This is a genomic window from Sinorhizobium meliloti (genome assembly GCF_017876815.1).
Lineage (GTDB): Bacteria > Pseudomonadota > Alphaproteobacteria > Rhizobiales > Rhizobiaceae > Sinorhizobium > Sinorhizobium meliloti.
The window spans coordinates 1-229537 of record NZ_JAGIOS010000004.1 but is presented as its reverse complement, the minus strand read 5'-3'; the positions used below and the strand labels follow the sequence as shown (position 1 = coordinate 229537).

The 229537-nt window shown below is 60.2% G+C and carries 135 protein-coding genes and 51 pseudogenes; 107 read left to right on the top strand and 79 right to left on the bottom strand.

What is annotated here, in order from left to right; all coding sequences use genetic code 11:
- The 18 genes and pseudogenes from JOH52_RS35860 to JOH52_RS34860 all read left to right on the top strand — a co-directional run.
- The coding region (locus JOH52_RS35860) for a condensation domain-containing protein (protein WP_234942958.1) at positions 1 to 1061 on the top strand (1061 nt) is incomplete at its 5' end.
- Entirely contained in the window at positions 1058 to 16336 is a 15279-nt protein-coding gene (locus JOH52_RS35855) for a non-ribosomal peptide synthetase (protein WP_234942957.1), read from the top strand. The genes JOH52_RS35860 and JOH52_RS35855, both read left to right, overlap by 4 nt.
- Positions 16333 to 36669: a non-ribosomal peptide synthetase gene (locus JOH52_RS34935; protein WP_234942956.1), complete on the top strand. Its 20337-nt coding sequence runs from the start codon at positions 16333 to 16335 to the stop codon at positions 36667 to 36669. The genes JOH52_RS35855 and JOH52_RS34935 overlap by 4 nt, the downstream gene beginning before the upstream one ends.
- Entirely contained in the window at positions 36666 to 38201 is a 1536-nt protein-coding gene (locus JOH52_RS34930) for a hypothetical protein (RefSeq protein ID WP_017266519.1), read from the top strand. The genes JOH52_RS34935 and JOH52_RS34930 overlap by 4 nt, the downstream gene beginning before the upstream one ends.
- A gap of 157 nt (positions 38202 to 38358) precedes the next feature.
- Complete coding sequence (locus JOH52_RS34925; protein ID WP_026031428.1) at positions 38359 to 38760, top strand: ParB N-terminal domain-containing protein; 402 nt, start codon at positions 38359 to 38361, stop codon at positions 38758 to 38760.
- A 277-nt stretch (positions 38761 to 39037) separates the two neighbouring features.
- Positions 39038 to 39697 (top strand): hypothetical protein, encoded by a 660-nt coding sequence (locus tag JOH52_RS34920; RefSeq protein ID WP_017266521.1) that lies wholly within the window; start codon positions 39038 to 39040, stop codon positions 39695 to 39697.
- Between the two features lie 354 nt (positions 39698 to 40051).
- Positions 40052 to 40777, top strand: coding sequence for a SagB family peptide dehydrogenase (locus JOH52_RS34915; protein ID WP_017266523.1), 726 nt, complete (start codon positions 40052 to 40054; stop codon positions 40775 to 40777).
- A complete protein-coding gene (locus JOH52_RS34910; RefSeq protein WP_017266524.1) occupies positions 40774 to 41517 on the top strand; it encodes a 4'-phosphopantetheinyl transferase family protein in 744 nt (247 codons plus the stop codon). Before JOH52_RS34915 ends, JOH52_RS34910 begins: the two co-directional genes overlap by 4 nt.
- Before the next feature lie 84 nt (positions 41518 to 41601).
- Positions 41602 to 42816, top strand: coding sequence for an IS701-like element ISRm31 family transposase (locus JOH52_RS34905; RefSeq protein WP_080597544.1), 1215 nt, complete (start codon positions 41602 to 41604; stop codon positions 42814 to 42816).
- 555 nt (positions 42817 to 43371) lie between these two features.
- A pseudogene (locus JOH52_RS34900) lies at positions 43372 to 43947 on the top strand (cytochrome P450 family protein); the annotation flags it as partial.
- Between the two features lie 233 nt (positions 43948 to 44180).
- A complete protein-coding gene (locus JOH52_RS34895; protein ID WP_234842742.1) occupies positions 44181 to 47672 on the top strand; it encodes an indolepyruvate ferredoxin oxidoreductase family protein in 3492 nt (1163 codons plus the stop codon).
- Positions 47669 to 49129 carry an acyl-CoA carboxylase subunit beta gene (locus JOH52_RS34890; RefSeq protein WP_017267002.1) on the top strand — a complete coding sequence of 487 codons (1461 nt, stop codon included), beginning with the start codon at positions 47669 to 47671 and terminating at the stop codon, positions 49127 to 49129. Before JOH52_RS34895 ends, JOH52_RS34890 begins: the two co-directional genes overlap by 4 nt.
- A 12-nt stretch (positions 49130 to 49141) precedes the next feature.
- Entirely contained in the window at positions 49142 to 50386 is a 1245-nt protein-coding gene (locus JOH52_RS34885) for a hypothetical protein (protein ID WP_017275155.1), read from the top strand.
- Positions 50383 to 51870 carry an acetyl-CoA carboxylase biotin carboxylase subunit gene (locus JOH52_RS34880; RefSeq protein WP_017267001.1) on the top strand — a complete coding sequence of 496 codons (1488 nt, stop codon included), beginning with the start codon at positions 50383 to 50385 and terminating at the stop codon, positions 51868 to 51870. Before JOH52_RS34885 ends, JOH52_RS34880 begins: the two co-directional genes overlap by 4 nt.
- Complete coding sequence (locus tag JOH52_RS35850) at positions 51851 to 52408, top strand: acyl-CoA carboxylase biotin carboxyl carrier protein subunit (protein WP_234837051.1); 558 nt, start codon at positions 51851 to 51853, stop codon at positions 52406 to 52408. Before JOH52_RS34880 ends, JOH52_RS35850 begins: the two co-directional genes overlap by 20 nt.
- 8 nt (positions 52409 to 52416) lie before the next feature.
- On the top strand, positions 52417 to 53877 hold the full coding sequence (locus JOH52_RS34870; protein ID WP_017266999.1) for an MmgE/PrpD family protein: 1461 nt from the start codon (positions 52417 to 52419) through the stop codon (positions 53875 to 53877).
- Between the two features lie 718 nt (positions 53878 to 54595).
- Positions 54596 to 55012 (top strand): annotated as a pseudogene (locus JOH52_RS34865) (transposase); the annotation flags it as partial.
- A pseudogene (locus JOH52_RS34860) lies at positions 55013 to 56083 on the top strand (electron transfer flavoprotein-ubiquinone oxidoreductase); the annotation flags it as partial.
- On the opposite strand, the gene JOH52_RS34855 reads toward JOH52_RS34860, so the two are convergent.
- From JOH52_RS34855 to JOH52_RS34840, 4 genes are all read right to left on the bottom strand, one after another.
- Positions 56043 to 56549 carry a transporter substrate-binding domain-containing protein gene (locus tag JOH52_RS34855; RefSeq protein ID WP_080590469.1) on the bottom strand — a complete coding sequence of 169 codons (507 nt, stop codon included), beginning with the start codon at positions 56547 to 56549 and terminating at the stop codon, positions 56043 to 56045. The pseudogene JOH52_RS34860 and the gene JOH52_RS34855 sit on opposite strands and share 41 nt — an antisense overlap.
- Positions 56531 to 56725 (bottom strand): transporter substrate-binding domain-containing protein, encoded by a 195-nt coding sequence (locus JOH52_RS36450; protein WP_017267116.1) that lies wholly within the window; start codon positions 56723 to 56725, stop codon positions 56531 to 56533. Before JOH52_RS36450 ends, JOH52_RS34855 begins: the two co-directional genes overlap by 19 nt.
- A gap of 30 nt (positions 56726 to 56755) precedes the next feature.
- Positions 56756 to 57928, bottom strand: a complete 1173-nt coding sequence (gene alr, locus JOH52_RS34845) for an alanine racemase (protein WP_017274698.1) — start codon at positions 57926 to 57928, stop codon at positions 56756 to 56758.
- A 275-nt stretch (positions 57929 to 58203) separates the two neighbouring features.
- Positions 58204 to 59232, bottom strand: coding sequence for a hypothetical protein (locus tag JOH52_RS34840; RefSeq protein WP_042709074.1), 1029 nt, complete (start codon positions 59230 to 59232; stop codon positions 58204 to 58206).
- A 762-nt stretch (positions 59233 to 59994) separates the two neighbouring features.
- Here JOH52_RS34840 and JOH52_RS34835 point away from each other — a divergent pair.
- Positions 59995 to 60198, top strand: a pseudogene (locus JOH52_RS34835) (IS66 family transposase); the annotation flags it as partial.
- A 183-nt stretch (positions 60199 to 60381) separates the two neighbouring features.
- Here the strand turns inward: JOH52_RS34835 and JOH52_RS34830 are convergent.
- Both JOH52_RS34830 and JOH52_RS34825 read right to left on the bottom strand, forming a co-directional pair.
- Positions 60382 to 60651 (bottom strand): annotated as a pseudogene (locus JOH52_RS34830) (TCP-1/cpn60 chaperonin family protein); the annotation flags it as partial.
- Between the two features lie 19 nt (positions 60652 to 60670).
- Positions 60671 to 61789: pseudogene (locus tag JOH52_RS34825) on the bottom strand (TlpA family protein disulfide reductase).
- Positions 61790 to 62306: 517 nt separating this feature from the next.
- Between JOH52_RS34825 and JOH52_RS34820 the strand changes: the two are divergent.
- The 3 genes from JOH52_RS34820 to repA (JOH52_RS34810) all read left to right on the top strand — a co-directional run bounded on the left by JOH52_RS34820 (position 62307) and on the right by repA (JOH52_RS34810) (position 67088).
- Positions 62307 to 63250 (top strand): IS630-like element ISRm10-1 family transposase gene (locus JOH52_RS34820; RefSeq protein WP_234942955.1). Its coding sequence is split into 2 segments (ribosomal slippage): positions 62307 to 62643 and positions 62643 to 63250, totalling 945 coding nucleotides; the frame shifts between segments, so codons are not numbered across the junction.
- A 1238-nt stretch (positions 63251 to 64488) separates the two neighbouring features.
- Complete coding sequence (locus tag JOH52_RS34815) at positions 64489 to 65178, top strand: GntR family transcriptional regulator (protein WP_017274628.1); 690 nt, start codon at positions 64489 to 64491, stop codon at positions 65176 to 65178.
- 632 nt (positions 65179 to 65810) lie between these two features.
- Entirely contained in the window at positions 65811 to 67088 is a 1278-nt protein-coding gene (gene repA / locus JOH52_RS34810; protein WP_209566101.1) for a plasmid partitioning protein RepA, read from the top strand.
- Between the two features lie 175 nt (positions 67089 to 67263).
- Here repA (JOH52_RS34810) and JOH52_RS34805 read toward each other — a convergent pair.
- Positions 67264 to 67428 (bottom strand): annotated as a pseudogene (locus tag JOH52_RS34805) (ISNCY family transposase); the annotation flags it as partial.
- A 49-nt stretch (positions 67429 to 67477) separates the two neighbouring features.
- A pseudogene (locus JOH52_RS35845) lies at positions 67478 to 67725 on the bottom strand (hypothetical protein).
- Positions 67726 to 68367: 642 nt separating this feature from the next.
- Here JOH52_RS35845 and ltrA (JOH52_RS34800) point away from each other — a divergent pair.
- Positions 68368 to 69627: a group II intron reverse transcriptase/maturase gene (ltrA, locus tag JOH52_RS34800; RefSeq protein WP_015241829.1), complete on the top strand. Its 1260-nt coding sequence runs from the start codon at positions 68368 to 68370 to the stop codon at positions 69625 to 69627.
- A gap of 252 nt (positions 69628 to 69879) precedes the next feature.
- Here ltrA (JOH52_RS34800) and JOH52_RS34795 read toward each other — a convergent pair whose 3' ends face one another.
- The gene (locus tag JOH52_RS34795) at positions 69880 to 71214 is read right to left on the bottom strand and encodes an ISNCY-like element ISRm17 family transposase (RefSeq protein ID WP_010970069.1); all 1335 of its coding nucleotides are present in this window, start codon (positions 71212 to 71214) and stop codon (positions 69880 to 69882) included.
- On the opposite strand from JOH52_RS34795, the pseudogene JOH52_RS36795 reads away from it, so the two are divergent.
- Together JOH52_RS36795 and JOH52_RS34785 are read left to right on the top strand one after the other, a co-directional pair.
- Positions 71210 to 71542 (top strand): annotated as a pseudogene (locus JOH52_RS36795) (hypothetical protein); the annotation flags it as partial. The gene JOH52_RS34795 and the pseudogene JOH52_RS36795 sit on opposite strands and share 5 nt — an antisense overlap.
- 150 nt (positions 71543 to 71692) lie before the next feature.
- Positions 71693 to 72400, top strand: a pseudogene (locus tag JOH52_RS34785) (IS5-like element ISRm15 family transposase); the annotation flags it as partial.
- On the opposite strand, the pseudogene JOH52_RS34780 reads toward JOH52_RS34785, so the two are convergent.
- Positions 72401 to 73312: pseudogene (locus tag JOH52_RS34780) on the bottom strand (IS630 family transposase); the annotation flags it as partial. It abuts the pseudogene before it with no gap.
- 497 nt (positions 73313 to 73809) lie between these two features.
- Between JOH52_RS34780 and JOH52_RS34775 the strand changes: the two are divergent.
- The 3 genes and pseudogenes from JOH52_RS34775 to JOH52_RS34765 all read left to right on the top strand — a co-directional run.
- Positions 73810 to 74070 (top strand): CopG family ribbon-helix-helix protein, encoded by a 261-nt coding sequence (locus JOH52_RS34775; RefSeq protein ID WP_017266772.1) that lies wholly within the window; start codon positions 73810 to 73812, stop codon positions 74068 to 74070.
- Positions 74070 to 74323, top strand: a pseudogene (locus tag JOH52_RS34770) (type II toxin-antitoxin system RelE/ParE family toxin). Before JOH52_RS34775 ends, JOH52_RS34770 begins: the two are co-directional and overlap by 1 nt.
- A gap of 233 nt (positions 74324 to 74556) precedes the next feature.
- A pseudogene (locus JOH52_RS34765) lies at positions 74557 to 74631 on the top strand (UPF0149 family protein); the annotation flags it as partial.
- Positions 74632 to 74679: 48 nt separating this feature from the next.
- Here the strand turns inward: JOH52_RS34765 and JOH52_RS34760 are convergent.
- The 3 genes and pseudogenes from JOH52_RS34760 to JOH52_RS34750 form a co-directional block, all read right to left on the bottom strand.
- The gene (locus tag JOH52_RS34760) at positions 74680 to 75789 is read right to left on the bottom strand and encodes a calcium:cation antiporter (protein ID WP_017266774.1); all 1110 of its coding nucleotides are present in this window, start codon (positions 75787 to 75789) and stop codon (positions 74680 to 74682) included.
- A 427-nt stretch (positions 75790 to 76216) separates the two neighbouring features.
- A pseudogene (locus JOH52_RS34755) lies at positions 76217 to 76354 on the bottom strand (antitoxin VbhA family protein); the annotation flags it as partial.
- A 119-nt stretch (positions 76355 to 76473) separates the two neighbouring features.
- On the bottom strand, positions 76474 to 76758 hold the full coding sequence (locus JOH52_RS34750; RefSeq protein ID WP_127633791.1) for a hypothetical protein: 285 nt from the start codon (positions 76756 to 76758) through the stop codon (positions 76474 to 76476).
- 151 nt (positions 76759 to 76909) lie between these two features.
- Here JOH52_RS34750 and JOH52_RS34745 point away from each other — a divergent pair, with 151 nt between their 5' ends.
- Positions 76910 to 78112, top strand: coding sequence for an IS256-like element ISRm3 family transposase (locus JOH52_RS34745; RefSeq protein WP_209566099.1), 1203 nt, complete (start codon positions 76910 to 76912; stop codon positions 78110 to 78112).
- 673 nt (positions 78113 to 78785) lie between these two features.
- Here JOH52_RS34745 and JOH52_RS34740 read toward each other — a convergent pair.
- Positions 78786 to 78953 (bottom strand): annotated as a pseudogene (locus tag JOH52_RS34740) (transposase); the annotation flags it as partial.
- Positions 78948 to 79583 (bottom strand): annotated as a pseudogene (locus tag JOH52_RS34735) (amino acid ABC transporter ATP-binding protein); the annotation flags it as partial. The pseudogenes JOH52_RS34740 and JOH52_RS34735, both read right to left, overlap by 6 nt.
- Positions 79584 to 79661: 78 nt before the next feature.
- Between JOH52_RS34735 and JOH52_RS34730 the strand changes: the two are divergent.
- Positions 79662 to 80495, top strand: coding sequence for an IS5-like element ISRm4-1 family transposase (locus JOH52_RS34730; protein WP_013851057.1), 834 nt, complete (start codon positions 79662 to 79664; stop codon positions 80493 to 80495).
- A 15-nt stretch (positions 80496 to 80510) separates the two neighbouring features.
- On the opposite strand, the pseudogene JOH52_RS34725 reads toward JOH52_RS34730, so the two are convergent.
- The 3 pseudogenes from JOH52_RS34725 to JOH52_RS36790 form a co-directional block, all read right to left on the bottom strand.
- Positions 80511 to 80633 (bottom strand): annotated as a pseudogene (locus tag JOH52_RS34725) (amino acid ABC transporter ATP-binding protein); the annotation flags it as partial.
- 16 nt (positions 80634 to 80649) lie between these two features.
- A pseudogene (locus JOH52_RS36440) lies at positions 80650 to 81429 on the bottom strand (amino acid ABC transporter permease); the annotation flags it as partial.
- A 141-nt stretch (positions 81430 to 81570) separates the two neighbouring features.
- Positions 81571 to 81942, bottom strand: a pseudogene (locus tag JOH52_RS36790) (ABC transporter permease subunit); the annotation flags it as partial.
- Positions 81943 to 82628: 686 nt separating this feature from the next.
- Here JOH52_RS36790 and JOH52_RS34710 point away from each other — a divergent pair.
- A pseudogene (locus tag JOH52_RS34710) lies at positions 82629 to 82807 on the top strand (DDE-type integrase/transposase/recombinase); the annotation flags it as partial.
- Position 82808: 1 nt separating this feature from the next.
- A pseudogene (istB, locus tag JOH52_RS34705) lies at positions 82809 to 83415 on the top strand (IS21-like element helper ATPase IstB); the annotation flags it as partial.
- A gap of 265 nt (positions 83416 to 83680) precedes the next feature.
- On the opposite strand, the gene JOH52_RS34700 reads toward istB (JOH52_RS34705), so the two are convergent.
- The gene (locus tag JOH52_RS34700; protein WP_017265971.1) at positions 83681 to 84139 is read right to left on the bottom strand and encodes a nuclear transport factor 2 family protein; all 459 of its coding nucleotides are present in this window, start codon (positions 84137 to 84139) and stop codon (positions 83681 to 83683) included.
- Positions 84140 to 84833: 694 nt separating this feature from the next.
- Here JOH52_RS34700 and JOH52_RS34695 point away from each other — a divergent pair.
- Positions 84834 to 85292 (top strand): annotated as a pseudogene (locus JOH52_RS34695) (LysR substrate-binding domain-containing protein); the annotation flags it as partial.
- A 98-nt stretch (positions 85293 to 85390) separates the two neighbouring features.
- Here the strand turns inward: JOH52_RS34695 and istB (JOH52_RS34690) are convergent.
- Both istB (JOH52_RS34690) and istA read right to left on the bottom strand, forming a co-directional pair.
- The gene (gene istB / locus JOH52_RS34690; RefSeq protein ID WP_012477343.1) at positions 85391 to 86128 is read right to left on the bottom strand and encodes an IS21-like element helper ATPase IstB; all 738 of its coding nucleotides are present in this window, start codon (positions 86126 to 86128) and stop codon (positions 85391 to 85393) included.
- 12 nt (positions 86129 to 86140) lie between these two features.
- Complete coding sequence (istA, locus tag JOH52_RS34685) at positions 86141 to 87670, bottom strand: IS21 family transposase (protein ID WP_012477342.1); 1530 nt, start codon at positions 87668 to 87670, stop codon at positions 86141 to 86143.
- Between the two features lie 185 nt (positions 87671 to 87855).
- On the opposite strand from istA, the pseudogene JOH52_RS34680 reads away from it, so the two are divergent.
- Both JOH52_RS34680 and JOH52_RS35835 read left to right on the top strand, forming a co-directional pair.
- Positions 87856 to 88056: pseudogene (locus JOH52_RS34680) on the top strand (LysR family transcriptional regulator); the annotation flags it as partial.
- 4 nt (positions 88057 to 88060) lie between these two features.
- Positions 88061 to 88270 (top strand): annotated as a pseudogene (locus tag JOH52_RS35835) (transposase family protein); the annotation flags it as partial.
- 232 nt (positions 88271 to 88502) lie between these two features.
- On the opposite strand, the gene JOH52_RS34675 reads toward JOH52_RS35835, so the two are convergent.
- The 4 genes and pseudogenes from JOH52_RS34675 to tnpA (JOH52_RS34660) all read right to left on the bottom strand — a co-directional run bounded on the left by JOH52_RS34675 (position 88503) and on the right by tnpA (JOH52_RS34660) (position 91831).
- The gene (locus JOH52_RS34675; protein ID WP_017265730.1) at positions 88503 to 88820 is read right to left on the bottom strand and encodes a hypothetical protein; all 318 of its coding nucleotides are present in this window, start codon (positions 88818 to 88820) and stop codon (positions 88503 to 88505) included.
- Positions 88821 to 90299: 1479 nt separating this feature from the next.
- Positions 90300 to 91013: pseudogene (locus JOH52_RS34670) on the bottom strand (IS66 family transposase); the annotation flags it as partial.
- A 48-nt stretch (positions 91014 to 91061) separates the two neighbouring features.
- A pseudogene (gene tnpB, locus JOH52_RS34665) lies at positions 91062 to 91389 on the bottom strand (IS66 family insertion sequence element accessory protein TnpB).
- Positions 91386 to 91831: pseudogene (gene tnpA, locus JOH52_RS34660) on the bottom strand (IS66-like element accessory protein TnpA). Before tnpA (JOH52_RS34660) ends, tnpB (JOH52_RS34665) begins: the two co-directional pseudogenes overlap by 4 nt.
- A 239-nt stretch (positions 91832 to 92070) precedes the next feature.
- Here tnpA (JOH52_RS34660) and JOH52_RS34655 point away from each other — a divergent pair.
- Both JOH52_RS34655 and JOH52_RS34650 read left to right on the top strand, forming a co-directional pair.
- Complete coding sequence (locus JOH52_RS34655) at positions 92071 to 92424, top strand: phasin family protein (RefSeq protein WP_017266443.1); 354 nt, start codon at positions 92071 to 92073, stop codon at positions 92422 to 92424.
- A 228-nt stretch (positions 92425 to 92652) separates the two neighbouring features.
- The gene (locus JOH52_RS34650) at positions 92653 to 93867 is read left to right on the top strand and encodes an IS701-like element ISRm31 family transposase (RefSeq protein ID WP_012881228.1); all 1215 of its coding nucleotides are present in this window, start codon (positions 92653 to 92655) and stop codon (positions 93865 to 93867) included.
- A gap of 194 nt (positions 93868 to 94061) precedes the next feature.
- On the opposite strand, the gene JOH52_RS34645 is transcribed toward JOH52_RS34650, so the two are convergent.
- Entirely contained in the window at positions 94062 to 94334 is a 273-nt protein-coding gene (locus JOH52_RS34645; RefSeq protein WP_012881227.1) for a hypothetical protein, read from the bottom strand.
- Between the two features lie 448 nt (positions 94335 to 94782).
- Between JOH52_RS34645 and JOH52_RS34640 the strand changes: the two genes are divergently transcribed.
- Both JOH52_RS34640 and JOH52_RS34635 read left to right on the top strand, forming a co-directional pair.
- Entirely contained in the window at positions 94783 to 95064 is a 282-nt protein-coding gene (locus tag JOH52_RS34640) for a hypothetical protein (RefSeq protein ID WP_017267080.1), read from the top strand.
- Between the two features lie 100 nt (positions 95065 to 95164).
- On the top strand, positions 95165 to 95590 hold the full coding sequence (locus JOH52_RS34635; protein WP_012881225.1) for a Ros/MucR family transcriptional regulator: 426 nt from the start codon (positions 95165 to 95167) through the stop codon (positions 95588 to 95590).
- Between the two features lie 418 nt (positions 95591 to 96008).
- On the opposite strand, the pseudogene JOH52_RS34630 reads toward JOH52_RS34635, so the two are convergent.
- From JOH52_RS34630 to JOH52_RS34620, 3 genes and pseudogenes are all read right to left on the bottom strand, one after another.
- A pseudogene (locus JOH52_RS34630) lies at positions 96009 to 96701 on the bottom strand (glycoside hydrolase family 12 protein); the annotation flags it as partial.
- Between the two features lie 45 nt (positions 96702 to 96746).
- Positions 96747 to 97799: pseudogene (locus tag JOH52_RS34625) on the bottom strand (M16 family metallopeptidase); the annotation flags it as partial.
- A gap of 144 nt (positions 97800 to 97943) precedes the next feature.
- A complete protein-coding gene (locus tag JOH52_RS34620; RefSeq protein WP_012881223.1) occupies positions 97944 to 98924 on the bottom strand; it encodes an IS5 family transposase in 981 nt (326 codons plus the stop codon).
- A gap of 505 nt (positions 98925 to 99429) precedes the next feature.
- Between JOH52_RS34620 and JOH52_RS34615 the strand changes: the two genes are divergently transcribed.
- On the top strand, positions 99430 to 100419 hold the full coding sequence (locus JOH52_RS34615) for an IS5-like element ISRm33 family transposase (RefSeq protein WP_209566097.1): 990 nt from the start codon (positions 99430 to 99432) through the stop codon (positions 100417 to 100419).
- Positions 100420 to 100446: 27 nt separating this feature from the next.
- Here JOH52_RS34615 and JOH52_RS34610 read toward each other — a convergent pair whose 3' ends face one another.
- On the bottom strand, positions 100447 to 100809 hold the full coding sequence (locus tag JOH52_RS34610; RefSeq protein WP_017265936.1) for a DUF1403 family protein: 363 nt from the start codon (positions 100807 to 100809) through the stop codon (positions 100447 to 100449).
- 168 nt (positions 100810 to 100977) lie between these two features.
- Here JOH52_RS34610 and JOH52_RS34605 point away from each other — a divergent pair, with 168 nt between their 5' ends.
- The 8 genes and pseudogenes from JOH52_RS34605 to JOH52_RS36080 all read left to right on the top strand — a co-directional run bounded on the left by JOH52_RS34605 (position 100978) and on the right by JOH52_RS36080 (position 109836).
- Positions 100978 to 101235 (top strand): type II toxin-antitoxin system VapB family antitoxin, encoded by a 258-nt coding sequence (locus tag JOH52_RS34605; RefSeq protein WP_012881219.1) that lies wholly within the window; start codon positions 100978 to 100980, stop codon positions 101233 to 101235.
- Entirely contained in the window at positions 101235 to 101621 is a 387-nt protein-coding gene (locus JOH52_RS34600; RefSeq protein WP_012881218.1) for a type II toxin-antitoxin system VapC family toxin, read from the top strand. Before JOH52_RS34605 ends, JOH52_RS34600 begins: the two co-directional genes overlap by 1 nt.
- On the top strand, positions 101621 to 102670 hold the full coding sequence (locus JOH52_RS34595) for a site-specific integrase (protein WP_012881217.1): 1050 nt from the start codon (positions 101621 to 101623) through the stop codon (positions 102668 to 102670). Before JOH52_RS34600 ends, JOH52_RS34595 begins: the two co-directional genes overlap by 1 nt.
- Before the next feature lie 91 nt (positions 102671 to 102761).
- On the top strand, positions 102762 to 106142 hold the full coding sequence (locus JOH52_RS34590) for a DEAD/DEAH box helicase (RefSeq protein ID WP_012881216.1): 3381 nt from the start codon (positions 102762 to 102764) through the stop codon (positions 106140 to 106142).
- Positions 106143 to 106365: 223 nt separating this feature from the next.
- The gene (gene groL / locus JOH52_RS34585) at positions 106366 to 108000 is read left to right on the top strand and encodes a chaperonin GroEL (protein ID WP_012881215.1); all 1635 of its coding nucleotides are present in this window, start codon (positions 106366 to 106368) and stop codon (positions 107998 to 108000) included.
- Positions 108001 to 108495: 495 nt separating this feature from the next.
- Positions 108496 to 109065 (top strand): DUF1003 domain-containing protein, encoded by a 570-nt coding sequence (locus JOH52_RS34580; RefSeq protein ID WP_017265933.1) that lies wholly within the window; start codon positions 108496 to 108498, stop codon positions 109063 to 109065.
- A 325-nt stretch (positions 109066 to 109390) separates the two neighbouring features.
- Positions 109391 to 109510, top strand: a pseudogene (locus JOH52_RS36430) (recombinase family protein); the annotation flags it as partial.
- An 89-nt stretch (positions 109511 to 109599) separates the two neighbouring features.
- Complete coding sequence (locus JOH52_RS36080) at positions 109600 to 109836, top strand: recombinase family protein (protein ID WP_026029846.1); 237 nt, start codon at positions 109600 to 109602, stop codon at positions 109834 to 109836.
- Positions 109837 to 109911: 75 nt separating this feature from the next.
- On the opposite strand, the gene JOH52_RS34570 is transcribed toward JOH52_RS36080, so the two are convergent.
- Positions 109912 to 110289 (bottom strand): DUF5335 family protein, encoded by a 378-nt coding sequence (locus JOH52_RS34570; protein WP_012881210.1) that lies wholly within the window; start codon positions 110287 to 110289, stop codon positions 109912 to 109914.
- Between the two features lie 185 nt (positions 110290 to 110474).
- On the opposite strand from JOH52_RS34570, the pseudogene JOH52_RS36850 reads away from it, so the two are divergent.
- From JOH52_RS36850 to JOH52_RS34555, 3 genes and pseudogenes are all read left to right on the top strand, one after another.
- A pseudogene (locus tag JOH52_RS36850) lies at positions 110475 to 110669 on the top strand (HAD family hydrolase); the annotation flags it as partial.
- Positions 110670 to 110801: 132 nt separating this feature from the next.
- Positions 110802 to 111041, top strand: a complete 240-nt coding sequence (locus JOH52_RS34560; protein ID WP_017265931.1) for a hypothetical protein — start codon at positions 110802 to 110804, stop codon at positions 111039 to 111041.
- Positions 111013 to 111249 carry a P-type ATPase actuator domain-containing protein gene (locus tag JOH52_RS34555; RefSeq protein WP_080590350.1) on the top strand — a complete coding sequence of 79 codons (237 nt, stop codon included), beginning with the start codon at positions 111013 to 111015 and terminating at the stop codon, positions 111247 to 111249. Before JOH52_RS34560 ends, JOH52_RS34555 begins: the two co-directional genes overlap by 29 nt.
- On the opposite strand, the gene JOH52_RS34550 is transcribed toward JOH52_RS34555, so the two are convergent.
- Positions 111183 to 111533 (bottom strand): chaperone modulator CbpM, encoded by a 351-nt coding sequence (locus JOH52_RS34550; RefSeq protein ID WP_012881207.1) that lies wholly within the window; start codon positions 111531 to 111533, stop codon positions 111183 to 111185. The two genes, JOH52_RS34555 and JOH52_RS34550, sit on opposite strands and share 67 nt — an antisense overlap.
- A complete protein-coding gene (locus JOH52_RS34545; RefSeq protein ID WP_012881206.1) occupies positions 111530 to 112447 on the bottom strand; it encodes a DnaJ C-terminal domain-containing protein in 918 nt (305 codons plus the stop codon). The genes JOH52_RS34550 and JOH52_RS34545 overlap by 4 nt, the downstream gene beginning before the upstream one ends.
- 564 nt (positions 112448 to 113011) lie before the next feature.
- Here JOH52_RS34545 and JOH52_RS34540 point away from each other — a divergent pair.
- The gene (locus JOH52_RS34540; RefSeq protein ID WP_012881204.1) at positions 113012 to 113824 is read left to right on the top strand and encodes a class I SAM-dependent methyltransferase; all 813 of its coding nucleotides are present in this window, start codon (positions 113012 to 113014) and stop codon (positions 113822 to 113824) included.
- A gap of 139 nt (positions 113825 to 113963) precedes the next feature.
- Entirely contained in the window at positions 113964 to 114149 is a 186-nt protein-coding gene (locus JOH52_RS36785) for a hypothetical protein (RefSeq protein ID WP_127616641.1), read from the top strand.
- Positions 114150 to 114246: 97 nt separating this feature from the next.
- Here JOH52_RS36785 and JOH52_RS34530 read toward each other — a convergent pair whose 3' ends face one another.
- The 4 genes from JOH52_RS34530 to JOH52_RS34515 form a co-directional block, all read right to left on the bottom strand.
- Positions 114247 to 115074, bottom strand: coding sequence for a carbohydrate ABC transporter permease (locus JOH52_RS34530; RefSeq protein WP_012881202.1), 828 nt, complete (start codon positions 115072 to 115074; stop codon positions 114247 to 114249).
- Positions 115074 to 115943 carry a carbohydrate ABC transporter permease gene (locus tag JOH52_RS34525; protein WP_017266041.1) on the bottom strand — a complete coding sequence of 290 codons (870 nt, stop codon included), beginning with the start codon at positions 115941 to 115943 and terminating at the stop codon, positions 115074 to 115076. Before JOH52_RS34525 ends, JOH52_RS34530 begins: the two co-directional genes overlap by 1 nt.
- A 156-nt stretch (positions 115944 to 116099) precedes the next feature.
- Positions 116100 to 117407 carry an extracellular solute-binding protein gene (locus tag JOH52_RS34520; protein WP_012881200.1) on the bottom strand — a complete coding sequence of 436 codons (1308 nt, stop codon included), beginning with the start codon at positions 117405 to 117407 and terminating at the stop codon, positions 116100 to 116102.
- Between the two features lie 58 nt (positions 117408 to 117465).
- Complete coding sequence (locus tag JOH52_RS34515; RefSeq protein ID WP_012881199.1) at positions 117466 to 119073, bottom strand: sulfatase; 1608 nt, start codon at positions 119071 to 119073, stop codon at positions 117466 to 117468.
- Between the two features lie 208 nt (positions 119074 to 119281).
- Here JOH52_RS34515 and JOH52_RS34510 point away from each other — a divergent pair, with 208 nt between their 5' ends.
- Positions 119282 to 120193: a LysR family transcriptional regulator gene (locus JOH52_RS34510; protein WP_012881198.1), complete on the top strand. Its 912-nt coding sequence runs from the start codon at positions 119282 to 119284 to the stop codon at positions 120191 to 120193.
- Between the two features lie 297 nt (positions 120194 to 120490).
- On the opposite strand, the gene JOH52_RS34505 is transcribed toward JOH52_RS34510, so the two are convergent.
- From JOH52_RS34505 to JOH52_RS34480, 5 genes are all read right to left on the bottom strand, one after another.
- Positions 120491 to 121222, bottom strand: a complete 732-nt coding sequence (locus tag JOH52_RS34505; protein ID WP_049963093.1) for a site-specific integrase — start codon at positions 121220 to 121222, stop codon at positions 120491 to 120493.
- A 671-nt stretch (positions 121223 to 121893) separates the two neighbouring features.
- Positions 121894 to 122604, bottom strand: a complete 711-nt coding sequence (locus JOH52_RS34500) for a sulfotransferase family 2 domain-containing protein (RefSeq protein ID WP_012881194.1) — start codon at positions 122602 to 122604, stop codon at positions 121894 to 121896.
- A 115-nt stretch (positions 122605 to 122719) separates the two neighbouring features.
- Positions 122720 to 124630, bottom strand: a complete 1911-nt coding sequence (cysN, locus tag JOH52_RS34495; protein ID WP_012881193.1) for a sulfate adenylyltransferase subunit CysN — start codon at positions 124628 to 124630, stop codon at positions 122720 to 122722.
- Positions 124630 to 125523 (bottom strand): sulfate adenylyltransferase subunit CysD, encoded by an 894-nt coding sequence (gene cysD, locus JOH52_RS34490; protein WP_012881192.1) that lies wholly within the window; start codon positions 125521 to 125523, stop codon positions 124630 to 124632. The genes cysN and cysD overlap by 1 nt, the downstream gene beginning before the upstream one ends.
- Before the next feature lie 339 nt (positions 125524 to 125862).
- Complete coding sequence (locus JOH52_RS34480) at positions 125863 to 126030, bottom strand: antitoxin VbhA family protein (RefSeq protein ID WP_017266040.1); 168 nt, start codon at positions 126028 to 126030, stop codon at positions 125863 to 125865.
- 517 nt (positions 126031 to 126547) lie between these two features.
- On the opposite strand from JOH52_RS34480, the pseudogene JOH52_RS34475 reads away from it, so the two are divergent.
- From JOH52_RS34475 to JOH52_RS34450, 6 genes and pseudogenes are all read left to right on the top strand, one after another.
- Positions 126548 to 127472, top strand: a pseudogene (locus JOH52_RS34475) (TauD/TfdA dioxygenase family protein).
- Between the two features lie 242 nt (positions 127473 to 127714).
- Positions 127715 to 128824, top strand: coding sequence for an ABC transporter substrate-binding protein (locus JOH52_RS34470; protein WP_234705650.1), 1110 nt, complete (start codon positions 127715 to 127717; stop codon positions 128822 to 128824).
- A 46-nt stretch (positions 128825 to 128870) separates the two neighbouring features.
- Entirely contained in the window at positions 128871 to 129251 is a 381-nt protein-coding gene (locus JOH52_RS34465; RefSeq protein WP_127616760.1) for a hypothetical protein, read from the top strand.
- Positions 129224 to 129442, top strand: a complete 219-nt coding sequence (locus JOH52_RS34460) for a TauC protein (protein ID WP_012881188.1) — start codon at positions 129224 to 129226, stop codon at positions 129440 to 129442. The genes JOH52_RS34465 and JOH52_RS34460 overlap by 28 nt, the downstream gene beginning before the upstream one ends.
- The gene (locus JOH52_RS34455; protein WP_017265666.1) at positions 129432 to 130520 is read left to right on the top strand and encodes an ABC transporter ATP-binding protein; all 1089 of its coding nucleotides are present in this window, start codon (positions 129432 to 129434) and stop codon (positions 130518 to 130520) included. The genes JOH52_RS34460 and JOH52_RS34455 overlap by 11 nt, the downstream gene beginning before the upstream one ends.
- Before the next feature lie 91 nt (positions 130521 to 130611).
- On the top strand, positions 130612 to 131808 hold the full coding sequence (locus JOH52_RS34450; RefSeq protein ID WP_012881186.1) for an IS256-like element ISRm5 family transposase: 1197 nt from the start codon (positions 130612 to 130614) through the stop codon (positions 131806 to 131808).
- Positions 131809 to 131931: 123 nt separating this feature from the next.
- Here the strand turns inward: JOH52_RS34450 and JOH52_RS34445 are convergent, their stop codons facing one another.
- Positions 131932 to 133410 carry a hypothetical protein gene (locus JOH52_RS34445; RefSeq protein ID WP_012881185.1) on the bottom strand — a complete coding sequence of 493 codons (1479 nt, stop codon included), beginning with the start codon at positions 133408 to 133410 and terminating at the stop codon, positions 131932 to 131934.
- 343 nt (positions 133411 to 133753) lie between these two features.
- Here JOH52_RS34445 and JOH52_RS34440 point away from each other — a divergent pair, with 343 nt between their 5' ends.
- Genes JOH52_RS34440 through JOH52_RS34425 form a run of 4 tightly spaced genes read left to right on the top strand, consistent with a single transcriptional unit; the run spans position 133754 to position 135913 of the window.
- Positions 133754 to 134044, top strand: coding sequence for a type II toxin-antitoxin system Phd/YefM family antitoxin (locus JOH52_RS34440; protein WP_014528082.1), 291 nt, complete (start codon positions 133754 to 133756; stop codon positions 134042 to 134044).
- Complete coding sequence (locus JOH52_RS34435) at positions 134041 to 134418, top strand: type II toxin-antitoxin system VapC family toxin (RefSeq protein ID WP_014530930.1); 378 nt, start codon at positions 134041 to 134043, stop codon at positions 134416 to 134418. Before JOH52_RS34440 ends, JOH52_RS34435 begins: the two co-directional genes overlap by 4 nt.
- Before the next feature lie 2 nt (positions 134419 to 134420).
- Complete coding sequence (locus tag JOH52_RS34430; RefSeq protein ID WP_017271871.1) at positions 134421 to 134759, top strand: hypothetical protein; 339 nt, start codon at positions 134421 to 134423, stop codon at positions 134757 to 134759.
- Positions 134756 to 135913: a site-specific integrase gene (locus JOH52_RS34425; RefSeq protein ID WP_017271872.1), complete on the top strand. Its 1158-nt coding sequence runs from the start codon at positions 134756 to 134758 to the stop codon at positions 135911 to 135913. Before JOH52_RS34430 ends, JOH52_RS34425 begins: the two co-directional genes overlap by 4 nt.
- A 48-nt stretch (positions 135914 to 135961) precedes the next feature.
- On the opposite strand, the gene JOH52_RS34420 is transcribed toward JOH52_RS34425, so the two are convergent.
- Positions 135962 to 136261, bottom strand: a complete 300-nt coding sequence (locus JOH52_RS34420) for a hypothetical protein (RefSeq protein ID WP_234842749.1) — start codon at positions 136259 to 136261, stop codon at positions 135962 to 135964.
- Positions 136262 to 136330: 69 nt separating this feature from the next.
- Here JOH52_RS34420 and JOH52_RS34415 point away from each other — a divergent pair, with 69 nt between their 5' ends.
- Positions 136331 to 136600 carry a hypothetical protein gene (locus tag JOH52_RS34415; RefSeq protein ID WP_015061204.1) on the top strand — a complete coding sequence of 90 codons (270 nt, stop codon included), beginning with the start codon at positions 136331 to 136333 and terminating at the stop codon, positions 136598 to 136600.
- Between the two features lie 84 nt (positions 136601 to 136684).
- On the top strand, positions 136685 to 137281 hold the full coding sequence (locus JOH52_RS34410) for a nucleotidyl transferase AbiEii/AbiGii toxin family protein (protein WP_020479331.1): 597 nt from the start codon (positions 136685 to 136687) through the stop codon (positions 137279 to 137281).
- Positions 137282 to 137287: 6 nt separating this feature from the next.
- Here JOH52_RS34410 and repC (JOH52_RS34405) read toward each other — a convergent pair whose 3' ends face one another.
- The 7 genes and pseudogenes from repC (JOH52_RS34405) to JOH52_RS36780 form a co-directional block, all read right to left on the bottom strand.
- Entirely contained in the window at positions 137288 to 138502 is a 1215-nt protein-coding gene (gene repC / locus JOH52_RS34405; protein ID WP_017265750.1) for a plasmid replication protein RepC, read from the bottom strand.
- Between the two features lie 196 nt (positions 138503 to 138698).
- A complete protein-coding gene (gene repB / locus JOH52_RS34400) occupies positions 138699 to 139691 on the bottom strand; it encodes a plasmid partitioning protein RepB (RefSeq protein WP_017265751.1) in 993 nt (330 codons plus the stop codon).
- Positions 139688 to 140905 (bottom strand): plasmid partitioning protein RepA, encoded by a 1218-nt coding sequence (gene repA, locus JOH52_RS34395; RefSeq protein ID WP_017265752.1) that lies wholly within the window; start codon positions 140903 to 140905, stop codon positions 139688 to 139690. The genes repB and repA (JOH52_RS34395) overlap by 4 nt, the downstream gene beginning before the upstream one ends.
- A 387-nt stretch (positions 140906 to 141292) precedes the next feature.
- Positions 141293 to 142180, bottom strand: a complete 888-nt coding sequence (locus tag JOH52_RS34390) for an ArdC family protein (RefSeq protein ID WP_017265753.1) — start codon at positions 142178 to 142180, stop codon at positions 141293 to 141295.
- A gap of 219 nt (positions 142181 to 142399) precedes the next feature.
- Positions 142400 to 143443: pseudogene (locus tag JOH52_RS34385) on the bottom strand (Fic/DOC family protein).
- An 87-nt stretch (positions 143444 to 143530) separates the two neighbouring features.
- Positions 143531 to 143674: pseudogene (locus JOH52_RS35820) on the bottom strand (antitoxin VbhA family protein); the annotation flags it as partial.
- Positions 143663 to 143827, bottom strand: a pseudogene (locus JOH52_RS36780) (transposase); the annotation flags it as partial. The pseudogenes JOH52_RS36780 and JOH52_RS35820, both read right to left, overlap by 12 nt.
- A gap of 2 nt (positions 143828 to 143829) precedes the next feature.
- On the opposite strand from JOH52_RS36780, the pseudogene JOH52_RS34370 reads away from it, so the two are divergent.
- The 5 genes and pseudogenes from JOH52_RS34370 to JOH52_RS34350 form a co-directional block, all read left to right on the top strand.
- Positions 143830 to 144114: pseudogene (locus tag JOH52_RS34370) on the top strand (transposase); the annotation flags it as partial.
- Between the two features lie 121 nt (positions 144115 to 144235).
- Positions 144236 to 144706 (top strand): IS66-like element accessory protein TnpA, encoded by a 471-nt coding sequence (tnpA, locus tag JOH52_RS34365; protein WP_012477208.1) that lies wholly within the window; start codon positions 144236 to 144238, stop codon positions 144704 to 144706.
- Positions 144703 to 145059 (top strand): IS66 family insertion sequence element accessory protein TnpB, encoded by a 357-nt coding sequence (tnpB, locus tag JOH52_RS34360; protein WP_093041993.1) that lies wholly within the window; start codon positions 144703 to 144705, stop codon positions 145057 to 145059. The genes tnpA (JOH52_RS34365) and tnpB (JOH52_RS34360) overlap by 4 nt, the downstream gene beginning before the upstream one ends.
- Before the next feature lie 48 nt (positions 145060 to 145107).
- Positions 145108 to 146682: an IS66 family transposase gene (tnpC, locus tag JOH52_RS34355; RefSeq protein WP_107010548.1), complete on the top strand. Its 1575-nt coding sequence runs from the start codon at positions 145108 to 145110 to the stop codon at positions 146680 to 146682.
- A complete protein-coding gene (locus JOH52_RS34350; protein ID WP_017275188.1) occupies positions 146679 to 147242 on the top strand; it encodes a UPF0149 family protein in 564 nt (187 codons plus the stop codon). Before tnpC (JOH52_RS34355) ends, JOH52_RS34350 begins: the two co-directional genes overlap by 4 nt.
- Positions 147243 to 147520: 278 nt before the next feature.
- On the opposite strand, the pseudogene JOH52_RS36775 reads toward JOH52_RS34350, so the two are convergent.
- From JOH52_RS36775 to JOH52_RS34330, 6 genes and pseudogenes are all read right to left on the bottom strand, one after another.
- Positions 147521 to 147710, bottom strand: a pseudogene (locus JOH52_RS36775) (hypothetical protein); the annotation flags it as partial.
- 34 nt (positions 147711 to 147744) lie between these two features.
- Positions 147745 to 147854, bottom strand: a pseudogene (locus tag JOH52_RS36845) (transposase); the annotation flags it as partial.
- 112 nt (positions 147855 to 147966) lie between these two features.
- A complete protein-coding gene (locus tag JOH52_RS36770; RefSeq protein WP_080590356.1) occupies positions 147967 to 148413 on the bottom strand; it encodes a PaaI family thioesterase in 447 nt (148 codons plus the stop codon).
- 4 nt (positions 148414 to 148417) lie between these two features.
- Complete coding sequence (kce, locus tag JOH52_RS34340; protein ID WP_017275187.1) at positions 148418 to 149341, bottom strand: 3,5-dioxohexanoate:acetyl-CoA acetone transferase; 924 nt, start codon at positions 149339 to 149341, stop codon at positions 148418 to 148420.
- Positions 149342 to 149388: 47 nt separating this feature from the next.
- Positions 149389 to 150177 carry a FadR/GntR family transcriptional regulator gene (locus tag JOH52_RS36415; RefSeq protein ID WP_017266005.1) on the bottom strand — a complete coding sequence of 263 codons (789 nt, stop codon included), beginning with the start codon at positions 150175 to 150177 and terminating at the stop codon, positions 149389 to 149391.
- Positions 150178 to 150208: 31 nt separating this feature from the next.
- Positions 150209 to 151462, bottom strand: coding sequence for an aminotransferase class III-fold pyridoxal phosphate-dependent enzyme (locus JOH52_RS34330; RefSeq protein WP_234840535.1), 1254 nt, complete (start codon positions 151460 to 151462; stop codon positions 150209 to 150211).
- Between the two features lie 122 nt (positions 151463 to 151584).
- Here JOH52_RS34330 and JOH52_RS35815 point away from each other — a divergent pair, with 122 nt between their 5' ends.
- From JOH52_RS35815 to JOH52_RS35810, 6 genes and pseudogenes are all read left to right on the top strand, one after another.
- Positions 151585 to 152955 (top strand): amidase family protein, encoded by a 1371-nt coding sequence (locus JOH52_RS35815; protein ID WP_042708931.1) that lies wholly within the window; start codon positions 151585 to 151587, stop codon positions 152953 to 152955.
- Positions 152956 to 152973: 18 nt separating this feature from the next.
- Positions 152974 to 153747: a transporter substrate-binding domain-containing protein gene (locus JOH52_RS34320; RefSeq protein ID WP_017266001.1), complete on the top strand. Its 774-nt coding sequence runs from the start codon at positions 152974 to 152976 to the stop codon at positions 153745 to 153747.
- 3 nt (positions 153748 to 153750) lie between these two features.
- Positions 153751 to 154662 carry a dimethylarginine dimethylaminohydrolase family protein gene (locus JOH52_RS34315; protein ID WP_017266000.1) on the top strand — a complete coding sequence of 304 codons (912 nt, stop codon included), beginning with the start codon at positions 153751 to 153753 and terminating at the stop codon, positions 154660 to 154662.
- Positions 154659 to 155345, top strand: a complete 687-nt coding sequence (locus tag JOH52_RS34310) for an ABC transporter permease subunit (protein WP_017265999.1) — start codon at positions 154659 to 154661, stop codon at positions 155343 to 155345. Before JOH52_RS34315 ends, JOH52_RS34310 begins: the two co-directional genes overlap by 4 nt.
- Positions 155330 to 156004 (top strand): ABC transporter permease, encoded by a 675-nt coding sequence (locus tag JOH52_RS34305; RefSeq protein WP_017265998.1) that lies wholly within the window; start codon positions 155330 to 155332, stop codon positions 156002 to 156004. The genes JOH52_RS34310 and JOH52_RS34305 overlap by 16 nt, the downstream gene beginning before the upstream one ends.
- A 46-nt stretch (positions 156005 to 156050) precedes the next feature.
- A pseudogene (locus tag JOH52_RS35810) lies at positions 156051 to 156371 on the top strand (hypothetical protein); the annotation flags it as partial.
- Positions 156372 to 156418: 47 nt separating this feature from the next.
- On the opposite strand, the gene JOH52_RS35805 reads toward JOH52_RS35810, so the two are convergent.
- The 3 genes and pseudogenes from JOH52_RS35805 to ltrA (JOH52_RS34290) all read right to left on the bottom strand — a co-directional run bounded on the left by JOH52_RS35805 (position 156419) and on the right by ltrA (JOH52_RS34290) (position 159176).
- Positions 156419 to 156724, bottom strand: a complete 306-nt coding sequence (locus JOH52_RS35805) for a hypothetical protein (RefSeq protein WP_014528044.1) — start codon at positions 156722 to 156724, stop codon at positions 156419 to 156421.
- A pseudogene (locus tag JOH52_RS34295) lies at positions 156724 to 156955 on the bottom strand (transposase domain-containing protein); the annotation flags it as partial. The gene JOH52_RS35805 and the pseudogene JOH52_RS34295, both read right to left, overlap by 1 nt.
- A 397-nt stretch (positions 156956 to 157352) precedes the next feature.
- Complete coding sequence (gene ltrA, locus JOH52_RS34290; protein ID WP_017266731.1) at positions 157353 to 159176, bottom strand: group II intron reverse transcriptase/maturase; 1824 nt, start codon at positions 159174 to 159176, stop codon at positions 157353 to 157355.
- A gap of 112 nt (positions 159177 to 159288) precedes the next feature.
- On the opposite strand from ltrA (JOH52_RS34290), the gene tnpA (JOH52_RS34285) reads away from it, so the two are divergent.
- Positions 159289 to 159747, top strand: a complete 459-nt coding sequence (gene tnpA, locus JOH52_RS34285; protein WP_080590331.1) for an IS66-like element accessory protein TnpA — start codon at positions 159289 to 159291, stop codon at positions 159745 to 159747.
- The gene (gene tnpB / locus JOH52_RS34280; RefSeq protein WP_017266730.1) at positions 159728 to 159895 is read left to right on the top strand and encodes an IS66 family insertion sequence element accessory protein TnpB; all 168 of its coding nucleotides are present in this window, start codon (positions 159728 to 159730) and stop codon (positions 159893 to 159895) included. The genes tnpA (JOH52_RS34285) and tnpB (JOH52_RS34280) overlap by 20 nt, the downstream gene beginning before the upstream one ends.
- A gap of 12 nt (positions 159896 to 159907) precedes the next feature.
- Here tnpB (JOH52_RS34280) and JOH52_RS34275 read toward each other — a convergent pair whose 3' ends face one another.
- Positions 159908 to 161998, bottom strand: coding sequence for a recombinase family protein (locus tag JOH52_RS34275; protein ID WP_017266729.1), 2091 nt, complete (start codon positions 161996 to 161998; stop codon positions 159908 to 159910).
- Positions 161976 to 162164, bottom strand: coding sequence for a hypothetical protein (locus JOH52_RS34270; RefSeq protein ID WP_017266728.1), 189 nt, complete (start codon positions 162162 to 162164; stop codon positions 161976 to 161978). Before JOH52_RS34270 ends, JOH52_RS34275 begins: the two co-directional genes overlap by 23 nt.
- A 333-nt stretch (positions 162165 to 162497) precedes the next feature.
- Here JOH52_RS34270 and tnpB (JOH52_RS34265) point away from each other — a divergent pair, with 333 nt between their 5' ends.
- The 4 genes and pseudogenes from tnpB (JOH52_RS34265) to JOH52_RS34250 all read left to right on the top strand — a co-directional run bounded on the left by tnpB (JOH52_RS34265) (position 162498) and on the right by JOH52_RS34250 (position 166611).
- The gene (gene tnpB / locus JOH52_RS34265) at positions 162498 to 162692 is read left to right on the top strand and encodes an IS66 family insertion sequence element accessory protein TnpB (protein ID WP_017266727.1); all 195 of its coding nucleotides are present in this window, start codon (positions 162498 to 162500) and stop codon (positions 162690 to 162692) included.
- Positions 162693 to 162746: 54 nt separating this feature from the next.
- Positions 162747 to 164339 (top strand): IS66-like element ISRm2 family transposase, encoded by a 1593-nt coding sequence (locus JOH52_RS34260; protein WP_209566095.1) that lies wholly within the window; start codon positions 162747 to 162749, stop codon positions 164337 to 164339.
- A 4-nt stretch (positions 164340 to 164343) separates the two neighbouring features.
- A complete protein-coding gene (locus JOH52_RS34255) occupies positions 164344 to 164565 on the top strand; it encodes a hypothetical protein (protein WP_209566105.1) in 222 nt (73 codons plus the stop codon).
- Positions 164552 to 166611 (top strand): annotated as a pseudogene (locus JOH52_RS34250) (recombinase family protein). Before JOH52_RS34255 ends, JOH52_RS34250 begins: the two are co-directional and overlap by 14 nt.
- Before the next feature lie 27 nt (positions 166612 to 166638).
- Here the strand turns inward: JOH52_RS34250 and tnpC (JOH52_RS34245) are convergent.
- Together tnpC (JOH52_RS34245) and JOH52_RS34240 are read right to left on the bottom strand one after the other, a co-directional pair.
- Positions 166639 to 167983: pseudogene (gene tnpC / locus JOH52_RS34245) on the bottom strand (IS66 family transposase); the annotation flags it as partial.
- A 71-nt stretch (positions 167984 to 168054) separates the two neighbouring features.
- Positions 168055 to 168141 (bottom strand): hypothetical protein, encoded by an 87-nt coding sequence (locus tag JOH52_RS34240; protein WP_080597595.1) that lies wholly within the window; start codon positions 168139 to 168141, stop codon positions 168055 to 168057.
- Positions 168142 to 168184: 43 nt separating this feature from the next.
- Between JOH52_RS34240 and JOH52_RS35800 the strand changes: the two are divergent.
- The 6 genes and pseudogenes from JOH52_RS35800 to argB form a co-directional block, all read left to right on the top strand.
- A pseudogene (locus JOH52_RS35800) lies at positions 168185 to 168298 on the top strand (transcriptional regulator); the annotation flags it as partial.
- Between the two features lie 79 nt (positions 168299 to 168377).
- Positions 168378 to 168787, top strand: a pseudogene (locus JOH52_RS35795) (cyclic nucleotide-binding domain-containing protein); the annotation flags it as partial.
- Positions 168788 to 169196: 409 nt separating this feature from the next.
- On the top strand, positions 169197 to 170324 hold the full coding sequence (locus JOH52_RS34230) for a radical SAM protein (protein ID WP_017266467.1): 1128 nt from the start codon (positions 169197 to 169199) through the stop codon (positions 170322 to 170324).
- Positions 170308 to 170961 (top strand): LysE/ArgO family amino acid transporter, encoded by a 654-nt coding sequence (locus tag JOH52_RS34225; RefSeq protein WP_017266466.1) that lies wholly within the window; start codon positions 170308 to 170310, stop codon positions 170959 to 170961. Before JOH52_RS34230 ends, JOH52_RS34225 begins: the two co-directional genes overlap by 17 nt.
- Positions 170962 to 171045: 84 nt before the next feature.
- Positions 171046 to 171156: pseudogene (locus JOH52_RS36765) on the top strand (IS110 family transposase); the annotation flags it as partial.
- 169 nt (positions 171157 to 171325) lie between these two features.
- Positions 171326 to 172186, top strand: a complete 861-nt coding sequence (argB, locus tag JOH52_RS34215) for an acetylglutamate kinase (RefSeq protein WP_234842747.1) — start codon at positions 171326 to 171328, stop codon at positions 172184 to 172186.
- A gap of 248 nt (positions 172187 to 172434) precedes the next feature.
- Here argB and JOH52_RS34210 read toward each other — a convergent pair.
- The 3 genes and pseudogenes from JOH52_RS34210 to JOH52_RS34200 all read right to left on the bottom strand — a co-directional run.
- Positions 172435 to 172932 (bottom strand): annotated as a pseudogene (locus JOH52_RS34210) (recombinase family protein); the annotation flags it as partial.
- The gene (locus JOH52_RS34205; RefSeq protein ID WP_127657852.1) at positions 172919 to 173098 is read right to left on the bottom strand and encodes a hypothetical protein; all 180 of its coding nucleotides are present in this window, start codon (positions 173096 to 173098) and stop codon (positions 172919 to 172921) included. The gene JOH52_RS34205 and the pseudogene JOH52_RS34210, both read right to left, overlap by 14 nt.
- 183 nt (positions 173099 to 173281) lie before the next feature.
- Positions 173282 to 173509 (bottom strand): hypothetical protein, encoded by a 228-nt coding sequence (locus JOH52_RS34200; protein ID WP_017266733.1) that lies wholly within the window; start codon positions 173507 to 173509, stop codon positions 173282 to 173284.
- Between JOH52_RS34200 and JOH52_RS34195 the strand changes: the two are divergent.
- The 3 genes and pseudogenes from JOH52_RS34195 to JOH52_RS34185 all read left to right on the top strand — a co-directional run.
- Positions 173405 to 173636: pseudogene (locus tag JOH52_RS34195) on the top strand (transposase domain-containing protein); the annotation flags it as partial. The gene JOH52_RS34200 and the pseudogene JOH52_RS34195 overlap by 105 nt on opposite strands.
- Positions 173636 to 173941 carry a hypothetical protein gene (locus JOH52_RS35790; protein ID WP_017266735.1) on the top strand — a complete coding sequence of 102 codons (306 nt, stop codon included), beginning with the start codon at positions 173636 to 173638 and terminating at the stop codon, positions 173939 to 173941. The pseudogene JOH52_RS34195 and the gene JOH52_RS35790, both read left to right, overlap by 1 nt.
- A 30-nt stretch (positions 173942 to 173971) precedes the next feature.
- Positions 173972 to 174154, top strand: coding sequence for a hypothetical protein (locus tag JOH52_RS34185; RefSeq protein WP_164855820.1), 183 nt, complete (start codon positions 173972 to 173974; stop codon positions 174152 to 174154).
- Positions 174155 to 174413: 259 nt separating this feature from the next.
- Here JOH52_RS34185 and JOH52_RS34180 read toward each other — a convergent pair whose 3' ends face one another.
- From JOH52_RS34180 to JOH52_RS34160, 5 genes are all read right to left on the bottom strand, one after another.
- Positions 174414 to 174659 (bottom strand): antitoxin VbhA family protein, encoded by a 246-nt coding sequence (locus JOH52_RS34180; RefSeq protein ID WP_107010387.1) that lies wholly within the window; start codon positions 174657 to 174659, stop codon positions 174414 to 174416.
- Positions 174660 to 174778: 119 nt separating this feature from the next.
- Positions 174779 to 175111 (bottom strand): DUF736 family protein, encoded by a 333-nt coding sequence (locus tag JOH52_RS34175; RefSeq protein ID WP_015241541.1) that lies wholly within the window; start codon positions 175109 to 175111, stop codon positions 174779 to 174781.
- Between the two features lie 397 nt (positions 175112 to 175508).
- Entirely contained in the window at positions 175509 to 176006 is a 498-nt protein-coding gene (locus tag JOH52_RS34170; RefSeq protein ID WP_017265664.1) for a thermonuclease family protein, read from the bottom strand.
- 11 nt (positions 176007 to 176017) lie between these two features.
- Positions 176018 to 177295, bottom strand: a complete 1278-nt coding sequence (gene repC / locus JOH52_RS34165; RefSeq protein ID WP_107010552.1) for a plasmid replication protein RepC — start codon at positions 177293 to 177295, stop codon at positions 176018 to 176020.
- A gap of 572 nt (positions 177296 to 177867) precedes the next feature.
- Positions 177868 to 179784 (bottom strand): ParB/RepB/Spo0J family partition protein, encoded by a 1917-nt coding sequence (locus JOH52_RS34160; RefSeq protein WP_017265663.1) that lies wholly within the window; start codon positions 179782 to 179784, stop codon positions 177868 to 177870.
- Between the two features lie 494 nt (positions 179785 to 180278).
- On the opposite strand from JOH52_RS34160, the gene JOH52_RS34155 reads away from it, so the two are divergent.
- Entirely contained in the window at positions 180279 to 181322 is a 1044-nt protein-coding gene (locus JOH52_RS34155) for an IS110 family RNA-guided transposase (RefSeq protein ID WP_017265661.1), read from the top strand.
- A gap of 851 nt (positions 181323 to 182173) precedes the next feature.
- Entirely contained in the window at positions 182174 to 182737 is a 564-nt protein-coding gene (gene petA, locus JOH52_RS34150) for a ubiquinol-cytochrome c reductase iron-sulfur subunit (RefSeq protein WP_017265660.1), read from the top strand.
- 12 nt (positions 182738 to 182749) lie between these two features.
- Here petA and JOH52_RS35780 read toward each other — a convergent pair.
- The 3 genes and pseudogenes from JOH52_RS35780 to JOH52_RS34140 form a co-directional block, all read right to left on the bottom strand.
- Positions 182750 to 182863 (bottom strand): annotated as a pseudogene (locus tag JOH52_RS35780) (L,D-transpeptidase); the annotation flags it as partial.
- Positions 182817 to 184748 (bottom strand): annotated as a pseudogene (locus JOH52_RS36410) (recombinase family protein). The pseudogenes JOH52_RS35780 and JOH52_RS36410, both read right to left, overlap by 47 nt.
- Positions 184735 to 184917: a hypothetical protein gene (locus JOH52_RS34140; RefSeq protein ID WP_017265658.1), complete on the bottom strand. Its 183-nt coding sequence runs from the start codon at positions 184915 to 184917 to the stop codon at positions 184735 to 184737. Before JOH52_RS34140 ends, JOH52_RS36410 begins: the two are co-directional and overlap by 14 nt.
- 312 nt (positions 184918 to 185229) lie before the next feature.
- Between JOH52_RS34140 and JOH52_RS34135 the strand changes: the two are divergent.
- Together JOH52_RS34135 and JOH52_RS34130 are read left to right on the top strand one after the other, a co-directional pair.
- Positions 185230 to 185457 (top strand): annotated as a pseudogene (locus JOH52_RS34135) (transposase domain-containing protein); the annotation flags it as partial.
- Entirely contained in the window at positions 185457 to 185753 is a 297-nt protein-coding gene (locus JOH52_RS34130; RefSeq protein WP_107010551.1) for a hypothetical protein, read from the top strand. The pseudogene JOH52_RS34135 and the gene JOH52_RS34130, both read left to right, overlap by 1 nt.
- Before the next feature lie 224 nt (positions 185754 to 185977).
- On the opposite strand, the gene JOH52_RS34125 is transcribed toward JOH52_RS34130, so the two are convergent.
- Entirely contained in the window at positions 185978 to 186142 is a 165-nt protein-coding gene (locus JOH52_RS34125; RefSeq protein WP_234837086.1) for a hypothetical protein, read from the bottom strand.
- Between the two features lie 184 nt (positions 186143 to 186326).
- On the opposite strand from JOH52_RS34125, the gene JOH52_RS36070 reads away from it, so the two are divergent.
- Positions 186327 to 186455, top strand: a complete 129-nt coding sequence (locus JOH52_RS36070) for a hypothetical protein (RefSeq protein WP_273545388.1) — start codon at positions 186327 to 186329, stop codon at positions 186453 to 186455.
- Between the two features lie 187 nt (positions 186456 to 186642).
- Here JOH52_RS36070 and JOH52_RS34120 read toward each other — a convergent pair whose 3' ends face one another.
- Positions 186643 to 187263, bottom strand: coding sequence for a LysE family translocator (locus JOH52_RS34120; RefSeq protein WP_017266457.1), 621 nt, complete (start codon positions 187261 to 187263; stop codon positions 186643 to 186645).
- A 38-nt stretch (positions 187264 to 187301) separates the two neighbouring features.
- A complete protein-coding gene (locus JOH52_RS34115) occupies positions 187302 to 188681 on the bottom strand; it encodes an aminotransferase-like domain-containing protein (RefSeq protein WP_017266456.1) in 1380 nt (459 codons plus the stop codon).
- 192 nt (positions 188682 to 188873) lie between these two features.
- Here JOH52_RS34115 and JOH52_RS35760 point away from each other — a divergent pair, with 192 nt between their 5' ends.
- From JOH52_RS35760 to JOH52_RS34095, 5 genes are all read left to right on the top strand, one after another.
- Positions 188874 to 189983 carry a 2-aminoethylphosphonate aminotransferase gene (locus JOH52_RS35760; protein WP_017266455.1) on the top strand — a complete coding sequence of 370 codons (1110 nt, stop codon included), beginning with the start codon at positions 188874 to 188876 and terminating at the stop codon, positions 189981 to 189983.
- A gap of 30 nt (positions 189984 to 190013) precedes the next feature.
- Positions 190014 to 191348 (top strand): O-acetylhomoserine aminocarboxypropyltransferase/cysteine synthase family protein, encoded by a 1335-nt coding sequence (locus JOH52_RS35755; RefSeq protein ID WP_017266454.1) that lies wholly within the window; start codon positions 190014 to 190016, stop codon positions 191346 to 191348.
- Entirely contained in the window at positions 191296 to 192444 is a 1149-nt protein-coding gene (locus tag JOH52_RS34105; RefSeq protein WP_234837085.1) for a fatty acid desaturase family protein, read from the top strand. The genes JOH52_RS35755 and JOH52_RS34105 overlap by 53 nt, the downstream gene beginning before the upstream one ends.
- Before the next feature lie 5 nt (positions 192445 to 192449).
- Positions 192450 to 193238 (top strand): gamma-glutamyl-gamma-aminobutyrate hydrolase family protein, encoded by a 789-nt coding sequence (locus tag JOH52_RS34100; RefSeq protein ID WP_080590389.1) that lies wholly within the window; start codon positions 192450 to 192452, stop codon positions 193236 to 193238.
- 712 nt (positions 193239 to 193950) lie between these two features.
- A complete protein-coding gene (locus JOH52_RS34095) occupies positions 193951 to 194979 on the top strand; it encodes an LLM class flavin-dependent oxidoreductase (protein ID WP_017266451.1) in 1029 nt (342 codons plus the stop codon).
- 193 nt (positions 194980 to 195172) lie between these two features.
- On the opposite strand, the gene JOH52_RS34090 is transcribed toward JOH52_RS34095, so the two are convergent.
- Complete coding sequence (locus tag JOH52_RS34090; protein WP_017274640.1) at positions 195173 to 196069, bottom strand: LysR family transcriptional regulator; 897 nt, start codon at positions 196067 to 196069, stop codon at positions 195173 to 195175.
- Between the two features lie 150 nt (positions 196070 to 196219).
- Here JOH52_RS34090 and JOH52_RS34085 point away from each other — a divergent pair, with 150 nt between their 5' ends.
- The 5 genes and pseudogenes from JOH52_RS34085 to JOH52_RS36755 all read left to right on the top strand — a co-directional run.
- Positions 196220 to 196417: a hypothetical protein gene (locus JOH52_RS34085; RefSeq protein WP_017266449.1), complete on the top strand. Its 198-nt coding sequence runs from the start codon at positions 196220 to 196222 to the stop codon at positions 196415 to 196417.
- A 72-nt stretch (positions 196418 to 196489) separates the two neighbouring features.
- Positions 196490 to 227605, top strand: a complete 31116-nt coding sequence (locus JOH52_RS35750) for a non-ribosomal peptide synthase/polyketide synthase (RefSeq protein WP_234942953.1) — start codon at positions 196490 to 196492, stop codon at positions 227603 to 227605.
- A gap of 231 nt (positions 227606 to 227836) precedes the next feature.
- Entirely contained in the window at positions 227837 to 228193 is a 357-nt protein-coding gene (locus tag JOH52_RS34070) for an AMP-binding protein (RefSeq protein WP_209566093.1), read from the top strand.
- Between the two features lie 15 nt (positions 228194 to 228208).
- Positions 228209 to 228840, top strand: a pseudogene (locus JOH52_RS36760) (AMP-binding protein); the annotation flags it as partial.
- Between the two features lie 126 nt (positions 228841 to 228966).
- Positions 228967 to 229537: AMP-binding enzyme (locus JOH52_RS36755; RefSeq protein ID WP_420497133.1), on the top strand; the 571-nt coding region annotated here is incomplete at its 3' end.

The following is a 229537-nucleotide window of genomic DNA, read 5'->3' as shown; positions in this document are numbered from 1 at the left end:
GGGTCGAGGTTCGCACCGTATTTGCAAAGCCGATGCTTGCCGATCTGGCCGCCAGTCTTGGCAGCCACCGGGAGGTGGCGGTGCCTGCCAACCCGATCACGGAACAGAGTACGGCGATCACGCCGCAGATGCTGCCGCTGATCGATCTTACCCAACCGGAGATCGACCGGATCGTGTCGACGGTGCCCGGCGGCGTCGGCAATATCCAGGATATCTATGGCCTGTCGCCGCTGCAGGACGGCATTCTGTTCCATCATTTGCTGGCAACCCAGGGTGACCCCTATCTCCTGATGTCGCAGATGGCCTTTGCCGAGCGGGGTGTGCTCGATCGCTACCTTGCTGCGGTTCAACAGGTGGTCGACCGCCACGACATTCTGCGCACGGCCTTTGTCTGGGAGGGTCTGTCGAGCCCGGCGCAGGTTGTCTGGCGCAAGGCGGCCTTGGATGTGCTCGAGGTCGAGCTGGAGGGCTGTGATGGTTCCGGCGCCGATGAGCTCAGGCGGCGGTTCGATCCGCGCCAGTACCGTCTCGACCTTGGCCGGGCGCCGCTGATGCGGTTCGTGATCGCGCGCGAACCGGGCAGTGGGCGCTGGCTGCTTTTGGTGTTGCAGCACCATCTGATCGGCGATCATACGACGGCCGAAGTGATGCATGCCGAGGTCCGGGCCGTGCTGCAGGGGCGCGCGCATGAGCTTGCAGCGCCGCCGTTCCGCAACCTGGTGGCGCAGGCGCGGCTTGGCATGGATGCCAAAGCGCATGAAGCGTTCTTCCGGGAGATGCTGGCCGACATCGACGAGCCGACCCTGCCGTTCGCTCTGAGCGAGGTCTACGGCGACGGCCGCGGATCCCGCGAGGCACGGCGGATGCTGCCGCAGGCGCTCAACGATCGGCTGCGCCACCAGGCGCGGCGGCTGGGGGTGAGTCTGGCTAGCCTTTGCCATCTGGCCTGGGCCCAGGTGGTGGCGCTGAGCAGCGGGCGCGAGCAGGTGGTGTTCGGCACGGTGCTGTTCGGCCGCATGCATGGGGTGCCGGCGCCGACCGTGCCATGGGCTTGTTCATGAATACCTTGCCGTTGCGGCTGGATCTGGATGAGACCGGGGTCGAGGAAAGTGTGCGTATCGCCCACGCCCGTCTGGCCGAATTGCTCTCACACGAGCATGCCTCGCTGGCATTGGCGCAACGCTGCAGCGATATTGCCGCACCAGCGCCACTGTTCAGTGCGCTGCTGAACTATCGCCACAACACGCCGGCCATGGCCGGCGAGGGAACAAGCGACGTGCTGTCCGGCATGGAATGGCTGGGGGGCGAGGAACGGACCAACTACCCGCTGACATTGTCGGTGGATGATTTTGGTCAGGAGCTGGGGCTCACGGCGGATGCGGTCGAACCGATCTCCGCCGATCGGATCTGCGGCTATATGCAGCGGGCGCTCGAGCAACTGGTCGACGCGCTGGAGCAAGCGCCCGATAGGCCGGTGCGCGAGCTCGACATTCTTCCGGCTGAGGAGCGCAGCTACCTGCTGGAGGAGTTGAACCGGACGGAAGCGGACTATCCGTCGGATCTTTGCGTGCATGCGCTGTTCGAGGCGCAGGTGCGCCGGGTGCCCGACGCGGTCGCACTGGTCTTCGAAGAGCAGTCGATCTCCTATGGCGCGCTCAATGCCGATGCCAACCGGCTGGCCCATCATCTGATCGGGCTCGGGGTGAGGCCGGACCAGCCAGTGGCGATCTGCGTCGAGCGCAGCCCGGCGATGGTGGTGGGACTGCTGGCGATCCTCAAGGCCGGCGGCGCCTATGTGCCGCTCGACCCGGCCTATCCCGGCGAACGGCTGCGGCAGTTGCTCGACGATGCCGGCCCGCGGCTGCTGCTTTGCGACGCCGCCGGTCGCGCGGCGTTGGGCGCCGAGGCAATCGCCGATCTGAGCGCGGTCGATCTCGATGCGGCCATGCCCGCTTGGGCCGACCAGTCCGCTGACGATCCCGACCCGCATGCCCTCGGCCTGACAGCCCGCAATCTCGCCTATGTCATCTACACATCGGGATCCACCGGCACGCCTAAGGGCGTCATGGTCGAGCATGCAAGTGTTCTCAATGTTCTACGCGCTCTTTTAGATGTATCGGGCCTCACAGAGCGCGATTCACTCCTCGCGATCACGACGATCTCTTTCGACATTGCGGGGCTGGAACTCTATCTGCCACTGGCCGTGGGAGCTAACGTCGTTGTTGCTCACGGAACCAGTGTTATTGGATTACAGCGGTATCTATCCCATCAGAAGATAACTGTGATGCAGGCGACCCCCGCGGCGTGGCGTATGCTCTTCGACGCCGGCTGGGAGGGTGCGCCCGATTTAAGTGCGTTGTGTGGCGGCGAAGCGTTGCCTTCAGAACTGGCCTCGAACCTCGGCAGAAGGGTAAAATCTCTCAGAAATCTTTATGGTCCGACGGAGACTACGATTTGGGCGACCACCTTTCTTACCGACACGAGAATTGAGGCGCCTCACCGGTATGTGCCGATCGGCCGTCCGATTGCGAACACGCGGCTTTATGTGCTTGACGGCCATGGTCAGCCGGTTCCGTTTGGGGCGGTTGGTGAGCTTTATATCGGCGGGGCGGGGGTGGCGCGCGGCTACCTGAACCGTCCGGATCTGACGGCGGAGCGGTTCCTGGCGGATCCGTTCAGCGGCAAGGCCGGCGCCCGGATGTACCGGAGCGGCGACCTGGCGCGCTACCTGCCGGACGGCAATCTCGAGTTTCTGGGCCGCAATGACGACCAGGTGAAGATCCGCGGCTTCCGCATCGAGCCGGGCGAGATCGCCGCCCGGCTGCTGGAGCATGAGCTTGTCGGCGATGCCGCGGTGGTGGCGCACGCGGATGCGGCGGGCGACAAGCGGCTCGTCGCCTATGTGGTTGCGAAGACGACGGACGGGTCGGCCGAAGCCGATGGCGCCGGGCTTGCTGCGTCGTTGCGGGCGCATCTGGGTGGCCTGCTACCGGACTACATGGTGCCGTCGGCCTTCGTGCGGCTGGATGCACTGCCGCTGACGGTGAACGGCAAGCTCGACCGCAAGGCGCTGCCGGTCCCCGACGACGATGCCTATGCGCGTCGGGCCTACGAGGCGCCGCAGGGCGAGATCGAGACGCTGCTGGCCGGGATCTGGGCCGAGCTTCTCGGCGTCGAGCAGGTCGGGCGCCACGACAACTTCTTCGAGCTCGGCGGCCACTCATTGTTGGCGGTGCGCGTGCTCGTCCGGCTGACCGAGGCCTTGGCAGTGGAGCTGCCGCTGGCGATCCTGTTCGCCAAGCCAACATTGGCCGATTTGGCGCTAAGTGTTGGCGAAGTGCTGAACGGTTCTGGTGCGCAGACAGCACCGGTCATCATGCCAGTCGGACGTGATGGTGCGCTTCCGCTGTCCTATTCGCAGCAGCGTCTCTGGTTCTTGGCACAGTTGGACGAAGACAGCACGAACTATAACATTCCCCTGGGGTGGCGACTGCAGGGCAGACTCGACCGTGTCGCCTGGCGGCGCAGCCTTGACCGCCTGTTTGCCCGTCACGAGGCGCTGCGCTGCACGTTCGTCGCCGGAGAGGATGACCCGCAGGTCCAGATTTTGTCCGGGGACAGGGGATTGCCGGTGGTCGAGCACGATCTGCGGGACAGGCCGGATGCGCAAGCCGCGCTTTTGGATCTGTGCCAAGAAGAGGCGCGCACGCCGTTCGATCTGGCGCGCGAGCCGCTGATCCGCGGCCGGCTGATCCGGCTGGCGGATGAGGAGCACGTCTTTCTGCTGACGCAGCATCACATAGTCTCGGACGGCTGGTCGATGGGGGTGCTGGTGCGCGAGCTCAGCAGCCTTTACCGCGCGTTTGAGGCTGGAGAGGACGATCCTTTGCCGCCGCTGGCGATCCAGTATCCGGATTATGCCGCCTGGCAACGGCAATGGTTGTCCGGCGAGCGGCTGCAGCGTCAGGCGCAGTATTGGCGCGACACCCTGTCTGGCGCCCCGGCCCGTCTGGCGCTGCCGACGGACCGGCCGCGGCCGGCACAGCAGTCGTTTGCCGGAGCCAGCGTGCCGGTTATCATCGATGAGGCTCTGACGCGCGGGCTCAAGCGGCTGAGCCGGCAGCATGGCACGACGTTGTTCATGACAGTGCTGGCGGCCTGGGCTGCGGTGCTGTCGCGCCTGTCCGGGCAGGACGATATCGTGATCGGTGTGCCGACGGCCAATCGTCGTCGCCGCGAGATCGAGGATCTAATCGGTTTCTTCGTCAACACCCTGGCGGTTCGAATCGATCTGTCGGGCGAGCCGAGCGTGTCCGATCTCCTGGAACGGGCGCGGCGCGCGGCCTTGACTGCGCAGGATCATCAGGACCTGCCGTTCGAGCAGGTGGTGGAGATCGTCCAGCCGCCCCGGGCTCTCGGTCACACGCCGTTGTTCCAGGTGGGACTGGCCTGGCAGAACAACACCGGCGGGTCATTGGACCTGCCGGGGCTGCAGGTGGAGGCTGCGGGCGAGGGGCTCGATCAGGTCAAGTTCGATCTGGAACTGAACCTGGGAGAGCAGGGCGAGGCCATCGCCGGGACTCTCGGTTATGCGACGGCGTTGTTCGACCGGGCGACGATCGAGCGGCAATGTGGTTATCTGCTGGCGCTGCTGCGGGCGATGCTTGCCGATGCCGAGCAGCCGGTGTCCGAGCTGGACATCCTGCCTCCCGACGAGCGCAGCTACCTGCTGGAGGAGTTGAACCGGACGGAAGCGGACTATCCGTCGGATCTTTGCGTGCATGCGCTGTTCGAGGCGCAGGTGCGCCGGGTGCCCGACGCGGTCGCACTGGTCTTCGAAGAGCAGTCGATCTCCTATGGCGCGCTCAATGCCGATGCCAACCGGCTGGCCCATCATCTGATCGGGCTCGGGGTGAGGCCGGACCAGCCAGTGGCGATCTGCGTCGAGCGCAGCCCGGCGATGGTGGTGGGACTGCTGGCGATCCTCAAGGCCGGCGGCGCCTATGTGCCGCTCGACCCGGCCTATCCCGGCGAACGGCTGCGGCAGTTGCTCGACGATGCCGGCCCGCGGCTGCTGCTTTGCGACGCCGCCGGTCGCGCGGCGTTGGGCGCCGAGGCAATCGCCGATCTGAGCGCGGTCGATCTCGATACGGCCATGCCCGCCTGGGCCGACCAGTCCGCTGACGATCCCGACCCGCATGCCCTCGGCCTGACAGCCCGCAATCTCGCCTATGTCATCTACACATCGGGATCCACCGGCACGCCTAAGGGCGTCATGGTCGAGCATCGGAACACAGTGAACCTGCTGCATTGGAGTGGCGGCGTGTTTGCCGAATCAGAGATCAGGCGCACGCTGTTCTCGACCTCGGTCTGTTTTGATCTGTCCGTTTACGAGTGTTTCCTTCCGCTTTCGCAGGGAAGCAAGCTGTACCTCGTCGAGGATGCACTGAAGCTGGCCCGAACGCCCGTGGATGCCTCCTTGATCAACACGGTCCCCTCGGCGATCACCGCTCTGGTCAACCAGAAAGCCGTGCCGGCATCGGCAAGCGTCATCAATTTGGCGGGCGAGCGGGTGAAGGCAGACCTAATCGAGAGGATATTCGAGAGCACGCGCGTCCAGAAGATTTGCAATCTGTACGCCCCTTCGGAGACAACGACGTACTCGACTTGGATTTGCATGCCGAGGGGACAGGCTGTTGTCGAAACGATCGGGCGTCCGATCTCGAACACGCGGATCTATCTGCTGGACGGCCATGGTCAGCCGGTTCCGTTTGGGGCGGTTGGTGAGCTTTATATCGGCGGGGCGGGGGTGGCGCGCGGCTACCTGAACCGTCCGGATCTGACGGCGGAGCGGTTCCTGGCGGATCCGTTCAGCGGCAAGGCCGGCGCCCGGATGTACCGGAGCGGCGACCTGGCGCGCTACCTGCCGGACGGCAATCTCGAGTTTCTGGGCCGCAATGACGACCAGGTGAAGATCCGCGGCTTCCGCATCGAGCCGGGCGAGATCGCCGCCCGGCTGCTGGAGCATGAGCTTGTCGGCGATGCCGCGGTGGTGGCGCACGCGGATGCGGCGGGCGACAAGCGGCTCGTCGCCTATGTGGTTGCGAAGACGACGGACGGGTCGGCCGAAGCCGATGGCGCCGGGCTTGCTGCGTCGTTGCGGGCGCATCTGGGTGGCCTGCTACCGGACTACATGGTGCCGTCGGCCTTCGTGCGGCTGGATGCACTGCCGCTGACGGTGAACGGCAAGCTCGACCGCAAGGCGCTGCCGGTCCCCGACGACGATGCCTATGCGCGTCGGGCCTACGAGGCGCCGCAGGGCGAGATCGAGACGCTGCTGGCCGGGATCTGGGCCGAGCTTCTCGGCGTCGAGCAGGTCGGGCGCCACGACAACTTCTTCGAGCTCGGCGGCCACTCATTGTTGGCGGTGCGCGTGCTCGTCCGGCTGACCGAGGCCTTGGCAGTGGAGCTGCCGCTGGCGATCCTGTTCGCCAAGCCAACATTGGCCGATTTGGCGCTAAGTGTTGGCGAAGTGCTGAACGGTTCTGGTGCGCAGACAGCACCGGTCATCATGCCAGTCGGACGTGATGGTGCGCTTCCGCTGTCCTATTCGCAGCAGCGTCTCTGGTTCTTGGCACAGTTGGACGAAGACAGCACGAACTATAACATTCCCCTGGGGTGGCGACTGCAGGGCAGACTCGACCGTGTCGCCTGGCGGCGCAGCCTTGACCGCCTGTTTGCCCGTCACGAGGCGCTGCGCTGCACGTTCGTCGCCGGAGAGGATGACCCGCAGGTCCAGATTTTGTCCGGGGACAGGGGATTGCCGGTGGTCGAGCACGATCTGCGGGACAGGCCGGATGCGCAAGCCGCGCTTTTGGATCTGTGCCAAGAAGAGGCGCGCACGCCGTTCGATCTGGCGCGCGAGCCGCTGATCCGCGGCCGGCTGATCCGGCTGGCGGATGAGGAGCACGTCTTTCTGCTGACGCAGCATCACATAGTCTCGGACGGCTGGTCGATGGGGGTGCTGGTGCGCGAGCTCAGCAGCCTTTACCGCGCGTTTGAGGCTGGAGAGGACGATCCTTTGCCGCCGCTGGCGATCCAGTATCCGGATTATGCCGCCTGGCAACGGCAATGGTTGTCCGGCGAGCGGCTGCAGCGTCAGGCGCAGTATTGGCGCGACACCCTGTCTGGCGCCCCGGCCCGTCTGGCGCTGCCGACGGACCGGCCGCGGCCGGCACAGCAGTCGTTTGCCGGAGCCAGCGTGCCGGTTATCATCGATGAGGCTCTGACGCGCGGGCTCAAGCGGCTGAGCCGGCAGCATGGCACGACGTTGTTCATGACAGTGCTGGCGGCCTGGGCTGCGGTGCTGTCGCGCCTGTCCGGGCAGGACGATATCGTGATCGGTGTGCCGACGGCCAATCGTCGTCGCCGCGAGATCGAGGATCTAATCGGTTTCTTCGTCAACACCCTGGCGGTTCGAATCGATCTGTCGGGCGAGCCGAGCGTGTCCGATCTCCTGGAACGGGCGCGGCGCGCGGCCTTGACTGCGCAGGATCATCAGGACCTGCCGTTCGAGCAGGTGGTGGAGATCGTCCAGCCGCCCCGGGCTCTCGGTCACACGCCGTTGTTCCAGGTGGGACTGGCCTGGCAGAACAACACCGGCGGGTCATTGGACCTGCCGGGGCTGCAGGTGGAGGCTGCGGGCGAGGGGCTCGATCAGGTCAAGTTCGATCTGGAACTGAACCTGGGAGAGCAGGGCGAGGCCATCGCCGGGACTCTCGGTTATGCGACGGCGTTGTTCGACCGGGCGACGATCGAGCGGCAATGTGGTTATCTGCTGGCGCTGCTGCGGGCGATGCTTGCCGATGCCGAGCAGCCGGTGTCCGAGCTGGACATCCTGCCTCCCGACGAGCGCAGCTACCTGCTGGAGGAGTTGAACCGGACGGAAGCGGACTATCCGTCGGATCTTTGCGTGCATGCGCTGTTCGAGGCGCAGGTGCGCCGGGTGCCCGACGCGGTCGCACTGGTCTTCGAAGAGCAGTCGATCTCCTATGGCGCGCTCAATGCCGATGCCAACCGGCTGGCCCATCATCTGATCGGGCTCGGGGTGAGGCCGGACCAGCCAGTGGCGATCTGCGTCGAGCGCAGCCCGGCGATGGTGGTGGGACTGCTGGCGATCCTCAAGGCCGGCGGCGCCTATGTGCCGCTCGACCCGGCCTATCCCGGCGAACGGCTGCGGCAGTTGCTCGACGATGCCGGCCCGCGGCTGCTGCTTTGCGACGCCGCCGGTCGCGCGGCGTTGGGCGCCGAGGCAATCGCCGATCTGAGCGCGGTCGATCTCGATACGGCCATGCCCGCCTGGGCCGACCAGTCCGCTGACGATCCCGACCCGCATGCCCTCGGCCTGACAGCCCGCAATCTCGCCTATGTCATCTACACATCGGGATCCACCGGCACGCCTAAGGGCGTCATGGTCGAGCATCGCGGGATGACCAATTATCTAAGCTGGGCTCGTGAGAGCTACGCTCCCATATCCTCATCCGTCGTCTCCTCTTCGCTCGCCTTCGATGCCACGGTCAACAGCCTGTTTGCGCCTTTGGTCTCTGGCGGCCATGCATTGCTTACGAAAGAGGGGGACGAGGTCGAGGGGATCAGGTCAAGGGTCGGCACACCGTGCGGGCTGGTCAATGTCACCCCGAGCCATCTGGATGTTCTTGGACAGCAACTGCAGTCGGCTGGAGATGCCAGTCAGGTGGAGGTGCTCGTCATTGGCGGTGAGGCATTGTCGTCTTCGACGGTCGAGCTATGGCGTCAGATCCAGCCGGCGGCTAGAATGGTCAACGAGTATGGCCCGACGGAAGCGGTTGTCGGTTGTGCTTTCCATGACATCCCTGCAGATCTTTCCGCATCGACGAATGTGCCGATCGGCCGTCCGATTGCGAACACGCGGCTTTATGTGCTTGACGGCCATGGTCAGCCGGTTCCGTTTGGGGCGGTTGGTGAGCTTTATATCGGCGGGGCGGGGGTGGCGCGCGGCTACCTGAACCGTCCGGATCTGACGGCGGAGCGGTTCCTGGCGGATCGGTTCAGCGGCAAGGCCGGCGCCCGGATGTACCGGAGCGGCGACCTGGCGCGCTACCTGCCGGACGGCAATCTCGAGTTTCTGGGCCGCAATGACGACCAGGTGAAGATCCGCGGCTTCCGCATCGAGCCGGGCGAGATCGCCGCCCGGCTGCTGGAGCATGAGCTTGTCGGCGATGCCGCGGTGGTGGCGCACGCGGATGCGGCGGGCGACAAGCGGCTCGTCGCCTATGTGGTTGCGAAGACGACGGACGGGTCGGCCGAAGCCGATGGCGCCGGGCTTGCTGCGTCGTTGCGGGCGCATCTGGGTGGCCTGCTACCGGACTACATGGTGCCGTCGGCCTTCGTGCGGCTGGATGCACTGCCGCTGACGGTGAACGGCAAGCTCGATCGCAAGGCGCTGCCGGTCCCCGACGACGATGCCTATGCGCGTCGGGCCTACGAGGCGCCGCAGGGCGAGATCGAGACGCTGCTGGCCGGGATCTGGGCCGAGCTTCTCGGCGTCGAGCAGGTCGGGCGCCACGACAACTTCTTCGAACTCGGCGGCCACTCATTGTTGGCCGTTCAAATGATGGAGCGTCTGCGGCGGCTGTCGCTCGGGGTCGAGGTTCGCACCGTATTTGCAAAGCCGATGCTTGCCGATCTGGCCGCCAGTCTTGGCAGCCACCGGGAGGTGGCGGTGCCTGCCAACCCGATCACGGAACAGAGTACGGCGATCACGCCGCAGATGCTGCCGCTGATCGATCTTACCCAACCGGAGATCGACCGGATCGTGTCGACGGTGCCCGGCGGCGTCGGCAATATCCAGGATATCTATGGCCTGTCGCCGCTGCAGGACGGCATTCTGTTCCATCATTTGCTGGCAACCCAGGGTGACCCCTATCTCCTGATGTCGCAGATGGCCTTTGCCGAGCGGGGTGTGCTCGATCGCTACCTTGCTGCGGTTCAACAGGTGGTCGACCGCCACGACATTCTGCGCACGGCCTTTGTCTGGGAGGGTCTGTCGAGCCCGGCGCAGGTTGTCTGGCGCAAGGCGGCCTTGGATGTGCTCGAGGTCGAGCTGGAGGGCTGTGATGGTTCCGGCGCCGATGAGCTCAGGCGGCGGTTCGATCCGCGCCAGTACCGTCTCGACCTTGGCCGGGCGCCGCTGATGCGGTTCGTGATCGCGCGCGAACCGGGCAGTGGGCGCTGGCTGCTTTTGGTGTTGCAGCACCATCTGATCGGCGATCATACGACGGCCGAAGTGATGCATGCCGAGGTCCGGGCCGTGCTGCAGGGGCGCGCGCATGAGCTTGCAGCGCCGCAGCCGTTCCGCAACCTGGTGGCGCAGGCGCGGCTTGGCATGGATGCCAAAGCGCATGAAGCGTTCTTCCGGGAGATGCTGGCCGACATCGACGAGCCGACCCTGCCGTTCGCTCTGAGCGAGGTCTACGGCGACGGCCGCGGATCCCGCGAGGCACGGCGGATGCTGCCGCAGGCGCTCAACGATCGGCTGCGCCACCAGGCGCGGCGGCTGGGGGTGAGTCTGGCTAGCCTTTGCCATCTGGCCTGGGCCCAGGTGGTGGCGCTGAGCAGCGGGCGCGAGCAGGTGGTGTTCGGCACGGTGCTGTTCGGCCGCATGCATGCGGGTGCCGGCGCCGACCGTGCCATGGGCTTGTTCATGAATACCTTGCCGTTGCGGCTGGATCTGGATGAGACCGGGGTCGAGGAAAGTGTGCGTATCGCCCACGCCCGTCTGGCCGAATTGCTCTCACACGAGCATGCCTCGCTGGCATTGGCGCAACGCTGCAGCGATATTGCCGCACCAGCGCCACTGTTCAGTGCGCTGCTGAACTATCGCCACAACACGCCGGCCATGGCCGGCGAGGGAACAAGCGACGTGCTGTCCGGCATGGAATGGCTGGGGGGCGAGGAACGGACCAACTACCCGCTGACATTGTCGGTGGATGATTTTGGTCAGGAGCTGGGGCTCACGGCGGATGCGGTCGAACCGATCTCCGCCGATCGGATCTGCGGCTATATGCAGCGGGCGCTCGAGCAACTGGTCGACGCGCTGGAGCGAGCGCCCGATAGGCCGGTGCGCGAGCTCGACATTCTTCCGGCTGAGGAGCGCAGCTACCTGCTGGAGGAGTTGAACCGGACGGAAGCGGACTATCCGTCGGATCTTTGCGTGCATGCGCTGTTCGAGGCGCAGGTGCGCCGGGTGCCCGACGCGGTCGCACTGGTCTTCGAAGAGCAGTCGATCTCCTATGGCGCGCTCAATGCCGATGCCAACCGGCTGGCCCATCATCTGATCGGGCTCGGGGTGAGGCCGGACCAGCCAGTGGCGATCTGCGTCGAGCGCAGCCCGGCGATGGTGGTGGGACTGCTGGCGATCCTCAAGGCCGGCGGCGCCTATGTGCCGCTCGACCCGGCCTATCCCGGCGAACGGCTGCGGCAGTTGCTCGACGATGCCGGCCCGCGGCTGCTGCTTTGCGACGCCGCCGGTCGCGCGGCGTTGGGCGCCGAGGCAATCGCCGATCTGAGCGCGGTCGATCTCGATACGGCCATGCCCGCCTGGGCCGACCAGTCCGCTGACGATCCCGACCCGCATGCCCTCGGCCTGACAGCCCGCAATCTCGCCTATGTCATCTACACATCGGGATCCACCGGCACGCCTAAGGGCGTCATGGTCGAGCATCAAAGCCTGGTCAATCTCACAGCATGGCATGTGCAAACATTTTGTCCGCAACCAGAAACCTGCTGCACACTCACGGCTGGAGTGGCATTCGATGCCAGCGCTTGGGAGTTATGGTCTGCATTATACAATCGCAGCACATTGCTGCTCCCACCCAGACCGGCAGCAGGAGATCCTCTGCTTCTCCTGCAATGGTGGCGTGATCAACCACTGGACGCCGCCTTTTTAGTCACGCCGCTGGCTGCAACGGCATTGGAAGGCGAGCTGGTAACTCCCTTGTTGGAGTACTTGCTTATTGGCGGTGATCGTCTGCAGCGTGTGCCTTCCCGGCTACCGTCGCCTCTCAAGTTAATAAACAACTATGGTCCTACGGAAGTTACTGTGGTGGCAACGTCGGGACAGCTCTTCAGTGACGCTGTGCCACATATCGGCCGTCCGATTGCGAACACGCGGCTTTATGTGCTTGACGGCCATGGTCAGCCGGTTCCGTTTGGGGCGGTTGGTGAGCTTTATATCGGCGGGGCGGGGGTGGCGCGCGGCTACCTGAACCGTCCGGATCTGACGGCGGAGCGGTTCCTGGCGGATCCGTTCAGCGGCAAGGCCGGCGCCCGGATGTACCGGAGCGGCGACCTGGCGCGCTACCTGCCGGACGGCAATCTCGAGTTTCTGGGCCGCAATGACGACCAGGTGAAGATCCGCGGCTTCCGCATCGAGCCGGGCGAGATCGCCGCCCGGCTGCTGGAGCATGAGCTTGTCGGCGATGCCGCGGTGGTGGCGCACGCGGATGCGGCGGGCGACAAGCGGCTCGTCGCCTATGTGGTTGCGAAGACGACGGACGGGTCGGCCGAAGCCGATGGCGCCGGGCTTGCTGCGTCGTTGCGGGCGCATCTGGGTGGCCTGCTACCGGACTACATGGTGCCGTCGGCCTTCGTGCGGCTGGATGCACTGCCGCTGACGGTGAACGGCAAGCTCGACCGCAAGGCGCTGCCGGTCCCCGACGACGATGCCTATGCGCGTCGGGCCTACGAGGCGCCGCAGGGCGAGATCGAGACGCTGCTGGCCGGGATCTGGGCCGAGCTTCTCGGCGTCGAGCAGGTCGGGCGCCACGACAACTTCTTCGAGCTCGGCGGCCACTCATTGTTGGCCGTTCAAATGATGGAGCGTCTGCGGCGGCTGTCGCTCGGGGTCGAGGTTCGCACCGTATTTGCAAAGCCGATGCTTGCCGATCTGGCCGCCAGTCTTGGCAGCCACCGGGAGGTGGCGGTGCCTGCCAACCCGATCACGGAACAGAGTACGGCGATCACGCCGCAGATGCTGCCGCTGATCGATCTTACCCAACCGGAGATCGACCGGATCGTGTCGACGGTGCCCGGCGGCGTCGGCAATATCCAGGATATCTATGGCCTGTCGCCGCTGCAGGACGGCATTCTGTTCCATCATTTGCTGGCAACCCAGGGTGACCCCTATCTCCTGATGTCGCAGATGGCCTTTGCCGAGCGGGGTGTGCTCGATCGCTACCTTGCTGCGGTTCAACAGGTGGTCGACCGCCACGACATTCTGCGCACGGCCTTTGTCTGGGAGGGTCTGTCGAGCCCGGCGCAGGTTGTCTGGCGCAAGGCGGCCTTGGATGTGCTCGAGGTCGAGCTGGAGGGCTGTGATGGTTCCGGCGCCGATGAGCTCAGGCGGCGGTTCGATCCGCGCCAGTACCGTCTCGACCTTGGCCGGGCGCCGCTGATGCGGTTCGTGATCGCGCGCGAACCGGGCAGTGGGCGCTGGCTGCTTTTGGTGTTGCAGCACCATCTGATCGGCGATCATACGACGGCCGAAGTGATGCATGCCGAGGTCCGGGCCGTGCTGCAGGGGCGCGCGCATGAGCTTGCAGCGCCGCAGCCGTTCCGCAACCTGGTGGCGCAGGCGCGGCTTGGCATGGATGCCAAAGCGCATGAAGCGTTCTTCCGGGAGATGCTGGCCGACATCGACGAGCCGACCCTGCCGTTCGCTCTGAGCGAGGTCTACGGCGACGGCCGCGGATCCCGCGAGGCACGGCGGATGCTGCCGCAGGCGCTCAACGATCGGCTGCGCCACCAGGCGCGGCGGCTGGGGGTGAGTCTGGCTAGCCTTTGCCATCTGGCCTGGGCCCAGGTGGTGGCGCTGAGCAGCGGGCGCGAGCAGGTGGTGTTCGGCACGGTGCTGTTCGGCCGCATGCATGCGGGTGCCGGCGCCGACCGTGCCATGGGCTTGTTCATGAATACCTTGCCGTTGCGGCTGGATCTGGATGAGACCGGGGTCGAGGAAAGTGTGCGTATCGCCCACGCCCGTCTGGCCGAATTGCTCTCACACGAGCATGCCTCGCTGGCATTGGCGCAACGCTGCAGCGATATTGCCGCACCAGCGCCACTGTTCAGTGCGCTGCTGAACTATCGCCACAACACGCCGGCCATGGCCGGCGAGGGAACAAGCGACGTGCTGTCCGGCATGGAATGGCTGGGGGGCGAGGAACGGACCAACTACCCGCTGACATTGTCGGTGGATGATTTTGGTCAGGAGCTGGGGCTCACGGCGGATGCGGTCGAACCGATCTCCGCCGATCGGATCTGCGGCTATATGCAGCGGGCGCTCGAGCAACTGGTCGACGCGCTGGAGCGAGCGCCCGATAGGCCGGTGCGCGAGCTCGACATTCTTCCGGCTGAGGAGCGCAGCTACCTGCTGGAGGAGTTGAACCGGACGGAAGCGGACTATCCGTCGGATCTTTGCGTGCATGCGCTGTTCGAGGCGCAGGTGCGCCGGGTGCCCGACGCGGTCGCACTGGTCTTCGAAGAGCAGTCGATCTCCTATGGCGCGCTCAATGCCGATGCCAACCGGCTGGCCCATCATCTGATCGGGCTCGGGGTGAGGCCGGACCAGCCAGTGGCGATCTGCGTCGAGCGCAGCCCGGCGATGGTGGTGGGACTGCTGGCGATCCTCAAGGCCGGCGGCGCCTATGTGCCGCTCGACCCGGCCTATCCCGGCGAACGGCTGCGGCAGTTGCTCGACGATGCCGGCCCGCGGCTGCTGCTTTGCGACGCCGCCGGTCGCGCGGCGTTGGGCGCCGAGGCAATCGCCGATCTGAGCGCGGTCGATCTCGATACGGCCATGCCCGCCTGGGCCGACCAGTCCGCTGACGATCCCGACCCGCATGCCCTCGGCCTGACAGCCCGCAATCTCGCCTATGTCATCTACACATCGGGATCCACCGGCACGCCTAAGGGCGTCATGGTCGAGCATCGGAACACAGTGAACCTGCTGCATTGGAGTGGCGGCGTGTTTGCCGAATCAGAGATCAGGCGCACGCTGTTCTCGACCTCGGTCTGTTTTGATCTGTCCGTTTACGAGTGTTTCCTTCCGCTTTCGCAGGGAAGCAAGCTGTACCTCGTCGAGGATGCACTGAAGCTGGCCCGAACGCCCGTGGATGCCTCCTTGATCAACACGGTCCCCTCGGCGATCACCGCTCTGGTCAACCAGAAAGCCGTGCCGGCATCGGCAAGCGTCATCAATTTGGCGGGCGAGCGGGTGAAGGCAGACCTAATCGAGAGGATATTCGAGAGCACGCGCGTCCAGAAGATTTGCAATCTGTACGCCCCTTCGGAGACAACGACGTACTCGACTTGGATTTGCATGCCGAGGGGACAGGCTGTTGTCGAAACGATCGGGCGTCCGATCTCGAACACGCGGATCTATCTGCTGGACGGCCATGGTCAGCCGGTTCCGTTTGGGGCGGTTGGTGAGCTTTATATCGGCGGGGCGGGGGTGGCGCGCGGCTACCTGAACCGTCCGGATCTGACGGCGGAGCGGTTCCTGGCGGATCCGTTCAGCGGCAAGGCCGGCGCCCGGATGTACCGGAGCGGCGACCTGGCGCGCTACCTGCCGGACGGCAATCTCGAGTTTCTGGGCCGCAATGACGACCAGGTGAAGATCCGCGGCTTCCGCATCGAGCCGGGCGAGATCGCCGCCCGGCTGCTGGAGCATGAGCTTGTCGGCGATGCCGCGGTGGTGGCGCACGCGGATGCGGCGGGCGACAAGCGGCTCGTCGCCTATGTGGTTGCGAAGACGACGGACGGGTCGGCCGAAGCCGATGGCGCCGGGCTTGCTGCGTCGTTGCGGGCGCATCTGGGTGGCCTGCTGCCGGACTACATGGTGCCGTCGGCCTTCGTGCGGCTGGATGCACTGCCGCTGACGGTGAACGGCAAGCTCGATCGCAAGGCGCTGCCGGTCCCCGACGACGATGCCTATGCGCGTCGGGCCTACGAGGCGCCGCAGGGCGAGATCGAGACGCTGCTGGCCGGGATCTGGGCCGAGCTTCTCGGCGTCGAGCGGGTCGGGCGCCACGACAACTTCTTCGAACTCGGCGGCCACTCATTGTTGGCGGTGCGCGTGCTCGTCCGGCTGACCGAGGCCTTGGCAGTGGAGCTGCCGCTGGCGATCCTGTTCGCCAAGCCAACATTGGCCGAGCTAGCCCGTGAATCTTCCATCAGCTTGATTGCACAAGAATTTGATAGCCACGAACTTCAGAAACTGCTTTCTTCTAGGAGTCTGAAATGACGGATTTTGTCATCGGCCAATTAGAAGAACTGGATTCAGACGGCTTAGCTAAGCTCCTTTCCCTGGCCAGAGCGCGAAGTCGAGGCAGCAACCTAAAGGCCACACTGATCCCGAAGATCAGCCGTGATGGTGCGCTTCCGCTGTCCTATTCGCAGCAGCGTCTCTGGTTCTTGGCACAGTTGGACGAAGACAGCACGAACTATAACATTCCCCTGGGGTGGCGACTGCAGGGCAGGCTCGACCGTGTCGCCTGGCGGCGCAGCCTTGACCGCCTGTTTGCCCGTCACGAGGCGCTGCGCTGCACGTTCGTCGCCGGAGAGGATGACCCGCAGGTCCAGATTTTGTCCGGGGACAGGGGATTGCCGGTGGTCGAGCACGATCTGCGGGACAGGCCGGATGCGCAAGCCGCGCTTTTGGATCTGTGCCAAGAAGAGGCGCGCACGCCGTTCGATCTGGCGCGCGAGCCGCTGATCCGCGGCCGGCTGATCCGGCTGGCGGATGAGGAGCACGTCTTTCTGCTGACGCAGCATCACATAGTCTCGGACGGCTGGTCGATGGGGGTGCTGGTGCGCGAGCTCAGCAGCCTTTACCGCGCGTTTGAGGCTGGAGAGGACGATCCTTTGCCGCCGCTGGCGATCCAGTATCCGGATTATGCCGCCTGGCAACGGCAATGGTTGTCCGGCGAGCGGCTGCAGCGTCAGGCGCAGTATTGGCGCGACACCCTGTCTGGCGCCCCGGCCCGTCTGGCGCTGCCGACGGACCGGCCGCGGCCGGCACAGCAGTCGTTTGCCGGAGCCAGCGTGCCGGTTATCATCGATGAGGCTCTGACGCGCGGGCTCAAGCGGCTGAGCCGGCAGCATGGCACGACGTTGTTCATGACAGTGCTGGCGGCCTGGGCTGCGGTGCTGTCGCGCCTGTCCGGGCAGGACGATATCGTGATCGGTGTGCCGACGGCCAATCGTCGTCGCCGCGAGATCGAGGATCTAATCGGTTTCTTCGTCAACACCCTGGCGGTTCGAATCGATCTGTCGGGCGAGCCGAGCGTGTCCGATCTCCTGGAACGGGCGCGGCGCGCGGCCTTGACTGCGCAGGATCATCAGGACCTGCCGTTCGAGCAGGTGGTGGAGATCGTCCAGCCGCCCCGGGCTCTCGGTCACACGCCGTTGTTCCAGGTGGGACTGGCCTGGCAGAACAACACCGGCGGGTCATTGGACCTGCCGGGGCTGCAGGTGGAGGCTGCGGGCGAGGGGCTCGATCAGGTCAAGTTCGATCTGGAACTGAACCTGGGAGAGCAGGGCGAGGCCATCGCCGGGACTCTCGGTTATGCGACGGCGTTGTTCGACCGGGCGACGATCGAGCGGCAATGTGGTTATCTGCTGGCGCTGCTGCGGGCGATGCTTGCCGATGCCGAGCAGCCGGTGTCCGAGCTGGACATCCTGCCTCCCGACGAGCGCAGCTACCTGCTGGAGGAGTTGAACCGGACGGAAGCGGACTATCCGTCGGATCTTTGCGTGCATGCGCTGTTCGAGGCGCAGGTGCGCCGGGTGCCCGACGCGGTCGCACTGGTCTTCGAAGAGCAGTCGATCTCCTATGGCGCGCTCAATGCCGATGCCAACCGGCTGGCCCATCATCTGATCGGGCTCGGGGTGAGGCCGGACCAGCCAGTGGCGATCTGCGTCGAGCGCAGCCCGGCGATGGTGGTGGGACTGCTGGCGATCCTCAAGGCCGGCGGCGCCTATGTGCCGCTCGACCCGGCCTATCCCGGCGAACGGCTGCGGCAGTTGCTCGACGATGCCGGCCCGCGGCTGCTGCTTTGCGACGCCGCCGGCCGCGCGGCGTTGGGCGCCGAGGCAATCGACGATCTGAGCGCGGTCGATCTCGATGCGGCCACGCCCGCCTGGGCCGACCAGTCCGCTGACGATCCCGACCCGCATGCCCTCGGCCTGACAGCCCGCAATCTCGCCTATGTCATCTACACATCGGGATCCACCGGCACGCCTAAGGGCGTCATGGTCGAGCATGCGCAAATTGTCCGTTTGTTTGAGGCGACGCGGAGCTGGTACGATTTCAACGAGCGCGATGTCTGGTGCCTGTTTCATTCTTTCTCATTCGACTTCTCGGTTTGGGAGTTGTGGGGAGCGCTCCACTGTGGTGGCCGTCTGGTTCTCGTACCGGAGCATATAGCTCGCTCTGCTCCCGACTTTTATACGCTGGTTTGCAAGTCAAGCGCCACGGTGCTCAACCAGACGCCCTCGGCGTTTAAAGCTCTGATCGAAGCCGAGCGTGAGAGTGGAGTTCGCAACCAGCTTCGCTATTTGATTTTTGGAGGCGAGGCCCTGGAGCCTTCCTCTCTTAAGCCGTGGTTCGAACGGCATTGTGAGCATGCCCCACGGCTGATCAACATGTACGGCATCACAGAGACGACTGTGCATGTGACCTATCGGCTTCTTAACAAGTCTGATACGTCCAGCTCATGCGGTCCGATCGGCGAACGGATTCCGGATCTTCGGATCTATCTTCTGGACGGTCATGGTCAGCCGGTTCCGTTTGGGGCGGTTGGTGAGCTTTATATCGGCGGGGCGGGGGTGGCGCGCGGCTACCTGAACCGTCCGGATCTGACGGCGGAGCGGTTCCTGGCGGATCCGTTCAGCGGCAAGGCCGGCGCCCGGATGTACCGGAGCGGCGACCTGGCGCGCTACCTGCCGGACGGCAATCTCGAGTTTCTGGGCCGCAATGACGACCAGGTGAAGATCCGCGGCTTCCGCATCGAGCCGGGCGAGATCGCCGCCCGGCTGCTGGAGCATGAGCTTGTCGGCGATGCCGCGGTGGTGGCGCACGCGGATGCGGCGGGCGACAAGCGGCTCGTCGCCTATGTGGTTGCGAAGACGACGGACGGGTCGGCCGAAGCCGATGGCGCCGGGCTTGCTGCGTCGTTGCGGGCGCATCTGGGTGGCCTGCTACCGGACTACATGGTGCCGTCGGCCTTCGTGCGGCTGGATGCACTGCCGCTGACGGTGAACGGCAAGCTCGACCGCAAGGCGCTGCCGGTCCCCGACGACGATGCCTATGCGCGTCGGGCCTACGAGGCGCCGCAGGGCGAGATCGAGACGCTGCTGGCCGGGATCTGGGCCGAGCTTCTCGGCGTCGAGCAGGTCGGGCGCCACGACAACTTCTTCGAGCTCGGCGGCCACTCATTGTTGGCGGTGCGCGTGCTCGTCCGGCTGACCGAGGCCTTGGCAGTGGAGCTGCCGCTGGCGATCCTGTTCGCCAAGCCAACATTGGCCGATTTGGCGCTAAGTGTTGGCGAAGTGCTGAACGGTTCTGGTGCGCAGACAGCACCGGTCATCATGCCAGTCGGACGTGATGGTGCGCTTCCGCTGTCCTATTCGCAGCAGCGTCTCTGGTTCTTGGCACAGTTGGACGAAGACAGCACGAACTATAACATTCCCCTGGGGTGGCGACTGCAGGGCAGACTCGACCGTGTCGCCTGGCGGCGCAGCCTTGACCGCCTGTTTGCCCGTCACGAGGCGCTGCGCTGCACGTTCGTCGCCGGAGAGGATGACCCGCAGGTCCAGATTTTGTCCGGGGACAGGGGATTGCCGGTGGTCGAGCACGATCTGCGGGACAGGCCGGATGCGCAAGCCGCGCTTTTGGATCTGTGCCAAGAAGAGGCGCGCACGCCGTTCGATCTGGCGCGCGAGCCGCTGATCCGCGGCCGGCTGATCCGGCTGGCGGATGAGGAGCACGTCTTTCTGCTGACGCAGCATCACATAGTCTCGGACGGCTGGTCGATGGGGGTGCTGGTGCGCGAGCTCAGCAGCCTTTACCGCGCGTTTGAGGCTGGAGAGGACGATCCTTTGCCGCCGCTGGCGATCCAGTATCCGGATTATGCCGCCTGGCAACGGCAATGGTTGTCCGGCGAGCGGCTGCAGCGTCAGGCGCAGTATTGGCGCGACACCCTGTCTGGCGCCCCGGCCCGTCTGGCGCTGCCGACGGACCGGCCGCGGCCGGCACAGCAGTCGTTTGCCGGAGCCAGCGTGCCGGTTATCATCGATGAGGCTCTGACGCGCGGGCTCAAGCGGCTGAGCCGGCAGCATGGCACGACGTTGTTCATGACAGTGCTGGCGGCCTGGGCTGCGGTGCTGTCGCGCCTGTCCGGGCAGGACGATATCGTGATCGGTGTGCCGACGGCCAATCGTCGTCGCCGCGAGATCGAGGATCTAATCGGTTTCTTCGTCAACACCCTGGCGGTTCGAATCGATCTGTCGGGCGAGCCGAGCGTGTCCGATCTCCTGGAACGGGCGCGGCGCGCGGCCTTGACTGCGCAGGATCATCAGGACCTGCCGTTCGAGCAGGTGGTGGAGATCGTCCAGCCGCCCCGGGCTCTCGGTCACACGCCGTTGTTCCAGGTGGGACTGGCCTGGCAGAACAACACCGGCGGGTCATTGGACCTGCCGGGGCTGCAGGTGGAGGCTGCGGGCGAGGGGCTCGATCAGGTCAAGTTCGATCTGGAACTGAACCTGGGAGAGCAGGGCGAGGCCATCGCCGGGACTCTCGGTTATGCGACGGCGTTGTTCGACCGGGCGACGATCGAGCGGCAATGTGGTTATCTGCTGGCGCTGCTGCGGGCGATGCTTGCCGATGCCGAGCAGCCGGTGTCCGAGCTGGACATCCTGCCTCCCGACGAGCGCAGCTACCTGCTGGAGGAGTTGAACCGGACGGAAGCGGACTATCCGTCGGATCTTTGCGTGCATGCGCTGTTCGAGGCGCAGGTGCGCCGGGTGCCCGACGCGGTCGCACTGGTCTTCGAAGAGCAGTCGATCTCCTATGGCGCGCTCAATGCCGATGCCAACCGGCTGGCCCATCATCTGATCGGGCTCGGGGTGAGGCCGGACCAGCCAGTGGCGATCTGCGTCGAGCGCAGCCCGGCGATGGTGGTGGGACTGCTGGCGATCCTCAAGGCCGGCGGCGCCTATGTGCCGCTCGACCCGGCCTATCCCGGCGAACGGCTGCGGCAGTTGCTCGACGATGCCGGCCCGCGGCTGCTGCTTTGCGACGCCGCCGGTCGCGCGGCGTTGGGCGCCGAGGCAATCGCCGATCTGAGCGCGGTCGATCTCGATACGGCCATGCCCGCCTGGGCCGACCAGTCCGCTGACGATCCCGACCCGCATGCCCTCGGCCTGACAGCCCGCAATCTCGCCTATGTCATCTACACATCGGGATCCACCGGCACGCCTAAGGGCGTCATGGTCGAGCATCGGAACACAGTGAACCTGCTGCATTGGAGTGGCGGCGTGTTTGCCGAATCAGAGATCAGGCGCACGCTGTTCTCGACCTCGGTCTGTTTTGATCTGTCCGTTTACGAGTGTTTCCTTCCGCTTTCGCAGGGAAGCAAGCTGTACCTCGTCGAGGATGCACTGAAGCTGGCCCGAACGCCCGTGGATGCCTCCTTGATCAACACGGTCCCCTCGGCGATCACCGCTCTGGTCAACCAGAAAGCCGTGCCGGCATCGGCAAGCGTCATCAATTTGGCGGGCGAGCGGGTGAAGGCAGACCTAATCGAGAGGATATTCGAGAGCACGCGCGTCCAGAAGATTTGCAATCTGTACGCCCCTTCGGAGACAACGACGTACTCGACTTGGATTTGCATGCCGAGGGGACAGGCTGTTGTCGAAACGATCGGGCGTCCGATCTCGAACACGCGGATCTATCTGCTGGACGGCCATGGTCAGCCGGTTCCGTTTGGGGCGGTTGGTGAGCTTTATATCGGCGGGGCGGGGGTGGCGCGCGGCTACCTGAACCGTCCGGATCTGACGGCGGAGCGGTTCCTGGCGGATCCGTTCAGCGGCAAGGCCGGCGCCCGGATGTACCGGAGCGGCGACCTGGCGCGCTACCTGCCGGACGGCAATCTCGAGTTTCTGGGCCGCAATGACGACCAGGTGAAGATCCGCGGCTTCCGCATCGAGCCGGGCGAGATCGCCGCCCGGCTGCTGGAGCATGAGCTTGTCGGCGATGCCGCGGTGGTGGCGCACGCGGATGCGGCGGGCGACAAGCGGCTCGTCGCCTATGTGGTTGCGAAGACGACGGACGGGTCGGCCGAAGCCGATGGCGCCGGGCTTGCTGCGTCGTTGCGGGCGCATCTGGGTGGCCTGCTACCGGACTACATGGTGCCGTCGGCCTTCGTGCGGCTGGATGCACTGCCGCTGACGGTGAACGGCAAGCTCGATCGCAAGGCGCTGCCGGTCCCCGACGACGATGCCTATGCGCGTCGGGCCTACGAGGCGCCGCAGGGCGAGATCGAGACGCTGCTGGCCGGGATCTGGGCCGAGCTTCTCGGCGTCGAGCAGGTCGGGCGCCACGACAACTTCTTCGAGCTCGGCGGCCACTCATTGTTGGCGGTGCGCGTGCTCGTCCGGCTGACCGAGGCCTTGGCAGTGGAGCTGCCGCTGGCGATCCTGTTCGCCAAGCCAACATTGGCCGATTTGGCGCTAAGTGTTGGCGAAGTGCTGAACGGTTCTGGTGCGCAGACAGCACCGGTCATCATGCCAGTCGGACGTGATGGTGCGCTTCCGCTGTCCTATTCGCAGCAGCGTCTCTGGTTCTTGGCACAGTTGGACGAAGACAGCACGAACTATAACATTCCCCTGGGGTGGCGACTGCAGGGCAGACTCGACCGTGTCGCCTGGCGGCGCAGCCTTGACCGCCTGTTTGCCCGTCACGAGGCGCTGCGCTGCACGTTCGTCGCCGGAGAGGATGACCCGCAGGTCCAGATTTTGTCCGGGGACAGGGGATTGCCGGTGGTCGAGCACGATCTGCGGGACAGGCCGGATGCGCAAGCCGCGCTTTTGGATCTGTGCCAAGAAGAGGCGCGCACGCCGTTCGATCTGGCGCGCGAGCCGCTGATCCGCGGCCGGCTGATCCGGCTGGCGGATGAGGAGCACGTCTTTCTGCTGACGCAGCATCACATAGTCTCGGACGGCTGGTCGATGGGGGTGCTGGTGCGCGAGCTCAGCAGCCTTTACCGCGCGTTTGAGGCTGGAGAGGACGATCCTTTGCCGCCGCTGGCGATCCAGTATCCGGATTATGCCGCCTGGCAACGGCAATGGTTGTCCGGCGAGCGGCTGCAGCGTCAGGCGCAGTATTGGCGCGACACCCTGTCTGGCGCCCCGGCCCGTCTGGCGCTGCCGACGGACCGGCCGCGGCCGGCACAGCAGTCGTTTGCCGGAGCCAGCGTGCCGGTTATCATCGATGAGGCTCTGACGCGCGGGCTCAAGCGGCTGAGCCGGCAGCATGGCACGACGTTGTTCATGACAGTGCTGGCGGCCTGGGCTGCGGTGCTGTCGCGCCTGTCCGGGCAGGACGATATCGTGATCGGTGTGCCGACGGCCAATCGTCGTCGCCGCGAGATCGAGGATCTAATCGGTTTCTTCGTCAACACCCTGGCGGTTCGAATCGATCTGTCGGGCGAGCCGAGCGTGTCCGATCTCCTGGAACGGGCGCGGCGCGCGGCCTTGACTGCGCAGGATCATCAGGACCTGCCGTTCGAGCAGGTGGTGGAGATCGTCCAGCCGCCCCGGGCTCTCGGTCACACGCCGTTGTTCCAGGTGGGACTGGCCTGGCAGAACAACACCGGCGGGTCATTGGACCTGCCGGGGCTGCAGGTGGAGGCTGCGGGCGAGGGGCTCGATCAGGTCAAGTTCGATCTGGAACTGAACCTGGGAGAGCAGGGCGAGGCCATCGCCGGGACTCTCGGTTATGCGACGGCGTTGTTCGACCGGGCGACGATCGAGCGGCAATGTGGTTATCTGCTGGCGCTGCTGCGGGCGATGCTTGCCGATGCCGAGCAGCCGGTGTCCGAGCTGGACATCCTGCCTCCCGACGAGCGCAGCTACCTGCTGGAGGAGTTGAACCGGACGGAAGCGGACTATCCGTCGGATCTTTGCGTGCATGCGCTGTTCGAGGCGCAGGTGCGCCGGGTGCCCGACGCGGTCGCACTGGTCTTCGAAGAGCAGTCGATCTCCTATGGCGCGCTCAATGCCGATGCCAACCGGCTGGCCCATCATCTGATCGGGCTCGGGGTGAGGCCGGACCAGCCAGTGGCGATCTGCGTCGAGCGCAGCCCGGCGATGGTGGTGGGACTGCTGGCGATCCTCAAGGCCGGCGGCGCCTATGTGCCGCTCGACCCGGCCTATCCCGGCGAACGGCTGCGGCAGTTGCTCGACGATGCCGGCCCGCGGCTGCTGCTTTGCGACGCCGCCGGCCGCGCGGCGTTGGGCGCCGAGGCAATCGACGATCTGAGCGCGGTCGATCTCGATGCAGCCATGCCCGCCTGGGCCGACCAGTCCGCTGACGATCCCGACCCGCATGCCCTCGGCCTGACAGCCCGCAATCTCGCCTATGTCATCTACACATCGGGATCCACCGGCACGCCTAAGGGCGTCATGGTCGAGCATCGCGGGATGACCAATTATCTAAGCTGGGCTCGTGAGAGCTACGCTCCCATATCCTCATCCGTCGTCTCCTCTTCGCTCGCCTTCGATGCCACGATTACCAGCCTGTTCGCGCCTCTAATCTGTGGTGCGCAGGAACATCTCATATCCAACCGAAATGAAACCGAAAACCTTAAGGTAGAGCTTGGCTTAGGCCGCAGCCTGGTCAAAATCACCCCGAGCCATCTGGATGTTCTTGGACAGCAACTGCAGTCGGCTGGAGATGCCAGTCAGGTGGAGGTGCTCGTCATTGGCGGTGAGGCATTGTCGTCTTCGACGGTCGAGCTATGGCGTCAGATCCAGCCGGCGGCTAGAATGGTCAACGAGTATGGCCCGACGGAAGCGGTTGTCGGTTGTGCTTTCCATGACATCCCTGCAGATCTTTCCGCATCGACGAATGTGCCGATCGGCCGTCCGATTGCGAACACGCGGCTTTATGTGCTTGACGGCCATGGTCAGCCGGTTCCGTTTGGGGCGGTTGGTGAGCTTTATATCGGCGGGGCGGGGGTGGCGCGCGGCTACCTGAACCGTCCGGATCTGACGGCGGAGCGGTTCCTGGCGGATCCGTTCAGCGGCAAGGCCGGCGCCCGGATGTACCGGAGCGGCGACCTGGCGCGCTACCTGCCGGACGGCAATCTCGAGTTTCTGGGCCGCAATGACGACCAGGTGAAGATCCGCGGCTTCCGCATCGAGCCGGGCGAGATCGCCGCCCGGCTGCTGGAGCATGAGCTTGTCGGCGATGCCGCGGTGGTGGCGCACGCGGATGCGGCGGGCGACAAGCGGCTCGTCGCCTATGTGGTTGCGAAGACGACGGACGGGTCGGCCGAAGCCGATGGCGCCGGGCTTGCTGCGTCGTTGCGGGCGCATCTGGGTGGCCTGCTACCGGACTACATGGTGCCGTCGGCCTTCGTGCGGCTGGATGCACTGCCGCTGACGGTGAACGGCAAGCTCGACCGCAAGGCGCTGCCGGTCCCCGACGACGATGCCTATGCGCGTCGGGCCTACGAGGCGCCGCAGGGCGAGATCGAGACGCTGCTGGCCGGGATCTGGGCCGAGCTTCTCGGCGTCGAGCAGGTCGGGCGCCACGACAACTTCTTCGAGCTCGGCGGCCACTCATTGTTGGCGGTGCGCGTGCTCGTCCGGCTGACCGAGGCCTTGGCAGTGGAGCTGCCGCTGGCGATCCTGTTCGCCAAGCCAACATTGGCCGATTTGGCGCTAAGTGTTGGCGAAGTGCTGAACGGTTCTGGTGCGCAGACAGCACCGGTCATCATGCCAGTCGGACGTGATGGTGCGCTTCCGCTGTCCTATTCGCAGCAGCGTCTCTGGTTCTTGGCACAGTTGGACGAAGACAGCACGAACTATAACATTCCCCTGGGGTGGCGACTGCAGGGCAGACTCGACCGTGTCGCCTGGCGGCGCAGCCTTGACCGCCTGTTTGCCCGTCACGAGGCGCTGCGCTGCACGTTCGTCGCCGGAGAGGATGACCCGCAGGTCCAGATTTTGTCCGGGGACAGGGGATTGCCGGTGGTCGAGCACGATCTGCGGGACAGGCCGGATGCGCAAGCCGCGCTTTTGGATCTGTGCCAAGAAGAGGCGCGCACGCCGTTCGATCTGGCGCGCGAGCCGCTGATCCGCGGCCGGCTGATCCGGCTGGCGGATGAGGAGCACGTCTTTCTGCTGACGCAGCATCACATAGTCTCGGACGGCTGGTCGATGGGGGTGCTGGTGCGCGAGCTCAGCAGCCTTTACCGCGCGTTTGAGGCTGGAGAGGACGATCCTTTGCCGCCGCTGGCGATCCAGTATCCGGATTATGCCGCCTGGCAACGGCAATGGTTGTCCGGCGAGCGGCTGCAGCGTCAGGCGCAGTATTGGCGCGACACCCTGTCTGGCGCCCCGGCCCGTCTGGCGCTGCCGACGGACCGGCCGCGGCCGGCACAGCAGTCGTTTGCCGGAGCCAGCGTGCCGGTTATCATCGATGAGGCTCTGACGCGCGGGCTCAAGCGGCTGAGCCGGCAGCATGGCACGACGTTGTTCATGACAGTGCTGGCGGCCTGGGCTGCGGTGCTGTCGCGCCTGTCCGGGCAGGACGATATCGTGATCGGTGTGCCGACGGCCAATCGTCGTCGCCGCGAGATCGAGGATCTAATCGGTTTCTTCGTCAACACCCTGGCGGTTCGAATCGATCTGTCGGGCGAGCCGAGCGTGTCCGATCTCCTGGAACGGGCGCGGCGCGCGGCCTTGACTGCGCAGGATCATCAGGACCTGCCGTTCGAGCAGGTGGTGGAGATCGTCCAGCCGCCCCGGGCTCTCGGTCACACGCCGTTGTTCCAGGTGGGACTGGCCTGGCAGAACAACACCGGCGGGTCATTGGACCTGCCGGGGCTGCAGGTGGAGGCTGCGGGCGAGGGGCTCGATCAGGTCAAGTTCGATCTGGAACTGAACCTGGGAGAGCAGGGCGAGGCCATCGCCGGGACTCTCGGTTATGCGACGGCGTTGTTCGACCGGGCGACGATCGAGCGGCAATGTGGTTATCTGCTGGCGCTGCTGCGGGCGATGCTTGCCGATGCCGAGCAGCCGGTGTCCGAGCTGGACATCCTGCCTCCCGACGAGCGCAGCTACCTGCTGGAGGAGTTGAACCGGACGGAAGCGGACTATCCGTCGGATCTTTGCGTGCATGCGCTGTTCGAGGCGCAGGTGCGCCGGGTGCCCGACGCGGTCGCACTGGTCTTCGAAGAGCAGTCGATCTCCTATGGCGCGCTCAATGCCGATGCCAACCGGCTGGCCCATCATCTGATCGGGCTCGGGGTGAGGCCGGACCAGCCAGTGGCGATCTGCGTCGAGCGCAGCCCGGCGATGGTGGTGGGACTGCTGGCGATCCTCAAGGCCGGCGGCGCCTATGTGCCGCTCGACCCGGCCTATCCCGGCGAACGGCTGCGGCAGTTGCTCGACGATGCCGGCCCGCGGCTGCTGCTTTGCGACGCCGCCGGTCGCGCGGCGTTGGGCGCCGAGGCAATCGCCGATCTGAGCGCGGTCGATCTCGATACGGCCATGCCCGCCTGGGCCGACCAGTCCGCTGACGATCCCGACCCGCATGCCCTCGGCCTGACAGCCCGCAATCTCGCCTATGTCATCTACACATCGGGATCCACCGGCACGCCTAAGGGCGTCATGGTCGAGCATCGCGGGATGACCAATTATCTAAGCTGGGCTCGTGAGAGCTACGCTCCCATATCCTCATCCGTCGTCTCCTCTTCGCTCGCCTTCGATGCCACGGTCAACAGCCTGTTTGCGCCTTTGGTCTCTGGCGGCCATGCATTGCTTACGAAAGAGGGGGACGAGGTCGAGGGGATCAGGTCAAGGGTCGGCACACCGTGCGGGCTGGTCAATGTCACCCCGAGCCATCTGGATGTTCTTGGACAGCAACTGCAGTCGGCTGGAGATGCCAGTCAGGTGGAGGTGCTCGTCATTGGCGGTGAGGCATTGTCGTCTTCGACGGTCGAGCTATGGCGTCAGATCCAGCCGGCGGCTAGAATGGTCAACGAGTATGGCCCGACGGAAGCGGTTGTCGGTTGTGCTTTCCATGACATCCCTGCAGATCTTTCCGCATCGACGAATGTGCCGATCGGCCGTCCGATTGCGAACACGCGGCTTTATGTGCTTGACGGCCATGGTCAGCCGGTTCCGTTTGGGGCGGTTGGTGAGCTTTATATCGGCGGGGCGGGGGTGGCGCGCGGCTACCTGAACCGTCCGGATCTGACGGCGGAGCGGTTCCTGGCGGATCGGTTCAGCGGCAAGGCCGGCGCCCGGATGTACCGGAGCGGCGACCTGGCGCGCTACCTGCCGGACGGCAATCTCGAGTTTCTGGGCCGCAATGACGACCAGGTGAAGATCCGCGGCTTCCGCATCGAGCCGGGCGAGATCGCCGCCCGGCTGCTGGAGCATGAGCTTGTCGGCGATGCCGCGGTGGTGGCGCACGCGGATGCGGCGGGCGACAAGCGGCTCGTCGCCTATGTGGTTGCGAAGACGACGGACGGGTCGGCCGAAGCCGATGGCGCCGGGCTTGCTGCGTCGTTGCGGGCGCATCTGGGTGGCCTGCTACCGGACTACATGGTGCCGTCGGCCTTCGTGCGGCTGGATGCACTGCCGCTGACGGTGAACGGCAAGCTCGATCGCAAGGCGCTGCCGGTCCCCGACGACGATGCCTATGCGCGTCGGGCCTACGAGGCGCCGCAGGGCGAGATCGAGACGCTGCTGGCCGGGATCTGGGCCGAGCTTCTCGGCGTCGAGCAGGTCGGGCGCCACGACAACTTCTTCGAACTCGGCGGCCACTCATTGTTGGCCGTTCAAATGATGGAGCGTCTGCGGCGGCTGTCGCTCGGGGTCGAGGTTCGCACCGTATTTGCAAAGCCGATGCTTGCCGATCTGGCCGCCAGTCTTGGCAGCCACCGGGAGGTGGCGGTGCCTGCCAACCCGATCACGGAACAGAGTACGGCGATCACGCCGCAGATGCTGCCGCTGATCGATCTTACCCAACCGGAGATCGACCGGATCGTGTCGACGGTGCCCGGCGGCGTCGGCAATATCCAGGATATCTATGGCCTGTCGCCGCTGCAGGACGGCATTCTGTTCCATCATTTGCTGGCAACCCAGGGTGACCCCTATCTCCTGATGTCGCAGATGGCCTTTGCCGAGCGGGGTGTGCTCGATCGCTACCTTGCTGCGGTTCAACAGGTGGTCGACCGCCACGACATTCTGCGCACGGCCTTTGTCTGGGAGGGTCTGTCGAGCCCGGCGCAGGTTGTCTGGCGCAAGGCGGCCTTGGATGTGCTCGAGGTCGAGCTGGAGGGCTGTGATGGTTCCGGCGCCGATGAGCTCAGGCGGCGGTTCGATCCGCGCCAGTACCGTCTCGACCTTGGCCGGGCGCCGCTGATGCGGTTCGTGATCGCGCGCGAACCGGGCAGTGGGCGCTGGCTGCTTTTGGTGTTGCAGCACCATCTGATCGGCGATCATACGACGGCCGAAGTGATGCATGCCGAGGTCCGGGCCGTGCTGCAGGGGCGCGCGCATGAGCTTGCAGCGCCGCAGCCGTTCCGCAACCTGGTGGCGCAGGCGCGGCTTGGCATGGATGCCAAAGCGCATGAAGCGTTCTTCCGGGAGATGCTGGCCGACATCGACGAGCCGACCCTGCCGTTCGCTCTGAGCGAGGTCTACGGCGACGGCCGCGGATCCCGCGAGGCACGGCGGATGCTGCCGCAGGCGCTCAACGATCGGCTGCGCCACCAGGCGCGGCGGCTGGGGGTGAGTCTGGCTAGCCTTTGCCATCTGGCCTGGGCCCAGGTGGTGGCGCTGAGCAGCGGGCGCGAGCAGGTGGTGTTCGGCACGGTGCTGTTCGGCCGCATGCATGCGGGTGCCGGCGCCGACCGTGCCATGGGCTTGTTCATGAATACCTTGCCGTTGCGGCTGGATCTGGATGAGACCGGGGTCGAGGAAAGTGTGCGTATCGCCCACGCCCGTCTGGCCGAATTGCTCTCACACGAGCATGCCTCGCTGGCATTGGCGCAACGCTGCAGCGATATTGCCGCACCAGCGCCACTGTTCAGTGCGCTGCTGAACTATCGCCACAACACGCCGGCCATGGCCGGCGAGGGAACAAGCGACGTGCTGTCCGGCATGGAATGGCTGGGGGGCGAGGAACGGACCAACTACCCGCTGACATTGTCGGTGGATGATTTTGGTCAGGAGCTGGGGCTCACGGCGGATGCGGTCGAACCGATCTCCGCCGATCGGATCTGCGGCTATATGCAGCGGGCGCTCGAGCAACTGGTCGACGCGCTGGAGCGAGCGCCCGATAGGCCGGTGCGCGAGCTCGACATTCTTCCGGCTGAGGAGCGCAGCTACCTGCTGGAGGAGTTGAACCGGACGGAAGCGGACTATCCGTCGGATCTTTGCGTGCATGCGCTGTTCGAGGCGCAGGTGCGCCGGGTGCCCGACGCGGTCGCACTGGTCTTCGAAGAGCAGTCGATCTCCTATGGCGCGCTCAATGCCGATGCCAACCGGCTGGCCCATCATCTGATCGGGCTCGGGGTGAGGCCGGACCAGCCAGTGGCGATCTGCGTCGAGCGCAGCCCGGCGATGGTGGTGGGACTGCTGGCGATCCTCAAGGCCGGCGGCGCCTATGTGCCGCTCGACCCGGCCTATCCCGGCGAACGGCTGCGGCAGTTGCTCGACGATGCCGGCCCGCGGCTGCTGCTTTGCGACGCCGCCGGTCGCGCGGCGTTGGGCGCCGAGGCAATCGCCGATCTGAGCGCGGTCGATCTCGATACGGCCATGCCCGCCTGGGCCGACCAGTCCGCTGACGATCCCGACCCGCATGCCCTCGGCCTGACAGCCCGCAATCTCGCCTATGTCATCTACACATCGGGATCCACCGGCACGCCTAAGGGCGTCATGGTCGAGCATCAAAGCCTGGTCAATCTCACAGCATGGCATGTGCAAACATTTTGTCCGCAACCAGAAACCTGCTGCACACTCACGGCTGGAGTGGCATTCGATGCCAGCGCTTGGGAGTTATGGTCTGCATTATACAATCGCAGCACATTGCTGCTCCCACCCAGACCGGCAGCAGGAGATCCTCTGCTTCTCCTGCAATGGTGGCGTGATCAACCACTGGACGCCGCCTTTTTAGTCACGCCGCTGGCTGCAACGGCATTGGAAGGCGAGCTGGTAACTCCCTTGTTGGAGTACTTGCTTATTGGCGGTGATCGTCTGCAGCGTGTGCCTTCCCGGCTACCGTCGCCTCTCAAGTTAATAAACAACTATGGTCCTACGGAAGTTACTGTGGTGGCAACGTCGGGACAGCTCTTCAGTGACGCTGTGCCACATATCGGCCGTCCGATTGCGAACACGCGGCTTTATGTGCTTGACGGCCATGGTCAGCCGGTTCCGTTTGGGGCGGTTGGTGAGCTTTATATCGGCGGGGCGGGGGTGGCGCGCGGCTACCTGAACCGTCCGGATCTGACGGCGGAGCGGTTCCTGGCGGATCCGTTCAGCGGCAAGGCCGGCGCCCGGATGTACCGGAGCGGCGACCTGGCGCGCTACCTGCCGGACGGCAATCTCGAGTTTCTGGGCCGCAATGACGACCAGGTGAAGATCCGCGGCTTCCGCATCGAGCCGGGCGAGATCGCCGCCCGGCTGCTGGAGCATGAGCTTGTCGGCGATGCCGCGGTGGTGGCGCACGCGGATGCGGCGGGCGACAAGCGGCTCGTCGCCTATGTGGTTGCGAAGACGACGGACGGGTCGGCCGAAGCCGATGGCGCCGGGCTTGCTGCGTCGTTGCGGGCGCATCTGGGTGGCCTGCTACCGGACTACATGGTGCCGTCGGCCTTCGTGCGGCTGGATGCACTGCCGCTGACGGTGAACGGCAAGCTCGACCGCAAGGCGCTGCCGGTCCCCGACGACGATGCCTATGCGCGTCGGGCCTACGAGGCGCCGCAGGGCGAGATCGAGACGCTGCTGGCCGGGATCTGGGCCGAGCTTCTCGGCGTCGAGCAGGTCGGGCGCCACGACAACTTCTTCGAGCTCGGCGGCCACTCATTGTTGGCCGTTCAAATGATGGAGCGTCTGCGGCGGCTGTCGCTCGGGGTCGAGGTTCGCACCGTATTTGCAAAGCCGATGCTTGCCGATCTGGCCGCCAGTCTTGGCAGCCACCGGGAGGTGGCGGTGCCTGCCAACCCGATCACGGAACAGAGTACGGCGATCACGCCGCAGATGCTGCCGCTGATCGATCTTACCCAACCGGAGATCGACCGGATCGTGTCGACGGTGCCCGGCGGCGTCGGCAATATCCAGGATATCTATGGCCTGTCGCCGCTGCAGGACGGCATTCTGTTCCATCATTTGCTGGCAACCCAGGGTGACCCCTATCTCCTGATGTCGCAGATGGCCTTTGCCGAGCGGGGTGTGCTCGATCGCTACCTTGCTGCGGTTCAACAGGTGGTCGACCGCCACGACATTCTGCGCACGGCCTTTGTCTGGGAGGGTCTGTCGAGCCCGGCGCAGGTTGTCTGGCGCAAGGCGGCCTTGGATGTGCTCGAGGTCGAGCTGGAGGGCTGTGATGGTTCCGGCGCCGATGAGCTCAGGCGGCGGTTCGATCCGCGCCAGTACCGTCTCGACCTTGGCCGGGCGCCGCTGATGCGGTTCGTGATCGCGCGCGAACCGGGCAGTGGGCGCTGGCTGCTTTTGGTGTTGCAGCACCATCTGATCGGCGATCATACGACGGCCGAAGTGATGCATGCCGAGGTCCGGGCCGTGCTGCAGGGGCGCGCGCATGAGCTTGCAGCGCCGCAGCCGTTCCGCAACCTGGTGGCGCAGGCGCGGCTTGGCATGGATGCCAAAGCGCATGAAGCGTTCTTCCGGGAGATGCTGGCCGACATCGACGAGCCGACCCTGCCGTTCGCTCTGAGCGAGGTCTACGGCGACGGCCGCGGATCCCGCGAGGCACGGCGGATGCTGCCGCAGGCGCTCAACGATCGGCTGCGCCACCAGGCGCGGCGGCTGGGGGTGAGTCTGGCTAGCCTTTGCCATCTGGCCTGGGCCCAGGTGGTGGCGCTGAGCAGCGGGCGCGAGCAGGTGGTGTTCGGCACGGTGCTGTTCGGCCGCATGCATGCGGGTGCCGGCGCCGACCGTGCCATGGGCTTGTTCATGAATACCTTGCCGTTGCGGCTGGATCTGGATGAGACCGGGGTCGAGGAAAGTGTGCGTATCGCCCACGCCCGTCTGGCCGAATTGCTCTCACACGAGCATGCCTCGCTGGCATTGGCGCAACGCTGCAGCGATATTGCCGCACCAGCGCCACTGTTCAGTGCGCTGCTGAACTATCGCCACAACACGCCGGCCATGGCCGGCGAGGGAACAAGCGACGTGCTGTCCGGCATGGAATGGCTGGGGGACGAGGAACGGACCAACTACCCGCTGACATTGTCGGTGGATGATTTTGGTCAGGAGCTGGGGCTCACGGCGGATGCGGTCGAACCGATCTCCGCCGATCGGATCTGCGGCTATATGCAGCGGGCGCTCGAGCAACTGGTCGACGCGCTGGAGCAAGCGCCCGATAGGCCGGTGCGCGAGCTCGACATTCTTCCGGCTGAGGAGCGCAGCTACCTGCTGGAGGAGTTGAACCGGACGGAAGCGGACTATCCGTCGGATCTTTGCGTGCATGCGCTGTTCGAGGCGCAGGTGCGCCGGGTGCCCGACGCGGTCGCACTGGTCTTCGAAGAGCAGTCGATCTCCTATGGCGCGCTCAATGCCGATGCCAACCGGCTGGCCCATCATCTGATCGGGCTCGGGGTGAGGCCGGACCAGCCAGTGGCGATCTGCGTCGAGCGCAGCCCGGCGATGGTGGTGGGACTGCTGGCGATCCTCAAGGCCGGCGGCGCCTATGTGCCGCTCGACCCGGCCTATCCCGGCGAACGGCTGCGGCAGTTGCTCGACGATGCCGGCCCGCGGCTGCTGCTTTGCGACGCCGCCGGCCGCGCGGCGTTGGGCGCCGAGGCAATCGCCGATCTGAGCGCGGTCGATCTCGATGCGGCCATGCCCGCTTGGGCCGACCAGTCCGCTGACGATCCCGACCCGCATGCCCTCGGCCTGACAGCCCGCAATCTCGCCTATGTCATCTACACATCGGGATCCACCGGCACGCCTAAGGGCGTCATGGTCGAGCATGCAAGTGTTCTCAATGTTCTACGCGCTCTTTTAGATGTATCGGGCCTCACAGAGCGCGATTCACTCCTCGCGATCACGACGATCTCTTTCGACATTGCGGGGCTGGAACTCTATCTGCCACTGGCCGTGGGAGCTAACGTCGTTGTTGCTCACGGAACCAGTGTTATTGGATTACAGCGGTATCTATCCCATCAGAAGATAACTGTGATGCAGGCGACCCCCGCGGCGTGGCGTATGCTCTTCGACGCCGGCTGGGAGGGTGCGCCCGATTTAAGTGCGTTGTGTGGCGGCGAAGCGTTGCCTTCAGAACTGGCCTCGAACCTCGGCAGAAGGGTAAAATCTCTCAGAAATCTTTATGGTCCGACGGAGACTACGATTTGGGCGACCACCTTTCTTACCGACACGAGAATTGAGGCGCCTCACCGGTATGTGCCGATCGGCCGTCCGATTGCGAACACGCGGCTTTATGTGCTTGACGGTCATGGCGCACCCGTCCCGTTTGGGGCGGTTGGTGAGCTTTATATCGGCGGGGCGGGGGTGGCGCGCGGCTACCTGAACCGTCCGGATCTGACGGCGGAGCGGTTCCTGGCGGATCGGTTCAGCGGCAAGGCCGGCGCCCGGATGTACCGGAGCGGCGACCTGGCGCGCTACCTGCCGGACGGCAATCTCGAGTTTCTGGGCCGCAATGACGACCAGGTGAAGATCCGCGGCTTCCGCATCGAGCCGGGCGAGATCGCCGCCCGGCTGCTGGAGCATGAGCTTGTCGGCGATGCCGCGGTGGTGGCGCACGCGGATGCGGCGGGCGACAAGCGGCTCGTCGCCTATGTGGTTGCGAAGACGACGGACGGGTCGGCCGAAGCCGATGGCGCCGGGCTTGCTGCGTCGTTGCGGGCGCATCTGGGTGGCCTGCTACCGGACTACATGGTGCCGTCGGCCTTCGTGCGGCTGGATGCACTGCCGCTGACGGTGAACGGCAAGCTCGACCGCAAGGCGCTGCCGGTCCCCGACGACGATGCCTATGCGCGTCGGGCCTACGAGGCGCCGCAGGGCGAGATCGAGACGCTGCTGGCCGGGATCTGGGCCGAGCTTCTCGGCGTCGAGCAGGTCGGGCGCCACGACAACTTCTTCGAACTCGGCGGCCACTCATTGTTGGCGGTGCGCGTGCTCGCCCAAGCGTTAGCCCTTGGGATGAAGGTCAGCGCCAGCAGCATTTTTGATGCCCCGATCCTCAAAGACCTCGCTCCGAAGATCGAGTTGGACTCATCCCATTATACACCCGGTGTGCTACCGGTTCGCACGATAGGGTCGCAAGCGCCAGTCTTCTTTGTTCCGACAGGTTATGGCGACTGCTCATATGTGTTCCGCTTAGTCAGAGAGATGGACATAGATTGCCATGTCTACGCTTTGCCTTGGCCGCCATTTGAGGAAGCTCGTCGAGCAAGCCTTGAAGAGATTGCAACAAAAGTAGCGCACGCAGTACGCAAAGTGCAGCCACGGGGACCATATCGATTTGCCGGGTATTCCTCTGGGGCTGTACTGGCGTATGCGCTCGCCGAGCGCCTGCTCAATCTGGAAGAAACGGTTTCATTTATGGCATTCATCGATGTGCCAATCCCGGCGATGTCGCCTGCGATGACGGATACAGAAATCGCTTTGCAAATGATCTTTGAACCTCTGGAGTCGCTGGGTGATGAGGGGTTCGAGGTGCTGCGCCAATCGGCCGGGCAGAGTTCCGTTGAGCAGTTGTTTGAGAAAGCGCGACAAATCGGTGCGGTCGTCGGTAGACCAGATCTCTACTATGACGCCATCAGATACGCGCAATTTCACCAAGCTGTGCATTCGTATGAGATGCCATCACTGCCAGTCAGCGTGCACCAATTTTATGCTCTGGAGCACTCTTTTAGCCGAGGGGCGCGACTTCCGGCAGGGCCGGACGCAAGTTCACCAATGCGCGGCTGGGATCGAATTTTGGGCGCGGAGTTTATCCAGGCTGTGCCCGTTCCAGGCGATCACGTGACGATGATGGCTGTTCCGGAAAACCGGCGGGTCTTGGCGCGCCAACTGTCAGCAGCCTTAAACAATTCGCCGACTACCCACCCGAACAGAAATCTGGATGTCAAATGACAGAGCGGCTATCCCACCTGAATACTCACCTTCCTTCGACCGCTGAGTTGTTAACCTTGGGGGGTGACGAGCGGATCGAACTTGATGCTGGTCAAATGACAAATAAGTACGGTCGTAAACCACTTCCCGACCGGGAAATATTCTCATTTGGTTCCGCGACCGCATCTACGATTTCTGACATCGGATTCTCAGCTGCGGAAAAACTACGCCAAAGGATATTGCAGACCTTGCATGGACGGGCACCGGAAGAACTTTATCTAGAAGAGATCGACAGACTTCGCACCGAATTCATTGGCTTATGCGGTTTGGAGCATATTCAAGGGCTAGAACTCATCGTTTCCCCTTCTGGCACCGACGCTCACATGCTCGCCTCCAAATTGGTCGCAGGAAGCGCCGTCGCAAAGACATTGGCAATTATGGTCCAATCGGAGGAGACGGGGAGTGGGATCGGTCATGCTCTGGCTGGCGGTATGCATTCTCCGCACCGCGAGAGTGGTGGAATAAGGGTTAATCCAGCCGATCCAATTGATGTTAGATCGATAGCAGTTCGCATGGAAGGTGCCCGTCTCCGCCCCATTGCGGCCGTCGATGATGAGCTTGAGGCAATAGTATCGGCTGCGATAACGCGGTACAGTCGTATTTTGATTGTGTTGACTGACGTTTCGAAAACCGGCGTACTGGCTCCAACTCCGAGCAAGGCGCTGGATTTGAAGCGTCGCTGGCGCGATAGTGTTGAAATTCTCATCGATGCATCTCAATTTCGATTGGCACCGAAGACGCTGCAAACCTACCTTACCATCGGCTGCTTGGTGATAGTTACTGGATCCAAGTTTTTGGGAGGTCCAGCCTTTTCGGCAATGCTCTTGGTTCCTGAGTCGCTGGCGTGCCGTTTGAAGAAACGGCCACTACACCCTATACCAGGAGCGAAGTCTTGCCGGGCAGACTGGCCACGAAATTGGGCAGGCGCTCAGTCACTCCCGGAAGCCAGTAATTTTGGTTTACTTTTGCGGTGGGAAGCTGCGCTCGTGGAGTTGCGTGCTTTCCGTAGTGTTTCAGAGGAAGATGTCCAAAGCGTCGTGTTTGACTTTCATAAGGAGGTTACCTCCTGGCTGAACAATGCGCCTAATTTTCAGCTGTTAGAGCAACCGACCTTACAACGCCATCTGCCCGTCACTCACAATTCTTGGGACGAACTACCGACAATTTTTCCTTTTATACTGTTTCACGTATGTCGACGTGCGGGGAGAAATCCGGTGGCTGTCCCGCAGACCAAGAGGATCTACGATCATTTGTGCCAGGATTCGACCGTGAAAGCCAAGACGCCCGGTGACTCAATGTTGTCAGTTCGTTGCGAAGTTGGACAACCGGTTCCTTGCGGCGAGCTTGAGGGCGTCCAGGTTGCCGCGTTGCGGCTTTGCCTTAGTGCACGCCTGATTGTGGAAGCGATCAACGCAGGCGAACGAGGCATGAAGCATTTGTTCGATCGAAGTCTGCTGGTCTTGGAAAAAGTCGCCTTCCTCACCAGAGAGTGATCTGCATCATCGCCGGAGCTTGGAAAAGGCAGGCCGGAATGAAGAAGCTTTATTCGTCTTTGATCCTGCGCGATCCGTCGGACCTTCGCACGCCATCACTAAGTAATCGAGGTTCCGGCTACACATTAGGTATTTTACTACCGGAGGTTATACTCGAATGCGCTACTATCTCTTACAGCCCAACGATTTGACTCCGACGGAAGAGGTTGATTGCCGACAAGTTCTTGAGCTTGAAGAAGAGATTCTCCAAGCCAAATTCTGGAAGACTCCAATTGCAGTCCATAAGGGAGAGCTTTTCGTAATGGATGGCCATCATAGACTGGCTGTCGCCAAGCGGCTTCAATTGAGGATATTGCCAGCAATGTTACTGGACTACCGCGGTGTTCGGGTAGAAGCTTGGCGTTTGGGAGAGGTAGTTACTCCTGAGATCATTTTGGCTATGGCTAGGAGCGGACGGAAGTTCCCTGCCAAGACAACCAAACATGTCTTCGACTCTCAGTTCCCCGAATGTAAAATCCCATTGAGTGATCTCGGATATGATCGGGACAATGGTTCCTGAAGGGTGGTGCGAATTCCGACTGAAAACCGGTCGCTCGTCCCATGCAAGAGCGGTGGGTTTTCGACACTAATCTTTCCGCTGGGTTAGCGACTAAGTCGCAATTGAGGTCGGCATAGAAAAAGCTGCGGACTGGGTCGCAACTGGTTAAAATGATTCAGGTGACACAGGTTTTGCGCGAGGTAGAAGAATGAGCTTACAGGTATTCTCATTACGGGAACGGTCCGATCTGATTCCCTCAGTTTTTTCACCGAAATTCGATGGTCTTTGGCCCAACTTCATGCGCCACAATCAAACTGCGAAGCTGTATTTTGGGAAGGCCGTGTTTTTTGACTACCTTGACTATGCCTTTGTAGGACTTATCGATGAGGAGGTCGTTGCTCGAGCTTTCGGCGTGCCGTTTGCACTGAACGTTGATGGCCGTGCCGAATTGCCTGACGGCGGTTGGGACCAGGTTATCCGCTGGGCGCATGAGGATAAACTTATCGGTCGCAGACCAAACACGATGAGTGCACTCGAAATCACATTAGCGCCCAAAGCACGAGGTATTGGCAATGCACTGGCAATGTTGGGCGCATTGAAGACCTGTGCCAGGAATGTTGGCTTCGACGAATTGTCTGCGCCGGTTCGTCCAAATCAGAAGCAACGAGACCCGCTGCTACCTATGGATGAATACATCAAACTACAGCGTGCTGACGGCTCCCCGGTGGATTCCTGGCTGCGAACTCACATAGCCGTCGGTGGCAGAATCTTAAAAATAGCACCTTATTCAATTACCATTGCTGGGACAATTGCCGAATGGTCAAGTTGGACAGGAACAGCGTTTGAACGTTCGGGCATGGTGGAAATTGATGGTGCACTGGTGCCGATGCTTGTGTCGATTGAGCACAATTACGGCATATATGCCGAACCGAACGTATGGGTTCGACACGCGCTATGATCTATTTTTTTGACTATATGGTTAGCTTCCCTTCCGTCATGACCTGCTCCTGAACTTTCATCAAGCAGCGATTTGACCGCACCGGGTTGTGAACCGCCCCCAAACGCTGAAGCCTACTGGCTGGACGTGATCCATCCGAGGTTGAGCCGCGATCTCGGCAGCTATCCGAGCGTGGCCAGGGAAGTCATCCGGCTGCTTGACTGCGGTTTCCTGATCGTCGCCGGAACTGCGCTTGGAGAACGACATGTATGATCGGGAATGGCGCTGGGGGGAGACAGCCGGCCTCTTTCACTTTTCGATCAAATACACCCAATATATCGATGCAGGCAGCAGCATCGCTGCGATGACAGAACGGTGCTAAATTTGCCGCCGGTTTCCCTTTTCACCACCAATGCCGATGCCGCCCGGGTCGTGTCGCTGCCGCCACCGCGCGACAATGGATCTTTCGGCGTGATGAAGCGTCGGCGCAGCTATCGTGGCTTTGACGGGAGCGCCGCGGGAGCGATCACCAAGGAACAGTTGCGCGACTGCCGGTTCTCCCGCATCGGCATCGTGGGACTGGCGAGGGCCGATCTGGGGGAGCTGCCGCTTAAGACGACGCCGTCGGGGGGCGCCAGAAATCCCTATGAAGCCTATGTACTTGCCTGCAATGACCAGGATCTTCCGAACGGCCTCTATCACTACTCGGCCCTGGAAAATTCACTCGCTTACATGCCTTGCGACACACTTCCCTCGGCAGAGACCGTTCTTGGTGGTCAGGACTGGTTTTCCGGTGCGTCAGCCCTGATCCTACTGGTGGCAAATTTTGCGAGGACGGCATGGAAGTACCGGCATCCCGCCGGATTCCGTGTGGTGTTGATCGAGGCGGAGCACATTGCGCAAAACATGTTGCTGGCGGCGACTGCCAACGGCCTCGTTGCCACGCCTACTTGCGCATTGAACGATAACGTCATCGAGACCATGCTCGACATCGATCCAGTCATGCAATCGCCAATCTATGCGGTGGCGGTCGGCACCCGTTCGGCACCCGCAACAATAGCCGATTTGGTGGACTGGTCAGCCGTGGAACACCCGCAATGAGCATGGCGGGCGACCTGGATCCATGGAAGGTGAGCAGTGAACTTCGGGTCGATATTTTTCTGAGCCAGCCGAGGGAAGCAAGCGTCAGGCTGTGGAATGCGGCCCGCGACGTTCTGAACGAGGAGGAGCGCCAGCGCGCCCGACGCTTTGTCTTCGACCGCGACCGCGACATGTACGTATTCAGCCATGGCCTGCTCAGGCTGTTGCTTGCCCGCTATATGGTCGCTGATCCGCGTGAACTGGCTTTTGCTTCTGCACCCGGGGGACGGCCCGAACTCGTCTCGCCGTCCTCTGCTCCGATCCGCTTCAACCTCTCTCATACCGATGGATTGGTGGGCTGTATCCTCACGCAAAAAGCCGATTGCGGCCTGGATGTCGAGCAGATCAGCAGGGTCGACTACCGGCATCTGGTCCCGACTGTGCTTGCTCCAGAGGAGCGTTCGGCGCTGCTGGGGCTGGCGGAAGCGGATCGGCCGCATCGCTTTTGTGAGATCTGGACACTGAAGGAAGCTTATCTCAAGGGGCGAGGGCTGGGCATATCCTATCCCATCCGCAATATCTCGTTTTCCGGTTTCGACGGTAATCGCCGATGTCGCGTCGTCGGTGACGAACGAGATGACGGCAGCACATGGCACTTCTGGAGCAGGCCGTTTGCGGGTGCATATTCTGCCGCGGCGGCTGTGCGAACGCAGCGCGACGACGTAAAATTCTCCGCGACCTTTATCGAAGACCTGCCGTGAGTGCGGCCAGAAGGCTGTTGTCGCTTGGCATTTAATTAGCACTACAGTTGCATATTTATCTATGATCTGAATCTATGGGTCTCCATGATTCGGAGGTCATGGATGGCAGGTGCATCAATCGAGACGACGCTTGAGCTTTGGGCATCATCGTTGCGCGACGTGAAGGCTCGCATGCGCGGACTGTTTACGCAGGAGCGAGTTGCAGCCTCTGCGAACCTTTTCCTGGACGGCTTGCTGGGTGACGAGCGGCGTAAGACAGGTTGGATGCGTGCTGAGGCGGCCGGTGATCCCGGCCCGTGGCGGCAACAAGCCATTCTGGGGCGCGGGCGCTGGGACGCGGACGCACTTCGCGACATCGTGCGAGAGTATGTCGTAGAAAACCTCGCCACGGATGATGCGGTCCTGGTCATCGATGAGACGGGCTTCCTCAAGCAGGGCAAGACATCGTGCGGTGTTGCACGTCAATATACAGGTTCGGCTGGCAAGATAACGAACTGCCAGATCGGTGTGTTCGCCGCCTATGTGTCCGATCGCGGCCATGCCTTTATCGATCGAGCCCTGTACTTGCCCAAGAGCTGGACTGGCGATCCGGCAAGGCTTGCAGCAGCTCATGTTCCTCAGGCTACAGCCTTCGCTACCAAGCCAGGCCTGGCTGTCGAGATGATACGGCGTGCGCTGGCAGCCAATGTGCCGTTTTCATGGGTGGCCGCAGATGCGGTCTATGGCGTCGGGGACATCGAAGGAACCCTGCGCCGAGCCTGCAAAGGCTACGTTCTTGGGGTTAAATCGGACCACCATTTCGGCTCGTGGTCGGGAAAGCCTCCGGTCGCCGGCACAGCGCAGGAGATCGCCCGTGATCTCGATCCAAGTGCATGGCAGCGTCTTTCCGCCGGTGAGGGCACCAAAGGCGCTCGGCTTCATGACTGGGCCTATTGCGAACTCGCCGACCTCGATGCCGACGAATACAACGAGACGAAATCTGGGCTTTGGACCCGTGGCCTCCTGATCCGGCGCAATATCAGCGACGGTGATCTCGCATTCTTCACCACATGGTGCCCGGCCGGGACGGGCATCCAGACGCTCGTTTCCGTTGAAGGCCATCGCTGGGCGATCGAAGACAGCTTCGAGACCGCCAAGAACGAGCTCGGACTCGATCACAACGAAACCCGGTCATGGCATGGCTGGCATCGCCACGTCTCCCTCGTCATGCTCGCCTTCGCCATGATGGCGGTGATCCGATACCGCGCCAATGACGCGACGCCCCAAAAAAGACTGCGGATGCCGACCATCAGGATTTAATCCGCTGGTCTATCCAGGAAGTCCGACGCATCGCCATAAGACTCGCTCAGCGTCGCATAAGCCCCGCCTACGTCATCGCATGGTCATGCTGGAGGCGCGCCCATCAGGCGGCCGCTCGACGAGCTCACCTCAAAACTAAAATGCAACTGTAGTGCTAACGCTCTGAGGACTGTCGGAAGGTCCTGAGCAAAAAGGCCATTCACGAGCTCGGTCATGTTGTCGAGGATGTCCCCGCGCCAGCATGGTCTCCATCGTGTCCCAATCTCTCTCTTGTCAATCAACCGCCGCGATTCTCGGCGTGTATCACGTCAAATCCATCAGTTGGAATAATAAAAATCAGAGAATATTCTCAGATATATGTGTTGTACATTTCCAGATGTTGGCGAAACGAAGAAACGGTATTATCGCACCATAAAATAACAAAATATATTATTAAATATATATCCGTTACTCTTGCCTTAAACAAATACTCCTAGTAGAGCTTCGTCTTACGTTATTCGCTGCCCAGCGCCATGCCGGCCCGCCCTTCCATCGCTTAGAGAGTGAAGTGCCACCATGTCCGAACAACCTTTGCCAACGCTGCCGATGTGGCGCGTCGATCACATCGAGCCCTCGCCCGAGATGTTGGCGCTACGCGCCAACGGTCCGATCCACCGCGTGCGCTTCCCGTCCGGGCATGAAGGCTGGTGGGTGACAGGCTACGACGAGGCCAAGGCGGTACTGTCCGACTCGGCGTTCCGGCCCGCGGGAATACCGCCGGCGGAATTCACCCCGGATTCGGTGATTCTCGGTTCGCCGGGGTGGCTGGTCTCGCACGAGGGGAGCGAGCATGCCCGGCTGCGCACGATCGTGGCGCCGGCCTTCAGCAGCCGCAGGGTGAAGCTGCTCGCGCAGCAGGTAGAGGCTCTCACCGCGCAGTTGTTTGAGAAGCTGGCGGCCCAGCCGCAGCCCGCCGACCTGCGCCAACACCTCTCCTTTCCGCTTCCCGCCATGGTCATCAGCGCGCTGATGGGCGTGCTCTACGAGGATCACGTCTTTTTCGCCGGGCTGTCCGACGAGGTGATGACGCACCAGCATGAAAGCGGCCCGCGTAGCGCATCGCGCCTGGCCTGGGAAGAACTGCACGCCTACCCGACATGGGGGATCGTTCATCCCGGCCGAAGACGAGCCCACGCCGGACCGCGGAGCGGATCGCTGAGGAAATTGTCTCGCTGCGCCTTCACTAAGAGAAAATTCAATGTGGCACGAAAGGCCTTCCGATGGAGCCGGCAAGTTTGTTGGCGCGGCAGCTTGTTGGCTGTTGATTGGCCTGATTAACGCTTCGTGATGGCCACATTCATGCATAAACCCGTCATGAGGCAATTTTGGCACATTTTGAGAATCCGCGCATGGTCAGCAATTCACGCCTGCTCTCAGGGACGGACGCCCTTGTCGAACTGCTGCTCCATCAGGCGGAATTTGACAAGATGCGTGGACTACGAACAGGCGGCTTTGTTTCCGGATATCGAGGGTCGCCGCTTGGTGGGCTGGATCAGGCATTATGGCGGCGCGGCTCTGAACTCAAATCCCGCAACATCCACTTCCAGCCAGCGATTAACGAAGATCTCGCGGCGACCGCCCTCATTGGAACGCAGAAGGTCGAATCGGAACCCGGCGCCACGGTAGAGGGAGTATTCGGTCTCTGGTATGGCAAAGGGCCAGGTGTTGATCGGTCCGGCGACGCTCTCAAGCACGGCAATGCATACGGAACTTCACCCCATGGTGGTGTCCTTGTCGTGGCGGGCGACGATCATGGGTGCGTGTCATCCTCAATGTCGCATCAATCCGATTTGGCCATGCAGGCCTGGAGTATGCCGGTCCTGCATCCGGTTTCCGTGTCCGACTATTTCCATACAGGCTTATGGGGTTGGGCAGCGTCGCGCACGAGTGGCGCGTGGATCGGGTTCAAGGCCATCAGCGAAACGGTCGAAAGCGCATCCACCGTTCATCCTGTCGATTACCCGGAATTCATCCTGCCGGCCATCGATTCCGGCCCTGACGGCTTGCACTGGCGCTGGCTGGACCTACCCGGTCCACAGGTAGAATGGCGTCTGAAATACAAGCTCAACGCCATCAAGGCTTTCGCCCAAACCAACCCGATCGACAATCTTCTTGTTCCGATATCCAAACCGCGAGGCCTCATCATCATCGTCGGAAAGGCCGGCCTGGATATGCTGGAGGCGCTGCGTGTCGCGGGACTATCCCCCTTGGCCCTGGCGCAGCGGGGAATAGCCATTCTTCAGCTTCGCCTGGTCTTTCCTCTCTCGTCCACGACCCTCTCTCTTGCCGCACTGGCAGAAAGGGTTTTCATCATCGAGGAAAAGGCTGCTGTCGTTGAGGCTCAGCTGAAGCACGAGTTCTTTAACATACCTGCCGGCAGGCGGCCGACAATCATCGGCAAGCGTGATAGTCAGGGGGCGCCGATCCTTCCTGACGACATCGAGCTGCGCCCAGAGCTTCTTGCAGGTCCTATGGCCAGATGGCTCGAAAGCTTCGGCATCGACATGCCGGTTCCGCTTCATTGGTCAGAGCTGCCAAGTACCTCGATCGTTGATCTCCCCAAGCGGACACCCTATTTCTGCCCAGGCTGCCCGCACAGTAGCTCGACGCATGTCCCATCAGGAAGCAGGGCTCGGCCCGGAATTGGCTGCCATTTCATGGCCGTATGGATGGACCGGCAAACCGCGGGTTCCGTCCAGATGGGTGGCGAAGGTGTCGATTGGATGGGCACTGCTCCTTTCACCGTCACGCCGCATATCTTCCAGAACCTCGGCGATGGCACCTACTTCCATTCCGGTCATCTCGCCATTCGCCAGTCTGTCGCAGCCGGCGTCAACATCACCTACAAGCTACTTTTCAACGATGCCGTTGCGATGACTGGGGGCCAGCCGATCGATGGTCAGGTGACCGTGCCCCAGATCGTGAAACTCGCTTTGGCGGAAGGCGTCAAGAAGGTAGCGATCGTCGCGGAAGACATAAGCCGCTATGCTGCGCGTGGCGAATTGCCCGCGGGGGTCACTGCATATCCTCGTGATGACCTCGATGCTGTCCAACGAGAATTACGCGACATCGAAGGCGTCACCGTTCTCATCTATGATCAGGTTTGCGCTACCGAACTGCGCCGACGCCGTAAACGCGACAAGAGCCTTCAGCCGACCGCGCGCGCCGTCATCAACGACCTGGTTTGTGAGGGATGCGGAGATTGCCAGACCCAATCAAATTGTCTTGCAGTGGTACCAATCGAGACGTCACTGGGCCGAAAAAGGGCCATAGATCAGTCGGCTTGCAACACGGATCTCTCTTGCCTTAAAGGCTTTTGCCCAAGCTTTGTCACCCTTGAGGGGGCGACGCCCGCAAAGCGACCGGTTCCCGCAACGCGTGATTTCGACTTCGATGCCGCCGTCACGGCGCTTGCGCCACCCGTCCCAACAAAAAACCATTCTAGCCCTTCCGATATTCTGCTCGTCGGGATCGGAGGAACTGGTGTCGTCACCGCCGCCGGGCTGATCGCACAGGCGGCACGACTGGACGGGAACGGAGTACGTACCCTCAATTTCACGGGTTTTGCGCAGAAAGGCGGAGAAGTCCTCTCCCATGTCCGATTCTGCAGCGACGAGACAGCTTTGCATCAGGCCCGCATAGCCCAGGGTGAAGCTGATCTCGTTCTGGTGGCGGACATTGTGGCGGGTGTCAGCGAGAAAGTGCTTACCGTATTCTCGCCTGAGCGCACGCGCTGCATTGCAAATCTGCACGAGAGCCAAACTGGCCCCATGCTTCGCAATCCGGATATCCGGATTGGGTCAAACCGACTGATCGACCTGCTGACATCGAGAAGTCAACGCATCGACATGATTGATGCCGGACAGTTGGCAGAAGCCCTGGTCGGCGATCGTGAGCAGGCCAACATCCTTCTCCTGGGCTTTTCCTGGCAACTTGGGGCCCTTCCATTGACCCTGCTCTCGATACAGCAGGCTCTCGATGGTTTGGGGAGATATGCGAGTATCGCCAGGGTCGCCTTCCAATGGGGGCGGCTCGCGGCCGCCATTCCCGCACAGATCCATGATCTCCTCGGTCAAAGCACCGGCTCGCGGGCTAAGGATCTGGCCTCTCTCATTTCCTCCCGGCGAGACTTTCTGATCGTCTATCAGGACGCTTCTTATGCTCAACGTTATGTCGAGCGTGTTGAGAAGATCAGAAATGCCGCGCAAGCACTCGGGGATACCAGCCTCACCGAGGTCGTGGCGAAGAATCTCTTCAAGCTCATGGCCTACAAGGATGAGTATGAAGTGGCTCGGCTCCACGTCGAGACCGATTTTCTCGCCTCGATCTCGGATCGGTTCGACGGCAAGACCAAATTCCGTTTCCATTTCAGTCCCCCGCTCATCGCTCCAAAGGACAGGCGGACCGGGGAGCGGGGCAAGATAGCTTTCGGCCCTTGGATAATCCCGGTTCTGCGCTTACTGGCCCGCGGAAAATTTCTGCGTGGAACTGTTTTCGACCTGCTTGGGCGGCAAGCGGAACGTCGCGCTGAGCGACAAATGCTCGCCGAGTATGAGCAACATGTCGACTGGATCGCGCGAATCCTGACGGCAGAACGCCTTCCTTTGTGTCGGTCCCTCACAGCATTACCCGAACAGATTCGCGGCTTTGGTCATGTGAAGCTACGCAGCCTCAACAAGGTTTCGACCCGGAGACGCGAATTGCTTCAGCAAATCGAGTCGAGCCTCAGAAACGAAGTCCCGGACACCAGGCCGGAATTCAGTCGGGGACGTGATGCCCCCGAAAAAGAGAAAAAGCTGATTGGACAACGACCATGACGGATGCCTCACCCATCTCGAATTCAATGCAACGCATCTATCAACTTGTTGACCCCGGCAGCTTTGCCGAGATTGACGCGCTGGTCGAACATGATTGCATTCATTTCGGCGCCGACCGCCGCCGGGTTTCGGGTGACGGACTTGTTGTCGGCCATGCCCGGATCGACGGCCGCCCAGTCGGCATCTATGCCCATGACGCTGCGTTTCTGGGAGGAAGCTCCAGCCGGATGCACGCACTCAAAATAACGAAGATACTCGATCTGGCCCTCAAGGCCGGCATGCCTGTCCTCGGCCTGAATGACTCTTCGGGTATTCGCATCCACGAAGGCGTCGATGCCGGCGTCCAGTTCGGAGAGGTCTTCTATAAAACTGTTCGGGCATCCGGCGTCATTCCCCAGATTTCCATTCTGCTCGGCGATTGCGCCGGAGGTGCCGCTTACGCTCCGGCTCTCACCGACTTCATCATCATGGTACGCGACAAGTCCACCATGTTTCTCACAGGACCAACCGTCATTAAGCAGGCGACCGGGGAAATCGTCAGCAAGGAAGAGATAGGCGGCCCCATCCTTCACGCAGTCACGACGGGGCTCGCCCATTTCCTGGCAGATTCAGTTGACGATGCCCTTGAGATCGCCCGCGAGCTTTTGAGTTTCCTTCCGGCGAATAACTGCGTTTCACAGTCGTCTTCACAGCCAGCGGATGTTTCCGGTTCCTCCGCTATTGCAAAGCTCATTCCGCAAGTTGCCACGCAGCCGTACGATGTCCTCGACGTCATCGGAGAAATCGTCGATGACCGACACTTCCTGGAAGTGCATCGCCTGTTTGCTCCCAATGTCTTGACCGGTTTCGCCCGACTGGGAGGGCTTACTATCGGCATTGTGGCAAATCAGCCCAAGGTACTTGCCGGCTGCCTTGACGTGGCCTCGTCCGAGAAGGCTGCTCGGTTCATACGCTTCTGCGATGCCTTCTCCATTCCAATTCTCACGCTTCTTGACGTTCCCGGTTACCTGCCTGGCCTCAAACAGGAGGCGGGGGGGATTATTGGAGCGGGAGCAAAGCTGCTCCACGCCTACTGCGAGGCTACCGTCCCGAAGATCGCCCTGGTCCTGCGCAAGGCATATGGAGGCGCCCATCCTACGCTTGCCAATCGCTGGGCGACTGACCTCACCTATGCTCTTCCCGATGCCGAAATCGCCGTGATGGGTCCCGAGGCCGCCGTTGCCGTCATCTTCCGCAGGCAGATCGCGGAGGCGGAGGATCCCATTGCGCACAAGGCCAGGCTAGCAGCGGAATATCGCGACGCTCATGCAAGCGCTGCCTATTCCGCCCGGCGTGGTTATGTCGAGGCCCTGCTTCCCCCCGACACTATCCGACCGACTCTGGCAGCCAGCTTCTGCCTTCTTGCCAGCAAGATCGACGGTACGCCGCGCCGTAAACATTCCAACATCCAGCTCTGACGGGAGGTGATCGTGAAGATCCCGCGCGACCCCCAGAATGATTTCTCGCCGCAGCAAGTGGCTTATCGCCAGGATTGGCTCTCGAAAATGCATGGGCGCGACTACCCATATCTGTTCGGTAGCGTTCCGACAGAGCCGGACCAACTGCTGGGCACGATCGAAAACTATCTCGGCCTTGTCGGCGTCCCTGTCGGAATTGCCGGGCCGCTGCTGGTGCATGGAAAGTACGCTAAAGGAGACTATTTCGTCCCGCTCGCTACGACCGAGGGGGCCTTGGTTGCCTCCTTTTCACGAGGCATGCAGCTTCTCACCGAGGCTGGAGGCGTCACGACATTCCTGCCAGACAATCAGTGGTCGCCCGACGAAGCAGATAGCCCATACCGGTTTCGCGGAGATGCGCTCACCAAGATCAGCGCGATCTGCCTGCGATCTCCGGCCGACGCTGCTTCCTTCGATAGCTGGTTGCGCGCTCATGCCGTTCGTCTTTCGGAGACAGCAAATGCGACCAGCCGTTTTGCCCGGCTCAAGGAGGTAACGCCGATCTTTCAGGGCGATATAGTGGGTCTCGCCTTCCGCTACGAGACTGACAACGCCATGGGCCTCAATATGGCCACCAAGGGCAACGAGGCAGCCTGCCACTATATCATGGAACATGCCGGGGATCTGGTCACCGGCTATTTCAACACGCTAGGTGGCGACAAGCGTTTTGTCCCCGATGAGGCGAAGGGACGCTACGTCACTGCAAGCGCCACGATATCGGCCGCGCTTATCGAGCGCCGCGTGAGGTCCACGCCAGACAAGATGCGGCGCTTCTTGCTGGCCTGCAACCTGGTCCTGTCCCAACGAGGGGCGACCGCCCCCAATATTCATATAGCCAATGCACTCGCTGCGCTCTTTATCGCCTGCGGCCAGGATCCGGCGTTCACCACCGTTGCTTTCCGCAATGCCAGTACCTGCTTCGAGGTCAACGGTGCCGGTGATCTTGTCGCCAGTGTCACGTTGCCCAACGTCCTTGTCGGCACGGTCGGTGGAGGAACGAAACTTCCCGCACAGCGCGAATGCCTTGCCATGCTTGATTGCCTGGATGACGCGCGAAAACTCGCCGAGATCGCCGCCGCCGTGGCACTGGCGGGAGAGGTTTCTGTCGCCGGCGCCGTTAGTGCCGGAGAGTTCACGCGCGCCCACACCGAACTTGGCCGTGGGCGACAGCATGTGCGGCACAGCGATGTTGTCCCTTCCGTGGAGGTGACTTCATGACGATCAAGCGCGTCCTCCTGGCTTGTCGGGGAGAAATTGCATTGCGGTTTATCCGCACGGCCAAGAGGCTCAACATCGAGACCATATCGGTCTACACTGACGAAGAGAGACAGGCTTCATTCGTGCTTGCCGCAGATCACAGGGTCCGCAGCGACGCGGCCAACCCTTATGCCTCGCCCGAAGCACTCCTTGCCATCGCAAAAAATTGGAAAGCGGACGCCATTGCACCGGGCTATGGTCCGCTCGCGGAAAATGCTGATTTTGCAGCTGCATGTGGGAGCGCAGGGCTGATATTCATCGGGCCCCATCCCGATGCACTGCTATTGGCGGGCGATAAGGTGCGTGCCAGAGATCTTGCCCGCGACGCCGGTCTCCCTGTCATTCCTGGTGGAGCGGTCGCAACGCTTGAAGCTGCCATCGTCCTTGCTGAGGAGATCGGATTTCCCGTTCTCCTCAAGGCCGTCGCTGGAGGTGGGGGGCGGGGTATCCGTCTTGCCACCACTCTGCAGAATCTTGAGACCGCCTGGAAAGAAGTCGATCTCGAGAGCCGCATCGCTTTCGGCCGTTCCGGAATCTATATCGAGCGTTATCTGGGCGACGATATCCGGCACGTCGAAATCCAGATAGTGGCCGATCAATCGGGCAATGTCTTCTCGCTTGGTGATCGCGGTTGCAGCGTTCAGAGACGGCGGCAAAAGCTCGTTGAAGAAGCGCCGGCGCCCAGCATCCCTCCGGCCTTGCGGCACGAGATATCCGCCGCAGCAACCGCCTTTGCGAAAGCCGCTTCCTATACAAGTGCGGGCACGGTGGAATTTTTGCTCGATACTGAGGCACGTTTTTACTTCATCGAGATGAACGGCCGCATTCAGGTCGAGCATCCCGTGACCGAAGCTATCACAGGCGTAGATATTGTTGAGCAGATGTTCCGGATCGCCAATGGCGATTCTCTGGAAGTTGTCGGCGAAGAGACGCATCGCGGACACGCCATTGAGCTTCGCATCTGTGCAGAAGATCCCCATCGTGACTTCCGTCCGGGTGGCGGCACCGTCTCGGCCTGCGAATTCCCCGCCGGTCCCGGCGTCCGGGTTGACGCTGGAATCAAGACTGGCGCGCTACAGCCATCCCGCTACGATAGTCTGTGCGCCAAGCTTATCATATGGGGACGCGACCGCACGGAGGCGATCGGACGCGCGCGTCAGGCCCTGAGCGAAACACGAATTGCCGGCTTTCCCACCAACTTGATTTTTCATCGCTGGCTTCTCGATCAGCCAGATTTCGTCGCTGGCACCTACGACCTCTCCATCGCCTCGACGTTTGTCCCCAATGCTGCGCCCACTACGCTGCTACGCGATGTGGCAATAGCAGCGGCACTGCAAAAACATCTCGCTGCATCCACCGCCTCGTCCCCTGTTCAGGCAAACCCTGCGTCTAAGTGGCAACGGGTCAACAATGGGGGGGTGCCTAATGGTTGGCAGGCGAATTGAGGGCATCACCTTCGGACCAGCGGATATCGTTTCGGAGTGGGATTTAATTCTCACATCCACGAGCGCGACCCAGTTTGAAGCCCATGTCGCTGAAGGCGTGATCGGCGTTGAGCTATTGGGGGTAAGCAAAGATGCCGTGGCGGACCACTTCCACCTCGTTATCGATGGCCTGCCTCGGACTGTCACCATCGGAAATGTGCGGCAGCCAAACGGCAGCGTCCCAATCTCAATGGACGCCTACTATCTGGAATATGCGATCGGCGCTAAGTCGCGTACGCGCCACTCAGCACTCGCGCATACCGACCCTACCGGCCTTTGGGCACCATTTCACGGCGCTGTGAACGATCTCCTGGTCAAACCGGGCGATCATCTCGCACCCTTTCAGCCCGTCCTTCAGCTTGAAGCGATGAAGGTGATCTCGACGCTTTCCGCAAGCGCGGCATGCCGGGTTGTCGAACTGTGCGTCAATCCCGGCCAAACGGTCGAGACAGGACAGATCCTTGCCCGCTTTGAACTGCTCCCCCACGACGAAGAGTAGGATTTATCATGTCTGTAGAAGAAGCTCTTGCCCAATATGCGCATAGTTTTCCCACCGCTTCGATCTCGGATCAGGCGATGCGAACCGCACGCCAATCGGTGCTCGACATACTTGGCGTGACGCTGGCGGGACAAACGCGCCCCGAAGTTCGGTTACTGCAAAAGGCGATGAAGACCTGGGGGCCGCCTGAGTGCCCGGTACTTGGCACCGCTATCCAGCTGCCGCCGGCAGATGCGGCTCTGCTCAATGGCGCGGCTGCGCGCGTTCTGGATTTCGATGATGTCGTCGACCCGTTGGGCATACATCCCAGCGTCGCTATCTTTCCCGTCATCTGCGCGATCGCTGCCTTGTCCCCGGATAAGGTCTTCGGCCGTGATTTCCTGGCAGCTATGGCCATTGGTCAAGATCTTCAAACGCGATTGGCTCGATCAAGAAAGGAAACGCTTCTCGAAAGTGGCCGATATGACCTCAGCAAGGTTATTGCCGCAGCGGCCGCCGCAGCACGATTGCGCGGACTTTCGCAAGAGCAGCTCCACGCCGCCATGGGTATCGCCTACACGTCCGCGCTTGGAGAGGCGCAGTGCATGGTGGAAGGCGCCCCCACTGTTTCCTACCAGCAAGGTCTGGTTGCATCCAATGCCGTCCGCGCCGTGCTCCTGGCCGAACAAGGATTTACAGGCGCGCGTCAGTTTTTGACGGGTCGATACGGACTTTTCTCCGCCTTCGAGCCCGGTTCCCGACCCGAGACGCTGTTGGATCGGCTCGGCGAGCATTTCGCAGGTGATGATGACATTGCCTACAAGCCCTATCCGACCTGCCGCCCCAACATCTCCGCCACCGCTTTGGCTATCGAACTTGCTGATGGTCGCCCGATCTCCGCCGATGATGTCGAGCGTATCGACATAGCAATGAACCAGCAGATTTTCGATCTTGTATGCGCCCCCGCAGATCAGAAATGGAGGCCTCGGACACCGGTCGAAGCCCGTTTCGGCATGGCATATACCGTAGCGGTCGGACTGCAAAATGGCATCGTCTTCATCCAGGATTATGATGAGGATGCACTTTCCCAGCCCGAAATATTGCAGCTGAGTGAAAAGGTTCATCCGCGTGTTGATCCTGCCTGTGAGATCGCTGAACTCGGCGCGCATGGCCTTATCATCGTCAACATCACGTGGGCCGACGGCACGCGCACGATCGGGGAAGTTTCCAAGCCCAAAGGCAATCCACAAAATCCTCTTTCGCAAGAAGAACTCGAAGACAAGTTCAGCCGCTGCCTTGCCTACGCCTTCCCCGATATCGAGGGGAGCCAGATTGACAGGCTAATCCAGGCGAGCCATTCGCTGTCCGACCCGAACTTCATGGTCCGCGATTTTTTGGCTCTCATCCCCACACTGGACGCTGAAGACACCGACCTTACAGAGGACCTGCCGCAAGCTCAGGACCTGGTGCCGGCTCAAAGCGAGGATTGAGCTCACTCAGTACGAACACCATCATGCGCCCGAAGCGCGTCAAGGGAGGGCTGGTCCAATGACTTGCATCCCCTACGAGCGCAAGACGGGGCTTATGGTCGCTGACAGCCGCGCCACTTGCGGCGGGAGCGGGAGGCATCCGATCGGCGCAAAGACGAAGATTTACGAGATCGCGGCAGGGCGATACAAGGGCGCGCTGCTTGGCGTCTCCTCCGACGTTCCCGGTATGGGTGAAGCGTTGAAGGAATGGAGGGCATCAGGCGTGTCGGTATTGTCAGTTCTGGCCGCTATACAAGTTCGGTTCGACTTGACGATCGCGAAACGGATGCGATGGCGGACAATTCACAAACGAGCAAAGGAATCCTTACATGAGATCCTCACCGAAAGAGACCGCCACCGCGGCCATCCCGATCCATCGAGTGCATCCCCGTCTTTCTGGAAGGGGATGATCCTTGCTGCGACGTGATCGTCGTCGTACCGAGTAGTCAGGTTTCGGCTGAGGACAAGGGACAAGGGGGCATGCCTTGCTTATAAGAATGGGAAGATTGAGTGCGCGTATACAGAACTTGAACCGCACGAAGATTGGGGAGAATACCAAACATGTGCCTATTATCACGGCCAAATAACTAACGAATGCATGCAAATGGCGTCGTTGCGTGGATCACCCGGCGACTGATATTGAGCAGTTGTTTTCAGTCTCCTGATCCGGATTTCGACGATGCCTCACAAGTTCAATGCCGATCGGCGGGACAAGATTGCCAAGCAGAAATATCAAATGACGAATTGGCCGGCATATAATGAAAGCCTGCGTCAACGTGGTGATTTGACCATCTGGGTGAAGGATGAGGCCCTGTCTTTATGGACGGCGCGGAGGCGGACATCGCGGGGTGGTCAGCCGAAATACTCGGATCTGGCGATTACGTTGTGCTTGACCCTGCGCGTCGTCTATGGGCTGGCGCTTCGCCAGACCAAAGGCTTGATGCGCAGTGTCGTGGCGCTGATGGGGTTCGATATTGCGGTGCCTGACTTCTCCACCATGTCTCGCCGGAGCAAAGGGCTGGCGTTGCCGTCGACAAAGTCCCGAGCCACAACATCAGGTCCGGTCCATCTGGTTGTCGACAGCACCGGCTTGAAGGTCTTCGGCGAGGGCGTGCGTGGCTCGCTCGCCAAGCAGCTGATCGCCAGATACAAGCTCGACGCGAGCCGCGGCGTGCCGAAATTCGGCATCGGCCTGAAGGAGCTCCGGGAGGTGAAACCGGAAATCATAAGCCGGCCTCGTGCAGCATTCCTTCGGCTGGCCGCTCGGAATGAAGACCGGTGGCGGCTCCTTCCTCTATCACCTGGAGGACAATCTGGTTGCCGTCGGTTTCGTCGTCCACCTCAACTACAAGAACCCGTATCTCTATCCGTTCGAGGAATTCCAGCGCTTTAAGACGCATCCGGCGATCCGCGGCACTTTCGAGGGTGGAAAAAGGCTCTGCTACGGCGCCCGCGGCATCACCGAGGGCGGCTACCAGTCGGTGCCGAAGCTGTCCTTCCCCGGCGGGGCGCTGATCGGCTGCTCGGCCGGCTTCGTAACGTGCCGCGCATCAAGGGCAGCCACAATGCGGTACTGTCCGGCATCCTCGCCGCGGAGAACTGGCGGAGGCGATCGCCAGCGGCCGCGCCAATGACGAACCGATCGAGATTGAGCGCGGCTGGCGCGAGAGTGCAATCGGCCAGGACCTGAAAAGGGTGAGGGCCGCTGTGGTCGCGCTTCGGCACCGCCGTCGGCGTGGCCCTGGGCGGTCCCGACATGTGGACGAACCAGCTCTTCGGCTTTTCCTTTTTCGGGACGCTGAAGCACGGCAAGACCGACGCCCAATCGCTGGAGCCGGCCTCGAAGCACCAGAAGATCGATTACCCGAAGCCGGACGGGGTGCTGACCTTCGACCGGCTCTCCTCGGTGTTCCTGTCGAACACCAATCACGAGGAGGACCAGCCGGTGCATCTTCAGGTGAAGGACTGGGACCTGCAGAAGCGCTCTGAATACGAGGTCTATGCCGGCCACTGTCCGGCCGGCGTTTACGAATGGGTGGAAAAGGACGGCCAGCCGACCTTCGTCATCAACGCCCAGAACTGCGTCCACTGCAAGACCTGCGACATCAAGGACCCGAACCAGAACATCAACTGGGTGCCGCCACAAGGGGGCGAAGGGCCGGTTTACCGGACGCCAAGAATGTTTTCCAAACCGAGTAATCAGCCAGCCCGCCGTCGATCCGGCCTGATGCCAAGTCCAAGTTAAGGTTACCCTGGTTGTCGTAACTACGAATTTCGACGGAGTCACCGAAGTACTCGCGGATGAAGGCCTCAGCGTTGGTCGATCGCTGCACGCCGATAGAATGCCCTTTCAAATTGGAAATCAATGAGGCCAGGATCTGTTTGGTTTCGTCATCATTGCGGGAGAGATCGATCTTGGAGTCTGCATCCATCACCGGTACATCGAGCTCCTTTCTGATCACGAAGTAGTTGGAGGTCAGCGCGTAAGGTCGGGAAAATGCAATCACCTGTTTGAGCTTTTCGGTGATCGACATTCCAGCCATGATGGCATGATATTTCCCAACGTTGAGAGCAGGGATGATACCGTCCCAATCCTGGGTGACAAACTCGCAAGTCAGTTTTGCATGCGGCAAAGTTCCCGCCCCACATCGATGTCAAAGCCGATCGCTTTGCCATCGGCGTCGACCGCGTTCCAAGGAGGAAAGGCCCCTTCGGTAGCGATTTTGATAGTCTTGCGATCAGCCGCGTCGACGTGGCTAACGACAACGGTTGAAAGCAAGACTGCGAGAGCGGTTCTGAAGGCATTCATTTTCTAATTCCCCTTGTGTGTGTGTTGAACTCAGGAGTAGACACGCGGGATATGGTCGCGGAGCTGGGCGTAGAGTCCGACGACATCTGTGCTCCATTGAGCCGCGACTTCCTCTAGTGTGATGATCTCGTTTCCTTGCTGCCCAAGCAGCAGTACTTGGTCACCAAATCGGGCATCAGGCACGTCCGTCAGATCGATGCGCAGATGTTCGAGGTGGGCGGGAGGTAGTAGGCGTGCGCGCTGCCCCCTCACCAAGCCCGCCGCTTGGCTTGAAACCTTGCGCGGAAGGCCGTCGCCCCATCCCATGCCGAGGATGCCAATGGTCATCCCTGGCCGAAAACCTGGAATGTCAGGGATCGGGCCAAGAGAAGCATCGATCCGCTTCACTGCGACGAGGGGCGTCGAGATGGCTTTGAGGGCGGGTCGCAAGGCTATGGGCCGTGCGGGGTGATCGGTCTCTGGTAGACCGATGAACAAGGCACCGGGGTCGACGGCATCAAGATCCATGAGCGGATAGCGAAGCACCCCCTCGGTGCTTGACATCATCACTAAGGGAGGACGTGTCCCTGCGGACTCTGCCTGCGCCAGAACGCGCTGCATACGAGCAAATTGCTCTTCTGCGGCCGAGGATGATGAGGTCGGCAATTCACTCAAATGAGCGTAGAGCCCCTGTAGTTCGACATCGTTGTAGGCATAAGCGGCCGACAAAATCCTGCCGATCTCCTGCGGCGTAGCTCCCGCCCGGAAGAAGCCCAGATCAACCTTGACGAAGATCCGCGTGGTGCTCAAGGCCGCGCGCCAATGTTCCAGTTCGTCGAGACTGGACACAGTGACCGTAAGCTCGAGAGACTCTACGGCCTGCGCCGATGCCGGCAGAGGCCCCGGATAGAGCAGAATCGGGTGGTCTACGCCTGTTTCCCGGATTGCTATGGCGTCTGGCAACGAGGCAACGGCAAAGCCGTCAGCGCCCTCTGCTGCCAAGGCGTGAGCGACAGGACCTGCCCCACAGCCGTATCCGTTGCGCTTCAAACAGGCGAAGATTTTTACAGTGTCGGGCAGATGAGCACGCAATTGGCGGTAGTTGTGTCTGATCGCACCCAAGTCGATTTCGTACCAGCTCTCACGGGTCCTTGGTGAAGAGGTAAATGCCAGGCTCGGAAGGCCGGAGGTTTCATGTAGCGTCGGGTAATGAATGATGGACATTAGGAGACCTGGCGAGTGATGAAGGGCCGCTCACAGCTCTCGTCCGACCGAAGAACTGTGTCTTTAGACAGACGAGTGTTGTCGGTGACGCATGACGTGCCGTTCCAGGTGGCGAAACAGGCGCACTACGACGCCGACCAAAATGCCGGGTAGCAAAGCCAGCGCGCCGGAGACGCCGCTCCGCAAACCAGTAGATATGAGGAGTGAGACCGCCGGGCCGGGGCTGGCGGTCTGAACTGCCGTCAATAAAGCGAACGAAATCCAAGCGGAGAAGGTCATACTGGATTTCTCCCGTAACCACGAAATTGCAGATCCGGAATGACGGGATTAAGTAGCGATTGAGGCGTTCCTGTATATACATACTCGTTGGGGATGCAGGGGGGGACCATCGAGCAAATGTACCTGGAAAGATTTTCGGAACTGTTACTCGCAGTTATAGTGTAGAAGTTGCCGCTATTCCATGTGATGTATGCATGACGGAAATGCTGATCTACCGCCTCGGCCATTTCTGATATGGTGTTTTCGTTTTTGTTCATTATGCTAAGAACTTCTGAGTTTTTTCTCTCAATAGTTCGGTTCGTGAAGAAGCGTGATTTGTATCCGTAATCTTTCTGCAACTCTCGGGCCGAGTATTCATTGGCGTCGTCATGACTGAACTTCTCAACGAATATCATAATCCCCTCATCCTTGAGGTGACCTCTAACGAATTCAATTTGGGCCGGTCGGTTCGGTGAGTACATTTGGAACGTGGTGTCTTCCAGGATGATGTCGAATCCTTCGCTGAAGTGCCGCAACCGATCGCTTGTGCGAATTAGCTCATTGGTCAGATGGTGAAACGGACCTAGGAAGAACTCTGCAAACGCAGGTGCGCCATGTGAATAGAAACTCTCCTTATTTTCTTTGTTAGGGCTGCATGAAAGTGTACGGAAGCAGCCTTGGCCCGCCTGAGCGAGCGTTCTGGCAAATGTGCCCTCCGCTGAACCCAATACATAGAAAGTAGCGGGGCGGTCGGCTCGCCCGGTGGCCATTCCATAACGGAACATGGCATCGCCGAGCCTAGCTTCTTCCTCTAAGCGATACGGGATACTGCTGAAATAATGCGGATCAAAGTTCCCCCAGAGGAGACGGTGAGCATCAATAAATTCTGCCAAAGCCGGGTCGCCTTCGAAAAGGCGATGATCGACGTCGGGCATCTTTAGGGGAACGCCTGATCTGCCTGCGGCTGTTGTAGAAAAGAATTCTGCCATCTCGTTCAGGCGAGGGGCGCGATCACATTCCGATGTGAAGCTCTGGTTGCTGCTCATGTATCCTCTTGGCGCAGTTGGAAGCGGAGCGAGACGATTTGGTGGACACGCTGTCCGTGGCCGGAAGACCTGTTTGGAGACTGGTAGGGGCAATGTTCCTTAATTCCAGTCCCCGGTGAGAACCCTTTCCGCTGGCGGCATTCCCGAGGGCCGGAACGCCGCGTCGGACAGTATCGCCTTGGCGTCGTCCTAGCCTGTCACCCACCAGCCTTCTCCCCCGGACGGGAAGCGCACGCAGTGGATCGGACAGTTGGCGCGGTAAGGGTCGTTCGGACATGGTGGCACTTCACTCTCTAAGCGATGCAAGGGCGGAAGACCGGCACCCGCTGTGGGCGGCGAATGACGTAAGACGAGCTCTAATAGAAGTGCATGCTTGAGACAAGCGTAACTCTAGATATTTCGAAATATATTCTGCCATATAGTGTTATACAACCGCTCTACTTCATCGATACCCCGCACATCTCACTATATATGAACCTATATTCTGATCTATTTTCCCGACTGATGGATTTGACGTGATACATGCCGGGAATCGCGGCGGTTGATTAACAAGAAAGGGATTGCCACACGAACGGCGGAAGACCATGCTGGCGCGGGACATCCTCGACCTCATGGCAGAGCTCGTGAACGGCCTTTGCTCAGGACGACAGTCCTCAGAGTGTTCGAGCCTTGTCAAAAACCGTCGTTTCGAACTCGTCGACGAGATTTCCTCCCGATAGCGACCTGAGCTTAGCGAGATGATTGCTGTGATCGCAATGTTCCTTCGCGCGAGAGGCTCTCGACCGTATCGGTGCGCTTTACGACATCGAGCGCGACATTGCAGGCCAACCTGGCGATATCCGCCTTGCTGCTCGTCAGAAGCACAGCAAAGCAATGGTCGAAGCATTCCGCGTCTGGGCTGAAGCGCAACTGTCCCGTATTCCGGGCAAGGGCGATCTGGCTAACGCCTTCCGTTATGAACTCACCGCTCCCATCAAGGCGTCTCCAGCGGTAGCAATCGGCCCGGTCCGAGGTGGCCAGCAGACCGGGTGATCAACGTTGGATCGTCCTGACTCGACGAGATCGGTCGCTTCTTCTGTGGGTAACAAAAAGGGCGGCTCGAGAGCCGCCCTTCAGATCCGGATGGATCGTGCTAAGGCTGTCGCCTTATCACATCATGTCCATTCCACCCATTCCACCCATTCCGCCCATGCCGCCAGGCATTGCCGGAGCGTCCTTCTTCGGCAGTTCGGCGATCATGGCTTCGGTGGTGATGAGCAGCGAAGCAACCGAGGCTGCGTCCTGGAGCGCGGTGCGAACGACCTTGACCGGGTCGATGATGCCCATGGCGATCATGTCGCCATATTCGCCGGTCTGAGCGTTGTAGCCGAAGTCGTCGGTGTTCTTCTCGAGGATCTTGCCGACAACAACGCCGACCTTGATGCAAATGGAATAGAGGTCATTCAAGAGCTCCTCTGTCAGCCGGGTTCTTCTTCCCCGCCTTCGGCGTGACACCGTCCGGAGCTATCTCCTCCGGAGCCACACAAACATTGCCGTAACAAACCTTCTCGCCCTTGTAGTTGGCTAGGGTCTGCAGCAAATCGGCTAGAAAGCCGTCTTTCAGAACTTCGGAAATAGGCTTTGGCCCGTCCAGCGACTTCACTGCCAGCTCGAGCAACTCGACTGCGCGGTCTTTGTTGCCACTCGCATGATAGTACGCAGCGACCATACGATAAAACCACGCCTTGCTGTAGTCATCTTTCAGCCGAGACAGTGCCAGAATGTGTTCGGAGAGCTCCTTGCCCATGGCGAAGCGCTCGACAGATGGAAATTTCGAGTGGTCATACGCCGGGTCGAAAAGTTCGAAAAACGCCGCATGCAGCATGACATGCGCCTGGCGGAAAGAAAGGTTATTCGGATAAAGGGCAACGCCCTTTTTAATCGTCGCAAGCGCCGTTTTCCAATCCTCTAGCTCCTCCGCTTCCCTGAATTTGCCCCTGATCTGCTCCTTCAACGCTTGTTTGCGCGCTTTTGGCTCATCTTCGGCGATCCGCTCCCTTTCGGCGGCTTTCGCTTGAGCGCTGGTGCGCCAGGTGCCGTCAAGAATTTGCGGCAGAACGTCGTGCAATTTGTCCGGTCGACCGACAAAGGCGATGTGGCGTCTCGGCCGATCACGAACACCTTCGGAATCCCGACAGAAAAACTCGGCTGCATCCAAAGAGTGTTCATTGCGCCTGTGTCGTCGAACGCGACCAGAAAGTTCAACTTCGGGAAACTCTCATTTAACCACGCGTCAAGCTTGCTGCGGGCCTCTTCGGCGGATGCAGCGCTTTCGTGTGCCGCGACTGCAACGACCTCAACTCCACTGTCCTTGTAAGTCTCCTGCAGCTCTATCAGGGTGAGCATCGCCCCCACACAAGATCCACACCAGGTTGCACAAAATTTCAAGGATGTACACTCTGCCGGGCTGGAAGCTCGCAAGGGGCTCACCACGTACCCAGTCCCGCACTTCGAGCGCAGGCGCCAGCGAGTTCATTTGCAAGATCGGATCGCTCGTGAAAGGTGCTTTGCGTGACATAGCTTGATCTCCTACTAGGACGAGACACTCGGATTGAAGGGAGGGCATCGCCTGCCGCAGTCCCGCCTGGTGCCTCATTGGTTTGGCTAGAATCGCGTCAAAACGGTTGATTTGGCCGGGATGGTTTTGAGCAAACAAATGAGCCGACGCAAGTATATATATTGGGATATTGTATTATTTCCTTAACAAGGGCCACCTCTGTTGAGAATTTTATAATTCGCTACTGTATTTTCGGTATGTCCCTTGGACGCGAGCAGATTACGAGCGAACCGATCGAGAAGTGGGAGCCGGAGTTTGATGCCGAGGCAGTCTTCGCATGACGCGGGTATATCCTCGCGGCAATTGCCGGTAATCTTGGCGCCCGAACGCCGACGAGCTCCTTGTCGTCTTGGATCAGCCGGCATGCTTCCTTCGATGCGATCCCGCCACTTAGAGCACGTGCTGCGATCGATGAATCGATTGTGAAGTGACGACGCAGGCCGAAGCTGATTCAACATCCACAGCGAAGAGGTGGATGATGGGCCAGGCACTGAGCGACGATCTTCGAATACGGGTTTTGAAAGCGTCTGCAGCGGGCATGTCAGCTCGACAGGCTGCAGCCCGGTTCGGAGTTGGGATCTCGACAGCGATCCGCTGGATCGCGAGAGCGAAAGAGGGCGAGCTGACCCCTCGGCCGCAGGGCTGGAGGCGGCCATCGGCGGTAGACGCACACGAGGAATTTGTTGTCGCCCTGATCGAAGAGCGGAAGGACGTGACGCTCGATGAAATGGTCCAGCGCTTGTCCGTCGAACGGCAGGTGAAGATCAGCCGTAGCGCACTTGGCGCCTGGCTTCGAGGCCGAGGATGGACCTTTAAAAAAAGACCGCACACGCACTGGAGCAAGACCGGCCGGATGTCCTGAAGCGCCGGCGCGTCTGGTTTGATGGTCAGCTCGATCTCGATCCGGAGAAGCTGATCTACATCGATGAAACCGGCCTTTCCACGAAGATGGCACGTCTGCGCGGGCGTGCACTGCGAGGCGAACGTTGCCGGGCCGGCGTACCGCACGGGCACTGGAAGACAACGACCTTCACCGGCGCCTTGCGCCTAACCGGAATGACCGCACCGTTTGTCTACGACGGCGCGATGAACGGCAACGTCTTCCTGGCCTATGTCGAACAGGTACTTCTGCCGACCCTTCAGGCCGGGGACGTCGTAGTCATGGACAACTTGCCAGCACACAAGACATCCGGTGTGCGGGATGCCATCGAGCGCGCCGGGGCCAAGCTTATGTTCCTCCCGCCCTATAGCCCAGACTTCAATCCCATCGAGAATGCATTCTCGAAACTGAAAGCCATGCTGCGAGGCCGCGCGGAGCGAAAGATCGATGCCCTGTGGGACGCAGTCGGCGCCTTGATACCCCGCTTCACTCCTGACGAGTGTGCCAACTACTTCAGGGCTGCCGGGTATGACCCGGATTGAACAGGATCTGCTCTAGTATGCTGCGGCATTGTCTTCCCAGGTGTTGTCTTTGCGCGCGGGCGATCGCAGCCTAACCGCTGCTCAGGTTACGCGCCTGGCCGGCATCTTCTCGACCGAACCGGCCGCCCTGCGCCGCATGACCTCTTCGAATGTGGCGCGAGCATCGCGACGCCTGATTGCAGCCAGACCGCTAGAGTCCCGCTCAGCCTGCCATCCGAGTGACCATGAACCGGGACCCGGCCTTCGCAGCCAGCTTCTCGGCTGGCGCATCACCTGCCCGCTGTGTGGTGGCCTGCTCCGGCACCCAGGCAGGCATGACCGCCCGTCTCCTGTTCGGCCGCTATCATGGGACTGCGCTCATAGGAGAACGGCTCCTCGACGATGAGGCCGAGCGCGGCGTCCGAACCTGGACTTCGCCGACCGAAATCGCTCGCCGTCGCCACGGAACTAAGGAGCCTACCTACTGCAGCAAATCCCATGCTGGCGCTGCATCTGCGATCAGCTCGGCTAGCCGGAGTATCCATCTCGAGCGGGCTGGACCAGTGATGCTCATGATGAGGCGTGCGAAAATGATGGGTCAGAATCAAGTGCGATTCAGCAGCGCTATTGAGGAGATCATGCCCCATACATGCCGTTCGGTGGCGTCTTCCCAGTGCAGTTATTTTGCGCATCCCACCCGTTGGATTCTCATCTTTAATGCCACATTCGGCTGAAACAGCCGCATTCTCACATATAAGTGCCAAGCGACAACTCCGCAGCTGACTGTGAGGGAAATAAACACAAGAGTTCAATGAGGCTGACGAAAGGCGCTCCGATAAAGCCGTAAGTTTCGGTTGACTGGCACGGAGAAGCGAGTCTACATCGTGACGGATGTTTATCAACATGCAGCTCAAACACCGTCAGGATGCGTCTTGCGACACAAACGAACGTTATTCCGCTTCGGCCCGTGCGAAGAAGGCTTTGCAGTTTTGCCCGTGGCGGCGCGAGGCCAAGAAATCACAGATCATCTCGTAGCCTCCGGCTCCGCACCACCACATCGTTCTCAGAGCCTTCGCACTGCAAAAAATTACGCGTCACCGCCGGAGATCTCGATCCGTACGGCTAATTGTCGGACATGTTCGGTTACTTCTCGAGTATTCCGCGGTACGCGACAGAGGAGAAATTACACGCCAGCGCCAGAAGCGGGCTGCAGCCCCAGACTTCTTTGAACAACAGAAACTATGCGCGGAGGAGAAGGCATGTATAGTCGCCACGAACATAAACTAGGATGGGACGAGTCCAAGGTCGGCAAAGTATATAAAGCACTCAAGAAGCTTATCGTCAATTGTGAGGTTCCACCCGGTACGCGACTCGATGCTGTTGCAATCAGCAACGTCATGAATACTAGCGTTGTACCTGTGCGCGAGGTACTAATTCAGCTCGAAATAGAAGAATACATCATGAGCTCATTCAACAATGGCTACTACACCAAGAAGCTTGATCCACAGAAACTGTCGGATCAACTTGATTTTATTATGATGGTGCTCAAGCATGTGTTCAGAGAAAACCTGTATGAGCACTCTACGTTTGTAGTTCTTCCCAGCTGGACCGACTACGACTTGATCAGGGAGTTCCAACAGTCTTTTTACGAACGTATCGCGAAGGCTTCGAACAACAGAATAATGCGGGACCTCGTGCATGAGTACAACGTTCGGACGAGATACATTCGTTGGTTGGACTTGCACCAGCCGGAGCGTCTCTCATGTATCAGAGATGACATGAGCGAGCTTCTGGAGCTTCTTGATAAGCGAGACAACGATGCGGCGATCGCAAATGTTGATCGGCAATTCAGTGCAATGATTAGCACTGTTCCCAAGCTTGTGCTGGAAGGCAATCGTCGTGCCGGGAATACGAAAGAGAGTTGGTTGGAGACATTGTCGAAGCTTTAGGCTGAGAGCTGACCCGGCGGTTTCCACCGATATGAGGCTCTGGCTCACATTTGCCGCTGTTGCGGCCGGCGCTCTTGCTGACTTGCAATGCGTTCCGCCGGACGATGCAACCCATCTTTGTTGGCCGGGCCGCCAATCTGGGTTGTTTGCGGTTCAGCATTCGCGCAAGCCATGGTCCACGGTCGAGCTTTTACGCTTTGCCCAGCGCACCGGCCGCGTTCGGACCGAGGATCACCAGTCGGCTCAAGGTTCATTCGCCCATGCGGGATGTCGCGCCGAGCTTCTGCTTTCGTCCGCGGGATGCTGCAATGGTGTGAGTAGCGCGCGAAAAAGGAACTCTTATCTACTCGCCGCATAACAAGCTGCGGGTCGGGCCCCAATAGATGTCAACGCTCGGGCTGTGACACACTCACTCATACCGGCAGAAATGTTCCACGGGGCGCAGCGGGAAACTGGCTTCGTACATGCGCAAATCAACCCTAGGGAAGATCGAGCGCGCGCTGATCGGACTAGATTGTGCGGTGGACCCGCCACAATCTATCCGGTTGCGACTTGCGCGGCGTTTTCAGACGTGCAAGAAGGGCCGTGGCAATAAACCTACATGCTGGAGAATAGCCTTCGCGGGACCCGTTATGCCACAAACTGTTAGTCCGCCGCATGAAAAGGAGAGAACGTCGGAACGCATCCGGCGTCGGGCCAAAGAACTCTTCGATCGCGTACGCGCCTCTGGCGTAGCTATCGACTTTCCATTTCCAGACCCCATGACCTTGCGCTCCTTCTCCTTGGGCGAGGTCGCCGAGATCCTCGGTGTGTCGCACAGTTATCTGCGCCAGTTGTCAATTGATGGTCTGGGGCCAACACCGGAGCTAGGGACCGCAGGGCGACGCTCCTATACGCTTCGACAAATCAACGAACTTCGTGCTTATCTCGCTTCGGCCCGTCCGAAAGATGCTTTAAAGTTTTACCCGCGGAGGCGCGAGGGTGAGAAACTACAGATTATCTCAGTAGGCGGCTCCGCAAGTACCACTACAGCATTCTATCTGGTTCAGGGCCTTGCACTTCAAGGATTCCGTGTTCTCGCTGTAGATCTTGATAGGCGAGGCTCATTCTCGGGAATGTTCGGTTACACCGCCAGTACGACGCCGGTCTACAATAAAAGCATATATGCCGCGTTACGCTGTGATGACGATCGGGCCAGTATTAGGACTGTAATCCGACCGACGCATTTTGATGGTCTTGATATCGTGCCGGGCAGTATCGAGCTCCGCCGGTTCGAGGAGGAACGCTTGCGGCGCTACCTCAGCGGGGCCTCGAGGAACCCAGATGCTAACTCGAGACTGGTGTCTGCGATCGAGGAAGTCGAGGGCAATTACGATGTCGTCGTTATTGCCGGTGCACCTGTACGCGACGGCTTAGGCCCGGTTGCGCTTGAAGCAGCGACCGGCGTGCTGGTTACAGTCCACCCGCAATTGGATGATGTCGCGTCAACGGCCATGTCCCTCAGCATTTTCTCGGAATACGTCCGCAGGATCGAAGAAGCTGGGAAGTCCGAAGATTATGATTTTTTCAAATTCTTGGTGACAAGGCACGACCCGCGTGACGTCGCAGAGCAGGAGACGATCGCCCTGCTGCGGGGCTCCCTGGGTGATGATCTCTTGACTGCCATCGTCTGGGAATCGGATGCGATAGGATACGCGGGGCTCAAGAATCGATCGCTGTATGAGCTATCAGCGGGAGCGGTAGGCCGATCGGCATACGAGCAAGCGATGGAAACGCTGAATTCCGTCAATGCCGAGGTGATGGATATCATATCGGAGGTTTGGGGTCGTCCCCCGATCTATGTGTCGCAGGCTTCGCGCTCGACGACTGCAGGTAAGGCGAAATCCCAATCTAAGAGGCCTAGCAAATGAGCCGACCCACAGCGCTGCGCTCGATGTGTACGAACGGCTGAGCTCTTGAAGGAGCCCAACGCCATGGCGGACGCGGGGCTACGAAGCGGACACTTCTGAGATCGTACTCTGGCAATTTGCGAGAGCTACAAATGACCACGCGATGGGGTGCCTCCGTCGTACGAACGCTGAGATCGCATGTGATCTCGATGTTTCGCTCCAAAAGCGCACGGTTGTACTGGGGTCATGCCCTGGCGGCGCGTGGCGTCCTTCTTCGCCACGCGAAAGACCGAATGCTTGTCGGAAAAGGCCATCGGAGCGCCATGACACTGAAACATAGAGCCAAGGCCTCGAAGTAACTAGTCGGCGTGAACTCTTGGCAAGCCGCTAATATGGTAACCGGCCGATTGTTACCGCGGAGATTTCGCCTTGACGCAAGCGATGACTTCTTCGTAGTCGAGGAAGTCGTTCCAAGCTTAAGGTGAACGGCGCGCATCGGCAAGCATTTGCCTCAGCTCATCGATGCCATCGTCGGTCAGTGCGGTGATTGTCTCATCGTCACCATGTACGACGCTGAAGATACTTCCATACTTCCATAGGTCAAACTGTCAGAGTTGCTGTCGATCGCCTCGAGGAGTTCTCGGTCTTCGCCGAGCATTTCGGCGACATGATTGATGGTGAAAATATGGGTGATGGGTGGCCATCAGGCGGCTCGGCGGCGATCCGCTCTAGACTAGTGCCCGTCCATAGTGTGCTGCAGCAAGCAGAAGGAGGTTCGATGGCGAACTGACAACATGCTGAGAAGCTGCGTGAAAGATGAGGGTAGGCCCCTCGGGATCGGCTTTCAGGAGCGGGTCTCAAACCAGCCCAAGCTGCTGTGGTAGAAGAGCCATGGTGGTGAGCGTTGGGTCAAAAGCCGCGGACATGATCCGGGGCAGGTAGGCATCCGGAAGATGAGCGCAAGCAAACCCTTCGATGACGCGTCGTTAGAACTCTTTACCACCACTAAAACCGAGGGTGTATGGATCTCTCGGGACAAGTCCGTCGGGAGCCTGATGACTGGGCGGACAGTGGACGGCGTATAGGGGGCATGAGACGGATGCAGGCTTTTGCGTGGAACTGCAGGAACCAGCTTTCTGATGCCAAGGGAGAAGCACAAGCGGCACATCACCGCGAGGCGAGAGTACCGATGCAGGAAGCTGGGACGGATCGACCCGTATTAGCGTTGAAGGCCCTGTAATGGGGCTGGAGCGAAGGGGTCGGGTCAGGTGGTCGTATTTTCGAAACAACTGGAAACAGGATGACGTCGGCGGATACGACAGACAAGCCGTTTAGGATCGATAAGCGGCTGGTGTACGAAGCTTATAAAGCGGTCAAATCCAATGGTGGTGCGGCCGGTGTGGACGGGCAGACGATCGAGCAGTTCGAAGCCGACTTGAAGGGTAATCTCTACAAGATCTGGAATAGGATGAGTTCGGGAAGCTACTTTCCGCCACCGGTGCGAGCCGTCCCCATTCCCAAAAAGACTGGGGGCCAGCGGATTTTGGGTGTGCCCACCGTGAGCGATAGGATCGCGCAGATGGTGGTCAAGCAGCTCATCGAACCGGAACTCGATCAGATCTTCCTGAAAGATTCCTACGGCTACAGGCCGAACAAATCGGCGCTCGATGCCGTGGGGATCACGCGTCAGCGGTGCTGGAAATATGATTGGGTTTTAGAGTTCGACATCAAGGGTCTGTTCGACAACATCTCCCACGAACTATTGCTCAAGGCTGTCCGCAAGCATGTAAAGTGCAAATGGGCGTTGCTCTACATCGAAAGATGGCTGACGGCGCCCATGGAACAAGATGAACAAAGAATAGAGCGTGATTGCGGCACCCCGCAAGGGGGCGTGATTAGTCCGATTCTTTCAAATCTGTTCCTGCACTACGCATTTGACTTGTGGATGGACCGGACACATCCCGACCTCCCATGGTGTCGGTATGCGGATGACGGTTTGGTGCACTGCCGGAGCGAGCAGGAAGCGGAGGCCGTCAAGGCCGCACTTCAGGCGAGGCTGGCGGAGTGCCAACTGGAGATGCATCCCACCAAAACCAAGATCGTTTACTGCAGAGACTCCAAACGCAGAGGGCAACATCCGAATGTGACGTTCGACTTCCTCGGATATTGCTTCCGACCGCGCGCGGTATGGGGAACGCAAAGCGGGCGACTGTTTTGCGGCTTCACACCAGCGGTCAGTTCCTCGGCGCTGAAAGCGATGCGGGAAAAGATCAGGGACTTGCACATCCGCCGACAGACGCAGCTCTCGTTGAACGACATCGCCCGGCTGATCAATCCGCTCCTCAGGGGGTGGATCAGCTATTATGGACGGTACGCGCCAACGGGGCTGCAGCCCATACTTCGCTACGTCAATCAGACGATGCTTGCGTGGGCAAGGCGGAAGTTCAAGCGCTTTGGCAGGGGTAAGGCTCGGGCAAGTCGGTTCTTACAACGGCTCGTCGAGCAGCGCACCGATCTCTTTGTGCACTGGCAACTCGGTCTGATCGGCACGTTTGCCTGATGGGAGCCGTGTGAACTGAGAGGTTCACGCACGGTTCTGAGAGAGCGGAGGCGCGAATGCGCCTCCGCTACTCGCCAACGCCTGTTTTTCAGGGTTTTAGAAGTGTTTTGCTCGCTGAAGCGGTCTTTATTCGCGAGGCGTGATGGCACAGGGCTTGCAGGTTGTGATCGAAGGGCGATTTGGCGGCGATAGGGTCGTGTGGCATCGGCCGGCGCTCGCGGCGTGTTCCGGAACGCGGCGCGATGACCGGCGTTAGGTCGGCCTGAGACGGGCGAAGAGGGCGAGATTGTAGGCAACCACCGAGGACCAGACGTAGGTCTTGAAGTGGTCAAGCCCGCGCCAGGTGCAGCGGGCCAGGCCATAGGTCCGCTTCAGGCAGGAGATGCCGGCCTCGATGCCGGCCCGGAAGTTTCTGAGCTTTCGATACACCCAGCGGCTCCTGACCATGTCTTCGATCCTGAGGCCGCTCTTCTTATGGAAGGCCATGTCGCGTACACCCCAGGCCTTGGCTTGGCGCAGGTTTTCACGGCTTGCATAGCCGCCGTCGGCGGCCGCCTGCCGCGGCGCCTCGCCATAGAAGGCGATGTGGCGCTCCAGTAGGGGCAAGAGCCGCTCGCTGTCGGCTGGATTGCCGGCTTCGATGACGAGATCGAGGATCAGTCCGCTCCTGCCGGTGGTCAGATTGAGCTTATGTCCGTAATCGACGTCGCGGCTGCCCTTGACGATGATGTCGGCATGCGGTTCGAACAGGCTGACAAGCTTCTCGCCGGCCGGCACTGCTTCGCCGGCTAGCACCCGCCGCTCCGTCTGGGCGATGATCTGCGTGATCAGTGGCTGATAGTGGCGAACCTGGGCCTGCCAGAGTTTGCCCGCCGGGCCCGCCGCCAGCGGCAACTGTGCCGCCGCCTGCTGCAGATAATCCAGGGTGTTCCGGGCGATCCTGAGCAGAGCGCGGTAGTGCTGAACCCGTTTCGGGCGACCGCGGGTATACTCGATCACCCGAGCCCGCTTCTTCGCCGCGCGGCAGTGATCGTGCCAGGGAATGGTGCTGCCCAGCGAATCCGCCTGCTGCAGAAGACGAACCATCACCCGCACGCAGTCCCACAAAAGACTGCTGTCGCTTGGTTCGTGGATCAGCGCCGCCGTGACGGTGCTGTCCACACGCACGACCCTGCCGCTTTCCAACCTTTCTTGCCGGGCGCTGGCCAGCAGCATTTTGTTGACCGCTTCCCAGGTGTCCGCCCGGATCGCGCTGATCGTCTTGTGCAAGACCGACTTTTTCGGGCTCCATCCCCATGGCAGCCGGGCAAAGGCCCGGAACGAGGCGGAATCTTCCAGATGAAACGCCAACTCCTCGTAGCTCAACTGGCGGTACTGTTTGAGGAGGGCACAGCGCAGCACCGCCTCCGACGGCAAACCCTGCCGGCCAGTTTCCGTGACCCCCTGTCGGCGCAGATCGGACGTCACCAAATTCAAAAGATCGCGATGGGCGTCCAGCCACTGCGACATCGCCTCCAACTCACGACCGATCTCGTGCTCGGCGAAAAGATCGAATATGCTGCCCTGGACGGTGCGTTCTTGGCGCATTGTCGGCTCCGGCGGTTTCAGGTACACTTTAGCAGCTGACGCACTGACGGACGAGCTCGGCGAGGAAGATATCCTGCTGGCGGATACGGGCTATGACAGTAATGCCATCCGGGCCAAGGCCGCCGAGCGAAAGGCCTGGGCCACCTGGTTCTATCGGCAGCGGAACCTCGTGGAGCGCTTCTTCAATAGGATCAAACAGTTCCGAGGCATCGCAAGCCGATACGATAAGCGCCCGGAAACTACCTCGCCGCCAAAGCTCATCGCCGCGAGGATATCAAAGTGTATGAATCGACGCCCTAGTCATCCGAATCCGAAATTCGTGTCATAAGTCCTGGACTTTCTGGCAGAAACGTTTGACGGAGGCCAGGATGTCGTCTGCGGATTTCGTCCACCTGTAAGAGCCTGACCGAAAAAGAGTTGAATGAAATCAGCCAGTTGTGATTCCTTCGGATTTGCTTAGGATTCGATCGAGACCGCAATGGGCTGGACTGATTTCACCCGTCGCCAATATGGCCGACGGACGGGGCGTTATGCAAGTGATCTGACGGACAGGGAGTGGTCGCTGATTGCTCCGTTTATGCCGATGCCCCGCAGGCTCGGTCGACCGCGCAAGACGGAATTGCGCGAGGTTCTGAACGCACTGCTTTATATCGCGTCGACTGGTTGCCAATGGCGGATGCTACCAAAGGATTTTCCACCTTATTCAACCGTGCAGGGTTATTTCTACGAGTGGCGGTCGACTGGCTTGTGGCTGCGGATCAACTATCATCTCGTTATGGAGACGCGAGAGCTGGAAGGAAAGGAAGCCTCACCGACGGCAGGCGTGATCGACAGTCAGAGCGTCAAAACGACTGAAAGCGGGGGGATCGCGGGCTATGACGCGGGCAAGAAGATCAAAGGTCGCAAGCGTCATATCGTTGTTGACACGCTCGGCTTGATGGTGGGGCTCGTCGTTCACAGTGCTGACATTCAAGACCGCGATGGTGCCGTAGCGGCGCTCAAAACCGTCCTCAGACGCTGGCCGTGGCTCAGGCATATCTTTGCTGACGGCGGCTATGCCGGTCCGAAACTGCGGGCCGCATTGCGCAACGTCGCAAAGTTCACGCTGCAGATCGTCAAGCGAACAGACAAGGCCAAGGGCTTCGAGGTGCTGCCGCGTCGCTGGGTCGTGGAGCGCACATTCGCCTGCAAACCAGCGTTCGACCTGATTGATCCATGACGCCGAGGTCGGGGTGAAGTGCACGTGGTAGCGCGGCCGTCGCATCAGCCAGTTTTTGACCGATGCAGTTTTGTGGGTCGCATAGTTGTCCATCACGATATGAACGTCCAAATCGGACGGTACGCTCGCATCGATCTGCTTGAGGAAATCCAGGAATTCGGTGGCACGGTGCCGCTTGTAGCATTTGCCGATGACAAAGCCGGAGGCGACATCCAGAGCGGCAAACAACGTGGTTGTGCCGTGTCGGACATAGGAATGCGTGCGCCGTTCCGGCACGCCAGGCATCATCGGCAACACTGGCTGCTCGCGGTCGAGAGCCTGGATTTGGCTCTTCTCGTCCACGCTGAGAACCAGCGCCCGATTGGGAGGTGACAGATAAAGACCGACGATGTCGCGGACCTTATCGACGAACAAAGGATCGCTGGAAAGCTTGAACGTCTCTGTGCGATGCGGCTGCAGGCCGAAAGCGTTCCATATCCGGCGGATGGTCGTGTGCGAAAAGCCTGTGGCCCCTGCCATCGAGCGGATCGACCAATGTGGGTCGCATCGCTTGGCGTTGAACGCAGCGTGCGCTCGATCACAGCCGCAATCTGATCGTCGTCGATGGTTCGGGGCCGACCAGGGCGAACTTCGTCGAGCAGACCATCGAGTCGGTCTTTGAGGAAGCGCCGTCGCCATTTGCCAACCGTATGTTCATGCAGGCCGAGCTCGTCCGCAACGACCTTGCTCGGAACTCCCTCGCCACAGCGAAGAATGATCCGGCACCGCTCCGACAGGGAGCGTGCAACACGATGCTTGCGCACCTGTCGCTCCAGATATTCCCGCTCCGCCTCGCTCAAAACCAATGGGGCCCGTTGGTCGGCCAGTCGCATTTGCCATGCCTCAACCTCCAATGAAGAGGCCAAGCATACAATGTAGTGAATTTTAGTTCCAGGTGACTAGCAAAGTAAGGGCGACCGAAGAATACCACGTCTAGCTCGATCGGGAATATGGCCGTACTAGTGGTCCCATAAATTCCACGACACGATCTCTCACTTTTTGAGTGTGATGAGTAGTCTGCCCCTTTTGACTGGTCACAACCCAAAGGTGGAAGTGCTGTCCGACCCTGAGCGCCGCCGTCGTCGGTCGCGGACCGGCGAGACGACCCTGACTGGCGAGGCGAGGGCACCTCGACGAGATCAAGAAGCGTCTCCTCAGGCGACGGCGGAGCCTCGTCGTCTCGCGATACGCAGAGTACGACGTTGATGACGAGGGTGCGCTCAATTCCGAGAAGATCGACTTCATGTTCGACACGTTGGCGCCTCCAACCTTGATTTTGCTCCAACAATAATCAATATTAATCATGGTGATTGACAATGACTCGATGGGAGCCAAACATGGAAACCAAGGTGCTGACCGCGCACGTGCCACTGCCTCTCGCCGAGAAAGTCGATCAGATCGCCGCCCGCCTTGAGCGCTCGCGCGGGTGGATCGTCAAGCAGGCGCTGACCGCCTGGATCGATCAGGAAGAGGAGCGCCGACGCTTGACGCTGGAAGCGCTTGCCGACGTCGACGCTGGCCGCGTGATCGAGCACCATGCCGTTCAGGCCTGGGCCGACAGTCTTGACAGCGACAAGCCGCTACCCTTGCCGCTGTGATGAAGCTCGAGTGGACGCGGCAGTCTCCGATCTAGGGCGCCTGCATGATTTCCTGGCATCGGTAAATCGGCAAGCTGCTGCTCGCACTGTGCAATCGTTGACAAGCGCTCCTGCGCGCCTGCTCGAACAACCGCGCATCGGCGAACGGCTGGAGGAATTCGACCCACGAGAGGTTCGGCGAATTCTCGTTGGCCATTACGAAATGTCGACGATCTACGTGCTGCGGCTTTGGCATACGCGTGCATCACGGTAGGAAGGAAGTCGCCAATCGGAACGACGTTCATGTGGTAAAAGGAAACTGTCCTGTGACAATCGGCGAGGATGTGATCCTGCGGGCGCGCCGAAGGACTCGACGCCGTCCTTCCATTCGACCGGCTCGCCGAGTTGCTGATCGATGACGACGTCGCCACACTCACGCGTCTCGCCGGCGAAGGCATGGGCACGCTTGATTGTCTTCAGGCGGTTGATTTGGCCTTCCGCCTGTTGCTGACTGGCCCGGAGGCCCTAACCCTGCCAATGGAAACAACCGAGCATCAGGCCGTGCAGACCATCGTTGGCGACGCTACGGGACGATCGAGGGGCCAATCGGCCACAATCGATTCGCCCGAATTAGGGCACGGCGGAAAGCAGGAGAAAAACAACAAATATCGAGAGGTGAACGGCACCTTGGAGCACGGTGGTTCTGCCGGTGCCGAGGGTGATCGTGCTGACAAAGAGTGTCAGGACGAGCATTACGAGGTTCTCCGGGCGGAGCCCCAACGTAATGTTCTGCCCGAGTGTGACGGAGATCGCAGCGACCACCGGAACTGTCATACCTATGCTTGCAAGGGCCGACCCGAGAACAAGATTTACGCTGTTTTGAAGGCGGTTCAGCAATGCTGCTTTGATCGAGGCTATGCCCTCCGGCAGGAGAACGACACCCGCGATGACCACGCCAACCACGGCTTGTGGCAGCCCGACCGCGTCGACTGCGCTGTCGAGGGGATGAGAAAGCAGCTTGGCCAACAAAACGACTGCCACGAGGGCCAGCACGAGCAGGCCTCCAGTTACCGGCATATTGCCCTTCGGGCGTTCATGCTCGGCCGGAAGCGCCTTGCCGTCATCGATGGCACCCGTGTGATCCATGAAATAGTCGCGATGGCGGACCGTCTGCACGTATAGAAACACGCCGTAGAGGACCAGCGACACAAGTCCAATGATGGCAAGCTGTATTCGAGCGAACTGCTGGGGCTGTCCCGCGATGACGAAATTCGGCAGCACGAGAGACAGCGTCGCGAGTGTGCCAAGCACTGCCAGTGCCGCCGAGGCCGCATTCAACTGAAACGACTGCTCGTGGTGGCGTCGGCCGCCAACCACTAGACAAAGTCCGATGACTCCGTTGAGCACAATCATCAACGCGGAAAAAACCGTATCTCTCGCGACCTCTTCGTTTCCCTCTGCGCCAGATAACATTATGGAGACGATGACCGCCACTTCGATGATTGTCACGCAGATAGCGAGGAGGATCGCTCCAAAAGGCTCACCCACCCGCTCGGCAAGAACTTCGGCGTGATGCACCGCTGCAAAAACAGCACCTGCAAGCAGGGCCGCCGACGTCAGCAGTATCAGGACAGAGCCTTCGGGCAGCAGGTGCGCTAGTGCGAGAGCCGCAATCACGCCACCGAGGAGCGGAATGATCCAGGACCATAGCGGCACGTGTGTGGAGGTGCTATCGTGCATGTTGGCTTCATCTTCCCCGTCAGCTGTTAACGTGAATACGCCGCTTCGATCTCGCTCGGTGCTCCGGAACAGAGGAGACGCGAAATCGGGCGACGTTGCTACCTCTCGTCAGATTGGTGAGCAGGATCGGTTTTTGCCGGCTCCGAGATCCTATTTGCCGCCAAACCGCGCCTGCATAGTCCTCTCACTGGCAGTTCTAGAGCTCGCATTAATAGTCGAGAGCACATTCGTAGAGAGACGTCGTACAGCTTTAATTGCTTCGGAGCCAGCCTTGCCGCCGCTCACCTGGCGGGAACGCAGGACGTTCCTCACGCATTGCTCAAGCACGTATCGCCGCTCATTGGTAAGTCTCACCGGCGTCTGTTCCTGGCTCGCCAAAGAGTAAATGTCGGAAGGCTTTGGGACCCTGCGCCTTCGCCGGCGACTACCGCGCGGTCGCCTCCTCGAGGGCAGGATAGTGAACGTAGCCCTGCCGGATATTGGCGGCGCGCGCCTGCTCGGCGGCCTTACGCCTCTTCTCGATAGCTTCCGGGGAACGATCCGGACGGCGGGAATGAACGTTCATCGGCAAATCTCCAGTTACGGGCCACCGTAGCAGGAAAAATGCTGAATATCAGCACTTTGCCGGGTTCTCCGGCCTTTCGAAGGTGGGCGCCCGGCTGCTCGCCGGGCACTGTGAATGGTTTAATCGCGGGGTTCCCATTCGATGATCGCCTGCAGGGAGGCGTCGTCCTGGCGGGGGAACCGGCCGAGATTGGCGTTGTAGCGAAGCTTGCGGATCGAGAGGGTGTAGATGTCATGTCCGCGCAGTGACTTGGCGTAGAAGCGGTGCGTCGGGGCCTTTTCATTGTCGGACGCGAACGGCACCACCTTGATGTCCATGTCGCGGTCGACAGTGGAGATGAGGCCGGCGCCCTTTGCGTTGTCGAGATTGTCGCCGTCGAACTGGATGTAGTTGGTGATGTTCATGTCTTTCACTCCTCTTTGGTGGTTGCGATGATCGTTCCAAAGGCACGGCGAAAAGCGGTGCGCATCATAGGCCGGAGCGTGAGCGGAGGAGGCGGGACTGTCAGGAATTCTGTGCGGTGGGCCATGATGATGAAAAGGAGAGAATCATCACATGGCTATCGAGAAAGAACTTCTGGACCAGCTCCTGGCTGGACGTGATCCATCCGAGGTTTTCGGCAAGGACGGTTTGCTGGACGATCTGAAGAAGGCGCTTTCAGAGCGCATCCTCAATGCGGAGCTTGACGACCATCTCGACGTCGAGCGCCTGGAGGGCGGCCCCGCCAACAGGCGCAACGGTTCCTCCAAGAAGACGGTTTTGACTGGCACATCGAAGATGACGCTGACCATCCCGCGCGATCGGGCGGGTACCTTCGACCCAAAGCTGATCGCCAGGTATCAGCGCCGGTTTCCCGATTTCGACGATAAGATCATTTCGATGTACGCCCGTGGTATGACAGTGCGCGAGATCCAGGGGCATCTTGAAGAGCTCTACGGCATCGATGTGTCGCCGGATCTGATCTCGGCGGTGACCGATACGGTTCTGGAGGCCGTTGGAGAGTGGCAAAACCGGCCGCTCGAGCTTTGCTACCCCCTCGTGTTTTTCGACGCCATCCGGGTCAAGATCAGAGACGAGGGCTTCGTACGCAACAAAGCCGTCTATATCGCCCTGGCCGTGCTCGCTGACGGCAGCAAGGAGATCCTCGGGCTCTGGATCGAGCAGACGGAAGGGGCAAAGTTCTGGCTGCGGGTCATGAACGAGCTGAAGAACCGCGGTTGCCAGGATATCCTAATCGCCGTGGTCGACGGCTTGAAGGGCTTCCCCGAGGCCATCACCGCCGTCTTTCCCCAAACAATCGTCCAGACCTGCATCGTCCACCTGATCCGGCACTCGTTGGAGTTCGTATCCTATAAGGATAGAAGGACCGTTGTGCCGGCGTTGAGAGCCATCTACCGCGCCCGAGATGCCGAGGCGGGCCTGAAGGCGCTGGAGGCCTTCGAGGAAGGGTACTGGGGCCAGAAATATCCCGCTATCGCTCAAAGCTGGCGGCGCAACTGGGAACACGTCGTTCCCTTCTTCGCCTTCCCCGAAGGGGTCCGCCGCATCATCTACACGACGAACGCAATAGAGGCCCTCAACTCGAAGCTTCGGCGAGCTGTGCGTTCTCGCGGGCATTTCCCTGGTGACGAAGCCGCGATGAAGCTGTTATATCTCGTTCTTAACAACGCGGCCGAGCAATGGAAACGGGCGCCGCGGGAATGGGTCGAGGCAAAGACACAGTTCGCCGTCATCTTTGGCGAGCGGTTCTTCAACTGATGAAACCGGCCCACCGCACAGAATTCCTGACAGTCCCTGCGGTGACCAAGTTCCGCCATTCGGGCGATCGCCAGACCGTCTTGGACTGCGCGCGTTTCAGGTGCATCTGTTGTCACCGACGACGACATCGCTGGCGAGATCCAGCCTGACGAACTGGGTTCGAGGATTGGCCTGTGTACCGACAATTCAGAAGGCCAGTGATCCATCTAACGTCACAGAAACCTGCTTATATGAAATGGCGTGTGGATCAGAGACGGGCGAACCCCCGAATAGAAGCTATTGCGCCTGATCCGCGGTACACGGACTTCACGGCTCAAATGGACGCAGAAGGCGTACCGGTGGAAGAGCAGACCGAGCGTTTCCAGGCTTTCCTGAAGGCCCGTCAAGTCGCGGCTGAATAGCCACCGCAGCGAATCACCTCAGCGTTCCGCAAGAGGAAGCCTGATACGATCGGCTCCACTACCCCGAAGAGAAGCCGCGCGTAGCTGACAGCTCGTGATGACCGGGGCGGCAGCACAAGATTGCGCATGGGCAGCTGCAATCCCATCGAAGGACGGATTCCATACTGAACGCGCACTGGCGCACTTCAACAATGATGCAGCCAACCAGTTTGGGCGGTCCCCGCCCGTTGCGCTTCGTCCTCGTCGACTGCGCACCAGTCGCAAATCCGACATACGAAGCCCTCGTCTCTGATCTTGACCCGGATGGCGTCGAAAAACACGAGGTGATAGCAAAGCTCGAGCGGCCGGTTTTGCCACTCTCCGACGGCCTCCAGAACCGTATCGGTCACCGCCGAGATCAGATCCGGCGACACATCGATGCCGTAGAGCTCTTCAAGATGGGTCCGCTCATGCTGCGGATTGTCGAAGAACTCAGCCGGCGAGTTCTGCTCGACGATCTGGCCCTGGTCCATGAAGATCACGCGGTTGGCGACCTGTCGCGCGAAGCCCATTTCATGTGTCACGCAGATCATGGTGCCTTCTTCGGCGAGGCTGACCATGGTGTCGAGCACTTCCTTGACCATTTCAGGGTCGAGTGCAGAGGTCGGCTCGTCGAAAAGAAGGATTTTCGGTCGCATGCAAAGTGAGCGGGCAATGGCGACTCGCTGCTGCTGGCCGCCCGAAAGCTGACCCGGATATTTTTTGGCCTGCTCCGGAATCTTTACGCGCTCCAGAAAGTGCATCGCGACTTCCTCGGCTTCCTTCTTCGGCATCTTGCGCACCCAGATCGGCGCCAGTGTGCAGTTTTCCAGGATCGTGAGATGCGGGAAGAGGTTGAAGTGCTGGAAGACCATGCCGACTTCCCGGCGCACTTCGTCGATCTTCTTCAGGTCGTTGGTGAGTTCGATCCCGTCGACGACGATTTTACCCTTCTGATGCTCTTCGAGCCGGTTGATGCATCGAATCATCGTCGACTTTCCGGATCCGGAAGGGCCGGCGACAACGATGCGCTCGCCGCTCATGACCCTGAGAGGCTGCCTCAAAAAGAATTGAGTGATTTCAGCCAGTTGTGATTCCGTCGGATTTGCAAAGATTCGATGGAGATCACGATGGCCTGGACTGAAACCACCCGGCGCAATTATGTCCGGCGGACGAGCGGATATGCAAGCGATGTCACGGATCGCGAATGGGATTTTGTTGCACCGTTCATGCCTGCGCCACGGCGTCTGGGTCGTCCGCGCAAGACTGATTTGCGCGATGTTTTAAACGCCCTTCTCTATATCGCTTCGACAGGCTGCCAGTGGCGGATGCTGCCGAAGGACTTTCCGCCCTGTTCGACGGTGCAGCGATATTTCTATGAATGGCGGGCAATGGGTCTTTGGCCACGGATCAACCATCACCTCGTCATGGAGGCGCGGGAATTGGAGGGGAAAGAAGCCTCGCCGACAGCGGGCGCGATCGACAGCCAAAGCGTTAAAACGACGGAAAGCGGCGGTATCCGTGGCTTTGATGCAGGCAAGAAGATTAAGGGCCGCAAGCGCCACATCATTGTCGACACGCTCGGGCTGATGGTCGGCCTCATGGTGCACAGCGCCGATATTCAGGATCGCGACGGCGCTCCCGATCTCCTGAAATCCATCAAAAACCGGTGGCCGTGGTTGCTTCATGTCTTCGCTGATGGCGGCTATGCGGGCGACAAGCTCAAAAAGCGGCTGCAGAAAATCGGGAAATGGACACTCGAAATCATCAAACGTTCCGACAAGGCCAAGGGTTTTGAAATCCTGCCGCGCCGCTGGGTCGTCGAGCGGACCTTCGCCTGGCTGGGTCGATGCCGCAGACTGGCCAAGGACTTCGAAAAATCCGTCGCTTCAGCAGAAGCGTGGATCACCATCGCTCACATCCGCATGCTCACCAGACGCCTTGCAAGATATGGATATCGTTGAAACCTTTTCGAGTCCGACTCTGAGATTGATGTCGCGAAGCACATGGAAATCACCGTACCATTTGTTCATGTTGGTAATTTCGATCGCGACATCCGTCGCCGATGGAGCCATTTTCGTTGTAGTGGCGGTATTTGCCATTTTCTTGTTCCCCTTTTTACCGCTGGCTTCTGTCGAGCAGGCGTTCCATGAAGCCTGAATAGCGCGACATGCCGAAGCAGAAAAGCCAAAAGACGAAGCCCGCGAAGATCAGGCCGGTCAGCGGCGTGACGGCGCTTGCCCAGTTGGTGTCGCTGAAGTTCAGGCGAACGATGCCGAGCAGGTCGAACATGCCGATAATCGATACGAGCGATGTGTCTTTGAAGAGGCCTATGAACGTATTGACGATGCCGGGGATAACCAGCTTGAGTGCCTGCGGCAGGACGATGAAGCCCATTTTCTGCCAATAGCTGAGGCCCAGTGAATCGGCGCCTTCATACTGGCCTTTCGGGATGGCCTGCAAGCCACCGCGCACCACTTCCGCCATATAGGCGGAGGCGAAGAGCGACACGCCTATCAGGGCCCGCAGGAACTTGTCGAAGGTGACGCCCTGCGGCAGGAAAAGCGGCAGCATCACGCTTGCCATGAAAAGCACGGTGATCAGCGGAACGCCGCGGATGACCTCGATGAAGGCCGTGCAGAGCATTTTTATGACCGGCATGTTCGACCGGCGTCCGAGCGCCAGCAGAATGCCGAGCGGCAGCGAAACGGCTATTCCGACGAAGGACAGTACCAGGGTGACCATCAGGCCGCCCCAGAGCGGCGTTTCGACATAGGTAAGGCCGAACCAGCCGCCGGGGAGCAGGATCGCCGCGAGGACGGGCAGGGCGCCCAGCAGTAGAAGCGCGTTCAGTCCCTTGTATGGGATCCTGGGTATCAGCATAGGCACGAGGAAGATAAACGCGAGGAGCGTGTATTCGGCACCCTCTCCGGCAACCGGCCTTGGAAAGGCGACACCGCGATTGCTCAGAAAGATATCGAAGGGCAGGGTAAGTGCATCTCGTGCCTGCGGCAATATCGACAGCACCCCGCTATACCAGAAGAATATGACGAGCAGCGGCGGGATGTTGCGGAACACCTCCACATAGGCCAGCGAGAGCTTGGCAATGATCCAGTTGTGCGAAAGGCGTCCGATACCGACGAGGAAGCCGATGATCGTCGCGGTGATGATACCGGTGATCGCGACGAGCAATGTGTTGATGAAGCCGACCAGCAAAGCGCGGCCATAGGTGGAATCGCTGGTGAATGAAATCAGCGACTGCCCGACGTCGAAACCGGCGCGACTCCTCAGAAAGTCATAGCCTGACGCGATATTCGCGCGCCTGAGATTGTCGACAGTGTTATCGACGATCCAGTAGATGAGCGCTGTGAGAATGATGATGGTGATTGCCTGATAGAATATCCCGCGCACCTGAGGATCATTGATGATCGATCCTGAGGATTTGCTTCGTTCAGGCCCCACGCCGATTCCGCTTTCATCGGACGCGCTCTATCGTACGGTGCTGGGCTGGACGCCAATGAATCCAGCCTCCTGGCCAATTGCGAAAGAGACGAGAGTACGCTCTGCAGTTTTGCATCAGACAAACTTTTCTCCGTTCAGTCGCCGAGGGCAGGCGCATTGGTGTGATGCCCTCGTTAGTTGGAACGATTCTAGTAAGGTTTGGCGCTAACGGTAAAATTATTATTTCGCATGTCATCATTCACCTGCTGGATCCAGCGGGATTTCGCCTTTTACGGCTTTGACCCAATCTCCTCGTGGCGCGCGTCGCTCGATAAGCAACTCCAAGCCAGCGACGTCCGTCACGGCGCGAGCCAAGTCAACCACCATTTGCCGCTGTCACCCGGGCCATGACGTCAGCCGGCGCGCCCTTTAAACCTCAACGACAATGCGGACAAGCAAGTGATGAGGTCATTATAGCCGAGACGAATTCGCGTCTGTCACTCTCAGAACTATCAATCGGCGTCCATAATTGGCTCTGACGCACTCTCGATGACATAAAGGTGATCCGACGATGCGTGCCTCAAGCAAATCGAGTTTCCCGCGACGATCTAGTATTGGCTGGAGGAAGACCTCAAGGTGCCGCGCAAGCAGCGCCTACGACCGTCAACCGTTGTGTTCTGGCCTACGCGCCGATGATCGAAAAGCGGCTTCGCCAGTTCCGGCGGCCGCATTGCGGCTCAGTCCTGATTGACGAGACCTACGTCAAGATCCGCGGCAATTGGCGATATATCTGAATCGGGCCGTCGAAAAACACCAAATTCAGGTAGATTTCCTGCATAAAGGCTGCCCGCTTCCCAGCCTACAAGGACATCTCCGGATACGACTTCGCCGCCAGCGAGATCAACGAAGCGACAGTGCGCCAACTGCACCGATGCGAGTTCATCGACGGAGCGCAGAATATGGTGCTCGTCGGCGGGCCGGGCACAGGAAAAACACATGTCGCGACCGCCCTTGGTGTTCAGGCGATTGAGCATCATCGCCGGAAGGTCCGCTTCTTCTCGACCATCGAACTGGTCAATGCGCTCGAGCAGGAAAAGGCCAAAGGCAAAGCAGGCCAGATTGCCGAGACGCTGGTTGGCCTCGATCTGCTGATACTTGATGAATTCGGATACCTTCCGTTCAGTGCGTCAGGCGGAGCGCTGCTCTTCCACCTGCTGAGCAAGCTCTATGAGCGCACCAGCGTCATCATCACCACCAACCTCAGCTTCAGCGAATGGGCCACCGTCTTCGGCGACGGCCAAGATGATCACCGCTTTGCTCGACCGCCTGACCCACCGTTGCCATGTCCTCGAAACAGGAAACGACAGCTTCCGTTTCAAGGCCAGCTCGGCCGCAACAGCACAGAAGAGAGGAGAAAAAGCCATCCGCTTGACCAAACCCTGATCAGAAAACCATACTCAGCGGTGGCTCACTTCTCGGTCGAAAAACCGGCGCAGTTCCGCGTGGAAACCAACAGAGCGTTGGGAATCTCACGTCCCTCAACTTGCAGGACGGGCACATCAACAAGACCGCTGTCGACTACGCGGGGGCGCAAATACCCCTACACAAATCAACTTTCACAGCGTTAAGTTTACGGTGCCGATACAACCACTCCTGACGATAAAAGACGAGAGGGTTAGGCGGATTCCTCCTGACCCTCTCGTTCACTTTACATCCCCGGAACGAACATCGGGTTGCCGCTTTTGGTTTGGCTGGCTGGAACCTCCTCCTGAAGCACGTCCCAGTGCTCGATGATCTTGCCTTTTTCGATGCGGAACATATCGACCGCGATCATCGGTTTGGGACCAAGGCCTGTGTACCGGCCGTGTACCATGACAACGTTGCCATCGGCGGCAACGGCACCCATTTCATATTTGAAGCCCGGCGGCGGGTTGGACGCAAATTGCTTAATGACGTCCCTGCCGCTGGGGAACCGGGGGTTGTGCTGGATATATTTCTGGCTCCAGTATTCGTCGACAACCGCCGGATCATGATCAATGAAGAGGCCGGCAACAGCCTTGATGACCAGTTCCTTGTTTTGCGCAGGACCCGCTTGTGCAGCGCCTGTAAGGCTTACGACGGCGAGAGCCGCAAATACGCCAGCGCGCATAAAGTTCTTCAAAGACATAAGCTCTCCAATTCAGTTGGTCATCGAAATGCAGCGATTTCAGCGGCGCCGGGATGAATCACGCAAATCTTGGGACTATAAATAGGGAATTGGCCATCTTGTTGTAAGTAGGCAGTTTCTTATACGTTAGTTACATGCAGGGAACCATGCGCGGTTGGACTTGCCCCACGTCTTTCTGCATACTGGACGCTGGCTGGATGATATGGAACGCGGTGATGTTCAGCGGCACCCTAACGTTAACCGGGCATCAATCAAAATGTGAGATCTGGCGGCATGACTAGATTTTCCCGTGATCCTCTTATCGTCCGAGAAGGATCTCTGGTACTTCGGTGCTCATGCGGCTTCTCCCGCATCAGATGACAGGAGGAGCATGTACGCCTTTGCCGACGTCTTCTCGACCGTTGCCCTCGGCAGGTAGGGATAGATCGACAGGTCCAGCCGTGGCGGCCTGAAGCCCGTCACACCCGCCCCACTACTTCCCCGTCAAATGATCGATTGTCTCCTACCGAAGATGGCGCACAGAGGGTCGAGGTGACCAGACCATGTTCGCGATGCGGAAACTATTTCCCCAGGGAACGCCCTCCTTGCTATGGGCACTGGCGCTTTGGCTTTCTCCCGAATGGTTGGCGGCCGACTATCTTTAAGAGACCTTCTATCCGGGGCCGTCACAATCGAGACGAGCTGATGTAAAGGCGAAAGCAGTACCCAGATCCGCGAGCGGCCGGAAACCGTCGACGTGACCACGGCGTTCAGTTCACTATGGCTGACACCGAAGATTTCGGCCTTCTGGAAGATCCATCCCTCCATCACCGTGTCACAGGTCGTCAGCGATGTGCCTGGAATGACCAGCCGATGCGATCTGACTATCCATTACGGCAACCCCCAGGAGAACGGTGTAGAATACCGGAAGCTCTTTCAGGACCACATTATCGCGCTGGAAACAACACGTTTTGCCGCCGAGCACCGCATTGCCCGGCTCGAGGATCTGCTCAAAGCACCCTTGATCCATTCCAGCAGCAACGAGACCGGTTGGACGGCCTGGGACGATTGGTTTGCCGTACTCGGATGTCCCGCCCCGAAGGGCCGCAGTTTTTACGTCAACAATTACATGATCGCACTTCAGGCTGCCGATTCCGATGAAGCCGCCCCTTTGTTCCGAGATGATTGCGCCCCCGGTTTCCGGGATGATCTCGCCCCCTGTTTAGTGGGGTCTGCAGGCGATGATTGTTGTCAGTTCATTCAGGCGAGGTGTCAAGCTTTGCGCGGTAGATTTCGGCGCAGACTATCGCCGCTCAATTCGATGCGGTGGGCATTGTGGACCAACCTGTCGAGTATGGCATCGGCGTAGGTTGGGTCGCCAATGACGCCGTGCCATGCGGACACGGGAAGTTGGCTGGTAATGATCGTTGATTTGCGTCCATAGCGATCTTCGAGGATTTCCAGCAGGTCGTGGCGGGCCTGTTCGTTGAGCGGCTCGAGCCCCCAATCATCCAGTATCAGGAGCTGAACATGGCCCAAGGTTCGTTGCAGGCGGGCGTAGCGGCCATCACCACGCGCGAGCGCAAGCTGGGCAAACAGCCTTGGGACACGCTGATAGAGAACTGAGCGATCGTCTCGGCAAGCCTTGTGGCCGAGAGCGCAAGCCAACCAACTCTTTCCGACACCCGAGGGTCCGCAAATGGCCAGATTGTCATGGGCGTTGATCCAGTCGCCACCGAGCAGCTTCATGAAGAGAGCACGGTCGAGGCCGCGGTCGGCGCGATAGTCGACATCTTCTGGGGTGGCCTGGTGGCGAAGCTTGGCAAACCTGAGGCGTGCCGCAAGCTTCCGATCGTAACGGGAGCTCCACTCCCGTTCGAGCAGCAGTCCGAGCCATTCGGCGTGCGAGAGATGTTCGGCTTCGCCGTTGGCAACAAGTTCGCCAAAGGCCTTTGCCATGCCGGCCAGGCCCATGGCATTCAATTTATCCAGTGTTGGATGGGCAAGCATCTTTCGTTCTCCTTAGTGGTAATAGCGAGGTCCGCGGATGTTGGCGTGATGGATCGGTTCATGCGGCGCCGCTCCATTTGAGGCAGCCGTCCGGTCAAGGTGATTGTCGAGGATGGATCGCACCGAGCCATAGGTTCGTGCGCCAATCTCCAACGCACGGCCGCAAGCGGCATTGACCCTGTCGCGGCCGAAGCTCTTGTTGAGGCGGATGATGCCGAGGCAAGCTCGAAAGCCCTGCTCGGGATGAGGCCTGTCGGCAAGAATGCGCTCGCACAACAGCGCAACATCCGGCCCCATCGCAGAGGCTTCGCGTTGAATCCGTTCAATCGTCCAGTCGGCAAAGCGGCGATGCGCAGAGGGCATATGATCGGGGATCGTCGTGTGCTTGCCGTTGCCGCTGGAGCGCCGGTGAGCGGCAATTCGCTCGCCCTTGTGGAAGATCTCGATCGTATTGGCGGTGATACGAGCCTCGACCTGCTCGCGGGCAAAGCGATAGGGAACGGAATAATAGTGCCGCTCGATCTCGACGTGATAATCCAGCCCGGCGCGCCGGATACGCCATTCGGCAAAGACATAACGTTCGACAGGCAGCGGTCGCAAAGCCGGACGATCAAGCTCCTCGAACAATTGGCGGCGCGTGGCGCCGACACGGCGCAGAACGCGCTTATCATTGAGATCATGGAGCAATTGGCCAATCGCCGCATTGACCTCGGCCAAACTATAGAAGATGCGATGGCGCAGCCGGCCCAATAGCCAGCGTTCGACGATACGAACCGCAGCTTCCACTTTCGCCTTGTCCCGCGGGCGTCGCGGCCGCGTCGGCAAGACGGCGCTGCCATAATGGGCCGCCATCCCGCAATACGTCCGGTTGACCTGGGGATCGAAGTGGCAGGCCTTGATGATCGCTACCTTGGCATTGTCGGGAACCAGCAAGGCTGGCGCACCGCCAAAGTACTCCAGCGCCAGGATATGGCATTCAATCCAGTCGGGAAGCGTCTCGCTCCAACGTGCCTGCGCATATGAAAGGCTGGATGCTCCCAGAACCGCCACGAACAGGTGCGCCTGCCGTGTCTTGCCGGACAGCCGATCAACGACAACCGTGACCGTGTCGCCGGCGTAGTCGACGAACAGCTTGTCGCCGGCCGCGTGATCCTGCCGCATCGTCACAGGCAACTTCATCGCCCAGCCGCGGTAGAGGTCACAGAAGCGACTGTAGCGATAGCCCTCCGGATAACGGCTGATGTATTCGTCCCAAAGGATCTGCAGCGTCATATGCTTGCGCTTCAGCTCGCGGTGGACCTGCGCCCAGTCCGGCTCAGGGCTCCGACGATGACCCGTCTTCGTCCCGCCTGCCTTGTAAAGCGCCGCTTCCAGGACTGCATCGCTGACGTCGTCACCCAACGGCCACGATAGCTCCGCAATGGCCGCACGCCGAAGCGTCTCGCGCACCGTCGATGGCGCAGCTCCAACCCGAACCGCGATCGACTTGTGGCCAAGTCCTTGTTCGAAGCGATATCTCAATATCTCGCGGACACGCCGCATCTCCAGTCTCTCCGCAGGCATCCCGTTCCTTCCTCGTCACGTCGAAGGAAGAAACTTCACACCAGCAGAACACCCACGCCAGATGCTTTCCGATGGGGGCGGCATCATCTCGGAATCAGGGGGCGACTATTTCTCGGAATTGGGGGGCGAGATCATTTCGGAATCAGGGGGCGGATTGCCTCGGAATTTGCATTCAGGCGGCTCAAGACGATGTCGGGGCCGTACTTGGGTGGGACGGGCTCGTCGGGAGCCTTATCGAGGAAAGGCGGCTGGTGAAACTCGTGCAAGAAAGCATCCCCTCACCCGTCGGTTTTCATCTGAGGATCCATTCGCGCGCAACGGCAAAGGCGCGGCTGTTCGCCGACTGGCTAGTCGAAGCCACCTAAGGCGCTCGGCATCTGCCCTGATTGCGCACGGCGGACCCGAAATCAGCATGTTTGGTCCAACGGAAGCATTCAAGATCTGCCGAACAGGGCAAGCCCGTCACGGTGAAGCTTCGGCCGAGCCGCTGGCGGCACGCATCAGAACTGTGAACGGCAAACGTTCACCAACCGATTGCCGACGATTGCTTCCCCTTATGTGCGCCGGACAAGGCGCTTGGTACGCCCGCGCCTCGGGCAAAAACGGCCGCTCACCTTCGTCCTTTATGTTTGTCTGGACAACTTTTGCGCCCTCAGACGCCAGCTTGCTGAGGCGTCGCCGAGCCCCAGAACTGCCCGGTTACCAAAGCGCTTTTAACCTTCACTCGATCCATATGTTTCTCCGCCGGACCCGTCTCTAGCCAATGTCAGACGTCGGCGCGACAACCGGGCGGCGCAAGAACTGTTACTGACTAAAAATGGGACCGAGCGAGCGGTCCGATGTACTCGGTTCTGAATCCATCCAAACGCGCCTTGCGGATGAAGGCATTCGCCCCGGCAAGGTCTGTCTCGAAAACGCCAGCGTCTTGGCCGCCGCGAGCGAAATTTGCCTCAAACCAGTGGCTCCCGCGTTCGGAGAGCAGGCTGATTCGCCAGTTCCGGGCCTCCTTCCTCTCGACCCGAAAATCCGCATCGGCAGAGGTTGACTCGCTCAGTTCCACTGTATTTGCCTCGACAGGCGCAAAAGCTTGATCTGCGTGGGTCATGTCACGCTCCTCCTGTTCTAACATCGTTGGTCACGCGTTCCCTTGCCCGAAGGGGCTCGCAGGAGCGGCGACTCGTGCTTCTTCAAGTATCTCAAAGGCGCGCTTCTACCATGGCGATCTCGTCTCTGGTTGCAATCGCGGCGAGAATACCTAAGACCGCCTCGTTGAGTTGAACCTCCAGAGGTTTAGGTATCGAAAGCAAAGGCCGGTTGGTTCCAGCCGATCTGACCCAGGACATTAATGTTCTTGTACCAGTCCATGAGCGAGTTCTAGCGATCCCGGTCTGACGCAGTTGCGCACAAAGGGTCGAGTTCTGCACGCCACTTTTGTTCTGGCCAGAAGGATTCTAGGTGAAGAAGTCAGGTTTCCCGCGTGCTTGGGCAGTTTGTTCATTCTGCCAAAGAGCGGATTGGCCCGGCAGCTTGAGGGAGACCCGCGGTCTATCCAGCAGCTCCCCAAGATCATTGTCGCTAAGGAAGTTTTGTTACGGATACGAATTTCAAAGCAGCCGAAGTCATTTGCCAATCTCCTTAGCCGACAAGAGCGAGCCCGTAACGTCAACTCACGGGCGAGCCTTGCATTTAAATACACTACCAGAGCGCCACTTGGATGCCAACCGTAAATAGTACCATCAATACTATGTGGATCACAGATAGAACCCCTGACTATCTACTGAGTTCTGAGCAGCAACGGAACAGAAGACCGAGGCGACGCTACTTACACGGTCCAGGCGGCTCGGTTTTGGCCAAGTCTATGAACGCATAGAGCCGCAGAAGGCTTCAGGTCACGACGAGCTGACATGTCGGCTCCCCAGCAATCACCTTGAGGGTGGCGATCCGGTCTGGAGCGCAAACCCGGAAACTCCGCGCGGCGCCTGGGTAAATTCGGCAGTGCGATAAGCTTTGCAGACGAAAATAGCCATTGCAAGTCGCGAATACTCGAGACTCGGTCAACATCTCGTGCGTTGTTGATCAGCTTGGCCCAAGCATCCTCGAACGAGCGCGGCGGAACTCAGGACCGGAAGGCGCTAGCAAACTATTCTCACTATGCTTCCGGCGCCTAAACGCCGGCATCGACCTCGGCTTTATCGGATAGCGGCGCGGCCGTACGCGGCAGATGTTCATCGGGTGGCGGTCAAGCTCACTCCGCAAGGTGATCAGATCGATGAAGCAATCCGCCTGCCGTCGAAAGTTGTCAGAGATCATCGGCGGCTGCGTGAACATGGTCGAGACGACAGACGCCTTTCGACCTTTTCGCTGCAAGGCTCCGACGAGCGTCCAAGCCGTGCTGCATTTGCCGACGGCCGCAGATTGTTCGCGCGCGCATCGACATAGCGTGTCGACTGTCACGACGACACGCGGCCATCACGTCGCAGGCGTCTCTCATTGATCAGACCTATTTGCCCATTCTTGGCCCGGATGCCGAGCCGTTGCATCAAGCACTCGCCAGGACCGCCGCCTGCACCATGACCCAGCAGAGGGAGAATCTCCGTGACGCGTCATCGATCCGGACGGGCACACTTTCGCCTCGGATCTTCGCTTCGATGCGATAGATCTCGGCAATCCTGGCAAGGATCGACAGCGCCTCCGAGGAGCCGGTCAGCTTGACGACATCGACGAACTTGCGCCGCGCATGGGCAAGGCAGAACGCCAGCCGCATGGGGGCGACATTGCTCTTCCCCCGGCGCTTGGCCAAGGTCTTATAGGCTTGGTAGCCATCGACTTGAAGCACGCCGCCAAACGACGATAGTTGCCCCTCGACCTCACGGGCGCTGCGGCTTTCGGCACAGATATAGGCGACCGCCGGTGGCGCCGGACCATTCCATGGGCGATCATCGATGGCCTGTGCCCATAACTGGCAGAGCTTGGTGCGTTTGCGCCCCGGATCGAGCCGCGGAAGCGGCGGGTGAGTAGGCCGGAGGGATTGCTTGGGCAAACGGCCGATATTGCGGGCTGGCGATCGTCGAGCCGGTGTTGTCCCCTCGGTGACGGGCGCAACATCGTCATTGGCAGCTGCGGGAATGTCGCTGAGATCGCCAAGGTCGAGCGTCGCCTGCGTCGGGTCGATCGCCGTCATTTTCTCCGACTTCGGCCCAAAGAGCTGGCCCTCGAGGAAGGCGACGCGCGCTTTGAGATCGGCATTCTCTTCGTCGAGCGAGAGAATGATCCGGGTCAATTGCTCAGCATCCTGAGGCAAGGGGGTGGGTCGAAACGGCATGACAGACCCTAGCACATGAGCGTGAATCTGCAAACAAATCCAATAGGATCAGCCCGCTTTTGAAGGCCTTCTCACCGCGTTTCGTTTGACCCGCGTCCAGTCAATTCCGGCCAGCAAAAGCGAGAACTCCTGGGCACTCATCTGCATTGAGCCCTCGCGGATCGGCGGCCTAACGTAGGATCATGCCCGACCCGTCCCAATAAATGCAGCGCAGGCGATCGCACCGCTTGGCGCGGAACACAAACACGTCACCACAGTAGGGATCAGCCGAAAGCGCTGACGCCACCAGCGCAACAAGGCCATTCATGCCGCGCCGGAAGTCGACAGGCTGCGTCGCCACTATGATCTTCACGCCATTCGGCGAAAGTCCGATCACCGGCGTGCTCGCAACGCCGCCACGATCGCCTGCGCCAATTCGGGCGCCACCGAGCCGATCACGGTCATGCGCGCGCCAGTAATCTCGATCTCAATGCGACCCGCCGCGTAGTGGGCCACATCCGACGGCGAGCTCTCGGAAGACGTTCTATCGCCAACCACCGTCACCGGCACGAACATCGCCTCCTGCGCGCAGGCTTTCGCGGATCGTTGAGAGATCAGTCCGGCTTCGCGACGCCAGACGTTCAGCAGACCGCGGTTGACGCCCCAGCGCCGGGCAATCGCCGAGATGTTCACATGGGGCTCTGCGCTTTCCGCAAGGATCCGCGCCTTCTCCTCGTCAGTCCAATTCCGCCGTTGGCGCCGACCGGTGATAACCTCGATCCGACGATACCTTCTTCATCCATGACTTCAAGCATGGCATCAGCGCGATCTCCAACCATTCCGTTCCGCTCCTGTCAATAAAGGAGCTTATCTCGCGGCCTCAATCACAAAAGGAAAGGTGGGATGTTCGTCGCGCTCACATTTAATTGATTTTTCGGCGAATGACGCTTCATCGCGGTGAATTTCATCAAGCTGTTGCAATAATGGGGCTTTATTGAATGGCACCTATACATTGACTCTATTGTGCGATGCACATAGGGTGGCCGTCGTTGTAAGGCGACAAAAGAGGAGTAGCCTGATGTTCAGTTTCGAGGACGCAAACAAGAAAAGCAAAGAAACATTGGATACGATGTTGAAGAGCTACGCTGCGTTGACGAAGGCTTTTCAAGCGATCGCCACCGAAACCACCGACTATTCGAAAAAGGCGTTTGAAGACAGCGTTGCCCACGTCGAGAAAATCAGCAGCGTCAGGAGCGTCGAAGCTGCGTTCGACCTGCAGACCAAATACGTGAAGTCGGCTTATGAAGGCTATATCACCGAAGCCACGAAGATCGGCGAACTATATGCCGATCTCGTCAAGGACGCCTACAAGCCGTACGAAGCGCCAGTCGCCAAGGCAACATCCGCCGTCAGGTCCGCTAGCGCAGCGTAAGGTTTCTGGACACAATTCAAATTCTGAAAACCGCCCGCGCATACCGCGGTCGGTTTTTTGTCTGCATGGTGGTGACGCGTGTATGAGGATAGATGCGCTGACAGGAGTCAAATGCACTAGTCTACTCAACCAATACGTCCGCCGGCCCCTTGTTTAAAGCAGCGAGGGCTTTTTGTTGCCTAGCACTACAGTTGCATATTTATCTATGATCTGAATCTATGGGTCTCCATGATTCGGAGGTCATGGATGGCAGGTGCATCAATCGAGACGACGCTTGAGCTTTGGGCATCATCGTTGCGCGACGTGAAGGCTCGCATGCGCGGACTGTTTACGCAGGAGCGAGTTGCAGCCTCTGCGAACCTTTTCCTGGACGGCTTGCTGGGTGACGAGCGGCGTAAGACAGGTTGGATGCGTGCTGAGGCGGCCGGTGATCCCGGCCCGTGGCGGCAACAAGCCATTCTGGGGCGCGGGCGCTGGGACGCGGACGCACTTCGCGACATCGTGCGAGAGTATGTCGTAGAAAACCTCGCCACGGATGATGCGGTCCTGGTCATCGATGAGACGGGCTTCCTCAAGCAGGGCAAGACATCGTGCGGTGTTGCACGTCAATATACAGGTTTGGCTGGCAAGATAACGAACTGCCAGATCGGTGTGTTCGCCGCCTATGTGTCCGATCGCGGCCATGCCTTTATCGATCGAGCCCTGTACTTGCCCAAGAGCTGGACTGGCGATCCGGCAAGGCTTGCAGCAGCTCATGTTCCTCAGGCTACAGCCTTCGCTACCAAGCCAGGCCTGGCTGTCGAGATGATACGGCGTGCGCTGGCAGCCAATGTGCCGTTTTCATGGGTGGCCGCAGATGCGGTCTATGGCGTCGGGGACATCGAAGGAACCCTGCGCCGAGCCTGCAAAGGCTACGTTCTTGGGGTTAAATCGGACCACCATTTCGGCTCGTGGTCGGGAAAGCCTCCGGTCGCCGGCACAGCGCAGGAGATCGCCCGTGATCTCGATCCAAGTGCATGGCAGCGTCTTTCCGCCGGTGAGGGCACCAAAGGCGCTCGGCTTCATGACTGGGCCTATTGCGAACTCGCCGACCTCGATGCCGACGAATACAACGAGACGAAATCTGGGCTTTGGACCCGTGGCCTCCTGATCCGGCGCAATATCAGCGACGGTGATCTCGCATTCTTCACCACATGGTGCCCGGCCGGGACGGACATCCAGACGCTCGTTTCCGTTGAAGGCCATCGCTGGGCGATCGAAGACAGCTTCGAGACCGCCAAGAACGAGCTCGGACTCGATCACAACGAAACCCGGTCATGGCATGGCTGGCATCGCCACGTCTCCCTCGTCATGCTCGCCTTCGCCATGATGGCGGTGATCCGATACCGCGCCAATGACGCGACGCGCCAAAAAAGACTGCGGATGCCGACCATCAGGATTTAATCCGCTGGTCTATCCAGGAAGTCCGACGCATCGCCATAAGACTCGCTCAGCGTCGCATAAGCCCCGCCTACGTCATCGCATGGTCATGCTGGAGGCGCGCCCATCAGGCGGCCGCTCGACGAGCTCACCTCAAAACTAAAATGCAACTGTAGTGCTAGGCCAAGACAGAAGGAGCCGCGGGCCGCCTGCTCAGTTCAGTTGGCCGCTTTTAGCTGTTGATAATGCTCTTCGACAATGTGCGAGGCTTCTCGGGCTGTCTTCGCCCATCCACCCTGAGGGTGCACCACCGTCTTGACCCACGTGGCATGACGCCATTGACCTTTCGAGGATCCGTCCGGCTCTAAGAGTATTCTTCCGAACAGCGTTTCCCCGTCCCATCCGCAATAGTCTTGATGTGGTTTCCCGTCGAGGCCGGTCTCTCCCGGCCACGTCTCGCGCCAATTGTACTTTTGGGTTTCGTCGGTCACGAAGCCTTTCCCACTTTGCACGGATAGCGAAGCCAATGAGCGAGATAGAGGACCGCGTCATCCTCCCCGCATAGGTTGTACTGCGGCAGAAGGGCGCAAAGTTGTCTATGGGGCGGGACCTGCAGTCTATCCAACCACACGTCAAGTTTCTGTAGGACTGATGACACGGTCACGGTGATCATCGACCTATTGTCGGAGGACGCGGAGAGCGCGTTCGCCGGCTCATGAACTAGGCCCTACGGCAGAGGCTCCGACAGCGCTGGCCGTGGGGCTGATTACAAAGTTCGCAACAGCACTGTGTGTCGCTGGTTCGTTTCCCTTCAAGGCGATCATCTCAACACGACAGCTTTCGCCCTCCGGACTCTCGCGCCAGACCTGTGGTGTTGGGATGGGTTCTTTGTGGTAGGCATCCCTCGCTCAGTAGAGCTAACGCGTTAGAGTCAGCCGCATGAAGTACCTTCGCATCTATGCTTCCCCGGATGGCGAGTCCCATTTTGATGAAGTCGAATTGCCAACAACCAAGAGGGCGGTACATCCTGATGCCGTTCTCTTCGACGTTACAGGCAGCTATCCAGCGTCTCGCGTCAAGATAACCCACATCCCGGCAGGCATGCCAGAGGTAAGCATTGACGAACGCATCACCTACAATTCGACGGCCGAAGGTCGCCAGCTCATTACGGACATTTTGCAGCTTCCAACGCGCATCAGGCACGTCTCCTTTCCCTGGTAAGTGCATTGATCGATGAATAGCTTTGCAGCGTCGGCCTTGCCTTTCAAAAGGTGCTCTCATCGGCTAGGAAGGATTCGATCAATATCCTGGAGAGAGCTGCATGTCCCTGCTTCCACCGCAAAACGGTCTTCTCGTCACTCTGACGGCCGAAATCGTCTCGGCCTATGTCAAGAAGCATGTCATCCGCGGTGTTGAGGTAACGAAGATCATCACGGACGTACATGCCGCCCTGAGCGCGGTCGGCAGCGACAAGGTGGTGCCGGAGCCTGTCGAAAAGCCCAAGCCGCCGGTGCCGGTGCGAAAGTCGATCCAGGACGGTTATCTGATCTGCCTCGAGAACGGCAAAAAATTCAAATCCCTAAAGCGTCACTTGATGGCCAAATATCAGATGACGCCGGAGCAATACCGCACGAAATGGGACCTTCCGGACGACTATCCGATGGTCGCGCCTGCCTATGCGGCCAAGCGATCAGAGCTGGCAAAAAGCGCAGGCCTTGGATACTTTCGCAAGAAGCGTGCGGCCTGAACGCCGACGGAGCGGCGAGACAGGTCATGCCGGAGAGCATCGCTCGCCGGCCCGCAGCGTACCCCGCGCATCGATCGCGCTTTCGGTTCTGTTCGTCAGCCCTTCCGACCTGTAGTTCTTGCATAGCTGCAGTGCAGCATGAGACATTGGCACGGTCCGTCATCGGGTTATGATCAAAACTATCGAAGCGATGCACCTCCTCCCGCAGAGCTTCGAATTCAGACGGCCCACTCCTCCTCCCAAGCGTCGTCTGTTTGAACAGCGGCACTCCTCCTCCCAGTCGCCCGAATTTCTGTTACATTAGAGCTTCTGTCACGACCAGACTCCTGGACACCATGAACATCCCCCGGACCTCGACCAAAGCGCGCGCTGTGCCCATGCCCAGCAACAGCGTGCTAGCGCCGCCCCGCGCCGATCTTCACTTCGAGGTCACAGACCAGTTGTTGAAATTGAAGTTCTTTCCCCCCGGGGACGAGGTAATCTCGACGCCGTATTGGACGCTACCGACTTTTATGTCGCCAAAGTACCCCTTCGACTTGATCCACTGCAGGATACTCTTGATGTCCACTGTCCCGCTGTTGGTCTTCGAAGTGCGCAGCAGTGAGATGACCTTGTGACCGTCGGGCCCTTCACCTTCAAACACGTTCCAAGTCGCTCCGCCTACATTGACATTGCTGTAGACCGGAACGGCCGCCCCGGAAGGGGCATAATGATATGAAATGGGCTTAACGTTGCCGCTCCCGTCCGAGTTTCCGGTGTAGTTTGTCCAGAGCATTATCTCATGCTTGTTTGAGCTATCCCAGATATCGTAGGCGACATCCCAGGCGCCGCCAGTGGGAACTTCCTGATTGAAGCTCGAGCTCAGAGTGTTGATTGAACTGAGCGGTTTCCCGATATTGAAAGCCACGTGCGGGTAGCTCTTGATGCCAGGAGTATTAGGCTGGTCCGACCACACGCTCCACCGGTTGACTCCACTCACCGAAATCGTCTGAGGCCCAGGGCGCGGGCCCCATACGTCGTTGTTCCAAGAGTAGTCATCGCGTGAAAAGCTTCCGTATGGAGCGTCCGAACTCCAAATCGGAGCCTGTGCCGATACAAGCGCGGCAGATGATAATGACCCGGCTTCATTCGCGGCCTGCCTAAATAGATCATGATCCTCCTGTGTCCGGACGTCGGCATTGATGAAAGGGGCATTCGCCTTGCCGGCGATGGTGCTCACCCGGCGATTGAGCACCCGGAGACCGAGATTTTCAATAAGCTCAGCGCGGCGCTTGGCGAAGGTGTCAGGCGCGGCGTCATAGGGACGCGTCCAGGCGATCTGTATGCTGGTCCTGCTGTCGGGAACGACGATGACCTCGGCGCTTTCGCCCTTCTTCACAAGCGCGCCAAGATCCGCTTTTATCGGCGCCGGACCCAAGGCCTTCCAATCGCCGAAGCGCTGCCGGATTTCGACTTCCATGGCGGCGGGGTCGATATCGCCCACCACGATCAGCGTTGCCCGATCGGGCCGGTAGTTGGCCCGGTAATAATCACGGACAAGCTCCACGGGGGTATTGCTGATAATGTCGGCTTTGCCGATCGGCGCGCGCGTGGTCGCGCGCTGGCCGGCGAGCAGCGAATTCATGATTCCGAGTGACGCGCGATACTGCGGCGTGTCGCCCAACCGCTCCTCCGACAGGATGACGCCGCGTTCGCGATCAAAGGCGCTGGCATCGAGGGTCAGCTCGCTCGCCGTCTCGCGCATCAGCATCAGGCCCGTCGAAATTGTGTCAGCATCGACCTCGGGCAAATCGAGCGTATAGACGGTCTCGTCATAAGAGGTAGAGGCGTTGATGTCCGGCCCAAAGGCCAAGCCCTTGCGCTGCAGGATACGGATAATGTCCCCTTCGGCGACATGCGTCGAACCCTTGAAGGCCATGTGCTCGAGTACATGCGCCAGCCCCTGCTGGTTGTCGTTTTCGTCGAGCGAACCGGCGCCAATGCGAAAGCGGATCGCTGCCTGTCCGGGAGGCGTGGCATTGCGCATAATCGCAAACCGCATACCGTTGGCGAGCGTGCCAAAATGTACCTCGGACTCGGCTTGGATGTCGCTTTGCGTTTGTGGCCAGGGCACGGACGAGGTGTCCGCAAAGGCCGACGATGCGAAGCTTGCGAGGGCGACCGTCGCGAGAAACCGCCAGGCGGCGGAGCATTCCATTTTATGAGACATTTTTGTCCAGGGATGAGCATGAAGGGTATGGATGACGCGGTTTCGTGCAGCTTCTAGCATTTGCTTGCTCCTAGATATTCACCTGTGAGGAACACTGTTGCATGGATCAGACTTTGGACGAGGCAACCCTATCCACTGCATTTTTCATGCAACGCGCTCGAACTTGGGCCGGCCAAGTTCTGTCATCCGGTTAAGAACACGGACGCCAATCTTCGCTTCAGTCTTCTGATTGTCAAACTGTCGTGCTTTGAGTTTGGGCCCGATCACAGCCTTCCATCGACCCATCTGGGTCTCAGCGCGACTGCGCTTGTTGTAGCCGGTGGATTTCTGCCATGCCATCCGCCCTTTGGTCTGGATTTCTGCAATATGGCGATCGCGGACAGATGGAACCAGCACCGATTGAGGGCTGGCAACGGCAGTCTTGGGATGTGGGATAATGACCTCCACGATCTCACCAAAGCGTGTCGCCAGAAGATCTCGGGTTGGCGTTCCATCATAGGCGCCGTCGGCAATGAACTTCTCGACGGCGCCACCGATCTGGTCCAGAAGTCCTGGTAACGCTGTCGGATCGCCGACATCATCCACGGTCAGATCGGAACAAACAATCTCACCACTGACAAGATTGAGACCAAGGTGCAGTTTGCGCCATCTTTTGCGTTTGGCCTTGGTTTTGTGCTTGTTTTCCAGCCACTCGCCCTCGCCGAAGACCTTCAAGCCGGTGCTGTCGACAACCAGATGGACCGGACCTGATGTTGTGGCTCGGGACTTTGTCGACGGCAACGCCAGCCCTTTGCTCCGGCGAGACAGGGTGGAGAAGTCAGGCACGGCAATATCGAACCCCATCAGCGCCGCGACACTGCGCATCAAGCCTTGGGTCTGGCGTAGCGCCAGCCCGTAGACGACGCGCAGGGTCAAGCACAACGTAATCGCCAGATCCGAGTATTTCGGCTGACCACCCCGCGATGTCCGCCTCCGCGCCGTCCATAAAGACAGCGCCTCATCCTTCACCCAGATGGTCAAATCACCACGTTGACGTAGGCTTTCATTATATGCCGGCCAATTCGTCACCTGATATTTCTGCTTGGCAATCTTGTCCCGCCGATCGGCATTGAACGTGTGCGGCATCGTCGAAATCCCGATCAGGAGACTGATAACTTGAGACTGAAAACAACCGCTCAATATCAGTCCACGGGTGATCCACGCAACAACGCCGTCCGATGGAGCCGGTAAATTTGTCGGCGCGGCAGCTTATTGACTGTTGACGATCCTGAAGAACGACTCTATGCCGTCCTGACGGAATAAGATGCCGTAGCGATATAAAACCATCGGGCGGCAAGTATGACACACTCCCGCGCGTCGGAGAAGTCTGATATGCCTGCCAACCAGGCGGTCAGGGCATGGATCCTGCAGCGCGATCGATCTCCTCCAGTGTCGTTGTTGGAAGTGGTACGCTCGCTATCCGCTGCGCTCAGCTGGCAATTGAGATGGGCCACGTCATTGGTGCGGCCCTGTCCGGCGACGTCATATTCGCAGAGTGGGCGACTCGCGCGTTGAAGCGCGTTGGTGCATGGATCGTTTAGCGGTCGTGGTGTAGGCGATCGGCAACCTCAATAACCGATCTGTGACCTTGATGCCTTTCAAACATAACGCCGCCCGCCGCCATCGCATCGGCAGGATGAAATTCAAGGTGACGAACTGGCCGGAATATGAGGCGGGGTTACGGCGACGTGGCAGCTTGACCCTGTGGCTGACACCGGAGGCGCTTGCCATGTGGCTTGCTCCACGCCGAACGACGCGTGGTGGCCAGCCTCGTTATTCCGATCTAGCCATCGAGACCGCCTTGACGCTGGGCCTGGTGTTCGGCTTGCGGCTGCGTCAGGTCGAAGGATTATTAGGATCGGTGCTTCCCTTGATGGGCTTGGCGCTCGCTGTCCCCGATCACACCACCCTGAGCCGTCGGGCGCGAACATGGCAATCGCCCAACAAGGCGCATGACCTCCAGGGTCGACCGGACGGGCCAGTGCATATTCTTGTCGACAGCACTGGACTGCAGGTCTACGGCGCGGGCCAAGGGTTGGAGGAGAAGCATGGCGCCAGATCCCGCCGTGGTTGGCGAAAGCTGCATGTGGCGCTGGATGCCGATAGCAGCGAGATCATTGCCCATACGATGACCGACCAGGACGCGGGCGACGCATCGCAGGTGGAGCCGTTGCTCAACCAGATCGATGGTCGGATCGGGCAGTTCACAGCCGACGGCGCCTATGACGGGAAGCCCACCTACGACGCGGTCACCGACCACAGTGCGGCTGCCGTCATCGTCATTCCCCCGCGCGCCAACGCGATCGAACCAGGCGGCGATCAATCTCCCGGACAAAGGGATCAGCATATCGCTGCAATCAGCAGAGACGGGCGAATGAAATGGCAGGTCTCCACCGGCTACGGCAAGCGCTCGCTGGTCGAGACTGCCATCGGCCGATACAAGTCCATCATCGGGCGGCGTCTGCGGGCTCGGTCGTTTCACGCTCAGCAGACGGAAGTGGCCATCGGCTGCGCCGCCCTCAATCGTATGCTTGCATGCGCACGCCCTAAATCCATCCGCCGCAATGGACCGAACACATAGATAGCCCCATCACAGATCCAGATCCGCTCAAGTCCCGATCCATGCACCAACGCCGCTGACAAGCCTTTTGTAGGCCAGAAACACCTTTCCGGCCGGTCCCGGATCGTCGCCGGCGGCAGTGAGCAAAAGCGCATCACGCAACGCGTGTTCGTCCTCAGTGCGCCGCATCAACCGCACCGCCACGGCGGCACATTTCAGCGCCTGTCGCGCGCGCCAGCAGCCGGCCCAGCATGGTTCGGCTTTGACGAGATCATCGAGCGATTTCAGGGCGATGCCAGCTGCGAAGGCGGCGTCCGGCTCGCTCGGCTCACGGCCGCGGGGCAGCGCCCAGGCCGGCAGCTGCGCGGATGAAAGGGACGGCGACGGAGGCTGAAGCGGGCGCGAATCCATGGGGTTCAGCTTACGACGCCTGTGCACTTATTGCCATTAAATTCGACGGAAACCGCACAGCTTGTCGATCCCATATGATGTCCGATAATCTTGCCTTATCGGACGTAATTGACACGAGCAACTGAGTTTGGTAGATTTCGTTGAAAAGGTAGATTTTGGGAGTTTGTCGTGTCGCTGAACATCAAAAATCCAGCCACTGTAGCGCTCGCTGACGAACTGGCGCGCCGCCAAGGAATCAGCAAGACGGCAGCCATCCATCAGGCCCTAAGCGAACGTCTCCACCGTATGGGTCACGGGGAGGTCTCCCAGGATCGTCTGCTCGGCGAATTACGCGCTATCCGGCAAAGGATAGCACGTCTTCCGGAATTGGACAGTCGCAGTGACGAGGAGATCATCGGATATGACGAGCATGGAATTCCGAACTGATGGTGATCGATACCTCCGCCATCGTGGCGATTCTGCGTAACGAGCCGGAAGCGGCCAAGCTCGAAAGGGCGCTCGTCGCCAACCCAGTTCGGCTTGTCCCTGCGACGTGTGTGCTCGAGGCGCGCATGGTGCTGGTCAGCCGGCGCGGAGAACACGCACTGGCCGAAATCGATCTTTGGCTTAGCAAAATCGAGGCTGACATCATCTCTGTCGATTCTGATCTGGTCGATTTGGCGACGCAGGCCTGGCTGATCTACGGCAAGGGCCGCCATCCGGCGGCTTTGAATTTTGCCGACTGCTTTTCCTACGCTTTGGCAAAGCGTGCGGACGAACCGCTTCTCTTCATCGGCAAGGACTTTTTGCAAACCGATATCGAGGCGGCGTGATGATGGCCGAAGAAACTATTGTCGATGAAGGTCTTCCACAGACCACCCCCTCCTCTCCCCTGCCGGGGCATCTACAGGATCTGACCGACCGAGCCCGCGGCTATGTCGAGGCTGCGAGCTCGGCCAACACACGCAAAGCCTATGCCTCCGACTGGAAACACTTCTCCGCTTGGTGCCGACGCTCCAACCTGTCCCCTCTCCCCTCACATCCGCAGATCGTCGGCCTCTACATCACCGCTTGCGCTTCCGGTGCCGCTGAACGCGGGAGCAAGGCGAATTCCGTTTCGACGATCGAGCGGCGCTTGTCGTCACTCTCCTGGAACTATGCCCAGCGAGGTCTGAGCCTTGATCGCAAGGATCGGCATATTGCAACGGTCATGGCCGGCATCCGCAACAGCCACGCCCGCCCGCCGGTGCAGAAGGAAGCGGTACTGGCGGCCGACATCATCGCCATGCTGGAGACCCTCGATCGCGGTAGTCTGCGCGGCATGCGCGATCGCGCCATGCTGCTGATCGGGTATGCCGGCGGGCTGCGGCGCTCCGAGATCGTCGGTCTCGATGTCAAGGCGGATCAGACCGAGGATGGCCGCGGCTGGGTCGAGATTTTCGACAAGGGCATGCTGGTGACGCTTCGCGGCAAGACCGGCTGGCGCGAGGTCGAGATCGGTCGCGGTTCGTCCGATGCCACCTGCCCGATCGTTGCGATCGAGACATGGATCAAGTTCGCCAAGCTTGCCCACGGCCCCCTCTTCCGCCGCGTCACCGGACAGGGCAAGTTGGTCGGCGCAGAGCGGCTGAACGATAAGGAAATTGCACGTCTGGTGAAGCGCGTCGCAATGACTGCCGGTGTTCGTGGTGATCTCAGTGAGGAGGAGCGTGTTTTGAAATTTTCAGGTCACTCGTTGCGCGCCGGTCTCGCCTCCTCTGCTGAGGTGGATGAACGTTATGTGCAAAAGCAGCTTGGCCACGCGTCGGCGGAAATGACAAGAAGGTACCAACGTCGGCGAGACCGGTTTAGGATCAACCTCACCAAAGCGGCAGGGCTTTAGCGGTGCATCTGTTATCAGAAAAGCGCAAATCTCATTTCAAAGTCGATAGTTCATCATAAGCCAATTTCCGCAGGGAAGTGACGACGGCAATATGAAATATTCTGAGAACGATATTATAGGTGCTGTTGGCGTCAACGCATTTTCAGCCGGTAGGGCCTATCAGCGACAAGGGCGCGTCATCGCCTTCGAATGGGGCGACGATGGCGACATTACCTCGCAAGTGCGGGGCTCCAGTCCCAAACCCTATCGCCAGAGGATTTTTATTGACACGAACCGCAAAGGCCGGGTGGCTGTCGAGGGAAATTGCTCCTGCCCCGTCGCCTTCAGTTGCAAGCACGTCGCGGCAAGCCTGCTGCATGGACTGATACGGGTTGCTGAACCGGCGTCGTTCCCCACGCTTACCGCGCCGGGCCCAATGGGCAACTCGGTTGCACCGGGCACCCAGGTCCAAACGCCGCTGTCACTGTCCAGTCCCGTTGCCGATTGGCTCAACCGCCTGCGACAGGCCGATGCCAAGAGCCTGCGCGGCGCGGAAAATCTCCCGCAACGGCTGATCTATGTTCTGTCGCCGGAGCGGACCTCCACGGCCATGCCGCGCCTGCGCCTGGAGATCCGATCCGGGCGGGTCTTGAAAGACGGGACGATGTCCCCGACATCGAGTGCCTATAGCCTGGACAATTGGCACAGCCGCTCGGAGGCGAAATTCTTACGCGACGCCGACCGGAAAATCTTGCAGGTGATCACCTCCATTCCGCGCTCGGCAGTACATGGCAGTAACTATGCGCTGACGACCGAACGCGGCGCGGAGGTTCTCGACCAGATCCTCGCCACTGGCCGCGCCCGCTGGATGACGATCGACGGCGTTGACCTGTCGCAGGGGGCGGCAATCTCCGGCCGTATTCAGTGGGAGCCAGGAAAGGGTGGATCGCTGCGCGCCGCGTTACGACTTGAGGATCCGTCGCAGGCGGAAAAACGCGTGTGCCTCAACGCCATGCCGCCCGTCTATGTCGATGCTGCGGCCGGTGTCGTCGGCCGCATCGAGACGGCGCTTGCGCCCATGGTGGTTTACGAGATGCTGGACGGGCCTGATATTCCGGCAGCACAGGTTCCTCTCGTAGCCGCACATTTGCGCGCATCCGGAGCAAGATTAGCGACCACGGCACCACCGCAGTTGGCAGAGGTACAGATCATCAAGGGACCGTTCCAGCCCGTGCTGCAGTTGATGACCGTCCAGATGCCCCTCCCCTATCGTCCTGGTCTTTACACCTATGGGCAGACCGAAGCCGTCGGCATCGCCCGCGTCGCGTTTTGTTATGGCGGATGGGCCGTGGTGGCAACCGAGACGGCAGCCATTGCCTTGCACATGGACGGTCTGACGCCCGTCGAAGTCCATCGCAACCCCAAGGCGGAAAAAGTAGCGCTGAACCAATTGCGCCTGGCCAATTTCCTGCCGGCGCCAAGAGTGCGGGACGGCGTTCCTGCCGTCAATCACAAGGATTTTCTACCTGACGAGGGCGAAAGCAACTGGTACGACGCGCTTTATCACGACATTCCCGACCTGGAGCAACACGGCTGGCGGATCGAGATTGCGGCCGATTTTCCCTGTCGGCTGCTGCGCGGGGATGGAGCCTTCGAGGCCCGCCTCCAAGGCTCAGGCCTGGACTGGTTCGAATTCGACCTCGGTGTGATCGTCGGGGGCGAACGGCTGGATCTGATCGGCCCACTCATCCGACTGCTGTCGATGATCCAGCCGGAGACGCTGGATCTCCTCGACGATGATGATCCGCTATTCCTACCGCTGCAACACGGTCAGGTTCTGGCGGTCCCTGTCGGGCGCATACTTCCGCTTATCAGGACACTGTTTGATCTCTTCAATTTGACGGGAGAGCCTGGAGCGGACGGAAGCTTGCGGCTGTCGTCGCTCGATGCCGCCAGCCTCGCCGATCTGGAAGCTGCTGCCGGCGCCGGCGTCCTTTGGCAGGGCGGCGAAGGGGTGCGTGCCTTGGGGCAAAAGCTGCGCGATCACGGCGGCATTCCCGATGTCGAGTTGCCGCCATGGTTTAGCGCGACATTGCGACCCTATCAGGCGCGCGGCCTGGCATGGCTTGCTTTTCTCAAGGATGCCGGCCTTGGGGGCATTTTGTCCGACGACATGGGCCTTGGCAAAACGGTTCAGGCACTCGGCTTGATCGCCATCGAGAAGGCCGCCGGGCGACTGTCCGGCCCCGCTCTGGTCATCGCTCCCACCAGCCTCATGGTCAACTGGGCGACGGAGGCGGAAAAGTTCGCGCCGGACCTATCCATTCTCGTCCTCCAAGGGTCGGACCGCAAACAGCGTTTCGACAGCCTCGATACTGTCGATCTAGTGCTGACCACCTATCCGTTGCTGGCACGCGACCAAGCCATTCTGGCGGAACGCGACTGGTACATGATCTTTCTTGATGAGGCGCAAGTCATCAAGAACGCCAATGCGACGACGACGAAACTGGTACACGCTCTCAAATCACCACATCGCTTCTGCCTGACGGGAACCCCGTTGGAAAACCACCTCGGCGAGGTATGGTCACTGTTTCATTTTATCGCGCCGGGGTTTCTCGGCGATCTGAAGACCTTCACCCGCAATTGGCGGACGCCGATCGAGAAAAAGGGCGATACGGCGCGTGCGCGGCTGCTCGCGGGCCGGATCAAGCCGTTCCTGCTACGTCGCACCAAGGAAGAGGTCGCCAGCGATCTGCCGCCGAAAACGGTGATCACCGAGAGAGTGGAGTTTACGAGCGGTCAGCGCACGATCTACGAGTCGATCCGGCTGGCGATGCATACAAGGGTTCAGGCCGCCATTGCCGAGAAAGGGCTTGCCCGCAGCCATATTGTCATTCTGGATGCTCTCCTGAAGCTGCGCCAGGCCTGCTGCGATCCACGCCTGCTGAAACTGACGGACACGAAAAAACCGTCGTCGGTGCAGGCCGAGTCAGCCAAGCTCGACCGGCTGATGGAATTGGTCGGCGAGCTGGCCGACGAGGGTCGTAAAGTGATCGTGTTTTCCCAGTTCACATCCATGCTCGACCTAATTCGTCGGCGGCTGGATGACGCGGACATCGCCTATGCCTTGCTCACTGGCGATACGGTCGACCGTGGAACACAGGTAGAGTCGTTCCAACACGGTACCATGCCGGTCTTCCTCATCAGCCTCAAGGCCGGCGGCGTCGGGCTGAACCTGACAGCAGCCGACACCGTGATCCTCTACGATCCCTGGTGGAACCCGGCGGTGGAAGAACAAGCCATCGACCGCGCGCACCGGATCGGCCAGGACAAGCCGGTTTTCGTCTACCGGCTGGTTGCCGCCGACACGATCGAGGAAAAGATGGACGTGCTCAAAGATAAAAAGCGCGCGCTTGCTGCCAGCCTATTCGACCATGACGGCCAACCAACCCTCGCCATGACCGAGGCCGATTTCGACCTTCTGCTGGGGTAACCTTCGATAAGTTAAATGAAGGCGGCAAGCTGATTCCGCTCGACGTTGGTGATACGATCCTGTTCGGCAATGTTCCGGCACCTATGTCAAGATCGACGGCGAGGAACTGATCATGAACGAGGCCGACATCACGGGCAGCGTCGAAAAGACCGTCGCGGCCAAGAAAGCTGCCTGACGGTCGATTTCCGACCCCGCAATCACAAGACCGAACTGGACGAACACAATGTCTGCCAAGGAAATCAAATTCTCCACTGATGCGCGCGATCGCATGCTGCGTGGTGTCGAATTGCTCAACAACGCCGTCAAGGTGACGCTGGGTCCCAAGGGCCGCAATGTCGTCATCGACAAGGCCTATGGCGCGCCGCGCATCACCAAGGACGGCGTCGCCGTTGCCAAGGAAATCGAGCTGGCCGACAAGTTCGAGAACATGGGCGCGCAGATGGTGCGCGAGGTGGCCTCTAGGACCAACGACCTCGCCGGTGACGGCACCACGACGGCGACTGTGCTCGCTGCCTCCCTCCTGCGCGAAGGCGCCAAGCTCGTCGCCGCCGGCATGAACCCCATGGATCTCAAACGTGGCATCGACCTTGGTGTCGCTGCTGTCGTCAAGGAAATCCAGGCGCGCGCCAAGAAGGTCGAGTCCTCGGGCGAGATTGCCCAAGTCGGCACCATCGCCGCCAATGGCGACGCGACGGTCGGCGAGATGATCGCCAAGGCGATGGACAAGGTCGGCAATGAAGGCGCCATCACCGTCGAGGAAGCCAAGACTGCCGAGACCGAACTCGACGTTGTCGAGGGCATGCAATTCGACCGCGGCTATCTCTCGCCCTATTTCGTCACCAATGCCGAGAAGATGCGCGTGGAGCTGGAGGACCCCTACATCCTCATCCACGAAAAGAAGCTTGGCAATTTGCAAGCGATGCTGCCGATACTCGAGGCGGTCGTGCAGAGCGGCAACCCGTTGCTGATCCTCTCTGAGGATGTCGAGGGCGAGGTTCTGGCGACGCTGGTCGTAAACAAGTTGCGCGGTGGCCTGAAGGTCGCGGCCGTCAAGGCGCCGGGCTTCGGCGACCGTCGCAAGGCCATACTGGAAGACATTGCCGTCCTCACGGCCGGCCAGATGATCTCCGAGGATCTCGGCATCAAGCTCGAGAACGTCACGCTCGACATGCTCGGCCGCGCCAAGCGCGTGCTGATCGAGAAGGACACCACCACGATCATCGCCGGCTCCGGCGATAAAGCTACCATCCAGGCGCGCATCCGGCAGATCAAGGCACAGATCGAGGAGACGACCTCCGACTATGACAAGGAAAAACTGCAGGAACGCCTGGCGAAACTTGCCGGCGGCGTCGCGGTAATCCGCGTCGGCGGCGCGACCGAAATCGAGGTCAAGGAAAAGAAGGACCGCATCGACGATGCGCTGAACGCCACGCGCGCCGCGGCTGAGGAAGGCATTGTTCCTGGCGGTGGCGTTGCCCTGTTACGCGCCAGGTCGGTCCTGGTCGGACTGGCCGGAGCGAATGCGGACGTCACGGCGGGCATCTCGATCGTGCTCAGGGCGCTTGAAACCCCGATCCGGCAGATCGCCGAGAACGCCGGTGTCGAAGGTTCGATCGTCGTGGGAAAACTCACCGACGGCAGGGATTACAACCAGGGCTTTGACGCGCAGACGGAGACCTATGTCGACATGATCAAGGCCGGCATCGTCGACCCGGCGAAGGTCGTGCGGACCGCTTTGCAGGACGCCGGCTCAATCGCGGCACTTCTGATCACTGCCGAAGCGATGATCGCCGACATCCCCTCAAGAGAATCTGCCCGGTCGGCCGGTAACGGCGACATGGGCGGGATGGGATACTGAGAACAGTCCCTGAACCGTTCGGTCAGCACGGCCGGGCGGCGGAGCCCAACAGCAACCGACAGGGAGAATTCCAGTGGCCTTGCAGAGCAGCAGCAAGACATCGATCGCCCAGCGTTTCGAGAATCTGTTCCTGCGGCTGCCGTATTCACCTCGAGATAAACGCCGGCGGGATAATGTTCAAATTGTCAAATCGCCACCGCCTCTCGATCGCATCAGCGCAGCTCATTCGGGTAAACCTCACTGAGTCCGGATTACCCGGTTGAAAAGCGGAGTAAAATTCCAATTTTACCGTGCTGATCTGAGCCCTTTTGAACCAGGCTCAGATCTTCCTTCCTTGCGCGGATCATCGCCAACCTGACGCAAAAGGCTGGTGGAGTAATGGTTCAAGCATTGGAGTGATCGTTTTGCGTGCGACTGTTGCGCCGTTGCGGAACAGGCGATTTAGGCTGCAATTGGTGGTGCGCCTAAGACGACGGCATGGAGGAAGCTATGTCCATGGAAACAGAAGACAACATCGACGAACCGCAAGAGATTGCCGACAGTGCGAGCCGCTATCTGGGAAGGCCGGTCGAGTTGCTTACCGATCGGGAACGCGCAGTTTTTCGGCGCCACGTCGCCCGGCGCGCGATAACGCGGGACTCGAATCGCTCTTTTGATGAGAAGCTGACGTCCGGGCAGCGTTTGGCGGACAAAGTGGCCGAGTTCGGCGGCTCGTGGACCTTCATCATGATCTTCGCGCTGGCACTCGCGCTCTGGGTCGGTGTGAATCTACTTGCAACTACCCCCGCCTTCGATCCTTATCCCTTCATCTTTCTCAATCTCATTCTATCGATGCTGGCTGCCGTTCAGGCACCCGTGATCATGATGAGCCAGAATAGGCACTCGGTCAAAGACAGGGTCGATGCGGCACACGATTATGAGGTCAATCTGAAGGCGGAAATTGAGATCATGGCGCTGCATGACAAGCTGGATCAGATGCGTGACATTGAACTAAAATCGCTGGTTGAAAAGCAGCAGCAACAGATCGACCTGCTCGCAGGCCTTCTCATCGATCGGAACATATAGGTTCGTTGGCGCATGCATCAGATAGTCTTCGGGCGAATGACAATTCTGCTGGCTACCTTGGGTCGAGCAGGTAGACCATATTCCGCAAGCCCATGGTTCGAGGCCATTCGCTGAATAGCAGCCTGACAAAGAACTAACTCACAAGCGCTTCACGCCCCGTCACTTTGTCCATGCTAATGGGCCCAGTCGGCCCGAAGCTGATTTTGGCCAACTCGAAGAACGTTGTGCGAACATCGCTTGTGGGATTGACTAGGTAAACGCCGGTTCGCGACATGATTATGTGAATGGATGCAGAGCTCGCCCGTTCTATTCCTCGAAGGGATTTATGTCCGGCCCGTTGTCCCGAAAGGGCCGGTCCGAGTTGGAAACCATCATGCAGTTTCTGCATGCGGGCGACGAGCTGGTGGTGCTGCGGCTTGATCGGCTTGGCCGCTCCACCCGCGACGTTCTCAATCTCGTTCATGAGCTTGACAAAAAGGGCGCATCCCTCGTGTCCTTGAACCCGAAGTCACGACGGCCGGAAGCATGGGGCGAATGGTCATCACCATCCTCGGCATGGTCGCCGACATGGAACTCAAGTTCATCAAGGACCGGCAAAGAGCAGGTATCGACGCGGCGAAAGCTGAAGGCGTCTACAAGGGGCGGAAGAAGTATGTTGACGATGACGAAATCCGCAAGTCGCGGCCCGAGTTCCGACGCTTTGACGAATGCCGTCAGCCGGTCGTCTGGCTTGTCGGACAGTACGATCTTGAGCGTAACGGGGAGGCATAAAGTATCGTTTTCCGAGTAGGGAAGGTTCCATACATCGCGGTCTATCGACGCCTTGCGCGCAGGAAACCGCCACCTTCAGGCGAGGGTCACGATCTGATGCCGGCCCTCCCGATCGATAATCTCCAAGGCAACCGGCGTTCCGCTATCTTCTTGGACCGAGATCGCCTTGGGCTTCTCGATGAGGTGGTCGAGGCCCTCCAGGAGGATCTCAAGCATATTTCGTTTCGGCTCATACGTTATTCCCACCAACAACAAAGAGCCCACGAGGACCTGGTCGCCCAGGGCGGCGTCAACGATTTCGATGTGAACCCTTTTGCCGTACAAAGTTTTGCCAACACCGGCAAAATAGGAGTACCACTCAGATGATGCCAAGGACTTGCTTTCCACGTCTCGCTCCACCTCTATAACTGAAACGTAGCATGGCCTCGATCCCAACACCATGACATGGGTCAAGAAGGCGCTCCGCAGATGTCGGCAAGTATCACTCGAAGCGCGACGGCACCGCGATGGTTGCCGGTACCTTGGGCGTGCGCGGCTTCTCCTTCGTCTATGTGATCTTCGACGACGGCGCCGGTCCCTACTGGGCACGCAGCCGCGTGCTGGGAATATCTGAATGTCGCACAGAATCGCCTTCCGTGGGGCGTCTTGGTCCGCTCGCCTCTACCAAAACGTTTGCGATGGCCGCCGCCGCGCTGCTGTCGGTGACACTGGTTCCCGTCGCCGATACGCTCAAGCCCGAGGCGAAAGAGGCGATTGCGGCACTGCGCAGCGAAGGGATCGAGGTCATCCTCCTGACGGGCGACAATGAGCGCACCGCAACCGCAGTCGCCCGTCCCGAGCGGGGCGCTTTCTTGATCGGCATCAAAGTTGCCTGCCAAAACTCAGGTTCATTGTGGAGACGTTGAAAGCTGAGGAAATAGCAGAGGTTTCGCCAAATGCCGGGTCTTTCGATGAGGAGAACGGACATGCTGCATTCAGCAGGATACCGGACTGAAGCGACCGCAGTTGCTCTGGCGCGCGAGTATCGGTCGGTGTGGCGGCAATACCTGCTGACTCTCCTTGCCATCGCGTTCATGACCGCATTCGCGTCATCTCACGCCTCGGCTGGGTCCGAAGACGAGAACTACCGGGTCGTCGGTAATCTGGCCGTCTACCTCGGCGTACTGCCAGCTGTCGATGCCGGTCGAAAAGACGCTTGGTCATAATCTGATTGGCGGCACTTTGAATCAGAGCGGTCTGTTGTGCTTCACGGCGACGCGCGTCGGAAAGGACACCGCCCTGTCCCCGATTATCAAGCTGGTCGAGGACGCGCAGGCGAGCACGGCTCAGGTCCAACGTTTGGCGGATCAGGTCACATTTCGTGCCGTAGAACTCCCTTCATCCCGCTCCAGCGCAGCGATGATCGCGGCCTGAACGGTCTTGTCCTGCGCCGCCATGGCGGCGGTCAGTGACAACAGGCGCTGGCGGGTGTCGTAGAGCTGGTCGATCAGCGACACTACGATAGGGAGCGTGTCCGTGTCGATCTCGAGCTCATAGCGCAGCGTGCAGATCAGGCGGACACGCGCGCATTCCATCTCCGTGAAGAGCAACGATCCGACTTCCTGCCGCGGCACAACAAGTTCGTCGCGGATCCAGGCTTCGAGATCGCTGCGTTGCAGCGCAGCTATCGCTGTAACAAGGTCATCAACGCGCATCATGTGAACATCTCCTTGCGCGGTTCCTGTGCGACTTTCGGCTGCCAGGTCTCCAGGAACCCTGTCAGCTCAGGCTCGTCGGCTGCGGGCAGAACGACTTTCAGGGTGATCAGTTGATGTCCGCGTTGCCCGGTCTTGCGGTTGCGAATGCCCCTGTCGCGCAGTCGCATCACTTTGCCCGTGTTCGAGCCCTTCGGGATAGTCATCGTCACCAGGCCGCTTATGGTCGGAACCTCGATTCGCGCGCCCAGCGCCGCCTCCTTCAGAGTGACCGGAACCTCTACGTGAATGTTATCGTCCTTGCGGTGGAAGAACGGATGCGGCTCGACATGAAGCTCAACGTAGGCGTCTCCCGCCGACCCGCCGCCGAAGCCCGGCATTCCTTGACCTTTCAGCCGCAGCATCTGCCGGTCGTCGGCACCCTCCGGAATAGTCACCTGCAGCGTCTTGCCCTCAGGCAGCATAAGCGTGCGAGCGGCGCCGTTGGCCACTTCCAGAAACCGAACCGGCAGCACGTAACTCACATCCTGGCCGCGCGCCCGCGAAGTGCCCTGTGACCGTTGTCCCCCCGCCGCGAACGCGCGCGCCAGAAATTCTTCCAGGTCCTCGTTACCGGCAAACCCGTCTTGCGCTGCATGCGAGGCGTAGACGGGCCCGTCGGCGAAGTCGCGATAGAACCGCTCTTGCGGTCGCTCCGCTCCGCTGGCATCGATCTCGCCCGCATCGAACCTCCGCCGCTTCTCCTTGTCCTTGAGCAGGTCACTGGCAGCCGAGATGTCCTTGAACTTAGCTTCGGCCTCTTTGTCGCTCGGATGCAGATCGGGATGGAACTTGCGCGCCAGCTTCTTGAATGCGTCCTTAATCTCCTTGTCAGTCGCAGAGCGAGTTACGCCGAGCGTCTCGTACGGGTCCTTCATGCACCTGATCCCATCGCAACCGCGCCTCAATCATATCGACCATTCCGCCCCCACCTCCTGGGGGCGGTGCCGCAAGCATAACCGCAATCGCCAAAATCATTCACGCTCTACGCACGGCATGCAGCGACATTTTGCCAAAGTGGGTCCGGACGATCATCGTGTCGATGGTGGGCCCGTTGCACCACGGGCGCGCCCGTCCATGATCGCCCGGTTTCGATTGCCATAGCAGCGACTTAACGTATCCTCGAGAGGGGGGCAAATGGCGAAGTATGTCAAGAGGGTTCGATCTTGCGAAACCCGCCCTTTGGGAGCAATCTTCAACACGTCAGGCCATCCGGCGGTGAAGAGCGGATGGCCCACGTGGTATCGAGGCAAGCCGAGGGCCTTGGGGGGGCGGCCTTCTGAGGAGGAGACCATGGTCGCACGAATGCTATATGGCGCAGATCCTTTCCGCAACATACGCCGCTTCCAAGACGAAGTGAGCCGGGGCGCCGCAAGGGCGCTGGAATTCCCGGCGGTGAATGTCTTCGCAAACCAGGACGGCCGCGTAACTTGGAGGAAGCCGTGCATCCGGAGAAAATCCGCCTCACAGGCGCAAGAGAGACCCTGCTCATCACGCTCCAGGCCAAGGCAGCCGAAAGCGCCATGCCGGATTCACTGCTTCGAGATCGTTTTGCCGCAGATGCTTTGCACCGTCTCGATCCGGATAGTCGGCACCTTGAGATTGGTCACGACATGACTATCGGCATCGCGCTGCGGGCCTATATTCTTGATCGCTGGACCGAGGCATTCCTCCAGCGCTTCCCGGAGGGGGCCACTGTTCTGCATCTCGGCTGCGGTCTCGACAGTCGCATCTTCCGGATCGATCCCGGGCCGAGAGTTCGCTGGTTCGAACTGGATGTTCCCGATGTCATCTCTTTGCGCGAACGGGTCTATCCCGACCGTACGGGCTGCGTAACGATCGCCTGCTCGATTGTCGAGCGCGACTGGATCGAGAGACTTCCCGCCGACAGACCGACTTTGATTATCGCCGAGGGCGTTCTGCCGTATCTGGAGGACGACCAGGTTTCGCAGGTTCTGCGGCGGATCGCACGGCACTTTCCGTCAGGCGAGATAGCTTTCGATGCCTATAGCAGTATCGCGATCCGGCTACTGCGCTTCAATCCGGCGATCCGAGCCACCGGAGCCCGACTGCAATGGGCGGTCGACGACCCGGCAGAGCTGGAGCGGCAGGTGCCGGGGCTGCAGCTCATTGAGGATCGTTCGGGTTGGGACGTCGGCCAGGTGGCGCGGATGTCACCGCCCGCCCAGATGGCGCTGCAGCTCTTCAGCACCATCCCTTATCGTATGGGGCACCTCCTTCGGTATGGTTTCTGAGCAGCTTCACAGTGCGCCAAGGTGGTTCTTTGACTCAGTTTACATGCCGTAAGCTGGCGGAAAACGCTGGTCGGTGTAAGCGGAGCTTGGAACTCCCGTCTGGATGTTAACGTTGCACGCACGAATGATGAGGAGGATGATGGCCAAGAAGAGCCGCATTCCGCATCACGCCCTGGAAAACCATCGCAATTTCCCGCGCGCGCCGCTCGACCTGGTTGACCACGCGGCGGTCGATACGCAGCACGCCTGCCGTCACCGACTCCAGTCCCGCTATCATCCCCAGCAAGTCGACTTTACGCAGCCGAGGGCCCGACAAACACGATGAACCGACTTCGCTGACAAAGGTCGATACCGTGGAGGACTTCGAGCGCACCATAGGACTTACGGATTCGCGAGAGACACAACTTCAACCTTCCCATCTCCTATTTTACGGCTCCGGCGGTTAGACCGCCGAGAATGAAACGCTGACCAAAGAACATCAGGATGAGGGCGGGGATGGTCGAGAGCACCGACGCGGCTGCCATTTGTCCGTGCAAAATCTCGTTCTCGCCCGCGTACGACGCGATCGCTACTGGTATCGTATAGGTCTCCTTCGTCGTGAGATTGAGAGCGATGGAGAACTCGCTCCACGAGAACAGGAACGACAGCAGTCCCGCTGCGATCAGTCCCGGTAGGGCCAGCGGGAGAAGGATCACAAAAAAGGCCGTCGATCTGCGGCATCCATCCACGACCGCGGCTTCCTCAAGCTCGCGCGGGATGTTCTCGAAGGCCGACATCATCAGCCAGATCGTGAGGGGAAGATTGATGACGACGTGGGTCAGGACCAAGCCCGTCAGGGTGTTGTAGAGCCCGATTTCGCGGAACAGCAGGTACCAGGGGCCAACCAGCGTTATCGGCGGGATCATGTGGAAGACAAGCGTCCAGCCCAGGAAGAGAGCGCTGAACAGCTTAGACCACCTCCGCCATGCGAGTGAATAGGCGGCAGGCGCGCCGATCAGCAACACGAGGGCGGTGCTTGAGAGACCCACGATCAGGCTGTTGCCCGCGTAAACGATGAAGTCCGAACTCTTGCCGAACAGCACCCGGCCGAAATTGACGGCGACCGGTTCGAACGGGAACGCCCCTGTAAGGATGTCAATCTGAAATTTCAGCGACACCCCGACAATCCATATGAACGGCGCCAGGATCGACAGGAGTGAAAGCCCAACAACGGCGAAGGCAAGCCAGGCCCTCGACGGACTGGTGACCATCACAAGGCCCCTTTCGTGCGCTGCGCGATCCGGAATACGGCGAGATAGCTGCAGACGATGGCGATGGTGACCAGCGAGAGGAGCGCTCCGTAGCCGAGCTCGTTGTTCTGGAAGAACACCTTGAACACATAGAGGCTCAGCACTTCCGTGGAGACGCCAGGTCCGCCGGAGGTAAGCAGGTAAATCTGATCAAACACCTTGAAGGCGCCGATCGACCTGAAGACGAAGGCGACGGCGATGGCGGGCCAAAGCATCGGTAGGACAATGAACCGAAGCCGTTGAAGCGAATTAGCGCCGTCGAGGTGGGAGGCTTGCATCACCTCTTCGGGGAGACCCTCCAGCCCCGCTAGCAGGATCAGGAACATGAACGGCGTCCAATGCCAGACATCGACAATGATGACGGCAAGGAGCGCCGTGGAGGTCGAGCCAAGCATGTCGAGCCTCACTCCGGCGACTTGGTCGACGAGGTGGGCGATGATGCCGAATTCTGGATTGTACATCAGCCGCCACATATTGCCGATCGCGACGGGCGGTATCAGGATGGGCATCAACATCAAGGTCCGGACCATGCCTTTGGCGCGCGTCATTCGTTGCGCCGCGAGCGCGAGCACGAGACCGAGAACCAGTTCCGCCAATGTCGACGTGATGACGAAGGCCAAGGTGTTCAACAGAGCACGCCAGTAAATCCAGTCGTTCGCCAGACGGCCGATATTTTCGGCAAGCGCGGCAGTGCGTTCTACGCCGTCGTTCGTGAATGCAATTTTCGCTCCCGCCATCCGCACGAGCTCGATCGCGGGAACGACTGTAAGTGACAGGATCAGCAGCGCCGCCGGCGCGATGGTGATCAGGCGGAAATGCCTGTCGAACAAGTCGAGAACACGGGTTCCTCGGCTTGAGGCGGCGCTTTGCTGCTGTGCGCGGCCGGGCACGGCCGTTTTTGAAACCAAAGTTGACGCCATCACATCACCGTAGGTTGACGACCGAGTGCCTCGTGGCAGCCGGCTCGGACAATGCCTGGTCGATCATTACTGGAGCGGCGGTAACAGACCGGTCCTGCGGCCGGTGCGCACGAACACGTCGTGAATCTCGGTTGCCGCGGTGTTCAGCGCATCATCGACGGAGAGTTCGCCGATCAGGGCCTGGTTCAAGCGGAGCCCGATGATCTGCTCGATCTCTGCGCCTTCCTGGTACTGGAGGAGCTGCTTCGCATACCGCGAAGCCTGTGAGTAAGGTCTCATCCACCTGAACTTCTCCTGCTCCGAAAGAGGCCCTTCGAGCACGGTGCGGCTCACGGGAATTCCTCCGGCCTCCGCGTAGTAGGTCTGGGCATCGTCCGATTGGAAATACTTGATGAACTCCATCGCGGCCTTCTTTCGCTCGGCCGGGACATTGGCCGGGATTCCCATCTGCCAGGAACCCCACACATCCCGGTTCGCACCGTCCGCCGGGCGCGGCGTGACTGTGTAACTGATCTTGCCGACCACGGCCGACTTCTCCGGGTCGTCCATCTGCGCCTGGGCCGCGACGACAATCCCCGCCTGTTTAGCTTTCCCCGAGACGAGATACTGGATCATCTCGCCTTGATCGATCGAGCCGGGGTTCGGCGGACCGCATTCCTTTGCGAGCTTGATATAGAGCTCGAGGGCGTGCTTCACTTCCGGGCTGTTGAAGGTAACCGTGAAGTCGCCGTTCGGCGCATCCTTCTCGATGCTGCCGCCAAAACTGAGCATGTAAGTGGAGAACGCGAATCGAATCGGATTTCCGCGCGCCCCGCGCACGACGACACTGTAATCAACCTCCCCGCCCTTCGACCGACACGTTTTCAGGACGTCGTCCCAGGTCTCCGGCGGCTTCTCGATCTGATCGGTTCGGTAATACCAGAGATGGGTATTGGCATTTGGCGAGAACGCCATTGGAACACCGCCATGTTTCATGGGCCATTGCTTGTCCTTGTTCCAATAGAGCAGGCCGTCGGCATCAATGATGTTGTCGCCGAAGCTGAAGGTCGGATCGATGTCGGTCAGCGGGGTCAGATAGTTGCCCGCGTAGAATTCAACGACCCAGGCGTTCGAAAGATTGACGATGTCGTAGTTGCCGGCAGGCCCACGGACAGCGTTGCGCGCCTTCTCGAGGAGTCCGCCCAGCGGTACGGCGTCAATGCTTACCTTGTTGCCGGTGTCGGCCTCGTATTTTTCGACGAGCGCCTCGAAGCCTCCGTACCATGGAGAGGTATTGATCAAGATTGTTATCGGCTCTGCCGGTAGCGCCTGGGTTGCCAGCACAGTAGATGCAAGGAGCGCCGAGCTTCCGAGCAGCCTTGTTAGAATTGTCATTGTCTCCTCCCGATTGACCCACCATCCCGACCGGCTGGCTTCGAACCCGTCCCCGGGTTCAAATGACCTTTCCAACTCGCTCGCGCTGCATCGCCGATTTTTCTTGCGTAAGACCATAGCGGACGTAGGCTTCCCGCGGCGCGTCGTGGCGCGCGAGGTGCCGCGCGATCGATCGTCTCAGCGCCGCCACGATCTCCGGAACCTCCACGGGGCGCTCTTGTTTCGGGTCTGCGGCGAGGTCGTAGAGCACCGTGCCGACATCGGCGAAACCACCCTGTTGCTCCATCCAGGGTATCCGCTCCGCGAAATCACGTGCCTTGATCTTCATCACGGGCATGTTCTTCGTAAACTCGAAAGGCTCGGACATCTCCGCGCCCTCGAACTCGCGCACGTCGAAGTAGGATCGCAGATGGGTCGGCATCACTGTATATTCGTTGAAGCCTTCGCCCGTAAGGGAGTCTGGAAAGAGATAGTAGGTGTAGCGACCGTCCGTGGCGCAGATCGGCCCCCCGAACATGCCCAGTATGAGATCATCCCGCACCGGTTCGTCCGCCTCCAGCACCCTTCGTAGAGAGCATCCCGTGACCTCCAGGGGTCTTTCCGCGCTCGCGAAATCGAGGAAGGTCGGCATGAGATCTGTCTGCTGGGTGAGCGCGCTGCGGCGCTCGCCGCCATTGGCAGCGTAGTCCGGGTGGTAAATCATCAAGGGAATGTGGGAGATTTCCTCGTAGTACGGTGTCCGGTTCTTGCCCCACCAGTCATGCTCCGAAAGGAGGAAACCGTGGTCGGTGGTGACGACCAGCGCGGTGTCCTCCCAAAGCCCGCCCTCGTCGAACGCATCGAGTAGCCTGCCGAACTGGTCGTCGCACATCGCGACCAATGCCGCGTAGTTCGCCCTGATCTCGGCGATTTCCTCCGCGGAATTCGTAACCTTCTCGTAGACCGGCCAATCCAGAATCTTCCCCGTGTAGCCGGTCGCGAAAAGCTTCTTGAACCGCTCTGGAGCATGAAACGGCTCATGAGGATCGAAGGTCTCGATCATCAAGAACCAGTTGTCGGCGTCCTTGTTTCCGTCCAGAAACTCCAACGCGGCGGTGAAGCACTTTACGCATGGAAATTCGGCCTCTTCCTTGTAGCGCTCTCGGTTCTTGATGTTGCTGAGGTGCTTCCATGCTTTCCATGGCGTGTTTCCCCGGGTGATGGTTTTGGCTCTCTTGGGAATCCTCGACAAAGGATAGTGCCGGTCGTCGAACATCTCCCTGAAGCGCTCCAATGGCGGCTGGACCATGGCCACCCACGTGTCGTCTTCCTGTCCCCGGATGAATTCCCAGCTGTCGAACGTGTTGATGTATCCGAAGCCGCCCTCCTGGAAATAATGTTGGTGGTCCGAGATCATGTGAGAATAGGTGCCGTGTTCCGAAAGGATTTTCGGGAACGAGTTGTCGAACGGCTCCAGCGGACCCCAGGAGCGGTGCATAAATGTCAGCCGACCGGTGTGGAGGTCTCGCCTGGCGGGCATGCATGGAAGCCCGCCAACATAGTGTCGGTCGAAGGTGACCCCGCGCTCGGCGAAACGATTGAAATGCGGTGTCGGGATGCCCTGCCCGCCGTAGCACTCCAGCGCCAGGCGATTGAGGGAGTCGAAGAGGACAAAGACGGTTCGCACGCATAGCTCCACGCCGCGGAGGGACAGCCGACCAGGCTGCCCGGTTTTTCTTGCCGATAACGATGAAACAGTGGCAAAGCGATGTATAATGAATTAGGCGTACCTCTGTGATCGCCTTTTGGAATGGGTTTTTCCTTGACTTCGAGCGACAGAACTTCATCCTCGTCAGGCCAGTAATGAAGACAGAATGCATGTTCGGAGGAATGGAATGGATCGCAGTATCCGCGCGTTCATCGCGATCGCGAAGCACGGCAATGTAACGATCGCGGCCCGCGACATTGGTATGGCGCAATCGTCTCTGACTAAGAAACTGCGGCAAATCGAGATCGAGTTCGGAGCACCCCTGTTCGAACGCCTGCCGCGCGGCATGCGGCTCACGAACTACGGACAAGCCCTTTATCGACACGCCATCGAGATCGACAGATCGTACAGCCAAGCGAAGGAGGAGATCGTTGCGATCAAGACCGGCCACGTCGACCTGCTCCGTATTGGCACCGGTCCGAGCTTCAGCCTGCTGTACATGTCGCGTGTTCTCGATCAACTGAGGTCGGAGTTCCCGAAGACCCGGCTCATTCTTTCGAGTCCCGCGAACTCCTCCTATAATGAAAGATTGCTCGCGGGGGATCTCGATGTCGTTGTCGGCCGGATCGAAGCCGAGCACCTTTCCGACAAGATCACCTCGACGACGTTGGCAACCTTCGAGCACTGCTTGGTAATTGGGGACAGGAAGGGAATCGCTCACGACCCGCCGACCGCCGCCGATCTCCTGGATTTCGCCTGGATAAGCTACAGCGAGAGCATCGAGCCCGAGCCCGCCCTGACCAACTTCTTCCATGCCTATGGATTGCAACCTCCACCGCTCGCGGTGTCGACGAGTTCGTTCAACACCGCCTTGCAACTGGTCGCCGCTGGAAAATATGCGATGATCGTGCCGAACCAATTCCAGCCAATCGTCGAAACGTCGGGCGCCGTTGCCTATCCGATTGAAACGCCTCTTCACGCCTATGAGGTAGGAGTGTCTGTACGAAGCTCCACGGCCCGCTACCCGATCGTCAAGCGTTTGGCGGAAATCCTGAAGATCGAACTCGCCTTTGGGTCTAAGCTCGGAGTGGAGCGCTGAGAGACGATTTATACCAAGCCTCATTGAAGTTGACTCTGGGGATTCTCAAAAGCCGACGAATTTGAACCGATGGCGCAAACTGAAGATTTGCGATGGGTTCAGCGATTTCTTTGCGAGCGGCCTTTGATGCGGAAAGGCCGCGGCTTCTGGCCAGAAAAACGAGGAGTACCAGCCAGGCGCGGCGTCTGCTGGCGCTGCTTCGATCTATGATGGCGGCTCGCGCGCCGCTGCGCGGCTCGGCAGCGTTATGGTGCAGATCGTGACGCGCCGGCCACATGGCGTCGCGGGGCACTTCCGTCAGAGGGTCATTGGGGACCTTCCGGCCACGCCCGGTTGGCGCAGCTTCCCGAAATCGAGCTTGGCACGGATCCTTGTACAATCGGTGCTTGAGTGGCAGAGCAATTGGCCAATCGCCGCGAAGCTTGCGCCCGACAGCAGCAGGTCGGGCGCAAGGCTGTGGCTAAAGAGGTGGGCGCCGTGGTGCGCGCCATCACTGACAACCCGTTCGAGTGCTTGCTTCGCCATCACCGTGATGGCGCAGCCGGAGCCAAACCCACGTGCGCCGCAAGCGTCCGCAGAGATAGCCGACGGCACGCTGAAGCTGGCCGCCCATGCCGGGTATAGGCGACGATTGCTGTTCCGACGTCGTGGGCGTAGCAGCGTCATCGCTTGCCGCCGACCCTTGCCGTGGAGTCGATCGTGCATGACTGCCTCGACATCATCAAGATTGAGGGCCGCGGCTTCGCTCGCGCGCAATCCGAGCTTGGCCAGGATCATCAGAACCGCATAGTCCGGAAGTCCCAATGCCGTCGTCCGATCGCAGGCATCGAGAACCTGCTGAACTTTCTGTGGCGGCAGGAAGGTTGGCAGTTTAGAGTAGCAAGTCGCCCGCACCCGATCGGCCAAGGCTCCCGAAATGAGGCCCTTCAGATGCAAGTAGCGTAGGAATGCGCGCACCAACCCGCACATCGCTTTTTGCCACTGTCGGCGGAGCCATCGAAAGGTGCCACGCAACTCGATATAACTCATGACGATCTCCGGGGTGAGCACTGTAAGCGGTCTGCACCACCTGGACAAACCCTGCCGCAGAAATCAATGTGAGAGCAGCTTGCGGCTTGGGGGAAGCGTGCCGGGCTATTAACTTGCCATTACTCGCTTTCTTCTCTGACGAGGGGTCGGTCCCGCGGCGGAAAGAAGCCAGCGCAATATTCCCAATCTCTTGGAACTCCGCGCTTGAGCGTCCTTGGAGCGGGTGGGCAGTCTTTTCTCTGGATTTCAGGCGTTTGTTGCCGTTCCCGGCGTGAGCGGCGCGTGGCATTGCCCGCGCCCAGGCCTGAGCGATGCCAACGTCCACACTCACGCCCACCTTCAGCCCTCATATTGGATCCTCTCCAGGATAACGTCGAGACCGCTTGAGGACCCGGTTGAACATGGTTGCCCACAAGCGGGTTTCGGTCGCGCTGTGTTTGCCCGTCAGCCGCCGGCGGCGTAGCGAGGCAGTGCCGCTCCGGGGTCCGGCGCGGGCTCGTCTTCGGCCGGGACGAACGATCCTCCTTGCCGGCGGGGGGCCTGATACAAGAAGCGCTCGACCCAGCGCGCCGCGACCTCCGATAGCCGGTTTTCCTAGAGCTTGGCCACCTTCGGTGATACACAGTGGCGTTTCCGCGCCTACGATGATGCTTCTCGTAGCGCACGCCACATCAAAATCGAGTATATCCAAAGAGATCGAAGTCGGATTTAAACAACGTATTTATTCTCGAACGACTGGACGAACACATCTGTGCTGCGTACCTGTATCCGTCTCCTTCGACAAATTGCTCCGAGAGATTTTTGTTGACCAGCTCCGGAACATCAATGTCCACGAAGCGGCAGAATGCAGCGAAATCAGTTTCGAATTCTTCCACCTTCCCGACGAAGTCGACTGCCTGCATAGAATTATAGTGTGTCCAGTAGTTCGCCGGGTGTAGAGGCAAATTTGTATTTCGTCCCACCTCGAAAACTTCGAATTCTTGTAATAGTTGAATCCAGAGATCGAAGTCATACCGCGCATCAATGAGCTTATTTTGATTATCGGACAGCTGTTTCAATACCAAAGCCTTGATCCATTCGGATGGGAATTCAAGCGATGGTTGATGCTTAATATCCCGCTGTAACTGCAAGAATCCCGAGTACGCCCTGTCGTATGGATTTCTGACAAACGCGGCAACCTTGTAGCCTAATTTACTTTCAGGGAGCGTTGCGAATTCGGCGTACGTAAGGTGTTGATGAACTACACGATTTAGAAATGGGTTAAAGTAGAAAAATCGGCTGTATGGGCTTTCATCGAGAGCTTCAAGGCGAGCATGCGCAGTTGAGCTGGCTGTTTTCCACGGTGCCAGCAATACGAATTTGTAGCGATGTGAGATGATCATAAAATGTTGACTCCGATATTGAAACTATCCGGGCTGTAATAGCTCTCGTCGCCGATCCAGCGTACTTCGGCAACAGAGCGTCAGATTTGGGGCCGCTCACCAAGTCGACGTTGGATTACTTCGCCTGATCAGTTCGAACTACCCTTTCGTAGATGATGTCGGCCATTTCCTCAGACGAGGCGACTGCGCCACGGAGCGTAATATCGGGATCCTGCGGCACTTCGAACGGGCTGTCGACGCCGGTAAAATTGGTGATCTGGCCGGCCCGGGCCTTGGCGTAGAGCCCTTTGGGATCGCGCGCTTCGCACACCTCCAGCGGGGTGTCGACGTAGGCTTCGAGAAAGCGGATGTTGGCGGCGATTTCGCGGGCGATGCGGCGCTCGTTGGCGAAGGGGGAGATGAACGAGACAATGACGATCAACCCTGCATCGGCCATCAGCCGCGCCACCTCGGCCACACGGCGGATGTTCTCCACACGTGCCGCGTCGGTGAAGCCGAGATCCTTGTTGAGCCCGTGCCGGACGTTGTCGCCGTCGAGGATGTAGGCATGCTTGCCTTCAGCGGTGAGCCGTTTTTCGAGTAGGTTGGCGACCGTCGACTTGCCCGAGCCCGACAGGCCGGTGAACCAGACGATCTGCGGGGTCTGCCCCTTCATACCGGCGCGGACCTCGCGATTGACGTCGAAGGACTGGTAGGAAAGGTTTCGCGCCCGTTGCAGGCCATACGCGATGGTGCCCGCGCCAAGGGTGAGATTGTGAATGCGGTCGATGAGGATGAAGCCGCCGGTCAGCCGATTTGTGTTGTAGGGATCGAAGGCAATCGGCCTGTCGGTGGCGATGGTAACCGTGCCGACCTCATTGAGCTCGAGCCGCTTGGCGGCGGCCTTTTTCAGCGTATTGACGTTGGTGCGGTGTTTCAGGTCGGTAATAGTCGCGGGCACCACCTGGCTGCCGATCTTTAAAAGATAGGAGCGCCCGGGATAGGCGGGTTCGTCGGCCATCCATACGAGTTCTGCCTGGAACTGGTTGGAGAATTCCGGCGTCTGGCCGGAATGGGTGAGCACGTCGCCGCGCGAGATATCGATCTCGCGGTCGAGGACGAGCGTTACGGCCTGTTCGGCGGCGGCTTCGGGAAGATCGCCGTCCATGGTGACGATGCGCGCGATCGCGGCGGGCTTGCGGGAGGATGAGACCAGAATCTCGTCACCCACCCTGACCGTGCCCGAGGCGACCGTACCCGAAAACCCGCGAAAATCGAGATTGGGACGATTGACCCACTGCACCGGAAAACGGAACGGGGTTTGCGTGCGGTCTTCATCGACAGCGATATCTTCGAGGTAGGACAGAAGCGGCGAGCCCGTGTACCATGGCGTGCGCTCCGACTTGGCGACGATGTTATCGCCGCGCAGGGCCGAGATGGGGACTGCGGCAAGGGAGGCGAAACCCAATTCGGTAACAAAGGCGCGGTATTCGGCCTCGATCCTTGCGAACACCTCCTGGGAATAGTCCATGAGATCGATCTTGTTGACCACCAGCGCCACGTGCTTCACCCCAAACAGCGAGAGGATGAAACTGTGGCGGCGCGTCTGGGTCAAAAGCCCCTTGCGGGCGTCGACCAGCAGCAGCGCCACGTCGGCGTTGGAGGCGCCGGTCGCCATGTTGCGGGTGTATTGCTCGTGGCCGGGCGTATCGGCGACGATGAACTTTCGCCGGTCGGTGGAAAAGAAGCGATAAGCCACGTCGATGGTGATGCCCTGCTCGCGCTCGGCGACGAGACCGTCGACCAGCAGCGAGAAATCGATGCCCTCCTCGCCCACATGCCTGTTGCGGCTGTCCTTTTTCAGCGACGCCAACTGGTCGTCGAGGATCATCTGGCTGTCATAGAGCAGTCGGCCGATGAGCGTCGACTTACCATCGTCCACCGAGCCGCAGGTCAGGAAGCGCAGCAGCGATTTGCCGGTCTGCCGGGCGAGCCAGAGGTCGATATCGGTATCGGCGCAAGGAGCCGGGGCGGTGGCGCTGCTCATCAGAAATACCCCTCCTGCTTCTTCTTTTCCATCGAGCCGGCCTGATCGCCGTCGATCAGACGCCCTTCGCGCTCGGAGGTCCGGCTGCCCTGTATCTCCATGATGATCTCGGCGAGTGTGGCGGCATTGGAGCGGATCGCGCCGGTCAGCGGGTAGCAGCCAAGCGTCCTGAAGCGCACGACCTGCTCGGTGGGCGTCTCGCCTTTATCGAGGCGGAAGCGGTCGTCATCGACCATGATCAGCGTGCCCGAGCGTTCCACCACCGGGCGCGGGCGGGCGAAATAGAGTGGCACGATGGGGATGTCCTCGACATAGATATAGGTCCAGATGTCGAGCTCGGTCCAGTTGGAGAGCGGGTACACCCGCATGCTCTCGCCGGGCGCCAGACGTGTGTTGAACAAGCGCCAGAGTTCGGGGCGCTGGTTCTTGGGGTCCCAGGCGTGATGGGCGTTGCGGTGGGAAAAGATGCGATCCTTGGCGCGGCTCTTTTCCTCGTCGCGCCGCGCGCCACCAATGGCGGCGTCATACCCGCCGGACGAAAGCGCCTGGCGCAGGGCTTGGGTTTTCATGATGTCGGTATAGGCCGACCCGTGGTCGAAGGGATTGATCCCCTGTGCCACGCCATCGGCATTGGTGTGAACGCGAAGTTCGAACCCGTACTCCTCTGCCATCCGGTTACGGAAGCCGATCATCTGGGAAAATTTCCAGGTCGTATCGATGTGGAGCAGCGGGAACGGAATCGAGGACGGATAGAACGCCTTGCGCGCCAGATGCAGCAGCACCGAGGAATCCTTGCCGATCGAATACATCATCACCGGGCGCGCGAAACTGGCGGCAACCTCGCGGAAAATCTCGATGCTCTCCGCCTCGAGGCGTTGTCTCTTCTCTTTCATAGAGAGCGGTCTAATAGAAGCCTTTTGGATAAGCAAGAGTCAGGAGAATATATCGGGATATATATTAGGCGCCGCTGAGAGGGTAGCGGCGATATCATTGCGAACACTCAACCATCTTCAGAATATATGTCAAGATATATCTAGCTATATTACGACACGGCCATTTCTGCTCTGCTCCGGTCATTTCGTCGCTAGGATCATGCCATCGCCATCCCCTAAATGCATCGCAAGCGATCGCATCGCTTGGGTCGGAGCACGAACACGTCACCACAATCGGGTGTGCAACTTTCGGGGGTCAGTTCAGAATGCAGGCGGCTTGTTCAAATCACTGATCGAAGATCAGGCGCGCTTTAAGCGCGCCAGCATCTCTTCTCGAACCTCTTCCGTGGTAATGTCGCCGGAGATATAGCGAGCGTTGGCCGCCTCGAGCACTGGATCGTAAACATAGCCCTGCCCGACGTTGGCAGCGCCTGCCTGTTTGACAAAAAAGGGCGATCTGAAGCGCATTGCAACGCGCGCCTGGCCGTACCGTAAACCCAGGCTGCATGACTCTCACGAAGGCTTCTTTGTCTTGATCCGCTCTATCTCGACGGACACGATCTCCGCCAGCTGCCGCTCCGGGACCGCAGAAGGGCTGCGTGTTTTGAATTCCAACCGACATGAATGGCGTCAATCTCAAGCGGGAGGGTGAGGATCGCCTGCAGGACAGGCGGCCGGCCGGGCGTCGTTGCTCCGTGATTGCTGCGACCCGAGCGGGCAGGCACGGCTGAACGCTGAGGCCATGTGCCGCCTGTGGAGAACCTGAGTTGGATGGCCTTAGAGAATTCGATACCCAGGCGCTAGCAACGGAGATCGTTGTTTCGTGGGTCCATGTAAAGTTAGAACCTTATCTCTATAGATTCCCTCAGATGTCCTCTTTGATAGCTACGTCGGGCATCGGCGACGAGATTTACTCAGTGCCCGGCGGACGTCTCGCTGGCCAGATATGACCGCTGTCTTCTTCTACTATCAACCGGAGATTCCCATGAGCAATCCAGTCCTTGTCAATCAGACCATCCCTGAGTCCGACGTTGTACCGCTGACCGGCCGTGTCGGAGCCGAAGTCAGAGGCGTCCGCCTTGGCGGAGACCTTTCCGACGTAGCTATAGCAGCGATCAACCAGTTGCTTCTGAAGTACAAGGTCATCTTCTTCCGCGGCCAGGAACATCTCGACGAGGTAGAACAGGAACTGTTCGCGCGGCGTCTGGGTGACCTTGTCCCTCATCCCACACAGGGACCGACTGCCGGCACCGCCTCAATCCTCAATCTCGATTCCAGTCGCGGCGGCGGTCGGGCAGACCAGTGGCACACCGATGTGACCTTCGTCGATGCCTATCCGAAATTCTCGGTTCTTCGTGGCGTCGTCATTCCGACGGCGGGGGGCGATACGATCTGGTCCAACACCCACGCCGCCTATGAGAGCCTGCCGGCGCCACTGAAACTGTTGGCCGACAATCTTTGGGCGATCCACAGCAATGCCTACGACTACGCGGCCGTGCGCCCTCGCGCCAGCGCTGAGGAGAAGAAGCACTTCGAGGAAGTCTTCACCTCGACGATCTACGAGACCGAGCATCCGGTTGTCCGCGTCCATCCTGAAACCGGGGAGAAGTCGCTGCTGCTCGGCAATTTCGTGCAGCGCCTCGTCGGCCTGTCCAAGAGCGATTCCGCAAAACTTTACGAGCTGTTCCAATCCTACGTAACGGCCCCGGAAAACACCGTGCGGTGGCACTGGCAGGCAGGCGATGTCGCCATATGGGATAATCGAGCCACCCAGCATTATGCGGTCAACGACTATGGTGACCAGCACCGGGTCGTCCGCCGCGCCACCGTTGACGGTGACGTGCCGGTTAGTGTCGACGGTCGCCGTAACCCATGTCAAGACGGCCAAACCGGCGGCGAAGGCAGCGTGAGCGGCGCTGAACAGGGGGAAAGACCATGAAACTTCGTATCGCCGCGGCGCTTGCCGCACTTCTCGCCTCGCTTAGCTCGGTCTCAGCCGAGGGATTGACCATCCGCTTCGGCCACCCAGGAACTGGCCTTGACAACAGGCAATATTTGCAAGGGGATGCCACGTCCTATGCGCGGGCCCGAGAGCTCATCGAAAAGGAATTCCGCACCGATAAGGACATCAAGGTCGAGTGGACCTACTTCCGTGGTGCTGGTCCTGCGCTCAACGAAGCCGTTGCTGCAAAGCAGCTCGATTTCTTCCTGCTCGGCGACTTGCCAGCAATCGTTGGCCGCTCGCGCGGGCTGGAGCCACGAACCGATCTATCTCGCCGTGCCGATCGACAGCGATATAAAGTCGATCGACGACGTGAAGGGCAAGAAGGTTGCCCTCTTCAAAGGAACCAATCTGCAGCTCGCCACCGATCGCGTGTTGTCCACCCACGGCCTCACGGAAAAGGACGTCCGTTTCATCAATCTCGACACAAGCGCTGCCGCAGCGGCCCTCACCTCCGGCAATGTCGACGCCGTGTTTGGCGGTCCGGAATTCCTGGCGCTGGCGAAGAAAGGGATCGTGAAGATCGCCTATACCACCAAGGGCGACGATCCGACACTCGGCCGCCACACATCCTATCTGGTCACGGCCGCCTTCGAACAGGCCCATCCTGATGTGACGCAGCGCGTGGTCACCACCTTCATTAAGGCAGCCGCCTTCGCCTCCGATCCCGCGAATAAGGACGAGGTCTTCGACGGTTGGTCGCTTTCGGGTTTCCCCAAGGATGCCTTCGAAGGTGACATCGAGGCCGATACGCTTGCCAACCGTCTCAACCCGCTGATCGATGACTTCATCATCGCCCGCTACAAGGACCAGGTCGCCCGGGCTAAGGCCTATGGGTTGATCAAGGGCGACGTCGACGTTGATGCCTGGCTGGAGCCGAAATACCTGCAGCAGGCGCTAAAGGACCTGAAGCTGGTTAACTACTGGTCAAGCTACGACGCCAACGGCGAAATCGCCAAGCTCGGCGATCTCAACAAGAAGCAAAGCAACTGGATATCATCGAGCTCGCCTGCGCCACACGGCGCGGGCGGACCTTTGCCAATGAGGGCGTTAGATGACCTTGACCGCTTCGGCTCCCCGGCCCGTAGAGCAAAGACTGACCAACCTGTTGCCGTTTTTGGCCAACGTGGCCTACACGATCTCTTTGCCACTTGTCCTGTTGCTCGCATGGGGACTTTCGTCGCGTTTCGGCTGGCTTCCTCAGCAGATACTGCCCGCTCCCGAGGTGGTTTGGGCGACCATCGTCGAGCTGTGGCGTGACGGGTCACTCATCGAGCACACCCTTGTAAGCTTGCGGCGCGTCGCCGTGGGTTTTTCGATCGGAGCGCTGTCCGGTCTGCTCGCCGGGGCCGCCCTGGGACTCCTGCCCGTCGTCAGATCATTCGTCTGGCCGGTCTTCACCGCCGTTGCACAGGTCAACATGCTGGCTTGGCTGCCTCTCCTCGTTTTGTTCGTCGGCATCGACGAGGAGCTCAAATATGTCTGCATCGCGTGGTCGACGGCGATACCGGTGATATTGGCGACCAAGCGCAGCATCGCCGGTGTCTCCCCTAACCTTGTGGAACTCGGTCGCGTCTTCGATTTCACACCGATGCAGCGGTATCAGCAATTGTCCTGCCGACCGCACTGCCGTCTCTGTTCACCGGCGTTCGCGAAGGATTGGCCGACGCGTGGCAGAGCCTGGTGATTGTCGAGCTGTTCGCATCCTTCGACGGGCTCGGCTATCTAATGACCTGGGGCCGCCAGCTCTTCCAGCTGGAACTTGTCATCGTCGCCATGATCGTCATCGCAGCGATTGGTCTGTCGCTAAACGCCGTCCTTGGATACCTGGAACACTTCATCCAGCCGTGGAAGACGGAGGCGCGCCATGACCGTTGACACATTACGGGCGCGGCCTCAGGAGAAGAACGAGATGAACGAGAGATACCCATCGCGCACCTTTCAGGTTGATGTCGCGCCGACCCTTGAAATCCGTCATCTCGACAAGAGCTTCACCGTCGCAGGGCGAGAGCTGAAGGTGCTTACCGGTGTGGATCTTTCCGTCAAGTCCGGAGAGTTCGTCACGATCGTCGGCGCGTCCGGCTGCGGGAGGTCTACTTTGTTGCGGCTTATTCTCGGCCTCGATCTCGACTACAGTGGGGATATCCTGGTCGACGGCGCGCCCGTCCGTCGGCCTGGTCTCGATCGCTCGATCGTCTTTCAGGATCACAGACTGTTGCCCTGGTTGACGGTCGAGGGAAATGTCGCAGCTGCCCTTCGACGCAGCCCCTTGTCAAGATCCGCGAAGCAGGAGACGGTGCGCGAGCATATCGAGCTCGTTGGCCGGACACAGTTTACGAAATCCTACCCGGCACAGCTGTCGGGTGGAATGGCCCAGCGTGTTGCCATTGCCAGGGCGCTCGTCAACCGGCCGCGGTTCCTGCTGCTTGACGAGCTGCTCGGTGCCTTGGACGCATTGACGCGCCTCAGACTGCAGGACGAACTCAAGCGCATCGTTCAACATGAGGGGACGACAGCGCTGCTGGTGACGCATGACGTCGACGAGGCGGTCGGGCACCGGATCGTTGTCATGCAGCCTCACCCCGGCCGCATGCCACGATTCTTTCGAATCCCGAGCAAGCACGCCAAGACCGGTCAAGCCGCGAGTTCATCCGTCTGCGGGACGAGGTTCTCGGGCTTTTGGGGGTCGGTGCCGCGGTACTCCAGATACCGAAACAGGCCGGTCTCTTTGAACCATGTCGGTGAAAAGCGCGCGCGCCGATCGCGCCGGCGATGCCACGACGGCGATGAGATTGGCCGCTTCCTGATCGCCAACCATTTACCACGGCAGTTCCTCCGCAAGACACGATCTGCGGACCTGCCGGCGAAGGATGCCGGCCGACGAGGGGAGATGCAGGTGTGGGGCTGGAGCCGAAGAAGTCGGCCCTGCAAAGACCATCAGCGCAAACCTTGGTAGTGTGCTGAAGGTTCTGCAAATTCACTGAGAGAGGCGGTCATGGCAGGCTGGTGATGTTGACGTCACCTGATTCCCTGGAAGGAACGCCACCATGACCAAGACTGAAGGTAAGACAGCCAGCGCCGCCGTCAAAGACATTTTGCTTTCGAACCCCGATGGGCTGCGCGAGGTGATCCGCACGGTGATGCAGGAGGTGCTGGAAGCGGAGATGGACGAGGCGCTGGGAGCTGCGAAAGGCGAGCGCACGCCGGAGCGGCTCGGCTACCGTTCGGGCCACTATGGCCGCACGCTGATCACGCGGGTGGGCAAGCTCGAGCTGCGGGTGCCGCAGGATCGCTCGGGGCACTTCTCCACCGAATTGTTCGAACGCTACCAGCGCTCCGAGCGGGCGCTGGTGGCAACCTTGGCGGAGATGTATGTGCAAGGGGTGTCGACGCGGAAGGTCAAGGCGATCACCGAGGAGCTGTGCGGCCATGCCTTCTCGGCGTCATCGATCTCGGCGATCAACAAGCGGCTGGACGAGAGCCTGAAGGCCTTTGCCGAGCGCTCGCTTCAAGAGCCGTTTGCCTACCTGATTCTCGATGCCCGTTATGAGAAGGTGCGCGAGGCCGGTGTGGTGATGAGCCAGGCGGTGTTGATCGCTGTCGGCATCGACTGGGACGGACGGCGGCAGATCCTGTCGGTCGAGATGGCCGGCCGTGAAAGCCGTTGCGCCTGGAAGAACTTCCTCGTCAGGCTGAAAGGGCGCGGTTTGAAGGGCGTCGAACTGGTGGTCTCCGACGACCATGCCGGTCTCGTCGCGGCAATTGGCGAGGTGATCCCGGAAGCTGCCTGGCAGCGCTGTTACGTGCATTTCCTCAGGAACGCCCTCGATCACCTGCCGCGCAAACATGGCGACGATTGCCTGCAGGAGCTTCGATGGCTCTATGATCGCCGCGACCTTGATGAGGCGAAGGCCGATCTCGCCGCGTGGCTGGGAAAATGGTCGGTCCGCTATCCGCGCCTGACCTCCTGGGTTGAGGAAACCATCGAGCAGACGCTGACCTTCTTTCGTCTGCCGCGCCAGCATCACAAGCACCTCAAGAGCACCAACATGCTGGAACGCCTCAACGAGGAAATCCGCCGCAGAACCTACGTCGTGCGCATCTTTCCCAATACCGAGAGCTGCCTACGCCTCGTCCGCGCGCTCGCCGTCGAAACCCACGAAAACTGGATGGAGGCCAATCGCTACATCAACATGGACGACCTGCGAGAGCACAAGAAACTCGCACTCCGTCAAGCCGCATGACCAGCACGCATGACCGCCCAATTTTGCAGAACTTGACGCACACAACCTTGACTGCTCTTCGCAGCTCGCAGGATCGTCAAGTAATTGTTGAAGCCGGCGCGGGTAGAATACGGGAAAGACCGCCTACGCCGCTTTCGACGCTGAAGGTTTGTTGTCGATGCGGGCGTCAATCAACACAATGTCGGCATGCCCATCGATCTCGAGATCCTTCAGAATGGCAGTGACCCGCATTTTTTCCTCTAACGTAAAGTAGATGATCGCCTTGATCCCGTGTTTCGCGTCGCTGGCGGCTTGGTAGATCGGTAGCTGCTTTTCAAGGTTGCGCCGGAGCGCGGTGTTTTTGGCGAGTTTCATTTCAATCAACGTCTTGTCGAAGGCGCCACGTGATATTTTATAGTCGACCGGGCCGCGGCCGTCGTTGGCTTCTGCTCCGACATCCGATGGGGAGCCAAACCAGATGAGGCGAGTCAGCACATGCAGATCCTGCTCCCGTTGAATGGCCTTACCGTTGTGCCAGAAAATCCGGTGCCCGCCCTTGTTCTCGATGACGTCTTTTAGAAACGCCAGTCGCTGGTGTGTTTCCTCGTAGGTGCCCCCGGGCAAGGTATAGAAACCGGTTACTTCGGCGAGGAGCCTTTGCATTTCCCGCACGTGCTCCTCGAAAACCAAGCGCGTTTCACTCACGCGGTCGGAGCTGATGTTGACGGCCTTTTGGCCGGTCTGTTCCTTGTGTTTTATGTAGTAGTCCACCAGGAGCGGAAACTTGATGAACGTCTTGGCGGCTGCCTCGTCGAGCTGGCGCTGCGTAACTTCACCTTCCGCCGGCCTCGCAAGCTCCTTCTCGAAATAGGCGAAGACCTGGCCACGGAGCTCGGCGTCTGGGATGGCCATTGGAATCTCTTCAAAGTCCCGGATCATATCTGTGCGGTTTATCCAGTTTTCCTCGCGAGTCAGAATGTCCTTGGGCGTCAGCAGCACAAAGTCGTTTTCACGGGCGAGCCACGGAAGGGTATACTGTCGCCGTTGCCAGGTGCCTGTACCGTAGTTGAACATCGCCTTGTTGACCCACACCTTCCTGAGCAGCTTGGGGTCGATGTTGGCGACTGCGAATGTCTCCGTATAGCGGCACAGGAAGTCCATAATTAGGTTAGTGGTGAAGTCGCTGATGTTGTCGCGGCCCACGCCGTCCCGAACTAGGCAAACTTTCTCAAGATGGCTGCTCTTCGATACCTTTTCGGCGCCAAAATCCGCGAAAAGTTCCGCAAGGTTCTCGCTAAGCGAATTAGCAAATGCTCTGCCGAGCCCAGAACCGCCGTTACCGACCAAGGAAAATCCCAGCCAGTTTTGCCGCACCTCCGGAAAATGAAACCAAGCCTTGATCCGGTCACGGTTCACTCTGCCGGCGACGACCTCGTCCCGCAGGAACCGAATATACTGGAGGATGGACTCGTGAAGGTTTTGATACTCCGCGTTCGAGCTATGGAAGAGCAAAAATGGGTCAATGAACAAGGGGAGATCGTTGATGATCGACACATTGAACGCGCCGTAGTCGTCTACGGAATCGCGACTTACGCCGAAGTATTCGTGAAAATAGGTAGCCATTCCTCCGCCCCCTCGCTGGCCCAGTTCCCACCATTACTGCATTAATTTCACGACCTTGGGTAGCCAGACCTGCACCCCTGCTACCGTCACCGAATTCATTGACCGGCACTTCGTCAAAGGCCAAGACGGGAAGGTTCTACGTATCGTTAAGCACGTGAATTGACGCCTCAAATTTCACAAACGGAAGCTATCCCGCCTCATGCTTCCGCCACACGGACGCCGATTTCCCGCATGCGATCATTATCGATAGTATTCAAGTATCGATAGTGCGATGTACATCGTGGTTGTACGCTTCTCAAACCATTGATATGGTGGCCATACGCGTCGAACGACGGAGGCCCTGATGCCCCAGACCACGTACAAGATCAGTGAAGCCCGCAAGCATTTCGCCGAGGTGCTCGAACGCGCCAACCAGGGCGAGGAAATCACGATTATGCGCGGCAACGAAGTCTATGCACGCATCGGGCCGGCCGATGGCGGAAAACGCCCCTTCGGCCTCCTTCGCCAGCGCGGTCTGCCTGATGACCTGTTCGACGAGGTCGACGCTGAGCAGGCTGCAATCGACGCCGGCGACTGGAATGACGATGTCGGCATCTGGCGGGGCGGACCCGACGGCCGCGAGACCTCCAAATGAAGGTGCTGCTCGACAGCCACGCGGTCTACTGGTGGACAATCGGCAGTGACCGCCTTTCCTTAACGGCACGATCGCTGATTGAGGACAAGGCAAACACCATCCTTGTCAGCGCTGTCTCCTTCTACGAGCTGGACAACAAGATGCGGCTGAAAAAGCTTGATCTCAAACCACAGGAGTTGCGTGCCGCAGTCTCGGTTAGCGGTTTGCAGACCCTTGCCATCACCGATTTGCATGCCGAACTGGCGGCCGCTTTCGAATGGGATCACCGCGATCCGTGGGACCGCATACTCGCCGCACAGGCGCGGCTCGAACATTGCGCCCTTGTTTCAGTCGACGGCGCCTTCGATGCGGTGCTGCATGAACGGGTTTGGTAGCGATGCCGATGAAGATATTCATAGACGTCGAGGAGGCGGCAGAACGGCTGGAAGAGCTGATCGATTTGGCGTGCCGGCAGGACGAAGTCTATGTGTGCCGGGCCGGATGGCCTATAGCTCAGCTCAGCTTCTTTTCGGGAGGGGATGATTCCCCCTCAGATGAAATCGCAGGGACTCTTCCTGACACGGCCCACCGCCCGGGCAGCAAACTGGTTGAGGATGGAAAAGTCTCTTCGGTCGACGCGGTTTGGATGCTCGCTGCGGAAGGAAAGCCGAGGCGGGAACATGATATGACGTCGGCGCACGATGATCTCTATGACGAAGACAGGCTGCCGCGATGACGATCGTGCCATCGACACCCATTGCCAGCCGCGCCGAAGAACTCGACGCGCTCGACGCCATCCTGCCCTTCGACCGCCGCGACCAGCTCGCCGCGCTGCTGACTGACGACGACGTCGCCACACTCAAACACCTGGCGCAGGAGGGCATGGGCGAGAATACGCTACGCGCGCTGGCCTCCGACCTCGGTTACCTCGAGGCCTGGTGCCGCCTCGCCACCGGTGACCCCCTCCCCTGGCCGGCGCCGGAAGCACTGCTCCTGAAGTTCGTCGCCCATCACCTCTGGGATCCGGTCAAGCGCGCCGAGGATTCGAGCCATGGCATGCCAGCGGATGTCGAGGTCGGATTGCGCGCCGAGCGCCTGCTCAGGGCCGACGGGCCACACGCGCCGGGCACGGTGCGGCGGCGGCTGACCTCCTGGTCGATCCTCACCCGTTGGCGCGGTTTCACCGGCGCCTTCGGTGCACCGTCGCTGAAGAGCGCAGTGAGGCTGGCGGTCAAGGCGAGCAACCGCCCGCGCCAGCGCAAGAGCAAGAAGGCGGTAACCCTCGATATCCTGACGAAACTGCTTGAGGCCTGCGCCGGTGATAGACTTGTGGATGCACGCGACCGGGCACTGCTTTTAGCCGCCTTCGCTTCCGGCGGCCGGCGCCGTTCGGAAGTGGCGGCGCTGCGCGTCGAGGATCTCGCCGACGAGGAGCCGGTGCGCGCCAATCCCGCCGACGAAAACTCCCCTCCCCTGCCCTGCCTGTCGATCCGCCTCGGCCGCACCAAGACGACGACCGCCGATGAGAACGAACATGTGCTGTTGATCGGCCGGCCGGTGACCGTGTTGAAGCGATGGCTGTCCGACGCGCAAATCAAGGACGGCCCGGTGTTCCGGCGCATCGATCAGTGGGGCAACATCGACCGACGGGCGCTGACGCCGCAGTCTGTCAATCTGGTCCTGAAAGCACGCTGTGAACAGGCCGGCCTTGATCCGGCGCTGTTTTCGGCCCATGGGCTGAGATCCGGCTATCTGACCGAGGCTGCCAACCGCGGCATCCCTCTTCCAGAGGCGATGCAGCAGTCGCTGCACAAATCGGTGACCCAGGCGGCCAGCTATTACAACAATGCGGAACGAAAGAATGGACGGGCGGCCCGGCTGATCGTCTAAGCGTAACTAAGCCCCGAAGACTGCATCGGCTCGGTTCTCAAACGACCCCTATTCTTCCGGCTCCGCTTCCGCCGCCGATCTATCGTGCTCGTCAGCACCCGATGCTGCCCTGCCCCAGGCCTCAGCACGCTGCATCGGCGACGCCATCTCTTCCCTCAAGCTATGCGAGCGTTGCAGGTCGGCGGCGTGCTCGGCGTTCTGGCGGGGATCGTAGAACACGCCGATCGCCTCGCCGGCTGCGTGTCGTGCCGCCTCCAGTTGTGCTTTCAAGCTCTCCAGCTCGGCCTGGCCTGCGCCGTCGCGTGCGGCCCCGACAGAACTCAAGTTCGCCGGAGTCGACCTCCTCACCTGCGATCCTTGTTTCGCAAACATCGCCGCGGTATATGTAGAATTCCAGGTGTTCTATGGTTCAGGAAGATGTCGATCGTTGCAGTAAAGGTTCTGTCCACTGTCAACGCCCCTTATGGGACGACCCTTTCGGCTGAGCAGCTGGCGGCGAAGATTTCCGATCCTGCCAGCGCAGTCTCTTTCGATCCTTCAGCATTTTCCTTCTTTTCCGAGGTCGACGAAAGTCTTCAGATCTCGTTTCTGGACGAAATGCACGTTGATCCCATGGCCGCCTCCGATCTAGCGCGGAAGTTCTCGGCACTTGCTGGCTATTCCCTCCCTTTGGCGCGGGCGGCGTAGTTGGTCGAACACCCGGTCAGCAGATGGAGCGACCTGTTTGAACAGGCTTGCCGCATCATCGAACAAGCAAACTCCGAACTTGCTATGATCGACAGTTGGACTTTTGGGGGCGGTACAGCCCTGATGCTCCAGATCGATCACCGTGAGAGTTTCGACGTCGACATCTTCCTCGATGATCCGCAACTTCTGCCATACCTGAATCCGAAGACACAGGGATACGCTCTCGACATCAACCCTGACGGCTATGAGTCCGATGGATCGCGGACATTGAAGATTGTTTTCGAGAACGTTGGCGAAATCGACTTTATCTGTGCCCCTAGCCTGACCGGCAATCCGACGGTGAGAGCGGAGGTGCGCGGACGACACGTTCTGCTCGAGACCCCCGGCGAGATCATCGCCAAGAAGGTTTACTACCGCGGTGCCGCGATGCAGCCCCGCGACATGTTCGACATCGCTTGCGTCATGAAAACTCACGGCGTGGAGTACCTCGATGAGGCCTTAAAGGCCTTCCACGATAAATGCGAGGCGGCGCTAAAAGTTGCTCGCCAGATGAACCCGCGGTTCGCGGAAACCATCATGACGAGACTTCTGTACCGAGAGGGCTTCTCCGATATTCCGCGCGTGGCTCAGTCAATGACGATTGAACTCCTGGAAACCATCTGCACTGGCGCAAAGACGTAGGGGACGCTACGAAGCCTTACGGCCCGTGGCGCCGTTCGCCCGCAACAACGCCATCAACATTGGCCCAAGCGAGAACTCGCCGCAGGTAGCCTTGCGTGTCAGATTGCGCAAGTAGCCGCCGGCGTTCTCTATGTGCCCTGCCCTTTCGAGGATACAGGCGACAACCGCCGCGGCGTTCTGCGGTCCAAGGATCTCGCAGGCGTCCTGATAGGCGCTGGGGCTGACGCCGAGCATCGATCGGACAACCACCGCAGCCGACATCAGGTCTCGCCAGCTTTCGACATTACCGCTCGGCCCATAGTCGCGGATACCTGGGCATGCCTGCAGCACCATACCAAGCGGAAATGCCTTTGTCGGCTCTTTTGTCGGCCGGATGGCTTGGCTCGATTTCGCCCCCTGCTCTTTTCCGGAGCTAGGTTCAAGTTCATTGCTGGATTCGGTATTTGAATTCTGTAAGTGACGTTCATTTTGAACAGCATTGCTGTCCATATTTTCGGAATTTTCCTGAATTTCCAGCCGGTTGATGATTTCCTCGCGCAGCATCTCCATTTCCTCGAGGATTTGCTGTAGGTCGGCAACCGTCGGCGTGCGGGGGATACGCCCGGTCAGGCCGAGGAACATCTCCTCGATGTGTCCCCAGTCGCCGGCAGCCCCCTCCTCTGCCGCAGCGCTGATCAACTTGCGGACGTCGCGCCGGCAGATCGACAGCGCTTCCTTAGTGATGCGGAACCGCTTGCGCTCGGCCGCCACCTGCTGCGCGGCGTGCGCGAGCTCCTCGGCGCGCGCAAGCAGCGGCGCTAGGCTGAAGCCGAACGCCTCTTCGATTCCGCCAGTTTCGTCCTTCCGGGCGTAGCGCTTACCGTTGGCGCTGTCCTTGCGCTGGATCAGGCCGGCGTCGACAAGCGCGGCAAGATGCCGGCGCAGAGTCGTGCCGGCGATGCCGTGTGCGCGGACCGAAAGCTGGTCGTTCGACGGGAATACAACGAGACCCCGCTCCTCGCAAAGCTCGTTGTCCGGGTAGAACGTCAACAGCGCATCCAGGACCGCCAGAGCACGGTCCTGGATGCCGAGCACCGCCCTCGCATCGCAAGCGTCGTGAAACACCTTCCATTTGTCGGCTTTCTTGCCGGCTTTTATTTCGGCCGTCCGCATCTGCCCTTTAATTTGGGCAAGCGTAACCGACCGCCGCCCGAAGGGCGTCGTCACATTTCCAACCTGCATTTCCTTCACCTTTCAGAAGGCAAAAGAAATCCGCTCACCAAAAACGGCGCCAAAGACTCTTGACGGGGATTCGGGGAAATGCGATTCTCAGATTGCTTAGATATGAGAGAGGCTTCCACGACGGCGACGTTTGGGGGGCCTTTTTCTTTTGCGGTTCTAATCTCCTACTTGCTCCGATTGTCAGCTGACAATTTAATCAGTCCGCTGATGTTCCGTGTTTTTCCTGCTCAAACCTCGCAACTAACTCATGCATGTGTGAGGAAAGGAATTCTGCGAACTCTGCCGATGTCACCGTGATCTTCGAACCGCGGGCATTGCGTTCGATTGATGCGAGAGGTAAGCCTTTTTTGGTTCGCACCGCTTCGACATCCTTCGATCTTTTTTCGGTTGCCGTCATAGCTTTCCATAGACGATCGAATCGCTTGTTGGTCTCGTCCGCCGAAAAATCAGGCGCCTCAATTTCCTTCTCGAGCCGTTTGGTCGACTCGCTATCCTTCAGCCTCTCGGCGAAAGCCAGCCAGCGCGGCCGCCCGACTTTCGGGGCCGGGCCTACAGCCAGGATAATTTCAGATGGGACACCTTCAGCAACTTGCAACAGCCGGGAGATCTCCGGCTTGTCGACAGACAATGCCTTGGCAATCGTATCGCGGTCGAACCCGTGTTCTTCCAAACGGCGTGCAAACAGAGCCCGTTCAATGAAACTGAGGTCAACACGAGGGCCGTTCTCCTGGCCCTGTGCGAGAATGACTTGCTCATCAGTCAGGTTACGAACAATCGCCTTGACGGGCCGGCCGAGGTCGGCTGCAGCACGCAGACGTCTGTGGCCGTATGCCGCCTGATAGTTGCTCGTCCTAGTGGGGTGCGGCCTGACGAGGATGGGCACCTGCTGGCCGCTGTCTGCGATCGACGCCTTTAGCTCGTCAAATTGCGGATCCCCTTCGAGCGGTATGCGATCCCGAATAAATGAGACCTCTACGAGAGCGGGATTGAGTTCAACGACCTTGTCGCCCGCAGCGATCGCCTCGCGCAATTCCTTGGCCGCCGCTGCCTCTTCATTCAAACGCCCGAGCGACAGGTTCATCGCACGGACAGCGCCGGCTGGCTTGTGTGCCACCGGCGTTTGCGGAGCTTCCGTCTTGGTGTGCTCGGCCGAGTTCACCATGCTCTTGAGAATGTCTCTGCCTTTCATGCCCTACCCCATGCAGTTCGGATGAGCGCCTCGACTTCGGAGTTCACGCTGTCCATAGCTTCAACGGCCCTGTCGTAGGTTTGTCGGTGCATCGTTTCGCGGCCCGCCTCGTAGATCGTCTGCTTGGATAGGCCAGCGTCAGAGACAGCGGTCGACTTGACCATCATCGAAGTCAGAACGCGTTCGCCAAAAAGGCTTCTGAGAAACGCAACGATTTGTGCCTGAGGCCCGTCGTTGGGTTCGTACCTGGTCACTAGGTACCGCATCCAGTCGTAGTCAAGATTACCTCCGGCCTCCTTCACCACCCCGAGCAGATCCGAGGTCATCGATAGGAACTGGTTCATCGATGCGACATCGAGCATTTGCGGGTGAACGGTGATCAGCACCGAAGTTGCCGCACACAGTGCCGAGAGCGTGAGGAAGCCAAGTGTCGGCGGGCAGTCGATAACTACGACATCGTAGCGATCCTCTAGATCCATGAGCGCATTGCCGACGCGCATGAAGAACATGTCGGTATCGGCCGAGTCCCGAGATGCGAGCGCCCGCGGCGTGTCGTGCTCAAACTCGTGAAGCTCCAGGTTCCCCGGTATCAGGTCCAAACCGGCGAAATAGGTTTGCCGGACCACCTCCCCTACTGGCCGCCGTTCGGCGTCGTAACGGATAGCACCGTAGAGCGTCTCATTGTCGTTCACATCAAACTCAGGCTGGAAGCCGAGCATGGCTGACATGGAGGCTTGAGGATCGAGGTCGACCGCCAAAACACGATAGCCGCGCAAGGCAAGATACTGGGCCAAATGCGTTGTGGTCGTTGTTTTGCCAGACCCGCCTTTAAAATTGGTCACCGCGACCACCTGAACGTGATCGCCTTCGCGGCGGCCGGGCAAGTACGCTGGCTTCGTTCGTCCGAGAAGCTGCCGGATCATGTTCACTTCTTCAAGCGAGAATGTCCTTCGACCTGCCGCAGTCTTTTCGGATGTGACGGCCTCTTCCTGCGAGGCGATGTGACGAACGTAGCTGTCAGTGACACCGAGAAGCTTTGCGGCTTCCGTGCTACTGAAACGCCGCAGCGTTTTACTGGCGTTTGGCGAAAAGAGCTTCTCGAATAAGATCTGCAGCTGGCCACTAAGCGAGGCCGAGTCGTGCGCTATCGTTTCGTCGATTGAAACACGGGCACGCTTCTGTCGGTTTTCAACAATCGCAGCTTTCGTCGCCATTCACGCAAAATCCAAAAATTCAATGAAGTTTCCGCAAATGATCTTGAAACACGGGTTCGCGTCAAGGAGTTTTTAGTTAACTGAGATTAACGGTTGCGGCGAATCCGCCACTGTGTGTAATATCAAAGACTTACATGAATTGTCAGTTGACAACTCCAGTAGAGAAACTGAGCTTAAGCCGCCGCAAAATTGGACTCTGCGACCGAATCGGTTGCAGGCGTTGCGACTCGCCAATGTATCTGACAGCACGAAGCGACCGGTACTGGCTGGTCACGAAGCGACTATCCTCTCCAGGAATAGCGTTCTTCCAAGGTGGCTTGGCGACTCCCGATGTCGCAGAAGCGGTCGCTCGATGGCGTGCCAAATGAAGCGGAGGAGCGAACGCCGCTAAGCGGCGGCCCTGCGCTGCTTCCGCGCTTGCAGCCCGTGCAGATAGTCGGCTGCTGCCTGAGCCTTGGCGGCCGCGGTGATGATCGCCCGCTTGTCGTTCTTCAGCACCTTGAGCCAGCTTTCCAGATAGGTTGCGGTATTGTCGCGAGGATCGTGGGCCACTCCAAGATCAGCGCAGAGGAACGCAGCCGAGAGCTCGGCAACCAGCTCCTCGACGGCGTAGCTTTCACTGCCGAAACGGCCGCTCAAGTCACGGTCCAGGCGATGCTTTGCGCCTGACCAATGCGACATCTCGTGAAGCACGGTCGAGTAGAGGTGAACCTCGTCGACGAAGCGTGCCCGATCGGGCATGAGGATGTCGTCAGGGGCGGGACGATAGCAGGCGGTCGTTCCGCCGTAGGTGATCGCTGCGCCGGTGTTGCGGACGAAGGTTTCGACAGTCTCAAGATGCGGAACTGGCGTCGCCGGCAGCTCCTCCGCCGGTCGATAGAACGGGTCTGGAAGGTTCTCGATCTGCTCGACGTTGAAGACCGTGTAGCCCTTGAGATAGGGAATTGCGCGTTCGTCGTCATCCTCGCGCTCATTGGGGGTGAAGGTGCCGTACTTGACGACGAGGGAACCTTTCTCGCCCTTTCGGACCTGGCCGCCGAGATCTTGAGCTTGGCGGTAGGTCATCCAGGTGTTTTCCTCATAGCCGGCGAGCTCGCTTGCGAGCCACAGCATCAGGACGTTGATCCCGCGATAGGCTTCGCCGGTGGCGCGGCGCGGGACGAGGGAGCCGCGGCTGTTTCCGCGCCAGGGCCGGATCCACGGCTTTGTGCCGGCTTCAAGCTGCTCGATGATGGTATCGGTGATGCCCTGGTAGGTGTCCTTGATGCTCTGCATTGCCGTCTCCTTCCGTTGGTTGACGGCAAAAAACGGAGATAGCCGAAGCGAGCCGATGCACCCGAAGGGCCGCAACACAGTGGAGGACCGCCACAGCGGTTGAGTGGGGGAGGGGCTATTGTAGCTTGTCCGGCAAATCACCCAACGGAAGGGGAGGGCGCAGAACATCGGCGCCTCGCTCACGGATAGCTCTTGCAGCTTAAAGAGCCAGTGGGCAGGTTACCGCTCGCGATCGTCGTCATCACGCTCCCGACTGCGCTGTGCCACCGATTGCGCCTCGATCGCCTTAAACTCCGAGTTATGGTCCTGCTGTGGCTGCGGCGTTGGCGCCGGCTGCGATTGCGCCTCCTGGGCCGGCAGCTCGCGCCACTCGGGAGAAGTCCGACCGGGCAGTGAAGGTGATCTCCTCGTCGTCTGGCAACCTCTCCGGCAGGTCCGCGCGATCGGCGACGACAATCCCTTGATCGGTCACAAGGCTGGCGACGCGATTGTCGTGGCCGAGAATCTGGCCAGTGATTTCTTCTCTGGCGCGGGTAGTGCGAACATGATGGTGCAAAGGCTCTTCACCGGCCTCCCGCAAGTCTTCGAATGCAGATCGAATGGCCTCCCGACGGCCCGGGTTCATCGCGTCCTCAATGACGTGCTTCATCACGGGACTGGACGGGTCGTTCGTGATCTCGATTGACGCCTCGATCATGCGCGGCCTGGTGATTACCGACAAATCGATTTCGCGGCCGTAGCGGCGGCCCAGCTCGGAAATAAACGCCTCCTGGGCACGTCCGTTTCCCTCTCTGAACGGGTGCACATAATTCAGCTCTGAGAGGACTCTTCCGGCCCGCTCAGCGAACTCTTCGGGCGTTGCATTGCGAAGGGCCTGCGGTTCTCGGATCGGTTTCAGCGCCTCGTCCAGGCCCACTTCTATGCGCGGGCAGGGCAGGAATGACGAGCCCCCTTGGAGTGGCCACCGATCGGCTCTACGCGCTGCCCTCAACTATCGGACTTTCGTTGCGCGTATGACCGGCCCATTCATACACATCCTGAAAAATGTAACCGTGAAGCGCTTTCAGGTGAGCTTTGTCGAAATTGCCTTCCGGGCCATCGCCTTCAGCAATTTCCGCTAACCGCACGGCGGTCGCTCGATACTCATTCACGCGCAGCTCCGATCGGTTTCAATGCCCCATCTGTTTTTCAGAACGTTCGTCCGGTCCGGATCGTCTGACGTAACAGGATAGGTGTAGGAACCTTTGGGCGCTCATCAGCCATGGCGAAGCTCAACAAAAAGCTGTCAGCTCTAAGCAGGCGGCCTTCTGCTCTTGAAGGTTGATCGGGGGTTATCTTGACAGGCGCCTCAATCATGAGCTGCCGGTATTCCCCGCGGGTGATGTCGCCGGCGACATACCGCACGATCGCCTCCTCGAGGGCAGGATCGTGAACGTAGCCCTGCCGGATATTGGCAGCGCGCGCCTGCTCGGCGGCCTTGCGCCGCTTCTCGATAGCTTCCGGGGAACGATCCGGACGGCGGGAATGAACGTTCATCGGTAAATCTGCCGAGATCGATGACGCCGAGAAGGCATGGCCGCACAGCTCCTCGGTGATCGCCTTGACCTTCCGCGTCGACACCCCTTGCACATACATCTCCGCCAAGGTCCATTTTGCTTTCGAACCCCGATGGGCTGCGCGAGGTGATCCGCACGGTGATGCAGGAGGTGCTGGAAGCGGAGATGGACGAGGCGCTGGGAGCTGCGAAAGGCGAGCGCACGCCGGATCGGCTCGGCTACCGTTCGGGCCACTATGGCCGCACGCTGATCACGCGGGTGGGCAAGCTCGAGCTGCGGGTGCCGCAGGATCGCTCGGGGCACTTCTCCACCGAATTGTTCGAACGCTATCAGCGCTCCGAGCGGGCGCTGGTGGCAGTCTTACCTTCAGTCTTGGTCATGGTGGCGTTCCTTCCAGGGAATCAGGTGACGTTCAACAGTGAGCGCGACGAACAGCCCACCTTTTCTTTGCTGATTGAGACCGCGAGATAAGCTCCTTCATCTGCAGGAGTGGAACGGGATGGTTGGAGATCGCGCTGGTGCCATGCTTGGAGTCATGGATGAAGCCATGGATGAAGCCAGGCATGATGGAGTCTACCGGCGGATCGAGGTGATCACCGGTCGACGACAGCGGCGGAATTGGACCGACGAAGAGAAGGCGCGGATCCTTGCTGAAAGCGCAGAACCCGACGTGAACATCTCGGCCGTCGCCCGGCGCTGGGGCGTCAACCGTGGTTTGCTGAATGTCTGGCGCCGCCAAGCCGGGCTGACCGCTCGACGATCCGTGCAAGCCTGCGCGCAGCAGGCCATGTTCGTGCCGGTGACCGTCGTTGGAGAACGAGCGCCTCCCCAGAGCGCGTCGTCGGATATCGCTTCCGTTGCTTCCGGCCGAATTGAGATCGAGATTGCCGGAGCACGCATGACCGTGATCGGCTCGGTGGCGCCCGAGTTGGCGCAGGCGATCGTGGCAGCGTTGCGAGCACGCCGGTGATCGGACTTTCGCCGAATGGCGTGAAGATCATGGTGGCGACGCAGCCTGTCGACTTCCGGCGCGGCATGAATGGCCTTGTTGCGCTGGTGGCGTCAGCGCTTTCGGCTGATCCCTACTGTGGTGACGTGTTTGTGTTCCGCGCCAAGCGGTGCGATCGCCTGCGCTGCATTTATTGGGACGGGTCGGGCATGATCCTAGCGACGAAGTGGCTTGAGGCGGGCAAGTTCGTTTGGCCACCGATCCGCGATGGCGCGATGCAGATGAGTAGCCAAGAGTTCTCGCTTTTGCTGGCCGGTATCGACTGGACTCGGGTTAAACGGAACGTCGTAAAGCGGCCGACGAAAGTGGGCTGATCTTATTGGATTTGCTTGAAGATTCAGGAACATGTGCTAGGGTCAGCCATGCCGCTTCGACCCGACCCTTTACCTCAGGATGCCGCCCAATTGAGCCGGATCATTCTCTCGCTCGATGCGGAGAATGCCGACCTCAAGGCGCGCGTTGCCTTCCTGGAGGGTCAGCTCTTTGGACCGAAATCGGAGAAGATGACGGCGATCGACCCGACGCAGGCGACGCTCGAGCTTGGCGATCTCAGCGACATTCCCGAGGCGGCCAATGACGATGTTGCACCCGTGGCTGAAGGGCCAAGACAGGAGCGGCGATCGCCGTCGCGCAACATCGGCCGTTTGCCCAAGCACCTCTCACGGTATGAAGAGCTCATCGAGCCGGAGAGCAAGATTTGCCCGTGCTGCTCGTTCGAGCTTCATTGCATCGGCACGGACGTCAGTGAGGCGCTCGACATCGTGCCGGCGGTTGTCCGGGTGAAGCGGACGATCCGGCCGCGCTATGCATGCCGGGCCTGCGAAAGCGTCATTGTGCAAGCGCCCGCACCGGCGCGCGTGATGGACGGCGGCATGGTGACTACGGCGTTTGCAGCCCATATCGCCGTTTCGAAGTTTGCCTGGCATCTGCCGCTGCATCGCCAGGCGCAGATGCTTGCCTCCTGCGGCGTGATCATCGATCGCGGCACGCTTGGCGCCTGGGTGACGCGGGTCGCCTGGTGGCTCGAGCTTCTCTACGATGCGCTTACCGCCTTCATCCGCTCCCAGCCAAGGGTGTTTTGTGACGAGACGCCGCTTCCGCGGCTCGATCCGGGACGCAAACGCACCAAGCTTTGTCAACTCTGGGCGCAGGCGGTCGACGACCGGCCATGGAATGGTCCGGCGCCGCCGGCGGTGGCCTATACTTTTGCTGAAAGCCGCAGCGCTCGCGAGGTCGAGGGGCAACTGTCGTCGTTTGCCGGCGTACTTCAGGTCGATGGATACCAGGCCTATAAAACCTTGGCCAAGCGCCGGGGGAAGAGCAATGTCGCCCCCATGCGGCTGGCGTTCTGCCTTGCTCACGCGCGACGCAAGTTCGTCGATGTCGTCAAGCTGACCGGCTCTTCGGAGGCGCTGTCGATCCTGGCCAGGATCGCCGAGGTCTATCGCATCGAGGCGAAACTGCGCGGCGAAAGTGCCGATACCCGGCTCACGGTACGGCGTCGCGAGACAGCACCCATCATGCGAGAACTGAAGGTCCAGCTCACCGAACTGAGCGAAGAGGTGTCGTCAAAATCGGCGCTGGGCAAGGCCGTCTCCTACGCGCTCAATCATTGGAACGGGCTGGCAGCCTTCCTGGAGGATGGCCGGATCGAAGCGGACTCCAATGTGGTCGAGCGTTCAATGAAATCGGTGGCTCTGACGAGGAAGAACTCGTTGTTCGTGGGCAACGAACGCGGTGGCAAGTCCTTCGCGGTCCTGGCATCGCTCGTCAACACAGCAAAGCTCAATAGTGTTGACCCCGAGGTCTGGCTTGCCGATGTGCTTGAGCGCATCATCTCGGGCAAGGTGCCCGCGAACCGGATGGATACGCTCTTCCCATGGGCCTGGAAGGCCGAACGCGAGGCCATTGCACGTCAGGAGCGACGGGCGGCATGACACAGAACAGCCAAGGGACGACGGCACGACCGAAGCTCGATGAAAAGGCGTTCGAGGCGTTTATCAGGGCACGCCGTCCAGCATCGCCAATCTGGTCAATGAGCGGTCTCGATGGTTATCTTACGGCTCTCATCATCGGACCGAAGTTCATCGACCCACGCAAATGGATCCCGGAACTGACCGGTCCGGATGCCCTGAACCTGCCGATGGAAACGACCGAGCATCGGGCCGTACAGACCATTGTTGCGGAATATAACCGCATCTCGGCTAGCCTTTCCGAAACACCGAAAGACCACCGGCCCCGGTTCACCCGGATCGATGATCAGACCTTTGATATCTTCGATTGGGACCTCTGCTTTTTGTTGGGAACTGGATACGCGCCGAGGCTTTGGCAGCCGGTTCTTCGTGGTCATGCCGTCACTGGGGATATCATCGCACCCATCCGCAAGCTCGGCGAGGCAAAACGGAAAGTGACAAGCCAGGATGCTGCTGACGTCGCCGAAGCACTCGTCAATATCCGAACCTACTTTATGCCGAAGCGGGCAAAGCAGAAGTTCTGACCGAGCGCCAGAAACCTATCCGTCAATCATGAAAGCCGTGGGCCATTCGTTGCGCTCACCGTTCAACATCACCAACCTGCCATGACCGCCTCTCTCAGTGAATTTGCAGAACCTTCAGCACACTACCCATCTTTGAGCGCGACATCAGAGTTTTTGCAACGTCGCATTCATTACACACTCCCTCTTCAAGTGACTGCAAACATTGGATTTTTGAGTTTCCGGCGGGGACTGCCACGCGCGCCCTTTAGGCGTCATCGAGTGGCGACCCGAAGATTGCGAAGATCCGTGGCGTTAATCTGGTACGGAGCGCGCGGGACAACTTGTTGGGCAGGCAAATTCCACGCGCGCCGTGTTGAGCCGACGCGCTTTGCCGCCCAGGTCTTGCCTTGGGCAATCGCCCATCCGGTTTAAGGTGGCCGCGATGTGTTCATCAGACCAGCGGCTTTCCCTACTTTCGAGGATGGCCAAGTGCCAGTGTCGAAGACAAACGCGACCTGTTCGGCACGTCGAATTGCTGCGACAGTTCCGCCAGGTCTGTTCGCCCCTGATCGCGGCAAGCGCTACTTTCGCCTTGAAAGCCGGGCTGTGGTTCCGGCGCGGTCGTCTCGTCATGCTATCTCCTGTTTCCGGCATCTAAGCCAAACACAGGCAGGAATTCCACTTATCCGCGCTGTTCAAATCCCCGAGGCAGCTCTATCCATCATCCACGTATGCTCCTGCCTTCCTATCCCGTAGCAGGTATGATCATACACGTGGCCGTCGCTACGGCGCAATTGAGAGCTTGAGCACCATCTATGCCCATTTGTCTCAGGTCTGCCGTGGCTACCAATATGCGATTACCTGGATGAATTACGCGAGCGGTTGCGACGACTGTCCCGCCACTGACCGACACCGGCCGCAAGAAATTCACTTTTAGCTCAATTGTGGTGGACACCTGATCGCTGGGAACGCAAGTGTCGCAAGCCCAGGCGAGGGCGGTGTCGAGGAGGGTTGCTATTGCTCCTCCCGCAACCAATCCAATCGGATTCCTAAGGCCTTCATGGGGCCTAAATTGCAACGAAACTTCGCCTTCTCTGGCTTCAACGACCGAAATATCCAGTAGTTTGTAAATTGGCGGAGCAGCACCAACGCCATTCCGAATCGCGTTTAGTCTCTCGATAGCTGACGGCATTTTTCTAGCTCCGCGTGGTGATCCCCAACAGTTCACGCGCTTGAGAGGGTGTCGCAACCTCAAGCCCGAGTTCTGAAAGGATGCACCGCATTTTCGTCACTTGGGACGCATTATCGGGTGCGAGCCGTCCCTTTTCGAGCCAAAGATTATCCTCTAAACCCACCCGGACGTGCCCGCCCATTAGTGCTGCCATTGTTCCCAATCGCATCTGACTTCGGCCCGCGGCGAGTACGGACCACTGGTAATCGCTTCCGAAAAGTCGATCTGCCGTTGCTCGCATTTGCTGGAGGGATTCGTGGTCGCTGCCTATGCCACCAAGTATTCCCACGACAGATTGGATGAATAGAGGAGGTTTTACCAAGGATTGCTCAAGAAAGTATGCCAAAGTATAGAGGTGACCGATGTCGTAGCACTCGAACTCAAACCGCGTTCCCATTTCACTCATTCGACATATAATCTTTTCGATATCCGCGAAAGTGTTCCGGAACATGCCACTTCGCGACGACTCCAAGAACGATCTCTCCCACTGGTGGATCCAGGTGCGTTCCTTCTGTGCTAATGGAAATATGCCAAAATTCATCGTGCCCATGTTAAGTGAGCACATCTCGGGCCTCAATTCGCTCGGGGCTTGCAAGCGCTCATCAAGACTCATAGACGCACTTCCACCGGTGGTGAGGGCTATAATCGCATCCGTCGCGTCTCTGATGCGAGGCACGAATTGCCGAAAGACGCTCGGGTCGGGTGTGGGTTGTCCAGTTTCCGGGTCACGGGCGTGCAAGTGCAACATAGCAGCGCCGGCGTTTGCGGCGTCGATAGCCTGAACCGCGATCTGCTCCGGCGAAAGCGGTAGATAAGGCGACATGGACGGGGTGTGTATTGACCCAGTGATCGCGCAGGTGATGATTACCTTGGAATTGATGTCGGCCATAAAGTTCCCACAATTTGCACTTGAGCAGAGCGTATCGCTCGATTTATTCACGCTTGTCTAAACGCTCGAGAGCCTTGATCTTGCACAAGCCTTAGGAGCTCGGTCTCTGTGTCGACGATGTGCTTTCTGATCAGATTTTCCACATCGGCCTTTGAGCCGGAGATGAATGCGCCGAGGATTACTTTGTGATCCCTGATGATGCGCTTTGCAGCGTCGTCCGTGTCTACGATAAGCAAGGAATCGACCATGTCCTCCATAGCTCGGACGAGATGGAGCGCGCTCAATCGCAAGATGGGGTTTGGGCAGAACTGGGCTATGACGGAATGAAAGTTGATCTCAGCCATCTTATGCATTCGGGGGCTAATTTCGCCTCTGACGCCGCGATTACATTCATCGATGGATTCCTGCATCTGCTTGATGCCATCATCTTCGATCGCGTCGAAGGATAGACCTGCTACGAACGGCTCTATCACGAGCCTCGCTTGATACAGATCGGACCACGTTGCGCTTTCGAAATAGAGGTAGGCAGCCATGCCGTCGGTTATGGCATCAGTCGGAATGGCAGAGACCAATACCCCTCCGCTTCTGCCCGGCGAAATCGAAACAAGCCCTTGCGCTTCAAGGATCGCGAGACCCTCTCTAACTGTGGCCCGAGCCAAGCCAAACTGTTCGATGAGATGCTTCTCGCCGGGCAGGCGATCACCCGGGCTAAGGCCCTGCTTTATTATCTCCTTGCGGATATGGTCTGCGATGTGCCACGCCTGACGGCGGCTTAGTCCCTTTTGTGGTTGACCTAACGTAACCTTTTCGGGGTGATCGTATGGCTTTATCGACACGATGAGTCGGGCCTCCTATCGGGTTCATGGTTCATCGAAGGTATGAACCAAAACGTTCAACAAAGGCTTTTGAGGCCCGAAGTAGCCCGGAAACTTCTTCCTCTGTCGTTTCAAGCGAGAGATACACAGATCCTCTTCGAGCCGTGTAGTAACCGCTCCGAAGGAGGTGCAGATGGAACAGGTCGTGCAGCTGCTTGGACGCGAAATGTACGCATGACAGTGACCCGAAGCCGCTCGCGCTCATCTTCGATTGATCGGGTGAGATGCCCGCAAATTCCCTTCTGAAAAAGTCACCGAGTGCATTGATGCGCGCGATGGCCTCGGGAGTTAGAACTGATGCTGCCGCAAGGCCTGCCGCCATCGATAGAATATTGTTATTGAATGTTCCAGCGTGGGGCACTGCATCTTGCCGGCGCATGTCCAGTCTATCGATGAGCTCTGCTTTTCCCCCGAAAGCGCCGAAGCTTAGGCCGCCACCAATGTATTTTCCCAGAGTAGTGATATCGGGGTAGATGCCGTGAACCGCTTGCATGCCACCAACATCGAGGCGGGAAGATACCACTTCATCGAAGATCAATACGATCCCATGATGGTCGCATCTCTCCTTCAGTTTCGCAAGAAAAGATCGGTCGGCAGGTATGGCGCCTCCGGCGGACATTACAGGTTCGACGATGCAGGCGCCAAGCCGATCGCCATGGATTCCAAATACGGCCTCCAACGCGGCTTCATCGTTGAATGGCGAGATTACTGCGTTGAAGTTGATGTTGAGCGGCATTCGCGTTTCCGGGAACCATATAAATCCTCCATGGTAACCTCCTTTGAAAAACAATACTTTATCTCTGCGAGTAATGTGTAGTGCCAGTTGAAGGGCGGCAATATTCGCTTCGGTGCCCGTATTACAAAATCTAATTCGCTCCATTGCTGCGAACCGTTTTGTCAAACAGTTGGCGAGTTGTGCCTCGAACCGATTGGGGCCGCCCAAGCTGATACCGTCTTCCAGTGCTGCAAGGATAGCGCGCTTGATCGCGGCATTCGAATGGCCAAATAGCCCGGCCGAATATTCATTCAGAAAATCTGTGTACGCGTGGCCGTCTGCATCCCAAATCTTCGACTTTTCACCTTTGACGATCGATAGCGGAAACGGCGGATAATACAGCACGCTCCTCGTACTTCCGCCGGGAAATGCTGCCGCTTCGTCGTAGAGAGCAGCGCTCTTCGGGTTGGCGGCAGCAATCTCCGCTCTTTCGCGCTCCACCGCTTCGTTGAGCTCATCCAGATCATTCACCGTAGCGGACTCCAAACATTGGTTGACTGCGTTTCGAAATGTGCTTACGCATATAATCATTATAACAATTATAATGAAACGCAAGAGGCCTTAAAGCTGGGCCGATGGTGGAGCTCAAGTGAATGTCGTTCAAAGATTGGACTATCCCGCAGCTTACGCGCGGATATGAAGCTGGCCAGTTTTCACCACTTGAAGTCGCGGCGGATGCCTTTTCTAGAGCTGGCGAGGCTGCGGAATATAACGCCTTCGTTTACCTCGATCCGGAAACGGCATTTGCACAGGCGAAAGAGTCCGAGCGGCGTTGGGTTTCTGGGAAGCCGCTGAGCGACATTGATGGGATTCCAGCTACTATTAAGGATCTACATCACGTTGCTGGCTGGAAAACATTTGCAGGCTCCTCGACTTGTAGCTCCGATGAGAAGAATCCAGCGCGCCAGGACTCTCCTTTGGTGGCTCGCCTTCGAGAAGCTGGTTGTGTTTTTCTTGGAAAAACGACCGTGCCGGAATTTGGTTGGAAGGGGGTTACAGATAGTCCGCTAACCGGGCTGACGCGAAATCCATGGGACAAGTCCAAGGTTTCAGGCGGCAGTAGTGGAGGAGCGGCCGTGGCCGCAGCTCTCGGGATCGGAAGAATACATACGGGATCTGATGGCGGCGGATCCATTCGTATCCCTTCCGCATTTTGCGGAGTCGTTGGGCTGAAGCCATCCTTCGGTGCCGTGCCGCAGTTTCCGCTTGTCTCGACGATGTCTAGCCACGCCCCGATTACTGCAACCGTTCACGAGGCTGCCATTTCGCTCCGGCATGCCGGCAAGCATGATCCCCGAGATTGGCTCGCCACGAGTTCGAACGTATTCCAGTCGCCCGCTGGCGGCGAAAAAAAACCTCTGAGAATTGGTGTATGTGCCGCCGGCCTTGGCCCCGAGCCAAGCGAAGACGTTCGCCTGGCTGTAGAAGAAGCGGCAACAATCCTGGCCGGATCGAACGGGTCGATCATCCCGGTGACGCTCCCGGTGACTTTCGACGAAGTTCGCCAGCTGATCGAGATTTTCTGGGCCCGCGACAGCGCTATGGATTGGGACCGCACCCCCGCCGACAGGCGCCACCTCCTAGATCCTGGTTTGGCGGAGATGGCGCAATCGGGACTGCGCCTTTCGGCCGTCGAAATGGCGAATGCCGATTATCAACGTGCCGTCCTGGCCAGTTCGATAAATGTTTTCCTCAACAGCTTCGATGTCCTGTTGATGCCTGCGACGCCGTTCGCTGCCTTCGACGTAGGCCAGGACTTCCCGGTTGAAATGGGAATGACGAGTTGGCTCGATTGGGCCGCAAACCTTTATCTTTTCAACCTCTCGCAATCTCCTGCGATGTCCTTCCCGATGAGGCGTTCGAAAACCGGACTACCGATCGCGGTTCAGATCGCTGCGGGGAAGTACCGGGACGCGCTGATACTGGAGGCCGCGATGCGTTTGGAACTGGAAAATTCACAATAGAAGAAAGGGAACAATGCAATGCGAAAGTACCTATTTGCCTTGATGATGAGTGCAGCATCGATCGTGTCGTATTCGGCCAGCATGGCTGCGGACGGCGAACTTCGCTTCGGGCTTGATGGAGGTTATCCCCCGTTTGCATCGCCGAACACCGAGGGCCAGCTGGTTGGCTTCGACATCGATCTGGGGGAGGCGCTCTGCGCGGAAATGAAGCGCAAATGCGTTTGGGTGCGTCAGGAGTGGGATGCACTAATCCCGGGTTTGCAAGCGAACAAGTTTGATGCAATTCTCGCCAGCATGCTCATCACGCCTGAGCGCAAGCAAAAGGTTCTTTTCACAAAGCCCTACTATGCCGCAAAGGCATTATTCGTCGGTGCTGGCACAAATTCTGTCGAGCAGATCACCGCGGCTGAGCTGGATGGGAAGACCGTCGGTGTTGAAACCGCGACAGCGTACGGCAAGTATCTTGAAACTAAATTCGGCGATCGCGTTGCGATTCGTGAGTATCCCACGGTCACAGAAGCCTTCGCCGATCTGAAATCCGAGCGTATCGACTACGTCCTCAACGATGCCAACTCCAGCTACTTCGCCATCAAGCGAGATGGTGAAGCTGGCGCCCTGCGCCTGATCGGCGAGCCGGTGGTCGATCCCATGCTGGGTGAAGGCGTAGGTATCGCCGTTGCAAAGACAAATACGGAACTTCGTGACGAGCTGAATAGCGCTCTGGATAACGTGATCTCCAGCGGGAAATACGAGAGCATCAACAAGAAATACTTTCCATACGACCTGAGGTAAAAAATGTCGTTGCATGATTCGCCAAACGTGACCGCAGAAGCGTCTCTCGAAACGGACAAATGGGGGGTGGACTCTGAGTACGGCGTGTTGAAGGACGTATTGCTGTGCTCGCCGCAGCATTACGGATGGGTGCCGATCAATTCGGTCGTCAGGGAAAAGATGACCGAAAACGTTCCGGACGTGGTGGCTGCGATGTCCCAGCACGACGAAATCGTGTCTGCCTTCGGGGAGAATGGTGTCAACGTGCACTTTCTTGAGCCTCAGCCCCACCTGATTTTTCAGAGCGACACACGCGACAGCAGTCAGATGACCCCTTGGGGTGCCGCAATCCTCCAACTCAGACACATTGAGCGGCGGGGCGAGTACGCATCGGTGATCGATTTCTATCGGTCGAAGGGCATTCCTATCCCCCTGATGTCGTCCAGAGGCACGATTGAAGGTGGCGATATTTCAGTCACGAAGCCTGGGTTGGTCATCGTCGGATACAGCGGTGAACGCACAACGCGGGATGGCGCTGAGGAATTCACTTCGCTGTTCAAAAAGAACGGCTGGAGGGTGCATTTGCAGCCGTTCCCGGAGCACTTCCTACATTTGGATGTCATTTTCAGCATGGCGGCGGAAAATTTGGCACTGGTTTGCACTGAAGTCGCTCCGGATTCCCTCGTTGACCTTCTTCGGGAGGAGAAAATCCGGATCATCCCGGTAACGTACAAGGAGGCGATGGAGCTTGGATGCAACGTTGTTTCTCTGGGAGATGACCGCGTTATGACGTCCAGACACAATCGCTCTGTGATCGACAAATTGCGGGCAGAGGGTCTCAAGGTGGTGGATCCCTATTTTCCGGAATTCGCCAAAGGTGGCAGCGGCATTCATTGCCTAACGATGCCGCTGAAGCGAGAGCCCGTGGCAGCATGAGCTTTCTCGGTGGCTACGGATATCTCATACTCGAGGGCGTGGCGCTTACCGTCACGCTTTCGCTAGTCAGCGCCGTGATAGCCGTCACAGTCGGCTTGATCTATGCGACTCTGACTTATGAAGGAGGCCCTGGCGCGGTGTTGCTCCGGAGCTTCTGCTTAGCAGTCATGGCCGTACCCGAATTCATCACGCTTCTCGTGCTTTACTTCGCCGGAACCCTCCTCTTGCAGAAGATATTCGGCAGTGACTTTCAATTGTCGCCCTTTTGGGGCGGGGGCAGCGCGCTTGGGGTCGCCTACGCCACGTATTTTGGCGAGCTTATGCGCGGTGCCCTAAGGGATGTAAACCGCGGTCTCGTTGAAGCGGCTGACGCTCTTGGGCTTCATCGCCGGCAATCGTTCTTCCTTATACGAGCGCCGCTCGCCGTTAGGATTGCAGGCCCGGGCGCATTAAATCTCTGGGTCTCACTCGTTAAGGACACATCTATCGTTTCGCTCATTGGCGTGGCCGAACTGATGAGGAATTCAACTGTAGCCGCTCGGGTGACCGGTGCCTCTTTCGAATTCTACGCTTTGGCTGGATGCATCTACTTGGCGATGACGTATTGCTCAAATCTGTTTTTGGGTCGCCGCCTTTCCTCTCGAGGGGAACTCAGGGAGCCTCACCGATGGATGTCGATCTAATTTCGTCCAGCCTGCCTGCACTGGCAAAAGGACTTCAGAATACCCTGCAGATCGTCGTCAGCGCTGCCTTGATAGGAGGCACCTTGGCGTTGGCGGCTTCGCTTCTGATGCTATCTCCCAAACGGGAACTGCGCACGATTGTGCAGGTGGGCGCCGGGATCATACGGGGCACCCCCATTCTGGTCCAATTGTTCTTCGTCTACTACGGTTTTGCTCAATTCTCATGGATTCGAAGCTCGCCTGTCTGGTGGATCCTCAAAGACCCGATCTCGTGTGCAACCGTAGTATTCGCCATCAACCACGCAGGCTACCTCACGCCACTGTGGGCCGGGGCGTTTGCAAATGTGCATCGGGGGCAGTGGGAGGCTGCACGATCGCTTGGTCTTCAGAAGCGAACGGCATTTACCCGCGTTATTTTTCCCCAGGCAGTGCGCCTGATACTCCCAGCATATCTCAACGAGATCATCTTCTTGCTGAAAGGAAGCGCCCTACTGAGCGCAATAGCGGTTGCAGACTTGCTCGGGGTCGCACGAAGAATTTCGTCATCAAACTTTGCACCCGTCGAAATGTTTTCAGTGGTGGCGCTGACCTATGCCGCCATCGTTCTGGTTCTAATGGGCGCCGTTACCTATCTCAGGAGGCCGAATGAGCAGGAGTAACCTCAGCAACGCGTTAGTCAATCCAGATCGTCTTTAAAATATTTTAATGGAGATGGCTAAAATCGGACCCGGGATAGCTGGCGGCAATAATCGACAAGCACTCACAGATGAGGACGCGCAAGGCCGGAGGTTATTCGCGAAGTGGTGCGTTGAAGCCGGTATGGCGGTGGCTGTCGACGACATGGGAAACATGTTCGCACAGCGAGATGGGTCTGACGGTGAAGCCTTGCCACTGTATATCGGCAGTCACCTTGATACTCAGCCCACCGGCGGGAAATACGACGGCGTTTTAGGCGTTCTCGCAGGGCTGGACGTCGTACGAACCCTCAATGATCTCAGGGTTCGGACCCGAAGGCCCGTCGTTATCGCGTGAGCGTCCGGCGAAAGCATTTCTGCTTGGTCGAGCCGCCGAAGCTATAGGACGCGCTTCACCTCATCTGCCATGACGCGCTCGATCATCTCGAGGTCGCATTGTTCATCGACGAGGAACTGGCGGATTCCACCATCCCACGTTCGTATGTCGGCCAGGAGATCTCGAAGGTCGTCAATTCCATTTTCGGTCAGGCCTTTGGTGCCATCTTCACTGCCATCGCGGACATAAACCAATTCGCCTTCGGCGATATTGTCCGAGTTGGCCGTCACCTCCTCGATTAATTCGAGATTCTCCCCGATCATGACGGCGACTTCTTTGAGCGTGTAGATGAACCTCGACCGTGCCATCACGCAGCCTCGTATCGGTCTTTCGCCGGCGCCCACTGCCACGGCAGCAATTCCTGGAGCCGATCCTTTGAATGGCTCTGGATCCGGGTCAGGACGTCTGTGAGATAGGCCTCCGGATTTGAGGCCATGTTGTTTGGCAGTCTCGATGATCGTCAGGATATTGGCGATGCGCTCGCCGCCCTTGTCTGACCCGGCGAAGAGCCAGTTTTTTCTTCCGATTCCCATCCCCCGTTCATTCTGCCCATGTCGGCGATGAAGTCGAGGTTCATTATCGCTGGCATCCATATTTTGGACAAAAGGTTAGCGTTCGCCGCGTCGACGAACGAGCGACAGGTCAATTTCTGCATGTTTTAGGGCCGACAGGTGCCGTGGTTTCGATTGCCGGATGGATGGTTGATCCTGTGGTGTGCGCCGGCATGACGATGGGTCTGGCACGCGTGGATCTTGCGGCGCTGATCGAACTTAACGGGCTGGTCACAGGCGGCGACAAGCCTGCACTCTTCCGAGGTGGACGTAGAATCACTCAGGAGGAAGATGATGAGATCCCGCAATACGCTGGCGCCGGCGTCGGGTCCCGGTAGGGACGATGGTTACCCATCGCCCCCCGGTCAGATCCGTACGTGCGGCACTACCGCATACGGCTCCTATCGGATGTTGTGACGGTAAGCCGAGCATCTGGATGCGGATGCATCAGGCGGCACGGTGGCAGGTATTTGCGAAGCAGCCTTTGGAAACGCTCCCAAGACAGCCGGTGTCGTTGGCTCCGACGCATCAGCGCGTGTCGCCAAGCGCGACCAACTTCCCAGCGGAATCCTCCCAATCTTCTCAGATTGTCTGGCACCGCATGGTAGTTCAAATACCCCTGTAACACTTGCCGTAGCCACCGACCTACTACTGCCACCGGTTCATGGCGTCGTCGCATAAGCGTTCCCCGAATGGCCTCCAGCGTCGTGCGCATGCGCTTCTTGATCGTTAGACGGACAATCTTGAAGCCCCCATCATTGCGCCGCCTGCCGCAGCAGTGCGTGAATCCCAAAAAGTCGAAGGTCTCTGGCTTGCGGATACCACGCTCCCGGCAGTTTCGCGCAGCATACCGCCCAAAGCGTATCAGCCGCGTCTTTTCCGGGTGTAGCTGCAAACCAAACTGAGCGAGACGCTCCCGCAATGCTTGCAGGAAGCGCTGCGCCTCTCCTTCGTACTGGAACCCAATCACGCTGTCGTCGGCATAACGTACAATGATCACGTCGCCTTTAGCATTTCGAGTACGCCATTGCTGGACCCATAAATCCAATGCGTAATGCAGATAGATATTCGATAGCACCGGGCTAATTACAGAGCCCTGAGGAGTTCCTCGCGTTGATGCGACGCGGCGGCCATCCTCAATCGTGCCCGCTTTCAACCATTTGTGGATCAGACGTATCAGCCGGCGGTCACCAACTCGATGCGACAGGAAACGAAGCATCCACTCGTGATCGATTTCATCGTAAAACGAGCGAATATCCGCGTCCAGTATCCAGTTGATCTTCCGCTTGTCGATCCCAACCCACAAGGCGTCCAGCGCGTCATGCTGGCCCCTTCCTTGCCGGAACCCGTATGAGAAGCCGAGGAAGTCTTGCTCATAGATCGCGTTCAGAACCGTGGTGACGGCCATCTGCACGACTTTTTCTTCCAGCGCTGCAATGCCGAGAGGACGGAGCCTGCCGTCATTCTTCGGAATGTAGACCCGTCGGGAGGGTTGAGCACGATAGGCACCGGATTGAATCTCCCGGTGCAGTTCGTGCACGCGCCCTTCGAGGGTCTTCTCATAGTCGTACCACGTCACGCCATCCACACCGCTCGCCGCTTGCTTGCGCAGCGCATGGAAGCTCTTCACCAATAGCGTCGGAGTGATGTGGTGCATCAGCGCCGTGAAACGCATCTTCGGGTCCCGCTTGGCGGCTTCCCGTACACCTTCGATCCCCATCGAAGCGTGTTTTATCCGGCTCTGCGTCCGGCACGCTGGAGTCTCAAAGGCGTTCCCTCCGATTACACCCCTTCCCTCCATTGCCTCCGCAGGATCATCTCCTTTGTTCGGCAACTTCTGCGGTACTATGGGTGTATCCGACTTCTCATCAGCGTTGACGACCGGATTATGATCAACGACCTTCCCAGCCCCGTCCAGTCCATTTGCACTGGACACTGATGAGATCTCGCTGCTTCCGTATGAAAGACTTCCCGACATGCACAGGGTCTCCGACCGCGCGGGATCGGGGCATGGCTTGCGATTGACGCCATGCACCGTGTTGCCTTCCGCTTCGCTTAACAGCGTCGGCATCCCGAATTGATCATTTCGCGGCTCAATGGCCGGCCTGCCGGTTTCCCCTGTCAACGCTTCGACGCACACCTCGCGATGTGCGCCGCATGACTCGGGGTCAGAGTGATTCGCCACTTCTTCTCCGTGTTGAACTTTCATCAACTATCTTTCATCGGCTTTGCAGCCGCACTAAGCGCTCATTTCCATGCGCCTTTTCTCGTTGATGCCTCTGCCGCATGAAGTGTCCACTTAAAATAGGTGGACACCAAATATGAGTGACGAAGAGCAGAAACTGCGTGTGCGGCATGTGGGGCGCGATGGTCGACGCCGCTACGATCCAGGATCAAAGGCGCGGCTTGTTGCGGCCTGCCTTGAACCTGGTGTGTCGATATCCGGCCTTGCGCTTACGCATGGGATCAATGCCAACCTACTGCGCAAGTGGGTCAAGGAGGCCAGGGAGTCTGGCCCCCTGGCGGTATCTCCACGATCGGCGTTTATCCCGGTCGTGGCAGCAGACGGCAGCCTGCCTGTCGGGACCTGCTCGCTGGATATGTCGGTCACGTGTGATGAAGAACAACGAGCATCACTGGAGAAAACGGGCCATCCGTCAGGTTTATCCAAAATCAGCGCGTTGCTGCCAAACGGCGTGAAGCTTTCGCTGGAATGCAGGGATGTGGATGCGTTGACGGCTGTCATTGGAGCATTGGGCCATGTTCAGACTGGGCGCTGATCTCAAGGTCTACCTGCACCGCGAACCGATCGACTTCCGCGCCGGCATCAACAGCCTTGCGGTCCTGGTGCAGGAGACGATGGAGCTCGACCCGTTTGCGCCTGCGGTCTTTGCCTTTTGCAATCGCCGCCGCCAGCGCGTTTCATAATGCATCCCTCTGTTAGAGTCCGGGCAATCTGACAACTTTATCGTATTGATAATCTTCATAAATCTTGGGCCGCCGCCCAACCACACCCTGCACCCCTATCAGAACGGCCTCTGACGTTAGTGCTTCTATGGGAACCATCCATGGCGAGCCTGGAAGGATCTGCGTTGCAGGTAGAATTCCTTTCTGCACCAGGCTCTTGGCCGATCCGATGCAGATACCGAGCTTTTCGGCAGCTTTCATCAGGCTAATCACGGGACTGCCCGCTTTTGTGGGATCATATTCTGGAATGCCCAGCCGCTCGCGCATGTCGCGGACACGCACGGCCGTCCAACCCTCACCATCACCGGTCTTGCAAAGCATCCGATTGAGGGACACTGCGAGCTCCCGATCTGGCCAATGTCCGCCCAGCTTTCGTAGCGCCTCTACGGCGGGCGGTGCCATGTCGCTCGGATATCGGCCAGTCTTGACCCGCGCCACGCGCACTTCGGTATGGCGACCGCCGGTCCAATGGATCAAGAGCACAGCCTCGTTGGTCGTATCGTCGAGATCGCAGATGATCTCCTGGACCAGAATATGGATGAGCCGCTGCTTTGTCCGCGTATCGGTTGATGGTGCATTCCAGACTGTCGGTAAGTCATGGGCAAGCTGTAGAAGCCGACCACGATCAATTGCAGGACGTGCTGCCGACAGCGCGGACAATTCTTCGATCTTGCGCTCAAGCACGCTCACACGTTCCAGTGCATCGTTCCAACGGGCTTCCAGTTCGCGTGCGACATGACGTTTGGCCGGATCGACCAGCTCGTATCTGCGTCCGGCCAGTGACGCCTCATAGCGTGCGCCTTCAAGGTCCCGCTCAATTGCCGCTATAACATCTCTTGCGGACCGCTCGACCTGATCCGAGGCGAAGATCGCCGCTTCGACAGCGCGATCCGAAACCGCTTCCAGAATCTGAGTGGCCACGGCACGATCGACCCTCACGCCGCCAATTCCGATGCAAAGCCCAAGACCCACACGAGCGTCGTCGCCGCGGCACTGATAGCGATGCGCGTTGCCTTTTGCGCTGCCGTAGAAGACGCGCATCATTCGGCCACAGCGGCCGCATCGCATCAGTCCCGTCAATAGGGCACGGCCGCCGCGCGCCGATTTGCGATCACAATTCCTCTTCATGTGTGCGTTCTCGGTCAGAAGCTTCTGGTTCTCTTCATACTCCCGCCAGGTGATGTAACCTTCATGATTGTCGCGCAGCAATACACTCCAATCATCCCTGGGCTTGCGCAGCCCGTTGGCCTTGCGAGCGCGACCATCGATGATCAACGTTCGTTGTGCTCGCCTTCCGAAGGCATAGGCGCCCGCGTAGAGTGGATTGTGGAGGGTCTGCATGACGCTATGATAAGCTGGCGCCTTCCAGACGAGCTTGCGCACTTCCACGTTGCGCAAGACGACGGGCATCTTGATATCGGCCGACCGCAGCCACAAAAAGACTTGTCGCCCACTTCCCAGTTCCCGGAATTTGGCAAAGACGAGCTTGATCGTCTCCGCCACATGTTCGTCCGGATCGATCTCGATCTTGCCCGCCTCACTCCAGCAGAAGCCCGGAGGTAACATGAACCGGAACTCCCCGCGTCCCGCCTTGGAATCGCGCGCGGCAATGCCGCGCTGACGGATCAAGCTCAGTTCGTACTCCGACATCGTGCCTTTCAGCCCAAGCAGCAGACGATCATTGACAAGCCTTGGATCAAAGGCGCCATCTGGATCGATGACCAGCGTACCGGTGAGCGCGCACAGATCGATCAGATGATGCCAGTCCCGCCCATTGCGCGCCAGACGCGATGCCTCGATGCAGTAGACCGCTCCTACATTGCCTGAGCAGACCAGCGCGACAAGCCGCTCAAACCCGGGTCGCTCCACGCTGCCTGAGCCTGAGCGTCCAAGGTCATCATCAATCACAGTTACCGATGCAAACCCGGTCGTTGCGGCGGCGCCAGCCAGATCATATTGCCGGCGCTGGCTTTCGAGATTGCCCGTCACTTGCGCCATGGTTGACTGGCGGACATAGACCACCGCGGCGCGGCCCAGATGGTCAGACGTGATCTTCGTGGTCATCTACGCCTCCCGTCTTCGCCGTTCTGCTCGCTTCCAAAGCCTCCAACAGAAGATCCGCCAGCGTTTCCACCAGTCCTTTGACGTTCTTGACCACCGGAACCTGACGATTTTGACGCTCCAACTCCAGAACGAGTTGGTCGCGATTTTGATGTCGCCTGCTTCGCATCACCCTTCTCCTTCTTCCTCGAAGGACGAGATCTTGCGCCTCCTGCCTGAGTCGCGTCGAACGACGCCAACGCGGCCGCCAATTCATTCAGGCCATCAATGCTGATCTCGGGTGATCCAAGCCTCATGCCGCTGCAATAAGTCTCGTCAAACATCCAGTTCGGCAACTCACGGGAGAGATGATCGGGACGCTCGTCCGTATGGATTCGCATCAGCGTCTTGCCGCGACGATAACGCGAGACCTGCACCTTGCAGCCGAATAGTGGATGCCACGGATAGGCTATCGTCGCAAAACGAAAACCGTATGTAGAATGTCGGTCGCTGGCGTGACCGGATGAAGCTCCTGTTCTTCGATCGGTCCGGTTTTGTGATGGTCCTGAAGCGATTGACCGAAGATCGGTTCAGATGGCCACGCCGGGAGACGGCGGTGGTGACGCTTTCGACTGAGCAGCTTCACTGGATTCTCGACGGCATCGATATCGACGCCATGGTGCGCCACCCTGTGCGGCAATATCAGATCGCCGGCTGACGGCTCTGAACTTCTGCGGTTGACGCGGTGGTGCGGTTCAGATTCAAAACTACGATGACTCGATCCGGCGAACCAAGCGTTGCAGAACTGATGGCGCAGTTGGCGGCAAATGCTGCCGAAATCGCCGCGCTGAAAGCCGAGAAAGAAGCGCTCAGCGCCCGCGTGGTCAAGCTCGAGGAAGAGTTGGAGCTGGCGCGGCTGCATCGTTTTGCGCCGAAGAGCGAAAAGCATGTGGACCGCCTCTTCGATGAAGCCGAGCAGGTTGCCGATGAAGACGACGCCAGCGGAGAAGATGGCGAGGTCGTCGACCTGCCGGAAACCGGTTTTGCGACGATCGAGAAACCGGAGGGCAAGAAGCGTGGCCGCAAGCCCCTGCCGGAACACCTGCCGCGCGAGCGTGTCGAGTATGACCTTGCCGACGGCCAGAAGGCCTGCCCTTGCTGCCGTCATCAGATGCATCGCATGGGTGAGGCCGTCACCGAGCAGCTCCATATCGAGGTGAAGGCCAAGGTCCTGCAGAATGTGCGGTTCAAGTACGCCTGCCGCCATTGCGACCGGACCGGCATCAACACGCCTGTCGTTCTCGCGCCAATGCCCGCGCAGCCCTTGCCGGGCAGCATCGCCACGGCCTCGACGCTGGCATTTGCACTGGTCCACAAATACATCGACGGCACGCCGCTCTACCGTCTCGCCCAGGCCTTCGAGCGCGCCGGCGTTCCCGTCAGCCGCGGTGCTTTGGGTCACTGGGTGATCGGCTCGAGCGAGAGGCATCTCTCTCGCATCTATGACGCGCTGAAGCTCCGGCTTCGTTCACAACCGCTGATCCATGGTGACGAGACAACGGTCCAGGTGCTGAAGGAAAAGGACAGGGAGGCCACCAGCACATCCTTCATGTGGGCATACAGGAGCGGTGAAGACAGCGGCGAGCCGATCGTGCTGCTCGATTATCAACCCGGCCGCGGCCAGATTTATCCGCAGGCCTTCCTCGGCGACTACCGCGGCATATTGATGAGCGATGGTTACACCGCCTGGCGCACTCTGGCAGGAGCGACCCATATTGGGTGTATGGCCCATTCGAGGCGTCGCTTCATCGATGCTCTGAAGACAAGGAAGAAAGGCGGCGGACCGCCGGAGCAGGCGCTGAAGTTCTTCGAGCAGCTCTACCGGATTGAAAGCCAAGCCAAGAACGAAAAGCCGGAAGTTGGCGAAACGCAAGCCGACTGCATCCGCCGTTTCCGCCAACAACACAGCGTCCCCATCCTGATCGCTCTCAAGGCATGGCTCGATGACATCGCGCCGAAGGTCTTGCCCGATAGCAAGATCGGCGACGCCGTATCCTACACCCTGAACCAGTGGGAATACCTGACGCGCTACACCGAAGACGGCAGGATGTCGATCGACAACAACCTTCTCGAACGCGATATCAGGATTTTTGCCACTGGAAGAAAATCCTGGCTGTTCAGCGATACCGTGGAGGGAGCCAGGGCCAGCGCTGTCGTCTACAGCATCATGCTGACCTGTCGCGCCTGCGGCGTCGAGCCCTTGGCCTACTTGCGCCACGTGCTTAGTGAATTGCCACAGCGCGCAACAGATACTGACATCACCGATCTCTTGCCCTTCAACTTCACCAAAGCAGCCGCTGCCTGATCCAATGCAGCCGTCGCACAGCGACCCCGGTCAAACGGGCCGCGTCAACGCGCATGGAAATGAGCGCTTACCGGCGTCGGGCCGACAGCTCGACCTGATATTCAAGGCGCGAACACTCGACGGACTGAGCGACAAAGAGCGCAAGCAGGCGACATCAACACTGGCTTGCCTGCTGATGCAGGCTGCCGGTCTGGTCGTCGAGGAGCTCAACGATGACCAGCACTGACTTAATTCCGGCAGCGCTACTCGCGCGCAAGGCAGTCGTTTATGTGCGGCAATCCACTCAGTCGCAGGTCATGACCAATCTGGAAAGCCAGCGACCAGTATGATCTTGTTGACGTCGCGCGACAACGCGGCTTCGGCGACATTGAGGTCATCGACGACGACCTCGGACGCTCTGCCAGCGGAACGGTTGCACGCCCCGGCTTTGATCGTCTCGTCGCCTTGTTGTGCGCCGGCAAAGTTGGTGCCGTTTTGTGTTTCGATGCCTCACGGCTCGCACGCAACGGCCGCGACTGGCACCATCTGCTCGAACTATGCGGTCTCGTTGAAGCCCGCGTCATAGACCATGACGGTGTCTACAATCCATGTCGGCCCAACGATCGTCTGCTACTGGGCATGAAGGGCAGTATCAGCGAGTTTGAATTGGGTGTGCTAAGAGCCCGAATGCTCGATGCCGCCAGATCGAAGGCGCGGCGCGGCGAATTGCGCCTTTCTGTACCGTTCGGCTACATCTGGCATAGAGAGGCCGGGCTCGGGCTTGATCCTGATCTGCGTCTGCAGGAGGTAATCCGATCCATCTTCACCCGCTTCCATGAGCTTGGAAGTGCACGTCAGGTGCTGCTGTCGATGACGAAGGATCAGGTCCATTTCCCACGGCCGTCCGATGAAGGTCGCATGACCAGCTTCGTCTGGACGCCAGTCCGCTACCGTAATGCTCAAAAACCCCTTCTATGCCGGCGTCTATGTTTATGGAAAGAGCGAGAAGCGGACTGCCAACGTCGATGGCCGGGCGCGGCGGACTTACGGGCACGGCAAGCCGGCTGGCACGTGGGAGGTAATGATCAGAGACCATCACGAAGGTTACATCACCTGGGACGAGTACGAGCGCAACCAACAGCAACTGGCGCTTAACAATTATGGCCGCTCGGGCGGGACCAAATCGGGCCGCGGCGGCAAGGCGCTATTATCGGGTCTACTGACCTGCGGACGGTGTGGGCGGCGACTAAGTGTTGCCTATACGGGCAATCCGCAAAGTCGGCCGGTCTATCGCTGCGACAAGCCAAATCTGATGATGGGCTTGCCGCGATGCATGACGTTCGGCGGCCCGCGGGTCGACGCGGCGGTTGCGCGCGAGTTGTTGCGCGCGGTAGAACCGTTAGCAATCGAGGCGACCTTTGAAGCAGAGCGGATGCACCGGGAGCGACAGGAAGATCAGCGCCACATTCACGATTTGGAACTGCGGCAGGCCCGCTACGAGGCTAGCCTTGCCGAGCGGCGCTATGCGGCATGTGACCCCGACAACCGTCTGATTGCTGCGCAGCTTGAGAAGAATTGGGAGACTGCGTTACGCCGCGTGCGAGACCTGGAAGTGCGCAAGCCTGCCGACAGTCCTTCGACCATCGAGGTCGACCCAGACACCTTCACGAACCTTGCCGATAATCTACAGGCTGCCTGGGATTCACCCGATGTGACCATGCGCGCGCGCCAGCAATTGCTCCGTACCATGATTGCCGACATTGTCGTTGATGTCGACGATGCGGTGCGTGAGGTGGTGCTGACGATCCATTGGAAGGGTGGTCAGCATTCAGAGCTAAAAGTACGCAAACCCCAGAGCGGCGAGCACGGTTGTGCCACCACGGAGGATGCGCTGGGGGTGATGCGCAGCATGGCTGGGCGCTGGTCGGATGAACATATCGCCGCGTCGCTCAATCGAATGGGCATGCCCACGGGGCAAGGAAAAACCTGGACGGCACACCGTGTCGCTTCTGTAAGGCGCGTACGCGCAATCCACGCGTACAAATCAGCAGACAAGGACGGCGAGTGGATGACCATGACAGAGGCTGCGGCGGCCTTGGGCGTTACCAACCATCGGATACGCCACCTGATCAAGACGAAGATGTTGTCTGCTGAGCAGGTGGTTCCCGGCGCGCCGTACCAAATCCGGGCCAGCGACCTGGCTTCTGCGACGGTCCAAGCCGCGATAGCCCGAAAGGCGCGCCCGTGTCACATCGCCGACGCGGAGACGCTTCCAATGTTTACAGATACTTAAAGAAGGAGTGCGTAATGACTCAGGCCCGCCAAGCGGACGCATGGCTCGTTCAGCTATGTTGTTATCGATTTCGACACGGCCATCGTCGATGTAAACGCTCAATGCTGCCCATCGCGAGAGGGCATATCGCATTGCCTCGGCCAGCTTCTGCTTGTGTGGCAGCGTCGAAAGCGTCTCTTCTATCCAGCTCTTGAGATCCGCCAGAATGGGCCTGGCATGTTGCTGGCGCAGTGTACGCCGCTGGTCAGCCGACATCCCGCGGATACGATCCTCAATATCGTAGAGCGCACCGATGCGCGACAGCGCTTCGTCGGCGATCGGGGATGGCTTCAGCTTGATCACATCATGGAACTTGCAGCGCACATGCGCCATGCAGGGGGCCTCGACGATCTGGTTGCCGTAGAGCTTCTTGTAACCACCATAGCCATCGGCATGCATCACACCGCTGAAGTTTGCGAGATGGTCGGCCGGATGCGCGCCCTTACGGTCGGGGCTATAGTATTAGGCAATGGCTCCGGGAGTGGTATCTTGGTAGCCGCTACCATCGAAGACGTAGACCCAGACCCTGCCGGTTTTGGTCCTTCCTCGCCCTGGGTCGAGAACATCGACCGGGGTATCATCCGTATGTATTCGGTCGACCGCTGCGATATGCGCTCTAATCAGCAAGATGAGCGGCGCAAGCAGAACGGACACACGGCCCACCCAGTCCGCCATGACGGAGCGGGAGATGTCTATTCCCAGCCGGTCGTACATCTCGGATAGACGATAGAGCGGAATGTGATCGTCGAACTTGGCGACCATGATATGCGCGAGCAAGCCCGGTCCGGGCTTGCCTCGCTCGATCGGCAAGGTAGGCATTTCGCCGGATACCGTCGTATCGCAGTCCCTGCAGATCATGCGCTTCTCGACATGGCGGACAACCTTAACGGACGCCGGCACGTGCTCCATCACCTGAACGACCTTGTCGGCGGCCTTCAGGAACGATGCGCCACCACACGTCGGACAATTGCAGGGCGCTGCATAGACCCGCTCTTCGGTTGGAAGACCATCGGGCAACGGTTTGCGCTTCGGCTTCTCGAATGCGTCGTCCAGCTCCGGTAAAGGGTTCTTGCCAGAACGCATCTCAGCCTCGGCACGGGAGGCCTCGATCTCCTCCAGCATCAGTTCAAATTGCTCGATCTTCCGGTCGATCTTTTCAGAGGAAGGACCGTGCTGCCGATGGCGGAGCAGTTCCAACTGTGCGCGTAGAAGACCGATAATGGAGTCGCGCTTGCTGACTTCGGCTTCTTGGCTCTCAAGTTTCGCCGCCTGTTCAGCGAAGAGCGCGCAATGCAGATACTTCGTCACGACTGTCCAGCGACGTCGTTTCCATGACCGCAAACCTAGCCGATTTGCGCCTGAAGCGCTAGCATTTTGCCCAGATTTTCAAGCAAAATAAAGCTCTTAGCCGGTCCGAGCTGGAGCGGAAGTCCACGCCGGTCGACGCCAATCAATCCCTTCGACAAGCATCGAAAGCTGAGCCTGCGTCAGATGCGCAACTCCTTCTTTCGCCGTCGGCCAGGGAAAGTATCCGCTTGATGGCTTGTCGGCCCTTCAGCAACGTGTGGACTACACGACATTGACGAAACCGTTCACCGGTGCCGACCTGCTCGGCGTGATCAACAGCCTGATCGAGGCGGCTAAGTAGTTCCCTTTAGTGATCTAACCGAATATCCCCGGGTCACGCGAATTGGCAATCTGTCCCCACATCGAACGGGGGATAATTCATGTACGCCGCTGCACAAGCCAAACCACAGTCCATCGAGGCCGAACACCTTGGACCGGCCCCAGTTTCTGGGCCGCATCTTGTCGCCACCTACAAGCCGGGTCGCGACATCTATGCGCAGGGGGATCTGAACGACAAGTGCTATCAGGTTTCGACCGGAGCCGTGCGTGTCACCGCCTCCTTTCAGATGGACGCCGACAAGTCGTATCCTTTCATCTCCCAGGCGAAATGTTCGGTTTCGCAGCGGGACCCAACCATGCTTTCTTTGCGGAAGCCATCACGGAAACAACACTGGCCGTCTTCGGGCGCCGGCATATGCAGGAGCGTTCGCGGGAGCTTCTCGCGCTCGCCTTGACCGGCATGGCACGGGCTCAGCAGCATCTTCTGGTAGTCACCGAGCGAGTCTCGGCGTGCAGAAGGTGTGTGCAGCGTGCAGTTAGCCATCCGAGACCTTCAGTGGTTTGTAAGGCTCGCTACGCAGACTTGTTAGCCAGACTCCTATCCTTATTTAGGCTAACTTGCTGACAGTCACCACAAAGCGCTTTTCTTCATTTCGGCGAGCTAATTGGCACGAATCGTGAACGGCGCGAGTCGGGCTACGAGAGATGGATGGATTGATGTTTCGCGAAGACGTAATCTTGGAAGACTCAACACTGAGAGATGGCGAACAATCACCAGGAGGGAAATCGCCTCCGTCGGTTGACCTTGAAACGTTGCATCGGGTCCTCTGGTCCATTGAATCCTCACTGATTGAAGAGCGTGTCGGCCGCGCAAAAGCCTGTCTCGCGATAGCACCGCATGGGAACAATGAGGGTAGGAAATGAAACATGAACCGTTGAGAACAAACCCGCAGCGGCAGGGGATAGTGAATGAGTCGTTTGAGGTATTGCGAGAACGGGAGGGTTTGCTGCCGATTAAAGTCTCACCGTTCTTTAAACGGAAAGTAAACGACGAAATTAAGCACCTTGGCCATACCGAAGGTCCCCTCCATCGTATGGTTTATCCCACGAACGAGCGCCTCAAAATACGGGCACCCGGCGAGGTTCCTGACTTTGTTGATGACAGGGTCAACATGCCGCCAGACACAACGGGCAACATCATCCAAAAATACCGTGATCGCATCCTATTCATGCCGACATCCACATGTGTCTCGCATTGCCAATACTGCTTCCGCCAGGATGTTTTATCAGAGCATCAACACTCAGAGCGTAATATGTTCACAAATTCGGTCGAACGACTGTCTGGGTATCTCGACACCCACACGGATGCGGAGGAAGTAATTTTATCCGGAGGTGATCCGATGACGCTCTCGGCCTCATCCTTGGCGAAAATATTCGAGGTCATTAAAGCGCATCGCAATATTCGGTCAATACGAATTCACACCAAAGCAATTAGCTATAATCCTCAGCTCATCATCGATGAGAGGAAGCTAGAACTTCTGTCGGCGGCAGATGTTCGCCTCGTCTTTCACCTCACACACCCGTATGAGGTTTGCGACGATGTAAAGGAAGCTATCGCGAAGATCCGCAAAGCCGGGATCCGATGCTATAACCAATTCCCAATATTGCGGCAGATTAATGATCATCATGTCGTGCTTATTCGGCATCTGGAACAGCTAGATCAGCTTGGAATCCGAAACCTATCGATTTTCATTCCTGACCCAATTAATTTTTCGGCTCCATTCCGTATCAACCTTGCTCGGTTGATCGGCATAATTGAGAGGATTAATTGGTTCAGCCCTTCTTGGATCAACTCGACCCGCTTCGTCATGGACACGATGGTTGGAAAAGTGAGGCGTGAAGATATGGCCGAGTACGATCTAAATGCTGGCGTGGCAACATTCAAACGCGATGGAAAGTCGGTCGCCTATCCGGACTTTCCCGCCGAGCTTGATGTGCCAGGAAACTTAGAAATAATGCTGTGGAGAGACAATGTCAGCCTTATATAGCGGGTTCCTCTTGTGCATAGGGCTCATCGTTTCCATAGGTCCGCAGAATACGGAAATATTGAGGATCGGTACACTGGGGAGGCCGACTTTCCTCCTGGCTTCGGTGTTCGTGCTTTGCGACGCTATTCTTGTGACCTTTGGGGCCTGGGGGCTGGGAAGCCTGATCGTACTCAACAGAAGTGTCATGCTCATTTTGACAATTGGCACCGCTGTAATGTTGCTGATGCTCGCGTTTCGTGCCGTCCAGCGCACTAGAACATCGAGTGATTTTCACTTGGAGCTGAATTCCAATGTCTATGAAGAAAACGGACTCATCAGGCGAGGTTTATTGCTTTCTTTCTTGAACCCGCTTGCATTGCTGGAAACCGTCGTCATTCTCGGATCGGCCGCTGCGCCACATCAGGGCACCTCCAAAATGCTGTTCATTGCAGGTGCGCTAGGTGCCTCTGCATGCTGGTTCTACAGCCTATCGGCGGTTGCTCGGCAGGCCTCGGCTCTGGTTTCGCAACGATGGCACAGGAACATGGTGGAATTTGTTGCCGCAGCGCTTTTAGTATTTTGCGCTTTTTGGTTGATTCTCGGCGTCACGTCGCCGCATCAGCCCGGAACTGACATTCTGCAGGGTACTGACACATGACCGCACCCGATCTCACGTTTAAACTATCCGAAAAGCCCTCGCATGTCCCGGGCAAAGGTATGACCCCGCACGCCATCGGGCGCAGTTCACGGTGTTGACATTCATGGCAAGGTCGTCTTGCGCAAAGAATTGCTACGAGATGCGGCCTCCACTTTCTTTGCTAACCTGCCGAAGTGCCTGATTGGTATGGAAGCTTCTGCTGCCTGGCAGGGCTTTTGCGCGATTAACCCCCTGACCGCGCATGCAGTTGCGCATTCATGTGTCCGAACGACCGAAATAGTCCAAACAGGCAGGAAACAGGATGGCAGCTCTGCGTCAGATCGCGTTCTACGGTAGCAGTCCAAGCGGAAGCCCTAAGCATCAGATGGAGTTCCACGGAATGGGACAGCAGCACCAGCGCTCGCCGGCCTCGAAGCCGACCGTAGTGAAATATGGCGGTCACGCCATGGGCAATGCCGAACTCGGGCGCGCCTTTGCGAGCGACATCGCGCTTCTGAAGCAGTCCGGCGCCAACCCGATCGTCGTTCACGGCGGCGGCCCTCAGATCGGCGCAATGCTCAACCGGATGGGCATCGAGTCCAAATTCGAGGGCGGGCTCCGCGTCACCGACGAAAAGACCGTCGAGATCGTCGAAATGGTGCTTGCCGGGTCGATCAACAAGGAGATCGTCGCGCTCATAAATCAGACGGGCGAATGGGCGATCGGCCTTTGCGGCAAGGACGGCAACATGGTCTTTGCGGAAAAGGCGAAGAAGACCATCCGCGACCCGGATTCCAACATCGAGCGCGTGCTCGACCTCGGCTTCGTCGGCGATGTGGTCGAAGTCGACCGCACCCTTCTCGATCTGCTCGCCCGCTCCGAGATGATACCGGTGATCGCGCCTGTGGCGCCGGGCCGGGACGGCCACACCTACAACATCAACGCGGACACCTTCGCCGGCGCCATCGCCGGAGCGCTCAATGCGACGCGCCTTCTCTTCCTCACCGACGTCCCCGGTGTGCTCAACAAGAAGGGCGAGCTCATCAAGCAGCTCTCGGTCGCCGAAGCCCATGCGCTGATCGCCGACGGCACCATCTCGGGCGGCATGATTCCGAAGGTGGAGACCTGCATCGATGCTATCAAGACCGGCGTGCAGTGCGTCGTTATCCTCAACGGCAAGACGGCACATGCGGTACTGCTCGAGATCTTCACCGAACATGGTGCGGGCACGCTGATCGTGCCGTGACTTAAAAAGCGGGGAGGCCCCTCACCCTAGTCCGGCGCGGAGAGAGGGGGAGAGGGGCCTGCTCGAAGCCGACACCACCCTCTTTGCGAACGCGCCCGAATGATGAATCCGATGAGAGCCTTGAATGTCTCTATGTTGGAGCCACCGGTGCGGTCGGAGCTGAACCGACCAAGTTGCTGGAGGTAAGCCGAATTCCGTTTCAATCGGCTGGTTGCCAGGTGAGATTCGCGATGAGATCTGCTTCGTGGAGCCAGGCGCAATTCGCCGCGCCGCGCCTTCGATCTGGCGGCATCGAGCATTCGGGCTCTTAGCACACCCAATTCAAACTCGCTGATACTGCCCTTCATGCCCAGTAGCAGACGATCGTTGGGCCGGATTGTAGACACCGTCATGGTCTATGACGCGGGCACGAGACCGCATAGTTCGAGCAGATGGTACCAGTCGCGGCCGTTGCGTGCGAGCCGTGAGGCATCGAAACACAAAACGGCACCAACTTTGCCGGCGCACAACAAGGCGGCGAGACGATCAAAGCCGGGGCGTGCAACCGTTCCGCTGGCAGACCGTCCGAGGTCGTCGTCGATGACCTCAATGTCGCCGAAGCCGCGTTGTCGCGCGATGTCAACAAGATCATACTGCCGTCGCTGGCTTTCCAGATTGGTCATGACCTGCGACTGAGTGGATTGCCGCACATAAACGACTGCCTTGCGCGCGAGTAGCGCTGCCGGAATTAAGTCAGTGCTGGTCATCGTTGAGCTCCTCGACGACCAGACCGGCAGCCTGCATCAGCAGGCAAGCCAGTGTTGATGTCGCCTGCTTGCGCTCTTTGTCGCTCAGTCCGTCGAGTGTTCGCGTCTTGAATATCAGGTCGAGCTGTCGGCCCGTCGCCGGCACCAGCGTATTGCGGGATCTCATCATCTTCCTCCTGAGCGATTCTACGTCCACCTCGGAAGAGTGCAGGCTTGTCGCCGCCTGTGACCAGCCCGTTAAGTTCGATCAGCGCCGCAAGATCCACGCGTGCCAGACCCATCGTCATGCCGGCGCACACCACAGGATCAACCATCCATCCGGCAATCGAAACCACGACACCTGTCGGCCCTAAAACATGCAGAAACTGACCTGTCGCTCGTTCGTCGACGCGGCGAACGATAACCTTTTGGCCAAAATATGGATGCCAGCGATAATGAACCTCGACTTCATCGCCGACATGGGCAGAATGAACGGGGGATGGGAATTGGCAGAAAGAACTGGCTCTTCGCCGGCTCCGACAAGGGCGGCGAGCGCATCGCGGATATCCTGACGATCATCGAGACGGCCAAACAACATGGCCTCAAATCCGGAGGTCTATCTGACAGACGTCCTAACCCGGATCCAAGATCATCGCACGGATCGCCTTGAAGAACTGCTGCCATGGCAGTGGGCGCCGGCAAAAGACCTGCACGAGGCTGACTGATGGCCCGCTCGAAGATTATCTACACGCTTAAAGAGATCGCTGGCATCATCGGCGAGAACCTCGAACTGCTCGAGGAAGTCACCAGCAACTCGGACAATATCGCCGAGGGCGAGACGGTCGACGTCCGTCACGGCAGCGAATACGGTACAAGAGGCTTGACTGGCGATGGCGTAGAGGGCCTCCAGGAGCTTCTCGCGGACATACGGACGTGGGACGGCGGGATCCGCCAGTTTCTCATTGACGAACGATGCGATCCCGAAATGATCGAGCGCATTATGGCGGACGAAGCAAAGCGCAACCGCTAGCTAAGCTAAACACCTGCGCCTCGAGCAAAAGTGCGCTCGCCGGGCGCTCACGATGATACTTCCATAGGTCAAATTGTCAGAATTGCTGACGATCGCCTCGAGGAGTTCCCGGTCTTTGCCGAGCATTTCGGCGACATGGTTGATGGTGAAGACATGGGTGATGGTGGCCCTCAGGCGGCCTCGGCGCAGATGATTGCCACAGGTGCCCAGTGACCGGCCCATTCGTGAACCGTGAAGCGCCTTTCAGGTGAGCTTTGTCGAAATTGCCTTTCGGGCCATCGCCTTCAGCAATTTCCGCTAACCGCACGGCGGTCGCTCGATACTCATTCACGCGCAGCTAGGAATGGGTTTCAATGCTCCATCTGTTTTTCAGAACGTTCGTCCGGTCCGGATCGTCTGACGTATTAGGATAGGTGTAGGAACCTTTGGGCGCTCATCAGCCATGGCGAAGCTCAACAAAAGGCTGTCAGCTCTAAGCAGGCGGCCTTCTGCTCTTGAAGGTTGATCGGGAGGTTATCTTGACAGGCGCCTCAATCATGAGCTGCCGGTATTCCTCGCGGGTGATGTCGCCGGCGACATACCGCACGATCGCCTCCTCGAGGGCAGGATCGTGAACATAGCCCTGCCGGATATTGGCAGCGCGTGCCTGCTCGGCGGCCTTGCGCCGCTTCTCAATGGCTTCCGGGGAACGATCCGGACGGCGGGAATGAACGTTCATCGGCAATCTCCAGTTACGGGCCACCCTAGCAGGAAAAGTGCTGAAAATCCAGCAATTTGCGGGATTTTCCGGCCTTTCGAAGGTAGGCGCCCGGCTGCTGGCCGGGCGCTGTGAGCGGATTAATCGCGGGGTTCCCATTCGATGATCGCCTGCAGGGAGGCATCGTCCTGGCCGGGGAACCGGCCGAGATTGGCGTTGTAGCGAAGCTTGCGGATCGAGAGGGTGTAGTACGGCTTGCCGTCCTGGTTGTCTTTCTTCCAGATGCCGCCGACCTCGATGTCATGGCCGCGCGGTGACTTGGCGTAGACGCGGTGCGTCGGGGCCTTTTCATTGTCGGACGCGAACGGCACGACCTTGATGTCCATGTCGCGGTCGATGGTGGAGATGAGGCCGGCGCCCTTTGCGGTGTCGAGGTTGTCGCCGTCGAACTGGATGTAGTTGGTGATGTTCATGTTTTTCACTCCTCTTTGGTGGTTGCGATGATCGTTCCAAAGGCACGGCGGAAAGCGGTGCGCACGGTAGGCCGGAGCGTGAGCGGAGGAGGCGAGAGGACGCAAAAATTTGCTTCGCGAGGAAGCCGAAGGCGGGGAAATTTTTGTGGCGTCCGCTTTGCGTAAACCGCGTCGACGTGCGAACGAGCGTCACAAGCAACCGCCCTGGAGGAGTATGGCTTGAACCGTTTTGGCAACGTTTCCCCGTTTGTCAGCGACATACCAACCGCACAATTTGCGCCAATATGCTGCAATTAAGCGACCTGATCAACGGGATTTCCGGCGATTCCGACGGCGACACTGCAGCAAAATGCTTCGCGCGCCGTCGGCGCCACTGCTCCGTATTGGCTATCTCCGGTCACGGAATCCGGGAAGATTTCGAACGGCGGTATTCGTGCGGGCTTTCGATCTCCGCGGACCACATGCCAAAGCCGCTATCTCGGGCGCGGTTCTCGGCCTGGCCGTACTCGACCTCGCTGATCGAGTGTGTCGCCGGCAGGTACCGTAGCATTGCCTCCGCCAGTCCTGCCTTCACCATCGCAAGCCCGATATCGACGTCTCCAATGAAGCACTGGCCCACCAGGCGGCGATACTGATCCTGATCGATGATGTCGCAGCGAACGTGCTGGCCGTCGATCATTTTCCCAAGATAGCTGCGAGCTGCGACGCCACAGCGCCATAACTTCCCGTTTTTCAATCCGGTCTGGTCGCGCTCGCAAGCATCGATCGCCGCTATCCTGATTCGCTGATTCCTTATGCCGATGGTGTCGCCATCGATCACGCGGGCACGGCCGGAATAATCCGCGGCCTCTGCCGAACCGTGAACGATGACGAGGGCGGCGAATAGCGCCGGCAAAGCGTTACGTCTCAATGTCTGACCTCCATGGAATTTCGGGCGGCGAGCCCGAAGACAGAGCGGGCGAGATACAATTCGCCCGCGGCGGCGCGGTCCGTCATAGCCCGCAAATAGCCTCCCGGCGAGCTGACTTCCTGCCGGTCGTATTTCTCAAGTGTCACGGCGACGGCGACGGCGGCTTGCTGCTCGCCCATCTGCTCGACGGCGCGGGCGCGGGCATCCTCGGAGATACCGGCAAACCGGCACATCAGCGGCACGGCCCGCGCCAGGTCGGCCCAACTGGTGGGGGCAAACCCATAGGTCTTCAGCGCTGGCACCGCCCTAACCACGTCTTGCAATGCCACCATTGCCTGCGGCAAGCGCCGTGGCTGGTTGATTTCGCTCCGGCGTCGCCCCAGGCTTTCTTCAAAAGCCCATTTGCTGGCGGAGCCAGCCTTAAGCGAATTAGGTTGTTCGGCGTTAGCCGAACGCCGTTCCTCACTACTATCGTCAAAGGGATGTGGGGTTGTAATCTGTATGTGCATGCCGTTTTCGACATGCGGGCATGTCATATTCTTGGTTCCTGGCACTTCTGCAGATCGGCGGGGGAGGCGCATCAGCCGCTCCACAAGCCACTCCAAAATGGCGGTCGCGCGCCGCAGCATCCCACTCGAGGCCTTGCCGGCAGCTCCAACAAAATCGCTTACGCGCTCGATGCGGGATGCAATGCGATCCAACACCTGCGCGGAAAGCTCTGCTGCTGTCGAAAGGGCATAGCGGGCATTTCGAAGCGCCCCACGATAGCGCCGCAAGGCCGCATCGGCTGCTTTCTTTTTGGCGCGGACCTGCCTCACGAGTTCGTCGAGCTCGGCATATCGGACGATCAGGATCCGAAGGTCGATCCCGCAACCATCCGTGATCTCGCCATCGACGTTGCGGATCGGATAGCGCTTGTAGTTGCCGCTGTCCTGCATCGTGATCAAACCCGCGTCGAACAGGCGCGACAGCATTCGGCTGACGCGCCCGACAGAGCGGCCGATCTCAAAGGCCAGTTGCTGGTTCGATTTGAAGATGATCGGACGGCCGGACTTGTCGAACGATTCGGCGGGGGCTGTGTTGATCAGCGCCACCAACAGGTGACTTTCGGTCCCATTGATCAACCCTGTGCATGTCAGGCTTTGCGCAAGCACGGCCAATTGAGCACGCGTCACGGTTCCGATATCCGCCGACTCTGCCAGACGCCGGTAGTGTGCACGCTGCGGCGTTATCCTGCGGCCGATCGGCCGCTGATCCGTTTGGGTATTCCCCATTCCTCGTCTCCGTCTAGGGACCAGGCAAAGCTTCGCCGTTCACCGAAAAGGTGCTTTTGCAATTGACAGGGAAGGGAGGGTCTGCGAGAAAGGATTTGGCTAATTTATTGACTCATAGGACCCCGCTTCCGGACTTGTTCGGGAGCGGTTTTTCTTTTCTGGTCGGGCCTGTCATCTCCGTGAAAATTGATCAGAATGCGTGAGCGCCGGAATCACGACTGATTCCGCCATCTGAAAAATAACCTCATAAATCAAAAAGGTGCAACAACGTGCTACACGCAAAGGCCCGTAAGGGCGCGTGTTAGGCCGAGAATGCCCTTATTTCTTGGCAGCTTGCGGCATTTTTGCTGATTTTAGAACGCCGGCTTTGGGCCGCAAGGCTGAAGCATTTTGATGCAAAAGAGTTCCTGGAACGTAGGAAATCTGGGGGGAAGGGGAGTTTGAGGGGAGGGGGAATCGGGCCTCCCCTCAATATGATTGTGGGCCAGGTCGATCCTGGCCCACAATCAGCGGCGTCGTGCAGCGGGAAGGGCCGATCACGCGGGAGGAACGTGACCGGCCCGCGACTGATGTTACTCAGCCGCTTGGGGGACCTGTTCGTCTTTGGCGATGCTCTCGGCTTGAAGCTCCCGTTCCGCCTCGGCGGGGGCTACACGAACCGGGGCCGGTATCCAGCCGGTTCCGGCAACAAGGCGATCTGCGATCATGACGGCTTCGGACTTTTTGGCGGCGGCTCTCACCGACAATTCCGCGTCACTGCCTCTCGCCTCGGCCACCGAAAGTTCGATGGTCGTGCGGTTGACGTGCTTGAAATAGCTGTCGCCGGTCGTTTCGAACCAATCCGGCATGTGCACTTTGAGCGCTCGGCCAAGCTGATTCGCCTGCTCGATGCCCTTCTTGCGGTCCGTAAACTTCTTCTCCACCGCATTGACCGAGTGGGCCGCGGCGAAGGCCAGAAGCGACAGCACCATGTCTTGCGGCTGCTCTAACAGCCAGTCGAACAGATCGGCAGGGTTTCCCGGCAGGTGATGGCTGTAGTTCTCCGCAAGATCGTTGAAGGCGGAAAGACCCTTGCAGCTTTCCGCGTTCTTCATCGACGGCTCCAACCGTTCGTGCGTGAGCGACAACTGTAGGGCGCTCTGCTCCGAATTGTACGGATAGGCCACGCGCAGCAGCATCGCATGAACGACGACAACAAGCGCCACGTCCGGATTATTCGCCAGTTCGATCCGCAAGGCGGCGGTCTTGTGGGCCGTCAGGTCCTCGATCAGCGCGGCGGAATGGCTTATCGTTGGTACTTTGGGCTTTGCCGCGCTGCTGGCGCTCGGCAAGCCTTCGCGTTCCTCGTCCTCGCCGACTGCCTCCGGCTTCACAAAACCGCGCTCGATGGCAAGCCGTCCGTAATAGTCGAGGAAGACGAAGGTTCCCGCCTGTTCCAACGCCTCCGGGCTATAGGCTTCCGATCGGGCATTGAGAGTGTCGATCCGCTTTTCGACGTCAGACAGCTTCGCCTCTGCCTCGTCGTCGGCCATGCCGCTTTCGGTCAACTCGGCAAGCTCGTCATATTCCGCCTGTGCGGCATCGAGCGCAGCCTGATCTTGCTCGGAAAGAGGAAGAGCCTCGGGATAGTGGCGCTTCATCGCATGATAACCAGCGGGGGCCGTGGCGGAGCACTCGACCCATTTCCAGCCTTCGGCACGAACGGCCGCGGCGGCCGTCTCGAGCTTTTCCGCCACGAGTTTTCCGACCAAGGCAACGTCCATCGCGTAACCGGCGTTTCGCTCGTCAAAAAGCTCGCGCTGAACCTGTCCACCGGCTTCCTTGTAAGCCTCCAGTCCGCCGATGAACTGCACACGCTTATCGGTCGCGGGAATCATTTCCTCGGTCAGCGCTCGCCGGATCGAATGAGGGTCGCGGTTCCAAGAAGGAAGCGAGTTCCAAACGGTCATCTGCCTTTCGTGATCATCGCTGACCGTGAAGGCCGATAGCTGCGCGAAGCTCATGTCGTCGTCGCGGAACTGCTGCAAAAGGATCGGCGAAACGCGGGCGAGAGCCAGCCGCTTACGGACAATGGTTTCGGTCGTGCCGAACCGCGCGGCAATATCGGCAATGTCCTTTCCCTGCTTGGCTAATGCGTCAAATGCCTCGTACTGGTCAACCGGGTGCATTTCCTCGCGCATGACGTTCTCTGCGAGGCTGATTTCCGTGGCGATCTCCCCTTCGCGTTCCTTGCACTCGACGGGGTAATCCTTGGCGATCTCGCCCGCCTCCGCCAACAGCTTGAGCGCAACCAATCGGCGGCCGCCAGCGACGACGAAATAGCGGCCCTTCTTGTCGCCCTTGCGAACAACGACGTTCTGCAGAAGCCGGTAGCCGTCGGCTCGAATGTTTGCCGCCAGCGCCTCGATGCCCTCGGCGCTGTAGGTCTTGCGCACGTTCATCGGATCGGCGTCCAGCTTGCTCAATGCAACGGTGATGATGTCAGTCATGATGGTTCCCTTTTCCCTATTCCCGCGAAGCGGCCTCATGCCCGAAGGGGCAGGAGCCCCGCTCCTGCTCCCCGAGCTCGCGCGGAGCAGCGGGGGAGAGGGGGGCAAGGGGACAAATCGGAGGGGGATCACCCGCCCGAAGGGGCGACGCAAATCCGCCTCGAGCGGGTCCGCGTCGATCCTGCACGGAGCGAGCTAAAGGCGAGCGGAGGAAGGACGGGGAGACCGATTTTCCCCTTGCAGGGGAGAGGGGGCAGCGCGCCCTTTCCCCACTGAAGCAAACAAATGCGCATACAAGACGTAGGCGCAGCCGAAGCCAGTTCGCGCACCGCTTGACCGGTTAAAAGGGCAGCCGCAGGAGGTTTAGCATAGATGGGGTAATCGGCTTCGTGCCCCATCTTCGCCGACCGGAAGGAAGGTGCTGCGCTCCGAGCTGATGATAAAACGTGGTCTGTTCGTAACAGCCACAAGCATCAGAAAGAGGAAGCGCAGCCATGCAACATTACGCCGGCCTCGACGTCTCTGTCAAAGAAACGAGCGTCTGTATTGTCGATGCAAGCGGAAGGACCTGCCAAGAGAAAAAGGTGGTGTCTCACCCGGAAGATTTAGTCACTATCCTGAGCAATCCCGCACTCAGCTTGGAGCGTATTGGCCTGGAGGCGGGACCAATGTCCCAATGGCTTTTCGACGGACTGGCGAAGGCCGGCCTCCCCGTATTCTGCATCGAGACGCGTCATACGAAGGGCTTCCTAAAAGCTTCGCAAACGAACAAAAGTGACCGCAACGACGCTCGCGGCATTGCGCACATGATGCGGGTCGGTCTTTTCAAGAATGTGCACGTGAAGACGCTCACAAGCCAGAAGCGTCGTGCCCTGCTGACGGCTCGCTCGCTGCTGCAGGAAAAGGCGATCGCGCTCGAGAACGATATGCGTGGGCTCCTGCGCAACTTCGGGCTTAAGGTCGGCGTGGTGTCCGTAGGGACGTTCGAGGAGAAGGTACGCGAGCTCGTTGAGGCGGACGCCGATCTGCTGGAGATCATGGAGCCTTTGCTCGCTGGACGGCGCAAACTGCGCGAGGAATTCGCCAAACTGGACAAGAAGGTTGTCCAGGAGGCGAAGCGTGATCTAGTTTGCAAGCGCCTGATGACAGTGCCCGGGGTTGGGCCAGTTGTCTCGTTAGCCTATGTCGCGACGATCGACATTCCCAGCCGGTTCCACAATTCGCGGTCGGTGGGAGCCGCTCTAGGCCTCACGCCGGTGCTCAACCAGTCCGGCGAAAGCAAAAGGATCGGCCATATCTCCCTATGCGGAGACGCGATGATGCGATCGCTTTTATATGAGGCGGCGCAGACGATGCTGACACGTTTGGTGAAATGGTGCTGGCTAAAAGCATGGGCAATGAACATTGCCAGGCGGCATGGCAGAAAGAAAGCCAACGTTGCATTGGCGCGCAGACTTGCGGTGGTGATGCATCGAATGTGGGTAGACGGCACAGAATTCCGGTGGACGCGGGAAGCGGCCGGCCCCATGGCCGTGTAAGAAAGTTGGGTCTCACGAAATCAGGGAAAGCATATTCAAAGTTCCGCCTCGCGGCGGAAGACGTCCTTCGCGGACGATGGTGATGTGAGTTCGTGCGCGGCGCTATACCGATGATATGTCGTCAGGTTGCAGCATAGATTGGACCACTTCATCTACTGAACCCCATGGTGGGAGGGCTGATTGCCGATCCCGGAGAGAAGCACGGGCCGCGAAGAAACGTCGAACGCCGCACCAAGTGGAAAGCTCGAAAAGCGCTTGACCTCGACCCGCCGATTAGAGAAGCGCCGCCCGAAGGCGGAAACCGGGACCGACTGCCCCCGGCAAGCGGTTCCATGTAAAACTCCGCCCTCTGGTGCCGGCGTTTCCCACAAGCCTCCGGTGCAAACCCTGCGGCGCTACCTGGCGGGCGCGGGTAGCCTTCGGCTGCTCCCCTCTCCTGAGGTGCGCTGCGGCCGCTTATGCCGGGCGTGCCGGCGCGGCTGGAAAACGAGATCAATTTGAGGCGACAGCTTCGGTCCGGTACATAGGGGTGAGCCGAATTACAGTGCCACAGGGACCGGACAGCGGCTCTGCAGGGCTAACCTGCTGTTTCAGGTCGCACTGACCACTTCAGCCGGGTTCGACGTTCGCATGGCAAAATCGCGGCCGGATGCTCAGATCAGGTTCAGGCCAAGACTCCGATTCCAATCCTTCTCATTTCCATTGCCTTGCACCTAGACGTATAATGCCTCGGTAGCAAAAGCGTCTCTTCCAGGAACTATTGTACTGGTCATCACGCTTTGGTACGGGCACGGCATCCACGTTTTTTTGGCGGGCAAGCTGAGCCAACCGGGGTAGGAAGGCACTATCCTGTGGCGAAAGACGAAACAGTCGAGCCAAGCAAACGTGATTTTCTCTACTTGGTGACAGCCATGGCCGGCGTCGTGGGTGTCGGGGCTGCCTCCTGGCCATTCATCGATCAGATGCGTCCTGACGCCTCGACGCTTGCGATGGCCTCCATCGAGGTTGACGTATCGTCTCTCGTCGAAGGTACGTCACTGACGGTCAAGTGGAGAGGTCGGCCAGTCTTCATTCGCAACCGCACCCAGCAAGAGATCGAGACGGCCTGGGCGGCTGCACTTGCTGATCTTAAGGATCCGCTGGCGCGCAACGCCAACCTTGTCGATGACCAGCCCGCAACCGATCTTGCCCGCTCTGCCGGGGAGGGGAGGGAGAACTGGATTGTCATGATCGGAGTCTGCACGCACCTGGGCTGCGTGCCGCTTGGACAGGCGGGTGACTTCGGCGGCTGGTTCTGCCCCTGTCACGGGTCGCACTACGACACCGCGGGTCGCGTCCGCAAGGGACCCGCACCTGAGAACCTTGCAATTCCCAGCTTCGAGTTCATCTCCGAAACAGTCGTTCGCATCGGATAATACTGCACCAGTCTACGAGCGGTCTGGTTTGTCGTTCGACAGGTCGGTCACGAGAATCGGGGTTCCGTCCGGCACCCGTTCAAAAAGGTCGATAACATCCTGGTTGATCATTCGGACGCAGGCTGCGAATGCGATGAGCGGTGACGTTGCTGGCCTTGGCAGCTTCGGTCAGCGTCAGCCATTCTCCGTCTTTCTCCGCTGATTTATAGGCATGAACTCCACGCACGCGCCGGATCGAGCCGACGCGCTTTGCCGTCCAGCTCTTGCCTTGGGCAGTCGGCAATCCCATCCGATTTAAGGTCGCTGCGATGTGCTCATCAGACCAGCGGCTTGCCATACTCTCGATGATGGCCAAGGCATCATCGGACGTGACACATTCATGTTCACCGGATTGTGGTTTGCGCAAGCGGAGGGTGGAATGTCGACCGCCCTTCCAATGGATCGTCAGCACGATCTCGCAGTCAGCCTCATCAATGTTGACGGTAATGTCGTTTATAAGCGCGCGCACCAACTGCTGGCGCGTTCGCATCGTCACGCTGGACGATGACCAGGCTGCATCGAGATCTTCGGCAAGGCCGGTAAAATCGGGCGTGGGTGTCGCCGAGTTGTCCGTCTTGATATCGTCCAGTCGAGCTTCGTACTCGCTGACGCGGCGTAGTGATGTCTCCCAGTTCTTCTCGAGCTGGGCGGCAATCAGGCGATTATCCGGATCGCACGCCGCATAGCGTCGCTCGGCGAGCGATGCTTCGTAACGAGCTTGTTGCAACTCGAGTTCGAGAATGCGCTGTTGTTCACGTTGAGTTTCCATGTGGGTCCGCTCTGCAACAAGCGCTGCCTGAATTGCAATCGGTTGAACGACCCTCATCAACTCACGCGCAATCGCCGACTCGCTGGCCGCCAAAACACATACACCGTGGTAATCCGTGCGCCGTCCGGCCGATGCATTGGTAGACAGGATAAGGGTAACGCCCTCGATAGGCTACCCTCAACCGATGCCCGCATTGGCCGCAGGTCATCAATCCGATCAACAGGGAGCGGCCGCCTCGCCCTGACTTGGCTCCATCGCGCTGACCGTATGCATTGATGGCAAGTTGCTTCTGATTGCGTTCGTATATTCCCCAGTCGATATAACCTTCATGGTCATCCTTCAAAAGAACATCATATTCGTCGAGTGGCCGGATGTGGCCGTACGTCTTGTGAGCGCGGCCATCGACGACTGCGGTTCGGCTCTTGCTTTTGCCATAGGCGTAAGCTCCAGCATAAAACGGGTTCTTCAGTACCGAGATCACATTGCGATAGCGGATTGGCGTCCAATCGAGCGCCGTCAGTTTCCTGCCATCCGAAGGGCGGGGAAAATGCATTCCTTCACGATGCAGCGCCAGATGGGTCTGACGAGCGCTTCCCAGTTGGCGAAAACGGCTGAATATCTGCCGCACTGCTTCCTGGACGCGAGCGTCAGGATCCAGCCCAAGACCGATCTCGCGATGCCAGATATAGCCAATCGGCACGCCGATGCGCAGTTCTCCTCGTCGTGCTTTGGACCGGACGGCTTCGTACATGCGCGTTCGTAGAATATTTAACTCGAATTCGCTGATGCTTCCCTTCATGCCCAACAACAGCCTGTCGTTCGGACGGCAAGGATTGTAAACACCGTCGAGATCGATCACCCGCGCTTCAACCAAGCCACACAGTTCCAACAGGTGATGCCAGTCGCGGCCGTTCGCGCGAGACGGGAAGCGTCGAGACAAAGGATGGCGCCGACGTCACCAGCACACAGCCAGGCCACCAGCTTGTCGAACCCCGGTCGCGCAACTGTTCCGCTTGCCGAGCGGCCAAGATCGTCATCGATGACCTCGACATCTCGAAATCCACGCCGTCGCGCTTCCTCGACAAGTTCGTACTGGCGTCTTTGGCTCTCGCGATTGAGTTGCACCTGCGCAGGTGTGGACTGACGGACATAAACCACGGCCTTACGCTTCAAAAGCGATGCGGGAAGATCAACGTGCGTCATCGCTGTCCTCCGTGATCGTCGTCCCGCCCGCCTGCAGGATCAATTGCGCAAGGCGCAAAATCATTGCTTGTCGTTCCACGGCGCTCATCCGCGTCAGCTCGGGCGTTTCCAACGTCATGCTGAGCTGGCAGGGTTGTTTTACGATGGCGTGGTGCTGTCGCGCTTTCATCACATGCCTCCTCGATAACAGTTGCGTCATCCGAAAAGACTTGCCTGAGTCCATGATCCTTGAGTACCCGGTCAAGGTCCATCAGCGCTCGTAACGATACCTGCGGCTCTCCCAACTTCATTGCGGCACAGATCGCGCGGTCGAACATCCACCGCTCCACGGCCGTCGTCACTCCAGGTTCGTGCTCAACAACGACGAGGTCGGATCCGCGGCGTTGCTCCCCGTAATAACGGCGGACAAACCGACCATACAGCGCGTGCCAGCGGTAATGGATCTCGACTTCTTCCCCGATATGGGCAGAATGTTCGGTAGATTGCCACCGGCAGGAAGAGTTGGCTCTTCGCTGACGCTGACACCGGCGCGGAGACATTGGCACGTGCCATGACGATAATCGAGACGGCCAAGATGAACGGCATCGATCCGCAGGCCTATCTGGCCGACGTGCTCGACCGCATTCACGATCACAAGATCAATAGGCTCGACGAACTGCTGCCGTGGAACTGGGCACCTGTGGCAATCATCTGCGCCGAGGCCGCCTGATGGCCACCATCACCCATGCCTTCACCATCAACCATGTCGCCGAAATGCTCGGCGAAGACCGGGAACTCCTGGAGGCGATCGTCAGCAATTCCGACAATTTGACCTATGGAAGTATCATCAGCGTCGTACACGGTGACGATGAGACAATCACCGCACTGACCGACGATGGCATCGATGAGCTGAGGCAAATGCTTGCCGATGCGCGCCGTTCGCCTGAAGCCTGGAACGACTTCCTCGACTGCTTCGTCGACGACGAAGAAGTCATCGCTCGCGTCAAGGCGAAATCTCCGCGGTAACAATCGGCCGGTTACGAGGGATCGACTGCCCCCGGGGCTTGCGCTCCGTTCTTCACGGGCCGGCGGAAAGTTTCGAGGGGAGGGGCGCCAGGGGCACCCATCACACCTGTCGCGTGCCGCTCGATGCGGCCATAGACAGGCTCCCGGCGTGAACGGCGCATGGTCATCGTCTTGATGGATGCGGAGATGCGCCGCCTTTCGCAGCGGCGCTTCTGCAACCCCGCTCACGAGTTCAAAGCGGCCATCCGCTCGCCGAGCAGCCATAGCGCTTCGTTGAGCTTGATATCCTGATCGATGCCGTTGACGGCGCGGGATTTGACGCGGCGCGGTCTGCCGAGATCGTCATGGCCGAGCCCGCGCAGGCCACCCTTGACAGCATTTTCCTGCACCACGTTCCAAACTGCAAATTCCGAGGAAATCCGCCCCCTGATTCCGAAATGATCTCGCCCCCCAATTCCGAGAAATAGTCGCCCCCTGCTTCCAAGATGATGCCGCCCCCTTCGGACGGCGTCTGGCGTGTGTGTTCTGCTGGTGTGAAGTTTCTTCCTTCGACAGTGACGAGGAAGGAACGGGATGCCTGCGGAGAGACTGGAGATGCGGCGTGTCCGCGAGATCGAGATATTGAGATATCGTTTCGAACAAGGACTTGGCCACAAGTCGATTGCGGTCAGGGTTGGCGCATGTTTCGCGGAAAGCCGGTGACAAGCACCGATTCCACGACGAGCTTATGGTGAGCACCCAAGAGCTCCGGATATACACTCCAGATGGTCGCCTGCCGACGATGTACCTGTGCCATCTACACCCCCCGTAAGCCCCACCGCAAGAGTAATCATCATACCGAGACCCGCCAAAGGGCATCCCATCAGTTCAAACAGCGCCTTGTCACTCTTCATAGCCGCTCGGAGAGCAATTTGATGCCGAAGCCGATCAACAGCGTGCCTACGAAACGGTCGATCCATGCCCCGGATGTTCTGTAGACCGCCTGGGCGGGTGGGCTAGACATAAGCATGGTGACAAAACTGTACCACAGCATTTCAAGAATGAATCCACCGGTCAGTACCGTGAGTTTTACGGAGATAGCTGCGTCTGGGGGTATTGAAACGGCATAAAGCCCAAGGAAGAACGCAATGCCCTTCGGGTTGGTCAATTCCACCAGCGTGCCCATGCGCAGACCCGACGAGAACGTGCCGCCCGAAAGTTTTGAGCTGTCGCCCCGCGAGGAGGAGGCAAACAAGTTACTTACGCCCAGATAGACAAGATAGGCTCCCCCTAGAACTTGGATGGCGGTGGCAAGCCAATCCACACGCACGATCAGGACGGCGAGTCCCGTCATCGACAGGACCGCGTAGAAGGTCGCGGCAAGGGAAAGGCCGAGAGTCGCCCCAAAAGCTGACGGAAGAGCACCTGAAATCGACAGCCGGGAAACTAGTGCGAAATTCGGACCCGGGCTGATTATTATCCCAGCATACAAGCCCAAGGTTGTTAAAACGATCCACGTATTGTCCTGCATCGGTACCCTATCCGAACATCTCCTAGCCCGGCTCCCTGTTACACATAAGATCTATGCGGCTGCTGCCGCCGGCCGCAGTTCATGAGAATTAATGAGAGTTTCTCGAGAGCTGCTTTGAGGTCAGAAAGTTCTGGTCCTCCAACGCATAGCCTGATGCCACCGTCACCACCATCCGGCGCAACGGCAGTGGCTGATGGCGGCGTCACGAGAATGCCGACGGCCTGGCTTGCAGTCACGAAACTGTCTGCAGTTCCAAGCTCCATCGGGAGCCAGATATGGAAACCCTCGTACTCTGGGAATATTGCTGCGTCTCCGAGCTGGGATTTGGCCAACTCCAATCTTCTTGAAGATTCGGCTCCAATCGATCTGCGGACGGATTCAGCTGTACCGTTTACGAGCCATTCGGCCATCACGGCGCAAGAAAATGGTGACACCATCGATGATGTAGCCGACAGCACCACTTCGGCTTGGCCGACAAAACAAGCCGGAGCAACCAAGGAGCCTATGCGCAAACCCGGACTAACCGTCTTTGATAGGCTGTTGACGTAGAAAGTTCGCTCAGGCGCCAGCATTGCTAAGGGCGAAAGACCGGTCGATCCGAGGGAATATACATCGTCTTCGATGATCATTACATCGTGCTTCCGGCACACGCTCACAATATCTCTTCGGCGACTTTCTCCCATGGTCACCGTCGTAGGATTCTGCAGGGTAGGCGTTACATAAACAACGGCCCTCTTATTTTCGCCTCCTGCTCGCCGCAATACTCGATCGAGCGCATCGGGCCGCATTCCTTCACGATCAATTTTCACGCCTCTAAGACAATGACCGTTGTGTCGGGCAAATGAGATTGCGCCGGGGTACGTCTGCGCTTCGGTGAGGATGATCCCATTTGCCTCGCTTGTCACGGAGAACGCAACGGTCAAAGCCTGCTGGGCTCCGTTGCACAGGAGGAGTTGGTCTACCTTCGCCAACATACCGAGCCCCGCAAGCCACTGAACCATCTGTCTGCGGTGCTCGGCGTGGCCTCCGTCAGGCGGATATTGAGTAAACAGATCAGAGTTGATGTTCCGTGCGATACTGGTCAATGTCTTCGAGAGCATGCGTTCACTGAGGAGACGCGGCGGCGTGTTAACACTCAGATCGATGACGGGTTCGCTCGTTGCCGGTAGGGCAGCCACAAAGGTGCCCCGCCCTTTTTCACTCCGTATTAGCCCTCGACGCTCAAGCACGGCATACGCTTTTGTCACCGTACCCACCCCGATGCTCAGCTGGTAAGCAACATCCCGATGCGGCGGTAGACGGTCATTTCCTTCGAGCCTGCCTTCAATGATGTCATGTGCCAAGGCATTCACCAGCCGTTCTGATGGTGGGGCGTCCATGGCTACGAGATACGGGTTCCACGGGGATTTGAGAAGCATGCCATCTCCCTATTTAGTGTCACGTGACACTATTATCATAGCCTCTGTAGTGTCTCATGCATAACCTAGTTGTGCAATGCAACGCCGCTGCCGTAAGGGCAGGGGGGCCTGCGATTAGCACCCTGCCCACATGGAGAGTTCCAAGGCAGATTTAGGCGAAGCGCATCATGTCCCAAAGGGAGGATTTTGACGATGCAAGAGAGATACCTTTTCACCCCCGGCCCCTTGAGTCTGTCCTCTACCGTAAGGGATTCCATGAGACTGGATTTGGCCTCAAGAGATTCGGCTTTCAAGCAAGTTACACAACAACTGCGAGACCGTTTGTTGCTCGTCTCTGGCGGGCAGGCATCACATTCTACCGTCCCGATTCAAGGAAGCGGCACCTTCGCGATGGAAGCAGCCCTTGTCACATTTACCGGCAAGCGAGACAAAGTCCTCGTTTGTATCAACGGAATTTATGGGGAGCGCATCGCGAAAATTCTTGCGAAGAGCGGCATCAACTTCGAAGCGCTTCGGTTTCCCGCAACGCTACCGATAGACGTGGCCACAATAGAGCGCATGGCAAACCTGGACGAGGGTTTTACTCATATCTGTTTCGTCCACTGTGAGACGACAACGGGCATTGTCAATCCCGTGCGCAGTCTCGTGGAGACGGGGCGTCGCCACGGCCTCGTAACGATTGTTGACGCAATGAGTTCTTTCGGAGGGCTCCCTATCGACGTCGAAGTTGATGGCATCGACGTCCTTGTTTCCTCAGGCAACAAATGCATTGAAGCTCCGGCGGGAGTCGCTTTCGCCCTAATATCCAATCGCTTGCTTGTCGGAGGCGTATCTCACGCCAGCTCCTATTGCCTCGACATATTGGATCAGTGGCAGAACTTTGAACAATACGGGGAATGGCGCACAACTCCTCCGACCCATGTTGTTCAGGCTTTCAATAAAGCGCTCGAAGAGCTTCTCGAAGAGGGTCTTGTCTCAAGGAACAGGCGGTACTGCAGAATCCGTGACAAGATATTGAGCGGCATGACTGCGCTCGGTTTCGAAACCGTTGTCCCACAAGATTGCCAGTCGCCCATCTGTTTAGCGTTCCGGTCGGCAGAATTCGTTCCCGACAAACCCGCTTTTGAGAGCTACTACGATCATCTCGCAGCGAATGACGTCTATATCTACGCGAAGCTCCACGATCAGACCGGCACGTTTCGTATTGGATGCATAGGTCAAATAGAGGACGCCTGGATCGACAAGCTCATCGGTGTTACGGCCGAGTATTTCGACATTTCACATTCAATTTTAGCTGCATAGTCTGCCGCAAGCCAATTCAGGAACATTGAAATGTCTAAGAAATTCGACAAGTCGGAGCATTGGGCGCACCCAGCCACAGCCGCCCTTCATGCCGGGTTCAGAAATGACCCCTCTACGAAAGCTGTTTGCGTACCAATCTATCAGAATACGGCCTATGAATTGGAGGGTGACCTTTCCAAGATCGCGAATGTCTACAATGTCAAAGAGGACGGCTACACTTATACCCGCATCATCAATCCCACGACCAGAGCGCTTGAGAGGCGCTTCGCAGCTGTTGACAATGCGACAGACAGCCTGGCCGTCGCATCCGGGCAAGCCGCGACTTTCATCGCCTTGGCCAATCTCTGTAGTGGCAGGCCAGGTGACAACATTGTGGCGTCGCCCTTCCTCTACGGAAACTCCTGGAATCTTCTCCATAACACCTTTCGAAGGTTCGGGATTGAAACCAGAACAGCCGAGAATTCCGACCCCGCTGCATTCGAAAGGCAGATAGATGATCGCACAATTTGCCTATTCGGGGAGTGCATCTCTAATCCAATCCTAGACCCCCTACCTCTCCGGAGTTTGGTGGAGATTGGAAGAAGGAGAGGTGTTCCCGTAGTGGTGGACAACACCACTACACCGCTCGTCTGTCGACCCGCAAAATTAGGTGCAGATATGGCCATCTATTCCGCGACCAAATACGTGTGCGGGCACGGAACAACTCTTGGAGGGATAATCTCTGACTACGGCAGCTTCCCCTTTCAACAGCATCCGGAAAGCTTTCCTTTGTTCTCAAATCCAGATGAAGCACACGGCGGTATCCTTTGGCACGAGGCGGTGCGGGAAGTCCAAGAGCTCGGGAAGAGTGCGACACTGTTAAAGGCCCGGATGACGTGGCTTCGTGATGTTGGTGCCTGCGCCAGCCCATTCAACAGTTTTCAACTTCTCCAAGGACTTGAGACACTACACCTACGGATGCGGCAACATTGCGAAAACGCCCAAACAGTTGCTGAAATGCTCCGGAACCACCCCAAGGTAGCCAAAGTAACCTATCCGTTGTTTTTTACGGGGCAGAAGAAAGAACTCGCGGACGATCTATTCGACAGAAGTTACGGGTACGGGGCTATGCTCATGTTCGAGGTAGGAGACGCACGTAACGGCCGCACCCTAATTGAAAACATTGACTTGCTCTATCACGTCTCGAATGTCGGGGACGCCCGCACCCTCATCACACATCCGGTCTCGACAACCCATACAACGGTTCCTCGAGATAAGCGAATCGCGGCCGGCATCACTGACGGAACTATCCGGCTGTGCGTGGGGCTTGAGCATGCAGACGACATTATCGGCGACCTGGAAAAGGCTCTGTCCGCCATATATTGATTTCAGTCCAGAAAATCCCGAGGAAACTATGACCGTTCAAGACGTTTGGCCTCTGAAGGCCTCCCATTTCCAAAGCGTCCGCTTTCCCTCCGACATAAAGAGATCGCTCGCGGCATTGCGCACCGATAATTTCACGGGAGCACTTTATATTGCCAAAGACTACATTATTATCCTTGCATTTGGGGCACTTGCATCCGAGGTATCGTGGTGGTTCTACCCTCTTGCAGTCCTGTTCATTGGCGCGCACCAGCGCGGTTTGACTACAATAGCACACGACGCTGCACACAAGACACTGGCGAGAAATGCGACGCTGAATTACGTTCTTGGTATCCTGTTCGCTGCCTATCCGCTGTTCCAGCGGCATTGGGCCTACCGGATTTCACACGTCCATCTGCACCACCCGCACTTAGGTGATCCGGAGAAGGATCCAGATCTCAAATTTTTCCTGGAGACCGGAGTGTATGACGTACGCCACCCCAATAGATATATCTGGGATATTGTTGTTTTACCCCTACTCGGAGGGGCAACATCTGCCTATTTAAAATACCTCTTCAAATCCCGGTTCAGCATCGGCGGAGCTGGAAGTGCTGACGTCGACAAGACTGGGATTTTAGTTGATACATGGGGTTTCGCAGGGTTCTGGATTACTGTTCTCGGGACATCGATAGCCTTCGGCTTTTTTGACGAACTTATCCTATTCTGGATCATTCCTTATCTGACGACATTCCAAGTCATCGGCTGGTTCACCGAGATAGCCGAGCATTCACCGATGTGTGAAGTCGAAAACAAGAACTTGTACCTAACGAGGAACCGGAAAGGCAATCTTTTGGAGCGTATGCTGTTCGGCGTAAATCTAGACGAATATCACCTCGAGCATCATCTTTCACCTGGCATACCGTTCTGGCTGCTCAAGAAGGCGCAGGAAATTCGGATGGCAGATCCCGAGTTCCGCGAAGTGTCAACGACATGGGGTGGCCTATTTTGTAAGGGACCCAAAGGACAGCCAAGTGTCATATCCCAACTGATCGAGCGCAACGCGAGGCTGTATGAAGCCGAACAGCAGAACAGACCTGCTGCCACAGGGAGCGCCTTGTAGGAACAATGCCACTGGTTGGAGTCACCGCAAACCGCCTCGTCGAAGATGAGGTTCACCGGGAATGGGTTCGTAGGCGATACATAGATACGCTCGAGACATTTGCTAATGTTGAGATTGTAGTTCTGCCCACACAGTCTACTAACGATCGAGTAGGAATCCGGAAAATTGCTGATCGCCTCGACGGGTTTGTCCTTACCGGGGATGAATCGAACGTTAACCCGGATTACGTTTCCCAATCCAATGCTCGACGCCTTTTTTTGGCCGCAAGCGGCTATCGCAGAGGAGAAAGTGACCACTATAGAGACGTGATGGCAAGTGGTTTTCTTTCTGCTGCTCTTGAGAGAGGGCTTCCGATCCTTGGGATATGCCGGGGACTCCAAGAGATGAATGTCTTTTTCGGAGGAGCGCTTTTTGAAGACATTTCCAGCCGGAAGGACATGCTGCGCCACAGAGAGGATGTTTCGCTACCACGTGACCGGCAATACGATCCTGTTCATGACGTGATCATTCAACCTGGGGGAAAATTTGCGAGTATTTTCGGATGTGGCACAGTCATCAAGGTCAACTCCCTTCACAACCAAGGGATATCGTCTCTGGGGAATGGCCTCACTTGTGAGGCGGTCGCCCCTGATGGGCTGATCGAAGCTATTAGCGTGGCAAACGCTGACGCTTTACAATTGGCGGTGCAATGGCATCCAGAGTGGCATGCCGCAGAGGATCCCCACTCCAAGAGACTATTCGGTGCATTTGGAAAAGCATGTGCGGACTACCGTTCAAAGCGGCCCCGCCAATAACTAGGGTTCATCGCCTTGGGCGCAGCTTCACAAGGCGCAATTCTCAATGGGAAATTATTATGCGCCTCGCCGCCAGTTCCGCGTAGTGGAGTCAACACCAGCTTCGTTGGAGATTTGGACCTCGAAGAACGCAATCTTGGTCATGAGCTTCAGAGCTTGCCTTTACGGAAGGAGTGGCCGGCGATTGCGCCGAGGGCACGGAGGTGGCGGGTCGATGTCGTTGAGGATCCAGTGCAACTCCATGAGTTGTTCCACTCGCGTAATGCTAGAGCACGTCCACTTTAATTTGGGTCATATCCCGTCGCTGCGAAGTAGTTCGCACACTCTTGCGGGCGTGTCGCAAAGCGGTCGGCCGAACGCGTTGACCTGGGAAGGCCCCCTGCAACGATGGTATCCAACAGCTCAGGTGGGCCACTCCCCACCGAGAGTACAGTCCCATAGCCGGTTCAGCATCTGGCCGTGTTTGCTCCTTCGCGCAAGGTGCCCCTCAACGCGATCTTCAAAGGGTCGCCAAAGCTGCCGGCGTCCTAGGGGTCCCTTGTGGGTGTGGATCTGTGCGCAACTTCCAAATGCCTCGATGATCTGGCGTAGCCAACGCAAAGCCCAAACAAATTCAAGCTAGGCACAAGACCATCCACTCAGGAAAAAGGCCAAGTCTCAGATCGCTTGGGTCAACGCCTTACGCTCGTTCATGAAAGTTGGAGATGACGGAATGAGACATACCTCCCCTTCGAAGCTAACCTTCGGCATCTTTGATCACTTAGACGAGGACGGTCGGGACATCGCACAACAGTACGCCGACCGCCTGACGTTAGCCGAGACATGCGATCGGCTCGGTTTTTATGCATATCACCTCGCGGAGCACCATTGTACCCCGCATGGGAGAGGCGCATCGCCGAATTTGTTCTTGTCGAGCGTCGCGCAGCGCACTCGGCAACTTCGTGTCGGCCCCTTGGTCATGCTGCTCAGCCTTTGTCATCCGCTACGCGCGTTTGAAGAGATCTGTATGTTGGACCAATTGAGCGGTGGTAGACTCGAGCTTGGTATCGGGCGCGGCTTTCTCCCGATCGAATTGAATTACTTCGGGATTGGTGCAGACGCGGTGCCGGAGCGCTACATCGAAGCCAGCGAAATCCTCGTGAAGGCAATGAAGGGCGGCACACTGTCCTACCAAGGCAAGCATTTTGAGCTAAACGATGTCCCTTTGACGCTGCGGCCTCATCAGCGTCCGCATCCGCCTACATGGATCGCCACCAACCGGCCCGAATCTGCGGCTTGGGCCGCTGCCAACGGCGCAAATATCGCTTGCCTAGGACCCGCGTCTGTTGTTCGCAAAATTACTGATGCCTTCCGTTCCCATCCAGAGCAAAACAATGACCCGGACGACCAAGCGCCTTTTCTCGGATTGCTCCGAATGGTAGTGGTCGGACACTCTGCCGCGCACGCCCATTCACTCGCGGCACCTGCTTACGACCGATGGGTCAAGAACTTCAAGTTCCTGTACGATGTCAACGCGATCCCCGTTCCGCCAAACTTGCCGCTGACCTTGGATGCCGCAATCGAGAGCGAGTTGTGCGTGGTAGGAACGGCAGCTTTTGTGCGCCGGGCTCTCCTTGATCAGTTGGAAGAGGCGGGGGCCAACTACCTTCTTTGTCAACTCGCGTTTGGAGATCTGCCACTTCACGCCTCGCAGAACACCGCCCTGGCCATTCAGTCCGGCATTATGGATCGAGTTGATTAAATGCGTAAACACCGGTGACTTTAGGAATGTGGAAGCGCAGCTTGACCTTCCCCGTGCAGCCTGCGGTGCTAGTAGCAACTATTCTAAGTATATCGCTTTCGTCCATGATGCCGTTTGGATCGGGCGGCGAAGCCTGGCGCGCGCGCCCGGTCATGCTCCCAACCGTCGCGAAACGGCTCCTGCACAATCGTGTTTATCCTAGGCCCTGCAAGCTCGTCGTCATAAAGTCTATGAAAGTGCGGACTTTGGCGGAAAGATACTTCCGGCTCGGATACACAGCATATAACGTAATGGAAAACCTGATCGCGTCTGGAAGCACGGTCTCCAATCGGCCTGCCGCGATGTCCTGCTCGGTCATCCATTTCGGCAGGAAGACAAGGCCCATACCCTGCAGAGCTGCCTGCTGGAGAATGGTCTTGTTCTCGCTCAACATCACGGTACGAAATGTGACTTTGTACTGTCCATTTGCGCCTTTCAGCGCCGTGATGTCACTGAGGTTGACCCCGCTGAAACGAAGCAGCGCGTGACCGTTAAGATCCGCGAAGCCTTTGGGTCGACCTGCTCGTTCCAGATATTCCGGCGATGCCATGAGGTGGAATTCTATATCGGCCAGCGGACGGGCGACGAGGCCCAGATCGAGCCGGCCGGGCGACGTTGCCCGCAGGGCAAGATCGAAACCTTCGTCTACCAGATTCACCATGCGGCCGCTTAGATCCACGTCTAGGCAGACGTCGGGATAGCGCCGGTTATACTCGGCCAGTCGGCTCACGAAGCATATGCTGGCCGCGCAAACCGGTGCACTCAGTTTCAGGATGCCGCAGGGCGCCACCGTAGCGTTGCCGATGGCTGCTTCCACCTCGTCAAGCCCTTCGAGCAACTGCTTGGCCTGGTTGAAATAAAGGCATCCGGTTTCCGTCAGGCTGACGTGGCGGCTGGTCCGGTTGAGGAGCCGGGTGCCCAGCCTGTTCTCAAGCTGCATCACATGTTTGCTCGCCATTGCCGGCGAAATGCCGAGGCGGTCGGCGGCAGCAGTGAAGCTCTTCAGTTCTGACACGGTGCAGAACAGCCGCAGGCTCATCATTGTATCCATGGATCATCAACATTCGAGAAATGGTTCTTCAATATCGAATGCATTGATTAATAAATGAGAAAAGTCAAATTCCTCTACAGGTACCCGTCGCGACTCGCTTTTCCAACGGGCGCCGCGCCTGGCGCGGCAAACTTGCGAAGGACAGACCCGATGACAGATTCTGAACTCCGGACCTACTTCATCAGCCATGGCGGCGGACCCTGGCCTTACATGACCGCGGAGTTCCGCCGCAATTTCGACGTGCTTGAGAAGTCGCTGCTCGACATGCGCGCCTATCTCGGCGGCACGCCAAAAGGGCGAAGCAGGTGGCCGGCGATCTGTTCTGGTGACCAAAGCGCCTCCAGCTGATCGGTGACCAGGTCGCGGTGATTGCGGGTGCCGCACCAGCGCGTGAGCACGAGATCACTAAAGAGGAACAAGATGATCGATTTGTCGCTTCCGAAAAGCCCGTATGGCTATGGGCTTTGCGGCCAAGATCTGCGATACCCCAGCACTACACGAACCCTGTCAGCTATCTTTGTCGGTGGCGGTTCGCTTAGTATTAGATGTGCGCAGACGGCAAAGGAAATGGGCTGCTCCATACCCGCCGTTCTTCCTACAGATGATGTATTTCGTGCCTGGGCTACTAATTTAGGCATCCCGTGCTTCGATAACGTCGAGCAGACCTATGAATTTCTATACGACGTGAATGTCGATTTGATATTTTCCGTTGTCAATCCCGTTATCTTGCCAGCTCATTTATTGGAGCGAGCACGTGTCGGTGCGTTTAATTATAACGACAGCCCACTGCCGCGTCACGCAGGGACCCACGCGACAAGCTGGGCTATTCTGGCGCAAGAGAGCCAATACGCCATTTCGTGGCATCACATCAATTCTGGTATTGACACGGGCAACGTAGTTGTGCAGTGCCCGCTGTCCGTTGCATCAACCGACACGGCAATGACTCTCAACCTCAAATGCTATGATGCCGCGATAGAAGGGTTTCGCGCGCTTTTAGCGATGATAATAGCGGGTGCCGATCTCCAGGGCAGCCCGCAGACAGCACCGGTCATCATGCCAGTCGGACGTGATGGTGCGCTTCCGCTGTCCTATTCGCAGCAGCGTCTCTGGTTCTTGGCACAGTTGGACGAAGACAGCACGAACTATAACATTCCCCTGGGGTGGCGACTGCAGGGCAGACTCGACCGTGTCGCCTGGCGGCGCAGCCTTGACCGCCTGTTTGCCCGTCACGAGGCGCTGCGCTGCACGTTCGTCGCCGGAGAGGATGACCCGCAGGTCCAGATTTTGTCCGGGGACAGGGGATTGCCGGTGGTCGAGCACGATCTGCGGGACAGGCCGGATGCGCAAGCCGCGCTTTTGGATCTGTGCCAAGAAGAGGCGCGCACGCCGTTCGATCTGGCGCGCGAGCCGCTGATCCGCGGCCGGCTGATCCGGCTGGCGGATGAGGAGCACGTCTTTCTGCTGACGCAGCATCACATAGTCTCGGACGGCTGGTCGATGGGGGTGCTGGTGCGCGAGCTCAGCAGCCTTTACCGCGCGTTTGAGGCTGGAGAGGACGATCCTTTGCCGCCGCTGGCGATCCAGTATCCGGATTATGCCGCCTGGCAACGGCAATGGTTGTCCGGCGAGCGGCTGCAGCGTCAGGCGCAGTATTGGCGCGACACCCTGTCTGGCGCCCCGGCCCGTCTGGCGCTGCCGACGGACCGGCCGCGGCCGGCACAGCAGTCGTTTGCCGGAGCCAGCGTGCCGGTTATCATCGATGAGGCTCTGACGCGCGGGCTCAAGCGGCTGAGCCGGCAGCATGGCACGACGTTGTTCATGACAGTGCTGGCGGCCTGGGCTGCGGTGCTGTCGCGCCTGTCCGGGCAGGACGATATCGTGATCGGTGTGCCGACGGCCAATCGTCGTCGCCGCGAGATCGAGGATCTAATCGGTTTCTTCGTCAACACCCTGGCGGTTCGAATCGATCTGTCGGGCGAGCCGAGCGTGTCCGATCTCCTGGAACGGGCGCGGCGCGCGGCCTTGACTGCGCAGGATCATCAGGACCTGCCGTTCGAGCAGGTGGTGGAGATCGTCCAGCCGCCCCGGGCTCTCGGTCACACGCCGTTGTTCCAGGTGGGACTGGCCTGGCAGAACAACACCGGCGGGTCATTGGACCTGCCGGGGCTGCAGGTGGAGGCTGCGGGCGAGGGGCTCGATCAGGTCAAGTTCGATCTGGAACTGAACCTGGGAGAGCAGGGCGAGGCCATCGCCGGGACTCTCGGTTATGCGACGGCGTTGTTCGACCGGGCGACGATCGAGCGGCAATGTGGTTATCTGCTGGCGCTGCTGCGGGCGATGCTTGCCGATGCCGAGCAGCCGGTGTCCGAGCTGGACATCCTGCCTCCCGACGAGCGCAGCTACCTGCTGGAGGAGTTGAACCGGACGGAAGCGGACTATCCGTCGGATCTTTGCGTGCATGCGCTGTTCGAGGCGCAGGTGCGCCGGGTGCCCGACGCGGTCGCACTGGTCTTCGAAGAGCAGTCGATCTCCTATGGCGCGCTCAATGCCGATGCCAACCGGCTGGCCCATCATCTGATCGGGCTCGGGGTGAGGCCGGACCAGCCAGTGGCGATCTGCGTCGAGCGCAGCCCGGCGATGGTGGTGGGACTGCTGGCGATCCTCAAGGCCGGCGGCGCCTATGTGCCGCTCGACCCGGCCTATCCCGGCGAACGGCTGCGGCAGTTGCTCGACGATGCCGGCCCGCGGCTGCTGCTTTGCGACGCCGCCGGTCGCGCGGCGTTGGGCGCCGAGGCAATCGCCGATCTGAGCGCGGTCGATCTCGATGCAGCCATGCCCGCCTGGGCCGACCAGTCCGCTGACGATCCCGACCCGCATGCCCTCGGCCTGACAGCCCGCAATCTCGCCTATGTCATCTACACATCGGGATCCACCGGCACGCCTAAGGGCGTCATGGTCGAGCATCGCGGGATGACCAATTATCTAAGCTGGGCTCGTGAGAGCTACGCTCCCATATCCTCATCCGTCGTCTCCTCTTCGCTCGCCTTCGATGCCACGGTCAACAGCCTGTTTGCGCCTTTGGTCTCTGGCGGCCATGCATTGCTTACGAAAGAGGGGGACGAGGTCGAGGGGATCAGGTCAAGGGTCGGCACACCGTGCGGGCTGGTCAATGTCACCCCGAGCCATCTGGATGTTCTTGGACAGCAACTGCAGTCGGCTGGAGATGCCAGTCAGGTGGAGGTGCTCGTCATTGGCGGTGAGGCATTGTCGTCTTCGACGGTCGAGCTATGGCGTCAGATCCAGCCGGCGGCTAGAATGGTCAACGAGTATGGCCCGACGGAAGCGGTTGTCGGTTGTGCTTTCCATGACATCCCTGCAGATCTTTCCGCATCGACGAATGTGCCGATCGGCCGTCCGATTGCGAACACGCGGCTTTATGTGCTTGACGGCCATGGTCAGCCGGTTCCGTTTGGGGCGGTTGGTGAGCTTTATATCGGCGGGGCGGGGGTGGCGCGCGGCTACCTGAACCGTCCGGATCTGACGGCGGAGCGGTTCCTGGCGGATCGGTTCAGCGGCAAGGCCGGCGCCCGGATGTACCGGAGCGGCGACCTGGCGCGCTACCTGCCGGACGGCAATCTCGAGTTTCTGGGCCGCAATGACGACCAGGTGAAGATCCGCGGCTTCCGCATCGAGCCGGGCGAGATCGCCGCCCGGCTGCTGGAGCATGAGCTTGTCGGCGATGCCGCGGTGGTGGCGCACGCGGATGCGGCGGGCGACAAGCGGCTCGTCGCCTATGTGGTTGCGAAGACGACGGACGGGTCGGCCGAAGCCGATGGCGCCGGGCTTGCTGCGTCGTTGCGGGCGCATCTGGGTGGCCTGCTACCGGACTACATGGTGCCGTCGGCCTTCGTGCGGCTGGATGCACTGCCGCTGACGGTGAACGGCAAGCTCGATCGCAAGGCGCTGCCGGTCCCCGACGACGATGCCTATGCGCGTCGGGCCTACGAGGCGCCGCAGGGCGAGATCGAGACGCTGCTGGCCGGGATCTGGGCCGAGCTTCTCGGCGTCGAGCAGGTCGGGCGCCACGACAACTTCTTCGAGCTCGGCGGCCACTCATTGTTGGCCGTTCAAATGATGGAGCGTCTGCGGCGGCTGTCGCTCGGGGTCGAGGTTCGCACCGTATTTGCAAAGCCGATGCTTGCCGATCTGGCCGCCAGTCTTGGCAGCCACCGGGAGGTGGCGGTGCCTGCCAACCCGATCACGGAACAGAGTACGGCGATCACGCCGCAGATGCTGCCGCTGATCGATCTTACCCAACCGGAGATCGACCGGATCGTGTCGACGGTGCCCGGCGGCGTCGGCAATATCCAGGATATCTATGGCCTGTCGCCGCTGCAGGACGGCATTCTGTTCCATCATTTGCTGGCAACCCAGGGTGACCCCTATCTCCTGATGTCGCAGATGGCCTTTGCCGAGCGGGGTGTGCTCGATCGCTACCTTGCTGCGGTTCAACAGGTGGTCGACCGCCACGACATTCTGCGCACGGCCTTTGTCTGGGAGGGTCTGTCGAGCCCGGCGCAGGTTGTCTGGCGCAAGGCGGCCTTGGATGTGCTCGAGGTCGAGCTGGAGGGCTGTGATGGTTCCGGCGCCGATGAGCTCAGGCGGCGGTTCGATCCGCGCCAGTACCGTCTCGACCTTGGCCGGGCGCCGCTGATGCGGTTCGTGATCGCGCGCGAACCGGGCAGTGGGCGCTGGCTGCTTTTGGTGTTGCAGCACCATCTGATCGGCGATCATACGACGGCCGAAGTGATGCATGCCGAGGTCCGGGCCGTGCTGCAGGGGCGCGCGCATGAGCTTGCAGCGCCGCAGCCGTTCCGCAACCTGGTGGCGCAGGCGCGGCTTGGCATGGATGCCAAAGCGCATGAAGCGTTCTTCCGGGAGATGCTGGCCGACATCGACGAGCCGACCCTGCCGTTCGCTCTGAGCGAGGTCTACGGCGACGGCCGCGGATCCCGCGAGGCACGGCGGATGCTGCCGCAGGCGCTCAACGATCGGCTGCGCCACCAGGCGCGGCGGCTGGGGGTGAGTCTGGCTAGCCTTTGCCATCTGGCCTGGGCCCAGGTGGTGGCGCTGAGCAGCGGGCGCGAGCAGGTGGTGTTCGGCACGGTGCTGTTCGGCCGCATGCATGCGGGTGCCGGCGCCGACCGTGCCATGGGCTTGTTCGTGAATACCTTGCCGTTGCGGCTGGATCTGGATGAGACCGGGGTCGAGGAAAGTGTGCGTATCGCCCACGCCCGTCTGGCCGAATTGCTCTCACACGAGCATGCCTCGCTGGCATTGGCGCAACGCTGCAGCGATATTGCCGCACCAGCGCCACTGTTCAGTGCGCTGCTGAACTATCGCCACAACACGCCGGCCATGGCCGGCGAGGGAACAAGCGACGTGCTGTCCGGCATGGAATGGCTGGGGGACGAGGAACGGACCAACTACCCGCTGACATTGTCGGTGGATGATTTTGGTCAGGAGCTGGGGCTCACGGCGGATGCGGTCGAACCGATCTCCGCCGATCGGATCTGCGGCTATATGCAGCGGGCGCTCGAGCAACTGGTCGACGCGCTGGAGCAAGCGCCCGATAGGCCGGTGCGCGAGCTCGACATTCTTCCGGCTGAGGAGCGCAGCTACCTGCTGGAGGAGTTGAACCGGACGGAAGCGGACTATCCGTCGGATCTTTGCGTGCATGCGCTGTTCGAGGCGCAGGTGCGCCGGGTGCCCGACGCGGTCGCACTGGTCTTCGAAGAGCAGTCGATCTCCTATGGCGCGCTCAATGCCGATGCCAACCGGCTGGCCCATCATCTGATCGGGCTCGGGGTGAGGCCGGACCAGCCAGTGGCGATCTGCGTCGAGCGCAGCCCGGCGATGGTGGTGGGACTGCTGGCGATCCTCAAGGCCGGCGGCGCCTATGTGCCGCTCGACCCGGCCTATCCCGGCGAACGGCTGCGGCAGTTGCTCGACGATGCCGGCCCGCGGCTGCTGCTTTGCGACGCCGCCGGCCGCGCGGCGTTGGGCGCCGAGGCAATCGACGATCTGAGCGCGGTCGATCTCGATGCAGCCATGCCCGCCTGGGCCGACCAGTCCGCTGACGATCCCGACCCGCATGCCCTCGGCCTGACAGCCCGCAATCTCGCCTATGTCATCTACACATCGGGATCCACCGGCACGCCTAAGGGCGTCATGGTCGAGCATCGCGGGATGACCAATTATCTAAGCTGGGCTCGTGAGAGCTACGCTCCCATATCCTCATCCGTCGTCTCCTCTTCGCTCGCCTTCGATGCCACGGTCAACAGCCTGTTTGCGCCTTTGGTCTCTGGCGGCCATGCATTGCTTACGAAAGAGGGGGACGAGGTCGAGGGGATCAGGTCAAGGGTCGGCACACCGTGCGGGCTGGTCAATGTCACCCCGAGCCATCTGGATGTTCTTGGACAGCAACTGCAGTCGGCTGGAGATGCCAGTCAGGTGGAGGTGCTCGTCATTGGCGGTGAGGCATTGTCGTCTTCGACGGTCGAGCTATGGCGTCAGATCCAGCCGGCGGCTAGAATGGTCAACGAGTATGGCCCGACGGAAGCGGTTGTCGGTTGTGCTTTCCATGACATCCCTGCAGATCTTTCCGCATCGACGAATGTGCCGATCGGCCGTCCGATTGCGAACACGCGGCTTTATGTGCTTGACGGCCATGGTCAGCCGGTTCCGTTTGGGGCGGTTGGTGAGCTTTATATCGGCGGGGCGGGGGTGGCGCGCGGCTACCTGAACCGTCCGGATCTGACGGCGGAGCGGTTCCTGGCGGATCGGTTCAGCGGCAAGGCCGGCGCCCGGATGTACCGGAGCGGCGACCTGGCGCGCTACCTGCCGGACGGCAATCTCGAGTTTCTGGGCCGCAATGACGACCAGGTGAAGATCCGCGGCTTCCGCATCGAGCCGGGCGAGATCGCCGCCCGGCTGCTGGAGCATGAGCTTGTCGGCGATGCCGCGGTGGTGGCGCACGCGGATGCGGCGGGCGACAAGCGGCTCGTCGCCTATGTGGTTGCGAAGACGACGGACGGGTCGGCCGAAGCCGATGGCGCCGGGCTTGCTGCGTCGTTGCGGGCGCATCTGGGTGGCCTGCTACCGGACTACATGGTGCCGTCGGCCTTCGTGCGGCTGGATGCACTGCCGCTGACGGTGAACGGCAAGCTCGACCGCAAGGCGCTGCCGGTCCCCGACGACGATGCCTATGCGCGTCGGGCCTACGAGGCGCCGCAGGGCGAGATCGAGACGCTGCTGGCCGGGATCTGGGCCGAGCTTCTCGGCGTCGAGCAGGTCGGGCGCCACGACAACTTCTTCGAACTCGGCGGCCACTCATTGTTGGCCGTTCAAATGATGGAGCGTCTGCGGCGGCTGTCGCTCGGGGTCGAGGTTCGCACCGTATTTGCAAAGCCGATGCTTGCCGATCTGGCCGCCAGTCTTGGCAGCCACCGGGAGGTGGCGGTGCCTGCCAACCCGATCACGGAACAGAGTACGGCGATCACGCCGCAGATGCTGCCGCTGATCGATCTTACCCAACCGGAGATCGACCGGATCGTGTCGACGGTGCCCGGCGGCGTCGGCAATATCCAGGATATCTATGGCCTGTCGCCGCTGCAGGACGGCATTCTGTTCCATCATTTGCTGGCAACCCAGGGTGACCCCTATCTCCTGATGTCGCAGATGGCCTTTGCCGAGCGGGGTGTGCTCGATCGCTACCTTGCTGCGGTTCAACAGGTGGTCGACCGCCACGACATTCTGCGCACGGCCTTTGTCTGGGAGGGTCTGTCGAGCCCGGCGCAGGTTGTCTGGCGCAAGGCGGCCTTGGATGTGCTCGAGGTCGAGCTGGAGGGCTGTGATGGTTCCGGCGCCGATGAGCTCAGGCGGCGGTTCGATCCGCGCCAGTACCGTCTCGACCTTGGCCGGGCGCCGCTGATGCGGTTCGTGATCGCGCGCGAACCGGGCAGTGGGCGCTGGCTGCTTTTGGTGTTGCAGCACCATCTGATCGGCGATCATACGACGGCCGAAGTGATGCATGCCGAGGTCCGGGCCGTGCTGCAGGGGCGCGCGCATGAGCTTGCAGCGCCGCAGCCGTTCCGCAACCTGGTGGCGCAGGCGCGGCTTGGCATGGATGCCAAAGCGCATGAAGCGTTCTTCCGGGAGATGCTGGCCGACATCGACGAGCCGACCCTGCCGTTCGCTCTGAGCGAGGTCTACGGCGACGGCCGCGGATCCCGCGAGGCACGGCGGATGCTGCCGCAGGCGCTCAACGATCGGCTGCGCCACCAGGCGCGGCGGCTGGGGGTGAGTCTGGCTAGCCTTTGCCATCTGGCCTGGGCCCAGGTGGTGGCGCTGAGCAGCGGGCGCGAGCAGGTGGTGTTCGGCACGGTGCTGTTCGGCCGCATGCATGCGGGTGCCGGCGCCGACCGTGCCATGGGCTTGTTCATGAATACCTTGCCGTTGCGGCTGGATCTGGATGAGACCGGGGTCGAGGAAAGTGTGCGTATCGCCCACGCCCGTCTGGCCGAATTGCTCTCACACGAGCATGCCTCGCTGGCATTGGCGCAACGCTGCAGCGATATTGCCGCACCAGCGCCACTGTTCAGTGCGCTGCTGAACTATCGCCACAACACGCCGGCCATGGCCGGCGAGGGAACAAGCGACGTGCTGTCCGGCATGGAATGGCTGGGGGACGAGGAACGGACCAACTACCCGCTGACATTGTCGGTGGATGATTTTGGTCAGGAGCTGGGGCTCACGGCGGATGCGGTCGAACCGATCTCCGCCGATCGGATCTGCGGCTATATGCAGCGGGCGCTCGAGCAACTGGTCGACGCGCTGGAGCAAGCGCCCGATAGGCCGGTGCGCGAGCTCGACATTCTTCCGGCTGAGGAGCGCAGCTACCTGCTGGAGGAGTTGAACCGGACGGAAGCGGACTATCCGTCGGATCTTTGCGTGCATGCGCTGTTCGAGGCGCAGGTGCGCCGGGTGCCCGACGCGGTCGCACTGGTCTTCGAAGAGCAGTCGATCTCCTATGGCGCGCTCAATGCCGATGCCAACCGGCTGGCCCATCATCTGATCGGGCTCGGGGTGAGGCCGGACCAGCCAGTGGCGATCTGCGTCGAGCGCAGCCCGGCGATGGTGGTGGGACTGCTGGCGATCCTCAAGGCCGGCGGCGCCTATGTGCCGCTCGACCCGGCCTATCCCGGCGAACGGCTGCGGCAGTTGCTCGACGATGCCGGCCCGCGGCTGCTGCTTTGCGACGCCGCCGGTCGCGCGGCGTTGGGCGCCGAGGCAATCGCCGATCTGAGCGCGGTCGATCTCGATGCAGCCATGCCCGCCTGGGCCGACCAGTCCGCTGACGATCCCGACCCGCATGCCCTCGGCCTGACAGCCCGCAATCTCGCCTATGTCATCTACACATCGGGATCCACCGGCACGCCTAAGGGCGTCATGGTCGAGCATCGCGGGATGACCAATTATCTAAGCTGGGCTCGTGAGAGCTACGCTCCCATATCCTCATCCGTCGTCTCCTCTTCGCTCGCCTTCGATGCCACGGTCAACAGCCTGTTTGCGCCTTTGGTCTCTGGCGGCCATGCATTGCTTACGAAAGAGGGGGACGAGGTCGAGGGGATCAGGTCAAGGGTCGGCACACCGTGCGGGCTGGTCAATGTCACCCCGAGCCATCTGGATGTTCTTGGACAGCAACTGCAGTCGGCTGGAGATGCCAGTCAGGTGGAGGTGCTCGTCATTGGCGGTGAGGCATTGTCGTCTTCGACGGTCGAGCTATGGCGTCAGATCCAGCCGGCGGCTAGAATGGTCAACGAGTATGGCCCGACGGAAGCGGTTGTCGGTTGTGCTTTCCATGACATCCCTGCAGATCTTTCCGCATCGACGAATGTGCCGATCGGCCGTCCGATTGCGAACACGCGGCTTTATGTGCTTGACGGTCATGGCGCACCCGTCCCGTTTGGGGCGGTTGGTGAGCTTTATATCGGCGGGGCGGGGGTGGCGCGCGGCTACCTGAACCGTCCGGATCTGACGGCGGAGCGGTTCCTGGCGGATCGGTTCAGCGGCAAGGCCGGCGCCCGGATGTACCGGAGCGGCGACCTGGCGCGCTACCTGCCGGACGGCAATCTCGAGTTTCTGGGCCGCAATGACGACCAGGTGAAGATCCGCGGCTTCCGCATCGAGCCGGGCGAGATCGCCGCCCGGCTGCTGGAGCATGAGCTTGTCGGCGATGCCGCGGTGGTGGCGCACGCGGATGCGGCGGGCGACAAGCGGCTCGTCGCCTATGTGGTTGCGAAGACGACGGACGGGTCGGCCGAAGCCGATGGCGCCGGGCTTGCTGCGTCGTTGCGGGCGCATCTGGGTGGCCTGCTACCGGACTACATGGTGCCGTCGGCCTTCGTGCGGCTGGATGCACTGCCGCTGACGGTGAACGGCAAGCTCGACCGCAAGGCGCTGCCGGTCCCCGACGACGATGCCTATGCGCGTCGGGCCTACGAGGCGCCGCAGGGCGAGATCGAGACGCTGCTGGCCGGGATCTGGGCCGAGCTTCTCGGCGTCGAGCAGGTCGGGCGCCACGACAACTTCTTCGAACTCGGCGGCCACTCATTGTTGGCCGTTCAAATGATGGAGCGTCTGCGGCGGCTGTCGCTCGGGGTCGAGGTTCGCACCGTATTTGCAAAGCCGATGCTTGCCGATCTGGCCGCCAGTCTTGGCAGCCACCGGGAGGTGGCGGTGCCTGCCAACCCGATCACGGAACAGAGTACGGCGATCACGCCGCAGATGCTGCCGCTGATCGATCTTACCCAACCGGAGATCGACCGGATCGTGTCGACGGTGCCCGGCGGCGTCGGCAATATCCAGGATATCTATGGCCTGTCGCCGCTGCAGGACGGCATTCTGTTCCATCATTTGCTGGCAACCCAGGGTGACCCCTATCTCCTGATGTCGCAGATGGCCTTTGCCGAGCGGGGTGTGCTCGATCGCTACCTTGCTGCGGTTCAACAGGTGGTCGACCGCCACGACATTCTGCGCACGGCCTTTGTCTGGGAGGGTCTGTCGAGCCCGGCGCAGGTTGTCTGGCGCAAGGCGGCCTTGGATGTGCTCGAGGTCGAGCTGGAGGGCTGTGATGGTTCCGGCGCCGATGAGCTCAGGCGGCGGTTCGATCCGCGCCAGTACCGTCTCGACCTTGGCCGGGCGCCGCTGATGCGGTTCGTGATCGCGCGCGAACCGGGCAGTGGGCGCTGGCTGCTTTTGGTGTTGCAGCACCATCTGATCGGCGATCATACGACGGCCGAAGTGATGCATGCCGAGGTCCGGGCCGTGCTGCAGGGGCGCGCGCATGAGCTTGCAGCGCCGCAGCCGTTCCGCAACCTGGTGGCGCAGGCGCGGCTTGGCATGGATGCCAAAGCGCATGAAGCGTTCTTCCGGGAGATGCTGGCCGACATCGACGAGCCGACCCTGCCGTTCGCTCTGAGCGAGGTCTACGGCGACGGCCGCGGATCCCGCGAGGCACGGCGGATGCTGCCGCAGGCGCTCAACGATCGGCTGCGCCACCAGGCGCGGCGGCTGGGGGTGAGTCTGGCTAGCCTTTGCCATCTGGCCTGGGCCCAGGTGGTGGCGCTGAGCAGCGGGCGCGAGCAGGTGGTGTTCGGCACGGTGCTGTTCGGCCGCATGCATGCGGGTGCCGGCGCCGACCGTGCCATGGGCTTGTTCATGAATACCTTGCCGTTGCGGCTGGATCTGGATGAGACCGGGGTCGAGGAAAGTGTGCGTATCGCCCACGCCCGTCTGGCCGAATTGCTCTCACACGAGCATGCCTCGCTGGCATTGGCGCAACGCTGCAGCGATATTGCCGCACCAGCGCCACTGTTCAGTGCGCTGCTGAACTATCGCCACAACACGCCGGCCATGGCCGGCGAGGGAACAAGCGACGTGCTGTCCGGCATGGAATGGCTGGGGGGCGAGGAACGGACCAACTACCCGCTGACATTGTCGGTGGATGATTTTGGTCAGGAGCTGGGGCTCACGGCGGATGCGGTCGAACCGATCTCCGCCGATCGGATCTGCGGCTATATGCAGCGGGCGCTCGAGCAACTGGTCGACGCGCTGGAGCGAGCGCCCGATAGGCCGGTGCGCGAGCTCGACATTCTTCCGGCTGAGGAGCGCAGCTACCTGCTGGAGGAGTTGAACCGGACGGAAGCGGACTATCCGTCGGATCTTTGCGTGCATGCGCTGTTCGAGGCGCAGGTGCGCCGGGTGCCCGACGCGGTCGCACTGGTCTTCGAAGAGCAGTCGATCTCCTATGGCGCGCTCAATGCCGATGCCAACCGGCTGGCCCATCATCTGATCGGGCTCGGGGTGAGGCCGGACCAGCCAGTGGCGATCTGCGTCGAGCGCAGCCCGGCGATGGTGGTGGGACTGCTGGCGATCCTCAAGGCCGGCGGCGCCTATGTGCCGCTCGACCCGGCCTATCCCGGCGAACGGCTGCGGCAGTTGCTCGACGATGCCGGCCCGCGGCTGCTGCTTTGCGACGCCGCCGGTCGCGCGGCGTTGGGCGCCGAGGCAATCGCCGATCTGAGCGCGGTCGATCTCGATACGGCCATGCCCGCCTGGGCCGACCAGTCCGCTGACGATCCCGACCCGCATGCCCTCGGCCTGACAGCCCGCAATCTCGCCTATGTCATCTACACATCGGGATCCACCGGCACGCCTAAGGGCGTCATGGTCGAGCATCGGAACACAGTGAACCTGCTGCATTGGAGTGGCGGCGTGTTTGCCGAATCAGAGATCAGGCGCACGCTGTTCTCGACCTCGGTCTGTTTTGATCTGTCCGTTTACGAGTGTTTCCTTCCGCTTTCGCAGGGAAGCAAGCTGTACCTCGTCGAGGATGCACTGAAGCTGGCCCGAACGCCCGTGGATGCCTCCTTGATCAACACGGTCCCCTCGGCGATCACCGCTCTGGTCAACCAGAAAGCCGTGCCGGCATCGGCAAGCGTCATCAATTTGGCGGGCGAGCGGGTGAAGGCAGACCTAATCGAGAGGATATTCGAGAGCACGCGCGTCCAGAAGATTTGCAATCTGTACGCCCCTTCGGAGACAACGACGTACTCGACTTGGATTTGCATGCCGAGGGGACAGGCTGTTGTCGAAACGATCGGGCGTCCGATCTCGAACACGCGGATCTATCTGCTGGACGGCCATGGTCAGCCGGTTCCGTTTGGGGCGGTTGGTGAGCTTTATATCGGCGGGGCGGGGGTGGCGCGCGGCTACCTGAACCGTCCGGATCTGACGGCGGAGCGGTTCCTGGCGGATCCGTTCAGCGGCAAGGCCGGCGCCCGGATGTACCGGAGCGGCGACCTGGCGCGCTACCTGCCGGACGGCAATCTCGAGTTTCTGGGCCGCAATGACGACCAGGTGAAGATCCGCGGCTTCCGCATCGAGCCGGGCGAGATCGCCGCCCGGCTGCTGGAGCATGAGCTTGTCGGCGATGCCGCGGTGGTGGCGCACGCGGATGCGGCGGGCGACAAGCGGCTCGTCGCCTATGTGGTTGCGAAGACGACGGACGGGTCGGCCGAAGCCGATGGCGCCGGGCTTGCTGCGTCGTTGCGGGCGCATCTGGGTGGCCTGCTACCGGACTACATGGTGCCGTCGGCCTTCGTGCGGCTGGATGCACTGCCGCTGACGGTGAACGGCAAGCTCGACCGCAAGGCGCTGCCGGTCCCCGACGACGATGCCTATGCGCGTCGGGCCTACGAGGCGCCGCAGGGCGAGATCGAGACGCTGCTGGCCGGGATCTGGGCCGAGCTTCTCGGCGTCGAGCAGGTCGGGCGCCACGACAACTTCTTCGAGCTCGGCGGCCACTCATTGTTGGCCGTTCAAATGATGGAGCGTCTGCGGCGGCTGTCGCTCGGGGTCGAGGTTCGCACCGTATTTGCAAAGCCGATGCTTGCCGATCTGGCCGCCAGTCTTGGCAGCCACCGGGAGGTGGCGGTGCCTGCCAACCCGATCACGGAACAGAGTACGGCGATCACGCCGCAGATGCTGCCGCTGATCGATCTTACCCAACCGGAGATCGACCGGATCGTGTCGACGGTGCCCGGCGGCGTCGGCAATATCCAGGATATCTATGGCCTGTCGCCGCTGCAGGACGGCATTCTGTTCCATCATTTGCTGGCAACCCAGGGTGACCCCTATCTCCTGATGTCGCAGATGGCCTTTGCCGAGCGGGGTGTGCTCGATCGCTACCTTGCTGCGGTTCAACAGGTGGTCGACCGCCACGACATTCTGCGCACGGCCTTTGTCTGGGAGGGTCTGTCGAGCCCGGCGCAGGTTGTCTGGCGCAAGGCGGCCTTGGATGTGCTCGAGGTCGAGCTGGAGGGCTGTGATGGTTCCGGCGCCGATGAGCTCAGGCGGCGGTTCGATCCGCGCCAGTACCGTCTCGACCTTGGCCGGGCGCCGCTGATGCGGTTCGTGATCGCGCGCGAACCGGGCAGTGGGCGCTGGCTGCTTTTGGTGTTGCAGCACCATCTGATCGGCGATCATACGACGGCCGAAGTGATGCATGCCGAGGTCCGGGCCGTGCTGCAGGGGCGCGCGCATGAGCTTGCAGCGCCGCAGCCGTTCCGCAACCTGGTGGCGCAGGCGCGGCTTGGCATGGATGCCAAAGCGCATGAAGCGTTCTTCCGGGAGATGCTGGCCGACATCGACGAGCCGACCCTGCCGTTCGCTCTGAGCGAGGTCTACGGCGACGGCCGCGGATCCCGCGAGGCACGGCGGATGCTGCCGCAGGCGCTCAACGATCGGCTGCGCCACCAGGCGCGGCGGCTGGGGGTGAGTCTGGCTAGCCTTTGCCATCTGGCCTGGGCCCAGGTGGTGGCGCTGAGCAGCGGGCGCGAGCAGGTGGTGTTCGGCACGGTGCTGTTCGGCCGCATGCATGCGGGTGCCGGCGCCGACCGTGCCATGGGCTTGTTCATGAATACCTTGCCGTTGCGGCTGGATCTGGATGAGACCGGGGTCGAGGAAAGTGTGCGTATCGCCCACGCCCGTCTGGCCGAATTGCTCTCACACGAGCATGCCTCGCTGGCATTGGCGCAACGCTGCAGCGATATTGCCGCACCAGCGCCACTGTTCAGTGCGCTGCTGAACTATCGCCACAACACGCCGGCCATGGCCGGCGAGGGAACAAGCGACGTGCTGTCCGGCATGGAATGGCTGGGGGACGAGGAACGGACCAACTACCCGCTGACATTGTCGGTGGATGATTTTGGTCAGGAGCTGGGGCTCACGGCGGATGCGGTCGAACCGATCTCCGCCGATCGGATCTGCGGCTATATGCAGCGGGCGCTCGAGCAACTGGTCGACGCGCTGGAGCAAGCGCCCGATAGGCCGGTGCGCGAGCTCGACATTCTTCCGGCTGAGGAGCGCAGCTACCTGCTGGAGGAGTTGAACCGGACGGAAGCGGACTATCCGTCGGATCTTTGCGTGCATGCGCTGTTCGAGGCGCAGGTGCGCCGGGTGCCCGACGCGGTCGCACTGGTCTTCGAAGAGCAGTCGATCTCCTATGGCGCGCTCAATGCCGATGCCAACCGGCTGGCCCATCATCTGATCGGGCTCGGGGTGAGGCCGGACCAGCCAGTGGCGATCTGCGTCGAGCGCAGCCCGGCGATGGTGGTGGGACTGCTGGCGATCCTCAAGGCCGGCGGCGCCTATGTGCCGCTCGACCCGGCCTATCCCGGCGAACGGCTGCGGCAGTTGCTCGACGATGCCGGCCCGCGGCTGCTGCTTTGCGACGCCGCCGGCCGCGCGGCGTTGGGCGCCGAGGCAATCGCCGATCTGAGCGCGGTCGATCTCGATGCGGCCATGCCCGCTTGGGCCGACCAGTCCGCTGACGATCCCGACCCGCATGCCCTCGGCCTGACAGCCCGCAATCTCGCCTATGTCATCTACACATCGGGATCCACCGGCACGCCTAAGGGCGTCATGGTCGAGCATGCAAGTGTTCTCAATGTTCTACGCGCTCTTTTAGATGTATCGGGCCTCACAGAGCGCGATTCACTCCTCGCGATCACGACGATCTCTTTCGACATTGCGGGGCTGGAACTCTATCTGCCACTGGCCGTGGGAGCTAACGTCGTTGTTGCTCACGGAACCAGTGTTATTGGATTACAGCGGTATCTATCCCATCAGAAGATAACTGTGATGCAGGCGACCCCCGCGGCGTGGCGTATGCTCTTCGACGCCGGCTGGGAGGGTGCGCCCGATTTAAGTGCGTTGTGTGGCGGCGAAGCGTTGCCTTCAGAACTGGCCTCGAACCTCGGCAGAAGGGTAAAATCTCTCAGAAATCTTTATGGTCCGACGGAGACTACGATTTGGGCGACCACCTTTCTTACCGACACGAGAATTGAGGCGCCTCACCGGTATGTGCCGATCGGCCGTCCGATTGCGAACACGCGGCTTTATGTGCTTGACGGCCATGGTCAGCCGGTTCCGTTTGGGGCGGTTGGTGAGCTTTATATCGGCGGGGCGGGGGTGGCGCGCGGCTACCTGAACCGTCCGGATCTGACGGCGGAGCGGTTCCTGGCGGATCCGTTCAGCGGCAAGGCCGGCGCCCGGATGTACCGGAGCGGCGACCTGGCGCGCTACCTGCCGGACGGCAATCTCGAGTTTCTGGGCCGCAATGACGACCAGGTGAAGATCCGCGGCTTCCGCATCGAGCCGGGCGAGATCGCCGCCCGGCTGCTGGAGCATGAGCTTGTCGGCGATGCCGCGGTGGTGGCGCACGCGGATGCGGCGGGCGACAAGCGGCTCGTCGCCTATGTGGTTGCGAAGACGACGGACGGGTCGGCCGAAGCCGATGGCGCCGGGCTTGCTGCGTCGTTGCGGGCGCATCTGGGTGGCCTGCTGCCGGACTACATGGTGCCGTCGGCCTTCGTGCGGCTGGATGCACTGCCGCTGACGGTGAACGGCAAGCTCGATCGCAAGGCGCTGCCGGTCCCCGACGACGATGCCTATGCGCGTCGGGCCTACGAGGCGCCGCAGGGCGAGATCGAGACGCTGCTGGCCGGGATCTGGGCCGAGCTTCTCGGCGTCGAGCAGGTCGGGCGCCACGACAACTTCTTCGAACTCGGCGGCCACTCATTGTTGGCCGTTCAAATGATGGAGCGTCTGCGGCGGCTGTCGCTCGGGGTCGAGGTTCGCACCGTATTTGCAAAGCCGATGCTTGCCGATCTGGCCGCCAGTCTTGGCAGCCACCGGGAGGTGGCGGTGCCTGCCAACCCGATCACGGAACAGAGTACGGCGATCACGCCGCAGATGCTGCCGCTGATCGATCTTACCCAACCGGAGATCGACCGGATCGTGTCGACGGTGCCCGGCGGCGTCGGCAATATCCAGGATATCTATGGCCTGTCGCCGCTGCAGGACGGCATTCTGTTCCATCATTTGCTGGCAACCCAGGGTGACCCCTATCTCCTGATGTCGCAGATGGCCTTTGCCGAGCGGGGTGTGCTCGATCGCTACCTTGCTGCGGTTCAACAGGTGGTCGACCGCCACGACATTCTGCGCACGGCCTTTGTCTGGGAGGGTCTGTCGAGCCCGGCGCAGGTTGTCTGGCGCAAGGCGGCCTTGGATGTGCTCGAGGTCGAGCTGGAGGGCTGTGATGGTTCCGGCGCCGATGAGCTCAGGCGGCGGTTCGATCCGCGCCAGTACCGTCTCGACCTTGGCCGGGCGCCGCTGATGCGGTTCGTGATCGCGCGCGAACCGGGCAGTGGGCGCTGGCTGCTTTTGGTGTTGCAGCACCATCTGATCGGCGATCATACGACGGCCGAAGTGATGCATGCCGAGGTCCGGGCCGTGCTGCAGGGGCGCGCGCATGAGCTTGCAGCGCCGCAGCCGTTCCGCAACCTGGTGGCGCAGGCGCGGCTTGGCATGGATGCCAAAGCGCATGAAGCGTTCTTCCGGGAGATGCTGGCCGACATCGACGAGCCGACCCTGCCGTTCGCTCTGAGCGAGGTCTACGGCGACGGCCGCGGATCCCGCGAGGCACGGCGGATGCTGCCGCAGGCGCTCAACGATCGGCTGCGCCACCAGGCGCGGCGGCTGGGGGTGAGTCTGGCTAGCCTTTGCCATCTGGCCTGGGCCCAGGTGGTGGCGCTGAGCAGCGGGCGCGAGCAGGTGGTGTTCGGCACGGTGCTGTTCGGCCGCATGCATGCGGGTGCCGGCGCCGACCGTGCCATGGGCTTGTTCATGAATACCTTGCCGTTGCGGCTGGATCTGGATGAGACCGGGGTCGAGGAAAGTGTGCGTATCGCCCACGCCCGTCTGGCCGAATTGCTCTCACACGAGCATGCCTCGCTGGCATTGGCGCAACGCTGCAGCGATATTGCCGCACCAGCGCCACTGTTCAGTGCGCTGCTGAACTATCGCCACAACACGCCGGCCATGGCCGGCGAGGGAACAAGCGACGTGCTGTCCGGCATGGAATGGCTGGGGGGCGAGGAACGGACCAACTACCCGCTGACATTGTCGGTGGATGATTTTGGTCAGGAGCTGGGGCTCACGGCGGATGCGGTCGAACCGATCTCCGCCGATCGGATCTGCGGCTATATGCAGCGGGCGCTCGAGCAACTGGTCGACGCGCTGGAGCAAGCGCCCGATAGGCCGGTGCGCGAGCTCGACATTCTTCCGGCTGAGGAGCGCAGCTACCTGCTGGAGGAGTTGAACCGGACGGAAGCGGACTATCCGTCGGATCTTTGCGTGCATGCGCTGTTCGAGGCGCAGGTGCGCCGGGTGCCCGACGCGGTCGCACTGGTCTTCGAAGAGCAGTCGATCTCCTATGGCGCGCTCAATGCCGATGCCAACCGGCTGGCCCATCATCTGATCGGGCTCGGGGTGAGGCCGGACCAGCCAGTGGCGATCTGCGTCGAGCGCAGCCCGGCGATGGTGGTGGGACTGCTGGCGATCCTCAAGGCCGGCGGCGCCTATGTGCCGCTCGACCCGGCCTATCCCGGCGAACGGCTGCGGCAGTTGCTCGACGATGCCGGCCCGCGGCTGCTGCTTTGCGACGCCGCCGGTCGCGCGGCGTTGGGCGCCGAGGCAATCGCCGATCTGAGCGCGGTCGATCTCGATGCGGCCATGCCCGCTTGGGCCGACCAGTCCGCTGACGATCCCGACCCGCATGCCCTCGGCCTGACAGCCCGCAATCTCGCCTATGTCATCTACACATCGGGATCCACCGGCACGCCTAAGGGCGTCATGGTCGAGCATGCAAGTGTTCTCAATGTTCTACGCGCTCTTTTAGATGTATCGGGCCTCACAGAGCGCGATTCACTCCTCGCGATCACGACGATCTCTTTCGACATTGCGGGGCTGGAACTCTATCTGCCACTGGCCGTGGGAGCTAACGTCGTTGTTGCTCACGGAACCAGTGTTATTGGATTACAGCGGTATCTATCCCATCAGAAGATAACTGTGATGCAGGCGACCCCCGCGGCGTGGCGTATGCTCTTCGACGCCGGCTGGGAGGGTGCGCCCGATTTAAGTGCGTTGTGTGGCGGCGAAGCGTTGCCTTCAGAACTGGCCTCGAACCTCGGCAGAAGGGTAAAATCTCTCAGAAATCTTTATGGTCCGACGGAGACTACGATTTGGGCGACCACCTTTCTTACCGACACGAGAATTGAGGCGCCTCACCGGTATGTGCCGATCGGCCGTCCGATTGCGAACACGCGGCTTTATGTGCTTGACGGCCATGGTCAGCCGGTTCCGTTTGGGGCGGTTGGTGAGCTTTATATCGGCGGGGCGGGGGTGGCGCGCGGCTACCTGAACCGTCCGGATCTGACGGCGGAGCGGTTCCTGGCGGATCCGTTCAGCGGCAAGGCCGGCGCCCGGATGTACCGGAGCGGCGACCTGGCGCGCTACCTGCCGGACGGCAATCTCGAGTTTCTGGGCCGCAATGACGACCAGGTGAAGATCCGCGGCTTCCGCATCGAGCCGGGCGAGATCGCCGCCCGGCTGCTGGAGCATGAGCTTGTCGGCGATGCCGCGGTGGTGGCGCACGCGGATGCGGCGGGCGACAAGCGGCTCGTCGCCTATGTGGTTGCGAAGACGACGGACGGGTCGGCCGAAGCCGATGGCGCCGGGCTTGCTGCGTCGTTGCGGGCGCATCTGGGTGGCCTGCTACCGGACTACATGGTGCCGTCGGCCTTCGTGCGGCTGGATGCACTGCCGCTGACGGTGAACGGCAAGCTCGACCGCAAGGCGCTGCCGGTCCCCGACGACGATGCCTATGCGCGTCGGGCCTACGAGGCGCCGCAGGGCGAGATCGAGACGCTGCTGGCCGGGATCTGGGCCGAGCTTCTCGGCGTCGAGCAGGTCGGGCGCCACGACAACTTCTTCGAGCTCGGCGGCCACTCATTGTTGGCGGTGCGCGTGCTCGTCCGGCTGACCGAGGCCTTGGCAGTGGAGCTGCCGCTGGCGATCCTGTTCGCCAAGCCAACATTGGCCGATTTGGCGCTAAGTGTTGGCGAAGTGCTGAACGGTTCTGGTGCGCAGACAGCACCGGTCATCATGCCAGTCGGACGTGATGGTGCGCTTCCGCTGTCCTATTCGCAGCAGCGTCTCTGGTTCTTGGCACAGTTGGACGAAGACAGCACGAACTATAACATTCCCCTGGGGTGGCGACTGCAGGGCAGACTCGACCGTGTCGCCTGGCGGCGCAGCCTTGACCGCCTGTTTGCCCGTCACGAGGCGCTGCGCTGCACGTTCGTCGCCGGAGAGGATGACCCGCAGGTCCAGATTTTGTCCGGGGACAGGGGATTGCCGGTGGTCGAGCACGATCTGCGGGACAGGCCGGATGCGCAAGCCGCGCTTTTGGATCTGTGCCAAGAAGAGGCGCGCACGCCGTTCGATCTGGCGCGCGAGCCGCTGATCCGCGGCCGGCTGATCCGGCTGGCGGATGAGGAGCACGTCTTTCTGCTGACGCAGCATCACATAGTCTCGGACGGCTGGTCGATGGGGGTGCTGGTGCGCGAGCTCAGCAGCCTTTACCGCGCGTTTGAGGCTGGAGAGGACGATCCTTTGCCGCCGCTGGCGATCCAGTATCCGGATTATGCCGCCTGGCAACGGCAATGGTTGTCCGGCGAGCGGCTGCAGCGTCAGGCGCAGTATTGGCGCGACACCCTGTCTGGCGCCCCGGCCCGTCTGGCGCTGCCGACGGACCGGCCGCGGCCGGCACAGCAGTCGTTTGCCGGAGCCAGCGTGCCGGTTATCATCGATGAGGCTCTGACGCGCGGGCTCAAGCGGCTGAGCCGGCAGCATGGCACGACGTTGTTCATGACAGTGCTGGCGGCCTGGGCTGCGGTGCTGTCGCGCCTGTCCGGGCAGGACGATATCGTGATCGGTGTGCCGACGGCCAATCGTCGTCGCCGCGAGATCGAGGATCTAATCGGTTTCTTCGTCAACACCCTGGCGGTTCGAATCGATCTGTCGGGCGAGCCGAGCGTGTCCGATCTCCTGGAACGGGCGCGGCGCGCGGCCTTGACTGCGCAGGATCATCAGGACCTGCCGTTCGAGCAGGTGGTGGAGATCGTCCAGCCGCCCCGGGCTCTCGGTCACACGCCGTTGTTCCAGGTGGGACTGGCCTGGCAGAACAACACCGGCGGGTCATTGGACCTGCCGGGGCTGCAGGTGGAGGCTGCGGGCGAGGGGCTCGATCAGGTCAAGTTCGATCTGGAACTGAACCTGGGAGAGCAGGGCGAGGCCATCGCCGGGACTCTCGGTTATGCGACGGCGTTGTTCGACCGGGCGACGATCGAGCGGCAATGTGGTTATCTGCTGGCGCTGCTGCGGGCGATGCTTGCCGATGCCGAGCAGCCGGTGTCCGAGCTGGACATCCTGCCTCCCGACGAGCGCAGCTACCTGCTGGAGGAGTTGAACCGGACGGAAGCGGACTATCCGTCGGATCTTTGCGTGCATGCGCTGTTCGAGGCGCAGGTGCGCCGGGTGCCCGACGCGGTCGCACTGGTCTTCGAAGAGCAGTCGATCTCCTATGGCGCGCTCAATGCCGATGCCAACCGGCTGGCCCATCATCTGATCGGGCTCGGGGTGAGGCCGGACCAGCCAGTGGCGATCTGCGTCGAGCGCAGCCCGGCGATGGTGGTGGGACTGCTGGCGATCCTCAAGGCCGGCGGCGCCTATGTGCCGCTCGACCCGGCCTATCCCGGCGAACGGCTGCGGCAGTTGCTCGACGATGCCGGCCCGCGGCTGCTGCTTTGCGACGCCGCCGGTCGCGCGGCGTTGGGCGCCGAGGCAATCGCCGATCTGAGCGCGGTCGATCTCGATACGGCCATGCCCGCCTGGGCCGACCAGTCCGCTGACGATCCCGACCCGCATGCCCTCGGCCTGACAGCCCGCAATCTCGCCTATGTCATCTACACATCGGGATCCACCGGCACGCCTAAGGGCGTCATGGTCGAGCATCGGAACACAGTGAACCTGCTGCATTGGAGTGGCGGCGTGTTTGCCGAATCAGAGATCAGGCGCACGCTGTTCTCGACCTCGGTCTGTTTTGATCTGTCCGTTTACGAGTGTTTCCTTCCGCTTTCGCAGGGAAGCAAGCTGTACCTCGTCGAGGATGCACTGAAGCTGGCCCGAACGCCCGTGGATGCCTCCTTGATCAACACGGTCCCCTCGGCGATCACCGCTCTGGTCAACCAGAAAGCCGTGCCGGCATCGGCAAGCGTCATCAATTTGGCGGGCGAGCGGGTGAAGGCAGACCTAATCGAGAGGATATTCGAGAGCACGCGCGTCCAGAAGATTTGCAATCTGTACGCCCCTTCGGAGACAACGACGTACTCGACTTGGATTTGCATGCCGAGGGGACAGGCTGTTGTCGAAACGATCGGGCGTCCGATCTCGAACACGCGGATCTATCTGCTGGACGGCCATGGTCAGCCGGTTCCGTTTGGGGCGGTTGGTGAGCTTTATATCGGCGGGGCGGGGGTGGCGCGCGGCTACCTGAACCGTCCGGATCTGACGGCGGAGCGGTTCCTGGCGGATCCGTTCAGCGGCAAGGCCGGCGCCCGGATGTACCGGAGCGGCGACCTGGCGCGCTACCTGCCGGACGGCAATCTCGAGTTTCTGGGCCGCAATGACGACCAGGTGAAGATCCGCGGCTTCCGCATCGAGCCGGGCGAGATCGCCGCCCGGCTGCTGGAGCATGAGCTTGTCGGCGATGCCGCGGTGGTGGCGCACGCGGATGCGGCGGGCGACAAGCGGCTCGTCGCCTATGTGGTTGCGAAGACGACGGACGGGTCGGCCGAAGCCGATGGCGCCGGGCTTGCTGCGTCGTTGCGGGCGCATCTGGGTGGCCTGCTACCGGACTACATGGTGCCGTCGGCCTTCGTGCGGCTGGATGCACTGCCGCTGACGGTGAACGGCAAGCTCGACCGCAAGGCGCTGCCGGTCCCCGACGACGATGCCTATGCGCGTCGGGCCTACGAGGCGCCGCAGGGCGAGATCGAGACGCTGCTGGCCGGGATCTGGGCCGAGCTTCTCGGCGTCGAGCAGGTCGGGCGCCACGACAACTTCTTCGAGCTCGGCGGCCACTCATTGTTGGCGGTGCGCGTGCTCGTCCGGCTGACCGAGGCCTTGGCAGTGGAGCTGCCGCTGGCGATCCTGTTCGCCAAGCCAACATTGGCCGATTTGGCGCTAAGTGTTGGCGAAGTGCTGAACGGTTCTGGTGCGCAGACAGCACCGGTCATCATGCCAGTCGGACGTGATGGTGCGCTTCCGCTGTCCTATTCGCAGCAGCGTCTCTGGTTCTTGGCACAGTTGGACGAAGACAGCACGAACTATAACATTCCCCTGGGGTGGCGACTGCAGGGCAGACTCGACCGTGTCGCCTGGCGGCGCAGCCTTGACCGCCTGTTTGCCCGTCACGAGGCGCTGCGCTGCACGTTCGTCGCCGGAGAGGATGACCCGCAGGTCCAGATTTTGTCCGGGGACAGGGGATTGCCGGTGGTCGAGCACGATCTGCGGGACAGGCCGGATGCGCAAGCCGCGCTTTTGGATCTGTGCCAAGAAGAGGCGCGCACGCCGTTCGATCTGGCGCGCGAGCCGCTGATCCGCGGCCGGCTGATCCGGCTGGCGGATGAGGAGCACGTCTTTCTGCTGACGCAGCATCACATAGTCTCGGACGGCTGGTCGATGGGGGTGCTGGTGCGCGAGCTCAGCAGCCTTTACCGCGCGTTTGAGGCTGGAGAGGACGATCCTTTGCCGCCGCTGGCGATCCAGTATCCGGATTATGCCGCCTGGCAACGGCAATGGTTGTCCGGCGAGCGGCTGCAGCGTCAGGCGCAGTATTGGCGCGACACCCTGTCTGGCGCCCCGGCCCGTCTGGCGCTGCCGACGGACCGGCCGCGGCCGGCACAGCAGTCGTTTGCCGGAGCCAGCGTGCCGGTTATCATCGATGAGGCTCTGACGCGCGGGCTCAAGCGGCTGAGCCGGCAGCATGGCACGACGTTGTTCATGACAGTGCTGGCGGCCTGGGCTGCGGTGCTGTCGCGCCTGTCCGGGCAGGACGATATCGTGATCGGTGTGCCGACGGCCAATCGTCGTCGCCGCGAGATCGAGGATCTAATCGGTTTCTTCGTCAACACCCTGGCGGTTCGAATCGATCTGTCGGGCGAGCCGAGCGTGTCCGATCTCCTGGAACGGGCGCGGCGCGCGGCCTTGACTGCGCAGGATCATCAGGACCTGCCGTTCGAGCAGGTGGTGGAGATCGTCCAGCCGCCCCGGGCTCTCGGTCACACGCCGTTGTTCCAGGTGGGACTGGCCTGGCAGAACAACACCGGCGGGTCATTGGACCTGCCGGGGCTGCAGGTGGAGGCTGCGGGCGAGGGGCTCGATCAGGTCAAGTTCGATCTGGAACTGAACCTGGGAGAGCAGGGCGAGGCCATCGCCGGGACTCTCGGTTATGCGACGGCGTTGTTCGACCGGGCGACGATCGAGCGGCAATGTGGTTATCTGCTGGCGCTGCTGCGGGCGATGCTTGCCGATGCCGAGCAGCCGGTGTCCGAGCTGGACATCCTGCCTCCCGACGAGCGCAGCTACCTGCTGGAGGAGTTGAACCGGACGGAAGCGGACTATCCGTCGGATCTTTGCGTGCATGCGCTGTTCGAGGCGCAGGTGCGCCGGGTGCCCGACGCGGTCGCACTGGTCTTCGAAGAGCAGTCGATCTCCTATGGCGCGCTCAATGCCGATGCCAACCGGCTGGCCCATCATCTGATCGGGCTCGGGGTGAGGCCGGACCAGCCAGTGGCGATCTGCGTCGAGCGCAGCCCGGCGATGGTGGTGGGACTGCTGGCGATCCTCAAGGCCGGCGGCGCCTATGTGCCGCTCGACCCGGCCTATCCCGGCGAACGGCTGCGGCAGTTGCTCGACGATGCCGGCCCGCGGCTGCTGCTTTGCGACGCCGCCGGTCGCGCGGCGTTGGGCGCCGAGGCAATCGCCGATCTGAGCGCGGTCGATCTCGATGCAGCCATGCCCGCCTGGGCCGACCAGTCCGCTGACGATCCCGACCCGCATGCCCTCGGCCTGACAGCCCGCAATCTCGCCTATGTCATCTACACATCGGGATCCACCGGCACGCCTAAGGGCGTCATGGTCGAGCATCAACACTTGTCGAACTATTTGCAGTGGTCAAATCGAAGCTTTTACAAAAGAACGTCCAACGGCTCGCCTGTAACGCATTCAATGAGTTTTGATGGCATCGTTACGACCCTATTCGGTCCGCTGTTGGCGGGAACGAAACTTCATCTTCTAGATCCAACTGTCCAAATTATCTCTCTCGGTGAATTGAAGAAGGGACAAGCCTTCGACTTGGTTAAAGTTACTCCCTCGCATCTGAGCATTCTTAACAAAAAGATTGATGATAACGAGGGACAACCTCCAACTAAAGCACTTATGGTTGGTGGCGAATCGCTGGTTCCAGCAGACATGCAACTTTGGCAGCGGCGTTTTCCAAATGTGCGCCTGATCAACCATTTTGGTCCGACAGAGGCCACCGTTGGATGCGCCGCATTCGAAATAACGGGCGACGTAGAAGGCCTTACGTCAATCCCGATCGGCCGTCCGATTGCGAACACGCGGCTTTATGTGCTTGACGGTCATGGCGCACCCGTCCCGTTTGGGGCGGTTGGTGAGCTTTATATCGGCGGGGCGGGGGTGGCGCGCGGCTACCTGAACCGTCCGGATCTGACGGCGGAGCGGTTCCTGGCGGATCGGTTCAGCGGCAAGGCCGGCGCCCGGATGTACCGGAGCGGCGACCTGGCGCGCTACCTGCCGGACGGCAATCTCGAGTTTCTGGGCCGCAATGACGACCAGGTGAAGATCCGCGGCTTCCGCATCGAGCCGGGCGAGATCGCCGCCCGGCTGCTGGAGCATGAGCTTGTCGGCGATGCCGCGGTGGTGGCGCACGCGGATGCGGCGGGCGACAAGCGGCTCGTCGCCTATGTGGTTGCGAAGACGACGGACGGGTCGGCCGAAGCCGATGGCGCCGGGCTTGCTGCGTCGTTGCGGGCGCATCTGGGTGGCCTGCTACCGGACTACATGGTGCCGTCGGCCTTCGTGCGGCTGGATGCACTGCCGCTGACGGTGAACGGCAAGCTCGACCGCAAGGCGCTGCCGGTCCCCGACGACGATGCCTATGCGCGTCGGGCCTACGAGGCGCCGCAGGGCGAGATCGAGACGCTGCTGGCCGGGATCTGGGCCGAGCTTCTCGGCGTCGAGCAGGTCGGGCGCCACGACAACTTCTTCGAACTCGGCGGCCACTCATTGTTGGCCGTTCAAATGATGGAGCGTCTGCGGCGGCTGTCGCTCGGGGTCGAGGTTCGCACCGTATTTGCAAAGCCGATGCTTGCCGATCTGGCCGCCAGTCTTGGCAGCCACCGGGAGGTGGCGGTGCCTGCCAACCCGATCACGGAACAGAGTACGGCGATCACGCCGCAGATGCTGCCGCTGATCGATCTTACCCAACCGGAGATCGACCGGATCGTGTCGACGGTGCCCGGCGGCGTCGGCAATATCCAGGATATCTATGGCCTGTCGCCGCTGCAGGACGGCATTCTGTTCCATCATTTGCTGGCAACCCAGGGTGACCCCTATCTCCTGATGTCGCAGATGGCCTTTGCCGAGCGGGGTGTGCTCGATCGCTACCTTGCTGCGGTTCAACAGGTGGTCGACCGCCACGACATTCTGCGCACGGCCTTTGTCTGGGAGGGTCTGTCGAGCCCGGCGCAGGTTGTCTGGCGCAAGGCGGCCTTGGATGTGCTCGAGGTCGAGCTGGAGGGCTGTGATGGTTCCGGCGCCGATGAGCTCAGGCGGCGGTTCGATCCGCGCCAGTACCGTCTCGACCTTGGCCGGGCGCCGCTGATGCGGTTCGTGATCGCGCGCGAACCGGGCAGTGGGCGCTGGCTGCTTTTGGTGTTGCAGCACCATCTGATCGGCGATCATACGACGGCCGAAGTGATGCATGCCGAGGTCCGGGCCGTGCTGCAGGGGCGCGCGCATGAGCTTGCAGCGCCGCAGCCGTTCCGCAACCTGGTGGCGCAGGCGCGGCTTGGCATGGATGCCAAAGCGCATGAAGCGTTCTTCCGGGAGATGCTGGCCGACATCGACGAGCCGACCCTGCCGTTCGCTCTGAGCGAGGTCTACGGCGACGGCCGCGGATCCCGCGAGGCACGGCGGATGCTGCCGCAGGCGCTCAACGATCGGCTGCGCCACCAGGCGCGGCGGCTGGGGGTGAGTCTGGCTAGCCTTTGCCATCTGGCCTGGGCCCAGGTGGTGGCGCTGAGCAGCGGGCGCGAGCAGGTGGTGTTCGGCACGGTGCTGTTCGGCCGCATGCATGCGGGTGCCGGCGCCGACCGTGCCATGGGCTTGTTCATGAATACCTTGCCGTTGCGGCTGGATCTGGATGAGACCGGGGTCGAGGAAAGTGTGCGTATCGCCCACGCCCGTCTGGCCGAATTGCTCTCACACGAGCATGCCTCGCTGGCATTGGCGCAACGCTGCAGCGATATTGCCGCACCAGCGCCACTGTTCAGTGCGCTGCTGAACTATCGCCACAACACGCCGGCCATGGCCGGCGAGGGAACAAGCGACGTGCTGTCCGGCATGGAATGGCTGGGGGACGAGGAACGGACCAACTACCCGCTGACATTGTCGGTGGATGATTTTGGTCAGGAGCTGGGGCTCACGGCGGATGCGGTCGAACCGATCTCCGCCGATCGGATCTGCGGCTATATGCAGCGGGCGCTCGAGCAACTGGTCGACGCGCTGGAGCAAGCGCCCGATAGGCCGGTGCGCGAGCTCGACATTCTTCCGGCTGAGGAGCGCAGCTACCTGCTGGAGGAGTTGAACCGGACGGAAGCGGACTATCCGTCGGATCTTTGCGTGCATGCGCTGTTCGAGGCGCAGGTGCGCCGGGTGCCCGACGCGGTCGCACTGGTCTTCGAAGAGCAGTCGATCTCCTATGGCGCGCTCAATGCCGATGCCAACCGGCTGGCCCATCATCTGATCGGGCTCGGGGTGAGGCCGGACCAGCCAGTGGCGATCTGCGTCGAGCGCAGCCCGGCGATGGTGGTGGGACTGCTGGCGATCCTCAAGGCCGGCGGCGCCTATGTGCCGCTCGACCCGGCCTATCCCGGCGAACGGCTGCGGCAGTTGCTCGACGATGCCGGCCCGCGGCTGCTGCTTTGCGACGCCGCCGGCCGCGCGGCGTTGGGCGCCGAGGCAATCGCCGATCTGAGCGCGGTCGATCTCGATACGGCCATGCCCGCCTGGGCCGACCAGTCCGCTGACGATCCCGACCCGCATGCCCTCGGCCTGACAGCCCGCAATCTCGCCTATGTCATCTACACATCGGGATCCACCGGCACGCCTAAGGGCGTCATGGTCGAGCATCGGAACACAGTGAACCTGCTGCATTGGAGTGGCGGCGTGTTTGCCGAATCAGAGATCAGGCGCACGCTGTTCTCGACCTCGGTCTGTTTTGATCTGTCCGTTTACGAGTGTTTCCTTCCGCTTTCGCAGGGAAGCAAGCTGTACCTCGTCGAGGATGCACTGAAGCTGGCCCGAACGCCCGTGGATGCCTCCTTGATCAACACGGTCCCCTCGGCGATCACCGCTCTGGTCAACCAGAAAGCCGTGCCGGCATCGGCAAGCGTCATCAATTTGGCGGGCGAGCGGGTGAAGGCAGACCTAATCGAGAGGATATTCGAGAGCACGCGCGTCCAGAAGATTTGCAATCTGTACGCCCCTTCGGAGACAACGACGTACTCGACTTGGATTTGCATGCCGAGGGGACAGGCTGTTGTCGAAACGATCGGGCGTCCGATCTCGAACACGCGGATCTATCTGCTGGACGGCCATGGTCAGCCGGTTCCGTTTGGGGCGGTTGGTGAGCTTTATATCGGCGGGGCGGGGGTGGCGCGCGGCTACCTGAACCGTCCGGATCTGACGGCGGAGCGGTTCCTGGCGGATCCGTTCAGCGGCAAGGCCGGCGCCCGGATGTACCGGAGCGGCGACCTGGCGCGCTACCTGCCGGACGGCAATCTCGAGTTTCTGGGCCGCAATGACGACCAGGTGAAGATCCGCGGCTTCCGCATCGAGCCGGGCGAGATCGCCGCCCGGCTGCTGGAGCATGAGCTTGTCGGCGATGCCGCGGTGGTGGCGCACGCGGATGCGGCGGGCGACAAGCGGCTCGTCGCCTATGTGGTTGCGAAGACGACGGACGGGTCGGCCGAAGCCGATGGCGCCGGGCTTGCTGCGTCGTTGCGGGCGCATCTGGGTGGCCTGCTACCGGACTACATGGTGCCGTCGGCCTTCGTGCGGCTGGATGCACTGCCGCTGACGGTGAACGGCAAGCTCGACCGCAAGGCGCTGCCGGTCCCCGACGACGATGCCTATGCGCGTCGGGCCTACGAGGCGCCGCAGGGCGAGATCGAGACGCTGCTGGCCGGGATCTGGGCCGAGCTTCTCGGCGTCGAGCAGGTCGGGCGCCACGACAACTTCTTCGAGCTCGGCGGCCACTCATTGTTGGCCGTTCAAATGATGGAGCGTCTGCGGCGGCTGTCGCTCGGGGTCGAGGTTCGCACCGTATTTGCAAAGCCGATGCTTGCCGATCTGGCCGCCAGTCTTGGCAGCCACCGGGAGGTGGAGGTGCCTGCCAACCCGATCACGGAACAGAGTACGGCGATCACGCCGCAGATGCTGCCGCTGATCGATCTTACCCAACCGGAGATCGACCGGATCGTGTCGACGGTGCCCGGCGGCGTCGGCAATATCCAGGATATCTATGGCCTGTCGCCGCTGCAGGACGGCATTCTGTTCCATCATTTGCTGGCAACCCAGGGTGACCCCTATCTCCTGATGTCGCAGATGGCCTTTGCCGAGCGGGGTGTGCTCGATCGCTACCTTGCTGCGGTTCAACAGGTGGTCGACCGCCACGACATTCTGCGCACGGCCTTTGTCTGGGAGGGTCTGTCGAGCCCGGCGCAGGTTGTCTGGCGCAAGGCGGCCTTGGATGTGCTCGAGGTCGAGCTGGAGGGCTGTGATGGTTCCGGCGCCGATGAGCTCAGGCGGCGGTTCGATCCGCGCCAGTACCGTCTCGACCTTGGCCGGGCGCCGCTGATGCGGTTCGTGATCGCGCGCGAACCGGGCAGTGGGCGCTGGCTGCTTTTGGTGTTGCAGCACCATCTGATCGGCGATCATACGACGGCCGAAGTGATGCATGCCGAGGTCCGGGCCGTGCTGCAGGGGCGCGCGCATGAGCTTGCAGCGCCGCAGCCGTTCCGCAACCTGGTGGCGCAGGCGCGGCTTGGCATGGATGCCAAAGCGCATGAAGCGTTCTTCCGGGAGATGCTGGCCGACATCGACGAGCCGACCCTGCCGTTCGCTCTGAGCGAGGTCTACGGCGACGGCCGCGGATCCCGCGAGGCACGGCGGATGCTGCCGCAGGCGCTCAACGATCGGCTGCGCCACCAGGCGCGGCGGCTGGGGGTGAGTCTGGCTAGCCTTTGCCATCTGGCCTGGGCCCAGGTGGTGGCGCTGAGCAGCGGGCGCGAGCAGGTGGTGTTCGGCACGGTGCTGTTCGGCCGCATGCATGCGGGTGCCGGCGCCGACCGTGCCATGGGCTTGTTCATGAATACCTTGCCGTTGCGGCTGGATCTGGATGAGACCGGGGTCGAGGAAAGTGTGCGTATCGCCCACGCCCGTCTGGCCGAATTGCTCTCACACGAGCATGCCTCGCTGGCATTGGCGCAACGCTGCTGCGATATTGCCGCACCAGCGCCACTGTTCAGTGCGCTGCTGAACTATCGCCACAACACGCCGGCCATGGCCGGCGAGGGAACAAGCGACGTGCTGTCCGGCATGGAATGGCTGGGGGCGAGGAACGGACCAACTACCCGCTGACATTGTCGGTGGATGATTTTGGTCAGGAGCTGGGGCTCACGGCGGATGCGGTCGAACGATCTCCGCCGATCGGATCTGCGGCTATATGCAGCGGGCGCTCGAGCAACTGGTCGACGCGCTGGAGCAAGCGCCCGATAGGCCGGTGCGCGAGCTCGACATTCTTCCGGCTGAGGAGCGCAGCTACCTGCTGGAGGAGTTGAACCGGACGGAAGCGGACTATCCGTCGGATCTTTGCGTGCATGCGCTGTTCGAGGCGCAGGTGCGCCGGGTGCCGACGCGGTCGCACTGGTCTTCGAAGAGCAGTCGATCTCCTATGGCGCGCTCAATGCCGATGCCAACCGGCTGGCCCATCATCTGATCGGGCTCGGGGTGAGGCCGGACCAGCCAGTGGCGATCTGCGTCGAGCGCAGCCCGGCGATGGTGGTGGGACTGCTGGCGATCCTCAAGGCCGGCGGCGCCTATGTGCCGCTCGACCCGGCCTATCCGGCGAACGGCTGCGGCAGTTGCTCGACGATGCCGGCCCGCGGCTGCTGCTTTGCGACGCCGCCGGCCGCGCGGCGTTGGGCGCCGAGGCAATCGCCGATCTGAGCGCGGTCGATCTCGATGCGGCCATGCCGCTTGGGCCGACCAGTCCCTGACGATCCCGACCCGCATGCCCTCGGCCTGACAGCCCGCAATCTCGCCTATGTCATCTACACATCGGGATCCACCGGCACGCCTAAGGGCGTCATGGTCGAGCATGCAAGTGTTCTCAATGTTCTACGCGCTCTTTTAGATGTATCGGGCCTCACAGAGCGCGATTCACTCCTCGCGATCACGACGATCTCTTTCGACATTGCGGGGCTGGAACTCTATCTGCCACTGGCCGTGGGAGCTAACGTCGTTGTTGCTCACGGAACCAGTGTTATTGGATTACAGCGGTATCTATCCCATCAGAAGATAACTGTGATGCAGGCGACCCCGCGGCGTGGCGTATGCTCTTCGACGCCGGCTGGGAGGGTGCGCCCGATTTAAGTGCGTTGTGTGGCGGCGAAGCGTTGCCTTCAGAACTGGCCTCGAACCTCGGCAGAAGGGTAAAATCTCTCAGAAATCTTTATGGTCCGACGGAGACTACGATTTGGGCGACCACCTTTCTTACCGACACGAGAATTGAGGCGCCTCACCGGTATGTGCCGATCGGCCGTCCGATTGCGAACACGCGGCTTTATGTGCTTGACGGCCATGGTCAGCCGGTTCCGTTTGGGGCGGTTGGTGAGCTTTATATCGGCGGGGCGGGGGTGGCGCGCGGCTACCTGAACCGTCCGGATCTGACGGCGGAGCGGTTCCTGGCGGATCCGTTCAGCGGCAAGGCCGGCGCCCGGATGTACCGGAGCGGCGACCTGGCGCGCTACCTGCCGGACGGCAATCTCGAGTTTCTGGGCCGCAATGACGACCAGGTGAAGATCCGCGGCTTCCGCATCGAGCCGGGCGAGATCGCCGCCCGGCTGCTGGAGCATGAGCTTGTCGGCGATGCCGCGGTGGTGGCGCACGCGGATGCGGCGGGCGACAAGCGGCTCGTCGCCTATGTGGTTGCGAAGACGACGGACGGGTCGGCCGAAGCCGATGGCGCCGGGCTTGCTGCGTCGTTGCGGGCGCATCTGGGTGGCCTGCTGCCGGACTACATGGTGCCGTCGGCCTTCGTGCGGCTGGATGCACTGCCGCTGACGGTGAACGGCAAGCTCGATCGCAAGGCGCTGCCGGTCCCCGACGACGATGCCTATGCGCGTCGGGCCTACGAGGCGCCGCAGGGCGAGATCGAGACGCTGCTGGCCGGGATCTGGGCCGAGCTTCTCGGCGTCGAGCAGGTCGGGCGCCACGACAACTTCTTCGAACTCGGCGGCCACTCATTGTTGGCCGTTCAAATGATGGAGCGTCTGCGGCGGCTGTCGCTCG

Coding starts and splice junctions, on each gene's coding strand:
- JOH52_RS34610 (WP_017265936.1), bottom strand. CDS start 100,809: ATGGATTCGCGCCCGCTTCAGCCTCCGTCGCCGTCCCTTTCATCCGCG.
- JOH52_RS34095 (WP_017266451.1), top strand. CDS start 193,951: ATGAGACATACCTCCCCTTCGAAGCTAACCTTCGGCATCTTTGATCAC.
- JOH52_RS34320 (WP_017266001.1), top strand. CDS start 152,974: ATGCGAAAGTACCTATTTGCCTTGATGATGAGTGCAGCATCGATCGTG.
- JOH52_RS34635 (WP_012881225.1), top strand. CDS start 95,165: ATGTCCCTGCTTCCACCGCAAAACGGTCTTCTCGTCACTCTGACGGCC.
- tnpB (WP_017266730.1), top strand. CDS start 159,728: ATGTTCAGACTGGGCGCTGATCTCAAGGTCTACCTGCACCGCGAACCG.
- JOH52_RS34730 (WP_013851057.1), top strand. CDS start 79,662: ATGGCCTGGACTGAAACCACCCGGCGCAATTATGTCCGGCGGACGAGC.
- JOH52_RS36070 (WP_273545388.1), top strand. CDS start 186,327: ATGCCTGCGGAGAGACTGGAGATGCGGCGTGTCCGCGAGATCGAGATA.
- JOH52_RS34430 (WP_017271871.1), top strand. CDS start 134,421: ATGCCGATGAAGATATTCATAGACGTCGAGGAGGCGGCAGAACGGCTG.
- JOH52_RS35755 (WP_017266454.1), top strand. CDS start 190,014: ATGTCTAAGAAATTCGACAAGTCGGAGCATTGGGCGCACCCAGCCACA.
- JOH52_RS34155 (WP_017265661.1), top strand. CDS start 180,279: ATGCAACATTACGCCGGCCTCGACGTCTCTGTCAAAGAAACGAGCGTC.
- ltrA (WP_017266731.1), bottom strand. CDS start 159,176: ATGAAAGTTCAACACGGAGAAGAAGTGGCGAATCACTCTGACCCCGAG.
- JOH52_RS36785 (WP_127616641.1), top strand. CDS start 113,964: ATGGCCAAGAAGAGCCGCATTCCGCATCACGCCCTGGAAAACCATCGC.
- JOH52_RS34795 (WP_010970069.1), bottom strand. CDS start 71,214: ATGCGCCAAGAACGCACCGTCCAGGGCAGCATATTCGATCTTTTCGCC.
- JOH52_RS34640 (WP_017267080.1), top strand. CDS start 94,783: ATGAAGTACCTTCGCATCTATGCTTCCCCGGATGGCGAGTCCCATTTT.
- JOH52_RS34935 (WP_234942956.1), top strand. CDS start 16,333: ATGACGGATTTTGTCATCGGCCAATTAGAAGAACTGGATTCAGACGGC.
- JOH52_RS34390 (WP_017265753.1), bottom strand. CDS start 142,180: ATGCAGAGCATCAAGGACACCTACCAGGGCATCACCGATACCATCATC.
- JOH52_RS34905 (WP_080597544.1), top strand. CDS start 41,602: ATGATTCGGAGGTCATGGATGGCAGGTGCATCAATCGAGACGACGCTT.
- JOH52_RS34205 (WP_127657852.1), bottom strand. CDS start 173,098: ATGAGATCCCGCAATACGCTGGTGCCGGCGACGGGCCGACAGCTCGAC.
- repA (WP_209566101.1), top strand. CDS start 65,811: ATGCCACAAACTGTTAGTCCGCCGCATGAAAAGGAGAGAACGTCGGAA.
- JOH52_RS34760 (WP_017266774.1), bottom strand. CDS start 75,789: ATGCACGATAGCACCTCCACACACGTGCCGCTATGGTCCTGGATCATT.
- JOH52_RS35855 (WP_234942957.1), top strand. CDS start 1,058: ATGAATACCTTGCCGTTGCGGCTGGATCTGGATGAGACCGGGGTCGAG.
- cysN (WP_012881193.1), bottom strand. CDS start 124,630: ATGAGCAGCGCCACCGCCCCGGCTCCTTGCGCCGATACCGATATCGAC.
- JOH52_RS35850 (WP_234837051.1), top strand. CDS start 51,851: ATGGTTGGCAGGCGAATTGAGGGCATCACCTTCGGACCAGCGGATATC.
- JOH52_RS34505 (WP_049963093.1), bottom strand. CDS start 121,222: ATGAGTTATATCGAGTTGCGTGGCACCTTTCGATGGCTCCGCCGACAG.
- JOH52_RS34435 (WP_014530930.1), top strand. CDS start 134,041: ATGAAGGTGCTGCTCGACAGCCACGCGGTCTACTGGTGGACAATCGGC.
- tnpA (WP_080590331.1), top strand. CDS start 159,289: ATGAGTGACGAAGAGCAGAAACTGCGTGTGCGGCATGTGGGGCGCGAT.
- JOH52_RS34870 (WP_017266999.1), top strand. CDS start 52,417: ATGTCTGTAGAAGAAGCTCTTGCCCAATATGCGCATAGTTTTCCCACC.
- JOH52_RS34425 (WP_017271872.1), top strand. CDS start 134,756: ATGACGATCGTGCCATCGACACCCATTGCCAGCCGCGCCGAAGAACTC.
- JOH52_RS34310 (WP_017265999.1), top strand. CDS start 154,659: ATGAGCTTTCTCGGTGGCTACGGATATCTCATACTCGAGGGCGTGGCG.
- kce (WP_017275187.1), bottom strand. CDS start 149,341: ATGGCCGACATCAATTCCAAGGTAATCATCACCTGCGCGATCACTGGG.
- JOH52_RS34175 (WP_015241541.1), bottom strand. CDS start 175,111: ATGAACATCACCAACTACATCCAGTTCGACGGCGACAACCTCGACACC.
- tnpC (WP_107010548.1), top strand. CDS start 145,108: ATGCCGCTTCGACCCGACCCTTTACCTCAGGATGCCGCCCAATTGAGC.
- JOH52_RS34910 (WP_017266524.1), top strand. CDS start 40,774: ATGAGCATGGCGGGCGACCTGGATCCATGGAAGGTGAGCAGTGAACTT.
- ltrA (WP_015241829.1), top strand. CDS start 68,368: ATGACGTCGGCGGATACGACAGACAAGCCGTTTAGGATCGATAAGCGG.
- JOH52_RS34500 (WP_012881194.1), bottom strand. CDS start 122,604: ATGATCATCTCACATCGCTACAAATTCGTATTGCTGGCACCGTGGAAA.
- JOH52_RS34925 (WP_026031428.1), top strand. CDS start 38,359: ATGCGCTACTATCTCTTACAGCCCAACGATTTGACTCCGACGGAAGAG.
- JOH52_RS34450 (WP_012881186.1), top strand. CDS start 130,612: ATGACCAAGACTGAAGGTAAGACAGCCAGCGCCGCCGTCAAAGACATT.
- JOH52_RS34275 (WP_017266729.1), bottom strand. CDS start 161,998: ATGACCACGAAGATCACGTCTGACCATCTGGGCCGCGCCGCGGTGGTC.
- JOH52_RS34455 (WP_017265666.1), top strand. CDS start 129,432: ATGACCGTTGACACATTACGGGCGCGGCCTCAGGAGAAGAACGAGATG.
- JOH52_RS34480 (WP_017266040.1), bottom strand. CDS start 126,030: ATGCGCTTCAGATCGCCCTTTTTTGTCAAACAGGCAGGCGCTGCCAAC.
- repA (WP_017265752.1), bottom strand. CDS start 140,905: ATGGCGACGAAAGCTGCGATTGTTGAAAACCGACAGAAGCGTGCCCGT.
- JOH52_RS34255 (WP_209566105.1), top strand. CDS start 164,344: ATGCAGCCGTCGCACAGCGACCCCGGTCAAACGGGCCGCGTCAACGCG.
- repC (WP_107010552.1), bottom strand. CDS start 177,295: ATGGGGAATACCCAAACGGATCAGCGGCCGATCGGCCGCAGGATAACG.
- JOH52_RS34415 (WP_015061204.1), top strand. CDS start 136,331: ATGTCGATCGTTGCAGTAAAGGTTCTGTCCACTGTCAACGCCCCTTAT.
- JOH52_RS35790 (WP_017266735.1), top strand. CDS start 173,636: ATGGCCCGCTCGAAGATTATCTACACGCTTAAAGAGATCGCTGGCATC.
- JOH52_RS34120 (WP_017266457.1), bottom strand. CDS start 187,263: ATGCAGGACAATACGTGGATCGTTTTAACAACCTTGGGCTTGTATGCT.
- JOH52_RS34815 (WP_017274628.1), top strand. CDS start 64,489: ATGTATAGTCGCCACGAACATAAACTAGGATGGGACGAGTCCAAGGTC.
- cysD (WP_012881192.1), bottom strand. CDS start 125,523: ATGAAAGAGAAGAGACAACGCCTCGAGGCGGAGAGCATCGAGATTTTC.
- JOH52_RS34350 (WP_017275188.1), top strand. CDS start 146,679: ATGACACAGAACAGCCAAGGGACGACGGCACGACCGAAGCTCGATGAA.
- repB (WP_017265751.1), bottom strand. CDS start 139,691: ATGAAAGGCAGAGACATTCTCAAGAGCATGGTGAACTCGGCCGAGCAC.
- JOH52_RS36450 (WP_017267116.1), bottom strand. CDS start 56,725: ATGAATGCCTTCAGAACCGCTCTCGCAGTCTTGCTTTCAACCGTTGTC.
- JOH52_RS34930 (WP_017266519.1), top strand. CDS start 36,666: ATGACAGAGCGGCTATCCCACCTGAATACTCACCTTCCTTCGACCGCT.
- JOH52_RS34130 (WP_107010551.1), top strand. CDS start 185,457: ATGGCCACCATCACCCATGCCTTCACCATCAACCATGTCGCCGAAATG.
- JOH52_RS34410 (WP_020479331.1), top strand. CDS start 136,685: ATGATCGACAGTTGGACTTTTGGGGGCGGTACAGCCCTGATGCTCCAG.
- JOH52_RS34655 (WP_017266443.1), top strand. CDS start 92,071: ATGTTCAGTTTCGAGGACGCAAACAAGAAAAGCAAAGAAACATTGGAT.
- JOH52_RS34225 (WP_017266466.1), top strand. CDS start 170,308: ATGTCAGCCTTATATAGCGGGTTCCTCTTGTGCATAGGGCTCATCGTT.
- JOH52_RS34775 (WP_017266772.1), top strand. CDS start 73,810: ATGGAAACCAAGGTGCTGACCGCGCACGTGCCACTGCCTCTCGCCGAG.
- JOH52_RS34745 (WP_209566099.1), top strand. CDS start 76,910: ATGGCTATCGAGAAAGAACTTCTGGACCAGCTCCTGGCTGGACGTGAT.
- JOH52_RS34650 (WP_012881228.1), top strand. CDS start 92,653: ATGATTCGGAGGTCATGGATGGCAGGTGCATCAATCGAGACGACGCTT.
- JOH52_RS34200 (WP_017266733.1), bottom strand. CDS start 173,509: ATGTTGTTTGGCCGTCTCGATGATCGTCAGGATATCCGCGATGCGCTC.
- argB (WP_234842747.1), top strand. CDS start 171,326: ATGGAGTTCCACGGAATGGGACAGCAGCACCAGCGCTCGCCGGCCTCG.
- JOH52_RS34530 (WP_012881202.1), bottom strand. CDS start 115,074: ATGGTCACCAGTCCGTCGAGGGCCTGGCTTGCCTTCGCCGTTGTTGGG.
- JOH52_RS34880 (WP_017267001.1), top strand. CDS start 50,383: ATGACGATCAAGCGCGTCCTCCTGGCTTGTCGGGGAGAAATTGCATTG.
- istB (WP_012477343.1), bottom strand. CDS start 86,128: ATGCTTGCCCATCCAACACTGGATAAATTGAATGCCATGGGCCTGGCC.
- JOH52_RS34180 (WP_107010387.1), bottom strand. CDS start 174,659: ATGAACGTTCATTCCCGCCGTCCGGATCGTTCCCCGGAAGCCATTGAG.
- JOH52_RS35750 (WP_234942953.1), top strand. CDS start 196,490: ATGATCGATTTGTCGCTTCCGAAAAGCCCGTATGGCTATGGGCTTTGC.
- JOH52_RS34115 (WP_017266456.1), bottom strand. CDS start 188,681: ATGCTTCTCAAATCCCCGTGGAACCCGTATCTCGTAGCCATGGACGCC.
- JOH52_RS34140 (WP_017265658.1), bottom strand. CDS start 184,917: ATGAAAGCGCGACAGCACCACGCCATCGTAAAACAACCCTGCCAGCTC.
- JOH52_RS34085 (WP_017266449.1), top strand. CDS start 196,220: ATGACAGATTCTGAACTCCGGACCTACTTCATCAGCCATGGCGGCGGA.
- JOH52_RS34090 (WP_017274640.1), bottom strand. CDS start 196,069: ATGGATACAATGATGAGCCTGCGGCTGTTCTGCACCGTGTCAGAACTG.
- JOH52_RS36080 (WP_026029846.1), top strand. CDS start 109,600: ATGGTCATCACCATCCTCGGCATGGTCGCCGACATGGAACTCAAGTTC.
- JOH52_RS34510 (WP_012881198.1), top strand. CDS start 119,282: ATGGATCGCAGTATCCGCGCGTTCATCGCGATCGCGAAGCACGGCAAT.
- JOH52_RS34555 (WP_080590350.1), top strand. CDS start 111,013: ATGCCGGTCGAAAAGACGCTTGGTCATAATCTGATTGGCGGCACTTTG.
- JOH52_RS34260 (WP_209566095.1), top strand. CDS start 162,747: ATGACTCGATCCGGCGAACCAAGCGTTGCAGAACTGATGGCGCAGTTG.
- JOH52_RS34675 (WP_017265730.1), bottom strand. CDS start 88,820: ATGTTAGAACAGGAGGAGCGTGACATGACCCACGCAGATCAAGCTTTT.
- JOH52_RS36770 (WP_080590356.1), bottom strand. CDS start 148,413: ATGCCGTCAGCTATCGAGAGACTAAACGCGATTCGGAATGGCGTTGGT.
- JOH52_RS34105 (WP_234837085.1), top strand. CDS start 191,296: ATGCAGACGACATTATCGGCGACCTGGAAAAGGCTCTGTCCGCCATAT.
- JOH52_RS34100 (WP_080590389.1), top strand. CDS start 192,450: ATGCCACTGGTTGGAGTCACCGCAAACCGCCTCGTCGAAGATGAGGTT.
- JOH52_RS34620 (WP_012881223.1), bottom strand. CDS start 98,924: ATGCCGCACACGTTCAATGCCGATCGGCGGGACAAGATTGCCAAGCAG.
- repC (WP_017265750.1), bottom strand. CDS start 138,502: ATGCAGGTTGGAAATGTGACGACGCCCTTCGGGCGGCGGTCGGTTACG.
- JOH52_RS34270 (WP_017266728.1), bottom strand. CDS start 162,164: ATGCGAAGCAGGCGACATCAAAATCGCGACCAACTCGTTCTGGAGTTG.
- JOH52_RS34700 (WP_017265971.1), bottom strand. CDS start 84,139: ATGTCTTTGAAGAACTTTATGCGCGCTGGCGTATTTGCGGCTCTCGCC.
- JOH52_RS34315 (WP_017266000.1), top strand. CDS start 153,751: ATGTCGTTGCATGATTCGCCAAACGTGACCGCAGAAGCGTCTCTCGAA.
- JOH52_RS34590 (WP_012881216.1), top strand. CDS start 102,762: ATGAAATATTCTGAGAACGATATTATAGGTGCTGTTGGCGTCAACGCA.
- JOH52_RS34230 (WP_017266467.1), top strand. CDS start 169,197: ATGAAACATGAACCGTTGAGAACAAACCCGCAGCGGCAGGGGATAGTG.
- JOH52_RS34615 (WP_209566097.1), top strand. CDS start 99,430: ATGCCTTTCAAACATAACGCCGCCCGCCGCCATCGCATCGGCAGGATG.
- JOH52_RS34600 (WP_012881218.1), top strand. CDS start 101,235: ATGGTGATCGATACCTCCGCCATCGTGGCGATTCTGCGTAACGAGCCG.
- JOH52_RS34920 (WP_017266521.1), top strand. CDS start 39,038: ATGCGCCACAATCAAACTGCGAAGCTGTATTTTGGGAAGGCCGTGTTT.
- groL (WP_012881215.1), top strand. CDS start 106,366: ATGTCTGCCAAGGAAATCAAATTCTCCACTGATGCGCGCGATCGCATG.
- JOH52_RS34440 (WP_014528082.1), top strand. CDS start 133,754: ATGCCCCAGACCACGTACAAGATCAGTGAAGCCCGCAAGCATTTCGCC.
- JOH52_RS34890 (WP_017267002.1), top strand. CDS start 47,669: ATGACGGATGCCTCACCCATCTCGAATTCAATGCAACGCATCTATCAA.
- JOH52_RS34595 (WP_012881217.1), top strand. CDS start 101,621: ATGATGGCCGAAGAAACTATTGTCGATGAAGGTCTTCCACAGACCACC.
- JOH52_RS35760 (WP_017266455.1), top strand. CDS start 188,874: ATGCAAGAGAGATACCTTTTCACCCCCGGCCCCTTGAGTCTGTCCTCT.
- JOH52_RS34560 (WP_017265931.1), top strand. CDS start 110,802: ATGCTGCATTCAGCAGGATACCGGACTGAAGCGACCGCAGTTGCTCTG.
- JOH52_RS34580 (WP_017265933.1), top strand. CDS start 108,496: ATGGAAACAGAAGACAACATCGACGAACCGCAAGAGATTGCCGACAGT.
- JOH52_RS35805 (WP_014528044.1), bottom strand. CDS start 156,724: ATGGCACGGTCGAGGTTCATCTACACGCTCAAAGAAGTCGCCGTCATG.
- JOH52_RS34840 (WP_042709074.1), bottom strand. CDS start 59,232: ATGAGCAGCAACCAGAGCTTCACATCGGAATGTGATCGCGCCCCTCGC.
- JOH52_RS34445 (WP_012881185.1), bottom strand. CDS start 133,410: ATGGCTACCTATTTTCACGAATACTTCGGCGTAAGTCGCGATTCCGTA.
- tnpB (WP_017266727.1), top strand. CDS start 162,498: ATGAAGCTCCTGTTCTTCGATCGGTCCGGTTTTGTGATGGTCCTGAAG.
- JOH52_RS34160 (WP_017265663.1), bottom strand. CDS start 179,784: ATGACTGACATCATCACCGTTGCATTGAGCAAGCTGGACGCCGATCCG.
- istA (WP_012477342.1), bottom strand. CDS start 87,670: ATGCGGCGTGTCCGCGAGATATTGAGATATCGCTTCGAACAAGGACTT.
- alr (WP_017274698.1), bottom strand. CDS start 57,928: ATGTCCATCATTCATTACCCGACGCTACATGAAACCTCCGGCCTTCCG.
- JOH52_RS34520 (WP_012881200.1), bottom strand. CDS start 117,407: ATGACAATTCTAACAAGGCTGCTCGGAAGCTCGGCGCTCCTTGCATCT.
- JOH52_RS34545 (WP_012881206.1), bottom strand. CDS start 112,447: ATGAAGGACCCGTACGAGACGCTCGGCGTAACTCGCTCTGCGACTGAC.
- JOH52_RS35815 (WP_042708931.1), top strand. CDS start 151,585: ATGTCGTTCAAAGATTGGACTATCCCGCAGCTTACGCGCGGATATGAA.
- JOH52_RS34550 (WP_012881207.1), bottom strand. CDS start 111,533: ATGATGCGCGTTGATGACCTTGTTACAGCGATAGCTGCGCTGCAACGC.
- tnpA (WP_012477208.1), top strand. CDS start 144,236: ATGGTTGGAGATCGCGCTGGTGCCATGCTTGGAGTCATGGATGAAGCC.
- JOH52_RS34305 (WP_017265998.1), top strand. CDS start 155,330: ATGGATGTCGATCTAATTTCGTCCAGCCTGCCTGCACTGGCAAAAGGA.
- JOH52_RS34750 (WP_127633791.1), bottom strand. CDS start 76,758: ATGAACATCACCAACTACATCCAGTTCGACGGCGACAATCTCGACAAC.